Annotated in this window: 216 protein-coding genes and 4 pseudogenes (1 of these 220 cut by a window edge); 82 read left to right on the forward strand and 138 right to left on the reverse strand. The window is 63.6% G+C overall.

All coding sequences use genetic code 11. The annotated features are described in order from the left end of the window. The 8 genes and pseudogenes from FQ755_RS08955 to FQ755_RS08985 all read left to right on the forward strand — a co-directional run. Positions 1-864: RHS repeat-associated core domain-containing protein (locus tag FQ755_RS08955; protein WP_144153241.1), on the forward strand; the 864-nt coding region annotated here is incomplete at its 5' end. A 1-nt stretch (position 865) separates the two neighbouring features. Continuing rightward, a complete protein-coding gene (locus FQ755_RS08960; protein WP_144153243.1) occupies positions 866-1,102 on the forward strand; it encodes a hypothetical protein in 237 nt (78 codons plus the stop codon). Positions 1,103-1,179: 77 nt separating this feature from the next. Then, positions 1,180-1,440, forward strand: a complete 261-nt coding sequence (locus FQ755_RS08965) for a colicin E3/pyocin S6 family cytotoxin (protein ID WP_260858532.1) — start codon at positions 1,180-1,182, stop codon at positions 1,438-1,440. Beyond that, on the forward strand, positions 1,437-1,685 hold the full coding sequence (locus FQ755_RS08970; RefSeq protein ID WP_144153247.1) for a hypothetical protein: 249 nt from the start codon (positions 1,437-1,439) through the stop codon (positions 1,683-1,685). Before FQ755_RS08965 ends, FQ755_RS08970 begins: the two co-directional genes overlap by 4 nt. 39 nt (positions 1,686-1,724) lie before the next feature. Next, positions 1,725-1,805, forward strand: a pseudogene (locus FQ755_RS08975) (RHS repeat-associated core domain-containing protein); the annotation flags it as partial. A gap of 173 nt (positions 1,806-1,978) precedes the next feature. Continuing rightward, positions 1,979-2,080, forward strand: a pseudogene (locus tag FQ755_RS38645) (RHS repeat-associated core domain-containing protein); the annotation flags it as partial. 78 nt (positions 2,081-2,158) lie between these two features. Next, on the forward strand, positions 2,159-2,434 hold the full coding sequence (locus FQ755_RS08980; protein WP_144153249.1) for a hypothetical protein: 276 nt from the start codon (positions 2,159-2,161) through the stop codon (positions 2,432-2,434). A gap of 15 nt (positions 2,435-2,449) precedes the next feature. Then, entirely contained in the window at positions 2,450-2,758 is a 309-nt protein-coding gene (locus FQ755_RS08985) for a hypothetical protein (protein WP_144153252.1), read from the forward strand. A 51-nt stretch (positions 2,759-2,809) separates the two neighbouring features. On the opposite strand, the gene FQ755_RS08990 is transcribed toward FQ755_RS08985, so the two are convergent. Next, positions 2,810-3,109 (reverse strand): hypothetical protein, encoded by a 300-nt coding sequence (locus FQ755_RS08990; protein ID WP_144153254.1) that lies wholly within the window; start codon positions 3,107-3,109, stop codon positions 2,810-2,812. A 5-nt stretch (positions 3,110-3,114) separates the two neighbouring features. Between FQ755_RS08990 and FQ755_RS08995 the strand changes: the two genes are divergently transcribed. The 8 genes from FQ755_RS08995 (at position 3,115) to FQ755_RS37240 (ending at position 10,306) form a co-directional block, all read left to right on the forward strand. Beyond that, a complete protein-coding gene (locus FQ755_RS08995; RefSeq protein ID WP_144153256.1) occupies positions 3,115-3,348 on the forward strand; it encodes an RHS repeat domain-containing protein in 234 nt (77 codons plus the stop codon). Between the two features lie 228 nt (positions 3,349-3,576). Then, positions 3,577-3,930, forward strand: coding sequence for a DUF4148 domain-containing protein (locus FQ755_RS09000; RefSeq protein ID WP_144153258.1), 354 nt, complete (start codon positions 3,577-3,579; stop codon positions 3,928-3,930). A 212-nt stretch (positions 3,931-4,142) separates the two neighbouring features. Further along, a complete protein-coding gene (locus FQ755_RS09005) occupies positions 4,143-5,396 on the forward strand; it encodes an MFS transporter (protein ID WP_144153260.1) in 1,254 nt (417 codons plus the stop codon). Positions 5,397-5,630: 234 nt separating this feature from the next. Continuing rightward, entirely contained in the window at positions 5,631-6,425 is a 795-nt protein-coding gene (locus FQ755_RS09010; RefSeq protein ID WP_186308462.1) for a MipA/OmpV family protein, read from the forward strand. Positions 6,426-6,493: 68 nt separating this feature from the next. Further along, entirely contained in the window at positions 6,494-7,171 is a 678-nt protein-coding gene (locus FQ755_RS09015) for a response regulator transcription factor (RefSeq protein WP_144153264.1), read from the forward strand. Further along, the gene (locus FQ755_RS09020; RefSeq protein ID WP_144153266.1) at positions 7,164-8,543 is read left to right on the forward strand and encodes a sensor histidine kinase; all 1,380 of its coding nucleotides are present in this window, start codon (positions 7,164-7,166) and stop codon (positions 8,541-8,543) included. The genes FQ755_RS09015 and FQ755_RS09020 overlap by 8 nt, the downstream gene beginning before the upstream one ends. 207 nt (positions 8,544-8,750) lie before the next feature. After that, the gene (locus tag FQ755_RS09025) at positions 8,751-10,142 is read left to right on the forward strand and encodes an FAD-dependent oxidoreductase (protein ID WP_144153268.1); all 1,392 of its coding nucleotides are present in this window, start codon (positions 8,751-8,753) and stop codon (positions 10,140-10,142) included. After that, positions 10,139-10,306, forward strand: a complete 168-nt coding sequence (locus FQ755_RS37240; RefSeq protein ID WP_186308463.1) for a hypothetical protein — start codon at positions 10,139-10,141, stop codon at positions 10,304-10,306. Before FQ755_RS09025 ends, FQ755_RS37240 begins: the two co-directional genes overlap by 4 nt. Before the next feature lie 24 nt (positions 10,307-10,330). On the opposite strand, the gene FQ755_RS09030 is transcribed toward FQ755_RS37240, so the two are convergent. Further along, positions 10,331-11,716, reverse strand: a complete 1,386-nt coding sequence (locus FQ755_RS09030; protein WP_144153270.1) for a dihydrolipoyl dehydrogenase — start codon at positions 11,714-11,716, stop codon at positions 10,331-10,333. A gap of 173 nt (positions 11,717-11,889) precedes the next feature. Here FQ755_RS09030 and FQ755_RS09035 point away from each other — a divergent pair, with 173 nt between their 5' ends. Continuing rightward, a complete protein-coding gene (locus FQ755_RS09035) occupies positions 11,890-12,858 on the forward strand; it encodes an AraC family transcriptional regulator (RefSeq protein ID WP_144153272.1) in 969 nt (322 codons plus the stop codon). Positions 12,859-12,927: 69 nt separating this feature from the next. On the opposite strand, the gene FQ755_RS09040 is transcribed toward FQ755_RS09035, so the two are convergent. After that, a complete protein-coding gene (locus FQ755_RS09040; RefSeq protein ID WP_144153274.1) occupies positions 12,928-13,365 on the reverse strand; it encodes a Fur family transcriptional regulator in 438 nt (145 codons plus the stop codon). 347 nt (positions 13,366-13,712) lie between these two features. Between FQ755_RS09040 and FQ755_RS09045 the strand changes: the two genes are divergently transcribed. Next, positions 13,713-14,723: a zinc-dependent alcohol dehydrogenase family protein gene (locus FQ755_RS09045; RefSeq protein ID WP_144153276.1), complete on the forward strand. Its 1,011-nt coding sequence runs from the start codon at positions 13,713-13,715 to the stop codon at positions 14,721-14,723. 544 nt (positions 14,724-15,267) lie between these two features. Beyond that, complete coding sequence (locus tag FQ755_RS09055) at positions 15,268-15,531, forward strand: hypothetical protein (protein WP_144153278.1); 264 nt, start codon at positions 15,268-15,270, stop codon at positions 15,529-15,531. A gap of 15 nt (positions 15,532-15,546) precedes the next feature. On the opposite strand, the gene FQ755_RS09060 is transcribed toward FQ755_RS09055, so the two are convergent. From FQ755_RS09060 to FQ755_RS09105, 11 genes are all read right to left on the reverse strand, one after another. Then, on the reverse strand, positions 15,547-16,191 hold the full coding sequence (locus FQ755_RS09060) for a hypothetical protein (RefSeq protein WP_144153280.1): 645 nt from the start codon (positions 16,189-16,191) through the stop codon (positions 15,547-15,549). 65 nt (positions 16,192-16,256) lie between these two features. Further along, the gene (locus FQ755_RS09065) at positions 16,257-17,036 is read right to left on the reverse strand and encodes a hypothetical protein (RefSeq protein WP_144153282.1); all 780 of its coding nucleotides are present in this window, start codon (positions 17,034-17,036) and stop codon (positions 16,257-16,259) included. A 451-nt stretch (positions 17,037-17,487) separates the two neighbouring features. Further along, positions 17,488-18,864 (reverse strand): type II secretion system protein GspD, encoded by a 1,377-nt coding sequence (locus FQ755_RS09070; protein ID WP_144153284.1) that lies wholly within the window; start codon positions 18,862-18,864, stop codon positions 17,488-17,490. After that, the gene (locus FQ755_RS09075; RefSeq protein ID WP_144153286.1) at positions 18,861-19,766 is read right to left on the reverse strand and encodes a zonular occludens toxin domain-containing protein; all 906 of its coding nucleotides are present in this window, start codon (positions 19,764-19,766) and stop codon (positions 18,861-18,863) included. The genes FQ755_RS09070 and FQ755_RS09075 overlap by 4 nt, the downstream gene beginning before the upstream one ends. Next, entirely contained in the window at positions 19,763-20,044 is a 282-nt protein-coding gene (locus tag FQ755_RS09080) for a DUF2523 domain-containing protein (protein WP_144153288.1), read from the reverse strand. Before FQ755_RS09080 ends, FQ755_RS09075 begins: the two co-directional genes overlap by 4 nt. Continuing rightward, a complete protein-coding gene (locus FQ755_RS38050; RefSeq protein WP_260858450.1) occupies positions 20,044-20,178 on the reverse strand; it encodes a hypothetical protein in 135 nt (44 codons plus the stop codon). Before FQ755_RS38050 ends, FQ755_RS09080 begins: the two co-directional genes overlap by 1 nt. After that, a complete protein-coding gene (locus FQ755_RS37245) occupies positions 20,175-21,590 on the reverse strand; it encodes a virulence factor TspB C-terminal domain-related protein (RefSeq protein ID WP_186308464.1) in 1,416 nt (471 codons plus the stop codon). The genes FQ755_RS38050 and FQ755_RS37245 overlap by 4 nt, the downstream gene beginning before the upstream one ends. A gap of 178 nt (positions 21,591-21,768) precedes the next feature. After that, entirely contained in the window at positions 21,769-22,038 is a 270-nt protein-coding gene (locus FQ755_RS09090) for a hypothetical protein (RefSeq protein ID WP_144153290.1), read from the reverse strand. Positions 22,039-22,104: 66 nt separating this feature from the next. After that, on the reverse strand, positions 22,105-22,317 hold the full coding sequence (locus FQ755_RS09095) for a major capsid protein (protein ID WP_144153292.1): 213 nt from the start codon (positions 22,315-22,317) through the stop codon (positions 22,105-22,107). 258 nt (positions 22,318-22,575) lie between these two features. Beyond that, positions 22,576-22,884: a cellulose synthase gene (locus tag FQ755_RS09100; protein ID WP_144153294.1), complete on the reverse strand. Its 309-nt coding sequence runs from the start codon at positions 22,882-22,884 to the stop codon at positions 22,576-22,578. 300 nt (positions 22,885-23,184) lie between these two features. Continuing rightward, positions 23,185-23,379 carry a hypothetical protein gene (locus FQ755_RS09105; RefSeq protein WP_144153296.1) on the reverse strand — a complete coding sequence of 65 codons (195 nt, stop codon included), beginning with the start codon at positions 23,377-23,379 and terminating at the stop codon, positions 23,185-23,187. 153 nt (positions 23,380-23,532) lie between these two features. Between FQ755_RS09105 and FQ755_RS09110 the strand changes: the two genes are divergently transcribed. Continuing rightward, the gene (locus tag FQ755_RS09110; protein WP_144153298.1) at positions 23,533-23,922 is read left to right on the forward strand and encodes a helix-turn-helix domain-containing protein; all 390 of its coding nucleotides are present in this window, start codon (positions 23,533-23,535) and stop codon (positions 23,920-23,922) included. A gap of 81 nt (positions 23,923-24,003) precedes the next feature. Here FQ755_RS09110 and FQ755_RS09115 read toward each other — a convergent pair whose 3' ends face one another. From FQ755_RS09115 to FQ755_RS09185, 15 genes are all read right to left on the reverse strand, one after another. Beyond that, on the reverse strand, positions 24,004-24,546 hold the full coding sequence (locus FQ755_RS09115) for a DUF2726 domain-containing protein (RefSeq protein WP_186308465.1): 543 nt from the start codon (positions 24,544-24,546) through the stop codon (positions 24,004-24,006). A 119-nt stretch (positions 24,547-24,665) separates the two neighbouring features. Beyond that, the gene (locus tag FQ755_RS09120; RefSeq protein WP_144153302.1) at positions 24,666-25,982 is read right to left on the reverse strand and encodes a hypothetical protein; all 1,317 of its coding nucleotides are present in this window, start codon (positions 25,980-25,982) and stop codon (positions 24,666-24,668) included. A 13-nt stretch (positions 25,983-25,995) separates the two neighbouring features. Beyond that, the gene (locus FQ755_RS09125) at positions 25,996-26,934 is read right to left on the reverse strand and encodes a hypothetical protein (RefSeq protein WP_144153304.1); all 939 of its coding nucleotides are present in this window, start codon (positions 26,932-26,934) and stop codon (positions 25,996-25,998) included. Positions 26,935-27,000: 66 nt separating this feature from the next. Beyond that, positions 27,001-29,250 carry a DotA/TraY family protein gene (locus FQ755_RS09130; protein ID WP_144153306.1) on the reverse strand — a complete coding sequence of 750 codons (2,250 nt, stop codon included), beginning with the start codon at positions 29,248-29,250 and terminating at the stop codon, positions 27,001-27,003. Positions 29,251-29,298: 48 nt separating this feature from the next. After that, a complete protein-coding gene (locus FQ755_RS09135; protein ID WP_144153308.1) occupies positions 29,299-29,829 on the reverse strand; it encodes a hypothetical protein in 531 nt (176 codons plus the stop codon). Beyond that, positions 29,826-32,876, reverse strand: coding sequence for a hypothetical protein (locus tag FQ755_RS09140; RefSeq protein ID WP_144153310.1), 3,051 nt, complete (start codon positions 32,874-32,876; stop codon positions 29,826-29,828). The genes FQ755_RS09135 and FQ755_RS09140 overlap by 4 nt, the downstream gene beginning before the upstream one ends. Positions 32,877-32,912: 36 nt before the next feature. Then, the gene (locus tag FQ755_RS09145; RefSeq protein ID WP_144153312.1) at positions 32,913-33,707 is read right to left on the reverse strand and encodes an HNH endonuclease; all 795 of its coding nucleotides are present in this window, start codon (positions 33,705-33,707) and stop codon (positions 32,913-32,915) included. 26 nt (positions 33,708-33,733) lie between these two features. Next, positions 33,734-34,309, reverse strand: coding sequence for a hypothetical protein (locus tag FQ755_RS09150; RefSeq protein ID WP_144153314.1), 576 nt, complete (start codon positions 34,307-34,309; stop codon positions 33,734-33,736). A 14-nt stretch (positions 34,310-34,323) separates the two neighbouring features. Further along, on the reverse strand, positions 34,324-34,860 hold the full coding sequence (gene traQ, locus FQ755_RS09155) for a conjugal transfer protein TraQ (protein ID WP_144153316.1): 537 nt from the start codon (positions 34,858-34,860) through the stop codon (positions 34,324-34,326). Then, a complete protein-coding gene (locus FQ755_RS09160; protein ID WP_144153318.1) occupies positions 34,860-36,041 on the reverse strand; it encodes a hypothetical protein in 1,182 nt (393 codons plus the stop codon). Before FQ755_RS09160 ends, traQ begins: the two co-directional genes overlap by 1 nt. Positions 36,042-36,105: 64 nt before the next feature. Next, positions 36,106-37,257 carry a DotG/IcmE/VirB10 family protein gene (locus tag FQ755_RS09165; RefSeq protein ID WP_144153320.1) on the reverse strand — a complete coding sequence of 384 codons (1,152 nt, stop codon included), beginning with the start codon at positions 37,255-37,257 and terminating at the stop codon, positions 36,106-36,108. Positions 37,258-37,259: 2 nt separating this feature from the next. Beyond that, entirely contained in the window at positions 37,260-38,243 is a 984-nt protein-coding gene (locus tag FQ755_RS09170; RefSeq protein WP_144153322.1) for a DotH/IcmK family type IV secretion protein, read from the reverse strand. A gap of 10 nt (positions 38,244-38,253) precedes the next feature. Continuing rightward, a complete protein-coding gene (locus FQ755_RS09175) occupies positions 38,254-38,514 on the reverse strand; it encodes a hypothetical protein (RefSeq protein WP_144153324.1) in 261 nt (86 codons plus the stop codon). A gap of 8 nt (positions 38,515-38,522) precedes the next feature. Beyond that, positions 38,523-39,143: a DotI/IcmL family type IV secretion protein gene (locus FQ755_RS09180; protein ID WP_186308466.1), complete on the reverse strand. Its 621-nt coding sequence runs from the start codon at positions 39,141-39,143 to the stop codon at positions 38,523-38,525. A gap of 55 nt (positions 39,144-39,198) precedes the next feature. Then, positions 39,199-39,564, reverse strand: a complete 366-nt coding sequence (locus FQ755_RS09185) for a helix-turn-helix domain-containing protein (protein WP_144153328.1) — start codon at positions 39,562-39,564, stop codon at positions 39,199-39,201. A 524-nt stretch (positions 39,565-40,088) separates the two neighbouring features. Here FQ755_RS09185 and FQ755_RS09190 point away from each other — a divergent pair. From FQ755_RS09190 to icmT, 3 genes are read left to right on the forward strand one after another with little or no spacing between them, the layout of a single operon-like run. Further along, on the forward strand, positions 40,089-40,442 hold the full coding sequence (locus FQ755_RS09190) for a DotD/TraH family lipoprotein (RefSeq protein ID WP_186308467.1): 354 nt from the start codon (positions 40,089-40,091) through the stop codon (positions 40,440-40,442). 57 nt (positions 40,443-40,499) lie between these two features. Continuing rightward, on the forward strand, positions 40,500-41,615 hold the full coding sequence (locus FQ755_RS09195) for a type IV pilus twitching motility protein PilT (RefSeq protein ID WP_144153332.1): 1,116 nt from the start codon (positions 40,500-40,502) through the stop codon (positions 41,613-41,615). Next, positions 41,612-41,881: an IcmT/TraK family protein gene (icmT, locus tag FQ755_RS09200; RefSeq protein ID WP_144153334.1), complete on the forward strand. Its 270-nt coding sequence runs from the start codon at positions 41,612-41,614 to the stop codon at positions 41,879-41,881. Before FQ755_RS09195 ends, icmT begins: the two co-directional genes overlap by 4 nt. A 112-nt stretch (positions 41,882-41,993) precedes the next feature. Here the strand turns inward: icmT and FQ755_RS09205 are convergent, their stop codons facing one another. The 30 genes from FQ755_RS09205 to FQ755_RS09355 form a co-directional block, all read right to left on the reverse strand. Further along, entirely contained in the window at positions 41,994-42,842 is an 849-nt protein-coding gene (locus FQ755_RS09205; RefSeq protein WP_144153336.1) for a hypothetical protein, read from the reverse strand. 10 nt (positions 42,843-42,852) lie between these two features. Next, the gene (gene pilV, locus FQ755_RS09210) at positions 42,853-44,151 is read right to left on the reverse strand and encodes a shufflon system plasmid conjugative transfer pilus tip adhesin PilV (protein WP_144153338.1); all 1,299 of its coding nucleotides are present in this window, start codon (positions 44,149-44,151) and stop codon (positions 42,853-42,855) included. 12 nt (positions 44,152-44,163) lie between these two features. After that, the gene (locus FQ755_RS09215) at positions 44,164-44,643 is read right to left on the reverse strand and encodes a hypothetical protein (protein WP_144153340.1); all 480 of its coding nucleotides are present in this window, start codon (positions 44,641-44,643) and stop codon (positions 44,164-44,166) included. Beyond that, positions 44,644-45,636 (reverse strand): ATPase, T2SS/T4P/T4SS family, encoded by a 993-nt coding sequence (locus tag FQ755_RS09220; protein ID WP_186308468.1) that lies wholly within the window; start codon positions 45,634-45,636, stop codon positions 44,644-44,646. 50 nt (positions 45,637-45,686) lie between these two features. Next, positions 45,687-46,187: a type 4 pilus major pilin gene (locus FQ755_RS09225; protein ID WP_144153344.1), complete on the reverse strand. Its 501-nt coding sequence runs from the start codon at positions 46,185-46,187 to the stop codon at positions 45,687-45,689. A 26-nt stretch (positions 46,188-46,213) separates the two neighbouring features. Next, entirely contained in the window at positions 46,214-47,257 is a 1,044-nt protein-coding gene (locus tag FQ755_RS09230) for a type II secretion system F family protein (protein ID WP_144153346.1), read from the reverse strand. Continuing rightward, positions 47,254-49,041, reverse strand: coding sequence for an ATPase, T2SS/T4P/T4SS family (locus FQ755_RS09235; protein ID WP_186308469.1), 1,788 nt, complete (start codon positions 49,039-49,041; stop codon positions 47,254-47,256). Before FQ755_RS09235 ends, FQ755_RS09230 begins: the two co-directional genes overlap by 4 nt. Further along, positions 49,041-50,327, reverse strand: coding sequence for a type 4b pilus protein PilO2 (pilO2, locus tag FQ755_RS09240; protein WP_144153350.1), 1,287 nt, complete (start codon positions 50,325-50,327; stop codon positions 49,041-49,043). Before pilO2 ends, FQ755_RS09235 begins: the two co-directional genes overlap by 1 nt. A 1-nt stretch (position 50,328) precedes the next feature. Beyond that, positions 50,329-50,871, reverse strand: a complete 543-nt coding sequence (gene pilP, locus FQ755_RS09245; protein ID WP_144153352.1) for a type IV pilus biogenesis protein PilP — start codon at positions 50,869-50,871, stop codon at positions 50,329-50,331. Between the two features lie 11 nt (positions 50,872-50,882). Beyond that, positions 50,883-52,574, reverse strand: a complete 1,692-nt coding sequence (locus tag FQ755_RS09250; protein WP_144153355.1) for a secretin N-terminal domain-containing protein — start codon at positions 52,572-52,574, stop codon at positions 50,883-50,885. Next, entirely contained in the window at positions 52,571-53,377 is an 807-nt protein-coding gene (locus FQ755_RS37250; protein ID WP_186308470.1) for a TcpQ domain-containing protein, read from the reverse strand. The genes FQ755_RS09250 and FQ755_RS37250 overlap by 4 nt, the downstream gene beginning before the upstream one ends. Before the next feature lie 92 nt (positions 53,378-53,469). Beyond that, positions 53,470-54,369 carry a type IV secretory system conjugative DNA transfer family protein gene (locus tag FQ755_RS09260; protein WP_144153357.1) on the reverse strand — a complete coding sequence of 300 codons (900 nt, stop codon included), beginning with the start codon at positions 54,367-54,369 and terminating at the stop codon, positions 53,470-53,472. Positions 54,370-54,611: 242 nt separating this feature from the next. Beyond that, positions 54,612-55,739 carry a hypothetical protein gene (locus tag FQ755_RS09265; protein WP_144153359.1) on the reverse strand — a complete coding sequence of 376 codons (1,128 nt, stop codon included), beginning with the start codon at positions 55,737-55,739 and terminating at the stop codon, positions 54,612-54,614. A 27-nt stretch (positions 55,740-55,766) separates the two neighbouring features. Then, the gene (locus FQ755_RS37255; RefSeq protein WP_186308471.1) at positions 55,767-56,915 is read right to left on the reverse strand and encodes a WD40 repeat domain-containing protein; all 1,149 of its coding nucleotides are present in this window, start codon (positions 56,913-56,915) and stop codon (positions 55,767-55,769) included. A 61-nt stretch (positions 56,916-56,976) separates the two neighbouring features. Further along, the gene (locus FQ755_RS09280) at positions 56,977-57,594 is read right to left on the reverse strand and encodes a hypothetical protein (RefSeq protein ID WP_144153365.1); all 618 of its coding nucleotides are present in this window, start codon (positions 57,592-57,594) and stop codon (positions 56,977-56,979) included. 58 nt (positions 57,595-57,652) lie between these two features. Further along, the gene (traW, locus tag FQ755_RS09285; RefSeq protein ID WP_144153367.1) at positions 57,653-58,867 is read right to left on the reverse strand and encodes a conjugal transfer protein TraW; all 1,215 of its coding nucleotides are present in this window, start codon (positions 58,865-58,867) and stop codon (positions 57,653-57,655) included. After that, positions 58,864-59,364, reverse strand: coding sequence for a hypothetical protein (locus FQ755_RS09290; protein ID WP_144153369.1), 501 nt, complete (start codon positions 59,362-59,364; stop codon positions 58,864-58,866). Before FQ755_RS09290 ends, traW begins: the two co-directional genes overlap by 4 nt. A gap of 155 nt (positions 59,365-59,519) precedes the next feature. Beyond that, complete coding sequence (locus tag FQ755_RS09295; protein WP_144153371.1) at positions 59,520-59,744, reverse strand: hypothetical protein; 225 nt, start codon at positions 59,742-59,744, stop codon at positions 59,520-59,522. A 52-nt stretch (positions 59,745-59,796) separates the two neighbouring features. Next, entirely contained in the window at positions 59,797-60,270 is a 474-nt protein-coding gene (locus FQ755_RS09300; protein ID WP_144153373.1) for a hypothetical protein, read from the reverse strand. Between the two features lie 40 nt (positions 60,271-60,310). Continuing rightward, entirely contained in the window at positions 60,311-60,574 is a 264-nt protein-coding gene (locus tag FQ755_RS09305; RefSeq protein ID WP_144153375.1) for a hypothetical protein, read from the reverse strand. Next, positions 60,571-61,329, reverse strand: a complete 759-nt coding sequence (locus tag FQ755_RS09310) for a polymer-forming cytoskeletal protein (protein WP_144153377.1) — start codon at positions 61,327-61,329, stop codon at positions 60,571-60,573. Before FQ755_RS09310 ends, FQ755_RS09305 begins: the two co-directional genes overlap by 4 nt. A 7-nt stretch (positions 61,330-61,336) precedes the next feature. Then, positions 61,337-62,050 (reverse strand): hypothetical protein, encoded by a 714-nt coding sequence (locus FQ755_RS09315; protein ID WP_144153379.1) that lies wholly within the window; start codon positions 62,048-62,050, stop codon positions 61,337-61,339. 192 nt (positions 62,051-62,242) lie between these two features. Continuing rightward, positions 62,243-62,851, reverse strand: coding sequence for a hypothetical protein (locus tag FQ755_RS09320; protein ID WP_144153380.1), 609 nt, complete (start codon positions 62,849-62,851; stop codon positions 62,243-62,245). 13 nt (positions 62,852-62,864) lie between these two features. After that, complete coding sequence (locus tag FQ755_RS09325) at positions 62,865-63,452, reverse strand: hypothetical protein (RefSeq protein WP_144153382.1); 588 nt, start codon at positions 63,450-63,452, stop codon at positions 62,865-62,867. 157 nt (positions 63,453-63,609) lie between these two features. Further along, positions 63,610-64,149 (reverse strand): YcbK family protein, encoded by a 540-nt coding sequence (locus FQ755_RS09330; RefSeq protein ID WP_186308472.1) that lies wholly within the window; start codon positions 64,147-64,149, stop codon positions 63,610-63,612. Further along, complete coding sequence (locus FQ755_RS09335; protein ID WP_144153386.1) at positions 64,146-66,764, reverse strand: TraM recognition domain-containing protein; 2,619 nt, start codon at positions 66,762-66,764, stop codon at positions 64,146-64,148. Before FQ755_RS09335 ends, FQ755_RS09330 begins: the two co-directional genes overlap by 4 nt. Positions 66,765-66,815: 51 nt before the next feature. Further along, positions 66,816-67,925, reverse strand: a complete 1,110-nt coding sequence (locus FQ755_RS09340) for a thioredoxin fold domain-containing protein (RefSeq protein WP_144153388.1) — start codon at positions 67,923-67,925, stop codon at positions 66,816-66,818. A gap of 31 nt (positions 67,926-67,956) precedes the next feature. Further along, on the reverse strand, positions 67,957-69,018 hold the full coding sequence (locus FQ755_RS09345) for a hypothetical protein (RefSeq protein WP_144153390.1): 1,062 nt from the start codon (positions 69,016-69,018) through the stop codon (positions 67,957-67,959). Beyond that, positions 69,003-69,428 (reverse strand): lytic transglycosylase domain-containing protein, encoded by a 426-nt coding sequence (locus FQ755_RS09350; RefSeq protein WP_144153392.1) that lies wholly within the window; start codon positions 69,426-69,428, stop codon positions 69,003-69,005. Before FQ755_RS09350 ends, FQ755_RS09345 begins: the two co-directional genes overlap by 16 nt. Position 69,429: 1 nt before the next feature. Then, complete coding sequence (locus tag FQ755_RS09355) at positions 69,430-69,852, reverse strand: hypothetical protein (RefSeq protein WP_144153394.1); 423 nt, start codon at positions 69,850-69,852, stop codon at positions 69,430-69,432. Positions 69,853-69,939: 87 nt separating this feature from the next. Here FQ755_RS09355 and FQ755_RS09360 point away from each other — a divergent pair, with 87 nt between their 5' ends. From FQ755_RS09360 to FQ755_RS09370, 4 genes are all read left to right on the forward strand, one after another. Then, positions 69,940-70,233 (forward strand): hypothetical protein, encoded by a 294-nt coding sequence (locus FQ755_RS09360; RefSeq protein ID WP_144153397.1) that lies wholly within the window; start codon positions 69,940-69,942, stop codon positions 70,231-70,233. Between the two features lie 125 nt (positions 70,234-70,358). Then, positions 70,359-70,511, forward strand: coding sequence for a LysR family transcriptional regulator (locus tag FQ755_RS38650; protein WP_409937440.1), 153 nt, complete (start codon positions 70,359-70,361; stop codon positions 70,509-70,511). 38 nt (positions 70,512-70,549) lie between these two features. Next, complete coding sequence (locus tag FQ755_RS09365) at positions 70,550-71,020, forward strand: LysR substrate-binding domain-containing protein (RefSeq protein WP_409937441.1); 471 nt, start codon at positions 70,550-70,552, stop codon at positions 71,018-71,020. 137 nt (positions 71,021-71,157) lie between these two features. Then, the gene (locus tag FQ755_RS09370; RefSeq protein WP_144153401.1) at positions 71,158-71,619 is read left to right on the forward strand and encodes a CHRD domain-containing protein; all 462 of its coding nucleotides are present in this window, start codon (positions 71,158-71,160) and stop codon (positions 71,617-71,619) included. A gap of 91 nt (positions 71,620-71,710) precedes the next feature. Here the strand turns inward: FQ755_RS09370 and FQ755_RS09375 are convergent, their stop codons facing one another. Beyond that, positions 71,711-72,403 (reverse strand): cytochrome b/b6 domain-containing protein, encoded by a 693-nt coding sequence (locus FQ755_RS09375; RefSeq protein ID WP_144153403.1) that lies wholly within the window; start codon positions 72,401-72,403, stop codon positions 71,711-71,713. Between the two features lie 59 nt (positions 72,404-72,462). Beyond that, entirely contained in the window at positions 72,463-73,785 is a 1,323-nt protein-coding gene (locus FQ755_RS09380) for a TIGR00366 family protein (RefSeq protein ID WP_144153405.1), read from the reverse strand. 288 nt (positions 73,786-74,073) lie between these two features. Between FQ755_RS09380 and FQ755_RS09385 the strand changes: the two genes are divergently transcribed. Then, a complete protein-coding gene (locus FQ755_RS09385; protein ID WP_144153407.1) occupies positions 74,074-75,132 on the forward strand; it encodes an aldo/keto reductase in 1,059 nt (352 codons plus the stop codon). Positions 75,133-75,229: 97 nt separating this feature from the next. Here FQ755_RS09385 and FQ755_RS09390 read toward each other — a convergent pair whose 3' ends face one another. The 9 genes from FQ755_RS09390 to FQ755_RS09430 all read right to left on the reverse strand — a co-directional run bounded on the left by FQ755_RS09390 (position 75,230) and on the right by FQ755_RS09430 (position 84,223). Beyond that, the gene (locus FQ755_RS09390) at positions 75,230-76,417 is read right to left on the reverse strand and encodes a porin (RefSeq protein ID WP_144154595.1); all 1,188 of its coding nucleotides are present in this window, start codon (positions 76,415-76,417) and stop codon (positions 75,230-75,232) included. A gap of 392 nt (positions 76,418-76,809) precedes the next feature. After that, positions 76,810-77,835 carry a substrate-binding domain-containing protein gene (locus FQ755_RS09395; protein WP_144153409.1) on the reverse strand — a complete coding sequence of 342 codons (1,026 nt, stop codon included), beginning with the start codon at positions 77,833-77,835 and terminating at the stop codon, positions 76,810-76,812. 218 nt (positions 77,836-78,053) lie between these two features. Next, on the reverse strand, positions 78,054-78,998 hold the full coding sequence (gene rbsB, locus FQ755_RS09400) for a ribose ABC transporter substrate-binding protein RbsB (protein ID WP_144153411.1): 945 nt from the start codon (positions 78,996-78,998) through the stop codon (positions 78,054-78,056). A gap of 139 nt (positions 78,999-79,137) precedes the next feature. Beyond that, positions 79,138-80,076, reverse strand: coding sequence for an ABC transporter permease subunit (locus tag FQ755_RS09405; protein WP_313957442.1), 939 nt, complete (start codon positions 80,074-80,076; stop codon positions 79,138-79,140). A 50-nt stretch (positions 80,077-80,126) separates the two neighbouring features. Continuing rightward, on the reverse strand, positions 80,127-81,644 hold the full coding sequence (locus tag FQ755_RS09410; RefSeq protein WP_144153415.1) for a sugar ABC transporter ATP-binding protein: 1,518 nt from the start codon (positions 81,642-81,644) through the stop codon (positions 80,127-80,129). Positions 81,645-81,735: 91 nt separating this feature from the next. Beyond that, entirely contained in the window at positions 81,736-82,134 is a 399-nt protein-coding gene (rbsD, locus tag FQ755_RS09415; RefSeq protein WP_144153417.1) for a D-ribose pyranase, read from the reverse strand. A gap of 10 nt (positions 82,135-82,144) precedes the next feature. After that, a complete protein-coding gene (gene rbsK / locus FQ755_RS09420) occupies positions 82,145-83,032 on the reverse strand; it encodes a ribokinase (protein WP_144153419.1) in 888 nt (295 codons plus the stop codon). A 140-nt stretch (positions 83,033-83,172) separates the two neighbouring features. Next, positions 83,173-83,958 (reverse strand): glycosyltransferase family 2 protein, encoded by a 786-nt coding sequence (locus tag FQ755_RS09425; RefSeq protein WP_144153421.1) that lies wholly within the window; start codon positions 83,956-83,958, stop codon positions 83,173-83,175. Between the two features lie 4 nt (positions 83,959-83,962). After that, entirely contained in the window at positions 83,963-84,223 is a 261-nt protein-coding gene (locus FQ755_RS09430) for a phosphopantetheine-binding protein (protein WP_144153423.1), read from the reverse strand. Between the two features lie 457 nt (positions 84,224-84,680). On the opposite strand from FQ755_RS09430, the gene FQ755_RS09435 reads away from it, so the two are divergent. The 10 genes from FQ755_RS09435 (at position 84,681) to FQ755_RS09480 (ending at position 95,514) form a co-directional block, all read left to right on the forward strand. Next, entirely contained in the window at positions 84,681-85,337 is a 657-nt protein-coding gene (locus FQ755_RS09435; RefSeq protein ID WP_144153425.1) for a hypothetical protein, read from the forward strand. A gap of 137 nt (positions 85,338-85,474) precedes the next feature. After that, complete coding sequence (locus tag FQ755_RS09440; protein WP_144153427.1) at positions 85,475-87,409, forward strand: AMP-binding protein; 1,935 nt, start codon at positions 85,475-85,477, stop codon at positions 87,407-87,409. Further along, positions 87,406-88,404, forward strand: a complete 999-nt coding sequence (locus FQ755_RS09445; protein WP_144153429.1) for an acyl-CoA synthetase — start codon at positions 87,406-87,408, stop codon at positions 88,402-88,404. Before FQ755_RS09440 ends, FQ755_RS09445 begins: the two co-directional genes overlap by 4 nt. A gap of 123 nt (positions 88,405-88,527) precedes the next feature. Continuing rightward, the gene (locus tag FQ755_RS09450; protein WP_144154597.1) at positions 88,528-89,118 is read left to right on the forward strand and encodes a LolA family protein; all 591 of its coding nucleotides are present in this window, start codon (positions 88,528-88,530) and stop codon (positions 89,116-89,118) included. Beyond that, positions 89,118-91,655 (forward strand): MMPL family transporter, encoded by a 2,538-nt coding sequence (locus FQ755_RS09455; protein ID WP_144153431.1) that lies wholly within the window; start codon positions 89,118-89,120, stop codon positions 91,653-91,655. Before FQ755_RS09450 ends, FQ755_RS09455 begins: the two co-directional genes overlap by 1 nt. Further along, the gene (locus tag FQ755_RS09460) at positions 91,652-92,587 is read left to right on the forward strand and encodes a polysaccharide deacetylase family protein (protein WP_144153433.1); all 936 of its coding nucleotides are present in this window, start codon (positions 91,652-91,654) and stop codon (positions 92,585-92,587) included. Before FQ755_RS09455 ends, FQ755_RS09460 begins: the two co-directional genes overlap by 4 nt. A gap of 80 nt (positions 92,588-92,667) precedes the next feature. Further along, positions 92,668-93,903, forward strand: a complete 1,236-nt coding sequence (locus FQ755_RS09465; RefSeq protein WP_144153435.1) for a beta-ketoacyl-[acyl-carrier-protein] synthase family protein — start codon at positions 92,668-92,670, stop codon at positions 93,901-93,903. Continuing rightward, positions 93,900-94,721 carry a beta-ketoacyl synthase chain length factor gene (locus tag FQ755_RS09470; RefSeq protein WP_144153437.1) on the forward strand — a complete coding sequence of 274 codons (822 nt, stop codon included), beginning with the start codon at positions 93,900-93,902 and terminating at the stop codon, positions 94,719-94,721. The genes FQ755_RS09465 and FQ755_RS09470 overlap by 4 nt, the downstream gene beginning before the upstream one ends. Beyond that, the gene (locus FQ755_RS09475; RefSeq protein WP_144153439.1) at positions 94,718-95,233 is read left to right on the forward strand and encodes a hotdog family protein; all 516 of its coding nucleotides are present in this window, start codon (positions 94,718-94,720) and stop codon (positions 95,231-95,233) included. The genes FQ755_RS09470 and FQ755_RS09475 overlap by 4 nt, the downstream gene beginning before the upstream one ends. Next, entirely contained in the window at positions 95,230-95,514 is a 285-nt protein-coding gene (locus FQ755_RS09480) for a hypothetical protein (protein ID WP_144153441.1), read from the forward strand. Before FQ755_RS09475 ends, FQ755_RS09480 begins: the two co-directional genes overlap by 4 nt. A gap of 105 nt (positions 95,515-95,619) precedes the next feature. Here the strand turns inward: FQ755_RS09480 and FQ755_RS09485 are convergent, their stop codons facing one another. Next, a complete protein-coding gene (locus tag FQ755_RS09485; RefSeq protein ID WP_144153443.1) occupies positions 95,620-96,645 on the reverse strand; it encodes an aldo/keto reductase in 1,026 nt (341 codons plus the stop codon). A gap of 222 nt (positions 96,646-96,867) precedes the next feature. Then, positions 96,868-99,018 carry a hybrid sensor histidine kinase/response regulator gene (locus FQ755_RS09490; RefSeq protein ID WP_144153445.1) on the reverse strand — a complete coding sequence of 717 codons (2,151 nt, stop codon included), beginning with the start codon at positions 99,016-99,018 and terminating at the stop codon, positions 96,868-96,870. Positions 99,019-99,266: 248 nt separating this feature from the next. Between FQ755_RS09490 and FQ755_RS09495 the strand changes: the two genes are divergently transcribed. From FQ755_RS09495 to FQ755_RS09505, 3 genes are read left to right on the forward strand one after another with little or no spacing between them, the layout of a single operon-like run. After that, positions 99,267-100,502 (forward strand): HlyD family secretion protein, encoded by a 1,236-nt coding sequence (locus tag FQ755_RS09495; protein ID WP_260858458.1) that lies wholly within the window; start codon positions 99,267-99,269, stop codon positions 100,500-100,502. Beyond that, entirely contained in the window at positions 100,499-102,073 is a 1,575-nt protein-coding gene (locus tag FQ755_RS09500) for a DHA2 family efflux MFS transporter permease subunit (RefSeq protein ID WP_144153447.1), read from the forward strand. Before FQ755_RS09495 ends, FQ755_RS09500 begins: the two co-directional genes overlap by 4 nt. Before the next feature lies 1 nt (position 102,074). Beyond that, positions 102,075-103,817 carry an efflux transporter outer membrane subunit gene (locus FQ755_RS09505; protein WP_144153449.1) on the forward strand — a complete coding sequence of 581 codons (1,743 nt, stop codon included), beginning with the start codon at positions 102,075-102,077 and terminating at the stop codon, positions 103,815-103,817. Positions 103,818-103,856: 39 nt separating this feature from the next. On the opposite strand, the gene FQ755_RS09510 is transcribed toward FQ755_RS09505, so the two are convergent. The 6 genes from FQ755_RS09510 to FQ755_RS09535 form a co-directional block, all read right to left on the reverse strand. Then, positions 103,857-105,941 carry an AI-2E family transporter gene (locus tag FQ755_RS09510; RefSeq protein WP_144153451.1) on the reverse strand — a complete coding sequence of 695 codons (2,085 nt, stop codon included), beginning with the start codon at positions 105,939-105,941 and terminating at the stop codon, positions 103,857-103,859. Positions 105,942-106,093: 152 nt separating this feature from the next. Next, positions 106,094-106,321: a DUF2934 domain-containing protein gene (locus tag FQ755_RS09515; RefSeq protein WP_144153453.1), complete on the reverse strand. Its 228-nt coding sequence runs from the start codon at positions 106,319-106,321 to the stop codon at positions 106,094-106,096. A 205-nt stretch (positions 106,322-106,526) separates the two neighbouring features. Further along, positions 106,527-108,755 carry a glycogen debranching protein GlgX gene (gene glgX, locus FQ755_RS09520; RefSeq protein ID WP_144153455.1) on the reverse strand — a complete coding sequence of 743 codons (2,229 nt, stop codon included), beginning with the start codon at positions 108,753-108,755 and terminating at the stop codon, positions 106,527-106,529. An 87-nt stretch (positions 108,756-108,842) separates the two neighbouring features. Beyond that, positions 108,843-109,289 carry a response regulator gene (locus tag FQ755_RS09525; protein ID WP_144153457.1) on the reverse strand — a complete coding sequence of 149 codons (447 nt, stop codon included), beginning with the start codon at positions 109,287-109,289 and terminating at the stop codon, positions 108,843-108,845. A 325-nt stretch (positions 109,290-109,614) separates the two neighbouring features. After that, entirely contained in the window at positions 109,615-111,333 is a 1,719-nt protein-coding gene (locus FQ755_RS09530) for an ATP-dependent DNA ligase (protein WP_144153459.1), read from the reverse strand. Beyond that, positions 111,330-112,508: a ligase-associated DNA damage response exonuclease gene (locus tag FQ755_RS09535; protein ID WP_144153461.1), complete on the reverse strand. Its 1,179-nt coding sequence runs from the start codon at positions 112,506-112,508 to the stop codon at positions 111,330-111,332. The genes FQ755_RS09530 and FQ755_RS09535 overlap by 4 nt, the downstream gene beginning before the upstream one ends. A 213-nt stretch (positions 112,509-112,721) precedes the next feature. On the opposite strand from FQ755_RS09535, the gene FQ755_RS09540 reads away from it, so the two are divergent. Continuing rightward, the gene (locus tag FQ755_RS09540) at positions 112,722-113,792 is read left to right on the forward strand and encodes a hypothetical protein (protein WP_144153463.1); all 1,071 of its coding nucleotides are present in this window, start codon (positions 112,722-112,724) and stop codon (positions 113,790-113,792) included. Between the two features lie 170 nt (positions 113,793-113,962). Here FQ755_RS09540 and tkt read toward each other — a convergent pair whose 3' ends face one another. Then, positions 113,963-116,035 carry a transketolase gene (gene tkt, locus FQ755_RS09545; RefSeq protein ID WP_144153465.1) on the reverse strand — a complete coding sequence of 691 codons (2,073 nt, stop codon included), beginning with the start codon at positions 116,033-116,035 and terminating at the stop codon, positions 113,963-113,965. A 273-nt stretch (positions 116,036-116,308) separates the two neighbouring features. Then, a complete protein-coding gene (locus FQ755_RS09550) occupies positions 116,309-116,854 on the reverse strand; it encodes a cupin domain-containing protein (protein WP_144153467.1) in 546 nt (181 codons plus the stop codon). Between the two features lie 240 nt (positions 116,855-117,094). Here FQ755_RS09550 and FQ755_RS09555 point away from each other — a divergent pair, with 240 nt between their 5' ends. Then, positions 117,095-119,029 (forward strand): potassium transporter Kup, encoded by a 1,935-nt coding sequence (locus tag FQ755_RS09555; RefSeq protein WP_144153469.1) that lies wholly within the window; start codon positions 117,095-117,097, stop codon positions 119,027-119,029. A gap of 84 nt (positions 119,030-119,113) precedes the next feature. Here FQ755_RS09555 and FQ755_RS09560 read toward each other — a convergent pair whose 3' ends face one another. Then, on the reverse strand, positions 119,114-119,386 hold the full coding sequence (locus FQ755_RS09560) for a hypothetical protein (protein WP_144153472.1): 273 nt from the start codon (positions 119,384-119,386) through the stop codon (positions 119,114-119,116). Positions 119,387-119,603: 217 nt separating this feature from the next. On the opposite strand from FQ755_RS09560, the gene FQ755_RS09565 reads away from it, so the two are divergent. Then, positions 119,604-119,849 (forward strand): hypothetical protein, encoded by a 246-nt coding sequence (locus FQ755_RS09565; protein ID WP_144153474.1) that lies wholly within the window; start codon positions 119,604-119,606, stop codon positions 119,847-119,849. Positions 119,850-119,872: 23 nt separating this feature from the next. Here the strand turns inward: FQ755_RS09565 and FQ755_RS09570 are convergent, their stop codons facing one another. Then, positions 119,873-120,118, reverse strand: a complete 246-nt coding sequence (locus FQ755_RS09570; protein ID WP_144153476.1) for a DUF6723 family protein — start codon at positions 120,116-120,118, stop codon at positions 119,873-119,875. Positions 120,119-120,407: 289 nt separating this feature from the next. On the opposite strand from FQ755_RS09570, the gene FQ755_RS09575 reads away from it, so the two are divergent. After that, the gene (locus tag FQ755_RS09575; RefSeq protein ID WP_144153479.1) at positions 120,408-121,115 is read left to right on the forward strand and encodes an MgtC/SapB family protein; all 708 of its coding nucleotides are present in this window, start codon (positions 120,408-120,410) and stop codon (positions 121,113-121,115) included. A 171-nt stretch (positions 121,116-121,286) separates the two neighbouring features. Continuing rightward, positions 121,287-123,620, forward strand: a complete 2,334-nt coding sequence (locus tag FQ755_RS09580) for an FdhF/YdeP family oxidoreductase (RefSeq protein ID WP_144153481.1) — start codon at positions 121,287-121,289, stop codon at positions 123,618-123,620. Between the two features lie 11 nt (positions 123,621-123,631). Here the strand turns inward: FQ755_RS09580 and bla are convergent, their stop codons facing one another. Further along, complete coding sequence (gene bla / locus FQ755_RS09585) at positions 123,632-124,528, reverse strand: class A beta-lactamase (RefSeq protein WP_144153483.1); 897 nt, start codon at positions 124,526-124,528, stop codon at positions 123,632-123,634. Positions 124,529-124,673: 145 nt separating this feature from the next. Here bla and FQ755_RS09590 point away from each other — a divergent pair, with 145 nt between their 5' ends. Together FQ755_RS09590 and FQ755_RS09595 are read left to right on the forward strand one after the other, a co-directional pair. Then, a complete protein-coding gene (locus FQ755_RS09590; protein ID WP_144153485.1) occupies positions 124,674-125,588 on the forward strand; it encodes a LysR family transcriptional regulator in 915 nt (304 codons plus the stop codon). Positions 125,589-125,599: 11 nt separating this feature from the next. After that, on the forward strand, positions 125,600-125,794 hold the full coding sequence (locus tag FQ755_RS09595) for a hypothetical protein (RefSeq protein ID WP_144153487.1): 195 nt from the start codon (positions 125,600-125,602) through the stop codon (positions 125,792-125,794). A gap of 94 nt (positions 125,795-125,888) precedes the next feature. Here the strand turns inward: FQ755_RS09595 and FQ755_RS09600 are convergent, their stop codons facing one another. Further along, positions 125,889-126,908, reverse strand: coding sequence for a D-cysteine desulfhydrase family protein (locus FQ755_RS09600; RefSeq protein WP_144153489.1), 1,020 nt, complete (start codon positions 126,906-126,908; stop codon positions 125,889-125,891). Between the two features lie 222 nt (positions 126,909-127,130). Further along, complete coding sequence (locus FQ755_RS09605; protein WP_144153491.1) at positions 127,131-127,991, reverse strand: LysR family transcriptional regulator; 861 nt, start codon at positions 127,989-127,991, stop codon at positions 127,131-127,133. A gap of 116 nt (positions 127,992-128,107) precedes the next feature. Here FQ755_RS09605 and mdtD point away from each other — a divergent pair, with 116 nt between their 5' ends. Further along, positions 128,108-129,511: a multidrug transporter subunit MdtD gene (mdtD, locus tag FQ755_RS09610; RefSeq protein ID WP_144153493.1), complete on the forward strand. Its 1,404-nt coding sequence runs from the start codon at positions 128,108-128,110 to the stop codon at positions 129,509-129,511. An 83-nt stretch (positions 129,512-129,594) separates the two neighbouring features. On the opposite strand, the gene FQ755_RS09615 is transcribed toward mdtD, so the two are convergent. Together FQ755_RS09615 and FQ755_RS09620 are read right to left on the reverse strand one after the other, a co-directional pair. After that, on the reverse strand, positions 129,595-129,741 hold the full coding sequence (locus FQ755_RS09615; RefSeq protein ID WP_144153495.1) for a DUF3096 domain-containing protein: 147 nt from the start codon (positions 129,739-129,741) through the stop codon (positions 129,595-129,597). A 218-nt stretch (positions 129,742-129,959) separates the two neighbouring features. Beyond that, positions 129,960-130,733 (reverse strand): SDR family NAD(P)-dependent oxidoreductase, encoded by a 774-nt coding sequence (locus tag FQ755_RS09620; protein WP_144153497.1) that lies wholly within the window; start codon positions 130,731-130,733, stop codon positions 129,960-129,962. 452 nt (positions 130,734-131,185) lie between these two features. Here FQ755_RS09620 and FQ755_RS09625 point away from each other — a divergent pair, with 452 nt between their 5' ends. Beyond that, positions 131,186-131,872, forward strand: a complete 687-nt coding sequence (locus FQ755_RS09625; protein WP_186308475.1) for an SH3 domain-containing protein — start codon at positions 131,186-131,188, stop codon at positions 131,870-131,872. A gap of 197 nt (positions 131,873-132,069) precedes the next feature. Continuing rightward, positions 132,070-132,609: an ankyrin repeat domain-containing protein gene (locus tag FQ755_RS09630; RefSeq protein ID WP_144153501.1), complete on the forward strand. Its 540-nt coding sequence runs from the start codon at positions 132,070-132,072 to the stop codon at positions 132,607-132,609. A 175-nt stretch (positions 132,610-132,784) separates the two neighbouring features. Here FQ755_RS09630 and FQ755_RS09635 read toward each other — a convergent pair. The 3 genes and pseudogenes from FQ755_RS09635 to FQ755_RS09645 form a co-directional block, all read right to left on the reverse strand. After that, positions 132,785-133,435, reverse strand: a pseudogene (locus FQ755_RS09635) (glycosyltransferase); the annotation flags it as partial. Then, entirely contained in the window at positions 133,432-134,034 is a 603-nt protein-coding gene (locus FQ755_RS09640) for a class I SAM-dependent methyltransferase (protein WP_409937303.1), read from the reverse strand. The gene FQ755_RS09640 and the pseudogene FQ755_RS09635, both read right to left, overlap by 4 nt. 22 nt (positions 134,035-134,056) lie before the next feature. Further along, on the reverse strand, positions 134,057-135,184 hold the full coding sequence (locus FQ755_RS09645) for an acyl-CoA dehydrogenase family protein (RefSeq protein ID WP_260858461.1): 1,128 nt from the start codon (positions 135,182-135,184) through the stop codon (positions 134,057-134,059). A 235-nt stretch (positions 135,185-135,419) separates the two neighbouring features. On the opposite strand from FQ755_RS09645, the gene FQ755_RS09650 reads away from it, so the two are divergent. Then, on the forward strand, positions 135,420-135,890 hold the full coding sequence (locus FQ755_RS09650; RefSeq protein ID WP_144153505.1) for a BON domain-containing protein: 471 nt from the start codon (positions 135,420-135,422) through the stop codon (positions 135,888-135,890). Here the strand turns inward: FQ755_RS09650 and FQ755_RS09655 are convergent. The 4 genes from FQ755_RS09655 to FQ755_RS09670 all read right to left on the reverse strand — a co-directional run bounded on the left by FQ755_RS09655 (position 135,887) and on the right by FQ755_RS09670 (position 142,227). Then, complete coding sequence (locus tag FQ755_RS09655) at positions 135,887-137,080, reverse strand: acetate/propionate family kinase (protein WP_144153507.1); 1,194 nt, start codon at positions 137,078-137,080, stop codon at positions 135,887-135,889. The genes FQ755_RS09650 and FQ755_RS09655 overlap by 4 nt on opposite strands. Before the next feature lie 4 nt (positions 137,081-137,084). After that, a complete protein-coding gene (locus tag FQ755_RS09660) occupies positions 137,085-139,469 on the reverse strand; it encodes a phosphoketolase (RefSeq protein ID WP_144153509.1) in 2,385 nt (794 codons plus the stop codon). Positions 139,470-139,731: 262 nt separating this feature from the next. Next, positions 139,732-140,400, reverse strand: a complete 669-nt coding sequence (locus FQ755_RS09665; RefSeq protein WP_144153511.1) for an HAD family hydrolase — start codon at positions 140,398-140,400, stop codon at positions 139,732-139,734. A gap of 795 nt (positions 140,401-141,195) precedes the next feature. Next, positions 141,196-142,227, reverse strand: a complete 1,032-nt coding sequence (locus tag FQ755_RS09670; RefSeq protein WP_260858465.1) for a MerR family transcriptional regulator — start codon at positions 142,225-142,227, stop codon at positions 141,196-141,198. Between the two features lie 260 nt (positions 142,228-142,487). Here FQ755_RS09670 and FQ755_RS09675 point away from each other — a divergent pair, with 260 nt between their 5' ends. Beyond that, on the forward strand, positions 142,488-143,900 hold the full coding sequence (locus tag FQ755_RS09675) for an MFS transporter (protein ID WP_260858466.1): 1,413 nt from the start codon (positions 142,488-142,490) through the stop codon (positions 143,898-143,900). Between the two features lie 326 nt (positions 143,901-144,226). Beyond that, on the forward strand, positions 144,227-144,415 hold the full coding sequence (locus tag FQ755_RS09680) for a hypothetical protein (protein WP_144153513.1): 189 nt from the start codon (positions 144,227-144,229) through the stop codon (positions 144,413-144,415). Between the two features lie 104 nt (positions 144,416-144,519). Here the strand turns inward: FQ755_RS09680 and FQ755_RS09685 are convergent, their stop codons facing one another. After that, positions 144,520-145,395 (reverse strand): MOSC domain-containing protein, encoded by an 876-nt coding sequence (locus FQ755_RS09685; protein ID WP_144153515.1) that lies wholly within the window; start codon positions 145,393-145,395, stop codon positions 144,520-144,522. Between the two features lie 301 nt (positions 145,396-145,696). On the opposite strand from FQ755_RS09685, the gene FQ755_RS09690 reads away from it, so the two are divergent. After that, positions 145,697-146,101, forward strand: coding sequence for a heme-binding protein (locus FQ755_RS09690; protein WP_144153517.1), 405 nt, complete (start codon positions 145,697-145,699; stop codon positions 146,099-146,101). Between the two features lie 157 nt (positions 146,102-146,258). Then, positions 146,259-148,433, forward strand: a complete 2,175-nt coding sequence (locus FQ755_RS09695) for a malate synthase G (RefSeq protein WP_144153520.1) — start codon at positions 146,259-146,261, stop codon at positions 148,431-148,433. A 99-nt stretch (positions 148,434-148,532) separates the two neighbouring features. Here FQ755_RS09695 and galU read toward each other — a convergent pair whose 3' ends face one another. Together galU and FQ755_RS37265 are read right to left on the reverse strand one after the other, a co-directional pair. Then, positions 148,533-149,426, reverse strand: a complete 894-nt coding sequence (galU, locus tag FQ755_RS09700) for a UTP--glucose-1-phosphate uridylyltransferase GalU (protein ID WP_144153522.1) — start codon at positions 149,424-149,426, stop codon at positions 148,533-148,535. 266 nt (positions 149,427-149,692) lie between these two features. Further along, complete coding sequence (locus FQ755_RS37265; RefSeq protein WP_186308476.1) at positions 149,693-149,848, reverse strand: hypothetical protein; 156 nt, start codon at positions 149,846-149,848, stop codon at positions 149,693-149,695. Between the two features lie 251 nt (positions 149,849-150,099). Between FQ755_RS37265 and FQ755_RS09705 the strand changes: the two genes are divergently transcribed. Then, entirely contained in the window at positions 150,100-151,305 is a 1,206-nt protein-coding gene (locus FQ755_RS09705; RefSeq protein WP_144153524.1) for an acyltransferase family protein, read from the forward strand. 144 nt (positions 151,306-151,449) lie between these two features. Here FQ755_RS09705 and FQ755_RS09710 read toward each other — a convergent pair whose 3' ends face one another. The 3 genes from FQ755_RS09710 to FQ755_RS09720 form a co-directional block, all read right to left on the reverse strand. Next, complete coding sequence (locus FQ755_RS09710; RefSeq protein WP_144153526.1) at positions 151,450-153,930, reverse strand: glycosyltransferase family 4 protein; 2,481 nt, start codon at positions 153,928-153,930, stop codon at positions 151,450-151,452. Continuing rightward, positions 153,927-155,393 carry an oligosaccharide flippase family protein gene (locus FQ755_RS09715; RefSeq protein ID WP_144153528.1) on the reverse strand — a complete coding sequence of 489 codons (1,467 nt, stop codon included), beginning with the start codon at positions 155,391-155,393 and terminating at the stop codon, positions 153,927-153,929. Before FQ755_RS09715 ends, FQ755_RS09710 begins: the two co-directional genes overlap by 4 nt. Positions 155,394-155,556: 163 nt before the next feature. Beyond that, positions 155,557-157,752, reverse strand: coding sequence for a hypothetical protein (locus FQ755_RS09720; protein WP_409937310.1), 2,196 nt, complete (start codon positions 157,750-157,752; stop codon positions 155,557-155,559). A gap of 506 nt (positions 157,753-158,258) precedes the next feature. Between FQ755_RS09720 and FQ755_RS09725 the strand changes: the two genes are divergently transcribed. The 5 genes from FQ755_RS09725 to ppk2 all read left to right on the forward strand — a co-directional run bounded on the left by FQ755_RS09725 (position 158,259) and on the right by ppk2 (position 162,918). Next, positions 158,259-159,344 carry an acyltransferase family protein gene (locus tag FQ755_RS09725; RefSeq protein ID WP_144153530.1) on the forward strand — a complete coding sequence of 362 codons (1,086 nt, stop codon included), beginning with the start codon at positions 158,259-158,261 and terminating at the stop codon, positions 159,342-159,344. Beyond that, entirely contained in the window at positions 159,341-160,129 is a 789-nt protein-coding gene (locus tag FQ755_RS09730; protein WP_260858470.1) for an SGNH/GDSL hydrolase family protein, read from the forward strand. Before FQ755_RS09725 ends, FQ755_RS09730 begins: the two co-directional genes overlap by 4 nt. Before the next feature lie 57 nt (positions 160,130-160,186). Next, positions 160,187-161,230, forward strand: a complete 1,044-nt coding sequence (gene gmd / locus FQ755_RS09735; RefSeq protein WP_144153532.1) for a GDP-mannose 4,6-dehydratase — start codon at positions 160,187-160,189, stop codon at positions 161,228-161,230. 233 nt (positions 161,231-161,463) lie between these two features. Further along, positions 161,464-161,685, forward strand: a complete 222-nt coding sequence (locus FQ755_RS09740; RefSeq protein ID WP_144154610.1) for a YdcH family protein — start codon at positions 161,464-161,466, stop codon at positions 161,683-161,685. Positions 161,686-161,886: 201 nt separating this feature from the next. Further along, positions 161,887-162,918, forward strand: a complete 1,032-nt coding sequence (gene ppk2 / locus FQ755_RS09745) for a polyphosphate kinase 2 (protein WP_144154612.1) — start codon at positions 161,887-161,889, stop codon at positions 162,916-162,918. Between the two features lie 29 nt (positions 162,919-162,947). Here the strand turns inward: ppk2 and FQ755_RS09750 are convergent, their stop codons facing one another. The 10 genes from FQ755_RS09750 to FQ755_RS09795 all read right to left on the reverse strand — a co-directional run bounded on the left by FQ755_RS09750 (position 162,948) and on the right by FQ755_RS09795 (position 175,942). Then, positions 162,948-164,114 carry a glycosyltransferase family 4 protein gene (locus FQ755_RS09750; protein ID WP_144153534.1) on the reverse strand — a complete coding sequence of 389 codons (1,167 nt, stop codon included), beginning with the start codon at positions 164,112-164,114 and terminating at the stop codon, positions 162,948-162,950. 59 nt (positions 164,115-164,173) lie between these two features. Further along, positions 164,174-165,391, reverse strand: coding sequence for a glycosyltransferase family 4 protein (locus FQ755_RS09755; RefSeq protein ID WP_144153536.1), 1,218 nt, complete (start codon positions 165,389-165,391; stop codon positions 164,174-164,176). Beyond that, entirely contained in the window at positions 165,392-166,852 is a 1,461-nt protein-coding gene (locus FQ755_RS09760; protein ID WP_144153538.1) for a glucose-6-phosphate isomerase, read from the reverse strand. Between the two features lie 3 nt (positions 166,853-166,855). Next, complete coding sequence (locus FQ755_RS09765) at positions 166,856-168,004, reverse strand: glycosyltransferase family 4 protein (RefSeq protein ID WP_144153540.1); 1,149 nt, start codon at positions 168,002-168,004, stop codon at positions 166,856-166,858. Between the two features lie 97 nt (positions 168,005-168,101). Further along, entirely contained in the window at positions 168,102-169,028 is a 927-nt protein-coding gene (locus FQ755_RS09770; RefSeq protein ID WP_144154614.1) for a glycosyltransferase family 2 protein, read from the reverse strand. A gap of 25 nt (positions 169,029-169,053) precedes the next feature. Further along, the gene (locus FQ755_RS09775; protein WP_144154615.1) at positions 169,054-171,252 is read right to left on the reverse strand and encodes a polysaccharide biosynthesis tyrosine autokinase; all 2,199 of its coding nucleotides are present in this window, start codon (positions 171,250-171,252) and stop codon (positions 169,054-169,056) included. Between the two features lie 104 nt (positions 171,253-171,356). After that, on the reverse strand, positions 171,357-172,529 hold the full coding sequence (locus FQ755_RS09780; RefSeq protein WP_144153542.1) for a polysaccharide biosynthesis/export family protein: 1,173 nt from the start codon (positions 172,527-172,529) through the stop codon (positions 171,357-171,359). Beyond that, complete coding sequence (locus FQ755_RS09785; protein WP_144153544.1) at positions 172,523-172,984, reverse strand: low molecular weight phosphotyrosine protein phosphatase; 462 nt, start codon at positions 172,982-172,984, stop codon at positions 172,523-172,525. The genes FQ755_RS09780 and FQ755_RS09785 overlap by 7 nt, the downstream gene beginning before the upstream one ends. A gap of 20 nt (positions 172,985-173,004) precedes the next feature. Further along, complete coding sequence (locus tag FQ755_RS09790; protein WP_144153546.1) at positions 173,005-174,429, reverse strand: UDP-glucose dehydrogenase family protein; 1,425 nt, start codon at positions 174,427-174,429, stop codon at positions 173,005-173,007. A 115-nt stretch (positions 174,430-174,544) separates the two neighbouring features. Then, positions 174,545-175,942 (reverse strand): undecaprenyl-phosphate glucose phosphotransferase, encoded by a 1,398-nt coding sequence (locus FQ755_RS09795; RefSeq protein WP_144153548.1) that lies wholly within the window; start codon positions 175,940-175,942, stop codon positions 174,545-174,547. Between the two features lie 173 nt (positions 175,943-176,115). Here FQ755_RS09795 and FQ755_RS09800 point away from each other — a divergent pair, with 173 nt between their 5' ends. Together FQ755_RS09800 and FQ755_RS09805 are read left to right on the forward strand one after the other, a co-directional pair. Then, complete coding sequence (locus tag FQ755_RS09800; protein WP_144153550.1) at positions 176,116-176,412, forward strand: hypothetical protein; 297 nt, start codon at positions 176,116-176,118, stop codon at positions 176,410-176,412. Positions 176,413-176,561: 149 nt separating this feature from the next. Continuing rightward, positions 176,562-178,082, forward strand: coding sequence for a mannose-1-phosphate guanylyltransferase/mannose-6-phosphate isomerase (locus tag FQ755_RS09805; RefSeq protein WP_144153552.1), 1,521 nt, complete (start codon positions 176,562-176,564; stop codon positions 178,080-178,082). Between the two features lie 76 nt (positions 178,083-178,158). Here the strand turns inward: FQ755_RS09805 and FQ755_RS09810 are convergent, their stop codons facing one another. Beyond that, positions 178,159-179,265, reverse strand: coding sequence for a DUF6566 family protein (locus tag FQ755_RS09810; protein WP_144153554.1), 1,107 nt, complete (start codon positions 179,263-179,265; stop codon positions 178,159-178,161). A 1,088-nt stretch (positions 179,266-180,353) separates the two neighbouring features. On the opposite strand from FQ755_RS09810, the gene FQ755_RS09815 reads away from it, so the two are divergent. The 3 genes from FQ755_RS09815 to FQ755_RS09825 all read left to right on the forward strand — a co-directional run bounded on the left by FQ755_RS09815 (position 180,354) and on the right by FQ755_RS09825 (position 182,323). Beyond that, positions 180,354-180,641 carry a PsiF family protein gene (locus FQ755_RS09815; protein WP_144153556.1) on the forward strand — a complete coding sequence of 96 codons (288 nt, stop codon included), beginning with the start codon at positions 180,354-180,356 and terminating at the stop codon, positions 180,639-180,641. A 239-nt stretch (positions 180,642-180,880) separates the two neighbouring features. Beyond that, positions 180,881-181,327, forward strand: coding sequence for a hypothetical protein (locus tag FQ755_RS09820; protein WP_144153558.1), 447 nt, complete (start codon positions 180,881-180,883; stop codon positions 181,325-181,327). A 408-nt stretch (positions 181,328-181,735) separates the two neighbouring features. Then, a complete protein-coding gene (locus FQ755_RS09825; RefSeq protein ID WP_144153560.1) occupies positions 181,736-182,323 on the forward strand; it encodes a YSC84-related protein in 588 nt (195 codons plus the stop codon). Positions 182,324-182,503: 180 nt separating this feature from the next. Here the strand turns inward: FQ755_RS09825 and FQ755_RS09830 are convergent, their stop codons facing one another. The 10 genes and pseudogenes from FQ755_RS09830 to mltG all read right to left on the reverse strand — a co-directional run bounded on the left by FQ755_RS09830 (position 182,504) and on the right by mltG (position 191,138). After that, positions 182,504-183,574 (reverse strand): glycosyltransferase family 4 protein, encoded by a 1,071-nt coding sequence (locus tag FQ755_RS09830; protein WP_144153562.1) that lies wholly within the window; start codon positions 183,572-183,574, stop codon positions 182,504-182,506. A gap of 219 nt (positions 183,575-183,793) precedes the next feature. Beyond that, positions 183,794-183,966, reverse strand: a pseudogene (locus FQ755_RS38055) (AAA family ATPase); the annotation flags it as partial. A 91-nt stretch (positions 183,967-184,057) separates the two neighbouring features. Continuing rightward, entirely contained in the window at positions 184,058-185,476 is a 1,419-nt protein-coding gene (gene otsA / locus FQ755_RS09840; RefSeq protein ID WP_144153565.1) for an alpha,alpha-trehalose-phosphate synthase (UDP-forming), read from the reverse strand. Positions 185,477-185,663: 187 nt separating this feature from the next. Next, the gene (locus tag FQ755_RS09845) at positions 185,664-186,020 is read right to left on the reverse strand and encodes a Rap1a/Tai family immunity protein (protein WP_144153567.1); all 357 of its coding nucleotides are present in this window, start codon (positions 186,018-186,020) and stop codon (positions 185,664-185,666) included. Positions 186,021-186,140: 120 nt separating this feature from the next. After that, complete coding sequence (locus FQ755_RS09850) at positions 186,141-186,902, reverse strand: ankyrin repeat domain-containing protein (RefSeq protein ID WP_144153569.1); 762 nt, start codon at positions 186,900-186,902, stop codon at positions 186,141-186,143. 52 nt (positions 186,903-186,954) lie between these two features. Beyond that, positions 186,955-187,746: a TatD family hydrolase gene (locus tag FQ755_RS09855; RefSeq protein ID WP_144153571.1), complete on the reverse strand. Its 792-nt coding sequence runs from the start codon at positions 187,744-187,746 to the stop codon at positions 186,955-186,957. 58 nt (positions 187,747-187,804) lie between these two features. Next, positions 187,805-188,311 (reverse strand): GNAT family N-acetyltransferase, encoded by a 507-nt coding sequence (locus FQ755_RS09860; protein ID WP_144153573.1) that lies wholly within the window; start codon positions 188,309-188,311, stop codon positions 187,805-187,807. A gap of 64 nt (positions 188,312-188,375) precedes the next feature. Further along, the gene (locus FQ755_RS09865; RefSeq protein WP_144153574.1) at positions 188,376-189,413 is read right to left on the reverse strand and encodes a DNA polymerase III subunit delta'; all 1,038 of its coding nucleotides are present in this window, start codon (positions 189,411-189,413) and stop codon (positions 188,376-188,378) included. 94 nt (positions 189,414-189,507) lie between these two features. Continuing rightward, positions 189,508-190,128, reverse strand: a complete 621-nt coding sequence (gene tmk, locus FQ755_RS09870; protein WP_144154617.1) for a dTMP kinase — start codon at positions 190,126-190,128, stop codon at positions 189,508-189,510. Next, positions 190,128-191,138 (reverse strand): endolytic transglycosylase MltG, encoded by a 1,011-nt coding sequence (gene mltG, locus FQ755_RS09875; RefSeq protein WP_144153576.1) that lies wholly within the window; start codon positions 191,136-191,138, stop codon positions 190,128-190,130. The genes tmk and mltG overlap by 1 nt, the downstream gene beginning before the upstream one ends. Positions 191,139-191,216: 78 nt before the next feature. On the opposite strand from mltG, the gene FQ755_RS09880 reads away from it, so the two are divergent. Both FQ755_RS09880 and FQ755_RS09885 read left to right on the forward strand, forming a co-directional pair. Further along, positions 191,217-192,269, forward strand: a complete 1,053-nt coding sequence (locus FQ755_RS09880; RefSeq protein WP_144153578.1) for a YgfZ/GcvT domain-containing protein — start codon at positions 191,217-191,219, stop codon at positions 192,267-192,269. A gap of 85 nt (positions 192,270-192,354) precedes the next feature. Continuing rightward, on the forward strand, positions 192,355-193,185 hold the full coding sequence (locus FQ755_RS09885; RefSeq protein WP_144153580.1) for an NRDE family protein: 831 nt from the start codon (positions 192,355-192,357) through the stop codon (positions 193,183-193,185). A 15-nt stretch (positions 193,186-193,200) separates the two neighbouring features. Here FQ755_RS09885 and FQ755_RS09890 read toward each other — a convergent pair whose 3' ends face one another. The 5 genes from FQ755_RS09890 to FQ755_RS09910 all read right to left on the reverse strand — a co-directional run bounded on the left by FQ755_RS09890 (position 193,201) and on the right by FQ755_RS09910 (position 197,050). Continuing rightward, positions 193,201-194,169 carry an alpha/beta hydrolase gene (locus tag FQ755_RS09890; protein WP_144153582.1) on the reverse strand — a complete coding sequence of 323 codons (969 nt, stop codon included), beginning with the start codon at positions 194,167-194,169 and terminating at the stop codon, positions 193,201-193,203. Further along, entirely contained in the window at positions 194,166-195,044 is an 879-nt protein-coding gene (locus tag FQ755_RS09895) for an SDR family oxidoreductase (RefSeq protein WP_144153584.1), read from the reverse strand. The genes FQ755_RS09890 and FQ755_RS09895 overlap by 4 nt, the downstream gene beginning before the upstream one ends. Positions 195,045-195,122: 78 nt before the next feature. Continuing rightward, complete coding sequence (locus tag FQ755_RS09900; RefSeq protein ID WP_144153586.1) at positions 195,123-196,121, reverse strand: NADP-dependent oxidoreductase; 999 nt, start codon at positions 196,119-196,121, stop codon at positions 195,123-195,125. 101 nt (positions 196,122-196,222) lie between these two features. Beyond that, positions 196,223-196,738 (reverse strand): PaaI family thioesterase, encoded by a 516-nt coding sequence (locus FQ755_RS09905; RefSeq protein WP_260858473.1) that lies wholly within the window; start codon positions 196,736-196,738, stop codon positions 196,223-196,225. A 9-nt stretch (positions 196,739-196,747) separates the two neighbouring features. Further along, a complete protein-coding gene (locus FQ755_RS09910) occupies positions 196,748-197,050 on the reverse strand; it encodes a Dabb family protein (RefSeq protein WP_144154620.1) in 303 nt (100 codons plus the stop codon). Between the two features lie 275 nt (positions 197,051-197,325). On the opposite strand from FQ755_RS09910, the gene FQ755_RS09915 reads away from it, so the two are divergent. Continuing rightward, positions 197,326-197,799 carry a GNAT family N-acetyltransferase gene (locus tag FQ755_RS09915; RefSeq protein ID WP_144153588.1) on the forward strand — a complete coding sequence of 158 codons (474 nt, stop codon included), beginning with the start codon at positions 197,326-197,328 and terminating at the stop codon, positions 197,797-197,799. 113 nt (positions 197,800-197,912) lie between these two features. Here FQ755_RS09915 and FQ755_RS09920 read toward each other — a convergent pair whose 3' ends face one another. The 4 genes from FQ755_RS09920 to FQ755_RS09935 form a co-directional block, all read right to left on the reverse strand. Then, positions 197,913-198,710 carry a BPSS1780 family membrane protein gene (locus tag FQ755_RS09920; protein WP_144153590.1) on the reverse strand — a complete coding sequence of 266 codons (798 nt, stop codon included), beginning with the start codon at positions 198,708-198,710 and terminating at the stop codon, positions 197,913-197,915. A gap of 95 nt (positions 198,711-198,805) precedes the next feature. Beyond that, on the reverse strand, positions 198,806-199,945 hold the full coding sequence (locus tag FQ755_RS09925) for a DUF1700 domain-containing protein (RefSeq protein ID WP_144153592.1): 1,140 nt from the start codon (positions 199,943-199,945) through the stop codon (positions 198,806-198,808). Then, complete coding sequence (locus tag FQ755_RS09930) at positions 199,942-200,283, reverse strand: PadR family transcriptional regulator (RefSeq protein ID WP_144153594.1); 342 nt, start codon at positions 200,281-200,283, stop codon at positions 199,942-199,944. Before FQ755_RS09930 ends, FQ755_RS09925 begins: the two co-directional genes overlap by 4 nt. Before the next feature lie 182 nt (positions 200,284-200,465). Then, positions 200,466-201,335, reverse strand: a complete 870-nt coding sequence (locus FQ755_RS09935; RefSeq protein ID WP_144153596.1) for a LysR family transcriptional regulator — start codon at positions 201,333-201,335, stop codon at positions 200,466-200,468. Positions 201,336-201,435: 100 nt separating this feature from the next. Here FQ755_RS09935 and FQ755_RS09940 point away from each other — a divergent pair, with 100 nt between their 5' ends. Then, the gene (locus tag FQ755_RS09940; RefSeq protein ID WP_144153598.1) at positions 201,436-202,422 is read left to right on the forward strand and encodes a zinc-dependent alcohol dehydrogenase family protein; all 987 of its coding nucleotides are present in this window, start codon (positions 201,436-201,438) and stop codon (positions 202,420-202,422) included. 17 nt (positions 202,423-202,439) lie between these two features. Here FQ755_RS09940 and FQ755_RS09945 read toward each other — a convergent pair whose 3' ends face one another. Further along, positions 202,440-203,030 carry a YSC84-related protein gene (locus FQ755_RS09945; RefSeq protein ID WP_144153600.1) on the reverse strand — a complete coding sequence of 197 codons (591 nt, stop codon included), beginning with the start codon at positions 203,028-203,030 and terminating at the stop codon, positions 202,440-202,442. Between the two features lie 273 nt (positions 203,031-203,303). Here FQ755_RS09945 and FQ755_RS09950 point away from each other — a divergent pair, with 273 nt between their 5' ends. Then, positions 203,304-203,810, forward strand: coding sequence for an LEA type 2 family protein (locus tag FQ755_RS09950; protein ID WP_144153602.1), 507 nt, complete (start codon positions 203,304-203,306; stop codon positions 203,808-203,810). A gap of 179 nt (positions 203,811-203,989) precedes the next feature. On the opposite strand, the gene FQ755_RS09955 is transcribed toward FQ755_RS09950, so the two are convergent. From FQ755_RS09955 to FQ755_RS09970, 4 genes are all read right to left on the reverse strand, one after another. After that, positions 203,990-205,168, reverse strand: coding sequence for an acetyl-CoA C-acyltransferase (locus FQ755_RS09955; RefSeq protein WP_144153604.1), 1,179 nt, complete (start codon positions 205,166-205,168; stop codon positions 203,990-203,992). Between the two features lie 99 nt (positions 205,169-205,267). After that, positions 205,268-205,894 carry a bifunctional nicotinamidase/pyrazinamidase gene (pncA, locus tag FQ755_RS09960; protein WP_144153606.1) on the reverse strand — a complete coding sequence of 209 codons (627 nt, stop codon included), beginning with the start codon at positions 205,892-205,894 and terminating at the stop codon, positions 205,268-205,270. Positions 205,895-205,992: 98 nt separating this feature from the next. Next, positions 205,993-208,077 (reverse strand): 3-hydroxyacyl-CoA dehydrogenase NAD-binding domain-containing protein, encoded by a 2,085-nt coding sequence (locus FQ755_RS09965; protein ID WP_144153608.1) that lies wholly within the window; start codon positions 208,075-208,077, stop codon positions 205,993-205,995. A 213-nt stretch (positions 208,078-208,290) separates the two neighbouring features. Beyond that, the gene (locus FQ755_RS09970; RefSeq protein WP_144153610.1) at positions 208,291-209,937 is read right to left on the reverse strand and encodes a 3-(methylthio)propionyl-CoA ligase; all 1,647 of its coding nucleotides are present in this window, start codon (positions 209,935-209,937) and stop codon (positions 208,291-208,293) included. 142 nt (positions 209,938-210,079) lie between these two features. On the opposite strand from FQ755_RS09970, the gene FQ755_RS09975 reads away from it, so the two are divergent. The 5 genes from FQ755_RS09975 (at position 210,080) to FQ755_RS09995 (ending at position 214,038) form a co-directional block, all read left to right on the forward strand. Beyond that, the gene (locus FQ755_RS09975) at positions 210,080-211,636 is read left to right on the forward strand and encodes a protein adenylyltransferase SelO (protein WP_144153612.1); all 1,557 of its coding nucleotides are present in this window, start codon (positions 210,080-210,082) and stop codon (positions 211,634-211,636) included. A 121-nt stretch (positions 211,637-211,757) separates the two neighbouring features. Further along, positions 211,758-212,177: a peptide-methionine (R)-S-oxide reductase MsrB gene (gene msrB / locus FQ755_RS09980; protein ID WP_144153614.1), complete on the forward strand. Its 420-nt coding sequence runs from the start codon at positions 211,758-211,760 to the stop codon at positions 212,175-212,177. 221 nt (positions 212,178-212,398) lie between these two features. Beyond that, complete coding sequence (locus FQ755_RS09985) at positions 212,399-212,932, forward strand: septation protein A (RefSeq protein WP_144153616.1); 534 nt, start codon at positions 212,399-212,401, stop codon at positions 212,930-212,932. A 1-nt stretch (position 212,933) separates the two neighbouring features. Beyond that, a complete protein-coding gene (locus FQ755_RS09990) occupies positions 212,934-213,248 on the forward strand; it encodes a BolA family protein (protein WP_144153618.1) in 315 nt (104 codons plus the stop codon). 10 nt (positions 213,249-213,258) lie between these two features. Then, entirely contained in the window at positions 213,259-214,038 is a 780-nt protein-coding gene (locus FQ755_RS09995; RefSeq protein ID WP_144153620.1) for a peptidylprolyl isomerase, read from the forward strand. A gap of 185 nt (positions 214,039-214,223) precedes the next feature. Here the strand turns inward: FQ755_RS09995 and purL are convergent, their stop codons facing one another. Beyond that, positions 214,224-218,306 carry a phosphoribosylformylglycinamidine synthase gene (gene purL, locus FQ755_RS10000; RefSeq protein ID WP_144153622.1) on the reverse strand — a complete coding sequence of 1,361 codons (4,083 nt, stop codon included), beginning with the start codon at positions 218,304-218,306 and terminating at the stop codon, positions 214,224-214,226. Positions 218,307-218,628: 322 nt separating this feature from the next. Here purL and FQ755_RS10005 point away from each other — a divergent pair, with 322 nt between their 5' ends. From FQ755_RS10005 to pgi, 3 genes are all read left to right on the forward strand, one after another. Next, entirely contained in the window at positions 218,629-219,930 is a 1,302-nt protein-coding gene (locus FQ755_RS10005) for an FAD-dependent oxidoreductase (RefSeq protein ID WP_144153624.1), read from the forward strand. Positions 219,931-220,120: 190 nt separating this feature from the next. Beyond that, positions 220,121-221,728, forward strand: coding sequence for an NAD(P)H-hydrate dehydratase (locus FQ755_RS10010; protein ID WP_144153626.1), 1,608 nt, complete (start codon positions 220,121-220,123; stop codon positions 221,726-221,728). A 229-nt stretch (positions 221,729-221,957) separates the two neighbouring features. Further along, positions 221,958-223,580, forward strand: a complete 1,623-nt coding sequence (gene pgi, locus FQ755_RS10015; protein WP_144153628.1) for a glucose-6-phosphate isomerase — start codon at positions 221,958-221,960, stop codon at positions 223,578-223,580. Between the two features lie 184 nt (positions 223,581-223,764). Here the strand turns inward: pgi and FQ755_RS10020 are convergent, their stop codons facing one another. Continuing rightward, positions 223,765-224,451: an ABC transporter ATP-binding protein gene (locus FQ755_RS10020; protein WP_144153630.1), complete on the reverse strand. Its 687-nt coding sequence runs from the start codon at positions 224,449-224,451 to the stop codon at positions 223,765-223,767. On the opposite strand from FQ755_RS10020, the gene FQ755_RS10025 reads away from it, so the two are divergent. Further along, positions 224,450-225,145, forward strand: coding sequence for an arylesterase (locus FQ755_RS10025; protein WP_144153632.1), 696 nt, complete (start codon positions 224,450-224,452; stop codon positions 225,143-225,145). The genes FQ755_RS10020 and FQ755_RS10025 overlap by 2 nt on opposite strands. Positions 225,146-225,261: 116 nt before the next feature. After that, on the forward strand, positions 225,262-225,603 hold the full coding sequence (locus tag FQ755_RS10030; protein ID WP_144153634.1) for a hypothetical protein: 342 nt from the start codon (positions 225,262-225,264) through the stop codon (positions 225,601-225,603). Positions 225,604-225,733: 130 nt separating this feature from the next. On the opposite strand, the gene FQ755_RS10035 is transcribed toward FQ755_RS10030, so the two are convergent. Next, positions 225,734-226,525, reverse strand: the 3' portion of a protein-coding gene (locus FQ755_RS10035) for a SurA N-terminal domain-containing protein (RefSeq protein WP_144153636.1). It continues 1,140 nt past the right edge of the window; only the last 792 of its 1,932 coding nucleotides appear in the window; its start codon lies off the right edge, out of view; it ends in the stop codon at positions 225,734-225,736.

Genomic DNA, 226,525 nt, shown 5'->3' on the forward strand with positions numbered 1-226,525 from the left:
GTGGAGCGCAAACGTCTGAATAACGAGTTCGGCTATGGACTGACGCTGTACGGCTGGGACGGCGATACGCTGGCGTATGAAACGTCGTGGGAGAAGCGCACGACGACGCACTACGTGTACGAGCCCGGCAGCTTCACGCCGCTGATGCAGGCGACCGGGGCGGCGGTGCTTGATGACAGGACATCGGCGCCGCCAGCGTTCGGGGCGGTGGCGTATTATCATTGTGACCAGATCGGCACGCCGCAGGAACTGAGCGACGCGGATGGCGCGATTGCCTGGAGTGCGTATTACCGGGCGTGGGGTGAAGCGAAGGAAGTGATCGGCGACGCGGCACGCAAGGCGGGAATCAGCAATCCGCTGCGCTTCGCGGGGCAGTACTTTGATCATGAGACCGGGCTGCACTATAACCGGTATCGGTATTATGATCCGCACAGTGGGCGCTTCATCTCGAAGGACCCCATCGGGCTTGCGGGCGGCATCAATGTGTATGCGTATGCGCCGAATCCGGTTGGCTGGATTGATCCACTTGGATTAACTCCTAATACATTGGACTGGAGTATCGTCAGCAAGAAGGGCGAATGCCGGTGCACGCACGTTAATAAGCACGGCGTCAATGATTTGCAGAAAAAGGATCATGGAGTGTTTTATGGAGATCCCACAAGCAAGATCAATGATGTCTGGAACTCGAAGGGAAACATTCAGCCGATAAACGACGGGAGTGTAGATATTTATCATATCCCAAGCCAGAATTCTGGTTACGCGGGCGGGTATGCAGGACAAGGACAAAATCTTAATTACGTTACCGTGGTTACTCAGGCTGGAACAAACAAGATAATTACCGGATACCCATCCGCAGGAAACTAAGATGAGCTACGAGCATAAGGTCAAGTGGTGCCCGGTATGTAACCAGGGCTGGATTGAGGTTGTAAAAGATAAAGCAAGCGGCGAACTGTTTCTTTGCTGCGATGAGTGCGAGACGGAATGGACAAGTCCAGACGCTATTGCCAATGGAACAGGAACTCAAGGGAAGTTTGGCATGGTCGAAGCTCCCGATGAATGCGAAATAGAATCACTGGGCTGGGCGCAGTACATCATGAAATAAGCAAGGGCCGCTGACGCGGCCCTTTGTACGTTTATCAATACGCGTCCAATCCTATCGAGTGGATCGATCCACTTGGATTGAGCAAGTACATTCCCGCGCCATCGAGTTTGCCGGGCTTCCCGGACGCCGTGCGCGTAAAACCGAAGACACCGGTACAAGGCGGCGGATTACGAAAGCGTTGGAAGCGAGCAAACGGATGCATTTGTGAGTGGGACTCTCAGCATGGCGAAGTTGAGATTTACAACAAGCGAGGAAAGCACATGGGTGCATTTGATCCCGAGACGGGCGAAGCTATACCTGGCAAGGAAGCTGACCCAACAAGGACGATTGAGCCATGAGTGAAGAAATGGTATATCGCTATATTTCGGTTTTTGAAAAGGATGGCGATGCGCATGTGAGGGATATTTCTTTTTCAAGCGCGCCAACTCTTCAGTTGCTTCAGAAGATATTTTTGGATGGTGCTGATGATCCAATGTACGACGAGTACGCTATAGACGCGCATAAGGCATTTCAACTCGCACCATTCATCAAAGAGGAGTTTGATCTGAAGAGATTTGAATATTTTCTATCTTGCGATGGCTAAGCGTAGAAGTCGATCCAGCAGGGGCGGGTGAAGCGGCCTTTGCTGTATAACCGGCACAGGTACTATGATCCGGGCAGCGGTAGGTTCGTACCGAAGGACCCGATCGGGCTGGCGGGCGGCAATTCAAAAAATTCCTGGCAGAGTTGATAGATTTGGCTGGAACTACGAATACCTTTCTTTTGGCCTTGATCGGCGATTTTGATGATGTTGAAAGCGGCGCTGTTGCGTTGACTAAACCGGCCATGATCGAGATGTGCTTCGGCCAGTAATGAATAGGTACGTTGCTGTGAACGAGGCTATACTATAAAAACCCCATCGGGCTCGCGGGTGGCATCAACGTTTATCAGTACGCGCCCAATCCGGTGCAGTGGGTCGATCCGCTCGGGCTTACGTCCACCACTCCCCCGGCGTGTGGCTGTTTGGACTGGTCAAGAACCAATCCAAGAACGGGGGAAACTGCAACAGATCATGTGATGCAACACGGAAATGACATTCCAGTGAAGCCATCACATGGCGTTTTTGCTGATGATCCGATCGCGACGACCAACGCGGCTTGGGGCAAGGCCGTGCAGGATGGAATAACTCCGACTGTTGGCGGCAATGGAAACTGGAACTACGATATTCCTTATCCCGAAGCCGGATTGGGCGGTGGTATTTCTGGAAACGCGGTAGGAAATCCAATCTTGAATAGCGTGAAGATAGTTACTACCCCTGGAGCTAATCAGGTGGTTACCTCTTTCCCGAAGTAAAAGAGAAGGTGAAGCTTGAACAAAAGATACTATGTCGCAATGGCAGCTAGTGTGGATAGCTATGAACAAAGTGACTATCTATGTTTTATACAGGTTGAAGGTAGTGGTGTCATTGGTTATGCCGCCGAATTCGATAGTTGTACGACCGATATAGCTGACGCATGCGTAGCCGAAAACGCTCATCGTGCCAAGTGGTTTGCCTGGGATGATGGATGGGAATGGCGTGCCGCAACTCTGGAAGAAATCAAGGCCATGAAGCTCGATAAATATCTGATTGGGTCAAAGAAGGATATGAAACTCAGCACACCGATCGAGCCGTTATAGAAACCAAGGGCCGCTTGTGCGGCCCTTTGCATGTCAATCCGGCGGTAATGGTCAAGCTGCCCGATTATCTGTTTGGGCGCGCCATACCTTGCGCAGTTCGTCATTGTCGGCGTTGCGTTCGATGGCAAACGCTTCGCGCTCGCGCGCTTTGGCGGCATAATCGTATTCTGGTGTAACGATGAGGCGTTGCCGGATGTAGTCAATGGAGACATGGACGCGCTGGCCGGCCTTGAAGAATGACTCTGCGCCTAACCACCTGTCGATATGTTCCCAAGGCATGAAGGGCTGTCGCGGGCGCGGTGGCGTATCGAGTGAATAGCCATCGGGCGTATCGCGCAGCGTGACGGTCATGCTGGATGAACGTTTCGCTCTGGATGGACGTGCTTTATGTGCTAGTCAGGGGGTACCCGGATGGCGGCGAAGAGCAGTTCAGGTGGGATGCACGCGGCAACCTGGCCACGCACACCGATGCGCTGAACCGGCAGACGCATTACCGTTACAGTGCTGCGGGGCTGCCTGCCGCGCGTACCAATGCGCAAGGTGAAACAGATCGGGGACATGCGGCGCGGTGTGATCCGCTACGCGTATGACCCGCTCGGGCGGCTCACGCGGGGAGGGCCGTGCCACTGGCCAGCCGGGGATAAAACCGGCCCGAATAAAAAAACCTGGAATAAACCCCGAAGCCCCCGTGTTCGCCTTCATGTAGACGCAGCAGAGGCGCGCATTACGCGGCAGACCCAGAGCCACCCTGTTGAACCTCTAGCCAGAAGGCGGTTTCTAACACCGCTTCAATTTAACTTTATTAAGGAATCTTAATCATGTCGAAAATCTTCGTAAGCCTCGCCTTCGCCGCTGCCACGCTTGGCGCCCCGGTTCTCAGCTTTGCCCAGTCGAATGCGCCTGTGACCCGCGCCGAAGTGCGTGCCGATCTGGTGCGCGTCGAGCAGGCCGGCTACATGCCGAGCGCTAACGATCTGAACTACCCGGCCGACATCCAGGCTGCTGAAGCGAAGATCGCCGCGCAGAACGATCAGCAGATGACCAATACGGCCGTCGGCGGTGTGGCGCAAAACGGCAGCACGGCGTCGGGTTCGGCATCGCATACCGCAATGCGCGCCAACGCGGCTTGCGTCGGCCCGGTCAGCTTCTGCAATGTGTACTTCGGCAGCTAAATGACGCCGTGCGAGTCCTGCACAATGGTCGTCTTGTGCAGGATTCCTGATCGTTGCGGATTTTCCGCTAGCCGCCCAGCGGTTTGCGACCCATTGCGGCAGAGTGCAACGCCGTTTCGGGTAGACAAGTATTGCCCATACTATTATCGGTGCTGGACTGGATGTCCTGCCCGTTACGCCGTAGCATCGACCCATCTACTCCGGATCGAAACATGGCGAACCCGCAAGAAAGCGTCACGCAAGCCTCCACGCCGCCGTCGCACGACGGCGCCACGCATTGGAAGCGCAATCTGTTTGTCTGCGTCTTCGGCTCGTTCACCACCATTGTGGCGATGACCCTGCTGCTGCCGTTCCTGCCGCTCTACGTGGAAGAACTGGGCGTCAAAAGCCATGCAGCGATCGTGCAGTGGTCCGGCGTGGCGTATGGCGCGACCTTTCTGTCTGCCGCGTTCACGGCGCCATTGTGGGGCAAGCTCGGCGACCGCTACGGCCGCAAGCTGATGCTGATTCGCGCGAGCCTCGGCATGGCCGTCGCCATGTCGTTGATCGGCATGGCGCATAACGTCTGGCAACTAGTGGCGCTGCGGCTGTTGGCCGGCCTGCTGGGCGGCTATGCCTCGGGGTCGACGGTGCTGGTCGCCACGCAAACGCCTAAAGCGCGCGTCGGCTGGGCGCTCGGCATCCTGTCGTCGGGGATCATGGCGGGCAATCTGGCGGGACCGTTGATCGGCGGTTCGTTGCCGCCGCTGATCGGCGTGCGGGCCACCTTTTTCGCGGCCGGGGCGTTTATTTTTATCGCGTTTCTTGCCACGGCGTTTCTTCTCAAGGAAGGTTCGCGCCGCACGGTAAAGAAGTCCGAGGCACAGCAGGTTGACTGGCAAGCCATGCCGGAGCGCGGCCCGGTCGTCGCGATGCTGATTACGGGCGCGCTGCTGATGGTGGCCAATATGTCCATCGAGCCCATCATCACCGTGTTCGTGGCGCAGATCGTCGCGCTTCGCCAGGTGACCTTCGTCGCGGGTCTCGTGATGTCGGCCGCGGCGTTGGGCAGCATCCTCTCGGCGTCGCGCCTTGGACGTCTGGCGGATCGGATCGGCCATTGGAATGTGATCGTCGGCTGTCTCGCCGTATCCGCCGTCCTGCTGGTTCCGCAAGCATTTGTGACGGCAGGGTGGCAGCTCGTCGTACTGCGGTTTTTGATGGGCATGGCCTTGGGCGGTCTGTTGCCCTGCGTGGCCAGCGTGATCCGCCATAGCGTGCCGCAAAGCATTGCCGGCAAGATGCTCGGCTACTCCACCTCGTCCCAGTACGCCGGCCAGGTGATCGGACCTTTGCTGGGCGGTTTCGTCGGCGGTCACTTCGGCATGCGGGCGGTGTTCCTCGGAACCTCGGTGCTGATGGCGGTTGGGGCAATTTACAACCACATCAACAGGACCGCGCATAACCGGGGCAAAGTCGCGTTTTAAGTTCGTTGAGGTCTTTGGCGTTACTACTGGTTTTCACAATGTTCCCACAATGTGCCTTGCTTAGAATCGCCCCGCGCCAGCAAATAGCGTAGGGCCGTCGCGAGGATGGGTCTGCACGCTGGCGCGTGCCATCCATTCCCCGCGCGCGTTCGATCGATGAGGTCTTCCGGCGTTGCATGGGGTTGCCGATCCATGGCTGCGCCAGACGCGGTCCCATCATCGATTCGAGATTCCATGACTTTGTTGCGCATTTTTCCGTGTCTATCGGTTGCCGTTGCATGTCTTTTCGCCGCACCGTTTGCTTATGCCGACTCCGCCCAAGGCGGCTATAGCGTCACCGCCGGCTTAGGCTCGGCGATCACACCGCGTTATCTGGGCAGCAACGATTATCAGTTTCTACCGGTCCCGTACCTTCATGTGGTGACGCCGCAGGGCGTCTATATCGATTCGACCAAAGGCGTGGGTTACCGGCTGTATCTGCCGGCCAATTTCTTCGTCGACGCCAGCCTCAACTACGCGTTCGGCCGCAAGGACGAGAACGAAACCTGGCAAAGCGGTTCGAATTACCTGAAGGGCATGGGCGACATTCCGGGGGCGTTGGTCACGACCCTCACCGCCGGCTACCGTCTCGGCATGATGGGCGACGTGACGGTGTCGGCGGATGTGCCGCTCACGAACCGCAGCCGTGGCGAGACTTATCGCGTCGGCTTCAAGGCCATCGTCATGCAGGTAGGGCACGACCGTTTGAGCACGAGTGCGGAGGCGGACTTCGGTTCGTCGAAATACAACCAGACTTTCTTTGGGGTAAGTGCTTCGCAAAGCGCGAACGCGGCTTTTCCTCAATATGGTGCGGGCTCGGGACTGTATGCGGTGCGCGCCGCCATGAGCTGGGACCATCAGTTCAACCGGCATTGGTCGATCTCAGCCTCGCAGCAGATCACCAATCTCACCGGCGACGCCGTGAATAGTCCAATCGTGCGGCGCCGCTTGTCCCTGCTTACGGATACCATGGTCGCCTACACGTTCTAAACGGACCGATGCATATTGCGCCGGTCCATGCGGACTCCGAATCAATCAGCCCAACTTCCCGCGGTTCCATGCGAATACTGCTTATCGAAGATGAAATCGAACTGGCGTCCGCCATTCAGAGCGCACTGGAAAAGCGCAAGATGGCGGTCGACCATGTGTCGACGCTCGGCACGGCGCGCTACGCGATCACCGACGTACCCTACAAGCTGGTGCTGCTCGATCGCAAGCTGCCGGACGGCGACGGCATTTCGATCATCCCGCATCTGCGCGCCAGTGCGCCTGGCGTCGCGATCATCGTCCTGAGCGCGATCAGCGACGTCACCGCGCGCGTGGCCGGGCTCGACGCAGGCGCCGACGATTATCTGGCCAAGCCGTTTTCAATGGACGAACTGATGGCGCGGCTGCGCGCACTCGATCGCCGCCCGGCGCTGTTGCGCGAGCCGCAAACCGCCATGGGCCGGATGGTGTTCGATTTCGAGGCGAAAGAGGCCTCGGTCGATGGCGCGCGCCTCGGCCTGCAACGACGTGAATTGCTGGTCCTGCAGGCGCTGCTCGAACGGCGCGGCAAGACGGTGCGGCGCGAGTCGCTCGAGGCCGAGGTCTACGGCTTCGAGCGCGATATCGCTTCGAATGCGCTGGACTCGCACGTATCGAATCTGCGGCGCAAGCTCGAACAGGCCGAGGCGGGCGTCGAAATTCACACCATGCGCGGAATTGGCTATCTGCTGAGGGAAAAAGATGCGTAATACCGGCACGTTCTCCGGCACGTTTTCCATCAGCCGCCGCATCTCCATTGGGTTGTTCGCGGCGCAGGCGATCATTGCGTTAGCGTCCGGCTTCGTGATGTTCGCCTATCTGCTGCGCTGGCATCTCGCGGGGCATCTGCTGCAAAACAGCGCCATCGACACCATCGCGGCCGCGGTGATCCGCGCTGGCGACGGCCAGCTTCATGGCATCGACACACCCGGCATCGTGCGCCTGAAACGCGCGGCGCCGGATCTGTGGTTCGTGATCCAGGACGGCAAGGGGCATCTCCTGAAGTATGGGCAGGTGACGCCCGCCTGCGTCTCGGTGGTGGAACTGGCGCCGCAGATCCTTGCCGCGGACGTGACGGATCCGCGCGAAGAGCACAACCTGTCGTGCCATATCGATACCGTTAAAACGCCCGCCGGCGCCTTGCACGTCGCATTCGGCGGCGGGCCACTGGAGCCGAGCTGGAAGCGGGTAGGGCTCGCCGTGATCGATTACCTCGAACTGCCGTTTTTCGTGCCTTTGCTGATCGCCAACTTTATTCTGATTCCGATCGTGGTCGGCGGGGCGCATCGCAAGCTGAAGCGGATCGCGTCGCTCGCGCAGCATATCGACATCGACCGGCCCGGCTTGCGCATGCCCGCCGACGATCTGCCGCGCGAAGTCGCGCCCATTGTGACCGCCTTCAATGCGGCGCTGGAGCGGCTGGACGGCGGCAGGCGTCAGCAGGAACGGTTCATCGCCAATGCCGCGCATGAATTGCGCACGCCGATTGCCATTATTCGCGCAAGGCTCGACAGTCTGGATACCGGCCCCGTCAAGGCCAAACTGGAACAGGATGTGGAACGGCTCGGCAATCTGGGCGATCAGTTGCTGGACCTGCAGCGCCTCAAAAGCGTCGACCTGAACATGGCGCCCGTCGATCTGGTCGAACTGGCCGCCGAGACGCTCGCGGAGCTGGCGCCGCTTGCCATCTCGGCAGGGCATAAGCTCGAACTCGTGTCGCACGAGGAGCGCCTCGACGTGCTGGGCGACGTCACGCCGCTCAAGCGCGTCATCATCAATCTGATGCAAAACGCGATGCAGCACGGCGGCGAGGCGGTCTCGGTGACGGTCAAGGTCTACGCGGATGCGGCCAACGCGGTGCTCGAAGTGATCGACAACGGACCGGGCATCCCGCACGGTTTCCGCGAGCGGATCTTCGAATCGTTCTCCCGGTACGCGCGCACGACTTCCGGCGCGGGGCTCGGCTTGAGTCTGGTGAGAGAAATCGTCGTGCTACACGGCGGCGACGTCAGCATCTTCGACCCGGGGCAAACGGGCGCCGCGGTACGTGTCAGGATTCCCAGGCGCATGCAACCTCTCTGAGGCACCCATCCGTGCCGTTTTAGCCGTGTTTCTGGTTCCAGGTCGGCTCACCGCGAGGTTGAGACGATCGGGCATCTTTGTGAGTGCCACAGGCATCGGCGGCCGCCGCCCGGCCGCCTAGAATTTACTCACAGTGATTCGCAACGCCTCGCAGCTTTCCGGGCGCAACCGAAGCGGATACCAAACCAGATAACAGAGGCTCTCATCATGTCGAACGTTGAACATTACGAATACGTCTTCCTCGGCGGAGGAAAGGGCGGCAAGACCCTGGCCATGGAATTGGCCCAGGCGGGCAAGCGCGTGGCGCTGATCGAACGCGGCATGATTGGCGGCTCATGTATCAATGTGGCCTGTATCCCAACCAAGACCCTGATCCAGAATGCCCGCGTGGCGCACGTGCGTCACGCGCAATCGGGCGACAGCACAGGCGAGGGCCCGCGCACCGATATGGCGCAAGTCGTTCGCAACGTGCGTTCCGTGGTGAACGGCATGGTGGACATCAACCTCAAGGCATTTCTGGCCTCGGGGATGAATCTCGTGATGGGCACCGGCCACTTCATCGCGCCGCGCACGCTTCAGGTGCAACTGAACGACGGCGGCACACGAGTGATCGAAGGCGAGCACGTCTTCATCAATACCGGCACGACGGCGGCGGTTCCGGATGTCCCCGGTCTGCGCGATGCGCAACCGCTCACCCATGTGGAAGCGCTGCAACTGGAGACCCTGCCGGAGCACGTGATCGTGATTGGCGGCGGCTATATCGGTCTGGAAATGGCCCAGGCCTACCGGCGTCTTGGCAGCAAGGTGACGGTGATCCAGGAGGCGCCGCGCGTGGCGATGCGTGAGGACGAAGACGTCGCCGAAGCGATCGAAGCGGCCTTGGCCGAAGAAGGCATCGACGTGCGCACCGGCGTGAAGCCGGTGAAGGTGACGGGTCGCTCGGGCGAGGGTGTCACGGTGGAACTGAACAACGGCGCCCAGGTTTCGGGCAGCCATGTGCTGGTCGCAGCAGGGCGCACGCCGGTCACACATGGGTTGGGACTGGATGCGGCTGGCGTCGAACGGGATGCGCGCGGTTTCATCAAGGTCGACGAACGGCTCGCGACGAGCGCCGCCAACACCTGGGCGATCGGCGAAGTGGCCGGCTCGCCGATGTTCACGCACGCATCCTTCGACGACTATCGTGTGCTGAAATCGCAACTGGCCGGCGGCAATCGCACGACGGCGGATCGCATTGTTCCGTACGCCTTGTTCATCGAACCGGAGCTCGGCCGCATTGGACTCAACGAAACCGACGCCAAAGCGCGCGGCATCGCCGTGCGTGTCGCAAAGATCCCGATGGCGATGGTGCCGCGCGCCCGCACCAATGGCGCCACTAAGGGCTTCATGAAGGTTTTGGTGGACGCGCACTCCGACCAGATTCTCGGCTTCACGATGCTCGGAACCAATGCCGGCGACGTGGTGACCGCGGTGCAGATGGCTATGCTCGGCAAGCTGCCGTACACGGCGGTGCGCGACGCGATCATTGCGCATCCGCTGATTTCCGAAGGACTGAACATCCTGCTCGCCAAAGTGCCGCCGCGTGTAGACAACCTGTGACGATTGGGTTGTCGGGTTTGCCGGTTGAACTTGCAAGCCTGCATGTTCATCCGGCGCTGCATATTCTTGCGTTGCTGTTATTTGTGCTGCTTAACGTCGCGATATTGGGGATTTTCGTCGCGATGTTAAGCGTTTTGGCGCTTGGCAAGCCGTTTATGAAATAAATGCCGTCAGCGATAAGGCCGCAATTACAGCGCAGCTGCCGCGTGACGCAGCGCGGTGCGCAGGCCTTCTTCGACTACCGGATGATAGAAAGGCATCGCCAGCATGGCATCCACCGTCAGTTTCATTTGCAAGGCCCAGGCCAACAGGTGGGCAATATGCTCGGCGTCCGGGCCGATCCATTCAGCGCCTAAAAACTGACGGCTCGTTTTATCCACATAGACGTGCATCAGGCCGCGATTTTTCAGCATCACGCGACTGCGCCCCTGATCTTCGAAGCTGACTTCGCCAGTCACGAACGTGCCGGGTTGCAGATCGACGTGGCGGGCGCCGACCATCGCAATGCCCGGATCGGAGAACAGCACGGCGATCGGCGCGCGGCGTACCAGCGGCGTGATAGCAGGGAAGCGGGCGGCGTTGGTCCCGGCGGCGCGGCCTTCGTCGGCGGCTTCATGCAGGAGCGGCAACACGCCGTTGGCGTCGCCGGCAATGAAAACCGGGTGATGGCCCGCCTGCAGCGTGAGCGGGTCGTAGACAGGGGCGCCCTGGCTATCGAGCGCGAGAGACGTGTTGTGCAGCGCGAGGCGGTCGAAATTCGGCTTGCGGCCGGCCGTGACGAGCACGTAATCGAACGTGTCTTCGACCAGCGCGCCGCTGCCGGTGCGAAAACGGATCTGCACCTCGTCGCCGACGCGCGCTACCGCTTCGACCTGCGCCTGCGACTCGAAGCGGAACGAGTCCTGGAAGGTCCGTTCGGCGTAGGCCTTGATGGCCGGGTCCGTCAACGGACCCACCCGGCCGCGTGCGCCGATTACGGTCACCTCCACGCCCAGATGGGCAAGCGCCTGCCCCAGTTCCAGCCCGATCACACCGGCGCCCACGACTGCAATCTTGCGCGGCAGATCTGACCATTCGAACACGTCGTCATTGACGATGGCGCGATCGCCCAGCGCGCGATACAGATCCGGCACCACCGGCGACGAGCCGGTCGCAATCACCACGCTGCGCGCCCGCACGCGCGTATGGTCGCCGACCTGCAGCAGGTTATCGTCGATGAAGCGGGCGTAGCCGCTCAGCTTGTCGTCAGCGGGAATCGCGTCCACGCTATCGAGCACGAAACCCACCAGGCGGTCACGTTCGCTCTTCACGCGCTGCATGACGTCACGGCCGTCGATGCGGATCGCGCCGTCGACATGTACGCCAAACGGCGCGCTATGCCGGACGGCATGAGCGGCTTCGGCTGCCGCGATCAACAGCTTCGACGGCATACAGCCGACCCGCGCGCAGGTCGTGCCGTGCGGTCCGCCTTCGATCAGGATGGCAGAAGCACCTGCCGCTTTGGCCGCACGATAGGCGGGAAGGCCGGCGCTGCCGGCGCCAATAATGGCTACATCGGTCTGGACTGTTTTCATGAGTGCCTCGAAACCGGAGTGCGTTGAGGGGAAGCGGTCGCGAATTCGTGGCGAGGGTGGCTCGGTTAGAATCGGGCTGCTTCAATGATTGCAAAAGACCTGTTTGCACTTCAGGCGGATACCTGCCCGGTGCTAATCCTCAAACGACGCAAGAATCTGCTCAAGCGGCTCATATGGATCTGCTCAGTCGGGTGCTCTCCCTCATTCCGGTCAGCGGCCGGCTCGACGTGCGCTGCCATTTCGGCGCGCCTTGGGCCATCGCGCAGGGCAATGCGGCCGTGCGGGAGATTCCTTATCACGTGCTGGTGTCGGGCGAGGCGGTGCTGGAATATGGGAGCGGTCCGTCCGAGCCGTTGAGGGTGGGTGACATCATCCTGTTTCCGGCCGGCGGCGCGCATCGGATTCACGACGGCAGCGGACGTCCCCCGGCGCCGCTGGTCGAGCGGAAAAACGTCTCGCTGATGGTGGCAGAAAACGACGCTACGGGCGCGACGGCCGACATTCTGTGCGGCCGGTTTCTGATCGGCGCGGTGCCCGACCGGCTGCTGCGCGAGCATTTGCCCGGGCGTCTCGTGGTGCGCAGCGCGGAGATTGCCGGCGCCGCGACGAACGGCAAGGGCGCGGCACCCGGCACGCTGGCCGACACACGATTCGCGCGGCTGATCGAACTGATGCGCGAGGAAGCGGTGGACGAAGGGCCGGGCAGCGAGGCGTTGATCGGCCATCTATCGGCCGCGCTGTTTGCCTTGACGCTGCGCTTTGCCAGCGGCGGCGCGGAACCGCCGCATGGCTTGCTGGCGCTCGCGGCGCGGCCACGCCTGCAACCGGCGGTCGCGGTCATGTTCGACGCGCCGGAAAAGCCGTGGACGCTCGACCAGTTGGCGACGCTATGCAATATGTCGCGAGCCACCTTCGTGCGGCAGTTTCAGGACGTGATCGGCCGCTCCGCCACCGACATGCTCACCGACATCCGCATGACTCTCGCGGGCCGCAAGCTGATCGAGTCGAATCTGGCCATTGCCGAGATCGGCGAGACGGTGGGGTATCAGTCGAACGCGGCATTCCAGCGTATTTTCAAGCGGCTGATCGGCGTGACGCCGGCACGTTACCGGACGCTGGGCGGTAACGTCGAAGCAGCGTAGGGCGCTGCTACGCAGTCCTGATTACTGCAGTTGGTGGTGCGATTGCCGCGTCGGCCGGCAATGCAGGTTTCAACTGACGGATCGAGTGGCTTTTTGCCGGCAGTCGGAACACTCACCGAATATCACTACGGATGCAGCAGCGTAAGTGAAGTCCTGTTCAACGGCTATGGACTGACATGCGGCCTTCAAGGTCGAATCGTAAGCATCACGAACGACTCCGCAACGGTTGCAGACGAGATGATAGTGAGGCTCGCCGCGATTCAATTCATAGATCACGCGTGAATTGCCCAGCGAAGCGCTGGTGATCAACGCCGCATCGAGCAGATACGTCAAACTGCGATAAACACTCGCCAGACTGAGGGAGCCGGTATTGGCGGCGAGCCTGCGGTAGATTTGATCCGCGGAAAAATGCTCGTGCGGATGGTCGCGGAACAGTGTGAGTACGGCGACTCGATTGGGTGTCGCGCGGATTCCCGCTTGCGACAGCTCGGCATGGACTGTTGTCATCTCAGGGCGTGGAAACGTTCGGGCGTATCCTGCGCTATGGATGCTTAAGGGTTGCTTAAGGGGCGCGGGAGTTTCTGTTGGCGCCGAGAGTCCGCCGCAGACAATGTATGGGCGCATGTCGCAATGGCTGACGGGTGTTTCCGACCACTTCACGCCGCAGCACACGCAACCTATCCGACGAAAAAATATCGAGCGCGACTTCGCAACGTCAGGTTACCGAAAGCAAATGCCGTAGCGGCAAGCAGACTCGCGAAGATATCCTTAGACTGATTACTCGCGCGGCAATCGGATGCCGTTGCTTTCTGCTGGGGCGCCAGTGTCCCGCGATCTCGCATGGGAGCCATTCGATGAAGGTGTATCGCTTTGATCAAGCCGGCAGTCTCGACCATCTGACGCTTCACGACGAGCCCACACCCGAGCCGCAGCGCGGCGAGGTGCTGATTCGGGTGCGTGCCTCGTCGCTCAACTATCGCGACATCGCCATGGTCCATGGCAACTACGTAGGTACACAGAAAGCCGGCCTGATTCCGCTCAGCGACGCGGCCGGCGAAATTGTCGCCGTTGGAGACGAGGTCACTGACTTCAAGGTTGGCGACCGGGTCATCAATACGTTCCATGCTCGCTGGTACGGCGGCAATCCGCCTGTCACACTAGGCTCGGAGAGCTACGGGTCGCACCGCGACGGCTGGCTGACCGAATACAAGGTTGTCAGCCAGGAAGCGGTAGTGGCAGCTCCCCCGCATCTTTCGTTCGAGGAGGCGGCAACGCTGCCTTGCGCGGCGCTGACCGCATGGACGTCGCTATCGGGATTGCGGGCGCTGCGCCCCGGACAAACGGTGTTGACGCAGGGCAGCGGAGGCGTCTCCGTCTTCGCAGTCCAGCTCGCCAGACTGCTCGGTGCGCGCGTGATTGCGACAACCTCTTCGACGGAAAAAGCGGCACGGCTCAAGGCGCTCGGCGCCGACGAAGTCATCAATTACATCGAGACGCCGGCGTGGGGCGAGCGGGTTCGCGAGCTTACCCATGGACGTGGCGTAGATCGGGTGCTCGAGGTCGGCGGCGCAGGCACGCTCGAACAATCGATCAAGGCCGTGGCCAACCGGGGTGAAGTCGCGCTGATCGGCTTTCTTGCCTCCGGCCAGTCCGGTCTCGATTTCAACGACCTGTTTCGCAGCGGTGGCGTTTTCTACCGGATCTCGGTGGGTGACCGCTCAGGGTTGCTGGACCTGGTGCGCGCCGTCTCGTCATCCGGCCTGCGACCGGTTATCGATACCGTGTTTCCGTTCGACCGAGCCCTTGATGCGTGGCGCCACTTCGACGATCGCGCGTTCTTCGGCAAGGTCGTTATTTCTCATTGATGCTGGTTCTCGTGGCTTTGGACTAATATCGTTTTTGTTGATAATTTATATTATGTCAAATTGTGGAGCAAAATCCCACACGCGCTGAAGGCAGTCAAGACAGCCTACCGAGCGACAGCGTATCGCCCTGCAACAAGCTAAAAGTTCCAGAATCTCCTGCTTCGAGACGCCTGCCAAGAGCAGGCGTTTTTTATGCACGGCCACCTGACGATACACCTTGCGCCGACGTGCATCATGCAAGCCGCGACGCGAATTCCTGATGAACCAATACAGATTGCGAATCTCCCGCGCAATCGTCGCCAGTTCCTGCGCAGACGGGCGCACCACCTCCCAAAGCTCTAACTGCACCATGCCTCAGATTACCCAGCGAACGCTACACAAAGGGTCATAACGGCAGCACCCGGCACGAACTTGAGCAGATACCCGCTATGCATCGTTTGACGATCCCCAGCTGAGGTTTATACTGTTCATCCATACAGCATCGATTCCTGCCTAACATGATCCTGCCCCCGTTCGATCCACCCAAGTACGACGAACTGCGCGCATGGTGGCAAAGTACCAGGCAACTGACGTTCGGCGGCTGATACTCGAAGTGCAGGCTCAGCGTTACTTCCTTTCGGAGCTACGCGACGTCGCGGACGTCTGTCGTGTCGCGACCGAGAACGAGCGCCGTCTCGCGGACCGCATACACGAAATGAACAATCTGCTGCGCCAGATCGACGCCCAGCTAAAGCGCGTCGATAAGGTGTACCGCTCGCCCCCAATCCCGCACCCCAACGCACCGAATTTCCGCAACCGCCAGAAATAGACACAGCACAGCGCCTCAAATCGTCTGAGGCGGCATAGGCAGATAGGCCTCTGGCGGCACGCTTATAATTTTTCGTTCAGCCCATCCCGCGTACTCTCTCCCTTTCGCAGTGATACTAATGATTTGCTCCCCCTCCAACTGAAGCAAAAAGTGTCTTTCGAGGGCGCTAAGAATCGCCCCGCGCTCGCTCGCTTGCGGGACGCGGTTCATCCAAAAGGCCTCGTAAGCGTCCATCGTCGTCCCGTTCGGAAGACCCACAAACCAATTGATCACGCTTTGTGTTCCAGGGGCAAGAAAATAGTTCAGGTAACGGTATTCCCACATGCGAGCCGCAGCACGTTCCGCCTCAAAAATCGTCTGAAGCTGCGCGCGCTCAGGTGCAGGAATTTGCGGGTTCTCCAATGCGGCGGGCGCGGCATCGTTGACAGCAACCGGTGCAGGCACATTCTCCGCGTCTGCGGCATCCGGCACAGCCTGCTGCGTCACCAGCTTCGCGCCGGCGATTTCGAAACTGGCTATCCGATTAACTAACGACTTAACCTCATCTCGAAATAAAACAACGGCGACTATTGCACCAATGCCAACTATCACCGGCCATGCAAGAAAGACCTTAAGGTACTCAAGCAGCAACGCCCAATTGACGGTACACACGTGGACCATAGTCCCCTCCCTCGCTGTCTGTCTTAAAGAATCAACTTACCATGCCCCGATTTGACAAGCTCCCCCTATATTTCGCGCGTAGACAGCCAGAAGCACCCTAGCTCCTGTCGCCAGAACGTTTGACACCTGTCCAGCGTCGCGCCAACCCGTTTAGCCGCGGCGAACGCAATCTTGAGCGCCTCGGCTGGATCGTCAGACAGTATGTGATCGATGGGCATACGCTCCGGCACGACCACGCCCCGGCTTGTCCAGTAGCGCTTTTCGTTCATCGCGTGTTCCGAAAAGCCTTTCGTGATGTACTTCGCCAGGTATCCAGCCAGCTTGTGCCGCAAGCCCTTCTCCTTGAACGGATTGCGTACGTGAACATTGCCGTTATCGAATCCGACGATGCCCTGCCAGATCGACCGCAGGATTCTGTAGTTTTGCCGACCAGATACGGCAACGTGCAAGTGCCACGCGCCGCGCTGCTGACGCTCTGCGACCGCAACATACTGGAACCCGCCCAATGCCCCGAGGCGACGCCGTAGCGAGTCGAAATCGCGCTTCAGACGGACCTTGTCCTGCATATTCTCCCGGTACGTCAGCGTGATCATGCGATCCGCTCCAATCGCCTTGCAGCGCAACCGCACTTGCTGCTTTGCCCGCTTCGCCGCATCGAGCAGGTTGTCTTCGGTGTTCTCCGACTCGCCGCGCTTCGCTTTGGGCATCAGGCTCATCCGTTGAGCGCCCATATACCGGTCAAAGCGTGTTGCCGTGATCTCGACCTGACCATCACCGAAGTTACGGCCACGAATTACCCACTCGCGTCGGAACGCGGAAAAATCGCCTATACTTTCGTCGTGCATTGCAACTGATCCTTGTAATGCGCAGTTTCACCAAGCCCACACCGTTGCCGCGATGTGGGCTTTTCTTTTTGCCCCGCCCTGCTTCCCTACCTCATGACCCAAGCTATGCCCCGGTTTGCGCCGTTGTCAGCGCTATCGATACGTTAAGTGTCCCTGATTCAAGTTTAGGCGCGCTTCGCGCGCCTGCCGCTGCGGCCCAAGGGCTCGCTTGCGGCACGCGCGCCATCGCGCCACACACGAGCCCCAACGGTCCACAAACGGCCTACAAAGGCGGCTTGGCAGTGAGGGGTTGGCTCGATCACCGGCAACGCCTCACGACCCACCTCAACGCCGATACCCGCTACTCGGTCCGGCGGGCCGCGCTGAGCCGCGCGATACAGGCCACGACTGCGCAGACACACCGCGCTTACGTCGCCCTGGCACCGTGCCGGACACTCCTGACGCTAGACGCTCAAACCTTCTGCACCTGCAGGACCAGAAGCACCTCAGTACGCGCCTTCTGACCGCTATGGCCGTCCAGGAAGTGAGGCAACCACCCCTCGTGATTCGTGGACTGCGTATCCGAGTCCTGCACCAACCCGCCGAGCACCACGACCTCACCATCGTGCATGCTGATCGTTGTCGTCATCTCGCGCGTGTTCTTCGTCGGCGAGTTGTTCACGCCGGTTGTCGTCGCAACGAAGCTCGATATCTGCTCGTCAAGCTGGACCTGAATCGCGTCGGCCATAACCGTAGGCTCTACCGCGAAGATCACGCCAGCGTCCTGATAATCGACCGACTGCACAGGCGTGCCCGTCGCGCCCTGATAGCTAATGCTCCCCAGCGTCGGTACCTGAGAGCCCACGTTAAGACTGACCTTCTCGCCCGACAGCACGCGCACGTGCGGGTCGCTCACTTCCTTGAACCGCGTGTCAGCGCTCAGCGCCGAGATAGCCAGGTTAAGAAAGTGCGCGCCGAACGTCAGCGACGTGGCATCGCCGCTCGTCGCACCGTTCGAAATACCAAGCTGCCCGTCGAGCACGTGCGCCGCAATCGAGAACGCCGAATTCGTCGCGTCCGTGTTCGATACCTCATAGACCCACCCGCGCACCATGACCTCACCGGGCGCCGTATCCAGCTCCGCGAGCACCTTTTTTAGATCACGCACTTCAGCGGGCTTCCCATAAAACACAAGATCGTCGGCCGCCGACACGGAAGACGGCAAGCTGGCCGAACGTGTAGCAGGAGCCGCCGCGCTCACAGCAGACGCCGCAGCACCCGACGCGGCCACCGGAGCACCCACGGCAGCCGTAACCGCATCCCTGACGCTATCTGGCACCCCGGCATCCGGTTGCGCGCCGACACGCCCCGAAAAAAGTGGCTGCACCAGCTTCGACAGATACGCCGCCGACCTGTACTTAGGGTGATACACGAACGCCTGCCGTTCCGCATCCTTACCCTCACTACCGTCTTTCACGCTGACGAAATCCACACCGTCGCGCGTATCGACCTTGAAGCCCTGCGAGTCCAGAAACACGCGCACGAAATCGCGCAACTCGCTATTGTCACCGTCCCACTGAAAACTAACGATGCGCTGATCCTGCAACACGTCCGACGCGATCACGTGCGGCACGTGCATGAACTCGCTGTACAACAGATCCACCAGTTGCCCAAGGTTGACAAAGCGCAGCGCAAGCGCACCGTGCGGTGCATGCAGCGGGACCGGCAACGGCGCGGGCAACGGCAGCGACGGAAGCTCAGGCGGCAATGGCGGCACCGAACCCGCGCCCGCAGCGAACACAGATCCACACAACAACACCGCACAGACACCCACCAGCCGACGCATCATTTGCCCACCTTGACCGAATCGTCCGCCGACGCCGTCGCCGTCCAGACCGCAACACGCTCACCGTCCACAACGCCTTCAAGCGCCATCCCGTTACCGGAAAAACCGTCGCGCTTCACGGCCCGTATCCACCCGCTCTTATCCGTTAGTAGCACGAACGGCACGCCATCAACCGCATACGAACCCACCACGCGCCAGTGCGCCCCTGACGCCGCCGACGCACCCGAACGCGCGCTAGCCCCGGCCACACCCGACGCAGCACCACCCGCCCCCGTCTTTGGCTTGCCCATACCCATCACCGAGCCGTAGCCTTTCCACAGCAGGAAGGCCGCAGCCACCGCCGCCACCGGAATCACAAACAACGCTTTCGGCACGACCGCTTTCGGCTTCGTGTGCATTTCCGCAGAGACGTACAGGTCATACACGTGTCTCGGATACTTCCACGGCCTCTTCACCGCATCCTTGAGCGACCCCTGCGGATTACGCGCCGAGTCCCACTCGTAAAGCATCGCCCGCGCCATACCGAACATCCGCCGCACATGCACATGCCGCCCGATCAGATCGCGTACAACCTTGCTCATCCGGTTCGGATGCTGCGTAATGACAATGATGTCAACGCCAAAATGCCGATGCACGTGCAGCTTCTCGATATCTTCGGACGGCTTGACCGACACGCTCATTGGCGGCCACAGACGCTGTACCTCGTCGACCACGATCACATCATTCGGGCCGACATGCTCCCACCAACGACGCATCCAGGGCTCATCGACCGCCGTGTGATCCACGAGCAGGCCCCTGATACCGTCAACCCATATCCTGCGCCCCTCTTTCGCATACGCTTCAAGCATCGACACGACGAGCAGCGTCTTGCCACTACCGGGCGTCCCCGTCACGAGCGTCATCATTTGATCACCAGCTTTTTGATTGACGACCAACCTTGCCACGTCACGCGAGCCACGATCCCCGAACCGATGAACGACAGCGCCTGAAACACTCCCGCGAGCGCCATCAACGACAGCAGATCATTCGGCAGCAGGCCCACGTTCTGACTCACAAGGTCCAGCAACGCAGTTACCGCCGTATCCGCCCCCACTACGGTGACCAGACCGAACCCCGCAGCGAGCAACGCCTGCAACACCAACGGCCCAATCAGACCCATCAACCACACAGCGAGCGTAGGCATCAGCGCATCCTCACCAGCGAACGCACAGCGTCAGCCGGACGTTCCTCAACGTGCACCGACTCCACCAGCGCCGCGATGAACAGCAACGCCACCACGCCCGACGCGACAGCAAGCACCATCCACAGCTTGTTCATGCGACTATCCCCGAGACAAGAATCATTGCGGCCATGAAGGCCCCGAGCGCTTTCACCAGCGGCGCAAGTCGCTGGGCCACCGTACAAAGCGGCGTGTAATCGAAAGTGAACTGAAGCGATGCCGCTCCGAGAGCAAATGGAACAGTGATCGGCGCTGGACACGACGCGACATACTGACCACCGATCGACCAGGCGTTCGACGTGACAGTGACCGTGCTGGCCGGCAGCGACGGAGCGGTAGCCGACCCTAGCTGCGCGCAACCGGCTACATTCGGATCAACCGAACAGGGATCACTCGCGCCCGTACCCGTGCTCGTTCCTGTGCCGGTTCCCGTTCCTGTGCCCGTCCCCGTCCCTGTACCCGTGCCCGTTCCCGTCCCGGTGCCTGTACCGGTTCCCGTACCTGTGCCGGTCCCCGCGACGCCATCCGAGCCGACACCCGACACCGGCAGCGATCCGATGCCCGACGCCGGGGCCGTACCCACGCCGCTACCCGTACCCAGCGAATCGCCCACGGTAGGCCAGTAGCCCGGATTTGCGTTCGCCCAGTCTGAAGCCTCGTCAGGCGTAATCGGGTTCGTCGGGTCAAACGGCGGACCCTGATAGCCCGGTTGCGCAGCCGCGTTTTCCCATTCGTCATTCGCTATCGAAGCCATGAGCGACGGACTCACCGCCTCCGCCGCCTCGGAAGCCGTGACAGCCGCCGCAGCAGCCGACGCCCCGTACCCCTGCGTCACGTCACCCGGCGACGCCCCTTGCGTGTTCGGAAACGTGCCGCCTGGTGTCGTCAGCGTACCGAGGCACTCGTTCGTGTTCCCGGTCTTCGGATCGAACGACAGAAACTCCATGCCCGAAAACGAATCTCCCGTTCCACCGAGACCATTAAGTCGCGCGTTGTAAGCACTCTGATACGCCTGACACGCCGCTTCGCCGGTCAGGTAAAAAGTCTGGCCGCCGTCATACGTCCATCCACGATCAACCGTCACGACGGGCGACCCCGGCAAACCGTTACCGCTAAAGAGCCAACGTACCAGGCCGCCCACGTCTACCGCCACTTCCGACGCCGCATGCAGCACGTTTGAGCCGACCTGGCCAAGCCAGCCAAGAACTGTCGTGCCAAGCGTTTCCGCCTCACTCGCCAGGCTGTTCGCATATGTCGATGCCGCCTGAAGCAGTGCTGGCACCTTCGGATCGGACTCGCTAAGCCCCATCGCCTCGGCATGCTCCTGCAAGATGCCCGACAGCGCGATGTTCATTTTCGAATACGACCACTGCGACGAGCTCGGCGGCGACGTGGACTCAGGCGCACCCATCGGCCCGTATGTCACCGTGCCTACGTTGAACTGCGCAAACGCCGGTTGCACCAGCAGCAAGAACGCCGCAAGCACCAGCCACCGCTTACCTGCCCGCATCGCAACCCCCTACAGAAAAAGAATCAGCCCCACGGCCCAGCACGTGCCGACCGCAATTGCCACGCACTCGTAAAACCACGTCATCGCTCATCCTCACCAAACAGAAAACGAAACGCGCCAACCGACCACAACACCAGGCACACGCCGATCAGCACCGCAAACACCACTAGCGACTCGCTCACGACTCCCCCGACGACTCAACAAACCGACCCACCATGCGCACGCCCCACGCCACCGCCATCACCATCAGAACCGCACCGCCAAGCTCAAGACCCACCCCAACGCCGCCATCGACCGGCGAATCGTCGCCACTCGCTACCGCAGCGACCTGCAACAACAACGGGTTTCCCGATGAATCAGTCCCGCATGCCACGTCCTGCCCGCTGGACGTCACGTAGGTAACCGACGAAGCGCCTTCAGGCCCGCACACCACTGCCGAGAACGCCATAGCTCCCCCAACAAAAAGGGGCGTCCCCCTGACAGAGAAACGCCCCTTAACCAAGCGACAGACGGACTAGCGGCCCAGGAAGCCAAACACCTTGCGGAATCCCCAGACCACACACAGGATGCCCAGGATCGCGCCGCCCACGGTCGTGATGCTCGTGGCAACGCCACCAATCGACGACACAGCCGACGAGACATCCACACCCGATGCCTGAGCGAACGCACCGCCCGCTACAGCCATCAAACCAGCGCCAACAGCAACCAGCTTCACTTCTTTTTTCATTTCTTCCTGCTCCCTGATTCGGCCCACAAATTGAGATTCGCCCGCCTGGGCCAGATGCGAACGAACCGACTAACGTCCAGTCACTCGGAGCCCGCGTTATCCGCGCGTCGGATTGCGACCAACACGCGGGTCACATACGCGGCACCCCTCAGGCAGAGATTGACCCCAAGCAGCACGTTCAGTAGCGCCAACTGCGACGCAACCGGATCGACCGCGAACGATGACAACCTGTCCATCACCACCCCCGCGCCAAACGCATTACGCCGTTACGCCCGCACCAGCTTTCGGCTTCGCACCCGGCATGCCGAACGGCACGAGCGACACCACACGCGGCTCGAGCTTGCCCTCCATCGACCGGAAGAACGAAAACTCCGCAACGTAGTCCCCCGGCGTCGAATCCTTGAGCGCATCCGGCAAGTTGATCGTGCCAACGAGCAGCGACTTACCCTCACTGTCCTCTTGCTCCAGAATGCACTGCGCTTCATGGATCGCCCACGCATTGCCGGTTTTCTTGGCGATGCCGGAACGGTGCGCAACATCGAGAATCGTCAGCTTCTGCTTGTTCATATCAATCACCTTTCATTAGTAGTGCTATGCACACTGGATAAGCCCACTCGGGCAACAAAAGAGCCGCAGACTAGCCACGACCAGAACGCCTAACGCGTCACTGCTTTAAGGTCACTACAGGCACCGCAACCGCCCGCACGGTCCACACCGCACCAGGCGCACAACTCATCAACAACATCGAGCGACACAGCCCGGAAATCCTGGCGCCGAATCTCGGACGCACACGACCGCACCGGCACGCTCACCCGACCATCGAACAGGTCCGGCGTCACGTGATCGGACGGGCATTTGCTCATTGGCTTAACAGCGGAAGGGGTTCACCGGCGCGCCCACTTCGACGGGCACCAGCGTGAGAAATTCGGGTTGACGGCCCATGCGGACCAGTTCAGCGCTCGCCTTGACGCGGGCGTCTTGCGCGTCCGGCGCGGACACTTCGATTTTGGCAATGCGCGAGTGCGCGCACTGTGTAAAGGCGTGGACTTCGTATGCTGGCACAGCTAACCCCCGTTAGTGGCTTGCGACTCCCCGACTTCGCGGGGTTTACCTTTGCATGATCCCTGGATAGACTCAGGATATCTACAGCAGTGATATCTATGGCATGGATAATAATCTACGCTATAGATATGTCAAGCCCTAGGAGAGCACAAAATGCGGTCAGCGCGATATCTGGACCAGCTTCGCCAAACGAAAGGGTTCACCAACGACACGGAACTCGCCGATTTCCTAGGCGTGAAACAAAACACGATCAGCCAATACCGTCACGCCAAAGGCTTCATGAGCAACGAGGTGTGCCTGAAAGTGGCTGCAGGCTTAGATATGGACAATCCCATGCCGGTCATCATGGCCGCAGATATGGATCGCGCCGAGAAAACAGGCCAACGCTCCTTATGGGAAGTTTTTTTGCCGAGGATGGCGGGAATTAGCGCAGCGCTGATCCTCGGGGTTGTCGCAAATTTTGTGACACCCTCACCTGCGCATGCTGCACCCATGCTTAAAAATGGGGTCGGGCCTTTATATTATGTCAAATTTATTGCGTAGGTACATTGTGCGTTCAAGGCAACCAAGCCAGCACATGAGGCGCGGCGAAATCCCACATCCAGCCCCACAAAACTTAGATTTTTATATCCCGCCCGACGCCCGAGGTTCACCATTCGGGCGAATACCCTCAATTGCGCGTGACCTAAGCACCATCGCGCGCTCAAAATCTGCCCGCAAGATCAGGACATCTACCCGGACACTCGAATAACGGACCAACCGCAAACCGGCCGCAGCGCAAATCTCATTCTTTACGGCGTCACGTTTCTTCGCACTGTCTGACAGGTGGCTTCTATCATCCAGTTCAATGGCATATAGCACAGTCCCCGCAGGCGAACACACCACATAATCGAGAATCTTGCGATCAAACCGATTACGGGCGGACTTGCCGCCAGCTATAACTTCGATCAACGCTCCCATCGCCACTTGCGCATGAATCTCCACATCCGGCAAGGCGCGCCGGAGCAAGCCGATGAATTCCCGCTCTCGTGCCGTCATCAGGCTGCGCAGGCCATAGCGGACCGGATCGCCGCGTTTAGATCCAGCGCCTCGACGATTCGGCTCCGCCACGACCAACATGAAGAATATCGCCAGGCCGACAATGATTAACCACACTACGACATGCATATACCGTCTCCCCGATTGCCACGCAATAAGCGCGGCAACGGCCATTCACGGATGATCTGCAATAGCCGCTCCGTGTTCCGGCCTTGCTGCTCACATGCGCCGACACAACGCCGCCATGGTCACTGCAAGCGAAACGAACGGTTGCTTGCCTGACTGGTCGTGAAGGGCTCGGACGTCTCCGGTACTTCCGCCGCGAGCTGAAAATAGCTGAGCGTTGGATTGCCGGTTCCGGCATCGGCCAGCGGATGCTCGTCGATCGTCTTGAGCATCGGCGCGTTGCCATTTGCGGCGATCTGCTCAGCGTCGCTGCGCGAAGCGAGCGCCCATTGGCCGTGCCGGTCCCGTCCGGTCAGCCCGCCGCCGTCCGCAAACGCCGTCCAGTTGCCGTTCGCGTAGCCCTGCCCTGTGCCGTGCCCGTCCATCGTGAACAGCGTGCCGTCGGCTGTGACGCCTGCGACGTAAGTCTCGCCCGCCGCGCCCTTGCTGGTCGGAATGAGCGCGCTCTTGCCGGAGTCGATTGCCGCTACCATCCGCTCGCCGGCCGCCGGATTGCGAAGCATGGCATCGAACAACTGAGACGCCGGCGATCGGGAAAAATTGTTTTCCAGCGACGGATCCTGGCTGACCGCCGCCGACCATAGCGGTCCGAGTGTCGGCGAACGGCGAATGTCGTCGATCAGTTGCATCCCGCGAACGCTTGCCGCGAAACCGGTATGCAGCGACTGCTTGCTGGATTGGCTCACGCCGCTGTGATCGATCTTCGAGCAGACGTAAGCCTCGAATTGCCTGAAGTCCATCGACTGGCCCTTGAGGCCCTTAAGAATGCCATCGGCCACCGCGTGGTTCTGATTGAATATCTTGCTGAGTGCCGCGATCGCGCATTGGCCATCTTTGTCCGACATGTTCTGGATGGTCGGCGAAGCGGCAACCTGCTTCGCGAACGGCAGCAAGCCGCGATATCCCGGCGACGTATTCAGCACGCTGGCATCGAGCGTGTGCACGAACTGCATCCCTGCGTCACTGGTCAGGAACCGGTTCACCTTGGTGCGAAGCGCATCGTCCGGCGCCATATAGTGAGTGGTCTTGTCATGCACGTTGCCGCTGAGCGCCTGGCCATGTGCAACCAAATCGTCGCTCAACCGGCCTTTCTCCTGCGACGTAAGCGCGGCTTGCCCGTTGCTGGCCGCCCACGCGTTATATGAATCGATGAGCGAGAGGATGGCCTTCTTGTCAGTCGCCGAGCGCGCGCCGAAGTCATACTGAAACAGGCCGAGCGAGTAGCCGCTGTTGCCGACAACCCTGGCTTCACCCGTCTTGCTGTTGTAATTCGCGGCTACCTGCAGCGTAAAAGCACTGCTCGTACCAACCTCACCTGAACGTGCTACCGCGTTATACAGGATTTCCAGAACGTCGTTATCCGAATAGTTCTTTGGCATTGTCTACCCCTTGTTAATGGGCTTCAGGGAAAAAATATCGCGTTTCGAGCTTGTAGTACTCCGCCTCGGATATCCCTTCCTTGTCGTCGGTCCCGTCCAGCTTCAGATGTCGTGCATATCTGGCGGCAGCGACCGCCGCCGAATCGAGCACTTTCACATCCGATCCGGGGCCGACCGGCATGCCCGTTTGCGCCGAGACCCGGACGAGCGCATCGCCGACCTGCACGCCAATCGTGTCGTCACCGAAACCCACCAGGAAGCTCGGCCCCTGCACCTGTTTTTGATGCGGATAATGCCCGCAGTAGCCCCAATCATCCTCAGTGGCGTTTATCAGCCGCACATAGGTTTTGCGCCAAAGCGGGTGACCGGCCGCGTCGAGCCTGACGACGCCAGAACGTATGTCGTCACACTGGAGGTAGCCCTCCTTGCTTTCGTCGGGGATCTTGAAGTTTTCGTATCCAAATCGCGCCCCGTCGCCGCGCGTGTAGATATGGTCGTCGTCGTTGTACTTCCATGAACCGTCCTGCGGCGCGGATGCCAGTTCGATCCGCGCGCCTGACGGCAGGATAAAGGCCCAATTTTTTTCATCGATGGACTTTCCCCGTATTTTGCCTCTGAAGAACAGCGGCAAAATCCATACGCCCTTTTCCTGGTAGGGCACGCGCGTTGCAACGTCATGCAAACCGTTCGGCAAACTGATTTCGCTGATCGGCCGGGGGTAGATCACGAAGCTGGACACACCGTGCCGCTCCACGACGTTCTGATAATCAGGCGCCGCAGCGGCATCGGCGGTCGTGGCTGCGCTTGCGGCGAAGGCATCGCCTCGGTTCAGCATCAGCGGTGCCGATGCAAGCAGTAACGTTGCCACCGCGGATGCAGCCAGGCGTCGGCTGTTTCTTGTAGCGTGGATAAACCGTCGATTCATTTTCTGTCTCTCTTTCGTGAATTTCATAATGATTCGGTTAACTAACTAGTTTGAATTTACGTTCGGATTAGTAACCTGCGCCCTTGCCTGCGCTTACCCTTTTACACCCGCCCCGGCACGCCCCGCTGCTGCCGAGGTCGTACTGGAGGGCCGGGGCGCCGAGCCGGCGCTCGAATGCGCGTCGCTGCTGCCCTGGTTCATGCCGCTGTCGAAACTGCGCTTCACGCCGTCCTCAAAACCGGTATTCGCCGCCGCCATCTGGCCGCCGATCCAGGAGAAGACATTGTCGGGAATCACGTGAATCAGGCTGAACGCCGAGTTGCATAGCGTCTGGCACATGCCGACGTAGAGCACGATGAAGCCGATCATCATCACGATGCCGGCGGAGGAGCTGTACTGCGCGTTCTGCATGGCTACGCCAAACATCGTATTCAGCAGCGTGCCGAGCACCACCACGCTCGTGCCGGCCAGCAGAAATCCGAACACCATGAAAACCGGCCGGAACATCACGTTCAACAGAAAAACATAGCCGTGCTGGGTTCGCTGCCCTAAACCCTCGCCGTCTCCGTCAAGGTGAGTCATGGCCCAGAGCGGCGACGCCACCATCGCTTCGGCGACCACCATGAACCACGAGATGACGCCGCTGAACCAGACGATGAACGGCAGCATCGGCATGTAGACCGAGAGCATCACGCCGAAGAACAGAAGCGTAATCACCATGACCACGGCGAACGGACCGATCGACTCGTTCGCCTTGCTGGCGGCGTTCGATCCGGCAGTGATCAGACTCGTGACCTGTCCGGTCGACACGGCCGCCGAGTCTTTCGGCGTTTGACCCGCGTAGCGGTAGAGCATGTTCATCCCGGTGCTCACGATCGCATCGCCGAGACTCTTCATGCCCATGAGCGGATTGAGTTGAGTCTGGCCATTGGCACCGGTCTGGGACGTGCCCGAAAGCTGCGCAGTCACGGCGCTCAACAGATCCTGTCCGGCAAACCAGTGCGGCAGAATGCTTTGCGGGTCGTTCGTGCTCGTGTACAGATTGTTGACTGCGGCGGTCGTCGACGTCCCGGCTGCCGTTGAGGAAACCGACGCATCCTGCTCGATCTGCTCGCGATAGCTCGCCATCACGCTCTGATAAAGCTGCGGATAAGGCAGGTTGGCCGGATCCGTGCCGGTCACCGAGGTCGCGACGGCGGCCGCCAGTTCCGACAACTGCGAGTTGGCTTGCGCGAACGATTCATACCAGGCGCCGAGCATGATCCAGCCGTCGCGCGTCAGGTTGGACTGAAGCGTGCTGGCGATTCCGTTGATGGTGGTCGACTGGGCGCCGACCGCCGTCTGGATGGCGCTTTGATAAGCCTGCGCGGCGTTTTCGATGGTGGCCTGCGGATCGGTCGGCTGCGTCTGATTGTTGACCGCCGACACGTAGGTCTGTGCGGCGCTCGACAACGTCGACTGCATGGTGATGAGCGCGCTTTGCTGTGCCGACACCAGCGCCGACGCAATCGAACTGGTGGAATCGAAACCATAGGACTGCAGACCGGCTGAAGATGCCGAGGGGGTCGTCGAGGACGAGGTGGCGCTCGCGTCGATTTCGGCGCCACCGCACGACAGGCCATTCTGGTTCATGAGCACGATCTTGCTAGCCGTCGTGCTCGGACTGAAGGTCTCGCCGCTGTCCGCGGTCACGCTGGCGTCATTGGGCAGGTTGGTTAGCGCCTGATTGGCAGCCTGTGCGCAGAGATTCGCCTCGAATAGCGACTGCGCGAGTGTGGTCACCTGCGGCACAACCGGCGTCGCCACCAGCGTGCCGCCGCTCGTGAGCACGCTGACCGCCGCCGACAGGGCAAGGTTGGCGACTCCCACGCCCATCATGGTGCCCCACAGCATGATGATCTGCGCCCCGCAATAGCCGCCGAACATCGGTACCAGTCCGGTAAAACCCACTCCCATGCGAATGATGAACCACGGTGACGACTTCTTTTGCCCGAGGAACTCGCCGTCCTGGCCGGTGGCGATCATCGCGGAACCGAAGTGGTACATGGCCCAGATCACACCCACCGCGAGAATGCAGGAGTTCAGAACGAGGAACACCTGGGAAATCAGTCCGCTCGACGAGGCGCTGCTGACGGTGCCGCCGCCCGAGAGCGGGTTGGTGGCGACCGCGCCATAGATGAGCTGCAGCGCGGACATGGACTTGTCGGTGCCGTTGGATGCGGCATTCGTGATGGACCCGATCGATTGGGTCGAGGCTGCCGTCTGGGCGAAGGCGGCGCCGGCAACCGCGAACAGACTGCTCAAAGCGATGAGCCGGCAGATTCTCTTGATGAAGGCGAGCATATCGTCTATGTCCTTATGATTAATTCGATACGGAATAAACGAGCCGTATTAACGGAACAGCCTGGGATCGAATAGCCGCCTGAACGCGCCGGGACGCGCGAAGAACTGCCGGTATCCGCCGAGCGGTTCATCCGGGGCCGCCCTGCCGCTTTCGATTTGCCACATCTGGTGCTCGAACTTCAGCACGAACATCAGGCACAGAACCGTGAACAGAAAACCAATCAGGGTTCCGAAATAATTGTGACCCACCACGCTGCCGAACAAAAAACTCGCAGAGATGAACACCACCGCCAGGAAGAACTGCTTTTTCCGGGTGCAGCCGCGCTCGATCGCGGCGAGCGGCAGCGCATCCGAGGAGCGTCTCGACATAGCCTCGTTGAAAGTGCGCGAGCGCGGGTTTTTGCGTTGCGCGGCCAGTTCGCGGTTCTGATCGGTGATGGTCTGCAGGCCCGTCGCTACGGTTTCCTTCATCGACGCGGCCGCCTTGACGAGCGGATAGCCCGGAATCAGATAGAGGCTGGAGCGCGCGATGCGCCGGGCCGCGCCGGGTTTCTTGTCCGTGTCAGGGCTGTTGCTCATGTCGGCAGCTCCGCTTTTTCGAGTCCATACTTGACGACCAGTTCGTTCGTCACCGCGTCGATGATGTTGTCGTCGTCGCGCGCGCCCTGCTCTGCCTGACGGCTTTCCAGATACTGTGCCGCGGTGCCGCTCGGGAATTCCCTGGCAAGGATCTTGCGCGCCGTGGCGGGCGAAGTCCGTTTGTACAACCGGCGCCGCAGACCGACGTCCTTCGCCGTGGTCGAGAACGCCCATAGCTCGATCGCACCGGGCGCGTTATGCAGGACCTGGGTGACCACGCCGCTTTTGGTCTGGTGCCAGACGAGAAATTTGCCTGCCCCGCGCACGTCGCGCTGCAAGGCAGTCATCGCCGAGTTCGACAGGCCGAACATCTTCTGCGCTTCCGCGCGCGAATTGGGACTGCCCGCGTTCATGATGTAGGCGGAAAATGCCGACTCGGTGATCGACTCGCCGTCCGTTTCGAAGTCGGCCATGAACTGGCTGGCCAGCGACACGCGAATACCGTGCTTGCGGCCCTCGCGGCGGTCCAGAGAAAGCAGCCGGCGGAACGACTTCTTGCCGGCCGTGCGGTGGACTTCGTCCACGCAGATAGCCTTCATTTCGTCCTTGATGTCCTCGTAGCGGCGACGGTGCGCCTCGTGGTACAGCGTCGGCGCAAGTTCCGCGATGCTTTCCGGCAAATAGTATTGCCGCGCGGCGATCTGGCGTGCGAACACGTACATGATCTCGGCGCGTTTTTCGCCGTCTTCGCCCGCGCCGCGCGTCACTTCCTCGAGATCCAGTGCGACCACGCGCGATTGCTCGTTCAGTTCGAAACGCGTGTGCGAGGCGATGATCGGAAAATCGCGCAGCGCGGACGTGATCACCATGCGCATTGCGTCGAGCAGCGTCATGCCGTTATCGACGCGCGCCTTTGAATCTTCCTTGGGCTCGAACACGCTGCGGATGCGTTCCGCGCCGAGCGACTCGATCAGGTCGGAGAGCACCGGCACCGCAAAGCGTTGCGCGAGGCGCCCCGCGCGCAGATGGCCCTTCGCCGTCAGATGGTCGGTGACGTCCCACCACGAGGTGTATTCGTCGTGCCTGAAACCGGTCTTTTCGAGCGCTTCGTCCACGGCGGCGTCGACGGTCGGCTCATAGCGCTTTTCGGAGCCGCGTGTGGCGTATTTCTCGTACACCTCGTCGACCACCATGCCGGCGAGTTCCGACGAGTTCGCATACGGCTGCTTCTGGCCCACTGGCGTGGCGAGCGCGGTGAGCAGCGAAATCAGGAATTCGCGGTCGAACGCGGTCGGCCTGCGGCAACCCGGCAAGGTATCGAACGGATTGATCGAGAATTCGCCGCTGTTGCGCAGACGAATGTAAATCGCCTCGTGCTTGCGATCTTCGGGCAGCGCGTTCTGGATCAGCTCGATCAGCCCGCTCGAACTCACGCCCACGTCGATGATGGTGATGAGCGGCAGCCGCTTCAACCCAGGCGAAAGAATCGCGCCGAGGTTTAGCGTGTTGAGCCAGACCGATTTGCCCGAGCCCATGATGGCCCAGATCAGATCGATCCACGCCGTTTGCAGCGAGGAATTCGGCTGGAACGGATAAACCTTGCCGTCGAGCGTGCGCAGCAAAATCGAGCCGCCCGCAAACCACGGCGATGCCGCGCGCTGGATCGGCAACAGGCGCACGAGGTCGCTGAGCGGCGGAATCATCCTGGGCGCGACGGATTTGTCGGTGAATCCGGGTACCGTCGAGGCCAGCCCCTGGATCGGGTCGCCCGTATCCGTGCTGATCTGCGCGACCCCCCAGCCCTGCATGGCGCTCACCAGCGCCGACAGGCGGTCTTCGCAGGACTTCCGGTCCGGTCCCCAGGTGGCCGCGGTAATGCGCACCGAAACATTGCACTCGCCGTCGCGCTGCGCCTGCTCGAGTGCGTCGAACGAGCGTTTGATGGCCTTGTTGGTGCTGCCCATGAAACCGATGATGCTGACCGCGAGATTTTTCAGCCTGGCTGATTCCAGGCCGCCCGGCTCGATCGAAAACTTGATGCGCCACGGCACTTCTTTGCCGACCCGGTTGAACAGCATCATGAAGTCGTGAATCTCCTGCGGCCCCACTTCCATGTACGCCGAGCCGTGATACTCGCCGTTGATGTAGACAAAGTCGCCTTCGGTGCGAATCTTGCCCGAGCACATCTGCTCGGCCAGCTTCGGCAGGTACATGTCGCCGGCCGAATTGTTGCGGGTCTTGCGCGGCGTGAAGCGGTCGCCCGGCAGAACCGGGCGCCACTTGTGGTCGGTGCGGCGGCGGTCGTAGGCCTGGCGGATCGCGCGTGCCGCATCGTGGGTCGAGAGACGTTCGACATGCAGCTTGGCATGAACGAAGTCACGCTCGATCGCATCGACGAAGGTCTCGTGGCGGCTCAGCAAACCCTTCAGGATCGCGGTCACGGACTGAGCTTCGAGCATCGGCTGGATCTTGTGCTCCTTCATGCGCAGCTTGTGCGTTTCCATCTCACGCTTGAGCTCATCAGGCGTCATCGAAGACAAATGGGTGTACAGCATGACGTAGCACGACTCGTGGGAGCAGAGCGAGGCGACGCGCTCGCAACGGTCGTCGAGCATGTCTTTCAGATCGAGGCCAACCCGCTCGCAGGTATCGTATGACGGCTGCATCAAGGTCTTGACCTTGTGGCGGATCATGTCCGGATCGCGCTCGAACGAAAGCTCGACGGAGTGTCCCGCCTTCTGGAAATACGAGGTCATCGCACGCCGCAGATCGTCCGTGATCTGCTCGAATTCCACCTCGCCCACCACGTCCATCGAACCGGTCAGTTCGAACAGTGTCAGCATCGCGCACTGACGCGTGATCAGGATATAGGGCCGCGCGCCTTTCGGGTCCATGGCGGCCATCTGGCGTGCGCGCGGGTCGTCCGGATCGAGGCCGATTGCCGTTTCGAGCTGGCAGTACGAAGGCAGATCGGCACCGAGCGCGTGGCTGGAAATCCAGGCGATCAAGGCTTCGACGTTGTCGAGCAAGCTGCTTACCACGGTCATGAGTGCGATCTCCGACGCAGATGCCCGGCCAGGACGCTAGCTGGCCGAGCGGGTGCCTTCAACTATCCGACCCCACGTCTTGATGGGGAGCGACTTGTAACTTTCTTCGATCCACTGCGCCACGTACTGCGCGAAACGCACTGGGCGGTAGATCAAAACCATGCCCGTAAAAGCGCTGACGCGCTTGTCCAGGTCTTCTTCATGCAATGTGTGCAATGCACTGGCGAAGTCCGATGGGTTGGCGCTGCCCCACTCCGTCGCCACCAGTTCAGCGCGGCTCGCGAGGTGCTGCAATAAGGCGCGCGCCTCGGCTTTTTCCGCCTCGCTACCCATTTCGAGCACAACGGCGATGGTCCGCTGCAAATGATTCACTTCCGCCTGCGGCACACCGTCCAGATGAATGAACACGCCGTGCCGCTGACTGCCGACCTGGCCGATGTGCTGGGCGCCGTGGCAAAGCGGGTCGGCAATTTCCAGATTCGCTTCACGGTGATCCGCATGATTGTCGTTACGGTGATGCACGTCCGTGTACTGTGAGCGAAAGCCGCAGAAGACGCAGCGGCCGCCGCCTCTCGCCAGGACGGCGGCGCGCGCGTCCTTATAATCCGCGTGGGACGGCTCGGTCAGCTCGCCGTCCTGGCGCGGCTGGCGTCGCACCCGTCGCGCGACGGAAAAGACGATGTCCTTGTGCCGGCGCGCATCGAAATTCGCGCCGAGCTTCGAGCCGGGGGCGCTCATGCCCTCGGTCGCTTCGTCCCATGAGACCCCGGCATCGCGCACGGCGGCCTCGTCCAGCACGGCATCTCTGCGCGAGTCGCTCGTGGTTGCCATATCCAGGGTCCCGATGGGTGGTTTCGTCAGTGAGCGGCTGTGGGCAGCGCGTCCATGGCGCTGGAACCCGCGCCCATCGAGCCGGCAGCCGAGTTCATCACATAGCCCACCATACCGAGAGCCGGGCCGCCCAGACCGTAGCCGAAGATCGAGCCGGTGCTCACCTGCTGGTCGCCCTTCGACTTCTTGATGCCGTTGTTGACGCCGACACCCGTGCTGACAAGGCCGCCGCCGTAGAACGCGTAGACGATCATGCTGTAGATCGAGCCCATGTCGTTCTTCAGACTGGTGGCCATGCTGCCGAGCGTGCTGCCGTTCGACTGCGCGTCTGCAACGCCCGCGAACACGAGGCTCGTGACGACGAACAGCGCAAGCGCCGTCAGCGCCAGATGACGGTTCGACAGACGCGTTGCGCGCGGTAGCGACGAATGCCACATCGCCATTGCGACGAACACGATAGCCGCAACCGCCAGCGGCGGATTGACGAACATCAGCCGGCCGACACCCGCCAGCACCATGGCGGCCGCAATGAAAGTGCGCGCGTGTTCCATGGCATACAGGTGCATCCGCGCGACTGGATTGATGAGGAATGCTTGAGGCATGTTTTGCTTGCTCCTTAAGAAAGTGACGTTAAACCGAACGTTCCCTGAAAGGCATCCAGCGTGGCGTTGATGTTGACCAACGCTGCGCCCCCCAAGATGTGAATGAAACCTTTCCAGGCGTAGTCTTCGTACCCTCCTCCTCCGCCTCCGTTAGAGGCTTTTCGTAACATGGTCCAGCCCTTGAGGGCGTACCACCAGCCGAACGTCGAAACGATCGTCAGGATGGCTGTGATCGCGGGGGCGAAGGCTCCCGCCGACGTCGCCGTGTCGATATAGGAGATCGCGTTGGCGTACGACGTATCGGACTCTCCCAGCGAGCCAAGCGTGCTGTCCATCGCGCCGGAAAAGTTGACGATCAGCGCGCCGATGAAAAACGACGCGAAGATGCTCTGGCCAGAGATATCCGAGCCAGGCGACGCCGACTTCCTGATGCCTTTTTGCAGCGCGCCAGCGCAATAAAAGATGCCGATGCCCATGGCCACGACCTGGGCCAAAGTCTGAAACGCAACGATGTCCGAGGCGATGCTCGTGACGATGGTGGTGAGGTCCATTACTGAATCGCTCCTGCGGTGGTTTCGATTCGATAGGTATCCGGATCGATCCTGGTGACCTGCGCGCCGCCGATCCTGTCGCCGACGGAGACGACCTGCTGCTTGCCGGTCTGCTCATCTTCGATCCACCCCTGGCCCGGGATGACCTGCTTGATGTGATACCCGGCGAGGACTTCGGGATGCGCCTGTTTGCCGCGGATGGCGTGCCGGACGTGGCGCGGGTTCGAGGCGACCCGGCTGGGCACGTTTGCCGCCGCGGTGTCGCTGGCCGCAGTATCCGGCGTGGCCGAGGCGCTTGTGGTGGCTGCAGAGGCGGCGTTGTCCGGAGACACTGCATCGCTGGCGAGCGTGAGGTGCTTTGCTCGCGCGAGCCGCCTCGACACATGCCGCAACGGCGTGCCGTGATGGGCGTTCGCCGCTTTCAGTTCGGCCTTGAGCTGGGCAATTTCGGCATCCTTAGGATCCTGCGCCTGCATCACGGCCGGTACGGGTGCAACCGGCATGCTCGCGGCGCCGCTTGGGTCCGGAGCGGAAATCATCGCGGTTGCATTTTCCGGCACGGCTGCAGGAGTGGCCGTCGCTGCGGTGACGACAATGGCAGGCGCAGTGTTGGTGCTGCCGTTAATAGACGCACTGCCTGGGTTCGGCGCTGCGTTCGCGTTACCCGCCATATCCACCGCCGGCTGCGCGGACGCGATCTGTACCGCGGCAGACGGCTGCGGCGCGAGCCGCGCATTCTCGGCGGACGGTACCGGCCCGATCGGGTCGACCGAGCTCCCCCGCATGTCGGCCGGCAACGGCGGCGGATTGGCGGCGGCGCCCACCAGACCGCCCGGGCGCGCCGGAGACGGCAAGGACGACGTCGGCGGCTCGCTATTGGACGCGATCATGCCGCCTGTATCGGCGGATGGGTTGGCCGGCGGCGCGCTCATGATTTCGTTTTGCGGCTTCGCGCCGAAGAAATGCTGGTACGCCCCGCCGAGCGCGATGAATACGACCATCCCGCCGATGATCAGGACCGGCGTCGGCAGCGACTTCTTTTTGGGCGCTTCGGATTCGCGCTCGTGAAAATCGCCGTATCCATCGGCCCCGTCGTGCTCGCCGTCGTCACCGGAATGATCGTGAAACTGTTCGTGAGCTTCCACGTCGAGCACCGTCGAAAAGTGATCTGGTTCACTCATGTCGTCGTCTGTTTAGGTTCGTATCGGACTAATTATACGTAATTTTTAAAAGCTGTTGAGAGGTTTATTGAATGACCACGTCGGCCTTGAAAAGAATGATCAGCGGTGTATTCATTTCGACTCGCCCCGTCACCGGTGGAATCGCGGAGACTTCCTTCTGGATCACCCCCTGAATGCCGGTGACGCCACCTGAAACCGCTGCGCCTTCGAGTTGCGCCGGCGTAGGATTCGGATTCTGGATGGTGGTCGCGCCGCCCAGCGCGTTCTGCGTAACCGTTGCCCCTGCGTTGCTATAGACGCTGCCGGCCGCGCCCAGCGCGCCGAGCAGCGCCGGAACGGCGACGCGCGCCACCAGGTGATGGTCGAGATCGGCCGGCAGCGCATTGCTGAGCGTCTGGTCGTCGAGCGCCACGGCGTTGATCGAAACCGACTTGCCGTTGCACTGCAAGGTGGTGAACGACGCGGTGACTTCTTCCCCCGAGAGTTTGCCGCTACCCATCATTTCGCCGCCTTTGCATGGGCCCTGGTCGAGCACGGCCAGCACGTCGGATTGCGCATCCGTATTGATGCCGTTTTCGAGGTGGGCGTAGTACTTGTCGCTGGCGCGAATCGTCGGCGTTTTGGCAGGCTGCGTGCTCGACGCCGCCGTGGCCAATCCGGCCGCCGCAGCCGCCGACGCCGCGGCCAGTGCATCCTTCTGCAGTCCTAGCACCTCCTGCGACTGAGGGGGGCTGTCCCACTGATTCACCAGTTGCTGAACCTCGAGTCCGACGCCCTGGTTCGGCGACGGCAACGCAGGCAGCGACTGCGGCTGCCCCTGGCCCGGTTGAGTGGGCTGGCCGCCCTGCATGCCGTTCGGATGCTGATAATCGATGCGCTCTACCGGCGCGGCCGCAATGCGCTGCTCGAGCGCCTGCTCGATCTGCGCATTGCGGTCGGAGAAGGCCGGGATGAAGGTCGCGCCGGTCTTCTGGGCCTGCGCGAGCCCCTCCTGATTGGCGCGATTCAACGTCTGCGTATAGTGCGGCGTTTCGGGCGAAGGCGTGCCGCCCTGGGCGGTCACCGGCGGAATCTCCGTCTCGGCGGCCGAACCAGAACGATGCTTCATCGCGAAGAACGCAACCCCAACGCTCACGACAGCCAGAACGGTGATCACACCGATCACTTTGGCGTTGCGCAGAAAGCCCGGATGCAGCTTTCGGGTTCCATTAGCCATCCTTACTCCAGATCCAGAATGATGTTGCGGCTGATGCCGTTGTCGCTGACCGTCACGACCGGCGTTTTCGGAATGTCGTATACGTGCGTGCCGTCCGCACCGGTGACCGTGCCGTAATAGGCGGGATCGCTTAGAAACAGATTGGTTCGCAGTACGATGTGATCGCCGAGTGCCCACGCTGTCATTCCCGGCGGCCCGTTCTCGATGTGAACTGGCGTGGCGCCAGGCGTTTGCGTGCCGTCGAGAATCGACTGCATGCTTTCGCCCGGCAGATCGATGGCCGGCGCGCCATGCGCCGCCTCGACGGTGTTCGGGCCACGGCGCGGAATGCGGATATCCTGCCGGTAGTCGGTTTCGCGCTGCCCCGCGATCATCTTGACGACCACCGGGAACGGCAGGCCCTTCAGGAAAATCGCCACGTCGCCTTCCACATAGGTGCCGTCCGCCGTGATCGTGATGGTCGGCACGCCGGGAACCGGCCGCAGCACCTCGAAGCGGCCCTTCGCCATGTTGTCCACCTCGGCGATGTCCCAAGGCGCACCGGTGACGTCGATAAAGGTGACCGCCGAGCCCAGATCGCTCACACGAACAATGGGTGGTGGCGCGCCGGGCGACAAATCGACCGTCTGCACGGAATACACCGGTTTGGGCGGCCGTGTCGGACTGGTTGACGCCGCGCGCTTGGCGGCATCGATGCGTTTGCGCAGCGCCCGGATCTGGTCGGGTGTCAGTGGCGTGACGAGATTGACGGCGGCGTCGTAATTGGCGCCCGCCTGCGTGAGCGGCGGAAGCGGTTGCGGGGCGTTCGGGTTCGCATACACGCCACCTGCTGCGCTGCGCGGGTTCGACGCCGCGCCGCCCGCCGCATAGGCGCTCGCTCCTGCATCGCCGGCGTCGGCCGCGGGGCGCGCCATTTGCGCGTCGGCGAGATGGGCGGCGCCGAGCAGCGCGAACAGGCCTAGCGTTCTGATGAGCAGACTGCGCATGGATTTCACCTTAGAACGGACTGCCGGTGACAACCGCGTACATCTTGCGCGTATCCATGATGCCGGTCAGCCAGTCCTGGGCACGACGATTGGGCGCGCTCTGCCAAAGGTCTTCCAGTTCCTCGCGCGAGGCGATGAAGGGATCGATGAGTTCGAACTCGTGGTGCCAGTCCGTGCCTTCGACGCTAGCCAGAGGATGTACGCCCTCTTTGTCCTTCGACTCCTCAGCAATCTCGATTGCTGTCGGAAGGGGTTTGAAGCCGTCAGTCATGCCATCACCTAATTATTTTGACCGTTGCCAATAATCTGAAGTGCTGTCGTCGAAATACCTTTTGGGTTGTCGACAGTCGGGACGCGCTGGATGTGCGTTTCAATGATGAAGCTGTACGAGCGGCGCTCCGTCTGATTCACAAGTGTGATCGAAATGGGTTGCTGCACCGTCCACTTGTAGCCCCGCGGGTCGTGCGCATCGACGGCGGTAATCACGCCCGCGCCGGTTGCGACTGCGGAGGACACGAGTCGGCCGTCACGGATCTTGGTAATCAGATTGCTCTTGTCGAACGCGGCCATCAGCGCACGGAAACCCTCGTCCGTATAACAGTCGTGCAGCGATTCGAGTTTGTTGCGCAACTGGTCGGCCACGAAATCGAGCGAGAACGAGCGCGTGACGCAGTTCTGCGCGAACTGGACCACTTCCTCCGGCGACACGAGCGGCTCCGAAAGCGGTGCAAGCCGGGTGATCCGTCCATCTGCGGTGACGGCGAAATAAACCGGATCGGCCTTTCTTAACGCAAGCGCCACATTGGCGGATACGGAGATCAGCAGCGCCACGCCGAGGATCAGGTTGCTGCCGAGCAATTTCGGCCAACTAAACTTGTAGAGGAATGTTTCTGTAAGCAATCTGACCGCGGGATGGATATCGAATGGCCCGCGCGAAGGCGCAGCAGATGGAGTATTAGGCGCAGCCACGATCGTCCACTCCTGCCTGATAGCGCTGCGGATATAAAAGATGTATTTCCCGGATACCTTCCTGAGCGAATTCGGCATGCAGTGTCTTGACCCGCTCGACTAGCCGTTTCGCCCGCTCGATCGACTTGACCCGGGTAGGCGAACTCGCCCGGCGTGCCATGCGAACGCAATCGGCATTGCTTAGAACCCCTATCAGACGCGCCGCGATCTCGGCGCTCGGTGTGGCTCCCTGCTCCACCCGCGTCAGGTAGGAGCGCGAAATGCTGGCCATCTCGCAGATCTTGTTGGCATCCAGGTCGTTCGCTATTCGATACGCTTTGAGCAGCGTAAGAGGCTTTGAGTCGATGGTCATAGTGCCGGTCTAGTTCTATATCGTTATAACGGTACACAATTATTTGCGCTATATTTTTGCGTGTCAAGCAATTTCGCTAGAGTCAAGCGCGTTTGCATTCTGTTACGAAGTTGCAAGAATGCCGCGCCTTATTTTTTGAAAGAGGAATGGGAGGAAGCGCCTACACAAGCGGTCATGCGTGATATCGACACATTTGCGAAACACTTGAGGATTAAAGGCGTAGTGCTTTTCTGTTAAAGCGGCGTTAATGCTAAACGCATAAGAGACTGCCGCATCGCATACGCGTGGCAGTGCGGAAAACTTACACGTCCTGGGCGCGCACGTTGCTTGGCATCCGATACATGTTGCAGCGCCGACATTCCGTATGATAACCTTTATACAGAATTAAGAAAAACTGCCGAAGTATGGCTACATGACCAGATAGAGCAAAACCTATGCGACTCACACGCGCTGTCATTGCGGGGTTGGCTTGCAGCCTGGCGGCCTGCGTCACGCAGCCCGCACCTGTCGATCCAACTGGCCGGATGCTCGACACCCAGTTGAACGACTCGGCCCATAAGATCGATACCCTGCTTGGGGAGATCTCCCGCGCCGGAGGCATTTCCGCCGTGGCGCCCAAAGCCGGCACGGTGGTCGTCAGTGGTGACTTCGTGACCGTCGAGTGGCAAGGCGATGCGCCCGAGGTCTTGCGCAAGATCGCCGACGCGAAGGGACTCAGGTTCGCCGTGATGGGCCGCGCGGTGCCCGCGCCGGTTTCGATCAATGCGACGAATACGAGCTTCGTGCAGGTACTCGAAAACATCGGCACGCAATTGGGCGGCCGCGCCGACGTGGTGTTGAAGACAGATTCGCTGGAGCTTCACTACCGTGCCATCTAAACGGACAATGTCCCTGCCCGCGATGAGTGTTTCCCAGGCATTGGGGAAGGATTCGCCATGCTAGGCACACCGGAACCCTTTAAGCTCGAAGCGAATTTTGGCGTGCACGATCTGCAGGCGTTTCTCGCGTATTGTGGCAACGTCGGCTCGTCGGACATCGTGTTCCAGACTGGCGATGTCGTCTGGGGCGAAATCCGCGGCCGTCAGGTTGCCCTTACCGAACGCACGATCAAGGATGGTGAGATCAAGGCGCTGCTAGCCGTCTCGTTCGGCAGTGAATTGATCGGCGTCATCAAGGGCGGCAATGACGCGGACCGTCCCTATCGCTTCGTGATCGAGCGCGACACGAGCCGCTATCGTGTCAACATCGCGGGAGCGCAGATCGGCGATGCCGAAGATGGCTTGTCCATCACCATGCGAACCATCCCTGAGACACCGCCCTCGCTCGACTCGATGCGCTTGCCTCCAGGCATTCGCGAGAACCTGTTCCAGCCGCGCGGCCTCGTCCTGATCTGTGGCCCGACCGGCTCCGGCAAGACCACGTTGATGTCATCGTTCTATGCGGACGTTTCGGAAAACAATGGCGACGCGAAGATCCTGCTCTACGAAGATCCGATCGAATTCCTGTTCACCAAGGTCAGGAACAAAGGCCCGAAGATTCGCCAGATGCAGATTGGCCGGCATATTCCGAGCTTCGCCCGCGGCATCCGTAACGCGATGCGCTGCAAGCCGACGCTGATCGGCATCGGCGAAGCGCGCGACGCCGAGACGATCGGCGCCATGGTCGAAGCGGCACTGACCGGTCACGGCGCCTACGGGACCATGCACACGGAAAGCGTCTCCGAAACCATCAGCCGGGCCATTCAGGTATTCCCGGCCGACCAGCATTCGGCGATCGCCTCGAAGATCCTCGGTTCGCTGCGCCTGATCATCGTGCAGATTCTCGTGCCGACACTTGACGGCAACCGCGTAGCAGTGCGCGAGCACCTGTATTTCGACAGCGAGATCAAGCGGCAGATGAGCGACATGGCCTATACGCAATGGGGCGCGCTGCTGCGTAAGATCGTGGCGGAGAAAAAGCAGGACATGACGGCCGGTTTGCGCGATCTGCGCGACCGTGGGTTGATCGACGAGAAGGCGTTCCGACGCTATGCGGGGGAGTCCAACGAATGAAAGTACGCCGCTCGATCTGGCGCGACGCATCGCTTACACCGCGCATTCTGGGCATCGACGCACGCGGTTATTTTCCCATCCTGATCGCGCTTTATTACCCGAGGACGTGGACCTTTGCCGCCGCGCTGCTGGCGATTATCGGTTTCTATGTGATGGAGAAGAAGGGCTATACGCTGCCCGTTCTGCTACGTGCGATCCGGCATGCGTTGCGCGGGTCGGTGGTGCACGCGAGGGCGTGGTGGCATCACAGGCGGTTTTATGAATGAAGCTTGACGTGACGTGTGAAATGTCGCTGATGTTTCCGGGCGGTATCTCACGAACGAACGGTGAAAGCGAAAGGCGCCCCTCTCGGGGCGCTTTTTTTGTGCCGGAATTTCTTTACGGCTGGCATTCGATCAAGGACGGGTTCGTATCGGCGTAGGCATCCAATGTCGCAATGTTGAGGGTCGGATAGGATGCCGGGCATGCGAAGACGAAGCCTTCTGCAACACCTTCGGCCGGGGTGGCTCCAGACACACCGTATAAGCCCAATACCGCGACATATCCCGCGGGAATAGTGTAATACGTGGTCGAACCGGTCGTCTTCAGTAATTGCCAGCTATCGGTTGTGTAGTTCATTCCCATACCCAGATAGCTATGGTCAAAGGCCGACAGGCCACTGACCCCGCCCGATGAATTCGTAGAATTGAGCACGGAGTTCGGCGTGGTCCAATACTGCATACCCGACACCCCAAGGGCACGACTCGCCCCCGAAAAATTGGTCGTGCAACTCGATGAGACGGGATAGGGTTTGTCAACTCCGCCGGAAGCTCCGAGATAGCTCGGCTGCAATGTTACCCCGCAGTACGCCAAGAAAGTCGCATACGCATTTCCATCAGGCGCGGTCGGAATATCCGCCACGCACGAACCTCCTACCCAGCTCGAACCATCCCAGCTCGGCGCCGCTGATTGCGAATAGCCGCTGGGACATGTCGGCGGCGGCTGATAACTGCTGCAGGCCGGCGTTGAGTAGTGCGAACCAAGCCAGACCGCCGCAGGGCTGGCAGGGTAGCCTGGGCCGCTTGGACACGTCGGCGGCGTTTGCGGCGCGCCCGTCACGTGGACAAGGCACGTCGAGTCCTGATTGCCTGCCCCGCATCCGGCCACCGACTGAGAAAAGGCCGGGTGAGCGGCGAATAAACCTGTCACAAAGGTCATGACAGCGAGCATGAATTTCCATCGTTTCATCGTTTTTCTCCTAGAATTCACAATACGTTTCGGCAAGGGCCTCGCCTGCCACCGGGCTAGGGGTTGGCGTGTTACCGTCGACGATCGAGATCGACCAGTTCGACCCGCTCAGCGATGCGGTCATATTGACGATGGCAGTGTCGTCCACCTGAAAGGTCGCTGCGGCCAGCTCGATCTTGGGGACACCGGGGGCAGAACAGGTCGGCACTGGGACCGTCCCTCCATTCGATACCGTGTACTCATTCATGCGAACCCACGAACCGCCGATAGGCGCCCATGCTCCGCGCACGCACGAGAACATCTGTCCGGTGCCGTCCGAATTGGCGGCCAGCAGACCATTGGATGAGCAGGCTGCACCGTTGGCTGCGATATTCGCCAACTGAAGCGTTCCGTTAACCTGAAGGGCCGCTCCGTTCGTGCTCGCGCCGCTAATGGTCAGATGGTTGTTGGCATCGTTCTGCATGCGTACATTGAAGGGCTGAACGCCCTGCCCCGCCTGGTGAAAATCGATGTAGGGCGTGCCAGTGCCCGCAGTCGTGCTGTTACCGCCGAGTTCGAGCGAGCCGCCCTGATCCGTATCGAGTTGGCCGCCGCCGTTTGCTGAAAACGTCGTCGCCGTGGCGGTGTTGATCCCGGTGATGTTATGCGCCGCCCCGCCCGTATCGGTCAGCCCGAGGTCGGTTTGCATGTTGTTCAACTGCGGCTGACCCGGCACGGACACGCGGTAAAGGTAATTGCCGTTCGCCTGCGATCCGGTGAACGCAAGCAACGAGGCCAGATGGCCGCTTCCTGGACTGGTATATCCGGTGAGCGGGATCTTCCATCCGCCATACGCGCCATACGCATTGGTAGGCGTCATGGTCGCGTCGCCGGCCTGGTTCGCGTAGGGGACGAATCCGCCCTGCGCGCCCGCCTGCGCCGCGATCTGCACCAATTGCTGCATGTTGCTGATTGCCCGGCCGCCCTGCGAGGTCACGAGCGTTTGCAGTTCGCCCGGCGTGGGCTGCAGCACCTGAGCCTCCCACGTCTGTCCATATGCATTCGTCGTCGAGAAACCAACGGGAAGATAGTTCGCTGCCGTAAGCATGGCTACGGTAATTGTCACAGGCGTGGTGGGCGTAGCGAGCGCCGCGATGGCGGCCGCGTTGTCCTGCACGTAAAACTGCGCCGCCTTGTCGACGATCAGTTGCTGACCCGCGATAGCGGCCGTCTGCACATTTGTGACACCCATCTTTGCCCACGGAATGAAGCCGGCCACGCCGAGCATCGATAGCGTAAGCGCGACGATGTACCCCAGGATCGCATCCATGTTTCGGGTTCCTTAAGGATTGACCTGCATCCACGACAGGAGCGAATGAGCAGGGATCGTGGCCGGGACCGCAGAGGCGAGACCGGTGTCGACACTGACCGCCTGGCCTTGCGTCTTCACCTGATACCAGACCGCGCTTTGCTGGGTATCCGCGCTGAGTTGGCCGGCCTCGCCGGGCACCGCAGGCGTATATGAGTACACGTTGCGCACGCCGCCTCCTGCGGAGTTGGTCATGCACACGGCGCCGGCCGGAATCAGCACGCCGGGCGGCGGCACGACGACGATGCTCGCGCTGATCAGGCCCGGCGACGCCAGCGCCGCGCTCTCGCAGGCCGTATCGAAAACTTCCGCCTGCTGGGCGTCGACCGCCGCCATATTGCTCATACGGCCGCCCAACCCGGCACCTGAAACGGCAAGTGCGAGCTGGCCCGTCTGCGCTTCGATGCCGATAAAAAACAGCAGAACAATCAATGGCAGTATCGCGAAGCCCATTCAGATCGGCCCCCCGTCGTTCACCCAGATCAGGCGCTTCTGGCGTTCGATCTCCGACGTCAGCAACGAGAAATCGCCCTTGCGCAAGTGCACACGGATCGACGTTTCGTTCTGCGCGCCCGCAATGATCAGCGGGGTGACCGTCAGCATGATCCTCCGCTCGCCGGTGGGTGAACTGGTGAGCGTTAGCCGCTGGTGAATGACGGCGGACAGGGCGTCGGCCATCATGGACGTGTCGAGTCCCGACTCCCGCATCATGTTCTTGGTGCGCTCGAGCGCGGTCGCCACGTTGTTCGCATGGATGGTGGCGGACACGAGGTGGCCGCTGGTGCCCGCGATGATCGCCTGGGCGACCGCGTCGCGGGTACGGATCTCCCCCAGCATGATCATGTTGGGAGCCGCGCGCAGCAGACGATGGATCTCCGGCCCAAATTCCGCGTCGTTGCGGATTTCGGTCTGATAGCAGGTGCCGACCACCTTTCCGGAACCGTGCTTGCCCTGCAGGACGATCTCGACGGGATTCTCGATGGTCCAGCCGGTGCCGCCGAATTTGCAGAGCCGCTGAACCAGCCACGATGCCTGGGACATCGATTTGCCGGCCCCCGTGCCGCCGCTAAACAGCACGAGGCCACCCTTCGAGAACGTCTCCGACATCAGTTGATCGCTCAGCCGCTGCGGGTAACCGAGTGCGTCCCATGCAATTGGATGCGGCAGCAGGCGGCGGCCGACGTACACATCGCCGTCGAGTGTTTCAATACGCTGTACGCGCAACGAGACGCCGTGCCATTCGGTCCGGAAGTCCAGCCCTGTGGTATGAATCTGCAGATGTTCGCGCAAAGACTTTGCTTCTTCGAGCGCGCCGGATTCGAGCGCGTGCCGCTCACGGTCGGACGGGCTGGTCTTGTACCACGCTTGCCCATCCGGCTCGAGATAGAGGTCGGAGAACGACATGGCTTTCAGGTAGGAGGCCTCATATGCTTCGACGTCCAGCATCACGCCTCCGGCAAAGTTTGATTGCGTCGACTGCACGGCGGTGATATCCATTACTGGAAGGTAAGCGTAATGCCCAGTCCATTGGCGCAGGCGTTACCGGCCGCCACCGAATCCGGCAATGAGGCCTGGGTGAAGCTGGTGCCGCCCACCTGCAGGCTGACGTAGTCCCTGAGTGTCGTCACGACGTTGGAGCACTGCTCGACGCTTTCGGAACCGCCGCCGCCGAATGCGACCACACCTTCAGATGCGTTGCCGGCGCTGCTCACCGTCACGGTGTTACCCCATGCGTCGACAAGCGTTCCGTTACGCACCATGTCCGGAGGAAAAACGCCGGCATTGGTCATGGCGGTCAGGTTGGCATTGGTGAAGTTGGTATAGCCATTACTGTTCTGCGAAAACTGGGTACGCGCATTGGTCACGACCCAGGTGACGTCGCTGGTAATGGTGGCATTCTTGTTCCACGAGAATCCGCCGTGTATGTAGACCACGGCCGCGCCGATCGCCATGAGTGTAAGAACGGTCGCAACAATCCGGCCCAGCATCGAATCCATGAAAATCTCCCAATATTAAAAGTGACTCAGTAAGAACCCATCGTGGTTGCAAACAACGCCGACAGCGAGTTGGAGCCAAGCTGCACCACGGCAAACGCGAAGTACATCAGCAGAAGGAATACAAATGAAATCGCCATGCCTCGCCTGAGAATCCGGCGCTCCAGCGACTCGGCGTATTCCTTCGCGACTTTTTCGATCACGTCCGCGAAGTTGGGAAAGGCGACATAGGCGTCGATTTCCTCGATCAGGTCGACCGACGGAAACTCGAATCCCGAGCGGCGCATGGCCGACGCCAGATTGAAACCGTCTCGCAACCCCGCCGCGACCGGCGTCAGGCGCGAGCCAAGCCAGGGCGAGGCGCTGATAATCTGACTCTTGAGCGCCTCCGTATCGGCAACGCCGGCCTTAAGCAGCGCCGCAAACGAAAGAAGCCATGCGAAGCCGGTCACTTCGCGATAGACCGTAAAGGGAAAGACGTGCCGGTCGCAAAACAGCCGGCCGGCCCCGGTCCAGCGGCGCAGCGACCAGCACGCAACAGCCGTGGCAACGAGCGCACCGCCGAACACCAGGGGCGCTTCCCAGCCGACCGCCGCCTGTCCCATTACGTACAGCACGTAGGCCCAGCCCTTCCACTTTTCGACCGGCACGTTCTCCGTAAACTGCGGCACGATCGAGTAGCCGATCGTGAAGAGGACGGAATAGAAAGCGATCAGATAGATCAGCGGCGAAAAGAAACTGCCGAACAGATGACGCTGCATGCGCGTGGTGCGGTCGCGCACGTCCACGACAAGGCGCATGGCAGCCGGCAACTGACCGGCCTTCTCTCCCGAGGCGAGCACGCTGCTTTCGAGGTCGGGCAGCGCCGGACCCATCGCGTCACGCAATGTTTCGCCGTCGCGCACCTTGCGATAGATTTCGTGCGCCGCCAGCGCGGCTTTTTTTCTCCTGCGCCGCTGCAGCCGGTCGCGGAAATCGCCGAGTACCTGCGTGATCGCCAGGCCATTTTCGATCTGGTTCGACGCCTGTTGATAAAGACGCCGCCGCACGTTCCATGAAAGACCGGCTGTCATACGCCCTCCTCAAGATACTCGAGTGGGTGGACCTTGCCATGAACGTCGCGCGGGTCCACCTTGCCGGCGAAGACCAGATCCATGGCGTTGGCCAGCATGGATTTGTCAGAGCCTTTTTTTAGCCGATGATTGCGCCGCGCAAGGAGCACGTCGCGCTGGTAATCGCTCATGAATTCTTCGGTGGTCACCACCAGTTCCGCTACTGCCTGCCGGTCGGTAATGCCCTGGAATCCGCAACATTCGCAACCCGGACCGCGCAGAAACACAGGGCTGAGGTCGCCGTTTTTCGCCCATGACCTGAGGCGCTCCATCATGAAGACCGGCACCGAGTCCGGCGCGTCTTCGAGCGGCACCCGGCAGGCGACGCACAGCGTCTGCACGATGCGCTGCGCCATCAGGCCGACGATCAACTCGTGGTCGCATAGCGTAGGCAGCGAAAGCCGCTGGTGATCCATCATCTCGATGCGGCGGATCGTCCGGTACAGATCCGTGACGTGCACGGTCGTCCATACGAGGTGGCCGGTCATGGCCGCTTCCAGCGTCGCCAGTGCTTCCTCGGCTTTGCGAATTTCGCCCATCAGAATGATGTCCGGGTCCATCCGCAGCGCCTTATGTAACTTGTCAAGGAAGTTTTTCGCCGCCGACAGCTGAACGGCCCATTCCTTCGGGTACTCGACCGGCTCCTCGATCGTCACCTGCCGCAGATGCGGGAACAGTCGCGCCTGGTGCTCCATGTACTCGTGAAGCGTGGTGGTTTTGCCGCTCCCCGTGGGCCCCGTGACGAGCACGACGCCCATTGGAATGCGCACCAGATATTCGCTGAGTTCCCGCTGCAACGGGGTGAAGCCCGCCACGCCGAACTCGCCTTCGGGCCGTTCGGGCACGGACAGTTCCATGCTCCGGCCCGGTGCGCGGATTTCCTTTTTGTGCCGGTGGTATTGCATCCGCGCGACTAGAAAGCCGCCGCCCGCTTCCTCGGGGTAGGACGGCCCTCGAATCAGACGCACACTGGACACATTCGTCCCCGGCAACGCTTCGCCGCTGATCTGTCCGTCCTGAAAGCTGAGCGGGTTGTAGACCGGTTCCTTGATGGTCGCGAGACCGGTGTAGATGGAGCGGACTAGCGCCTCGCCTTCGTCGCGGCGCATGTTCAGCTTGTGCGCGACCATCAGGTCGCCCTTCACGCGCAACTGAACTTCGGCATGCTTTTCGCGCACGAGCACGTGAATGTCGCTCGCCCCCATGGCCGCCGCGTCGACAACGATGCGGCGCGCCTTCGTGAGCGTCACGAGGTCGGTATCGTCGGCTACGCCGCCGGCCTTTTCCGCTTCGCGAACGGTTTCCAGATCCTGCGCCGAAACGCGGCGAACCTCCGCGACGACGTGTCTTCGCTTGAGATCTTCAAGCCATGTCAGGAACTTCGGATTGCCCGCATGACGGGCATCGACATGAATGACAACCGTTTGCACGCCAACAATCGCGTCGACCTGATCCTGGGTCAGCATGCGCGCCTGGATCGCGCGATCGCCGATCCGGCCGCCCTTGGCGACTTCCCTCGGGTCAAGCAACGCCCTGACCTGCTCGGGCGTCAAAAAGCCCAGATCGATCGCGACACGTCCAAACGGCCGGGCCATCGCCGCGGGGTAGACCACGTGCGGCAAAATCCCGTTCGGCGGTGCGGGTAGTGGACCCGGCTCGATGGCTGGGCGCGTTTCGGTGGCGACGAGAACTCCCGATTCCGAATCGGGCACGACGCCCTTGCGAAACTTTTCGGCAAAGCCCATTACGCGTGCCCTCCTGAAAGCGGTTTGGCCGGGTCCGTCGCACCCGGATGGTTCACGGGCACGGCATCCGCGCGCAGCGCGTAGAGCGTTGCGTCGACCTTCCATTGCTGCGAGTTTTCTGACCAGTAGATATTCCGGACGCGTAGCCCCGGAACGGAATCGAACCCCTGCAGGGACGATTGCCACGGCGGCGCAATCAGCGTGAAGACCGGTTGTGAGGTGGTCCAAGGATCCGCGGCCGGTTCATCTTGTGTCAGACCAGGCAGGACGGGTTTGACCGCGACCGGGGCCATGGTCAGGGCCAATCCGTTAAGTTGTGCGAATGACCAGATTGCCCTGAGCGCCGGCTGAGCCGCAGCAACCAGCGACGACGGTTCGGCAAACACATGAGGCAGTTGTGTCGAATCGTTTGACTTTTGGCCGCCGTCTTCAAGCGTTCCGGGTGCACGCGCGGCGAGACCGCCAGCGCGATCCCACTCCGTTGTGATCAGGACGCCGCTCACGTTGACCTCACAGCGCCACGAGCCGAGCATCCAGCCGTCCGCCGCGAGTTGCTGGTCGCGCCACGCCCATCCGCAGGCACGGAACACCTCCGAAGGCATCGGCTGCTGGGTCCAGGGAAAGACTCTCGATCGCGCCACGCGCTGGGCGCGCTGCGCGGCGGCGAGCGCGCGCCGGTTCTCTTCGTCCGCCTTTTTCCGCGCGGCCTCGACACGGTCGTTATGAATGACGACGCCGGCAGACGCCGCGGCGATCACAAGCAGCGCTGCCGAGACCATCGTCACCGGAATCCAGAGCTGCCGCTGCAAATCGGACAAGGCGAGCTTGCGCGTGCGCGTGCGGGCCATTTCCGCGAGGTCGTCGATCGTGCCTTCGAGATCGCTGGTCCATTCGCCGAGGCCGAGGTGCTCGTCGCGAATGCGCTCTATCTCGGCAGCCGTGCCGATCCGGTCACCGTCCGGAATGACTTCCTGGCCGTCGCGCACCGCGACGTACCAGTAGCGGTTCTCCGAGAGCCGGTAACGCCCCATCCACGGTTGCGGGTGCTGGTCCGCGACCAGCGCGGCCAGCGATCTGATCCGCGCCGCGGACGTCACGCCATTGATCGGCTTGCAGAAGCCGGCCTGGATGGTGCCCGCGCTGGTTTCGCGCACGAGGCCCCAGCGGCCCTTCTCCAATGAAAGCGCACGCAGCGCCTTGGGCCGCGGACGGGTATCTTCGTGCCGCCATGAAAGACCGGCGGCAAACGGCGTGCTGATACCAGGAAGAGTAACGATCTCGGCCACGTCAGACCTTCAGAATCCGGACCTGCTTGCCGTTCGCGAGCGTCACGCTCGCCTCGGTGATGACTGACACCCTCCAGCCGTCGGCGACGGAGTCGCCGATGCGCACCGTCATGGTTCTGCCATCGACATCGAGCACCGCGCTATAGCGCCCGTCGAAGGCGTTGACGGCGACAGCACGAATGGGGGCGCGCGCCGGTGCTTTCTGCGAGACCACCGGCAATGCCGGCGCTACGGCCGCGCCAAGCGGAGGCAGCATGCTGCCCGGTGCGCCCATCTGAGCGTTCCCTTCATTGACCGCAATATCGTGCTTCAGCTTGGCGATCTGGTCCTGTGCCTGCAGCAGCGGAATCTGTGCCTGCAGGTCCGCAAGCCGCTCGGAGGCAGTCATTGGCGCCGGCGCGTTAATCACGGCCGTGGCCGGGGCAGCCGCGGGAATACCCGTGGCCGCCGGTACATTCGCGCCGGGCACCGCTGCGTCCGGCGCCGCTGCCAGCGCCGCCACCGGCAGCGAGACCAGCATAAAAAACGTCGTCTTCCGTTTCATTTCGTTCTCCTTCACAGCAACCGCGCCGAGATCACCACCGCGATGACCGTGTCGCCCTTCTGCGCATCCACGCCGCCGCCAAGCAGAGGAATGTAAGGACTGCCGACGCCGTTATTGGTCGTACTCGTGTTCTGCTGGCGCATGCCGGTCAGAATCAGCGTCTCGCCGGGCTTGAGGCTGACGCTCTGCTCGAAGCGGGTGACCTGCAAGGTGGGAAGCTGCACGCTCGATGCACTTGATCCGCTGCCGCTCGTGAAGGTTTGCAGACTCAGGAGGTCCGACAACGTCATGTCGAAATCGATCAGGATGCGGCCGTCGATAACCTTCGGCAGAAAGCTGCTGGTGAACCCCGGCACCAGTGTCGCGGTCTGCATGGTAGTGGACGACCCCACGCTCGCCGTCAGCGTGCTCTGCGTGGACGCGACGTAACCTTCCTGCTTGGCCGCCTGCAACGCGAGCAGCTTGCCGTTTTGCGTGACCCCGGAGCGGGAAATCAGCTGCGAGACATTGCCGAGCGTCGCCAATGCCTGCACCGCTGCGCTGGAGCCGCTTAGCGAGCCGCCGAGGATGGATGCGCCGAATGTCATCGGCGTCGAGGTGCTGGTGACGAGAGGCGCCGCTGCGCCGGTCATCGTCACGCCGGTATGGCCACCCGAACTCTTGTATCCCAACGACAGGTTGATGCCGTAGTTGTGTTCAAGTGTTTCCTGGATCTGATAGACATGCACGTCGATCGCGACCTGCTTTCCGTACATGGAATCGAGATTCTTGACCCAGTTCTCCAGACGGTCGCATTGCACCGGCGTGCCCGTCACGGTCAGCACCCCCAGGTCCTTGTCGCCGACCACGCAATCCTTGCAGCCAGCAATGGCGTTGGCGGTGCGTTCGAGGTTTTGCCACGGCGTGACCTGCACGCCGAGGGTGATGGTCTGACCGCCGCTGCCCGACGAACCGGAGCTGCCCGAGCTTGTACTCTGCGCAGAACCGGCGGTCGCCGTTCCCGCTCCGGACGATCCTTGCGACGAACCCGAGGCCGAGTCGCCGGTCGAAATCGACCCGTTCATCGAAGCCGTATCGGCGATGCTCGGCAACTGGAAGGTGCGCGTCTCCGTGGTGTAAAACGTCACCACTCCGTCCTTATAACGGGACCACACGTTGTAGTGGGCGTCGGCCTGATCGAGGAAGCCGCGAAAAGCCCCGGTATAAAACCGTAGCGGCGAGCCCGGCTGGGCGCCGAACCCTGCGCCACCCGCGAGGGGCAACGCCGGCAGCGACGCCGCGCCGGGCAAACCGAAGGCCGGCGACGGCAAGGTGCTGCGGGCGGACATCGGGATCGCCATGGCGGCCGTCGCGGGGCCTGCGGCCGCCACCGAAGCATCGACCACGGCGCGTACGCCGACGTTTTCAGTGATCCACAGCGCCACTTCCGGCAGGCTCATGCCTTCGGGGTGATTGAACACGACCTGCTTGTCGTAGATCTCCGGCTCGGGCCGCGTTGCCTGGATCTTTTCGCCCATCAGCCATGCGCCCTCGTGCACCTGCACGGTCGGACGGCTCTTGACCTGCGTCTCGACCTGGCTTTTTGCGTCTGCAGTAAGTGCATCCTGCTCGTGATACACCTCTTCCACGCCACAACCCGCGAGGCTCGCAAACGTCACTGCGACGGCGATGGCCAGAATCGATTGATGAAATGGAAACTTCATTGGCCTGCCCCCGGTTTATCGACCACCACGGTGTTATCCCCTTTGCCTTTCCAGATGTCGGCGTGTACGTCGGCCCCATTCGCGGCGAGCTGCTCGAACACGTTTGTGACGGCGCTCTGGAAGTCCGTGCCCCACGACGAATCGTGCGGAGGAACGAAATCGTCCGGCGTGTTCCAGCTCACCGCCCAACCGGCTCGCTTCGCCCAGGCCATCAACTGGATTTCGAGCGACTGTCCGCCGACCAGTTCGAACGGCGCGAGCGCCGCAACCTGACCGGCAGACGCACCGCCAGTGCCGCTTGTGGCGGCGCTCCGGTTGACCACCGTGGCGGCGAGCGCCGGCGACGGACCGCCGTGGTGCAGGGACACCACGCGCTGGCTCCAGTCGATGGTTGCGTGCACCTCCGCCAACGGGCCGATTGCGTTCGTCAGCACCGTGTCCCAGGGGAGCCCGCCGCTCCAGGACACGCGTTGCGAGCGATCGACGTCGCCCATCTCGATGCGAAAGTCCTTCGGTGCGATAACCGGCAGCATGTCCGCCAGCGCAATGTCGCGCCCTTTGCCGCGCGGCACGTAGTCGTCCGAAGGCCGGTAGCCGATCTGCGTCACCTTGCGGCCGGTCGAAACCGGCAGGTCGTCGACGAGCGGCTGCACGGCAATCGCGGGCACCGGAGCCGACGCTGCGGATGCCGGCGCGGCAACCGCCGGCTGGGTTTCGTTGACAAACCCGGCGTATGCGCTTGACACACATCCCGTCCCAAGACCCGCAGCCGTCAGGACGGCGACGATCATCCTCTTGTGCATCTCGCACCCTCTCATTCGTAATGTCTGCGGTGACGCCGCCAGGCATGCGCGTGGATCACCTTGCCGCGTCATGTGCGGCGAATTGCCAGGCCTCATTGCGCCCCCTCGTGCGGCTGAGCCCCAGGCTGTGCTTGCGCAGCGGGCGGTGCGGCCGGCTGCGCCGCGCGATCCGCCGGGGCCACGGTGGCCTGCCATTGGTTCGGGTCGGTGACGAAGCCGCCGTGATCCGTCACGCGATACAGCGTGTCGCCCACGTCGATATGGTTGCGGTCGCCGGAGACGACACGCGGCGCGACCGCCACCGACGGCTCCGAGACCATGCCCTTGTTGAGCAGCTCCGAATAGCGAAGCATTCCGGTGTAGTCGCGATTCAGGCGCGCGAGGTTGGTCTGCAGAATCTGGTCGGCCAGTGCCTCGCCCTGCGTATAGCCCAGCATGACCTGCTCTTTCCAATATTCGCGCTCAGCGGACGTCTTCGGCAAAACCGCGGAAAACGGCAACTGATCGGTCTGGGCCTTGATACGCAGTCCTATAAAAAGGTAATCGCGCCAGCTGGGCGGGACGGTCACGAAGCGCGATGGCACCACAATCCGGTACATGGAGTCCGCGGTACGGATCTGGTCGGTGGTGGCCTCCACCGCATCGCGCGCTTCGGTGATGACGGGCGGCAACATGCCGTTGCGGGTGACCAGCGCGCCGAACCGGTACATCGTATCGAGCCGGCCCGCACGCGCCTCCAGTTCCGCAAGCAATTGCGCGGAACGGTCGGCCAGGCCCTTGTGGCTGCCGAGCGGCAGCGCGGCTTCCTGCAACTCGTTGGCGCGAATGGGCGTGATCGCCGCCGCGGCCGGAACCGTGTCCACCGACAGATTGGCGATGTCGTTGACCGACATGGCCGAGGTATCGGCGGTATCCGCGCGGGCGAGCGCACACGCGGCCATGGTCGAGGCCGCTGCGCAGGCAAGCAGGAGGGGCGCCGGCCTGAATTTCACGGTAACAGGGCCGGATACGGCTGGTCATCAGGGCGGATAAGGCGCATGTGTCGATCCATCAACTGATCTATTAAAGGTTCGGCAAGAAAGGTTCAGCAAGCCGTCAAATTTCGTATGAAGGTTATCATACGGAACAAGGACGACGCAACAGATTGCTACGTATGTGTGCAATCATACGGACTAACGGAGCGCGTCTGAAGAAGGATTCATGACACATGGGTTTGCGACGGCGGCGCCTCGCGTCACAGGGAAACTTTCGGCTGCGGCTGGGGGCGCTGGCTATAGCCGCTCGTTTCCATCCAGCCGTCGACGGCCGCAGCGGCATGGTTCGCGTTGCAGTCGGCGAGCTCCGGGTCGATCTTGCCGTTCGCGTCGAGCCCAAACAGGCTGAAGCTGCTCATCCCGCTGCTGGTCGGCGCATAGCCGGCGGACGCGGCGGCCACCTCGGCCGCATCGGCGACCGCCTTGTACTGGGTCGGGCTGACCTGGAAAAGCGCCTGCAACTGCGTGGGCGACAGGCCTTCACTGAACTGCGTCATCGGGATGCGGCCCAGCGCGGTATCGGCTGCGCCGCTGAACATCAGCATGCTCTTGTGGGCTGCGGCGGCGTTGGCCAGCCCATCGGTGAGCATGATGCCGCCGGCGAGCGCTCCCATGCCCGGCACCGCGATTGTGGCTGCGGCGCCGCCGGCGATCAGTCCGGCTGTCGACCACATTTGCGGTCCCACCGGCAGGGACACGTCCGCGGTGCCTTTCAGGTCGCTGCCGCCCGAGAGATGCACCACGTCGCCTTGCGACGAGAAGTTATAGCTGGTGTAACGCTCGCGATCGCCGCGATTTGCGAGCCCGGCGATGCCCGGAGCGTCCAGCGAAACGTTGGTGATCGGAACGCCCGCTGGAACGAGCGGGACGCCACTGGAATCGGCGGCGAGACTCAGCATGCCCGCCTGCATCTCCGATTCCGCTCCGCCGAGCGAGTGACCGGTGGTGTATACGGCGCTCATTTCGACGCCGGCCTGCGTCAACTGCTTGCGCGCGGCAGCCAGACCCGCACGGGCGAATGCTTCGGCCACCAGATGCGAGTCGGCCACCGTGTCGACCGCGACCCCGGCGTCAGTGGCCACGTTTTTCAGGTTGGCCGTCCCGCGGTCGGCGATGATGATTTCCCCGGTCTGGAGGTTGACGTTGACCTGGCCTGAAAAACCCGTCGTCTGCATTGCGCCGCTCAACGTCGGATCGAACCTGGATATGTCATCCATCGGCAGCGCGGTCCATTGGCTGCCGAGTTTCGGGGCATCGTCCCCGCCATAGGTCGCCACGGCTGCGGTAAAGACATCGTTGAGCGTGGCCGATGGTGCGGATTGCGTCATCGCTGGATTCCTGAACGGTTGAATGCGTTAGCGCAGCCTGTAGACCTGCACCGAATTCGCTTCGGACAGCGCGAGAGATTGGCCATCCGGGCTCACGGCAAGAGCGCCGACATGCCCCATCGCACCGTCGAATTGCAGGACCGGATTGCCAGAGGCGGTATCCACGATGGTGTTTTCGAGCGGCTTGTAGCCCTCGGTGGCGAAACTCGCGCCCTTCAGATAGAGCCATTTGCCGTCGGGACTAAAGCCCATGCCAAAAGCCCCGGGATCAATATTTGCCGCGGCGCCCGAGTGATAGCGGCGCACCTCGAGCGTCGCGCCGTCGATGATCTGGCTCGTGCCGAGAAATATCTGGTTGGTCGCGAAGTTCGTGCGACCGTCCGCGCCGCCCGGAAACGAATAGGTGTAAGGCGACTGCGGGTTGCCGGTCGGTCGGCGCGAGAACCACACGGCCCGCGTCGGTGTCTTTCCGGAAGGATCGATGAGCCTGAGCGTCGTGTCGTAGTCGTGTACGAGATGCCCGTCCATCGTTTTGTTTTCGATTTCCCGGTTCGGGATGGCGTTAATGAGGATCTTGTCGTCGGCCGTCCAGGCGGCCCCAGTGGCGTACACGCCGTCCACCTCGATCGTCTGCAAGGCCCACATTTTGGTGTCGTACAGGTTGACGTAAGTCGGGCCGCCCATCGTGCCCGCCAGCGTCAACAGCCGGCTGCCGTCCCTGTTCAGACGGGCCGAGCCTCCGACCACCGGGTTGTCCGGCAAAGCCTCGCCCGTCAGCGGATCCCATTGCCGCTTCGCACCAAACAGGATGGCTTTTCCGTCTGGAGTCCAAAGCAACTGGTCGCTCGGGGTAATGTCGAAGTCGCCTTTGCAATGAATGCGCGATTGCTGCCGGTCCTGCTCCATATCCCACACCACGATGTCGGTCGTGCCGGCGGAATTCCGCGTCACGATGCCCAGATAGCGGCTGTCCGGGCTAAAACTCATCTTCATGACGATCAGACGGTCCGATAGCAGGCCGCCCACCCGGATCGTTCTCTGCAGCTTCGGTGTCGTTACCTGCGTGCTGGCCGCATTGCCGGTCGCGCCGTTGCCGGACTGTGCATTCGTGTTCGCCGTCATGCCTGCCACTCCCATAACCATCATTGCCGCTGCCGCAGCTTTGCGAAAATTCATTCGTTCCTCGAAGGTCGATCCCAGATTGACGGCTACCGTGGCCGCGTAGCATGCTGCGCCGTCAGCCGCCCGGCGGACCGCTCGCCATGTTCAGCACCTGAGCCTCGAGCGCCAGAAAAGCCGATAAGTGAAAGTGCTCGGTCCTCGGGTTGCCAAAGTACAGGCAGCCTCGCGAAGGATGGCCGGACTCGAGATAGAGCTGCCTGAAATAGCTGGTAGCGGGGTCGTCCATACGCATGAAATGCGAGCCGCCCCACGTCATGAAGTCCCGCCGGAACCGATACGACTGCGGGCGCCTTCTGACCAGCCGGAAGATGTCGGGGGCGCTGCGCGACGACACCGCGATCTCCCCTCGCGCACCGTCGCGCCCGAGGCTGCGTATCTCCACCCAGCCGTTGCGGGCCGACAACGAAAAGTATTCGTCACCGACGGGTAAGTGGGTGCGATAGGCATACTCGTACTCCTCGCGCACTTCCGTCAGCCGGTGATCGAAAGCCGCGTTAGCGTCGGTCGGCGCGAGCAACGGCGCATCGAGCGCTAGGCCTTCCTGGGCTCGCGCGATTCCCGCCTTTCGCGCAAGGCGCAGCGCATCCGTCAGCAGTCCGAATGGACCGTCGGCGAAATGGTACGTCGCAACCGCGACGCGGGCGCGCAACAGCAGCGCGGCGCTGTTCGGCATGGAAGGCGTCCTCGCAGGTTAGTTTGTCAGCGCAATCAGCCGCCGCTACGTGGCATGTTTATTTTGCATTGGTGGCATGCACGCGCTGAAGCTGTGCGTCGAGACCCGGACGTTCGCTGGTCCGTTCCAGCATGGCCAAAAGCTGGCCCAGGAGCACTTCGATGTGTTGCGAGCGCTGAAAATTCTGATAGGTGATATCGGCCATGAACGCCGTCGTGTAGAGCTGCTCGCGGGCGAGCTTGGTCGGATCGGCGACGGCGCCCATTTCAATCTGCCAGTACGGGTTGCGCCAGCGCCGCCCTGCTTCGAATTCCTCCAGTTCGGCAAGACTCATGGTTCCCGTGCTTTTGGCAACAGGCGAGGCATTCGCGTTGTAATACTGTTCCGCCGAATCCGACGACGCGTTGATGTCGCTGATCAGTTGGGCGCTGCCGGGAAACGGCGCGCGCGCAGCGATCAACGTATTGAGCGTGTTTTCGGCCGACGAAACGTTCGCCTGATAGGCTTTTTGCATGGCGATGTAGAGCTTGCCGACTTCCGTATTGGCCTCGGCCTTCGTGACGTATTGCGGCGGTTCGGGATCGACCGACATGCGCTCATAGGCGCGCGCGGCTTCGATTTCTTGCGGCGTAAAAGTCAGGTCGACATCCTTGCCCGGCATGCCGGCGCCGGTATAGAGCGAATCGGCGTTGGCATCGCCGTCCGGCATCGACGAGCTCGAGCATCCCGGATAGCCGAGCGCCACTTCGTTGGCATTGCAATACGCCGCCTCGTGGATGGAGGTGGTGGCACGGCGTGAAGCCTCGATGGATGGCGCCACGCTGCCCAGCGCTTTCGAAAGCGGCGCGCTGGACACGGTGGCATTGCCGCCTGGCCGGTAGTTCGAAGCGGTCATGTTCACGCTATGAACCGCCTGCATGGCGTAATTGCTGCCTGACGTCGCGCACGGATCGAGCGGCAACTCGGTCTGCTGCAGCGTGGCATCTATTTCGCTCTGCTGCTGCACCTGCGCTGCCATATCGCGTTGTGTGTTCGCGGCCATCGCGCTGGTGGCGGCCTGTTTGGCGCCAATGCCGCCGATATCACCGTCGATTTCGGTGAGCTCATTCAGCAACGTCGAGCCAAGCGATCCGATCGCGGTCGTAATCTCCTGGGCCGCGGCCTGTACGGACGCCACGACGCAGCCGTCGCAATCCGCGTAGGCGTTGGTGGTCGTCGACAGGGTCAGGGCTCCGCACAGCACAAGGAACCATGAAACGAGCTTTTTTGTCATTGGAAAAGCCTCGACAAGCTGTTCGTAATGGCCGACATGACCCCGCCGCTCGCCGATGAAACAGCGGCCCGGCTGGAGCCGGAAAGCATGCCCGAATTGCCGCCGGAGTTGATCACGCTCGCGGCGACGCTGTTGATCTGCTGTTGCACCTGCGCCTGTGCGGCGGCCATGGCCGACTGGGCCGTCGAGCGGGCCTGGTTGACCAGAGACTGACACGCCGATTGCTCGATCTTGCTGAGCGCGGCCATCGCTATGCTGCTGTCGGGCATACCCTGCGTCGGAATGGACTGAAAGCCCTGCAGACACGCGCTCTGCAACTGGCTCAGCAACGCCAGCATCTGCAGGTTGGTGTTGATATTGTTAAGACGCCGCGCCTGCTCGGCCGCCTGCGCATTTGCCATCTGCGTCTGCATGGTGCACGTCGCCATGACGGGTTGCGCGATCGCCGAGGCAAACACCGTCGCCAGCAGCATGCTCGTCAAGTTTCGCATTGCCATCGAGATATCCCCATTGGGTCACGCAAGCGCTCGCCGGTCAGGCCGCAGGCGCGAACGTTTGCGATTTCACTTATATAAAATATTGTATCAATTAAATGATACGTAATAACGATCCCAGCGTTTCACCGCCAACCGCGCGAATGCGCGACATGCCACTACCCTTTGAACGTCGGACGCTGCGGTGGCGACGCCTTGTTCGCTTCGGCTTCCTGCAGGATCGGTTCAAGCTTGTCCGAGGCTTTGGAGAGCCATTGCTGCGCGTTGGTCATATTCTCCCGGCTCGGCAGCACGCCGATATTCATGTAGCCGAGCAAACGGGCAACATGAGTGCCGGAATTCTGCAGGTCGCGCACTGCGTCGATATTGTCGTCCAATGCCATGTAAACCTCTGTGTGTGATGCACGTCAAACAGATCTATCCACGATCCGGTAGTCAAGGCCGGTGGCTGTACCGTGCCGCTTTGCCGATTCGCAGCTTGCGGGTAACGGCCAGCGCGCCCAACCCCAGCAGCACGCCGATGATCGCCTCAATGTATCGACCGATACCAAGCAGCAGCCAGCGCAAGCGGTCGCCGTCCGTCATATCCACGAACGATAAGGCCGCGAGCCGTGCGCGCTCGAACATCAAACGCTGTGAGGCGGTATTCGCGACGGGCCGCGCGGCCGACGCCTCGATGGCCGCGACGCGTTCGCGTAACCGGCGCGCATCGCGATTGCTCGGCGCGGGATTCTCCGCGAGGCTCGCTGCGACCACCCGCTGTGCGCGCTCATTCGCCGCCGCCAACGTCCGCACGCCGGCAATGGCTTCGCGCGACGCCGGCAGGCGGTCGCGCAGCCACATCACCGACGTCAGCACGATCAGCGCGATAAAGAAAATCTCGGCGCGACCCATCTTCGCAATCTTCATCCCTACCCGCCTATGACAAGGCAACGTGAGTGCGCTGGGCTCATCGTCGCAGACTCGCCCTGCGCACCATCCACGCCCCGCCGGCGGCCGCAACGACGCCCAGCCCCCACGCCAGCACGACCAGCCCTTGCATGACGTGATACACGACCGTGTCGTCGGCGTGGCCATCGTAAAGTGCCTCGACGTGCTCGCAGATAAACAGGAAGTGCGGAAACCGTAACTGCATCACGCATAGACACAGCACGCTCCACGCCGCGAGAATGCCCGGCCATGGACGAGACAACAGCGGGCGGGACGGCCTCACGCCACACGCTCCTGATCGGCCATCGAAACCGCGCGCAAGCCGGGCTGTTCGCCGCGACCCGGGAGCGCCGCGCCGCCGTCGCTCACGCCGATCACATTCGGCACGATGCGCATCAGCGCGCCGTTGATGCATGCGCCCTCCTTCATGGCGAGCGTCGTGTACTCGACGTTGCCGTTGATCTGGCCGGTCTCGAGCACGACGACCCGCTCGGCGAATACGTCGCCCTCGACCGTTCCGCCAATCACCGCCGTGTGCGCGCGCAGCGTGCCGTGGATGCCGCTCGTCGCCGTTAGTACGACCTGATGCTCGCCGAGCTGGGTCACGTTGCCGCGCACCACGCATTGCAGAACGATGCTCTCCGCGATCTCCAGATCGCCGTTCAACTGTGCGGCCGCGGGAATGACCGTGCTGATATCGGACTCGCCGGCTCGCTCCGGCAAACCGTCTGCGCCAGGGAGAGCGACGGCTTTCGGCACCGAACCGTTCGGCCGGGCGAATGCCGTCTGCTCTGGCGCGCGGGGCTGCGCCGCGGCGGGCGGCGTTCGCGCTGGGCTTTGCCGCTGGCTCGGCTGCGGGTTCGGTTGCGCGTGCGGCTGCGGGTTCTGCAATGGTTGCGCTGGCTGCGTGCGCCGCGGCTGCGCGGCGAGATCAGGCGGCGGCGCCTCGTTGACAGTCTGCATGCGCACGGCCGGCGCGGTGCGTCGTGCGAGGCCGACACCGAGCGCTACACGCACGAGGAAACCGGGTTGGTTCATATCGACCTCAGTTGGTGACATTGATAATGCGGCGGGTTGTGACAATCGAGCGGCTCACCGGATCGACGGCGACGATCGTCTCGCCCGGCTGGTAAGGTTGGCCAACCGTCAGTTTCTGGTCGCCGATTTCCACCACGCCGTTGCCGAAGCCCGTTACATTCAGCGTCTGCGCCGAACTCGTTTCAACCGGCAGCGACGCCACATCGATATCGGTGCTCGCCTTCGCCGCGTCGAGCGCCGCATGCAGCGCCCGGGCTCCGGACGCAACATCTGCGACACCGCTACGCCCCGCACGTGCCGGTGCAGGCGCCGGCGGCGGGGTCTTCCCGAGCACATCGATTCGGCCGTCCAGCGCCTGCAGGTCCGAGCGCAGGCTGGCGATCTGCTGTTTGGACAATTCGTTCAACGCCCGCCACGCCACATTCTGGATGTCGCGCTCGCGGCGCTCCCTGGCGAGCGCCTGCGTCAATAGCGCCACCGACGGCATGCCCGTGGCTGCGGAGCCGGCCTGCGCCACGCTCTGCGGCTGCGCGGCGGTCACGGCCACCTGCGGCGAGCGCACCGGCACAGCAGCCGCAAAGTGCTGGTAGCCCACCCATGCGCTGACCGCGGCCCCGCCGATTGCCAGAGCGATGGCGAGCCACCCCGACGGAGTCAACTCGACGCGCCGCCCATCGGCTTCGCCACTGGCGGTCCGCGCCGCATGCAATGCGTTTTCCATGTGTTCTCCCGCTTGCTGTGTGATTGCCATGGAGCAGAACGATCAATCAAAAAAATACGTATGAGATATATGATACGTAACAAAAAACAGATGCGCAATCTTTTGTCGAAACAGCGCAAACGAACTGAAGGGGTGCAGATGAAACAACCCCGCATCCATAGGATGGCGGGGCCGTGTCCTGAATACATCGAGTCAGACGATGACTTCGATATCCGGATGAAAGCGCGCCGAAGCTCGCTCGATCAGCGGATAGCCGACCCTGAACGACGTGGCCGTCAGCGGCTTGTCGTGATACGCGGCGATGGCCGGATAGGTCACGACGTGGATGTGCTCGAATTCATCGAGTTCGAGCAGGCGCGGCAGCAGGTCGGGACGCCGCGCCACGAAGTCCGATGGCCGGCTCCATTCGTAGCGTGTCTTCGCCCGCGTGCCCTCGTCTTCGATCACCCATTGCTGCCAGTACTCGGCGATCTGCCCGATCAGTTCCTTCGAAGCACGAAACAGATTCAGGACGTCGTGCTCCTTGACCAGTTCGGGCGGCAGCATTTTCGGATACAGCGGCAGCTCGAAGCCGACCAGAAGATCGATAACGATCATTTCCAGCCGATGCGCGTCGGCGTATTGCCGCGCGTACATCATGCTTTCCATCCGTTGATGTCCGGACAGCCCCGTGATGAAGCCCTCCATTGCCCGCGACAGCGGCAACGTGATCTCGGACACCTTCAGACGCGCAGGAATGTTCCCCGGCTTGTAGAACAGGACAACGCTGACGTCAATGCCCGGACGCTTTGCTTTTATCATTCGCGCTCCTCACCTAGTCGTCCTTTCGCCACGATCCTCGCGCGAGAGGATCGCGTATGCCCTGGCGCGCCGCTACGTCGCGGGCGATACTTTCGAGGGTTTGCCTTTTCTTCTTGCCGGATTCGGTGGGCAGGCGGTCAGTGGCTTCGATGAGCCGCTCGACCGGCTTGCTGACGCCGCCCTGGCCGCTGTCCCAGCGGTACGACGCCGCTTTCTCCCGGCCGTGGGTCGTGGCGAACAATGCCTTGTCCGTCGGGTTGTCCGGATCGTAGCCAAGGTCGATCATGTGCTGCCGGATGTTGATGATGCGGCGTATCGGAATTGTTGCGGGATTACGTTCATAAAAATCCAGCAAAATGCACACGGTATTGTCTGCCAGCACCGCCGACGGACTCTTCTGCAACGCCGTCCACTTGGCGCGCTGCAAGCCGAAGATCTCACATGCCGAACTGATGGAAAGACCGTACTTCACCCGGAATTTTTCCAGGTCGAGCGCCAGGATGGGCCCTTTGCCACTTTGCTTTTGCGTCATAGTTTCGGCGCTGCTTGAATGACCGTTTCGATTTGCACGTGAATTCTGCCTGCTGCTGCAACCCTGCAATCCATACGGAGCTCCGGCGTGGATTATGTATCGACTTGATTATACGCATTAATTACGGGGTTTGAATACTATCTCCCGCGAGATCAGTCATTTCCATTCATCTGATTAATATCACAATCATCGACGCAGTTTCCACGCAGCACCACGAGACAACCGCTCAGCGCGACCTCCACGCTACCACGCGGCCTCGCACATCGGTGTGAATGAAATCGCGCGCATAAAAGCCAACCCCGCCCTGCTGGGACAGATAGGCGAGGCGTCCCATGTACTCACTCGGGACAGAGGGCGTGCTGATATCTCCGGCGCGAAACACCATCCGTTCATCCGGCAGATGATACGAGGCGAGCGCGCCCTCGTAAAAGTCGTTGGTCGCCTTGGTGCGCAGGCCGGAGTGAATGTCGAATCGTGCGTGATGTCCGTAGGCGGCGAGCCACGCCTGCATCCACGACCACTGCTGCAGCAGGCGCCAGTCGGGCGTACCGACGACCCCCGCCCGCACGTCGCGCATCATCCAGGCAATGGCGCGGAATCCCTCGTCGGTCGAATAATCGATGTTGGCCTCGTCCGCGCCACGCCGCACCCACAGTAGCGTCGGAACCGCGCTCGCCGCCTCGGCGTTCGCCCGGGTCGGTGCGACCAGCGGCGCTAGCGAGACAGCCGCCGCAAACGTTTTGCAAAACGCCCGGCGCCCGATCATTGCCGCGCTCCGCTGCCCGAACGGCTCATCGTCTCTTCGACCCGGCTGAGCAGATTGTCCAGTTCGCTTGCCGAAATGACGGCCGCCGGGCCGTTCCATTTCAATTGTGCGGAAATTTTCGCTTCCATGTGCTTTACCGAGGCGAGCGGGTTCTCACGGCCAAGGCTTGCCTCGATGCCCGCGAGCGCGGCAGTGGTCGTTTCGGTGAAGCCGAGCACGAACTCGCCCGCGACGGCATCGTCCGGCTTTTCACACAACGGCGGGTTTTGATAGACGGGATTGCGGACCAGTTGCAGGCGGCTTTCCAGCGGGACGTCCGGCGCGTGCGGCGGGGCCGGTATTGCATTGGGCACCGTATCCAGCGCCGCGGTTGCCACTGCGGTTGCAGGCGCGGTTGTCATTGTGGCGCTCACCTGCGCCGGCATTTCGGTTCGCGCCGCCGCTGGCATCGCGCCTTCTTCGCGGACCTTCGCCGCAGCAACGTCGACCGACGCCGCGGCTGCCTCCGTATCGACCGGCTCCCAATACCTGCCAGCTTCGTCCGCACGATGCGCACGCATCGCCTCGACGGCTGCGCTGTAGTACGCAATGCCACGCTCGACCGCCGTTACGTCCGGGTGTTGCGTTTCGATGCGGCGGTATGTATCGCGCACCGCGTCCAGCACGGGATCGGTCGTTTCGACATACGCAGGCACATGGCCGAGCCGGATCTTCTCCGCGATCCGGTCGATCGCGGTAAGCCGCTTGTCGCTTTGCCTGATCGGCTTGAGCTTGGCGGCAAGATCCGCGCGCGCGGGCCGCTCGACCTGCAGGAAGCGATTCAGGCGAAACGGCAGCTTGGTCTTTTCCATCGAGTGGAACCATGTGAAGCTGCGCGCCCGCGTCACCTGATCCTTGAAGATCAGCACGCCTTCCATTTCCTTAAGCGCCTTCAGTTCCTGCAGTTCGATGCGGTCGCGGCGCTGAATCGAGCCGCTCAGATTGCGCCGGTAATGAGTCGAAGTGAAGTGGTTGACCGAGCCCTCGTAGGAACCCACTTCTACTGAAATCGATTCGCCCGCCACTTTCTTGAACACGTCCAGCGTCTTGTCGGGGTCCTCGAGCGCCAGCGAATATTTGATCTTCGTGTTCGCGATCATCGAATCGACTTCTTCCTTGTTGTCGCCTTTCGCCATTGCAGCAATGTCCTGCCCTGCGGCGATCATCATGAATCCGAGGCTGCGCGCCTGGGCGAACATCAGCGCGATCCCTTCGGCGAAGTAGTAGCCGAGCTCGTCCATCGTGATGATGTACGGCGCGGGCGATTTGGTCGCTTTGGTGTCGATGATGTCCGCGTAGGTCCCTTCCAGCTTGTGGCCGAGGTTCATGGCCATCATCAGCCGGATGCTGGAGACGATCAGCTTGCCGAGGTTGGCGGCTTCCTGCGACGATTTCTCCAGCGTCGGAATCATCACGACGAGGACGCGCCGGTTCAACAGCACGTCCATCATGTCCACTTCCGAAAATTTGTCCTTGAAGATGTGGCCGTAGGTATCCATCAGCATGGAGAGCGTGCGCGAGTACTGTCCGGTCAGATAGCCGTGCTGATCGAACACCGTCTGATCCCATTTCTCCGGCTGGTGCGCGAGTTCCGGCCGAAAACCCGGCAGGCCCGTTTCCAGATAGGCCTTGATCGGCAAAAACGCGAACTCGGGAATCTCGCCTTTCTTGCCCTTCAGATACAGCTTGACCAGATTCGGCAGCGCCAGATGTTCGCGGATCACGCCAATCGACAGCGTGATATTGCCGACCGCGCGCTCGTAGCAGAGCGTGCGAATCAGCGCGTCCATCATGTTGACGGCCTTTTGCTGCCATTGCGCGCCGTCGCCGCTCGCCTTCGGCAACAGCGCCGACGAGAGTTGCGAGAGAAAGTCCGGGCCGCCCTCGTACCAGGGGTTCGTGCCGTTCGAGGTCTTTTCGGTGGTTTTCTTCGTCTTGTACGGATCGGCGCCGCCTGTCATGAAGTTGAGAACCAGGTAGTCATCCTCACGACCTACCCGCCGGCACAATGCCCATACCGAGGCATGCAGGCTCGAATCCGCCTTGCCGTCCGAATAGAAAAAGCCGGAGCCCCACGACAGCGCGTTGAAGCACAGCGACAGCAAGGTCACGGTCTTGCCTGAACCGGTCGTGCCCATCAGCAGCATGTGCGTGCGGGCGTCGTCGTTAGTTGCCCACAATTCCCGCAGATGCTCGGCACGGTCGGCCGAGCGCTGGTTGCCGAGATAGACGATGCCCTCCGCCGGCTTACGCTCGATGATCTCGCCTTTTCCGCCAGGATGGGGCTTGCCGGCGTCGAGCGACGGATCGATGCCGCCGAGGTCTTTGGGATAGCGCATCGGCATCTCGTGACGCTGCCACGAGAACCAGCCCTGCGCGAGCAGGATGACGATCGTCATCGGCAGCCACATAAAGGCCAGCACGCACGCGGCGATGCCCATGCCGATCTGGAATTTCGCATACTGGCCCGGTTGCCTCAGCCACGCGGCGAACCGTTCGGTCGCCGTGCGCGGGTCGAGCGTGATGCGCTGCTGGTCGATCTCCTGCCATCGCGAGGTGCCATATTGTTGTGCCATACGCCGCCCGGTTCCTTCTCAACGGTAAGACTGCCCGTGCCTGCTCTCGCGCTATTGCGCGGCCGCCTGGCTGCGAATCGCGCCGGCGCTCGCGCCCGCGGCGAACACGTAGCCGCTGCCGCTCACGACGCGCGGCGTCGAATTGAAGCCAAGCGAGTCGAACGCCTGCATGTTGGCCTTGATGCCGCTGTACGCGCGCGCGCATTCGTCGCCTGCGACCGGCTCGCCGGGTTTTGCGTGCGTCATGGTGTCGATCCATTTCTGTTTGCGATCCGTGGCGCACAGAATCTGCGCGGCCACCTTCGCCGAGCCGTCCTGATACGCAACCGGCAACACGTAGACGGAGAAGTCTTTGGCGAGATCGTCGATGTGCGACTCGAACTGTTTACAAGCCGGACAGTTGGGATCCGAATACACGTAGAGGGTTCGCTTCGGCGGCTGATTGTCGAGACCGAAATGAATCGAGGTCATCGCGCGGGCCACGTCCGGTGCGGGATCGGCTGCATGTCCTCCGACGGCAGGTGCGGCCGCCTGCATCTCAGGCTGGGTCGCGGCGAACGCGGGCTGGATCGGGAATGGCGCCGCTGCGGCGCCGGCGAGCGGCGCCGGCTCGGCTAAAGCCGCGACGGGCAAGCCGGACGGCTGCGCCATCTGCGCCGGATTGGCCTGCGCGGCGCTCACCAGCGATTTGAGCATTTCGAGCGAGCCGTTATGCGAGTCCAGAAACCGCACCGCCGCCATGGCGACGATCAACGTGAGGAACGGCGCGCCCGCGTAACGCAGCAGCATGCGCCAGTTATGCCGGCGGCGTTGGCCGATCACGTAGCGCTGCACGGCCAGTTGAACCAGCGACAGGCCGTGGCGCGCATCCGTCTCGGTCGCAAAACGTTCGATCAGCGCGATCTTCTCCTGTCCGTCGACCTCGCTGATAAACACGAGCCCGTGATTCGCGGTGGCGCCGGCTTGCGATTCCTCCGGCCGCGCGGCGCCGGAAGAAATGGAGAACGCGCCGGTGGCCGCGGCGGTGCCGCTGGCAAAGCGGGTGCGCGTGGCCGCGCTCAGATAGCCGGTTTTCATGAAGGATGTGAAAACCGTGCCGTCCGGCTCGACCAGAACGAGGTCCCGGGCTTCACGCCGGGTTCTTTCAAACTTAAGTTTCATATGGATTCCTCACCGAAATTTCGGTTGTCGGTTACAGCACCCCGGTTTCCTCGAGATAGCGTTGCAATGCCTTGACGGCATCTTCGACGTGCGGAGCCGTCAGCACGCTGTTGTTGTCCCACGCCACCTCTTCGGCCTGCATCTGGTTGAATACGCCGGCCGCTTCCATGAACGGCACCTTGCGGCCCGCCGTATTCAGCGGATACCACAGCGCGCGGTCGAGCGGCTTGAGCCAGATAAAATTCGAAGACGGCAGCACGCCCATCTGGCGGGATTCGATCAGGAGCGCCATTAGCAGGGTTCGCGGATAGGGATGCTTGAGCAGCCAGTCGCGCGCCGCTTTGGCCTGGGCGCAACGCCCGAACGCCTCACGCGCCAGTGTCAGATTGGGCCGCGACGCGGTATTGATCGCGCTATAGTTCAAGGCATCCACTAGCGCTTTCGAACCATCCTGGTCCTTGAAGAAGACGCGCAGGCCGAAGATCGCGAACAGGGCCTTTTCGATGTCGCTTAGTTGTGCCAGCGAATTGACCGGCTTGCCGAGCTGGCCCACCAGCAGATCGCGCGTGCGCGCCAGATCCAGCCGTTGGTTGACGATCAGCCCATGCCTCGCCACCCACTCTTCCGGATGCATCGAGGAGGCCCATTCCGGCGCGAGATCGTTCGACAGATCCCGGCGAAGAATGGGTGCGACGGCGGAAAAGCTGCGGCTTTGCACCTCCAGCAGCGACTGAATGGTATGGACGCGCGTGGCGCGCACCACCGGATGGCGCGCGGCGCGCCACGCGAACCAGCCGCTCAGGGTGACCGGAATGACCAGATAGAACGCGCCGATCTGCCAGCCGAGACTAAACAGTTCGCCCAGCGTAAGAATCCGCGCATAGCGGACGTAGATCTCCAGACGCGCGCGCAGCGCGGCAGCCGTTCCCGAAATATGCGCAATCGGCAAAACTTCGAGTGCCTTCCAGGCCAGCACCATGCGCGCGATGGCTTCGTGCTTCAGATGCCAGAGCAGCATGGTCGAGCCCACCACGACGACGAGCGCCAGCGCGAGAATCGGCCCGGAGGTCCGGTTGTTTACCTGATCCTGCATCCGAACCTCTCCGCCTGCTGCGCCACCTGCAAAACGTAGCGATCGTGTTCGCCAGGTGTGCGGCTGTGGTAATTGCCGACACCCGCCCAGAAGTTGCCGGTAGCATTGATTTCGTAGCGGATGATGTAGGCTGAGCCATTCACAGCAAGGCAGGCGTTATTGGCGAAATCCGCCGCGCCGATGCCGAACTTTCGCTGGAAATAGTTCATCCAGACAGTATTGATCTGCGTGATGCCGTAGTCCTTCGTGCCGTTGCCGTTCGACCTCACCAGGCCTGGCCGCAGATCGCCGCTGGACTCGACTTCATGGACCGCATGCAGGATGCACGACGGCACCTGGTACTTGGCCTCGGCTTCGATCACGCAAGCCTGAAAGGTCTGCTCGGGAATCGGAAATGGCAGGTATGGCATGCTATTGCCCCGCTTCCATCTGGGCAATGCGCGCCGCCACGCTGGCGATTTTCTGCTCGCTGAACAGCGCCGCGTATTCACCACCCTTCTGGATCAGGGTCAGCCTCTGCTTTGCCTCCGGCAACGTGTCGATGTGATGCGGCCACTTCAGTTCCATCTCCACCGCAACCGGAAGCGCCTCGCTAAACGGCACCATGCGGAAAAAGCCGTTCAGCTCGGCATCGCAAGACTCCATCTGGTCCCGGTCCATGCCGCGCACGAGTTTCGCCATACGGGCAGCCGCCGTTCTGACGACACGGCGCGTGTCGGCCGATGCCGAGGCATAGCCAAACGCGGCGTCGATCTGGCGGGCGGCCATCTGCCCGGCTGGGGACGTCAGCAGGTCGAGCAGATCGTTACGCGGTTGGCCAAGGGTCCGGGACATGTATGTTACGATGAGGACGTTTTTCGTATGATATCGTCGATACGAAATTAAGTCAATTCTCTCCTTGATAGTCGAAGAGGTCATTTCATGGACGAACCCATCAAACCGAAGCTCAAGCCGCGATTGCCTCAGCCGACGCCGGAGCAGGAAGAAAAACTGCTCAAGCCGCTCGCCGAACTGGCGATTTCGGAACTGGAAGCGGGCCAAACGCCGGGAGTCGACCCGCTTGCGTCGGTCGACGGGTTGGGGATGCTGATCGAGGTCGTCAAGTTGGCCGACCAGTTGGTGGAGTCGCGGCAAACAGTGATCCATCATGCGGCGGCCGAGCCGAGCGATCCGCGCCGCTGCGTGGATCCGCGCAAAAGAATTCTGCCGCGCTAATCGCCTGATGGGCTGATGGGCTGATGGGCTGATGGGCCGAGACGTGGCCGCGCGGTTCTCCAGCCGATGCGGTACATGACGCGGCACGATACCGCCAATGCCCCATGAAAAATCTCAACCAGTTTATGAGTTTCGCCGCCGTGGCCCGCAATCGCAGTTTCGCGGCCGCCGCACGCGAATTGGGGTTGGCGCCGTCATCGGCGGCGAAAGCGTGGCGCGTCTCGAAAGCGATCTCGGCGTGCGGCTGTCTCATCGCACCACGCGCGCTGTCAGTCTGACGAGCGAAGGTGATGCGCTGCTTGCGAAGTGCGCGCGCGTGCTGGACGAGATCGATGCGCTGCAGCTTCTGAGCACCGGTGCGGCAGATACCCCTACCGGCACGCTGCGCATCGGCGCGCCGATCGGTTATGGAACGCGCAAGATCGTGCCCGTGCTCAATCGCCTGCTCGAAGCGCATTCTCTGCTGAGCGTCGAGATGCAACTCTCGGACAAACGCGTAAACATGATCACCGAAGGGCTCGACGCCGTGGTGCGCATCGGCTCGCTCGACGATTCGGGCATGCGGCGCGTCCGTTCGACCGGCAGCATCTGCTGCTGCGTGCAAGTCCTCAGTACATCGAAACATATGGCACGTTGCGCACGGTTACCGAACTCGAAGCGCGTCCGGTTGTTGCCCGACCACCGCCCTGCACCCCTGCCCGTCAGCGTTTTAACACCGGGCGCGCGCATGCTGCCGCCGCGAGTACGCGCTTTTATCGACGCGCTGGCCGAGGAGTACGCGTTTTAGCAACTGCCATGCCCAAGGTCGTGGCTTTTTGCGTGCCGGTTGTTTTCCGCCTGGAGTTACCGCCGGGTTGCGCCTATCCTTGTTTCACTTGCGTCAAGTCACCCCCGCAAGGTGAAACCCAGAACGGAGAAAATCAAATGACAGTTTCGATCTCGCGTCGCGCGCTCATGCTTTTCGCTGGACTCGCTCTCGCCGGTACCGTATCGCTCGCGCAAGCGGCGCCGGTGGCTTTCACGGTCCCGCTCACCGGCGACCAGCAGGTGCCGCCGGTGCAAACCTCGGGCAGCGGCACCGCTAACCTCACCTACGACTCCACCACTCACGTCGTGACCTGGAACATTACTTTCAGCGGCTTGACGGGTCCGGCCACCATGGCGCATTTCCACGGCCCGGCCCCGGCAGGTAAAAACGCCGGCGTGAAAGTGTGGATTTCGCAGAAAGGCAATATGGCTGTGACAAGCCCGCTGAGCGGTCAGGCCACCTTGTCGGCGGACGACGCCCAGATGTTCGAAGCCGGCAATATGTACATCAACATCCACACCAAGGCCAATCCGGGTGGAGAAATTCGCGGACAGGTCACGCCGCCGAAGGGCAACTGACACAACTGACACAACCGAGCCCACTGAAGCAAGAAGCGCCGCTGCGCAGGCCACGCCTTGACGGACTCGCCGTGCAGCGGCCGCCACCGCCTCAAAGATAAACCGCCAGCAGCGTGACGATCGCCGCGCCGATCGCCAGCAGCAGCAACGCCAGCCACATCGGCTTTTGCTTCGGCGCGGCGATCGTCGCCGGCAACGGCTTGTAGCCGCTCAGCATCGGCCGCAGCAGATTGTGGCGCTTGGCCACCGCGTACAGCGCGATCACCAGCACGTGCAGCGCGACGGCGGCCAGCAGCACGTCCCACACCACGGCATGCATCGATGAAATGGCGTTGGCGAACCACGTGGGCATCGTTTCGCTGAGCGGCCCTTCGTCCGCGACTTCGTTGTAGACATACAGGCCGCTGAGCGTTTCCAGCAACAGCAAGCCGAGCAGGAGCAGCACCATCCAGCCGCCCGCCGCATTGTGGCCCACCTGCAGGTCCGGCTCGCGACGCAACAGATGCCGCAAGTGCCGCAGCGCGGATGCGGGCAACGCCACGAAACTGCGAAAGCGCGCCGTCTCGCTGCCGAAACAGCCCCACAGCAGACGGAACAGGACCAGCGCCAGCAGTGCTTCGCCGATCCGCACGTGCCACTCCATCCAGTTCAGCTTTAACGTGACATAAGCCCCGGCGACCAGCAGCACCGCCAGCCAATGAAACAACCGGAGCGGCGCATCCCACACCAGCACGCGGCGACGAACCGGCTGCACCGGCGGCGTAACAGGTTCGTCAGGATTCATGCCTCGCGCCTCCCGCGGCAAACGTCTACGAAACTCTAGCGGCCTTCGTCACCAGCAGGCTAGAACAGATACAGCCCCGCCACGAACACGACGCCCGAGAACAGCAGCGCCGTCACGCAATAGCCCATGATGTCACGCACGCCGAGGCCCGCAATCGCCAGCGCCGGCAGCGCCCAGAACGGCTGCGCCATATTGGTCCAGGCCTCGCCGTAAGCAATCGCCATGGCCGATTTGCCGAGATCCGCGTGCAGTGCCTGCGCGGCCGGCATCACGAACGGCCCCTGCACCACCCAGTGACCGCCGCCGCTCGGCACGGCGAAGTTGATCACCGCGGAACTGAGAAACGCCAGCAGCGGAAAGGTGTGTACGTTGGCGATATCCACGAACCAGCGCGTGATTACGCCGGCGAGGCCCGAGTGATCCATCAGCGCCTGAATGCCGGCATAAAACGGAAACTGGATCATGATGCCCGAGGCGCCTCTCGCGGCCACGCCCACGGCGCGGGCGTAGGCCATCGGCGTTTTGTGCAGCACCATGCCGGCGGCGAGAAACACCAGGTTCACCGTATCGATATCGAGGGTAAAGCCCTTTTGCACCGTGCGCACGACCAGATAAACCGCGCACACCAGCGCCACCAGGATCGCCAGCACGCGGCTTTCTTCGAGCCGCTCGGCGAGCGTCGCGTCGGCGGGCAGAATGCGTTCCACCGACGGCGGATCTTCGAGCAGCACCGGGTCCACCGCCACCACGTCTTCGGGCTTCGGCATCATCAGGCGCGCGAGGATGGGCAGCAGAATGATCAGACCGAATGTAATGAAGGCGTTGTAACCGGTGAAGATCGTATGCGAGACCGGAATCAGGCCGACGGTCTTTTCCAGCGGATTGCCCTTGGTGGCCGCCACCAGCGGCACGGAACCGGAGAGCCCGCCGTGCCACGTCAGAAAGCCCATGTAGGCGCTCGCCACCAGCAGGCGGTAATCGGTGCCCGGCACGCGCCGCGCGACCTCGCGCGCCAGCATCGCGCCCAGCACGAGGCCGAAGCCCCAGTTGATCGCACAGGCCACCGCGCCGCAGAACGCCACCAGCATGACGCCTTGCGCGGGCGTGCGCGCCGAGCTCGCCAGCGCCACCAGCAGCCGCTTGACCGGGCCGGAACTGGCGAGCGCGTGACCGGTCACGAGGATCATCGCCATCTGCATCGAGAAGGCCAGCAGATTCCAGAAGCCGCCGCCCCACATCGTCACCAGCTCGGCGGGCGCTTTCGGCGTCAGGCTGAAGGCAAGGATAAAGGTCGCGATGGTCAGGAAGATCGCGAAGATCAAGGGATCAGGCAGAACGCGATGGACCACCTGGGTAAAAAACCGCGAGATACGTTGAATCAACTGTCTACTCCTCATCACCAATGATATTTTTAATGGGCGTTTTGACTTCATGGCGCGGCCAGCGTGCGCCGCATTGGTTGTTCGCCCACTTCCCCGGCCGCGATTCTTGCATGAAATGCAGGGCCTTGCTGTGAAACGCACAAGAGTCTTGTGTGCTTTATGTAGGGGAATTCGCGGCAAATTCGGTAGCAAACTTCGTCATGACGCCGCCGTGGGCATGCGGTGTGCGGCGCCCTCTACAGCAGGCCTCGCCACAACCCAACCACATTTACAGGAGATAGCTCGACCATGGAATATCGTCAACTCGGCCGTTCCGGCCTCAAAGTGTCGACCGTCACGCTCGGCACCATGACAATGGGCGGCAAGGGCAAGTTTGCCTACGTCGGCGAAGTCGGTCTCGACGAGGCGCGGCGCCAGATCGACATGTGCATCGACGCGGGCGTCAACCTGATCGATACGGCGGACGTCTATTCGAACGGCGCGTCGGAGGAGATCGTCGGCGCGGCGCTCGGCGGCAAGCGCAAGGGAGGCGTGCTGATCGCCACCAAGGCGCGCTTTCCGATGGGCGATGGCCCCAACGATCGCGGCCTGTCGCGGCATCATCTGATCGAGGCCTGCGAAGCGAGCCTGCGGCGCCTCAATACGGACGTCATCGATCTCTATCAGGTGCATCAATGGGACGGCCTCACGCCGCTCGAAGAGACGCTCGAAGCGCTCGACCTGCTGGTGCGCCAGGGCAAAATCCGCTATGTGGGCTGCTCGAATTACTCGGCCTGGCATCTGATGAAGGCGCTGCATGTGAGCGAGCGCGACCGTCTGCCGCGGTTCGTGAGCCAGCAGATTCATTACACGCTCGAAGCGCGCGAAGCCGAATACGAACTCGCGCCGCTCTCGCTCGACCAGGGGCTGGGCATTCTGGTGTGGAGTCCGCTCGCGGGCGGGCTGCTGTCGGGCAAGCATCGCCGCGACAAGACGCCGGAGGGCACGCGCCAACTGGCCGGCTGGACCGAACCGCCGATCCGCGACGAGGAGCGCCTGTGGTTGATCGTCGACACGCTGGTCGAGGTGGCCGGCGAGCTCAACGTCTCACCCGCACAGGTCGCGCTCGCGTGGACGCTGGGACGGCCGGCGGTGGCCTCGGTGATCATCGGCGGCCGCAACGAGGCGCAGCTGCGCGACAACCTCGGCGCCGCCGATGTCACGTTGAGCGCGGGCCAGCGCGAACGGCTCGACAAGGTCAGCGCGCCGCCCCTGCTCTATCCTTACTGGCATCAGGTCCAGACCGCCAGCGACCGCCTCGGCGCCGCCGACCTCTCGCTGCTCGGGCCGCATCTGAAGAAGGCCTGACCGTCCGGGCAGCCAAAAGAAAAACCGGCCGTCAGCGCGCGCTGACGACCGGTTTTTTTCGTCGCGCCCGGCTTTCGCTGCGGGCGCGTCAAGCACATTAGAACTTGTGGCGCAGACCGACGCTGACCAGTTCCTGAGTGTTGGTGCCGCCGTAACCATACGAGCCCACCGAAGCCTGCGCGGCCACCACGGCGGTGCCGTCGGCGGAGAGCGTCGTGCCGCTGGCGTGCTGCCATGCACCCACCAGATAGACGTCGGTACGCTTGGACAGGTTGTAGTCCGCGCCCACCGAAACCTGATGGTAGGTTGCGTCCGTATCGCCGCTCGACTTCGTGTAGCTATAGCCGACGCCCAACAGCAGTGCCGGAGTCGCCTGATAGTTGAAGAAGCCCTGGCCCGTGTTGAACTTCTCGGTCGAAGCGAACACCGATTCGCCGTCCGCCTTGTATTGCGAGTTGCTGTAGCCCGCACCGAACGTGAACGGACCGGCCACATATTGCGCCGCGACGCGGGCAATATTGATCGACTTCGCGCTCTGCAGGCCGAGGTTGATCAGCGAGCCGTCGAACGTGCCGTCCGAGGTGCCGCCCCAACCCGCGGCGGTGGTCGTCGAGGCGCGCAGGCCGGCGGCCACCGTCGGATTGTCGGCGACGAAGTAACCTGCCGCCACCGAGATCGGGCCGTTGTTGTACGCCGCAGCCGCCGACCAGGTCTGCCCCGAGCCGGTCTCGCCTGCGACGCCGCCAAACGCATACATGCCTTCGACCTGGAAGCCTGCGAACACCGGCGACACGTACTTGACTGCGTTGCTGGTACGCGAGCTGTTGTCGTAGTTGTCGACGTCACCGGCGGTCGCAAACGAGCTGCCGAAATAGTTGTCGCCCGTGATGCCCTGCACCAGATCGACCAGCGGGTCATACTGGCGGCCGAGCGTGAACGTGCCGTACTGATCTGCCGACAAACCCACGAATGCCTGGCGGCCGAACAGGCGGCTGCCCTGACCAAGCTGTCCGGTGCTCGGATTAAAGCCGTTTTCCAACTGGAAAATCGCCTTCAGACCGCCGCCCAGATCTTCCTGGCCTTTCAGGCCCCAACGGGTGCCGGACAAGTCGCCGTTACTTGCATTGCCGACCGACCACAGATTCTTGCCTGCCGCATTGGCGTTGTGAACAAAGGTGATGGCGGTATCGATCGTGCCGTAAAGCGTGACGCTGCTTTGCGCATGTGCTGCACCGGCCACGCCCAGCATTGCCAGCGAGAGAGTCGAAAGCGTTATTCTTTTCATCATTTCTCCGTGCAGATGAATGATCAGTTATTGCGAAATGGACAATAACGCGACGCACTCTTCGGGAACACTGAAAAATATTACCTGTCGCGAAAAGTTAACAGATGAAAAGTCCTTGCGGAACAAGACCCTGCCAGATCATTGCGAGAAAAGAAATACTCATTTGCAGCAACGGCTAGTATTACCGCGCCAATGGCTAAAATGCAAAAACCATTCCAGAAAGCGCGGCATTCATTAAGATTCCGGAAACAAACGGCGTCGTAATATTCGTACAACGGTTAGTTAATAGCGAAAATTCGCAATAAAGTGATTCTCTGCGGGACCCGAATCCCACGCAGAATCGGACCGTCGGCCGGGCATGTTTATGTGCGCGCCGCGCTATTTATCCAGGGCTATGCGGACGCAGGCGATAAACGCCGGTAATGAATATGCGCGGGCACCTGCAAGGATTCGGGATGCGCATTGCCCTCCAGCATCGAGAATATGCAGCGCAGGCTTTGCTCGGCCAGTTGCCGGCTGTCCTGCACGATGGCGTCGATGGCGAGCGGCAGGCAGTCGAGCAGTTGATGATCGTCGAACGACATCAACCGGTCGGGCGCCTGGGTGAGCTTGTGGGCCTCGCTCATGAACGAGAGCGCGCCTTCCAGCAAGGTGATGGAACCGGCGAACAGCGCCTGCGGATAGCGCCCATGCGCGGTGAACCAGGCCTGCATCAGCGCATGGCCGGATTCGCGCTGGAAGTCGCGTTGATGGACCCAGTCCGGCGCCTCGCTCAAACCGTGCGCGGCCAAGGCCTGGCGATACCCGGCGAGACGGTCGCGGCTCGCCGAGAGTTCCGCCTGGCCGCCGAAATAGACTACCTCGCGCACGCCCTGCCTGAGCGCGTCGCCGACCAGCGTGGCGACGATTTCAGTCGCATCCGTCACGACGTAGGGAATCGCGCTCTGTTCGACGCGACGATCGGCGAACACCAGAGGCAGACGCTTCACCCACTTCTGATAGCGCTCGGCATCGGCCGTGCACGGCACCACTACCAGGCCGTCGACCTGATGCGCGACGAGGTGGGCAATCCCTTCGGTTTCGCGCACCGGATCTTCGTCGCTGGTCACCACCACCAACTGATAGCCGTACTGGCCGCGGCATTGCCATTCCATGGCCTGGGCGAGCGCCGAGTGCACGGAGTTGGTGAGATCGGGAATCACGAGGCCAATCGTATTGCTGCGCCGCGAGCGCAGCGCGCGGGCCGATTGCGAGGGCGTGAAATTGTGTTCTTTGGCGACCTGCAGGACCCGCTCGACGGTGGCCGCTGAAATGCGATACCGCTCGGCATAGCCGTTGAGCACCATGCTCGCCGTGGTGCGGGAAACGTTCGCCAGACGGGCGATGTCGTCAATGGTCAGACGCTCGAACTGGGTCACGCAGATTTCCTCGCGGCAGGTAGTCGACGCCCCGACGCCCCGCTCAGGCAAAACCTGCCCTCATACGCACGCGACGCGATGGCATGAGCCGATGCGACGTGCGCCTGACAGGTATTGGGGGGGACGCCGCCACGCCGGCTCTGACCGGGTGGCGGCCTGCACTGCATCGACGTTGATAACAGTGCCAGATGGTACTACGGGGACGCGCCGCTGAAAACTTACTGTTTGTACAGGTTGAGCGGTACCGGGATGAACTTGTCCACGGCCTGGCCGTCGACCAGCTTCTTCGCGGTCTGCACGCCGTACTGGCCGATCAGCTCCGGCTGCTGCTGCACGGTCGCGGCCATGGTGCCGGCCTTGACGGCGGCAATGGCGTCGTCGGTGGCGTCGAAGCCCACCACGGCGACGTTCTTCAGGCCCGCGGCCTGCAACGCCTTGACTGCGCCGAGCGCCATCTCGTCGTTCTGCGCGAACACGCCCTGAATGTCCTTGTTGCTCTGGATGATGTTTTCCATCACCGACAGGCCCTTGGCGCGATCAAAGTCGGCCGGCTGTTTGGTGGCGATCTTCACGCCGCCCTTGGCCGCCACTTCCGTGTCGAAACCGGCGCCGCGTTCGTTCGCTGCGGACGAGCCCGGAATGCCCTGCAGTTCCACCACGTTGCCCTTGCCGCCCAACTTCTCGACGAGGAAGTCCGCCGCCATCTTGCCGCCGGCCTGGTTGTCCGAGGCGATATGCGAGCTGACTTCGGCGCCGTTCACGCTGCGGTCAAGCGAAATCACCTTGATGCCCTTGTCCGTGGCTTCCTTGACGACATTGGCCACCGCCGACGAATCGGTCGGGTTGATCAGGATCACGCTGACCTTCTTCTGGATCAGGTCTTCGACGCTCGCCTGCTGTTTGGCCGGGTCGTTCTGGGCGTCGACGGTGATCAGCGTCACGCCGTCCTTCTTCGATTCGTCTTCGGCGCCCTTGCGCAGCGAAACGAAGAACGGGTTGTTGAGCGTCGAGATCGACAGGCCCACCGTGACCGCGCCGCCGGCGGCGGCCGGCGCGGCATCGCTCGCGGCGGCTGCCGGGGCGGTATCCGGGCCCTGCTTCGAACAGGCGGCGATGCCGACCACCAGCAATGCTGCAAACAGCGGAGAAATCATTTTCTTCATTGTCGTCCTCCTGAATCCTTCAGGTAAATGTCCGTAGTGTGTGACGGGGTTCATTTAGGGGTACTACGCGGCTTGCGCCGCTACTGCGGTAAAAAAACCGGTCGGCCGCCGCGCCCTTTACCGGGGCGCGGCTTCGCCTTCATTTTTTATTGCCGCGATCGATCAGCACGGCGAGCAGGATCACCCCGCCCTTGATGACCTGCTGATAGAACGACGAGACGTCCATAAGATTGAGACCGTTGTTGAGCACGCCGATCAAAAGCGCGCCCACCAGCGTGCCGAAGATCCAGCCGCGCCCGCCTGTCAGGCTGGTGCCGCCCAGCACCACGGCGGCAATCGCGTCGAGTTCGTAGCCCGTGCCGGCGGTGGGCTGCGCGGAGTTCAGGCGCGAGGTCAACACCACGCCCGCAATAGCCGCCATCACGCCGGAGATCGTGTACACCCACAACTGGATGCGATCCACTTTCACGCCCGAGAGCCTGGCCGATTCGGCATTGCCGCCCGTCGCATAGACATGGCGGCCGAACACCGACTTCTTCAGCACGAACCAGAACACCGCGAACATGATCAGCATCAGCACGACTGGAATCGGCACGAGCCGCGCCACGTAGCCGCCGCCGAGCAGCGAGAAAAAATCGCTGTTGAAGCTGCTGATCGGACTGCCGTTGGAGACCACCAGCGCCAGGCCGCGCAGCACGGTCATCGAACCGAGCGTGGCGATGAACGGCGCCACCTTGCCCTTGCTGATGACGAGGCCGTTGGCGAAGCCCATTACCCCGCCCGCCGCGATGCCTGCGAGCGTCGCCAGCACTGCCGGCGTGCCGCTTTGCATCAGGCTCGCAATGATCACGGACGACAGCGCCAGCACCGACCCCGCCGACAGGTCGATGCCGCCCAGCAGGATCACGAGCGTCATGCCGAAGGCGATGAGCGCGTTGATCGACGCCTGGCGCATCACGTTGAGCAGGTTGTCGAGCGTGAGGAAGTTGGGGCTGATGATGGACAGGGCCACCGCGATGACCAGCAACGCGATAAACGGCCCGAGCTTTTGCAGCGTGGCTTTGGTACTGGGTGTCATGGTCAGGTGCGCCATTTGTGTCTCGCTTGTGTCTCGCTTACGTCTCGATCTCAGCGGTTCGCGCCGCTGTCGCTGGGTTGGACGGTGGGGTTGCCGCCGGTGGCTGCCGTCATGATCAGTTCCTGGGTCGCGCCGGCTGCGGCGAAAATGCCGTTCTGCCTGCCCTGGTGCATCACCAGAATCCGGTCGCTCATGGCCAGCACTTCCGGCAGTTCCGACGACACCATCACGATCGCCACGCCCTGCGACGCGAGCTGGTTGATGATGGTGTAGATCTCGGCCTTGCCGCCCACGTCGACACCGCGCGTCGGTTCGTCGAGCAGCAGCACCTTGGGCGGCTCGGCGAGCCACTTGGCGAACACCACTTTTTGCTGATTGCCGCCGGAGAGCGACTTGACGTCCAGTTCGGCGTCGCGGGTGCGAATCCGCAATTGCTTGATCAGATCGGCGACGGCGCTGCGCTCGGCGGCGTCGTTCACCACGCCGAAGCGCGCGTAACGGTCAAGATGGACCAGCGTCGCGTTTTCGCGCACCGACATGCCGAGCACGAGCCCCTGGCTCTTGCGGTCTTCGGTGACGAAGCCGATACCGGCGCCGATCGCGCCCGAGGCGTCGCGCACGTCGAGCGCGCGGCCATCCAGCGTCACCGACCCCGCCGTCCTGCGATTGACGCCGAACAGCGTGCGCAGAATCTCGCTGCGGCCCGCGCCCATCAGGCCCGCCACGCCCAGCACTTCGCCGCTGCGCACCTCGAAGGAAATGCCGGAGATGTTGCCGTCGTCGGCGAGGTCTTTTACCTCGAAACGCACTTCGCCCGGCGTATGGGCACGCTTCGGAAAACGCTCGCCGATTTCACGGCCCACCATCAACCGCACCACTTCATCGAAACTCGTCTCCTTGACGGCGCGTTCGCCGACGAACTTGCCGTCGCGCAGCACGCTGACCTTGTCACAGATACGGAAAATTTCTTCCATGCGATGCGAGACGTACACCAGGGCCACGCCGCGCGCCTTCAGCGCCAGCATGATCTCGAACAGCGTCTCGATCTCGCGATGCGTCAGCGCGGCAGTCGGCTCGTCCATCACCAGCACGCGTGCGTCGAGCGAGAGGGCCTTGGCGATTTCCACCAGTTGCTGCTGACCGATCGAAAGACGCCCTGCTTCGGTTTGCGGATCGATGCGCTCGGCGCCGACCATATCGAGCCATTTGCGCGCCTGCTTGCGCATGGCCGTGGAATCCACCACGCCAAAGCGACTCGGCTCGCGGCCGAGAAACATGTTTTCCATCACCGACAACTGCGGAATCAGGTTCAATTCCTGGTGGATGATGGCGATGCCGGCGCGCTCGGCCTCAACCGTATTGCGGATCGGCGCGGCTTTGCCGTCGATCAGGATGTCGCCCGCGTCGGCCTGGTAAACGCCGCTCAGAATCTTCATGAGCGTCGACTTGCCGGCGCCGTTCTCGCCCATCAGCGCGTGAATCTCGCCCGCGCCGATCTTGAATTCGACACCGTCGAGCACCCGCACAGGACCAAACGCCTTGCCGATGCCCCGCATGGTCACTTGCATGACACGCCTCTTTCAGAAATGCGCCCGTCCGCGTCGTGCCCGCGTGCCTCGAAGCGAGGCGCGCAGCGTGTGGCGGCAGGTTGGCGGGCGCTCAAAATATCACGCCCGAGTGCAGGATCACGTTCGCGTACGGACTGCACTCGCCCGTGCGGATCACGGCCTTCGCCTGTTGGCACAGGCGCTTGAATTCTTCGTGCGCAACGTGATCGACCACGATCTGCGCCTCGCGCAGTTGCGTCATACGCTGCGCCACCGCGGCGTTTTGCGTGAGGCTTTCGCTCGCGAACACAGCGCGCTCGACCTTGAAGTCGGCCAGCACGCTATCCAGCACGTCGAAGAAACCCGGCACGCCGAGCGTGAGCGAAACGTCGATGCATTCGACGCCGTCTGGAATCGGCAAGCCGCAATCGGCGATCACGACGCTGTCGGTATGCCCCATGCCGGCCAGCACGCGCGCGATGTCGCGGTTCAGGTGTCCGAGTTTTTTCACGATTGAGCCTTCATTGAGCCTGCAGAAACTGTTCGAGTTCGGCGAGCGTGGGCATGCCGCCCTGCGCGCCCGCGCGGGTGACCGACAAGGCGCCGGCCGCGTTGGCGCGGCGCATGGCTTCGTCGGCGCCGAGATGCCAGAACGCGGCGAGCGCGCCGTTGAAGGTGTCGCCCGCGCCGGTGGTGTCCACGGCGCTCACGCTGAAACCGGCCTGATGTACGAGTTCGCCATTGGCGCGGCTGGTGTAGGCGCCGTCTTCGCCGTGCGTCATCGCAATGCGGCCCGGCATGCGCCTGAGCACCGCCGCCCAGTCCTCGCCGGCGGTTTGCAAGGCGGTTGCAAGCTCGTGCTCGTTGGGCGTGAGCAGCGTGGTCAGGCCGATCAGTTCGGCGGGCAGTGCCACGGCGGGCGCGGGATTGAGGAAGAACGGCTTGCCGAGCCGCCCGGCGATGCGCGCGGCGTGCAGAACCGTGGCGAGCGGCACTTCGAGTTGCGCGAGCACGATGTCGGCTTGCGCGAAGGCGTCGTGCGCGCGGTCGAGATCGGCCGGCGACAGTTCGTGATTGGCGCCCGGCACGACGAGGATGGCGTTGTCGCCGCCGGCTAGCGTGATCGAGGCAATGCCGGTGGCTTCCTGACCGGTCGAGACCCAGCGGGTATCGATGCCTTCGCGCGCGAGCGTCGCCTTCATGACGTCGCCGAAGGCATCGGCGCCGACGCAGCCGATCATCGTCACCTGAGCGCCGAGACGCGCCGCGGCCACCGCCTGGTTAGCACCCTTGCCGCCCGGATAGGTGGCGAAGCGCTTGCCGAACAGCGTCTCGCCGAGCCGCGGAAACACGTCGGTTGCGACCACCATGTCCATGTTGATGCTGCCTACTACGACCACCCGTGCCATACCGCTCCTTCGGACCACGTCTGCGGCGCCGTAACGCCGGTTTGATTTTTGCGGTGCTAAAACGTAATCAGCTTTGGAGCGGATTTATACCAGAGCCGTCCGCCGGACGGAAGATATCCCAGGGTTTAACCCGATAGGGTCTAACTGCGCCGCTGTTCGAGACGTTGCCCGAGGCGCTGCGGAATCAGCACCGGCAAACGCAGCAGAAACCCGCAAAAGAGCCGCAGATGCATCCAGCCCAGCAGCAGGTTGTCGCGCAGGTAGTTGAAGTGCGAGACGCCGCCCTCGTCGCGGCGGAAATAACGCACGGGAGCGACGATCTGGATCGGCCGCACGCCTTCCCAGCACAGACGCACGGCGGCTTCCGGATCGAAGTCGAAGCGGCGCATCCAGACATGCCGGCTCATCACGTCGCGCAGCGGCACGACCGGATAGACGCGAAAGCCATACAGCGAATCGCCGATGCCCGCCCACAAGGTTTCGAGGTTAGCGCACACGTTGGACAGGCGCCGTCCGTAGACGCGCGCTTTGGGCGCTTTGGAATCGAACTTCGGCAGGCCGAGCACCATGGTATCGGGCTGGGCTTGCGAAGCGGCCATGAAGCTGGCGATCAGATTGGCTGGGTGCTGACCGTCGGAATCCATCGTCAGGACATGCGTGAAGCCGAGCCGGTCGGCCTCTTCGAGTCCGATCAGCACAGCCGCGCCTTTGCCCTGGTTGTGCGGCAGCACGATCACGCGCAAACCGGCGTCCTGCTCGGCCATGGCGTGCAGGCGCGCAGTGCTGCCATCCGTGCTGCCGTCGACGATCACCCAGACGGGGTTCCAGTTCTCGCGCGCACTGCGCACGGTTTCGTAGACTTTTTCGCCGGGGTTGTAGCTCGGAATCAGTACGAGATGCGTGGACGACGGATTATCTGTGCGCATGAACCTACCGGACTCGATGCGCCTCTACGTAGGCCGCGAGCGCGCCGAGCGTAGAGAAAATTTTCTGGTTCTCAGGATTGTCCGAACGCAGTTCGAAGCCGTACTTCTTCGAAATCAGCAGCGCGATTTCGAGGATGTCGATCGAGTCGAGGCCAAAACCTTCGCCGTACAACGGGGTATCGGCCGTGACGGTATCGGGTTGAACGTCTTCGAGATTCAATTCGCCGACGATCATGGCGGCGAGCTCTTCTTCCAGTTTATTCATTGTCTTGTATGCCGGGATCAGCGCCGATGGAAGTTGTCAGTCTGGGGCGATTCTAGACGAAGCCATCCCGGCTCGTATACCCACAAAGGGTTACATGAAGTTTTGCTTTGCAACGGCTTTGCAACGCGCGCCTGGTAAGGGAATGAAAGCCGAAAGCCGCCATGCGCGGTGGCCGGACGGTAGGCTAGAATCGCGGCCGCCGTGCACTCACACAAACAGTTACAAAAGCGGGTGCGAACCCCTCTACGCCGAGGCCGGTCTGTATTAAGGTTCCGATCGGGAACAAAAAATGCGTGGCGAGAGGTGTCGGCCGGAAACTTCGGCGCACCATTCGTGTGATGAAAGAACCGGCTTTTAAACAATCCCCTATGCAGCGTATCGATCTTCTTGCTGGTGTGTTGTTCGCCGCGGATCGCAACGAGGCCGAGCTTCGTTGCAGTTCCGCAGGGAGTCCGTCATGGCGCAGCTAAAGCGTATCGTCCATGGTGCGGCCACGCTCGGTGTAATCGCCGCGTGCGAACTCGGCACACACTACGCGGCCAGCACGCCGGGCGCGGAAGGTTTTGGCCTCGCCGTCGTGCTTGCCCCGCTTCTGCTGATCACACTCGCGGCCGCGGCACGCACGCCCCGGCGCGTCTGGTTGCTGCCGCTTTGGGCGTGCGGCTGCGTGGCGCTCTGGATGGCGCGCGCCCCGCTCATCCGTCACTTCCAGTGGGGCGCATATTTCGAACATCTAAGCATCATGCTTATCATGGCGTTTATGTTCGGCCGCACGCTGGCGGCCGGCCGCCAGCCGCTGTGCAGCCAGTTTGCGACGGTGATCCACGGCAAGCTCACGCCGGCCGTGGCGCATTACACGCGGCGCATCACCGTGGCATGGACGGCTTTCTTCCTCGCCGTTGCGAGCCTGTCGACGCTGCTATTCGTCGCTTCACCGCTGGTGGTGTGGTCGACCTTCGCCAATTACATGACTTTGCCGCTGGTGGCGGCGATGTTCGTCGGCGAACATGCCTGGCGGCGCGTGGCGTTGCCCAATGTGCAGCGCGCCAGTATGTTCGCCGCGGCGCGCGCGTATCAGCATACGATGCATGGCCGCGCCGGACGTGCGCAATAGTATGTGCAATGGCATGTGCGGTAACGTGGGCGCAACGCTGCGCGATAGCATGCGCAATCAAGCCGGTTTTGAGCGCCGCCGCGCACGCCGTCGCCTGACTGTCGAGCGCCTTCATAGTTACGAATTTGGTTGACGTTATGCCGAGCCTTCCTCTGCTGTTCCACTCGTCATCCACCCAGACGATTGCCTGGCGCAATGGCTCGCCGGTGCCCGTGCGCGCATTTCTCGCCGACGTGATGCACCTCGCCACGGCGCTGCCCGAGGGCTCCCACGTCTTCAACATGTGCGCCGACCGCTACCGCTTCGCGGTCGGTTTATGCGCGACGCTGCTGGCCGGCAAGATCAGCCTGCTGCCCTCCGCGCATACGCCCGAGGCCGTGCGGCAACTGGCAGCGTTCGCCCCGGATACGTTCTGCCTGCACGATAGCGCGGACTGCGACGTCGATTTGCCACGTTTCCAATTTCCTTCGGAGTCCGTTGCAATGGCGCTTGCGCCTCGCTCCGCTTTGCAGGCCGCTTTAGATTTCGCTCCACACGCAAGCTCAGTCGCCGCTGCGGATTCAAACTTCATCGTTCCGCAGATCGACGCGCAGCAGGTCGTGGCGTATCTGTTCACCTCCGGTTCGACCGGCGTGCCGGTACCGCACGCCAAGAAATGGGGTTATCTGGTGCAGTGCCTGCGCACTTCGGCTGCGCGCCTGGGTCTTGCCGAAACCGGCGCCTGCACGCTGGTCGGCACAGTGCCGCCGCAGCATATGTATGGCTTCGAAAATACCGTGTTGCTGGCGTTGATCGGCGGCTTCGCATTCAGTAACGGCCAACCGTTCTATCCGGGCGATGTCGCCGCGGAACTCGCCGCCGTGCCGTCGCCGCGAGTGCTCGTGACCTCGCCGGTGCATCTGCGGGCATTGCTGATGTCGGAGCAGCCGCTGCCGCCGGTCGCGCTGATCGTGTCCGCCACCGCACCGCTGGGCGAAGCGCTCGCCCGCAGCGCCGAGGCTCGCTTCGATGCGCCCTTGCTCGAAATTTACGGCAGCACGGAAAGCGGCCAGATCGCGACGCGGCGAACGGCACATAGCACGGCATGGGCGCTGTATCCGGAGATCCGCATGGAGACGCGGCGCACGGCCGGCGTCCCGGCGAGCACGGCGGACGGTGAAGCCGAAGCGGCTGACGACACCACCGTTTGGGTCTCCGGCGGCCATATCGAGGCACCGATACCGATGGGCGATGTGCTCGAACCCATCGATGCCCGCCATTTTCTGCTGCACGGACGCAAGGGCGATCTCATCAATATTGCCGGCAAGCGGACTTCGTTGGGCTACCTGAATCATCAATTGAACGATATCCCAGGTGTGACTGACGGCGTGTTTTTCATGCCGGACGAGCCGCCCCTGAGCATCGGGCCGATGCTCAGGGGCGAGCATGTCACGCGTCTCGTCGCCTTCGTCGTGGCGCAGGATCTCACGCAGGCGGAGGTCCTGCGCGCGCTGCGCGAACGCATCGACGCGGCGTTCATGCCGCGTCCATTGATCTTTGTCCCCACGCTGCCGCGCAATGCAACCGGCAAGCTGCCGCGCGATGTGCTGACGATGCTGGCTGCACAGCATGCGCGCGCGGCCTCACCTTCAGCCAGGACGTCGGTCGCGCTTCCCGCCGCCAACGTGGCTCACGTGACCAACGTCCACAACGTCGCAAATGTGGCCAATGCCGCTGCCCGCTCGACCACCATGCCAACCATCCAACCCGCCACGTCCCCGCTCACCTTCACGATCCCCGCCGATCACCCCGCCCTCGCCGGCCATTTCCCCGGCCAGCCGATCGTGCCGGGCGTGGTTCTGCTCGATCACGCGATCAGTGCGATCGGCACCGCGCTGAACCGTTCGCTCGACGCCTGCCGCCTCAGTTCAGCCAAGTTCCCGAGCCCGGCCACACCCGGCGCGCCGCTCGACCTCACGTTCGAGACCACAGCGAGCGGCGCGATCCGCTTCACCGTCAGCGCCCAGGCGCGCGCGGTCGCCAGCGGCGTGCTCGCCGCGCCCGTGCAAAGCGGGGAGACGGTATGCGCATGAAACGCCCCGCCTGGACGCAACGCAAAGAGCGCAGCAACATCACCTCCATGCGTTTCATGACGTGGCTGTCGCTGCGCCTCGGCCGGCGCCTGAGCCGCATCGTGCTCGCGCCCGCCAGTATCTATTTCATGCTGTTTTCGCCGGCCGCCTGCCGTGCCTCGCGCGCCTATCTCACCCAGGCGCTGGGCCGGCCGGCAAACTGGCTCGATGTCTGGCGGCACCTGATCGTGTTCGGCGCCACTATCCACGACCGCATCTATCTGCTCAACGAACGCTACGAGCTGTTCGACCTGCATCTGTCGGGCGAAAAAATGGTCGGCGCCACCCTCGATGCGGGACGCGGCGCGTTTCTGCTGGGCGCGCACCTGGGCAGCTTCGAAGTGGTGCGCACCATTGGCCGCAGCCGGCCGCAATTCAAGGTCGCCGTGACCATGTACGAGGACAACGCGCGCCGCATCAACCGGATTCTTGCTTCCATCAATCCGGCCGCGAAGCAGGACATCATCGGACTCGGCCAGGTCGACTCCATGCTCAAGGTGCGCGAATATCTCGACGGCGGCAGCATGATCGGCATGCTCGCCGACCGCACCCTGCTCGGCGACGCGCGCGATTCGGTGCGCTGGGTCGAGTTTCTCGGCAAGCCGGCGGCGTTTCCGCTGGGGCCCCTGCATATGGCGGCAATGCTGAAGCGTCCGGTGATCTTCATGACCGGGCTGTATCGCGGCGGCAACCGCTACGATATCCACTTCGAAAAGCTGGTGGATTTCTCGCAGGTCGAGCGCAGCGAACGCGCCGCCGCGGTCGAAGCAGCCCTTCTGCGCTACGTGGCCTTGCTGGAGCAGCACTGCCGGGCGGCGCCGTATAACTGGTTCAACTATTACGACTTCTGGCACACCGATCCCGCAGCCGAACCCGCTGCGGCGGCCACGGCCCGAAGTTCCGCGCCGGCGGTGCGCGCCACCGCCGATCTGACCACGACCAGCAGGAATAGCTGACGCATGATTGCAGCACGCCCACCATTCCGTATCGCGCCGCGGCATAAAGCCAGGGGTAACGTCAAAGCCAGGGCCGAGGCTAACGCCGACAACAAGGCCCGCAGCTTTGCCGCCAGGCTGGCGATGACGCTGGCCACGCTTTTTGCCGTCGCCGCCATAGCCCTCGTTCCGCACACCGCGCACGCGGCCAGTCCCGACGAGCCAGGCTGGACCCTCGACCGGCTGATGTCGACGCTCGGCCAGAAGAAGTCCGGCCACGCCAGCTTCGTGGAAACCAAGTACCTGGCCATCGCCAGCGAGCCCGTCACTTCCTCGGGCGAACTCGTGTTCACGGCGCCGGACCACCTGGAAAAACGCACGGACAGCCCGAAACCGGAAGACCTCGTAGTCGACGGCGACAAGCTCACCATCGCCCGCAACGGCCACCAATACACCTTGGCGTTGACGCAGTATCCGGACCTGTCGGCCTTCATCGAAAGCATTCGCGCGACGCTCGCCGGCAACCGTTTCGCGCTCGAACAGGTCTACAAGGTGCAGGTCGCAGGCAGCGGCGACGACTGGACGCTCACGCTCACGCCACTCGATTCGCGCATGCTGAAAAGCGTCAGCAGCATCACGCTGACCGGCACGCGCGACCTGCTGCACACGGTCGCCATCCAGCAGGCCGGCGGCGATCATTCGTTGATGCGTCTGCAAAACGACGCGGCCCAGTGATGCACGAGCCGCTCGCCACCCGCACGCCGCAGCAAGGCATCGGCCGGCTGCTGCGGCAACGCGCCGTGCTGGCGTGGCTCGTGTTTCTGCTCGCCTGTGCCGTCGTGATCAGCCGCACCAGCTTCAGCGCCGATCTGTCGGCCTTCCTGCCGCGTTCGCCGAGCGCCGGGCAACGCGTGCTGGTCGACCAGTTGCGCGACGGCCTGGTGTCGCGGCTGATTCTGGTCGGCATCGAAGGCGGCGATCCGGCCACGCGCGCCGCGCTCTCGCGCCGGATCGCGGCCACCGTGCGCGGCGATGCGCAGTTCGCCTCGGTCAATAACGGCGAACCGGTCAGCGAGGCGCGCGACCAGCAGTTCATCTTCGCGCATCGCTATGTGCTGAGTCCTGCGGTCACGCCGCAGCGCTTTTCGGTCGATGGACTGCATCAGGCGCTTGGCGACAGCCTCGATCTGCTGGGGTCGTCGGCGGGCATGTTCACCAAGGACCTGCTGCCGCACGATCCGACCGGCGAGGTCGCCACGCTCGTCAACCGTCTCGACAGCGGCGCGCAGCCGTCGTCGCAGGACGGCGTGTGGGCGTCGCGCGACGGCCGGCGCGCGGTCATGGTGGTGCAGACCGCGGGCGCCGGCTCCGATACCGACGCCCAGGCCCGCGCCATGGCAGCGCTGCAGCATGCCTTCGACGCCGCGACTCGCGCCCTGCCGAACCCCGCCGCATATCGACTGCTGATGACCGGACCCGGTGTGTTTTCCGTCGAGACGCGCGACAACATCAAGCACGACGTGGCGCGGCTTTCCGCCGTGAGCCTCGCCTTGATTGTGGCGCTGCTGCTGGTGGTGTACCGCTCGCCCTTGACACTCATGCTCGGCCTGCTACCGGTGCTGACCGGCGTGGCCGCCGGACTCGCGGCTGTGAGCCTCGCCTTCGGTACGGTGCATGGCATCACACTCGGTTTCGGCACGACGCTGATCGGCGAAGCGGTGGATTATTCGATCTATCTGTTCGTGCAGTCTTCGCGTGCGCAATCGCCGGCAACCGCTGCGCCAATCGCCCGCAGCAGCAACGACACCGCCCTGCGCGACTGGATCGCCGCCTATTGGCCAACCATCCGCCTCGGCGTGCTGACGTCGATCTGCGGTTTCGCCTCGATGCTGTTCTCGGGCTTTCCCGGCCTCGTGCAACTCGGCCTGTATTCGATTGCCGGCCTGACGGCCGCCGCGCTGGTCACGCGCTTCGTGCTGCCGCATCTGCGTGGCGCGCGTTTCGCGATCCGCGACGTCGCGCCGCTCGGCGCGGTGCTCGCAAAACTGACGGCCGCCGCGCCGCGTCTGCGCTGGCCGCTGGTGGTTTTGCTGGCGGCGTCGATTGCGCTGCTTGGGCTGCATCGTCAGCAGGTCTGGAGCCATGAACTCTCGGCGCTGAGTCCCGTCTCGCTGCAAAGCCAGGCGCTCGACGAAAGCCTGCGCGCCGCTGTCGGCGCCCCCGATGTGCGTTACCTGGTGGTGATCTCGGGCCCGAGCCAGGAAGCGGTGCTGCAAGGCGCCGAGAAGGTGGGCGCGCAATTGCAGCCGCTGGTGGATAAAGGCGTGCTGGCCGGTTACGAGAGCCCGGCGCTGTATCTGCCGAGCATGGCCGCGCAGCGCGCCCGCCTCGCCAGCCTGCCGCCTGCCGACGTGCTCGCGGCGCGCATGCGCGAGGCCGTCGCCAATCAATCCGTCAACGTGAAGCCCGAGGCCTTCGCGCCGTTTATCGCGGACGTCGACGCGGCTCGCCAGCAGCCGCTTCTGCAACGCGCGGATCTGCGCGGCACGTCGATGGCGCTCGCCGTCGATGCCTTGCTGACGCAACGCGCGGGCCGCTGGAGCGCGATGCTGTCGCTGCGCGCGCCGGACCACGCGCAGAACGCCACGCATGCCGCCACCGTCGACGAACCGAGCCTCGACGCCGACACGATCCGCGCCGCAGTGGCCAACGCGCAAGTCCCCGAGGCGCTATTCGTCGACATGAAAGCCGAAGCCGATCGTCTCTACAGCAACTACGTGCGCGAGGACATTCACCTGTCGCTCGCCGGGTTCGGCGCGATTATCGTGCTGCTGCTGATTGCGCTACGCTCGCCGCGGGCAGTCGTGCGCACCCTGGCGCCGCTCGTCGCCGCCGTGCTGGTGGTCTGCGCGGGCCTCGCTCTCGCCGGCGAACAACTGACCATTCTTCATCTGATCGGCATGCTGCTGATCGTTGCCGTGGGGTCGAACTACGCGCTGTTTTTCAACCGGCCGAGTCACGGCGCGGGCAGCCTGTCAGCCATCACGCCGCAGACGCTGGTCTCGCTCATGATCGCCAATCTGGCGACCGTGGCCGGTTTCGGCCTGCTGGCGCTGGCCCGCGTGCCGCTGCTCAAGGCGTTCGGTTTGACGGTGGGACCCGGTGCGATCCTCGCCCTGCTGTTTTCGGCGGTTCTCGCTCCTGCGATCACGCGCGCGCCCCCCATCCAAACCTCCGCGACGGTCGAACCTCGCGCCGGAGAGCGTGTATGACTTCGACGCCGCCCCGTCCCAACGTCACGCCACGCGCCACGCCCGCCGCGCCAGGGACGGCGCGGCGCTGGCGGCCCTCGCCGTTCATAAAGAGCGCGGCGGTGCTGCATGCCGGCGCCGCGGCGGCGCTTGTGCTGCAACCGGCGCTTTGGCCGTGGGCGGTCGGCGGCGTGGTCGCCTCGCATCTGGGCGCGACGGCCGCGGGCCTATGGCCGCGCAGCGCCTTGCTCGGGCTGAACTGGACCGCGTTGCCGCCGTCCGCGGGCAGACAGATCGCGCTCACCATCGACGACGGCCCGAACCCCGAAGTGACGCCGCGCATCCTCGACATCCTCGATCGCTACGAGGCGCGTGCGACCTTCTTCTGCATCGGCGATGCCGCGCGCCGCCATCCGCGATGCGTGGAAGAGATCGTCGCGCGAGGCCATGCGGTGGAGAACCATAGCCAGCAGCATCGGCATCATTTTTCGCTGCTGGGACCGGCGGCGCTGGAGCGCGAAATCGACGCGGCGCAACAGACGCTCAGCGAAATCGGCGGCATGCGGCCACTGTTCTTTCGCGCTCCGGCCGGCTTGCGCAATCCGTTTCTCGAACCGGTACTGTGCCGGCTCGGGCTGCACCTGGCGAGCTGGACGCGGCGTGGTTTCGATACCCGCACACGCGATGCCGCCGTCGTGACGCGCCGTCTGCTGCGCGGCCTCGCGCCGCGCGACATCCTGCTGGTACACGACGGCAATCCGGCTCGCGACGCACGCAATCAGCCGGTGGTGCTGGACGTGCTGCCCGCCGTGCTCGAGGCAGCGCGGGCGGCTAACCTGCCATGCACGACACTGCGCGCCGCGATTGCGCCGGATGTCTGCAATGATCGCGAAGGCTCCGAAGGCCGCGAAGGCGCTGAAGCACGCACACCTTTTGCTACCATGGACCGATAAACGTCGACCCAACCAGGCGGGCGCGCTGCACGTCGCCCGGCGCGCTGGCCTCGTCGAACTCACCACAGGACTGCATCGTCGTGAAACCTCTTGTGCTCACGCACTTTACCGCCACGAGCTGCATCGGCCGCGGGCTCGATGCCACGTTCGACGCGTTGCGCGGCAAGCGCGGCGGCCTCGCGCCCTGCCACTTCGAACGCGCCACGCTCGATACCTGGATCGGCGCCGTGGACGGCATCGACGACCAGACCGTGCGCGACGATCTGAGCGACTACGAATGCCGCAACAACCGGCTCGCGCAACTGGCGCTCAACCAGGACGGTTTCGCCGAGGCGGTGGCGGCCGCCGCGCGGCGTTACGGTGCGCAACGGATCGGCGTGTTCATCGGCACCAGTACGGCGGGCATTCTGGAAACCGAACAGGCCTACCGTGAACGTGATCCGCACAGCGGCGCGTTGCCCGCGACCTTTCGCTATGCCGAGACCCACAACCCGTATTCGTCGGCGGCCTTCGTGCGTGCGTATTTCGGCTTGCAGGGACCGGCGTTCGTGATTTCGTCGGCGTGCTCGTCGGGCGCCAAGGTGTTCGGCTCGGCGCGTCGGATGCTGGCCGCCGGACTGATCGATGCCGCCGTGGTGGGCGGCGTCGATTCGCTTTGCCTCACTACCCTGTACGGTTTCAATTCACTCGAACTGTTGTCGCCCGGTCCATGCAAGCCGTTCGATGTGCAGCGCAACGGCATCTCGATCGGCGAGGCTGCGGCGTTTGCACTGCTGGAGCGCGTGCCGCAAGCCAATGACACCACGCCGCCTTTGCCTGCTGACGCGGTTTTGCTGGCCGGCGTCGGCGAATCGAGCGACGCCTACCATATGTCGTCGCCGCATCCGCAAGGGCTCGGCGCGCGTCTCGCGATGGAACAGGCGCTCGCGAGCAGCGGCATCGCAGCGGATGGCATCGACTACATCAACCTGCATGGCACCGCCACGCCGAGCAACGATGCGGCCGAAAGCACTGCCGTCAAGACACTCTTCAATGACACGCCCTGCAGTTCGACCAAAGGCGCGACCGGCCACACGCTCGGCGCGGCCGGCGCGCTCGAAGCGGTGATCGCCGCGCTCGCGCTACGCGAGCAATGGCTGCCGGCCGGCATCAACACCACCGAGGTGGATACCGCGCTGGGACTGAATTATCAACTGACGGGCGGCCCGGCGATCCTGCGCACCGCGCTCAGCAATTCCTTCGGCTTTGGCGGTACCAATTGCAGCCTGCTGTTCGCGCGAGCCGCTTACGTGCTTGACGGAGGCGCCGCGTCATGATCGGGTTAAATGCCTTTATCGAAGGCGTCGGGCTGGTCGGGCCGGGCTTGAATGGCTGGGCCGAAGCCGAGGCCGTGCTGGCCGGCAACACGTCTTTCGTCGCGACACGCACCGTGATTCCCGCCCCGGCCAGCCTGCCGTCCGCCGAGCGTCGCCGCACCGGCACCGGCGTCAAACTGGCCATTGCGATCGGCCTTGAAGCGGTGACGAAAAGCGGCCGCGCGGCGGCGTCGCTCGCCACCGTGTTCGCCGCCTCGGGCGGCGACGGCCAGAACTGTCACATGATCTGCGAGACGCTCGCGAGCGACGACCGCAAGCTGTCGCCGACGCGCTTTCACAACTCCGTCCACAATGCGCCGGCCGGTTACTGGAGCATCGCCACCGGGGCGATGGCGCCCTCCAACGTGCTGTGCGCATATGACGGCAGTTTCGCCGCCGGCCTGCTCGAAGCGCTCTGCCAGGTCGCCGTAGACGGGGTGCCCACCCTGCTGATCGCCTTCGATACCGACTACCCCTCGCCGATGCGCGACGTGCGGCCGGTCCCCGACGCCTTCGGCGTGGCGCTGGTGCTTGCGCCGACGCAAAGCGCGAAGACGCTGGCACGCATCGATGCGCGCCTCACCGACGCACCCGCCACCGTGCTCGCTACGGCCGGATTCGAACAGATGCGCCGTAGCAACCCCGCCGCCCGCGCGCTGCCCTTGCTCGATGCACTCGCCGCGCAACGCACGTCCAGCGTCGTGCTCGACTATCTGCAGGATGTCCGCTTGCAACTGGATATCGCCATGCCGAATGTGGTCGGCAAGCCCGCACCATGACCGCCGGCTTTACCCTCTCACCGCCACTCGACCACGCCTGGATCGCCGCGCATATTCCGCATAGCGGTTCGATGTGTCTGCTCGACACCGTCATTGCCTGGGATGCCGAAGCAATTGCCTGCACGACAGGCAGTCACCGCGACCCACACAATCCGCTGCGCGCGCATGGCCGCCTCGCCGCAATCTGCGGCGTCGAATATGCCGCGCAGGCCATGGCCTTGCATGGCGCACTGCTCGGCGCGGCGCAGGAGCGTCCGCGTGCGGGGTTTCTCGCCAGCGTGCGCGACGTCGAAGCGCACACCGGCCGGCTTGATACACTTGAGGGCCTCTTGAGCGTCGAAGCCGCACGCCTGAGCGGCAACGACAACCATATCCTCTACCGCTTCGCATTGCGGTGCGACGAGCGCCTGCTGCTGAGCGGCCGCGCCGCCGTCATGCTCGATGCCAGCGGCGCAACTCTAACGGCCGCGCGTGCCTCGCACCCCGGCTCTCACTCAGGACCTGTGTCATGAAGAAGTTCAGGCTGTTGCTCGCCACGCTCACGCTGACCGCGTTGACGCCGCTGGCGCATGCAGACCTTGCGGAAGGCGCCCATCAATTCAAAACCGACGTGAAGACCGCGGGCAAGGAAACCGGTCACGCCATCGGCAACGCCGGGCGTGCGGTCGGGCACGGTGCGCGGTCTGCGGGCCATGCCATCGGGCGCGGCGCCAAAAGCGCCGGCCATGCCGTAGCGAACACCACGCGCAATGGTTATCACGCCACCAGGCGCTGGGTGAAAGAAAAGACGTAACTTGACGCGATGTAACGCGCGCGACCGTTCGGCTTGCCAGGTCGACGGCGCGGCGCAGTTCCGCGACACACCGCCAACCCTGGCTTGAACTTCCCGCGCGCCGCGTTACACCGGCGACGGATTGCGTTCCGCGAAGCCTTCCTGATGCCAGTACGGATACGCCGGCCGCACCGCGCTCGCCGCGTCGAGTTTCGCCATCTGCTCGGGCGTCAGATTCCAGCCCACGGCGCCGAGATTCTGCCGCAACTGTTCCTCGTTACGTGCACCGATTAGCACCGTCGATACCGTCGGCCGCTGCAACAGCCAGTTCAAGGCGATCTGCGGCACGGTCTTGCCGGTTTCGGCGGCCACTTCGTCGATGGCGTCGAGCACGCGGAACAGATATTCGTCGGCGACCGGCGGCCCCATGTCGGCGGTTTTGTGCAGGCGGCTCGTCGACGGCAACGGCTGGCCGCGTTTGAGCTTGCCGGTCAGACGCCCCCAGCCGAGCGGACTCCACACCACCGCGCCCACGCCCTGGTCGATGGCGAGCGGCATCAGTTCCCACTCGTAATCGCGGCCGATCAGCGAGTAATACGCCTGATTGGCGACGTAGCGCGGATAACCATAGCGGTCCGCCACATCCTGGGATTTCATCAGATGCCAGCCGGAGAAATTCGACACGCCGGTGTAGCGGATCTTGCCGGCCCGCACGAGATCGTCGAGCGTCGACAGCACTTCGGTGACGGGGGTCTTCGCGTCGAAGCCGTGCAACTGGAACAGGTCGATGTAATCGGTTTGCAGCCGCTTCAAGGCGGCATCGACGGCCTGAATCAGGTGAAAGCGCGACGAGCCGACGTTATTCGGTTCGTCGTTGAAACGGAAGGTCGCCTTGGTCGAGATGATGACCTTGTCGCGCTTGCCCTTGATCGCTTCGCCGAGCACCGCTTCCGACGAACCGCTCGAATAGATGTCGGCGCTGTCGAACATCGACACGCCCGCGTCGAGGCAGATATCGATCAGGCGGCGCGCTTCGGCGACATCCGTTGCGCCCCACGCCTCGAAGAACTCACCCTTGCCGCCAAATGTGCCGGTGCCGAAACTGAGGACCGGAACCTTGAAGCCGGATGCGCCCAAATGTCTGTATTCCATTGAATATCCTCCATAAAATTGCCACGGGGCAACGGGGCTTCAGTCTACGCGTGTCCTTGCGATCGTGTCGGCAGACCCGCATGCCGTCATGGCGCTGTAAAAATTCCAGGCGGGAGCGGACTTTACCTGTCCGTCGGCCCGGGCAGTTCCTATGCGCGGCTCATCGCAAGACCCGGTGCTCGCCTCGGATGGCGGCCTCAAGGCGCCGGCTTCCAGCAACCGTTAGCCGCAGCTAACCAGCGCGTGCAGTTCGTCGATATTGAACGGCTTGGCCAGAATCTCTACGCCGATATGCCGAGCCCGTTCCAGCTCGTCGGCGTAGCCGGTCATCAGCACGATTTTCTGCGCCGGCCACGAATGACGCACCCGTTCCGCCAGATCCACGCCATTGAGCTTGCCCGGCATCTGCACGTCGGACAGCACCAGTTCGAAGGTTTCGCCCGCGGCCAGCACATCGAGCGCGCGGTCGGCGGTGGGGGCGTGCTGCACCTCGCAGCCGAATGTCTCGAGCACGGCCGCGATGCCGGCGGCGACGTCCTCGTTGTCCTCCACCAGCAGCACCACGCCCTGGGACGCCGAGCGCGCATCGAGCGCCGCGTCGTCGGCCACGCTCGAAGCCGCGCGCGCCTCGCGGTAACGCGGTATGTACAGACGCACGGTCGTGCCGCTGCCCAGCACGCTGTCGATCTTCGCGGTGCCGCCCGACTGCTCGCACATCGCCAGCACCTGGGCGAGCCCCAGGCCCGTGCCTGAGCCTTGCAGCTTGGTGGTGAAAAGCGGCTCGAAGGCACGCCGCGCCACCGCTTCGCTCATGCCTTCGCCGTCGTCGGAACAGGAAATCAGCACGTATTCGCCGTCAGGCAGCAGCGTGTCGCTCGACACCAGCCGGGTATTCTGGCAACGGATCACGAAGCGCCCGCCGTCCGGCATTGCGTCGCGCGCGTTGACCGCGAGGTTGACGAGCGCGAATTCGAGCTCGGTCGGATCGGCCAGCACGCGCCAGCTATCCTCGACCACGTTGACCGTGACCTGCACCTTGTCGCCCACCGCCGCATCGATCAACGTGCCGACGCCGGGCAGCCATTTGGCGAAGTCGATCGGCTCCTGCTTGAGGGGCTGTTTGCGCGCCACGCTCAGCAGGCGCCGCGTCAGCGCCTCCGCGCTCTGGGTGGCGCGCTCCACCGCCGTCACTTCGGTTTTCAGGTTGTTGAAGCCCTTGTGATGGGCCAGTTGCATATTGGCCGAAACCACCATCAGCAGATTGTTGAAGTCATGCGCGACATTGGCGACCAGGTTGCCGAGCGCGCCCATGCGCTGCAACTGCCGGCTCGACGCTTCGGCGGACAGACGCATCGCCACCTCGCCCTGCCAGCGCTCCCAGGCGAGGCGCTCGGTTTCGAGCTGGCGCAGCGAGAAAAACACCAGCAGCCAGATGGCGATGCACGGCACCACCGTAATCGCCGCGATCAAAACGAAGTGGCGCCACCACTGCTGGAAAATCGCCTCGGTGGCATACGCGCTCATCACGTAGAGCGGATAGTCGCCGGCCCGCCGGAACGCCAGCAGCCGTTCGACGCCATCCACGCTCGAGGTCATCCGCACATGGCCGGACAGTTCCTTGTCGCGCAGCGCGTTGGTGAACGGCGTATGCGCGAGCGGCTCGGTGCCGGGCGGCCAGCCGGGATAACGGACCAGCAACTGGCCGTCCTGGCGGTACAGGCCCAGCGCCAGCGACGGGTCGCCGCCCGTCAGGTCGGCGTAAAAGCGCGAGAAATAGGCGCTGCGCAAGGCAATCGACACCACGCCGAGAAAGCGTCCATCGGCTGCCGAGCGGCCGATCGTCGTGTTGAAGACGTCGGTCTGCGAGACCGGACCGTACATCGGCAACGAAAAATACGGTTCGGGGCGGATCGCCTTGGCCGTGACGAAATCGTCGCGCGTGCCGTTGACGATGACCGGTGCCGGATAGGCCCGGCTATTCACCAGCAACTTGCCGTCGGCGCCGAATACGGCAATGGCGGCCACCTGCGGAAAGTCGCCGCCGATCACCCGCAGCCGCTGATGCAGGTCGGCCTCATGAGCATGAATCGCGGCCTCGTCTTCGTCGTCCAGCAGTTCGAGAATGCGGGCGCTGATCTGCTGGTTGAGGTCCAGCACCTTGACGGCCTGCTCCTCGGTCACGCGCGCGAGGCGGTCGATCATGTCGTCGGCGTCGGCAATGCGGCGCTGATAGTCGAGGTAGCCGTAGCCCACGAGGCAGCCGAGCGGAAACAGGATCGACGCGGCCAGCACCACCAGCAAAATGCGCCGCGTCGCAGCAAAGTTGCGTAACGGCAGCGGTAAGTCGACGACGGCGCGCTCCGCATGTTGCACGTGACGATCTCCTCTGAAGGTCGATGTTTTTCAGTGTAGGTCGAACCGGAGCCGCTGCACACGTCGTGCCTGACACATCAGCCGCGCCGGTTTCGGTGGCCTGACTGTACGACAGGCCGCTCAACAGCACAAATGGATGGCGTGTACAGCAGGTTCAATGGCGTGCTGCTGCGAGACGGGCAGCCCCGCGAGGCTCGGGCATGCAGCTTGCTACCGCAGCGGGCAACGCTCTAACGGATCGAATCGTTATGTCTGACCAGACCGCCTCCTCTCACGATGATGAAAACCCGCCCCGTCACGACAGCGGCTCCGGCGGCAACAACGACCGCGAATCCGGCGGCGAAAACAATGGCAAAAGCGACGGCAAGGACAGCGGTAAAGACGACAAAAGCGCCAAGGACGGGAAAGACGGCAAGGACGACGCCGAGAAAGGCTCCGGCGAACGCAAGAAGCCCGGCAAAAAGCCGCTGATCATCCTCGCCGTGGTGGCGGTGATCCTGCTGATCGGCGGCTTTATCTGGTGGTTCGCCACGCGCAACCAGGCCACCACCGACGACGCCTACACGGACGGCAACGCCATCACCATCGCGCCGCAGGTCTCGGGCTACGTGGTGGACCTCGCGGTCAACGACAACACCTACGTGCACAAGGGCGACCTGCTCGTGGTGATCGACAAGCGCGACTATCAGGCCCAGGTGGACGCGGCCCAGGCGCAACTCGGCCTCGCCCAGGCACAACTGAACGCGGCGCTGGTGCAACTCGACATCGCCCGCGTGCAGTATCCGGCGCAGTATCAGCAGGCCAAGGCGCAGACCGCCTCGGCCGAGGCCAATCTCAAGCAGGCGCAGGCGGCGTGGGAACGCCAGCACGCGGTCGACCAGCGCGCCACCACGCAGCAGAATATCGACACCGCCGACGCGCAGCAGCAGACCGCGCGCGCCAACGTGCAGCAGGCGCAGGCCCAGCAACAGACCGCGAGCCTCGTGCCGCAGCAGATCAAGCAGACCGTGGCCACCGTCGAAGAGCGCCGCCAGCAGGTGCAGCAGGCCGAGGCGCAACTCGAACAGGCGCGCCTGAACCTCTCCTATTGCGAAGTGCGCGCGCCCTCCGACGGCTGGGTCACGCGCCGCAACGTGCAATACGGCACCTTCCTGCAAGCCGGCGCGTCGCTGTTCTCGATCGTCACGCCGGAAGTGTGGGTGACGGCCAATTTCAAGGAATCGCAGCTTGAGAGAATGCGTCCCGGCGACAAGGTGGATATCGAGGTCGACGCCTATTCGAAGCTCGAACTGCATGGCCATATCGATAGCGTGCAGCTCGGCAGCGGTTCGCGCTTCTCGGCCTTCCCGGCGGAAAACGCCACCGGCAACTTCGTGAAGATCGTGCAGCGCGTGCCGGTGAAGATCGTGATCGACTCCACCTTGCCGCGCGACCAGCCGCTAGGCCTCGGCCTCTCGGTGACGCCGAAGGTCTATCTGAAATGAGCGACGCTTCCAACTCCAACTGGAAGCCCGCCTCCAATCCGTGGCTGATCGCGATTGTCGTGACGCTGGCCGCGTTCATGGAGGTGCTCGACACCACCATCGTCAACGTGGCGCTGCCGCACATTGCGGGCACCATGTCGGCCAGTTACGACGAGGCCACCTGGACGCTCACCTCCTATCTGGTGGCGAACGGCATCGTGCTGCCGATCTCCGGCTTTCTCGCCCGCGTGCTGGGCCGCAAGCGCTATTTTCTGATCTGCATCGTGGCCTTCACGATCTGTTCGTTTCTGTGCGGCATCGCCACCAACCTGACGCAACTGATCGTGTTCCGGCTGTTGCAGGGTTTTTTCGGCGGCGGCCTGCAACCCAACCAGCAGTCGATCATTCTCGATACCTTTCCGCCCGAACAGCGCGGCCGCGCCTTCTCCATTTCCGCCGTGGCGATCGTGGTCGCGCCGGTGCTGGGGCCGACGCTGGGCGGCTGGATCACCGACAATTTCACCTGGCGCTGGGTGTTTCTGCTCAACGTGCCGGTGGGCGTGCTGACCTCGCTCGCGGTGTACCAGTTCGTCGAAGATCCGCCCTGGCGCGAGAAAAGCACCGGCAAGGTGTCGATCGATTACATCGGCATTACGCTGATCGCGATTGGCCTGGGTTGCCTGCAGGTCATGCTCGATCGCGGCGAGGACGATGACTGGTTCTCCTCGCGCTTTATCTGCACCTTTGCCGTGTTGACGGTGGCGGGTCTCGTCGGCGCCATTTACTGGCTGCTCTATACGAAGAAGCCGGTGGTGGATCTGCGCTGCATGAAGGATCGCAACTTCGCGCTCGGCTGCACCAGCATGGCCGCCTTCGCGATGATTCTCTATGGCAGCGCGGTGCTGGTGCCGCAGCTCGCCCAGCAGCAGCTCGGCTATACGGCCACGTTGGCGGGGCTGGTGCTTTCGCCGGGAGCGATCCTGATCGTCATGGAGATACCGATCATCAGCCGCGCCATGCCTTATATACAGACGCGCTTTCTGGTGTCGACGGGCTTCCTGCTGCTCACCATTGCACTCGCCTACTCGCACACGCTGGTGCCCGACATCGATTACGACACGCTCGTCAAGATGCGCAGCGCCCAATCGATTGCGATTGGCTTTCTGTTCGTGCCGATCACCACGCTCGCTTACCTGACCGTGCCGCGCGAGCTTAACGACGACGCTTCCGCCCTCTTCACGATGTTTCGTAACGTGGCGGGGTCGATCGGCATTTCGCTTTCCACCGCGCTGATCCGCGAACGCACCCAGGCACGCATGGCCCATTTATCCGGACATATGTCGACACTCTCGCAGAACTACAACGACACGTTGCAGCGCACCGCGCACACGATCGCCGGCATGACCGGTCAGCCGCTCGCGCAGGCCTTGCAGACGGCCACCGGCCGGCTTTACACCACCTTCATTTCGCAGGCGACCATTCAGGCTTACATGGATGTGTTCGGCTATCTTGCTGTGTTCTGCTTACTATTTATCCCGGTGACATTCTTCTTCTCTCCGGTCAAAGCCGCCGGCGGCGCGGGAGGACATTGATATGAACCGCGCTCGCTCTCCCGTCGCTTTCCGTCTGCGTCCGCTGTGTGCCGCGCTGTCCGCTGCGGTGTTGCTCGGCGCCTGCTCGGTGGGCCCCAACTTTCACCAGCCGCAGGCCGACGTGCCGGCGCAGTGGCACGATCCGCAGCAGGCGGCTGCGGCGCCGGTTGCGGCATCAGGTGCTGCGAGTGCAGCAAGCGCCGCGCATGCTTCCAGGCCTGCGGGCGCGTCGGACGCCACCGTTGCTTCCGTGCCGACCATGGACTCCGACCCGGACCCGCAATGGTGGCGCAGTTTCGCGGACCCGACGCTCGATGGCCTGATCGAGCGCGCCGCGCGTGGCAATCTGGATCTGCAGGAGGCGGTGCTGCGCATCGTCGAGGCGCGCACCCAGGAGCAAAGCGCCGCGGCGCAAGGCTTGCCCAATGTGCGCGCGAGCGGCAGTTACCAGCGCGAACAGTTAGGCGCGAAGGGCTTCCTCGAATCGCAAGGCGTCTATAGCAAGGTCGATCAACTGGGTGCACCCAATTCGCCGATCAATGCCATTGCACCCGGCACCGGCGCGGCGGTGGAAAACGGCGCCAACAATGTACTTAACGAACTGACCTCGCCGATCAACCTGTGGCAGGTCGGCTTCGACGCCTCCTGGGAACTGGACCTGTTCGGCCGCGTGCGCCGCTCGGTCGAAGCCGCGCATGCGCAGACCGAAGAGGCGGTGGAAAGCCGCAACGACGCGCTGGTGTCGCTCGAAGCGGAAGTCGCGCAGACCTACGTGCAACTGCGCGGCGCGCAGGCGCTGCGGCAGATCACGCAGAATCTCATCGACCAGCAGCGCGAAATCGTCACGCTGACGCAAAGCCAGGCCAAGGTGGGTCTCGCCAGCGACGTCGACGTAAAGAGCGCGACTGCGCAGCTCGCGCAGACGCAGGCGCAGTTGCCGCAATTCGACCAGCAGATCGCCCAGGCCTTGAACGGCTTGTCGTATCTGCTCGGTGAGCAGCCCGGCTCGCTCGAAGCGGAGTTGTCCGCGCCCGCCGAGGTGCCGCCGGTGCCGCCGGCCGTGCCGGTCGGCTTGCCTTCGACGCTGGCGCGCCGCCGCCCCGACATCCGCCGCGCCGAGGCCAGCCTGCATGCCGCTACCGCCGACGTCGGCGTGGCCGTGGCGCAGTTTTATCCGGACATCTCGCTGACCGGCCAGGTCGGCACACGGGCCACCAACGCCAGTGGCCTCACGCATTGGTCGAGCCTCTTCTACTCGTTCGGGCCGAGCATTTCCCTGCCTATTTTCGAGGGTGGTTCGCTGGTGGCCAATCTGCATCTGTCGCAGGCCCAGCAGCAACAGGCCGCGCTCGATTACCGCAAGGCGGTGTTGACGGCGCTGCGCGACGTCGACAATGCGCTTGCCGTTTATCGTACCGATCAGGCGCGCCGCGCCTCGCTCGGCGACAGCGTGACTGCCTTGCAGGCGTCGTTCGATCTCGCCCGCGAGAGCTATCGAAAAGGGCTCGTGACCTTTATCAACGTGCTCGATGCCGAGCGGCAACTCAGCGACGCGCGGCAGCAATACGCGCAAGGCACCACCCAGGTCAGCACGGATCTGGTGGCGCTCTACAAGGCATTGGGCGGCGGCTGGCAGGCAGCAAGTGGCGCGGCGGTTTCTAACGGCGGCGGCCCGGCGGCGCAAGGTAGCGATGCGGCGAGCGCATCTTCAGCATCTTCAGCATCTTCATCTTCGGGTAGCTGAACGGGGCTTTCGTCGCCCGGATACGACACGCGGGATGGCTCAAGCAGCGATCTCGTCCACCGCCCGCGGCTGGGTCGAAGGCGCCGCCTCGGCGATCCGGCGGCACGCGGTCAGCATGTCGCGCATCGAGGTCGCATAGCAGTCGGCGCCAATCGCGCTTTGCAGGTCGTCGCTCCACGTTTGCGGCTGCCCTTGCGGCCACAGGCCGACCACGATCGCCGCCTGCGGCAGACGCTGCCGGACCCGTTTGACGAGATAGCGCAGATGCGACGGGATGCCGTCGATGTTCAGATAAAACAGGCACACGATGGTCACCGCGGAGGTATCCAGCGTATCGATCGCGCTGCGTGACGCGGCCTCGTGCGGCAACACCCGGCAATCGAGATCGTGCTTGCCGAGCAATTGCACCAGCAGCCCGGCGGACAGTTGATCGAGCGGGCCACGCCCTGAAATGCATAGCACGTGATGCGCGGCGCGATTGCGCGCGGCCTGCGCGGGCGAGAGATCAGTTTCTTCGGTATCGCCATGATTCGTGCTTGCACTCGCGCGGGCTTCATCACTCACACCGTCGTGCGTCGTTTCGCGCGGGCTTGCGTCCGCTTCCTCGGTCGGTGCAAACGGATGGGCCTCGACGGGCGCCACGGCGGCCCAGTTGTCGGCCTGCTCGTCGCGCGTGGGGTCATGGTCCGGATAACTGTCGAGCCCTTCGATCAGATCGTTGGTGGTCGACTCGATCCGCGCGAGTTGCGCGGCGCTGACACCGCCGCGCTGCACGTCGATGGCGGCCAGTTGCAGGCCCTTGACCGCGACCTCGTCGTAGTACGCACAGAGCGAGCGTTCGCGCAGCATGACTTCCGCCTGGGCGATGGCTTCGTCGGGGTCGCCGGCGAGTGCGCGCTGGTAGAAGTTTTCGATCGGCGTCAGCGCCGGTTGATCGCCGAGCAGCACGTCGAGAAATTCGAGCCGTCGCACATGGCGGCCCAGCACCAGCAGACACAAGGTCAAAGGCGTCGAGAGAATCAGGCCGACCGGCCCCCAGATCCAGCTCCAGAAAATCGCCGCCACGACCACCGAAAACGGCGAGAGGCCCGTGCTGTGCCCATACAGCAGTGGCTCGACCACCTGCCCCACCACCAGTTCCACGGTGACGAACAGCGCAAGCGACCAGATCGCCATCGACCAGTCGGGGCTCACCGCTGCCGCCAATCCGGTGGCGAGCGCGGCGGAAATCCAGATGCCCACATACGGCACGAGCCGCAGCAACGCGGCCATGATGCCCCACAGAATCGGACTGGGCACGCCCACGCAAAACAGGCCCACGCCGATCACCACCCCCACCCCCGCATTCACGCCGAGTTGCGAGACGAAGTAACGGCTCAGACGCCGCGCCGCCTCATCCATGACAGTCGTGGTGCGATGCAGGTCGCGCGAGCCGAACAGGCGGATCGCGCGGTCGCGCAGATCGTCGCGCTGCAGCAGGATCACGATGGTGACGACGAACACGATGAATGCGGTTTCGAGCGGACTGATGGCGGGCGACAGAAAGCGCCGCGCAATTTCAAACGGCGTCGGCACCGGTTCGCGGACTTCGACCGGCATGGCGGCAGCCGGATGCGCGTCGGAACTCGGCGCGACCGCGCTGCGCGAGGCCGGCAATGAGGGCGATGACGACGGCGCGGGCGGCGGCTCCGCCGTCACCCGCTGCAACGCCTGGCCGGCGACGCCGGCAAGACGGTCGAGCTTGCCGATGGTCAGACTATGCGCCGCCTCGATCTTGCTCTCGATGGTGGCTTGATAACGCGGCGCATTGGTGACGAGTTCGGTCAGCTGGGTGCCGATCACACTGGCGAGCAGCACGATCACCGACACCGATAACAGCACCGCGACCAGCACCGACGCCACATGCCCGAGCCGGATGCGCAACAGAAAATCCGCCAGCGGCGCGACCAGAAAACTCAGCAGGATCGCGAGCGTAATGGGGATCAGGACGTCGCGCGCGAAATACAGCGCCGACACCGCAAGCACGCCGACCGCAAGCGTAATCAGGCCCTCGATGCCGAGAGCCGCGATTGGCGCAACGCGGGTCGCAGGCCGCGTCAGCCGCGAATCGTCGAAGTCTTTCATGCTGGGGCATTAGTCCGGTTGCATTCGGTGGCGTCTCGCCTGGGGGGCGCGCTGGTTCCCTGCAGGCGCGCGGCCGCAGTGAACCAGCGCCGCTTGCAGACGGCGACGGTCGCCGCGAACCGCCGCGGCAGATAGCGACGCCGGGCGCCGGTTTAAGGCTTGCGTGCCGGGGTCGGCGTGGGGGTCGGCAGCACGCCGTGTTTGGCGCTCTCGTCGCCGGCCGACTCTTTCTCGACTTCCGCGCGAGCCTGCTCCCAGTATTCGTCAGGGGTGCCCTTGGGATCGGTCGCCTGCTCCCACAGGTAGTACGCGCGCATGCGAATCCGGTCTTCCGGGCTGACCTGCTCCAGTTCCTGCTCTTGATCCTGTTGCTGTGCCATTCTGGCCTCCTGGTGTGTGGCTCGATTCGTCGCAGGGTCGAAGTAACCAGCGCGAACGACAACCGCGAAACGGCGACCGCCGCGTCCGGCAGCGCCTCGTCAGGCGGCTGCAACGGCACGCGGCGGCGCCTTCGTTCCACTCATTCAGCAAGGCCTGTACCTGGCGCCAGGCTGGTTTTGCCCCTGTTCTTTTTAGTTGCGCCTCTTAGTCGCCCTTGTCGGGATCGTCCGTGGTGAGTTGCTGTTCGAGGCGATCCAGCACGCGCTGGGTGGCGCGGCTCGAGGCGTCCAGGGCGAACAGCAGCAGCGAGCGGCCCGTCACCTGGTACGATTGACCCGCGGAAAATGCCGGTAATTCATCGCGCACCGGCATGTTGGTATCGAGCAGGCAGGTCCACTTGTCGCCTTCGGGAACGTCCGGCAAGGTGAAATTCACCACGTCGTGATGGGCGTTCAGAACCAGCAGAAGGGTTGCATCGGACGCGGGCCGGCGGATGCCGCTCGCCTGCGCGCGGCCGTCGATCACGAGGCCGAAACAGCGCATCGCCGCATCGTCCCATTGCTCCTGCGAGAGATCCGTACCGGCCGGCGAGAGCCAGCGCGTGTCGGTCACGTCCAGTTCCGCGTTGTATTCGCCGGTCAGGAAACGCCCGCGCCGCAGCACCGGCAGGCGGGTCCGCAGCGTCGTCAGGTTCTTGACGAACTCGGTGAGCGCGCGGCCGTCGTCGTCAATGCCTTCCCAGTCGAGCCAGCTAATCTCGTTGTCCTGACAATAGGCGTTGTTATTGCCCTTCTGCGTGCGGCCGAACTCGTCGCCGGCGAGGATCATCGGCGAGCCCTGCGAGAGCAGCAAGGTGGCGAGCAGATTGCGCTTCTGGCGTTCGCGCTGCTGGCGGATATCCGGGTCGTCGGTCGGGCCTTCCACGCCGAAATTCCACGACTTGTTGTCCGAGTGGCCGTCCTTGTTGTCTTCGCCATTGGCCTCGTTGTGCTTGTCGTTATAGGAGACGAGATCGTTGGTCGTGAAGCCGTCATGGGCCGCGATGAAATTCACGCTTGCCCATGGACGCCGGCCACGCCGGTCGAATTTGTCGCCGGAGCCGGTCAGACGTTTGGCGAGATCCGGCACCATGCCCTCGTCGCCCTTCCAGAAGGCGCGCGTGGTGTCGCGAAAGCGGTCGTTCCATTCGGCCCAGCCGGGCGGAAAGCCGCCCACCTGATAGCCGCCGGGGCCGCAATCCCACGGTTCGGCCACAAGCCGCACGCTGGAGAGCACCGGGTCTTGCCGGCAACTGTCGAGAAAGCCGCCGCCCTCGTCGAAGCCGTGCTGCTCGCGGCCGAGAATCGTGGCGAGATCGAATCGGAAACCGTCGACCTTCATTTCGCTCACCCAATAACGCAGGCTGTCCGTCACCATTTGCAGCACACGCGGATGCGACAGGTTCAGCGTATTGCCGGTGCCGGTGTCGTTGATGTAGTAGCGCGGCTCGTCGGGCATCAGGCGATAGTACGAGGCGTTGTCGATGCCCTTGAACGAGATCGTCGGGCCGCGTTCGTTGCCTTCGGCCGTGTGGTTGTAGACGACGTCGAGGATCACTTCCAGATTGGCGTTGTGGAAGCGGTCGACCATCGCCTTGAACTCTTCCACCGAAGCATTCGCGCCTGCAAAGAAACGCGGGTCGGCGGCGAAAAAGCCGATCGTGTTGTAGCCCCAGTAGTTCGTCAGGCCTTTGTCGAGCAGATAGCTGTCGTTGACGTACATCTGGATCGGTAGCAGTTCGACGGTGGTGACACCGAGGCCTTTGATGTAGTCGATGACCGGCTGCTGGCCTAAGCCCGCGAAGGTGCCGCGCAGATTTTCCGGCACCTCGGGATGACGCATGGTAAAGCCGCGCACATGGGTTTCGTAGAAAATCACCCGCTCCCACGGCAGCGCGTTGCGCTCGGGATGGGTCCACGAGAAGTTCGCGTCCACCACCTTGCACTTCGGCACGAATGGCGCGCTGTCGCGCTCGTCAAAGGACAGATCGCCGTCTTCGTGGTCGAGCGTGTAGCCGAAAATCTCCGGTCCCCACTTGAGTTCGCCGATATGCGCTTTCGCATAGGGGTCGAGCAGCAGCTTGTTCGGATTGAAACGATGCCCTTCCTCGGGCGCATACGGTCCGTGGACGCGATAGCCGTAAACCGCCCCTGGTTTCAGATCCGGAACGAAGACATGCCAGACTTCATCGGTATATTCGGGCAGTTCGATGCGCTCGATTTCCTCACGCCCCGTCGAATCGAACAGGCACAGTTCGACCTTGGTAGCGTGCGCGGAAAACAGCGCGAAATTGACGCCGGAGCCGTTCCACGTCGCGCCCAGCGGGTAGGGGACACCTTCGGCGATACGGGTGGCGTAACGAACTTGAGACGCTTGCGGGGCCTCGCGTGACATGGTTTTTCCTCGGACGGTGGCAGATGTTCGCACCGAAACCGGCGCGAGAGGCTTACTTAAGCAAGTTGCGGTCCTGCCCATCCGTCCCTATCCGCGGCGCGTCGTCGCCGCTTCCAGCACCCGCAGCAGCCGCTGCGGCGTCAACGGCTTCGCGCAATGCGCATCGAAACCCACCGCCCTGGCATCGGCGCGGTCATTCGCCGAAGAAAACGCGGTACACGCTACCAGCAACATATGCGAGGTGGACGCATCCGCGCGCAGACGGCGCGCGAGTTCGAAGCCGTCGAGCCCCGGCATCTTGATGTCGAGCACGACCGCGAACGGCTGCCATTCGACGGCCAGTTCGCACACCGCGAGCGGGTCTTCCAGCGCGCGGCATTCGAAGCCATCGGCATTGAGCAGCAACTGCAAGGCGTCGGCGGCTTCGCGATAGTCGTCGACCACCAGCACGCGGCGATGCGACGCCAGTGCCTCGTCGATGGGTCGCCACACCACCACGTCATCGTTGTCGTTCATCCTGTAGTCTGCGGTCACTGTTTTCTCCATGACGTCACGCGTCGACGCATTGGACGATGGGTGCAAGATTCGATCCCGGCATCTGCACGCCACGCATGCTGCATGCTGGGATATCACGCAGTGCCATTCACGGCGCGTCGACGCCGATGCGTCTCACATAACGTGCGTGGTCAGCGGACCATGCGGCCGCTCGAAGTCATCAGTCGAAAGTGCAAGAAGTATCAAAACGGCCTGGATGTGACCACCCGCGAAAAACCCTTGTGTGCGCACCTATCACGGCTGCATCGCGGATCGATTCAGGATCGATGCATGCGCATCAGGGAAAGTCCCCACGTGAAGTGCATCAGGTCGGACGATCGTCGATAAAGCCCTTGAGCATCGCCAGCGTGTCCGCTTCTTCGATGGGTTTATCGGTGCGCCAGCGCAGCATGCGCGGAAACCTGACCGCAATGCCTGACTTATGTCGTGGACTCGCCTGAATCCCTTCGAAACCGATCTCGAACACCAGCGACGGCGTCACGCTGCGCACCGGGCCGAATTTTTCGATCGTGGTTTTGCGCACGATCGCATCCACCTGACGCATCTCTTCATCCGTGAGACCGGAATAGGCCTTGGCGAACGGCACCAGCGTGCGCACACCGTCCGCTTCATCCCATACCGCGAAGGTGAAATCCGTGTAGAGGCTCGCGCGCCGGCCGTGGCCGCGTTGTGCGTAGACCAGCACGGCATCCACGGCATACGGATCGATCTTCCATTTCCACCACGTGCCGGAGGCTTTGGTGCGGCCGACCCCGTACAGCGACTGCCGTTCTTTCAGCATCAGCCCTTCCACGCCGCGCGCGCGGCTTTCCTCGCGCAGTTGCGCGAGCGTGTCCCAGCCGGACGCTTCCACGCGCGGCGAGATACGCAGCAGATCGCGCGCTAACGAGCTGTCGAGCGACACCGCAAGCGCATCGAGTTGTGCGCGCCGTTCGACCAGCGGCGTCATGCGCAAGTCCTGCCCATTCGCTTCAAGCAGATCGTAAGCGAGAAAGGTGGCGGGCGAATCGGCGAGGATCTTTTTGGTGAGCGTCTTGCGGGCGATGCGCGGTTGCAGCCGCGCGAACGGCAGCGGCGCCAGTGCGTCCGGTTCCCACGCGAGAATTTCGCCGTCGATCACGCAGCCATCCGGCAAGGCCTCGCCGAGCGCGCTCACTTCGGGAAAGCGCGCGGTGATCAGATCCTCACCGCGCGACCATAGCCACACACGCCCCGCGCGTTTCACCAGTTGCGCGCGAATGCCGTCCCACTTCCATTCGATCTGCCATTGATTCGGATTGCCAAGCGTTTCTACGTCGGCCTGTAATGGATGAGCGAGAAAGAACGGGTATGGCAGACCGAGGTCGCTGTCGTGAATGGCCGGATCAGTTGCCAGGTCAAGTGCGTCCCGCTCCATCCCGTTGGACGCCTCTGCGCTCGCCCTGCTCGCGGTTTCCGGCGCGATCAGCCGTAGATAGCGCGCGGCCGAGGGCGTCTGCTGCGAATCGGTCCAGCCGACCATGCGTTGCGCGATGCGCTTGTGATCGACGCCCGCCACTTCGGCCAGCGCGCGCACCACCAGCTGCCGCGCCACGCCGACCCGAAAGCCGCCGCCGATCAGCTTGGTCAGCAGAAAGCGGCCGCCCCAGTCGAGTTCGTCCCAGTAGCCGACAAGCCGTGTGCGCAGTTCATCGGGCTCGACCCCGCGCAAGGTCAGCACGCGTTGCTCGATCCACTGCGTGAGCCCGAGCTCCGAGATGCGTTGCGCGGGCGGCAGAATGTGCGCGATGGTCTCGGCCAGATCGCCGACCGCCTGGTACGACTCCTCGAAGAGCCACGCGGGTAGCTCGGCACGCTCGCAGGCAATCTCGCGCAGCAGACGCGTCGGCACCGACTGACGCGGCTTGCCACCGGCCAGAAAGTACGAGGCCCATGCGGCGTCTTCCGGCGCTGCGGCGGCGAAATAAGCGGTCAGCGCTTCGAGCTTGTCGTGCGTCGAGGTGGTGGCGTCGAGCGCCGTGTAGAGCGCGGCAAATCGTTTCATGATGCGCTGCTCGTGGCGTTGTTCGCGGTGTTGCTCGTCGCGTCGTTCGCGGTGCTTGTTGAAGCCTCGGATGCGGCTGGAGCGGCGCCCTCGGCACTACTCTTTGCGCTCGCGTCTGCACTTGCGTCCGCACCTGCCTCTGCACTTGCCGCGTCTTCCATTGCATCGTCGCCGTATTGCGTCGTGAAGGCGCCGGCTTCAAGGCCTTGCTCGCGCAGCCAGCGCACCATCGGTTCCACCTGGCCGTGCGTGACGATCACGCGTTCCGCGCCCGTCGCACGAATCGCGCTTTGCAATCCAGGCCAATCCGCATGGTCGGATAGCACGAAGCCGCGATCGACGCCGCGTCTGCGCCGCGCGCCGCGCAAACGCATCCAGCCCGAGGCAAAGGCGTCGCTGTAGTCGCCGAAACGCTTGGGCCATGCGCTGCCTTGTGCCGAAGGCGGCGCGACGATCAACGCCTGCTTGAAGACGGCTTTGTCTTTCGCGGCAATCTCGCTCGCGAGCCGCACCGGCGGCAAGGCCACGCCCTCGGCAAGATAAGCACGATTGATGGGTTCCAACGCGCCGTGGCAGAAGATCGGCCCAATCGCCGGATCGATGCCCGCGAGCAGATGCTGGGCCTTGCCGAAGGAATAGCAGAACAGCACCGAGGCGCGCCCTTCCGAGGCGTTATGCCGCCACCACGAGTCGATGCTGTCGAACACCGTCTGCGGCGCTTCCCAGCGATAGATCGGCAGGCCGAACGTCGATTCGGTGATGAAGGTATCGCAGCGCACCGGTTCGAACGGCGCGCAGGTCGGATCGGTATCGAGCTTGTAGTCGCCCGAGGCCACCCAGACGCGTCCACGCTGCTCGACCCGCACTTGCGCCGAGCCGAGCACGTGGCCTGCGGGATGCAATGAGACCGTGACACCGTTGATCACGAGGCGCTCGCCATATGCCGCGGTCTGCAGATCGATCTCCGGCAACCGCGACAGCAACACGCCCGCGCCGGGCTGCGCGGCCAGATAGTGCGTGTGGCCCAAGCGCGCATGATCCGAATGCGCGTGGGTGATGACCGCCCGCTCGACCGGCTGCCAGGGATCGATGTAAAAATCGCCCGCCGCGCAATAAAGCCCTTGCGGGCGCGCCACGATCAGGTCTTCGGTAGAGAGCGGTTCGGTCGACGGCATCGAATCGATTCCAGAGCATTGAGAAAAGGACGGCAAATATTGCATTCGTCCACGAAAAGTACCTTGCTTCGCTGCACACGTGTCGCTCGAACGCCGGCTCACGCCGCTCATGTACAGGCGCACACGCGGCACATTCGTCAGACCAGGCATGCGCCCTGCTACCCACGCTGCGAATTCCATTCTTAGCAGCGGCTTGCCCCGCTCACGCCCCTCATGACGATTAAAGCCCCGCTTCTCGCGGCCCTGTGCATCGCCTGCCTGACCTCTGCCTGCGCAAACCTCGGTCCCAATCATCTGAAAGCCGATCAGGTGGATTACGCGAGAGCCCTGGGCGACGCCAAGAAACGCGAGATTCTCGCGGCAATCGTCGGCCTGCGTTACGGCGATGCTCCCGCGTTCCTCTCGGTCAGCTCGATCATCGCAGCCTATCAGTTCGATGCCACCGCGGGCGCCACCGGCAATCTCGGCTCCGGCAGCGAACCGAATTACGCGCTCGGCACCGGCACGGTCTCGTACTCGAATCATCCCACCTTCACGTTCACGCCGACGACCGGCGAGGCGTTCGCCTCGGCCTACATCCGGCCGCTTGCGCCCGAGCTGGTATTGCCGCTCGCCGAGGGCGGCATCCCGATCGACCTGTTGTTGCGCATCACCGCGCAGTCGATCGGCGGTCTGCAGAACGGCAGCGCGCTCGGCGGCGACAACGCCGCGGGCGCGCCGGGCTTCTTCGAGTTGCTGCAGGCGCTCAGACGCCTGCAGATGGCTGGTGAACTGAATGTGGAATCGCGCGAGGAGAACGGCAAGGGCAGCGTCTATCTGGCGATGGGCGCGGCCACTAGCGGCGTCTCGCCGCAAATCACCGCCGACCTCTCGCTGGTGCGCAAGCTGCTGAATCTCGCGCCGAATACGCGCACCTATCAGATCATCTACGGACCGTCGTCGCAACAGGGCGACCGCATCCCGATGGTGACGCGCTCGGTGCTCGGCATCCTGACCGATCTGGGCGCGCAGGTACAGGTGCCGCTCGCACAGATCAGCAGCGGCGCGACCAAGCCGACAGTCGGGCTGATCGGTGGCGAAACGCGGCCTACCATCATCGTGCGTTCCGGCGAGAAACCGCCGGCCGACGCCTACGTGGTGGTCAATTATGGCGCGGCGGCGTATTGGGTGGACCGTAACGACTTCGATTCGAAATATGCATTTACGGTGCTGCAGAATCTGATGGCGCTGGCCGAAGCGGATACCAGCAGCAAGGCCCCGGTCGTGACGATTCCGGCGAGTTGACCGCGCACTCGCTTCGCAGCCGCTTCGCGTCAGCCATGCAGTGACGGCATGGCCCAACCATGCCCCAACCATGCCCCAACCATGCCCCAGCGCCGCGCACAAAAGAATTCAGGCGGCCCATTACGGCGCCGCCTGAATCTCATGCCCTGGCAGTCATTGCATAACCTGGGCTACTTCTTCTGCACCCGCGCAATCTGCTGCTTCGCCATCTCGTACACATGCTCCGTCGTAAAGCCGAATTTGCGCTTCAGTTCGCTCCAGGGCGCCGAGGCCCCGAACGAGCGCATCACCACCTTCGCTCCTAACCGGCCCACGTAACGGTCCCAGCCGAGTTCCGCGGCCTGCTCGACGCACACCCGCGCATCGACGTCGGGCGGCAGCACCGAGTCCTTGTACGCCTCGTCCTGCACCTCGAACACATCCCACGACGGCATCGACACCACGCGCGCAGCGATCCCTTCGCTCTTCAGCTTTTCGTAGACCTCCACGCAGGTTGCCACTTCACTGCCGGTGGCGAGCAGCAGCACTTGGGGCTTCTGGCCGTCGGCGGCGTCCGCGAGCACATAGGCGCCCTTGCGCACCCCTTCGGCGGAGGCGTACTTGCTGCGATCGAGGGTCGGCAACGGCTGGCGCGTCAGCACGATGCACGAGGGATGACGCGGCTCGGACAACGCCACGCGCCACGTCTCGGACACCTCGTTGGCGTCCGCGGGACGCAGCACCGTGAGTCCCGGCACGCCGCGTAGGGCGGCCAGTTGCTCGATCGACTGGTGGGTCGGACCGTCCTCGCCGAGGCCGATCGAATCGTGCGTGAACACGTAGATGGCCGGCACTTCCATGATGGCGGAAAGGCGAATCGGCGGCTTCATGTAGTCGCTGAAAATCAGGAACGTCGAGCCGTAGGCGCGCAGATTCGACAGCACAAGGCCGTTTACCGCCGCGCCCATGCCGTGTTCGCGAATCCCGAAGTGCAGATTGCGGCCGCCGTAGCTTTCGTGCTCGAAACTTCCCGCGCCTTCGAACTTGAGATTGGTCTTGGTAGACGGCGAAAGATCGGCCGCGCCGCCGATCAGCCACGGCAGGCGCGCGGCGATCGCGTTCAACACCTTGCCGGACGATTCGCGCGTCGCCATGCCTTTGGGATCGGCTTCGAAGGTGGGAATGTCGGCGTCCCAGCCATCCGGCAGTTCATGCGCTTCGATCTGGTCGAATTCGCGCGCGAGGTCGGGATGCTTCTGGCGGAAGTCTTTCAGCTTCGCCAGCCATTCGTTGCGCGCGGCCTTGCCGCGTGCGCCGATGCCCTCGGCGAAGCGCGCCATCACGCCGTCGGGCACGTAGAACTTCTTGTCTTCCGGCCAGCCGTAAAAGCGCTTGGCGGCGGCGACTTCTTCGTCGCCGAGCGGCTCGCCGTGGGCAGCCGAGGTGTCCTGCTTCTTCGGCGCGCCCCAGCCGATGATGCTGTTCACCACGATCAGCGTCGGTTTGTCGGTGACGCTTTTGGCTTCGTTGAAGGCGGCTTCGAGCGCGGCGCCGTCGTTCGCGTCGGTGACGTGAATGGTGTGCCAGTGGTAGCCGTGAAACCGCGCTTCCACATCGTCGCTATAGGCGAGATCGGTATGGCCTTCGATCGTCACGCGGTTGCTGTCGTAAATCCACGTCAGGTTCGACAACTGCAGATGGCCCGCCAGCGACGCCGCTTCGTGCGAGATGCCTTCCATCATGTCGCCGTCGCCGCACAGCGCGTAGACGCGGTAGTCGAACAGCGGCGCGTCCGGCTGGTTGAAACGCGCCTCGTACCAGCGCGAGGCCATCGCCATGCCGACGCTATTGCCGAGCCCCTGGCCGAGCGGGCCGGTGGTGGTTTCGACGCCGGTGGTCATGCGGTATTCGGGGTGGCCCGGCGTGTTGCTGTCGAGCTGGCGGAAATTCTTGATGTCGTCGAGCGATACCGCTGGCCGGCCGGTCGCCTTGCCGTCGTCGTCGACGGCCTTGACGCCGGACAGATGCAGCAGGGAGTACAGCAGCATCGACGCGTGCCCCACCGAGAGCACGAAGCGGTCGCGATTGGGCCACAGCGGCTCGTCGGGGTCGTAGCGCAGATGGTTCTGCCACAGATGATAGGCAACCGGGGCCAGCGCCATCGGCGTGCCGGGGTGGCCGGAATTCGCCTTTTGCACGGCATCCATCGATAGCGTCCGGATCGTGTCGATACACTGCTTATCGAGGGAGGGATTGTTTTGCATGGGAAAGCTCCTGTTCGTCGGTTAGCAGCGTCGTCGTAACGCGCTGCAATGAACATTCCTGCGGGATTGGCGCGCCTGAGGCGGCCAGCGGGGACGGCGGCTTGACGACAACCGGAACGGCCGACCGTTCGATCATGCGCCGATGCGTGGCAATAGCCAACTGTCTGGCGCGCAATGACGAGACGCGGGCGGCTCAACAATGCCGGGATAGTGCCGCGCGTTCAAGGCGCGCGCCGCGCCGTCTTGCGGTAACCAGGCTGGCTGGATCCGCCATCAGGCGGCATGCAGCCAGTGGTCGACCACGGGCCCGTGCGTGCCGTCGAGCGGATCGCGGGGCGGAAACGGCAATGCATTCATGGCGGCAAGCTCATCGGGCGTCAGCGCCTCGCGGCGAATATCCCACTGCTGGCCGGCGGGATAGCCGCCCACCACCTGAAAGCGGCCTTCGAACGATTGCAGACAGTGACCGGTGCCGGCCGGCAACAGCAGCGCGTCGCCGGCGGACACTTTCACGACCCGTCCGGCAGGCCCGCCGACGATCACTTCAGCCGAGCCCGAGGCGACGCCCAGCACTTCATGGGCGCTCGCGTGGAAATGGTGGTAGTCGAAAATGCCGTCGCGCCACTGCGGCGGCCAGTCGTTGCGCTCGAACAGAATTTCGAAGGCGGAGGCGAGATCCCCGCCGCCGGCGCGCAAGGCTCGCCGGTAGATCACCACGGGCAGCTTGCGGTTGTTCGGCACCCAGTCGTGCGGCTCCAGTTTAAAAATCTCGTACTGCTCGTCGGTAGCGTGGCGTGCGTGTTCCACATCGTTGTACATGAAAGGCTCCGGGATGTTTCCACAACTCTGTGAGAGTCGCATAAATCGCGCCCGGACCTTCTCGCAGGCTGAAATGGACGGCAGCATGCTCGCGGACAGAAGATTGAAAGGCAACCGCGAGGCACGCGACGCACGCGAGGCACCGGCGAGGCACCCGCGGAAAAATTGCGCCGCTGTAAGGGAACGCACCTTGCTGCTCTTTGCGAGTGTTGTCTGAAGAGACCCTTCCCGCCTGTGACGATGTCCACCCCCTCCGCCCCCGCTCATCCCCAACATACCGCCACCGCCAAAGGCGCCCCTACGGCACGCCAGCCCGGCCTCTCCACGCTAATGCTGGGCGCGCTCGGCGTCGTATTCGGCGACATCGGCACGAGTCCCATTTACGCCTTGCGCCAAGGCGTGCTCGATGCCGGCGCTGCAACGCCGCTGATCGTCATGGGCTTGCTGTCGACCATCGTGTGGGCGGTGATCCTCGTCGTAATGCTGAAATACGTCTGCTACGTCATGCGCGCCGACAACGAAGGCGAAGGCGGTATCGTGGCGCTTTCGGCGCTCGTGCGGGCCTGCCGGCAGAAAGGCGACGCCGCGCCGCGCGCGCTGCTGCTGGTCGGCCTGTTCGGCGCGGCGATGTTCTACGGCGATTCGATGATCACCCCGGCAGTCTCGGTGCTATCCGCCGCCGAAGGCCTGCCGCAGATCAATCACGCGCTCGCGCCGCTGGTGGTGCCAGGCGCCGTCCTGATTCTGATTGCGCTCTTCGTGTTTCAGAAGCGCGGCACGAGCACCGTCGGACGCTGGTTCGGTCCGGTCATGACACTGTGGTTCCTGTGGCTCGCCGCGCTCGGCATCTACCGCATCGTGCAGCATCCGCAGGTGCTGCGCGCGCTCTCGCCGTGGTGGGCGCTGCATCTCGTGCAGGTACGTCCGGGGATTGCCTTCGTGATTCTCGGCGCGGTCATTCTCGCGCTGACCGGCGCGGAGGCGCTCTACGCCGATATCGGCCATTTCGGGCGGCGGCCGATCCGGGTGGCGTGGCTCGCGGTGGTATTTCCGGCCATCATCCTCGGTTACTTCGGCCAGGGCGCCACGCTGCTTTACGAAGCGGGTCCCAAAGACCAGCCGTTTTTCGCCATGGCGCCGAGCTGGGCGCTGATTCCTACCATCGTTATTGCGCTGCTCGCCACGGTGATCGCTTCGCAGGCGGTGATTTCCGGCGCGTTCTCGATGACGAGCCAGGCGATCGAACTCGGCTTCCTGCCGCGTATGCGCGTCGTCGAGACGTCGCGCGAGCAGCGCGGCCAGGTCTATGTGCCGGCGGTCAATCTGATTCTGTTCGCAGCGGTGATGTTTCTGGTGCTGACGTTCCGCTCGTCCGCGAAACTCACCTCCGCTTACGGGATCGCGGTCGGTCTGACGATGCTCACCACCACGATCCAGATGATCAGCCTGTCGCGCCGCCTGTGGCATTGGCCACGCATCGCGGTGGCCGCCGTCAGCGTGCCGTTGCTGGTCATCGACGGCCTGCTGGTAGCCGCCAACGTGCCGAAGATTCCCCAAGGCGGCTGGTTTCCCGTGATGATCGGCGCGGTGATGTTCGTGTTGATGACCACATGGCAGCGCGGCCGCGAGGCCGAAGCGAGGCGCGCCGGATCGACGGCGACCCTGGAGACATTTTTGAAGGAAGTGCTCGATGGACCCGAGCCGCCCGCGCGCGTAGCGGGAACTGCGGTTTATCCGGGCAACCTGCGCGGCATGACGCCTGCCGCGCTGCGCAGCAACGTGCGCCACAACCGCGTGCTGCATCGGACGTCGATTTTCTTCACCAACATTTCCGAGTCCGCGCCGCGCGTCGACGAGAAAACCCGCCTCGAAACGCGCGATCTCGGGGATGGCTGTTATGAGGTGGTGGCGCGGCACGGTTTCGTCGAGCGGCCCAATCTGCCCTCGCTGCTCGCGTCGCTCGACGGACGGCTTGGCGGTTGGCAATACGCGCCGAAGCACACCACCTTCTTCCTGCCGCGCGAGGAAATCGTCAAGGGACACCACGGCGACGCCATGCGCGACTGGCGCAAGTCGCTGTTCGCGGCGATGTCGTTTCATTCGGCATCGAGCGCCGAATACTATGGGCTCGATGGCGAAAGCGTGGTTGAACTTGGGGTGCAGGTGGTTCTGTGAATGGCGCCGTTTGTCAGTTGCCTGCTGCCGGCTGCCGGTTTTGCGCCGCGACCCTAACGTGGGCCGGCGGCGCGACGATGTCATTCAATGCCGGTCAGGCTTGTCCGTCGCAACCCGCTGCGATTGCCGACCGCCACCTCCTGGCGGCTCGCCGTGATTCCCGGTGCCGAGCGGCACCTCCGCGGTTTGCTTTGGGCGCTGGCTGGTGCGCTGCGGGTCGGTGCGTTCGGCTTCCTGCTTTTGCGCTGCTGTCCGCGTATCGCGTTGCGTTTCGTCCGTAGTTTCGTTTGCATCGTGTGCGCCGGTATCTTGCGGCTCGAAATTGGGCTTTGAATCCGGCTTTGAATCGTTCTGCATCGCAACCTCCTCAGGATGATGACCCTTTCAATACAGCAACAACCGGACCGCTCTTTGCCTGCTTTTCCATACCCTTGCCTGCAACGCGCACGGCGTGCGTTTGAGAACCCGGCTCATTAACCCGCGCCAGTGCCTGAGACTGAAATCGTCGAAAACGCCTCACCAGGCATGGCCGTTGCAGCAAAATCCGCATGGACTTTGTAAAAAGGAGAACGCCATGGCCGACGCGCCCATCACGACAATCCGCATTTCGGATACGGAATTGCAGGTCGAACGCACGTTTTATTCGTTCGCCAGCAAGACCGACGCGGACGCATTCCAGATGTGCCTCGTCGACGGATCGATCGACGCCTGCTACCAGCGACATCCTCCTGTTTCAGTGCGGCCGACCGTGCCCGACGAACATCCGGACGATCCGAACCGCGGCAGCACGATTTCGCCGTCGTTAGGTGGCATGCCTTAAACCGTGATCAGACCGCCGCGCCATCAGGGCTCAGGCGACGCGCGATCGGCCGCGACAATGGCGCGGCCATATTCGACGGCGGCGTGGCGCGCATCGTCTGCGCTTTCATAGGGGCCGATCTGCGGCGCCCCTTCGAACGGAAACAGGATGCGCCGGTCGGCTTTGCGGATGACCTTCAGGCCGCCGATATACCGGCCGTCTCCCGTACTGTGGTAACTCGCGAAGATTTCGAACTCGTCATCGGCTACGTCGGCTTTGTGTCGCGCCATTCTGCATACTTCCCTGGATAGAGGCTTTCTTCTGCGCGTCCGTTAAGCGCGCGGCGAGCCGCAACGCGCGTGGAAGCGGTTTACTCAGCGTCGAGCAACAGCCGTTCCTGAACCTCGGGACAGACTGCTTCGGTGTGCCTGGCGATTCTTTAGGCATGCGCATTGCGTTCATCTCGCGTCAATAGCGTTGCAATGCTCGCCCCCTGATGCTCTCGCTAACTCGCTGACGACTGGCACCGAACGAATCCGGCAAACCGAGGCAAACCCCAGGCAACCCAGCCAGACCCTTATGACGCCCATGCCCCTCATTCCCACCTGGCAAGACATCGCCATACGGCTCGCGGTGGCGCTCGCCGCCGGCGCCCTGCTCGGTCTGAATCGCGGTGAGTCAGGCAAAGCGGCTGGCTTGCGCACCACCATGCTGGTCTGCCTCGCCGCGTGTCTCGCCATGCTGCAGATGAACGTGCTATTGCCGCAGGCCGGCAAACCCGAAGGCGCGTTTGCGGTACTCGACCTGATGCGTTTGCCGCTTGGCATCCTGTCGGGCGTAGGCTTTATCGGGGCGGGCGCGATCCTGCGTAAAGATGGCCTCATCACCGGCCTGACTACTGCGGCGACGCTGTGGTTCGTCACCGTCATCGGCCTGTGCGCGGGGGGCGGACAGATTGCGCTGGCCCTGCTCGGCATCCTGCTCGGTATGGTCGTGCTGGGCTTGCTCGGCAAGATCGAGCACCGCTTGCCGCGCAACCTGCGCGCGTCGCTGACCCTTCGCTACGACCCAGCCTCGGACGCGCGTGGCCGCTGGCTCGATGAACTCGAGCGCTTGCAGTGCCGCGTTTCCTCGCGCGGCTTACGCGCAGACCCCGCGAGCGGCGTCCTTGAAGAGCGTTTTCAGGTGCTGTGGAAAGCACCGGAAAGCAGCGACACGGTGGAACAGGCGCTGACGCAGATGGCCAGCGCCCATCGCGAGGCGGTGGAGTGGGCGATCGAGGATTAACGCGGAAGCGACCTCCGCCACCAGGCGTCAGCAAGTCGATCAGTCCGCCGCGCGCGGCCGCTCGAGCCCGGTCTGCGACGCTACGGCCCGCTTCTTGCGCGGCTACCACCAGGCCCGCTGCGCACGCGCATTCACTCATCGCCATTCGTCACGATTCGCCAAGGAGCCACCATGAGTTCGGAGACCCCCATCAAGGAATACAAACACCCGGCCGGCGGCTGGGGCTCGGCGAAGGCACTTGCCTCGATACTCGTGCAGGAGCACGTCTCGCTGCACGGCGCCAGCGTGTTGATGCATCAGAACAAGCCCGACGGTTTTGCCTGCGTGAGCTGCTCGTGGGCCAAGCCGGCCGACCCGCATCTATTCGAATTCTGCGAAAACGGCGCGAAGGCGACGGCATGGGAGATCACCAACAAGCGCGTCGAAGCCGAATTCTTCGAGACCCACACCTTGACCGAACTGGAATCGTGGTCGGGCTTCGAACTGGAATCGCAAGGACGTCTATGCGCCCCGCTGCGCTGGGACCGCACCACCGACCGCTACGTGCAGACCACCTGGGAACACGCGTTCGCGGAGATCGCCGGCGAATTGCGCGCGCTCGATCCGAAAGAAGTGGTGTTCTACGCATCGGGCCGTGCCTCGCTGGAAACCTCGTACATGTATCAATTGCTCGCGCGCATGTACGGCTGCAACAACCTGCCGGACAGTTCGAACATGTGCCATGAGAGCACCTCGGTGGGGCTGTTGCCGGCTATCGGCGTGCCGGTCGGTACAGTGACGCTGGCCGATTTCGAGCAGGCCGACTGCATGCTGTTCTTCGGCCACAACACCGGGACCAACGCGCCGCGCATGCTGCATCAGTTGCAGGACGCGCGCAAACGCGGCGTGGAGATCATCACCTTCAATCCGATCCGGGAACGCGGTCTGGTGGAATTCGCCAATCCGCAGGCGCCGCTCGAAATGCTCAAGCCCGGCGGCACGCAGATCAGCACCCAGTATCATCAGCTCAAGGTAGGCGGCGACGCGGCGGCGATTGCCGGCCTCTGCAAGCTGCTAATCGAATGGGACGACGCCGCGCAGCGTGACGGCGCGCCGCGCGTGCTCGACGCGGACTTTATCGCCGAACATACGCATGGCTTCGACGAGTTCGCAGAGGCAATGCGCGAACTCACATGGGAAGAAATCGAAGGCCACGCGCAACTGAGCCGCGCCGCGCTCGAAGACGCGGCGCGTGTCTACGCCCGCTCCAAGGCGACGATGGTGCTCTACGGCATGGGCATCACGCAGCACCGCAGCGGCGTGCACAACGTCCAGATGCTGACCAACCTGCTGCTGTTACGCGGCAACATCGGCCGGCCCGGCGCGGGGATCTGCCCGATTCGCGGTCATTCGAACGTGCAGGGACAGCGCACCGTGGGCATCACCGAAAAGCCGGAACTGGCGCCGCTCGACAAGCTCGCGGACCTGTACGGCTTCGAGCCGCCGCGCGACAAAGGTATGAGCACCGTCGAAGCGTGCCAGGGCGTGCTCGACGGCAAGGTGAAGGGTTTCATCGGACTGGGCGGCAATTTCCAGGTGGCGACGCCCGATCATCACGTCATGGACCCGGCGTGGCGCAAGCTGCGGCTCACCGTGCAGATCGCCACCAAGCTCAACCGCAGCCATCTGATCCACGGCGAAGTGGCGTATCTGTTGCCTTGCCTCGGGCGCATCGAGGTCGACCGCCAGGCGGGCGGCGAACAGGCGGTGAGCGTCGAAGACAGCACGGCCTGCATTCACGGCTCGCACGGTTACGTGGAACCGGCGAGCGAGATGCTGCTGTCCGAGCCCGCGATCGTCGCCGGCATTGCCGACGCGCTGCTGCCGCGCAATCCCCGCCTCGACTGGCAAGCATGGGTGGGCGACTACGCGAAAATCCGCGACGCTATCGAAGCCACCTACCCCGATCAGTTCCGCGATTTCAATGCGCGCTTCTGGCAGCCTGGCGGCTTCCACCGGCCGATCGCCGCGTGCCGCCGCGAATGGAAAACGCCGAACGGCAAGGCGAATTTCATCGTGCCGGAGACGCTCGACGAAGACGCGGACATGCCCTCGACCGGTCCCGACGTGCTGCGTCTGATGACAACTCGCGGCGACAGCCAGTTCAATACGACCGTCTACGGACTGGACGACCGCTTTCGCGGCGTGCACGGCACCCGCGAGGTGTTGCTGATGCATCGCGACGACATGGCCCGCCAGGGTCTGGAGGAAAGCGACGCCGTGTGCATCACGACGGTGTCCCAGGACGGCATCACGCGCCAGCTCGAAGGCATGCGCGTGCACGCCTTCGATATTCCGCGCGGCTGCATCATGGGCTACTACCCGGAATGCAATCCGTTGATTCCGCTGTCCCACCACGCCAAAAAGAGCCTCGTGCCGGCGGCGAAGTCGATTCCGGTGCGGTTGCGTAAATTGGCCGCCACCGTGCCGGCGGTCGGGGCGGAGGTCGAAGCCGAGCCGGCCTGAGAGTCACTGCGTTAACTCAGCGCGCCCACCACGATGCGCGCCGCCGCCGCGATCACCTCGTCGCGCGGCTGCGCATCCTGTGCGGCTTGCGTGTGATAGATACCAAGGACGAGCGGCGGACGAGCGGGCGGCCAAATGAGCGCGAGATCGTTGGCGGTGCCGTAGTCGCCGGTGCCGGTCTTGTCGCCGATTGTCCAGCCGGCGGGCAGCGCGGCGGCGATCCGATGCGCGCCCGTGCGATTGCCGCGCAGCCATTCGATCAGTTGCGCGCGCTGCGCCACCGGCAGCGCCTCGCCCAAGGTCAGGGCTTGCAGGCTGCGCACCATCGACGCGGGCGTGGCCGTATCGCGCGGGTCGCCTGGTACGGCATCGTTCAACGAAGTCTCCGTGCGATCCAGACGAAACACGTCATTGCCGATCAGTCGCGCGTATGCCGTGACCGCAGCCGTGCCGCCCAGTAGCTTGATCAGCTGATTGGCGGCGGTGTTGTCGCTGTACTGGAGCGCGGCTGCGCAGAGTTCGGCAACCGTCATGCCGTCAGTGATATGCGTTTCGCTCACCGGCGAGTAATGCACCAGATCGCTTTGCGTGTAGCGAATGCGCCGCTGCAAAAGCCCGGCCGTCTGCGTGCTGCGCGCGAGAATCGCGCCGCTCAGGATCACCTTGAACGTGCTGCAAAACGGAAACCGCTCGTCGGCGCGATGGCCCAGCCACGTGCCATCGGCCGTGTTCAGCAGGCAGACGCCGAGGCGGCCGCCCGCTTCGTGTTCGAGTTTGGCCAATTGGGCCGCGACTGAATCCGCGCGCTGCCGCGCACCGGTGTCGGCGGCGCAGGCGCTAAAGGCGAACGCGAAGGGCAAGGTTGCGGCGGCGCGCAACCACGAACGGCGGTTTTCGAATGCACTCATCTGTGTCACCTCGCAGTGTCATCCCGTCGTGACGATCGGTTGGACGCAACGGTCCCGGGAGACGCGACTATCGACGCTTTGCGCAGCCTTGGCAAACGAGGATAATTTGGCTCAGGGTATAGAAAATCTATTGGCTAACTCATCCATGCGTCCTCATCTGCCATTGAATGCATTGCGCGCCTTCGAGTCGTCCGCGCGCCATTTGAGCTTTACGCGCGCCGCGCAGGAACTGAGCGTGACGCAGGCCGCCGTCAGCCAGCAGGTCCGCGTGCTCGAAGAGCGGCTCGGCACCACGCTGTTCAAACGGCTGCCGCGCGGCCTCGGCATCACGGACGAAGGCCGCGCCCTGCTGCCGGTTCTGAGCGACGCCTTCGGCCGCATCGAAACCGTGCTCAAGCAATTCGAGGGCGGCCATTTCCATGAAGTGCTGACGGTGGGCGTGGTCGGGACCTTCGCGGTCGGCTGGCTGATGCCACGCCTGAAATCGTTTCGCGCGATGCATCCGTTCGTCGAACTGCGGCTCCTGACCCATAACAATCTGGTTGACCCGGCCGCCGAAGGACTCGACTTCGCCATTCGCTTCGGCGCGGGCATCTGGCCCGCCACCCACAACGAGCGGCTGCTCGATGCGCCGCTTTCCGTGCTGTGCGCGCCGGACATCGCGCGGCAACTCGCCACGCCCGAGGATCTCGCCCGGCAGACGCTGCTGCGCTCATACCGCGCGGATGAATGGAATCTCTGGCTGGCCGCTGCCGGACTCGAACCGTGGACGGTCAACGGCCCGGTGTTCGACTCGTCGCGTCTGATGGTGGAGGCAGCCGTGCAAGGCGCCGGCGTGGCCCTGGCGCCGCCGTGCATGTTTGTGCGCGAATTGCAGGCCGACATGCTGGTGCGCCCGTTCGACACCGAGGTCAGCACCGGCAGCTACTGGCTCACGCGCCTGAAATCGCGGCAAATGGCGCCCGCCATGGAACTGTTCCGCAACTGGATCCTCGGCGAAGCCAACGGCATGCCGCTTGCTGCGGATGAACTACCTGCCGGAATCCGGCCGTCCACCTGAAGGAGTTCATTATGTCGCAGCGCAAGTCCGAAACCCGCGAGCAGCATCCGCACGCGCACAAGAACGAAGCGCAGATCGACCATACCGTCGAGGACAGCTTCCCCGCCAGCGATCCGCCCGCAACCGGCGGCAAGACCCGCATCGAATCCGCCGACACGCCGCAGCATGGCAAGACCGACAAGGCGGAGCATCACGCGAAGAAGTGATTGGCTGACGTCACGCGGCGTCACCTGGCGTTCTGAGGTCCCCTTTGCGATGCGCCCCGCAACACGTTCCCGGAGCGTTACGCGGAGGAACGCCTCAGAACGCGCTGCGGTACGCGTAAAGTCCGGGCAGGCCGCCGGTCATGACAAACAGCACGCGTTGCCCCGTGCGATACACGCCGGTTTCGATCGCATGCAGCAGACCGGCAAATGCCTTGCCGCCATACACAGGGTCGATCAGAAGTCCCTCGGTCGATGCGAGGAGACGCACGGCACGCCGCATGCCGTCAGTGGGAATGCCGTAGCCTTCACCCAGATGAGCCCCGTCCACCACGACGGCTTCATCCGGCACCCGTAGCGAAGGATCGAGCAGTTGCGCGGTCTGATTGGCCTTGGCGAGTGTCGCGGCTTGCGCAGCCACGGCGTCGCCGTAAACGCCGTAACCGACGATCGGCGGCGTGGCCCGACTTCGGCCGAGCGCCGTCATTCCCGCGACCAATCCCGCCTGCATGCCGCCACTGCCGTTCGGTACGACTACGGCATCGAACGACATCCCTAGCGCCTCCGCCTGGGTGACGATCTCCGCAGCGCAAGCCGCGTAACCAAGACAGCCCACCGGGCTCGAACCGCCCAACGGGCAGACGTACACGTTACGGCCTTGCGCGCGCAACCCGGCAGCGCGTGCCTCGGCGAATTCCAGCGCGTTGGCATTGCCGGGCAGATCATGGATATGCGCGCCGAACAGGCTATCGAGCAGGATGTTGCCGTTTTCCGCGTAATCGTCATCGTGGCGCGGCACGAGGCGCGTGAGCACCAGTTCGCATTGCAGACCGGCACGCGCGGCCGCTGCGGCGGTCAGGCGCGCATGATTCGATTGCCGCGCGCCCACGGTGATGATGGTATCGGCGCCGCGAGCCTGCGCTTCGCCGACCAGGAATTCGAGCTTGCGCAGTTTGTTACCGCCGCCGCCAAGTCCGTTCAGATCGTCCCGTTTGACGTACACGTCCGCGCCGCCAAGCTGTTGGCTCAGGCGTGCGAGCGGCTGGATCGGCGTGGGTCCCTCGATCAGCGGGAAGCGTGGAAAGCGGGCAAGCTCAAGCGGCGAAGCGGTCGGCATCGTAAGGTCCGTGGCAGGTAGGTCCGTGCGTTGGTACAGGGCGCGAAGCAACGCAGAACGAAGCGTCACTCGGGCGCGGGCGTCGCAGATCATGATAGTCGAGACTGCCATCAGGCGGGAAAGCGGCGGGCGGCCGTTCTGCGCCGCGCCGTTAAATCAGACGCAACAAAGCAGCCGCGCGACGTGCCTTCGGACGTGCCAGGACACGCCAAAAAAGCCGCGCTACTCGCCGATCCACGAGCCGCGCAAATCGCTGTCGTGCAGAAGCTGCAGCAGCGTGCCCGCCGGCCGGCTCAGGCGCCTCGCGGCCAGCGCGATGAACTCCACATCCGGCAAGGTGGGCAGGCTCGTATTGTTGACCGGCGGCGCAAGACCACGCGCCGACAGGTACTGCGGCCGCACGGTAATGCCAAGCCCGCCCCGCGCCGCGGCAATACAGCCCGAATGGCTGCTGCTGGTACAGACCACCTGCCAGCGAAACCCCGCCTCCGCGAGCGCGTCCAGCACCACCGCGCGGGTCACGCTGGGCTCGGCCACAAGGATCAGCGGCAGCGGCTGCGTCAGGTCCACCAGCGTGCCGGTGCGCGCCAGCCACTCCAGCCGTCCGGCAAAGAGCGGCACGCCGCGCCGGTCGCCCAGCCGCCGCTTGCCGACCAGCAGATCGATCGACCCGGCATCCAGCAACTCGTAGAGCTTGCCCGTCATGCCGATGGTGATTTCCAGCTCCACGTCGGGATGCGCGTTGCGAAACGCGGCGAGCACGGTGGGCAGCGGGCCGAGCGCGATATCGTCCGAGGAGCCCAGACGCACCCGGCCTTTCAGGCGCGGCCCGCGAAACTGCGATTCCGCGCGGGTGAGCGCCTGCAGAATCACGCTGGCGTGGGCGAGCATCGCCTCGCCGTCGGGCGTCACCGCGAGCGAATGGGTATCGCGCACGAACAGGCGCCGACCCACTTCCTGTTCCAGACGGCGAATGTGCTCGCTCACGCTCGACTGCGTGAGGCCGAGTTGCCGCCCCGCTTCCGTGAAGCTGTGAGAGGCGGCGACGGTGGCAAAGGTCTTGAGCCAGATGGGATTGAGCATGCTGCATTGTTATCGGCATTACCGATAACAGTCAATGTCCTTAGTGGGGTTCCCGATTGACCCATATGTCAATATGATGTCGGCATACCCCCATATCGTCTGTGCAAAGCCTTCAAATGAGTAAGGATTCAAGCCAGACCGCGTTGCTCTGGATCGTCGCTGCCGGCTTTTTCATGCAGTCGCTCGATACGACGATCGTCAACACGGCTCTGCCCTCCATCGCCGTCAGCCTGCATGAAAAGCCGCTCGCCATGCAGCCGGTCATCGTCGCTTACACGCTGACCATGGCCATGCTCACACCCGCCTCCGGCTGGCTCGCCGACCGCTTCGGCACCCGCCGGGTCTATTTCGCCGCCATCCTGATCTTCGTGCTCGGCTCGCTATGCTGTTCGAGCGCGCATACCCTGGGACAACTGATCATCGCGCGGGTGTTGCAAGGCGTCGGCGGTTCGATGCTGTTGCCGATCGGGCGCCTCGCCGTGCTGCGCAGCGTGACCGGCGAGCAGTATGTGTCGGCGCTGGCGTTTATTTCAGTGGCGGGACAGGTGGGCCCCATCGTCGGGCCGACGCTCGGCGGCTGGTTCGTCGAAGCCATTTCCTGGCATTGGATCTTTCTGATCAACGTGCCGATCGGCGCATTGGGTCTCGCCGCCGTGAACCGCTATCTGCCGCGCGGCGCCACCTCGGCCGCGCCGCCGTTCGATTTCGCCGGATGCGCCCTGCTCTCGCTGTGCATGATCGCGTTTTCGCTCGCTGCGGAAACGCCGGTGCAGACGCATCGCGCCGCCTGGGCCACCGGACTCTTCGTGCTTGGGCTCGTCGCTGCGCTCGCCTATGTGCCGTATGCACGGCGCCGCGCCAATCCGCTCTTCAAGCTCAAGCTGTTCAGCGAGCCCAATTTCAGCGTGGGTCTGGTCGGCAATCTCGTGTGCCGCATCGGCTCCAGCGCGGTGCCGTTCCTGTTGCCGCTCCTGATGCAGCTCGAACTCGGCTATACGCCGCTGCATTCGGGCATGATGATGCTGCCCGCCGCGCTGGCCGGCACGGTCGCCAAGCGCTGGATCGCGCCGCTCATCCGCCGTTATGGCTACGACACTTTCCTGCTGGTCAATACCGTGATTGTCGGCTCGGCGATCGTTGCGTTCGCCTTGATCTCGCGCGGCACGCCGCTCATTGTCGAAATTGCCGTGCTGGTGGTGTTCGGCGCCGCCAATTCGATGCAGTTCGCGGCCATGAACAGCGTCACGCTCAAGGGCCTCTCGCACGAGGACGCAGGGAGCGGCAACAGCCTGTTTTCGATGGTGCAGATGTTGGCGATGGGGCTCGGCGTATCCATCGGCGGCGGGCTCGTGAATCTGTTTTCGGCGCAACTCGGTTCGGCCGCGATGGGGTTCCGTTTGAGTTTCGTCTGCGTCGGGGTAATTACTCTGGTATCGGCGCTGGTGTTTCGGCGGCTCGAAGACGCGCCCGTGGCGGCGCCGGTGGTGGGTCGTGCAGCCGCGTCCGGTGCGGCGCGTTGACTACCTTAAAACCGGTTCCGACCGGACGGAACACCGGCGCCAGAAAAAGTACCCAGCGCGAGGCGTCCGCCAGCCGGTGTCAATCAATGAATATGATCGCCAAACAGGCCCAGCAGCCCGATGATGATCAGATACAGCGCTACGATGAAGTTGAGCAGGCGCGGCACGGCAAGAATCAGAATGCCGGCAATCAGCGCCGCGAGCGGCCCCACGTTCGTCACGATATGCATGTTGTTTTCTCCAGGATCGAAAGCGGAAAATGCCGCGGCGACGCCGGAATCCCGGCCTGACCCGCTCGAAGCGAGCCACTCAAAGTCACCGCAGATGCAGCGCATCCGTTCGCACGACGGCGAACGTCGCCACTGTGGCAGCAAACCGCGTGCCTGACCGTCGTGGCCAACCCCGCCCGTCGCCATCCACCTCCATCCCCGTCCTTGCTCCCGCGCTATCAATCCGGCAAGCGCAAGCCGGATAGCCGCGCGCAAGCGTCGAGCAGCCGCTCCTGCGTGGCCTCGTCGTGTACCGCGGGATGCGGCTCATGCGGCCTCATGTGATAGAAATACTCACCGCTGACGGTAGCTGCGGGTTCGTCGCTGACGGCGAGCCAGACCTGGGTTTTCGGCGCGGCGGCCAGATCGTCGGGCGCACCGGCGCCGCCCATTTTCGTCGCCACCCAGCCCGGCTCAAGGGCGTTCGACAACACGTGCGGCCAGCGCCGCGCCACCGCAAACGCCAGCAAGGCGTCGTGCAGTTTCGAATCCGAATAGGCCTGCGTGCCCTGCCAGGGACGCTTTTCCCACGTCAGGTCCTGTAGCGTGGCGTCGCCCTGTTGGTGCAGGCGTGAACTCAGATAAATCAGACGCTGCGGCCGTTCGATCAATGCCGTGAGGATGTACGGCGCGAGCGTGTTGACGGCGAACACATGCGGCAAACCATCGACGGTAGCGATGCGGCGCGGCTCGCGATAGCCCACCGCCGCGTTGTGAATCACCGCGTCGAAGCGGCCGAGACGGTTGACCGCCTCGGCGAGCGCGACCGTCTGCCCGATGTCCGACAAGTCGCCTTGCACGACATCCTGTGCGCCTGGCGCGGCCTGCAGCGCCGCCTGCGCGCGGCTCTCGTTGCGACCGTGCAGGACGACGTGGTGTCCGGCATCGATCAGCAGACGGGCCGCCATCAGGCCGAGACCATCCGCGGAACCGGTAATGAAAATACGTGACATGGTGGCTTCCTTTGCAAATCAGGTTCATGAGGCTTGCTGAGACCCAGCTTATCCGCCCACCCAGGCCGAGACCAGAGCCTGCGAATCATGTGACTCGTGACGCTTTGTCATGGATCGCGTGAATCCGCGGCCCGATTCACGGCCGGTTTCGCGGCACGTTTCGTGGCACGTTTCGTGGCACGTTTCGTGGCACGTTTCGTGGCACGTTTCGTGGCCCGTTTTGCGGCCCATTTCGCGACAAGATTCGCGCCCTCTTCGCGGCGCGTTCGCGTGGCTTCGCGTCCGCGGCGACGCAAGCCCGGTCCATCTGCTAACCTGACCGTTTCACGACTCAAGCGTCTTCAGGCGCGTCATACATGCTTATCCAGTTCACCGAGAGGTTCAGTACACGATTCAACGCGCGGTTCAAGACACGACCCGCTGCACCTGGACTCACCCTTGCCGGCGCTGCGTTGGCCGCGTTCCTTTCGCTGCCCTGCGCGGCCTTCGCGCAGGTCGCGGCCGTCACGAATCAACCCGTCAACCTGATGGCGGGACCCGGCGACGATTACCCGGTCGTCACCGGCCTCGGACCCAATCAGCAGGTCGAAGTGATGGGCTGCGTCGACACCTACGAATGGTGCGACGTGGCGCTCGACGACTTGCGCGGCTGGGTCGATGGCAACGCGCTCACCTATTTCTACGAGGGCAATTACGTGCCGGTGGAAAGCTATGGCGCGGTCATCGGCTTGCCGGTCGTCGTCTTCTCGATCGACACCTACTGGGACCGCTACTATCACGGCCGGCCGTGGTACGGCGATCGCGACCGCTGGCGTCATGGCGAGCCGCCGCATTATCCCGGCGCGGGCGGGCGTCCGTATGAGCCGCCGCGTGGCGCGGAACCGTATCGGCCGCCGGAGCAAGGCCGACCGTATGGCGGCGCGCCTTACCCGCCACCGGTGCACGGTCAGGAGCAACCGGTTTATCGTCCGAATGCCGGACCGGTGCCGCATGGCGGGCCGCAACCACAACAGCAACCGCAGCAGGCGCCGCAGTACGGCGGGCGGCCGCCGGTTCAGGCGCCGCGTCCGCAGCCGCAAGCCCAGCCGCAGGGCCGCGTGCAGCCTAATGAAGGGCGCCGGGAACCCCAGCAACAGTGAGTGAGGTCCAGGCGAACGAATGATGAAACGCAACGGGACGCGGCCGCGCGCTCGTCCCGCGCGTCGTGCACGTCCAGCACTTCCCGCGCAGATTCGGTATGCTCGCCTGAATAGCGCGGCTGATGCCATTCACGCGGCCGGACATCGCCGCGCCGGTGATCCAGGCCGCCCCACCCGACCTCTCGCACGGAGTCCACATGAGCGACGACCTCGATAAATCCAAAGCAGCGCCCCAGCCTGACATCGACCCGGACCTGCAAGCCGTCGCGACCGAAGTATTCGATCTGGCGCGACGCGGCGACGCGCTGATGCTGGCGGCAGTGATCGAAAAAGGCGTGCCGCCGAATCTGCGCAACGAGAAAGGCGACAGCCTGCTGATGCTGGCGAGTTACCACGGCCACGTCGACGCCGTGCGTACGCTGGCCGGACTCGGCGCGGATCCGAACCTGCGCAACGACAACGGCCAGACGCCGATTGCCGGGGCGGCGTTCAAGGGCTTCAGGGAGGTGATCGAGACGCTGCTGGCGGCCGGCGCGGATGTCGAAGGCGCATCGCCCGACGGCCGCACGGCCTTGATGATCGCGGCGATGTTCAACCGCACGGAGATCGTCGATCTGCTGATCGCGCATGGCGCCAATCCGCAGGCACGCGATGCATCAGGTGTCACGCCGCTCGACGCCGCGAACCGGATGGGAGCGCCGGACACACCGGCGCAACTGGCTAAGGCACGTTCCTGAGGCCGCGATCAAAAGCGGGCTCCAAAGCGGATTCCCGGGCAGGCTCTGACGCGCTGTCCAGATCCAGTTCGAGCTCCACATCACAAGGCGATTCGGGCTCCGGTTCCACCTCGAAATCCGTCGCAAGCGCCAGCCCCAGATCCGGCGCGCGCAGTTGCGCCGGATCGAGCGCCAAAGCCGTGGCCCATGCGCGCAGCGTGTCGCCGAAACCGCCACGCGCCCGGCTCGCGTACCGTGCACTCGTCACGACACGCGGCGCCGCGCTCCATGCGATACGCGCGCCGGTGGCCTGCAACTGCTCCACCAGGGCGACATCCTCACTGCAGGCAAGCGGCGCGAAGCCGCCCGCGCGCAAATACGCGTGCGCGGACACGCCCAGGTTGGCGCCGTGGATATGGCGATGGCCGTCTGCATCCGTATAGGTGCGATAGAAATGGTCGCGCAGATCCTGCGAATGCGCAGCCCAGTCATCGACACTGATCGAGCCGCACACCGCATCCGCGCCGAGCGACAACTGCGCGGCAAGCCAGCCGGGCGAAACCTGGCTGTCGGCGTCGGTGAATGCGAGCCAGCGCACGCCCGCTTCCAGTAAGCGCTGCGCCCCGCTCGCCCGCGCGATGCCGACATTGCGCGCCCGGATCGCCAGCGTTTCGACGCCGCATTGCCGGGCGATCTCGGCAGAGCGGTCGGTGCAGGCGTCGAGTACCACGATGGTGCGGACCGTTTCGCCCGCCAGCGCCGGATCTCGTGCGGCTTCGCGAATGGCCGCCAGGCAGCGCGCGAGCGACGCCTCTTCGTTATGTGCCGGAACCACGATGCCTATCATGCGAGCCCCTCGAGTTCAGCCACCGAGCGGGTCTCGCGCGACCACACATCGAGCAGCATGTCCGGATCTTCGTAATGCACCAGTCGTGTGAGCCGGCAGCGCGCATCGAAGGTCGCATGCACGCTGGACGCCGCTTGCGGCGCGGCCTCGAAAGGACGGCGCCAATGGCAGGCCAGCAAGGTGCCGTCGGGCGTGAGCGAGCCTTTGATGCAGGCGGCCAGTTGCTCCAGATCGGAGGTGTTCAGGTAATAGGCAAGCTCGCTCACCACGATCAGATCGAACTCGCCCGCGGGCCAGTCGTGCGGCACGCCGCCGCGTTCGACGCGCACCTGCGGCAGCGCCGCCACCCGTTCGGCGGCAAGGCGCACGGCAGTGTCGTTGAGATCCGTCGCCAGCAGCGTGTCGCAACGGCCGGCCAGTTGCGCCGTGAGTTCGCCGTTTGCGCAGCCCGGTTCGAAGGCGCGCCGGTAGCGCTCGCGCGGCAGCATCGCCATCGTCAGCAGGCGTTTGCGGCGCTCGTACCAGCGGCTGCGAAAGCCCCATGGGTCGTCGCATGTTTCGTAGAGCGAATCGAAATAGCAATCGTCGGTGGAAATCATATTGGACACCTTATCGATCAAACTAAAGCAGCCACGGGTCGCCATGGTCGCGGCGCTGTCCCAGCGAGCGTTCGGCGAGCGCGGCGAGATCGCGCTCCGCGTGGCTCTGCCGGAGGAACACCGGCAGGTCGGCCATGGCGCGCGCAAATCTTTCGTTGCGGCACAGCGGAGCGGCGCCGAGCGCCCGCCCCGCGTGCTCGACGACGGCGGCCGCAGCCGCCTCGACGACGAGCCGCGCACGCAAGGTGGCGCTCTGCATATCCTCGGCGGGATGGGCGTCGATCTGCGCGGCGGTTTCATGCAGCACCGCCGCCGCGCCGGCCAGCGCGACTTCGACCGCGCCCATATGCGCGAGACGATGCGCGTCAGGTCGCGCGGCGACCGCCTCGGCCATCATGCTGGCGAGTCCCGCCGCCGCGCCGTACCAGCACGCGGCAATGCCCGCACCGCCCTGCCAGAAACCGGGCCGCCTGACATAACCATGGGGTATACCGAGCTGAACCGCCCGCGTTCCGTCGAATGTGACGTCGCCGCTCGCGGTCGCCTGCATGCCGACTGCGTGCCAGTGATGGGTGTCGATCGAAACCGACGGTTGATCGAGCGCGAGCGCCGCCAGCACCGGCGCGTCGCCGACCCAGGCCGTCACCAGCGCGTGAGTGACGGCAGCGGCGCCCGAGCACCACGCTTTGGTGCCGGCGAGCCGCAACTCGCCATCGGCGAGCGGCGTCGCCAGCACGCGGGCGTCCGGGGCTTCGGCGGCCCATACGCCCCAGCGGCTGCCGGCCGGCACGGCGACCGCGCCCAGTTCGGCGAGGATCGCGAGTGCATCGGTATGCCCTTCGAACAGCTTGACGAGCCCGAGGTCGCGTGCCGCGACTGCCGCCAGCGCGCGCCATCGTGCAAGCGTCTGGCCGCTTCCCGGCAGCGGCAGGCGGTCCAGACGCGCGTCCACCATCTGCCGCAGAATTCCGCCGAGCGCGGCGGGGTCCGAAGCATCGAAGGAGGCACGCGCGAGAAACGCGTCGAGCGCGGCAAGTGGATTTTTTACAGAGTCCTGATCATTTGCGGCGACGCCATCGTCGCCCTGCACGGCGGCATGGGCACGCCGCTTTGCCTCGTGATCGGCGGCACGAATACGGGTATCGAACATCTGGCCTCCCTTGACCGCTTCGACTGAACTGCGCGGCCGTTGGAGAGCCGCAGCGCTTGCCGTGTTCGAGCAAGCCCTGTGCCTTACCCTGCGATTCGCTGACAGAGTGGGCACATAATGGGCAGTCACCGGGTACATTGGCGGCCTGCGAAGGAAGCTCGCATAATGTCAGGACGCACCCCCGCCAGGCTTTTACCGCCAGACCGGATGAGGAGGAGCGAAGGAGACCAGGAACATGAAACACGCACTTTCCTACGACGACGCGGCCTTGCAGCGCGCCGTCCTCGCCGAATTAGGCGCGCTGGGGTTGCCGGCCGCCCATGTCGGCGTCACCGCCCAGAACGGCATCGTCACGCTGCTGGGTCACGTGGAGGACGCCGCGCAGAAGCGGATGGCGGAAAGCGCCGTATTGCGGCTCGCCGGGGTCAAAGCGGTGGCGGTCGCCATCGAAATTCGCCCAGCGGACGCAGTGGGACGGCACGACGACCAGATTGCCGCGGAAGTCTTGACGCGTCTTGCCTGGGACTCGTGGGTCCCGCGCGACGCGCTCAAGGTCAAGGTCGAACAGGGATGGGTGACGCTGATCGGTCAGTTGGACCGGGACCGGCAGAAGGCGGCCGCCCTGGAGGATGTCAGCCGCCTGTTCGGCGTGGCGGGCGTGACCGATCTGACGACGATCACGCGCAGTGGCAGCGGGCCGGCCTAGCGCGCCTGCGCCTGGCGCATCAAGGCGCGGCAATGGCGGGCGATCTGCTGCTCTTCCTCGGTGTGCAGCACCCGCACCTTGCCGGTGGGATCGTCGGCGCGCAAGCCCATGAACTCCAGGCCCGCGCACACCCGGCGCCGCACTTCGGCGCTGTGCTCGCCAATTCCGCCGGCAAACACCAGCAGGTCGATGCCGCCCAGCAGCGCCGCATAAGCGCCCACATATTTGCGCACGCCCGTCGCGAAGGCGTCGATCGCCAGTTCCGCCGCCTGATCGCCTGCCGCGCTGCGTTTTTCCAGCACCTGCATGTCGCCCTCGCCGTCGGTGAAACCGGCGAGGCCGCTTTCGCGGTTCAGCAGTGTTTCGAGCCGGTCCGCGCCGAGATGCTCGGTACGCATCATGTAAAGCAGCACGCCGGGGTCGAGATTGCCGCTGCGCGTGGCCATGGGAATGCCGCCGGTCGGTGTGAGCCCCATCGAGGTATCAACCGAACGCCCATCGCGCAGCGCGCACACGCTCGACCCGTTGCCCAGATGCGCAAACACGGCGCGCGCAGGCAGATCCTTGCCGAGCTGCCGCACCAGCGATTCATACGAGAGGCCGTGGAAACCATAATGAATCACGCCGGCCTCGGCATACCGGCGCGGCAACGCAAGTTGCGAAGCCACCGGCGGCATGGTGCGATGAAACGCGGTATCGAAGCAGGCGTAATGCTGCGCGTCGCCGAAAATCTTCATGGCCTGCTCGATCAGCGCCAGCGCCGGAGGAATATGCAGCGGCGCAAAATGCACCGCTTCCTTCAGTTGCTGCCGGACTTCAGGCGTCAAAAGCCGATGCTCACGCAGATGCGGCCCGCCATGCACCACCCGATGCCCAACCGCCGCCGGCCGCGTATGGCCGTGCTCCGCCAGCACGGCGGCGAGCTTCTGCAGGGCCTCGGTTTGCGACTCCAGCAGATGGTCCTTCTGCAGCAGCACGGTGCCGTCGGCGCTTTTGACCTTCAGGCTGCCTTCGGCGCGGCCGATGCCTTCGGCGCTGCCCTCCAGTAAAAGTGCTTCGTCCTCCTGAGCGGATTCATGAGCACCCACGGCCGCGTCCTCATGATCCGCCTTGAAAAGCCCAAACTTCAGCGACGACGAGCCGCTATTCAACACGAGGATCGTCGCTGGCTGCGTCTGCGTGTCCGTCATGGCGCTAGCCCTTCCATGTCCAGTTGCGAATCTCTTCGCTGTCGATCCCCTCGGCATGCGCGTAGGCCACATGCTCGATGATCTGTCCGCGCAGCCATTCCTTGACGTGATCGCCAACCCCGCGCAGCCCCGGCACGCGATCGATCGCGTCGATGGCAAGCGAAAAGCGGTCGACCTGATTGATGATGGCCAACTCCAGCGGCGTGTTGATGTTGCCCTTCTCGTGATAGCCATGCACGTGCATGTTCTCGTGATTGGCGCGCTGATAGGTCAGCTTGTGAATCAGCGAGGAATACGAGTGGAAATTGAAGATCACCGGCTTGTCGCGCGTGAACAGCGAATCGAAATCGCGGTCCGACAGGCCATGCGGATGCTCGGTGTCGGGCATCAGTCTGAACAGGTCCACCACGTTGACGAAACGGATCTTCAGGCTCGGAAACTTGTCCTTGAGAATTTCCACCGCCGCCAGCGATTCCATGGTCGGAATGTCGCCCGCGCAGGCCATCACGAGGTCCGGTTCGGCGCCGTGGTCCGTCGAAGCCCAATCCCAGATGCCGATGCCCTTGGTGCAATGAGTCACGGCCGCGGCCATGTCGAGGTATTGCAAATGCGGCTGTTTGTCGGCGACGATCACATTGACGTAATCGCGTGAGCGCAGGCAATGGTCGGCCACGCTCAGCAGGCAATTGGCGTCGGGCGGCATGTAGATGCGCACCACGTTCGGGCTCTTGTTGGTGACGACGTCGAGAAAACCGGGGTCCTGGTGGGTAAAGCCGTTGTGATCCTGACGCCAGACGAGCGAGGTGATCAGCAGGTTGATGGATGGCACCGGTTGCCGCCACCGCAACTCGAGCTTGGCCTTTTCCAGCCACTTGGCGTGCTGGTTGAACATGGAGTCGATCACGTGCACGAAGGCTTCGTAAGTGGCGAAGAGCCCGTGCCGTCCAGTCAGCACATAGCCCTCGAACCAGCCTTCGAGCGTGTGCTCGCTGAGCATTTCCATCACCCGGCCATCAACCGCGAGTTCGCCGCCATCGGCGTCGTTCGGCTCCATCTGCGCGAGCCAGGTTTTCTCGGATGCCTCGTAAATGGCGGTCAAGCGGTTGCTGGCCGTTTCGTCCGGTCCGAACACGCGGAAGTCGCTCATATTGCGCCGCATGACTTCGCAGAGAAACTTGCCAAGCACGTCGGTGGGCGACACGTAAGTCGATGCGGGCGCGCCGGGGTCGATGGCGAACTCGCGGAAATCGGGCATTTCAAGCGCCTTGCACAGCACCCCGCCATTTGCATGAGGATTGGCGCTGATACGGCGTGTGCCGGTGGGCGCGAGTTCGCGCAACTCGGGGACCAGCCGGCCGTGCTCGTCGAACAGTTCTTCCGGACGATAGCGCCGCATCCACTCTTCGAGCAGCTTGAGACTTTTTTCGTTGGTCGCAGGGTCGAGGATCGGCACCTGGTGGGCACGCCAGGTGCCTTCCACGCGATGGCCGTCCACTTCCTTCGGACCGGTCCAGCCCTTCGGCGAACGCAGCACGATCATCGGCCAACGCGGCCGCTCGGCACGGCCGCTTTCGCGCGCCTGCTGCTGGATGGCGCGAATCTCGCCGATGCAGTGTTCGAGCGTGGCGGCCATTTTCTGGTGCATCGACTCCGGCTCGTCGCCTTCCACGAAGTATGGCTTATGTCCATACCCCGTCAGCAAGGCCTCGAGTTCTTCGCGCGGAATGCGGGCGAGAATGGTCGGATTGGCGATCTTGTAGCCGTTCAGATGCAGCACCGGCAACACCGCGCCGTCGCGGATCGGGTTGAGGAATTTGTTCGAATGCCACGAGGTAGCGAGCGGCCCGGTTTCAGCCTCGCCGTCGCCGACCATCACGGCAACGATCAGATCCGGGTTGTCGAAAGCCGCGCCATAGCCATGCGAGAGGCTATAGCCAAGTTCGCCGCCCTCGTGAATCGAGCCCGGCGTTTCCGGCGTGCAATGCGAACCGATTCCACCGGGAAACGAAAACTGGCGGAAAAAGCGCTGCATGCCGGCTTCGTCCTGGCTGCGGTCGGGATAGATCTCCGAGTAATGTCCTTCCAGATAGCTGTTCGCCAATGTGGCCGGCGCGCCATGACCGGGACCGGCAACGTACACGACATTCAGATCCAGTTTCTTGATCAGGCGATTCAGATGGACCAGCAGGAAACTCTGACCGGGATCCGAGCCCCAGTGCCCGAGCAGGCGCCGTTTGATGTGTTCGGCTTTAAGCGGTTCGCGCAGCAGCGGGTTGGCGCGCAGGTAAATCATGCCGGCTGCGAGGTAGTTGCATGCGCGCCAGTAGCGGTCCATCTTGCGCAGCGTTTCGGCATCCAGCACCGGGGTTTGGGTGTTGATCTCGGCCATCGGGTCACTCCAAGGTATGGACTGCCTGTACACGGACTGTTCGTCAGAACATTACGCCTTCGTCCGGGGTGAGACAAACGGGGGACGGCAAGGTTCGCCACAACTGGCGCGCCATTTCGTCGAGAGAAACCGAAGCGCCGGAATGCGCCTCGGGTACTTGCGGGGCGCCCTGAACGCGGCTTGAATTTCCCCATTTGTACATGGTGCGCCGCGCTTGTGCCAGTTAGATGACAGCGCGGGGTTTATGTTCAGCCCACGGGCTTCATGCAGAAAACACCGACAGATCCATGGTGGCCAACTCGCCGATATGCTCGATGGTGATGTCGGCCGGCGGATAGGCGACCAGGTTCGCCTTGTCGAGCGCGTAATGCCCCTGGCGCGGAAAGACCGTGATCAACCGCTCTTTCCAGATCTCCTTCATGGCGGCGAGGATGCGCAGCTTGTCGTCGATCATCACGTAGCGTTTGGCCGGGTAGCGTTGCACGACTTCGTCGAGCATCTGCTCCTTGTGAATGTAGATCAGCACCCGCCCTTCCACTGCGTCCCACAGTCCCGACTGCTTGATCTTGCGCGGCTGGAACACCACGTCGCCGTCGGAGAGGATCACCGTCGGGCCCAGCGTGCGCAGGCGCGCGAGCGCGGCCATCACATCGGGAAAGAGCCGGGTGGGGAACGGATAGTCGATCAGGAATGACGACATCAGCATCAGCCGTGTGTCGCACTGACGCTCCAGACGATAGCGCTGCAAGGCTCCGAGATAATCGGCATAGCCGAGCTGGCTGCGCAAGGTTTCGAAGATTTCCCAGTAACGGTCGCTGCTTTCGCCGAACTCCGCGTTCAGATGGGCGCGCAAATCCGCTACCACCTGGTCGTTGTTCAGCAGGGTGTTGTCGACATCGAGCAGGAATACGACTTCTTCAGGCGCGCTCATACGATAAGTTCTCCACAAGCGAAGGTGGTGGGCACGGTCGCCTCGCGCCCTTGGCGTCGTCAGGCGGTCATACCGTGGAATCTGCAAAGTGGGTTCGGCCGGTATTGATCATACTCGCGCTGAGGCGATGGCGGCGGCAAGGCGGCCTCGGGAGTCGCGCGACGAAATGCTAAATGATCAGTTATCCGAATTGAATGGGCTGCGAAAAGACCGTTTTGGATGTACTTTGGATGCACGTCAGCCGAAGGGACAGGAGGCGGAAGCCACGCATGACGTGCGCGCGATGCACGCAGACAAAAAGATGCGCGCTCCCGGGACCAAATTCGGGCGCGCGCAATTGACTTGCTACGCGAGGGCACCAGGCGGACCGGGGAATCCATGGCCTGACGCCCTCGCAGATTCAGGTTACGCCGATCCGCCGCAGACTGAAAGCGATAAAAACATTTCAGCCGCAATTCATTGTCATGCATATGAAAAATGTGGCGTTATTTTCGATAATGGAATTGAATGCCGGTGGTCTGATTAAACGGCATGGAATACCGGATGTGGGCAATTCACTGCGCGCGAGCGTCCGCCGCACGGCCGCGTCAGCAGGTGCCTCCGGCCGTTGGAAGCGAGGCGAGCAGGCAAAAAAAAAAGCCCGCTCTATTGCACGGGCCTAAACGTTCGGTGGAGAACGTTTCCAGAAAGCCCCTTTAATTTAACCGGACAAAAACACCTGTCAATGCGGCGTTGCCTGGTGACTTTCCGCTTATCGAATTATGAATGACGAATACACCTGTTCGCCTGCGCGATTCAGCCCGTGCTTTCGTCCGAGGCCCAACGCTCTTCACGGACCACGCGTTCGAGCGCCAGTTCGAACATCGCGCGGCCGCGATTCGCCACTTCCGCCAGATAGCGATGCAGCGCGGCATCGGCCGGTGTGCGCGACATGCAGTCATCGCTGTACTGCTCGAACGACGATAACTGCCGTATCAGATCGGCCAGATGACGCGGACATTCGCAGGCGATGGTCGACGAGCGCCCGGCAATCGCCGCGAGATTTTCGTCGGAATAACGGCGCGGTGTGCGCGCGTACATCTCGACCGCATCGCGCGGCTGCGTGGCGGGCGACAGGTCACGCAGAATCTGCACGGCCAGCGCGGTTTCGAGCGGCTCGCGATAGACCCGCACGCCCGCATAACGCAGCGCATTCACGCTGTGCTGCGTGCCGAACGCGTAGACCACGGCGACCACCTTGGCATGACAGGTCTCGCCGAGCGCCAGCACCGCCTGCACGAGTTCTTCCTGCAGCGAGGCCATGTGAATCACCAGCGCGTCGGTTTTTTGCGGCTGCGCCTGCGCTTCCTTGAGGTCGTCGAAGACGGTGAGCCTTGGCTGGTTCGCGGATTGCAAAGCCGGCAGGTCCGCGCGCAGGCGCCGCGCCAGCGCCGTGCCGACGATAACCAGCGTCGAGGCCGAGACATCGTCGGCGGGATCGGGCGGCAATGCTGCCTCGGCGGCCTCGGCATAGGTGAGCGCGAGGCGCTCCAGTTGATCGAGTTCGAGCCGCGCGATCGAGCCGATCGCATGGCCGCGCTCGACCAGCTTTTTCAGCAGGGTCAGGCGCTGCACATCCTGAGACGAATAAAGGCGTTGCCCCGAGGCGCTCTTGGGCGGCGACACGACCCCATAGCGCCGCTCCCAGATCCGCAAGGTGGTGACGGGCATGCGCGCAAGGCGCGCGGCCGCGCCGCTTCGATAACAGGGAACGCGGGCTTGATCTTCTTCGCTGGCGGCTGGCATGGTGAGGAATACGTCTTGGGAAAGGACGGCGGGATCATTCACGGCAGGTCGTATCTGACGCAGCAACGAATCGGTTAGATCCCATTTTAAGACTCACCCTGGATACAAATAAACGTCAAATTCGACGTTTATCGAGTCAATTGCGTTTCATTCTGCGCTCGCCCGGCAGCAGCGTCGCTCGCGCGAGCCGTTCTCCGTGTTCGTCCGCATTGCGAGCGCATCGCGCCCCGTGCCACATTACGCCAGCATTAGTCGCCCGCTCGACGGTCAACTTTACAAAACATTCAGAACAAGAGGCGCGCATGTCCACACCGCGCATGTCCACACAAAAAGCAGCGGAAATCGCTGCCCGGTTTGACCGCTTGCCCCCTTCCCGAACCGTCTGGACCATGGTCATCCTGATCTCGTTTGGCGGCGTGTTCGAGTTCTACGATCTGTTCTTCACCGGCTATGTGGCGCCCGGGATGGTCGAGTCCGGCCTGTTCAAGCCGCAATCGCTAGGCTTTTTCGCGGCGCTGCAGCCGCTCGCGGTGGCCGGCTTCGGCACCTTCGTATTCGCCACCTTCGCGGGCCTGTGGATCGGCACCGTCGCGTTCGGCTTCGTGGCGGACCGCTTCGGGCGGCGTGTCGTGTTCACGTGGTCGCTGCTCTGGTACATGGTCTGCACCGTCATCATGGCTTTCCAGACCTCGGGCTTCGCGCTCGACATCTGGCGGCTCATCGCCGGCATCGGCATTGGCGTGGAGCTGGTCACCATCGATACCTACATCTCCGAATTGATCCCGAGCGGCGAGCGCGGCCGCGCCTATGCGGTCAATCAGTTCATCACGTTCGCGGTGGTGCCGGTGGTGGCGTTTCTCGCCTATGCGCTCAAAGGCACGCAGCCGCTCGGCCTCGAATACTGGCGCGTGGTCATTCTGATCGGCTCGGTGGGCGCGGTCGTCGTGTGGATCCTGCGCCGCAAGATCCCCGAAAGCCCGCGCTGGCTCGCGCGGCATGGCCGCATCGACGAAGCCGAGCACATCGTCGCCGAGATCGAACGGCGGGTGGCGGCCGAAAAAGGCGTGGCCTTGCCCGCCCCGCAGCCGGTCTCGCCCGAGCAGGCCGGCACCGGTTCGTACCGCGAGATTTTCGGGCCGCGCTACCGGACCCGCACGATCTTGCTGTCGATTTTCAACATGGCTCAGGTGATCGGCTTCTATGGTTTCGCCGCCTGGGTGCCCACACTGCTGATTCATCGCGGCATCCACGTGACGGCGAGCCTGGGCTATGCCTTCGTGATTGCCATTGCCAATCCGTTCGGGCCGCTGCTGGGCGTCTGGTTCGCCGACAAGCTCGAACGCAAGACGCAGATCTGCGGCGGCCTGATTACGATGGCGGTGGTGATCGCGGTGTTCTCGCAGACCTCCGCGCCGTGGCTGCTGATCGTGCTAGGCGTGCTGTTCACGCTCGCCGCGAACATCATGTCCTACGCGTATCACGGCTACCAGGCCGAGCTGTTCCCGACGCGCGTGCGGGCGCGGGCCATCGGCTTCGTCTATTCGTGGAGCCGGATTTCCGCCGCGTTCGCCGGCCTCGCGATCGGCATTCTGCTGCATGGCTACGGGGTGGCGGGTGTGGCGGTGTTTATCGGCGTGTCGATGCTGGTCGGGATCGGCATGATCTTGCTGGGACCCTCGACGCGCGGGTTGTCGCTCGAGACCATCAATCATTGAGTCACCCAATGAGCCGCCCCAAAAAGAAAGGCCCAGCGACGGGCCGGGCCTGCAAAGGTTACCCTGCGGCGAAGGCCAAGGGCAACTGGACGTGACAACGGGCAATACCGGTTCCGTCGAGCGCTGCGTCCAGGGTCCGGCGGAAGCCATCAATGTATTCAGTCTGTCTTAAAGGGACCTTAAGCTCGCGCATTACGTTGCCTTGCATTGCATGGCGCCTGCGCCCGTTCCAAAGCGGCAATCGGGGATGCGATGCATAATCGCCGGATCGTGCTCACGTTCGTGCGCGCGCCACCCACCGGACCTCCCCCCATGGACACGCTGTGATGACGGAACGTGAAAGCGCAATAGCAGGCACGGTGGTCCCGGACGAGGCCCGCGCGCATCCAGACCGGGCGTCTGAAGCCATGCGCCGGACCGTGTGGGTGATCGTGCTGACGCTGCCGGTGACGATCGTCGCGCTGGCGATCGCGTTTGAAATATTCGGCCTCGTATTGCGTCTGCTTGCGCTGTGATCTGCCGCTTTGATCTGCCGCCTTGATCTGTCCGGCCCCCACAGGCGGTGCGGCGAGGCAGGCCGTCCTCGTCAGCGAAAAACCGCCGCCGTGTGCCGGCGATCCTAGTCCTCGAAACGCAGTTCCGCGTCGATCTGCTGACCGAGCGCCAGCCGCGCGCCAAATCCCGAGGACACAATCGCGTTCTGGCCAAACGTCAACGCGCCATCGAGTCGTGCATTGCCGCGGTAGGCGCTCATGGTGTCGAGCGGCTCGTTCGGCCACTGCGGATCGGGTGCGCCGCTGTCCTGATCGATGGAAGGCATCGGGCAACGCGCGCACGGCTTGACGAGATGAAGCTGCGCCGTGCCGTCGGCCGTCCAGACGGTCAGGCTCTCCACATAATCTTCGTGGTAGGCGTCGATGCCCGTGAATACCAGGTTGGGCCGGAACCGGTTCATCGGAATCGACGGCGCACCTTTGCCCGTCAGGCGCCGGTTCAGATCGGCAAGCGAGGCCTCGCCGATCACCAGCAACGGGAAGCCGTCGGCAAACTGGGTGATGGCTTCGATATCGCCGGTCCACAGCGGATCCACCACCCGCCGCACCGCCGGGTCGAAGCGCACGAGCCGCGCCGGCACGCCGAGGAAGGTCGAAAACCAGGCCTCGGTTTGCGGCCCCGTATCGAATGCCGACATGGCGTCGCGCCACACTCTGGTCTCGATCAGCGCCGGCCGCCCGAGCGCCGTCACCGCGAGCGGCGTGCGCAACTCCGGCATGCCAGGCGCCGCGACGATCAGGTCGCCGTTGCCCTCATCCAGCGCAACGCGAATCAGCGCGAGGCGCCCATGAGAGCGTTGCGTCAACATGAGCCCGTCGCGATCGACCACCATCCAGTTGCGGTCGTATTCGAGACCTGTCTCCAGAAGCCGGGCCTCGTTCAAGGCGATTCCCGCGCACGATTTGATCGGATAAATATTTAGACCGCTGACAGCTGGCATGGCGAGTGGATTTTGTTATGGGCTTTCAGGACGGATTGTATTGCGAACTATAGTAATCCGCTTGACGGCCAAAATAGCCGTTTTGCTGCGCATTCCGCCATCCGGCTCATTACGCTTTGTTAACGAAACCGGGTCAGCTTTATTCCCGGGCTTCCAGCCACGCGGGGCGCCGACACGCGGCGGTCGCGAGCGGGCTTTACAATCGGCCGCACCGTCCCACGGCGCTTGGACGTAAAATCCGAAATCCGCCGGGCTGCTCTTATAGAAGAATCCTTACCATCACTCAAACAGGAAATTCATTATGCTGACGAAACCCGTGTTGTCCGTGGTCGAAACGACGAAGATTCTCGATGCCGCGCGCGCCGAGGCCGAAAAGAACAAGTGGGCAGTCACCATCGCGGTGGTCGACGACGGCGGCCATCTGCTGAGCTTGCTGCGTCTGGACGGCTGCGCGCCGGTGGGCGCCCACATCGCCCCCGAGAAAGCGCGTACCGCGGCGCTCGGCCGGCGCGAATCGAAGGCCTATGAAGACATGATCAACAATGGCCGCACCGCGTTCCTGAGCGCACCGCTCGCGGGCGTGCTCGAAGGCGGCGTGCCGGTGATCGTCGACGGCCAGGTGGTGGGCGCGGTGGGCGTGTCCGGCGTCAAGGCCGATCAGGACGCGCTGGTGGCCAAGGCAGGCGCTGCCGCGCTGAACGCCTGAGCAGCGTCGCTCGGCGCCCTGACCGGCCAACTGTATGACCCGAGCGATGAGCGCGATACCCCTGCGTCGGCGCAATAATCAATTGAAGTAAACACAGCAAATGAAGGAACAGGCCGGTGGCCCCACACCGGCCCAGCCCAATCAGATGGAGCAGTCCATGACTCAAATGACCAAGCGAAGCGGACTGCAGGTAGCCGCGAATCTCGACCAGTTCATCGAACAGGAAGCCCTGCCCGGCACCGGTGTCGATAGCGCAGCGTTCTGGGCCGGATTCGACGCGCTGGTGCACGACCTCGCGCCGAAAAACCGCGCCTTGCTGGCCGAGCGCGACCGCCTGCAGACCGAACTCGACCAATGGCATCGCGCCCATCCGGGCCCGGTGCGCGACCTGCCCGCTTACCGCAGCTTCCTCGAAAGCATCGGCTATCTGGTGCCGGCGCCGGCCCGCGTCACGGCCACAACCGATCACGTGGATACCGAAATCGCCGAACAGGCCGGCCCGCAGCTCGTCGTGCCGCTGTCGAACCAGCGCTATGCCCTGAACGCCGCCAATGCGCGCTGGGGCAGCCTGTACGACGCGCTGTATGGCACGGATGCGATTCCCGAAACCGACGGCGCAGAGAAACAGGCCGGCTTCAATCCGGTGCGCGGCGCACGCGTGATCGCCCGCGCCCGCGCCTTCCTCGACGAAGCCGCGCCGCTCGCGCACGGCTCGCATGCGGACGCCACCCGCTATAGCGTCGAAAACGGCCAGCTCGTCGTGGCATTGAAGAACGGCGCCACGGCGCTAAAGACGGCCGCGCAATTCATCGGCTATCAAGGTGAAGAAGCAGCGCCCTCGGCCATCCTGCTCAAGCACAACGGCCTGCACTTCGAAATCCAGATCGACGCCGGCGACTCGATCGGCAAGACCGACGCGGCGCACGTCAAGGACGTGCTGATGGAAGCGGCGGTGAGCACGATCATCGACTGCGAAGACTCGGTGGCCGCCGTGGATGCGGACGACAAGGTCCAGCTCTATCGCAACTGGCTGGGCCTGATGAACGGCACGCTGACCGAAGAGGTCACGAAAAACGGCAAGACCTTCACGCGCCGTCTGAACCCCGACCGCGTCTACACCGCCGCGAACGGCACGGCGCCGGTCGTGCTGCATGGCCGCTCGCTGCTGTTCATCCGCAACGTCGGTCATCTGATGACCAATCCGGCTGTCCTCACCAAAGACGGCCACGAGATTCCCGAAGGCATTCTCGACGCGGTGGTCACCACGCTGTGCGCGCTGCACGATCGCAAGCACAGCCTGAATTCGCGCACCGGCTCGGTATATATCGTCAAGCCGAAGATGCACGGCCCGGCTGAAGTGGCGTTCGCCAGCGAGCTGTTCGCGCGCGTCGAAGACCTGCTTGGTCTCGAACGCAATGCCATCAAGATGGGCATCATGGACGAGGAGCGCCGCACCAGCGTCAACCTCGCCGCGTGTATTGCCGAAGCCTCGGCGCGGGTCGCGTTCATCAACACCGGCTTCCTCGACCGCACTGGCGACGAGATGCACACCGCCATGCAGGCCGGCCCGATGCTGCGCAAGGGCGACATGAAGTCGACCGCGTGGATCGGCGCTTACGAGCGCAGCAACGTGCTGGTGGGTCTCGCTGCGGGTCTGCGGGGCCGCGCGCAGATCGGCAAGGGCATGTGGGCCATGCCGGATCTGATGCACGCCATGCTCGAACAGAAGATCGCGCATCCGAAGGCCGGCGCCAACACCGCATGGGTGCCCTCGCCCACCGCGGCGACGCTGCACGCACTGCACTATCACCAGGTGGACGTGCAGGCGGTGCAAAAGGAACTGGAGAAAATCGATCTCGCCGGCGTGCGCGACGAACTGCTGAACGGCCTGCTGACGATCCCGGTGGTCGAAGCCGCCAAATGGAGCGACGACGAAATCCGCCAGGAAGTCGAGAACAACGCGCAGGGCATTCTCGGTTACGTGGTGCGCTGGGTGGATCAGGGCGTCGGCTGTTCGAAGGTGCCGGACATTCACAACGTGGGCCTGATGGAAGACCGCGCCACGCTGCGCATCTCCAGCCAGCACATTGCGAACTGGCTGTATCACGGCGTGGTGACGCGCGAGCTGGTCGAAGAAACCTTCAGGCGCATGGCCAAGGTGGTCGACGAGCAGAACGCCGGCGACCCGCACTATCAGCCGATGGCGCCGGGCTTCGATACGATCGCCTTCAAGGCAGCCCAGGCACTCGTGTTCGAAGGACGCGAGCAACCGAGCGGTTACACGGAACCGCTGCTGCACAAGTTCCGGCTCGAGGTGAAGGCCAAGGCCTGAACCTGAATCGCCATGCTGGACGGCAGAAACTCGCGGGCAGAGGCTCTGCCCGCGAGGCGATTACGGAGCGAGGCGCCTCACGCCTCGCTCCGTTTTTTTTCAGGCAGCGGCCGCCGTGAGATGCAGCGGCAGATAGCTTTGCAGATACTCCTCGAACTCCGCCTTCACTTCCGGATGGCGCAGCGCGAATTCGACCGTGGCCTTCAGATAGCCTAGCTTGCTGCCGCAATCGAAACGCGTGCCGAAGTAGCGATACGCCAGCACCTGCTCTTCCGACAGCAACGATTGCACCGCATCGGTCAACTGCAGTTCGCCGCCCGCGCCCGGCTTGAGCGAGCGAATATGCTTGAAGATGGTCGGCATCAGCACGTAGCGGCCCACCACGCCGAGATTCGACGGCGCCTTGTCCGGCGCCGGTTTTTCGATGATGCCGGACAGCTTGATCACGTCCTCTTCCCACTCGCGGCCATCCACCACGCCATAGGAACGGCTGTCTTCGCGCGCGATGGTTTCCACGCCGATCACCGAGCTGTGATAGTGATTGAAGACGTCCACGAGTTGCTTCATCACCGGCTGCGTGCTGTGCAACAGGTCGTCGGCGAGAATCACCGCAAACGGGCTGTCGCCCACCAGTTTCTCCGCGCACAGCACGGCATGGCCAAGGCCCAGCGCCGTCGCCTGACGCACGTAGAAACAGTCCACATTGGCGGGCTTGATGCTGCGCACCAGATCCAGCAACTGTTCCTTGCCGCGCGCTTCGAGTTCGGCTTCGATCTCGTATGACTTGTCGAAGTGGTCCTCGATCGCGCGCTTGCTGCGGCCCGTGACGAAGATCATTTCGGTGATGCCCGCCGCAATCGCCTCTTCCACGGCGTACTGGATCAGCGGCTTGTCGACGATGGGCAGCATTTCCTTGGGACTGGCCTTGGTGGCCGGCAGGAACCGCGTCCCGAGACCTGCGACCGGAAACACGGCTTTGGTGACTTTCAGCATGGTATGCATTCCCACATCGGTTGATGAACGTGTGCGGTTCGCCCGTCGGGGAGTGCTGCATGCCGTCCGAAAGGCGCCGGATTAAGTTGGTCGAAAGGGTCGTTAAAATCTAATTCAGGTTTCGACAAAATTAAAGTTATTCGTCTGAAAAAATAATCATTGCGTGGATTGATTGGCGCCGCGCAGTTTTACAGGAAACAATTACGGATAAAACGTATGCGCCGCCGTAACATTTACGTGCCGGCGCCGCGCCACCGCTGCTCACCTCACGCAGCGCCTTCTTCGTTTTCGTCGCTGGGCGGCAGTTTGCCTCGCGTCATCCGGAAGCGGCCGATCGGCTCGTTGCGCAGCGCCTCGCGGTAAGCCGAAGCGGCGATCAGGATCAGGAGCACGGCAATGCCGGCGAGTACATGCAGGTTCATGACTCCACCTCTGGTCTGAAGATTCAGACACCCAAATTATCACGAAAAAATCGGCAAATAATTCCCCGGAAAACTCATATTGCATCTGATTACATATAGAAACATTTTTGATTTGCTCGCGCGCTGAGATGTCATTTTTTATCCATTTTTTTGCTCCGGCACTGCTCTAGGATAGGCATGCGGCTGTAGGCGCGGATTGCGCCGTGCGCCGCCGCTTTTAGTTCACTTATCCGAATCAGAGAGGACCGCGCATGAGCGATTCAGCCTTCGATGCCAGCAGCGCATCCCTGCCCTTGCCGGCTCGCCCGCAGCGCGACGCGCGCGCGGAAAGCGCCGGCAAGGAAGACGTGATCGACGCGATGCGCGGCTTTGCCGCGTTGCTGGTCGCCTATTTTCATTGCCGCCAGGTCGCGTGGGTGGGCATGGAGAGTTTTCACCACGCGGTCGGTCATGCGCTGGGTTTCAGCTCGATCGTGGCTTATCTGACACTGCCGATTGCGTGGGGCTCCGCGGGCGTGCCGATCTTCTTCGTGATAAGCGGCTATTGCATTCACCGGGGCGGCGCGATCCGCCTCGCTCAGGACGCCAATTACACCCTCGATACGGCCAATTTCTGGGCCCGCCGGTTCGCGCGAATCTATCCCGTGCTGTTCGCCGCACTCCTGCTGACCTTCGCGCTCGACTGGTTCAGCTACCAGTTGCCGCCCGTCAATCACAAGCTGCGCGAGATCGGCCTGCAGGCGTTTCTCGTCAATCTGTTTTCGTTGCAGGGGGTAGCCGGCAAGACCTATGGGTCGAACGGCGCACTGTGGACCCTGTCGCTCGAAGTGCAGTTCTACGCGATCTATCCGCTGCTGTTCGCGCTGCGCCGCCGGCTTGGCATGACGCCGTTGCTGGCGCTGGTGGCGCTCGTCAACATCGTGTCGGCTTTGGTGCTGGAGCGGCACGATCTGCAGTTCTTCACCTCGTACTGGTTTTCGTGGACGCTGGGCGCATGGATTGCCGACGTCCGCGCGCAAAAGGTTTCCGCGAAGAATCTGCGGCCGGCGTCGAACTGGCTGTATGCGGTGGCGGCGGGTCTCGTCGTGCTGGGCTGCGGGGCGTTTCACTTCGGGCAGTACGGCGCGTTTCAGTTGTGGGCGCTAGGGTTCGCTTTCTACCTGTACAGGGCGCTCGACAGGCGTGCCGTGAGTTCGCCGGTGGCTCGCGTGCTGTCGCGCTTCGGTGACTTCAGTTTCTCGCTCTACCTGATCCATCTGCCGATTTTCGTGCTGCTGTCGTCGTTGCTGTATCGCTCGGCGCTGCAGCTGTCGATCTGGCCTTCCTTTGGCTTCATGCTGGTGGCCGTGCCGGTGGCGTATGTGTTTTATCGGCTGGTGGAACTGCCGGCCATGCGCTGGTCGGAAAGTCTCAAGCGCAAGCGGGTTGGCGCGGTGCCGGTTTCAGCGAACGTGTAAGCGAGGACGTCAGCAAGCGTTCGAACAAACAAAGGACCCTGCAACAAGGGCCGCAGCGCAACCGGATCGATCATCCGGATAACGGTGCGGCCCTTCGTTGTTTAGTCCTTTCCTTCTTTCCGGCGCTTTTGCACCGCCTGGGTTTCAAGCCTGCCGGCGCTTCTTTCGGCCCGCCACGTCTTTCAGAATCCGCTCGACACCCGCCACATACGCGGCGGTACCGAACCGCGCTATCGCCGTCTCATAGCCGCCCGTAACGAGCCGTTCGCGCAGGGCTGTATCGCTGCGCAATTCGGCCAGCACGTCGGCCAGGGCATGCGCATCGCCCGGCTCGCACAGCACGCCGTTGATGCCGTCCTCGATGATCTCCAGCACCCCGCCGGCCCGCGCCGCCACCACGGGCCGCTGCGCCAGCATGCCTTCGACGATCACGCGGCCGAACGGCTCCGGCGTAATCGAGGTATGCGCGACGGCATCGACCGCGCGCATGCAGGCCGCTATATCGTGCTGGAAGCCCAGAAAATGCACCCGCTCGCCAAGCTCATGAGTCGCAACGAATGCGCGCAATTCGGCCTCGTAAGCCTCCTCGCCGAACAGCGGCGCGCCCACCAGCACGGCATGCATATGCGGGTTGAGGACCATCGCTTCGAGCAGCACATGCTGGCCCTTCCAGCGAGCCAGACGGCTGAACGAGCCGACCAGAAACGCGTCCTGCGGCAACCTCAGACGCGCTCGCAGCGTCGCGGCCGGTACATTGCGCAGGGCGTCGAATGGCGCCGCGGCAATGCCGTTGAAGACGACGTCGATGCGTTTTTCATCGAACCGGGTCAGCTCGGCAAAAGCCCGCGCCGAGGCCGCCGAATTCGCGATCACGTGCGCGAGACCGAGCTTCGCGCACCACTTGACGATCTGCAACTGCTTGCCGCCGAAATGCTCGGCACTGACGATATCGCGCAGATGCCACACCACCGGCCGCCGCGCCAGCCGTCCCGCCAGCGCGCCGATCACCATGGCGCGCTGCGTGTTGGCGTAGATCACGTCGGCATGGCGCGCGCGTTCGACCGTCGCGCTCACCAGCGCCTTCACGCCTTTGAGGGCGCGTCCGAGCGGCGGCGTGCTGCCCTGCTTGCGAACCTCGCGCAGCGCGCCCGCATCGAGCACACGCACCGTCACGCCCGCCGCATCGAGCGCCGTGCGAAACGGACCGTCGTCGAACAGCACGACCTCGATGCGCGAACGCAGCGCCTTGACGATCTCCAGCAGCGACAGTTCGGCGCCGCCAAGCACGCCGCTCTGATCGAGCGCCAGCACGCGCGGCGCCTGCGCCGCGGCGTCATCCGTACCGGCGGGCGGGGCGACGTAGAGCTCGTATACCGGCTGCGCGGCGCCGCGCAGCGCCGGCACGGCAGCCCGTACATGGGAGAAAAAACGCTCGCGAAAATGCGCGGCCGAAAAACGCTCCGCATTCGCGCGGCAATCGGCGGCGGCGAAGCGGTTCGCGTGAGCGTCGAACTCTTCGACGGCCGCCATGATCGACTCCGCGCGCTGCTCGTCGAAGAACATGCCGGTCGGCCGCGCGCTCGACAGATCGCGCACGGTTTCGAGCGCGCCGCCCTTGCCGTAGGCGATCACCGGCGTCCCGCAGGCCTGGGCTTCGACCACCGAGATGCCGAAGTCCTCCTCGGCGGCAAACACAAACGCACGGGCGCGCTGCATCTTCTCCTGCAGCACCTTGAACGGCTGGTAACCCATGATCTCGACATTCGGCGCCGCCTTGGCGCGAATCTTCTGCATATCGGGGCCGTCGCCGATCACCACGAGCCGCCGTTGCGGCATCCGCGCAAACGCTTCGACGATCAGGTCGATCTTCTTGTACGGCACCATCCGCGACGCAGTCAGATAGAAGTCGTCCTTCTGCTCGTTGAGCGTGAACGCCTCGACGTCGACCGGCGGGAAGATCACATGCGCCTCGCGCTGATAGACCTTCTTGATGCGTCGCGCGATGAATTCCGAATTGGCGACGAATGCGTCGACGGAATTCGAAGTGCGAATGTCCCAGTTGCGCATGTAGTGCAGAATCAGCCGCGCGAGGGCCGATTTTGGCCCATTGGTCAGCTTCGACTGCTGCAGATACTGATGCTGCAAGTCCCACGCATAGCGGATCGGCGAATGCACGTAGCTGATATGCACCTGGTCGGGACCGGTCAGCACGCCCTTGGCGACGGCGTGGCTGCTCGAGATCACGACGTCGTAGGCCGACACGTCCAGTTGCTCGATGGCGATCGGCATCAAGGGCAGATACGCGCGGTATCGGGTGCGCGCCTTCGGCAGCTTCTGGATGAACGACGTGGTCACGGACTTACCGCGCAGGAAGCTGCGGTCGTCGAGAAAATCCACCACGCTGAACAGATCCGCGTCGGGGAAGCAGGCCACGATCTGTTCCAGCACCCGCTCGGCGCCCGCGTAGGTGACGAGCCAATCGTGCACGATGGCTACGCGCACCTTCTTCTGTGCCGGCTGCGCGCGCCGCGCCAGCGCCAGCGGAGCCGCCGGCGTGGCGAGTTCGGCCAGCGCGCTACGCTGGCCTGGCCGCACCACGGCTTCATCAAGGACATCCTGGTTCATGCGCTTTTCCTCGGATTCAGTCGCAACAGCAGCGAACGCGCAAGATCGCGCAAAGCGGGCGTCATCGTGATCGACCACGCAACGTTGGCGGCCACGACCACCGCGCCGGCGGCGATCGCCAATGACAGACTGGGCAGGAAACTGGCGAGCCACAGGCTCACCAGCAGAAAGGCGAGATGCGCGAGCATGTCGAGCGCGATCGGCCGGGCACGAATCGACGACAGCCACAGCAGCACGCCGTAGTCGAACAGCGCGCGGCCGGCCACGGCCACCGCTGCGCCGGTCAGGCCGAAGTAGTGAATGCCGCACCACAGCGCGGCGGCGAATAGCGGCAATTCGAATACGCCCACTTTCGCCGCGACCGCCGGATTGACCTGCGACTGGATCATGATGCGCGTCACGTTGGCCTGCCCGACCAGCCACACGGAGACGATCAGCACACGGCCGACGGGCGCGGCGATCGTCGCAATCTCGTTACCCACCCACAGATGCAGGAACGGCCCCAGCACGAACATCGCCACCAGCGTGACCGGTGTGAAAGCGCCGTTGAGAAATTCGAGCGACTGCTGCGTGATCAGGTCGGCGTGATCGCGGCCCACGGCGGACAGACGCGGAAACAGCGTGCGCACCAGCGCGGTCGGCACGATGTTCAGGCGCGTCACGAGGTTCTGCGGCACGGTGTAGAAGGTCACGAAGCGCGCGCCGAGGGCGGTGCCGAGAAAGACCTTGTCGAGCGAATCGGCCACCATGGTGGTGATGCTCGCCACCAGCATCCAGCCGCCGAAATTGAACAGGCCCTTGGCCACGCCGAGTCGCGGCGCGAGGATGCGGTGCAGATCGAGCACCTTGAACGCCGAGCGGCCAAGCAGCGCCGCGGCGAACAGACGCGCCACCACCGCGGCGGCGAGCACGTTCTGCAGGCTGGGGCCCATCAGCCACGCGGCGGCGAGCGGCAGCAGCTGAAACACGAAGGTGCCGATGGTCTGATTGGTGTTGTAGACCCCAAAGCGTTCGGCGCCGTTGATGGCGCCCGCGAACACCCACGAGACGTTGGCAATCGGAATCGCAATGGCGAGCCACGGCAGCGCCATATAGACCTCGTGCTGCAACTCCGGTGACACTTTGGTGAAATAGGCGGTGTAAAGAAATGCGCCAAAATAAATAATCAGGCCGCCGATGATGCCCGTCACGAGGTTAAGCCAGGTCGCGCTCCAGAACACCCGCGCGCTTTCGTCGGCATCGTTCGAGGCCAGCGCCTTCGAGATGTGATTTTGCGCGGCCATGCTCATGCCCAGATCGAGAATCGAGAAATAGCCGATCAGGGTCCACACCAGAGCGATCACGCCGTAACGCTCGACGCCCAGCAGCCGGATATACGACGGCACCGTGACGAGCGAAACGAAAGTCGGCAATATCAGCCCGAAGAAATTGATCGCTACGTTCCTGAGAATGGCTTTGTCCATCGGATGCCTTTTGATTCAGAGAGTCGGCGCGTCGCGCGAGGCTGCACACGCGACGCGGCGCGACACCGAGTAGTCTGCTTCGAGTTAAGCACGTAAAAAATGCGCACCGTGCGCCATAAATCGACAGAAAAATAATTCGCGGCCCGACCCATGACGCGAGCGGTCAGGCGGGCTTCCAGCGGTACATCATCACCTTGCCGCGCGCGTCTTCTTCGACGAACACCAGGTATTCGCCGTTGCTGCGGCGGTAGGCGCTCACGCCATTCGGCACGTCGACCCAGCCCGACGCCTTGCCCACCTCCGGGCCCGGCCGGATCACGCCGACTTCCTTGCCGCTGTCCTTGTCGAACACATGCACGGCGCCGACCGGTTCGACGGCGAACACGTATTGCCCTTCGACGGTGAGGCCGATGATGGTCTGGATCGGCTTGGCCTGCGGCTGCCACGGCAGCGTGACGCTATAGCGCTGCACCGGCTTGCCGCTCGACCAGTTGTCGTAGCGCACCAGCACGCGTCCGACCTCTTTCCAGAAGCCGGTCTGGGTCGGCGCGTCCGCCGTGTAACCGGTCACGTAAAGCGAATCGGTCTGCGGCACGTAGATCGCACGGCGCAGTTCGGTGAACGGCTGCGGCATCGGATAGCTCGTCATATCCGAGTACGAATAGACCGGATTGCCTTTCGCATCGAGGCCGCCGAAATGCAGCCGGTGGATGCCTTTGATGTCGCTCGTGCGCCAGATGTCGCCGGCGCTGTCGACCCACCAGCCCCAGCCGCCCGCGAGCCGCGTGCCGCTCGTGTTGGGCGTGAAATCGTCGCTGCTGAAGCGGCCGTCGCCGTTCATGTCGCGCCACATCCAGTCGCCGCCGGGCGGCGCGTTCGGCACATTGGCGACCGGCCGGTCGCGGCCCGCGATGAAGCCCGAGGGAATCGCCGTCTCACCGTCGTGGGCGTTGTCGAAACGATAGATCTTCAGATGGTCCGCGTACATGTCCGTCAGGTACAGGAACGTGTGGCCCTTCAGTTGACGCGCGATGGGCAAGCCGGGCCACTGGTCCGTGTGAAACACGGGATCGTCCGGATACCTGAAACGATTGGATAGGAAACCTACATATTTCCAGTCCTGTCCCGCCGGCCTGGTGAGGTCTAGCTGAAAGCGCTTGTTGCCGGTATAGACGCTGTCCGGGCGCGCCGGATCCATCCACGCGCCGTCGACGAACAGCAGTCCCTGCACCTGCCAGAGTTGCTGGCCGTCCGGCGCATAACTTTCGAGCGTGGCGCCGAGCCCCGCACCAAGCGGCGCATAGTGCGGACCGATGCCATTGGTGGAGACGTAGACGTTGCCGCGCGCATCGACGCCGACACCGGTGAGTCCGTTAAAGCGTTGCGGGCCAGGGCGTCCCGCCACACCGGAAAAGATACCGCCGCGCTCGCCGAGCGTGCCCGAGGCCGTATACCGGCCGCCATTCCTGCTGAAAAACAGCACCTGTTGACGCGGACCGTTGTCGGCGATCAGCACGCGGTCGTGGGCATCGAGCGCGATGTCCACCGGCACCGAATCCGATGGCAACGGCAGCGTATCCGCGAGTAGCTGGCCGCCAGCCGAGTAATGCGCGACGCGCGGTGTGCTGTCGGTGAGCGTGCCGGTCAATACCCATAGCGTGCCGTCGCTGGACAGCGCGATACGTCCAGGCTCGTGCACGCTCCACGCCGCCTTCTTCTGCATGGATTCAGCATCGTAGACTTCAATGCGGTTTTGCGTCGTGTTGGACGCGTATAGCGTGGTGTCATTAGCAGCGAGACCGTTGATGTCGGCGCGAGCCCCGGCGGCCACCTCGTTCATCATCAGGAAGCCGGCCGCCAGCTGCGCATGCGGATCGGCCGCGCCGCTGCCCGCCGTGGCGGCAGGCTGAAACAGCGCGCTCAATTTGGGGTCTTCGAGCTTGCGCCGCGAGACGCCGAACCACTGCTTGCCCTTTTGCGGCCAGATGCCCTGCCCGACCAGATGACCTTTCTCGTTGCCCACCGACACCGCCATGAATACATAGTGGCGATTGATGGCAATTGCATTGCCGCCACCGGTGCCCCAGCCGTGCGTGCCGCCCGCGAAGCCGAGCATCTTGCCGTTCTGATACGTGCTGGCCTCCGCGCCGCTTTCGTCCCACGGCGCGTTGGTGTAGACCTTGCCGTCCGCAGCGACGGCGATCGCCGTGATGTCGATCTGGGTCCACGAGCCATCACCGAAACCAAAGGTATTGCCGATCCATGATGTCTTCGCGTTCAGCTCCGTTTCGGCCGAAGCGGCAAACGCCGTCAGACATAACAGCGCAGCGAGCAATTTCGCGAAGGTGGGACGGACCAAGGTATTCCTCCAGTCAAAGCCGTGCGGCGGCGGGCAGCGCGCACGAGCGGGCGATATCAGATGAAATGGCGGCCGAAACAATGGCCCGAATAACGGCGACTAAAAGCGGCAACCAAACGCGGCAAGTAGAAACGGCAACTAAAGGCCCAACCGGCTTAGCTAAAGGCCCACGGGGTCCACGTGGCCCACGCATGCGCAATACATCACGGCGGTGCGCGCATCCGGCACCGGTTACCGGAGCACATTACGCGGGAAAGTCGTCGCAACGAAAATCGAAAATAATTCAAAAATATTCATTGATTAATGCATCAATAAATATTCGATTTAAAAAATTTCACGGTCATTTTCTTTTCCCTAGAATGAGTTCCACTTCCGTGATGCCTGCCGCGCATGCCATCCGACGCTCGCGTTGGCGCAGGACGGAACGCCTATGCCGCAAGCGAGTTTCGCCTGAATTCCCTTGAGTTCGCTTCGCCGGCCCACCCGCTGCCCAACATGGACGGTTCATGACAGTAAGCGCCCTGCCCGCCTCGCCTTCTCACTCACGCCGCATCGTGCAACTCGACGGCTTGCGCGCGATTGCCGTGCTGGCCGTGTTCGCGCAACACGCATTGAAAGCACCGTTATGGATGGGCGTGGATCTGTTCTTCGTCCTGAGCGGCTTTCTGATTACCGGCATCCTGCTGGAGCGCAAGGCGCGCGGGCAATCGTATTTCGGCTATTTCTATGCGCGCCGGGCGCGCCGCATCCTGCCGCCCTATCTGTTGCTGATGGCGGTGTCGTCGCTGCTGTTCGGCTTCGCGTGGGCGAAGCATTGGGAGTGGTACGCGTTTTTCGCCACCAACATCGGCGACGCTCTCAACCAGAGCGGCCATGACAGCCTGAACGTGCTGTGGTCGCTCGCGGTGGAAGAGCAGTTCTACATTTTCTGGCCGTTCGTGATTCTGCTGCTGCCCGAGCGCGTACTGGCGTGGGTTGCTGCGGCATTGATCATTCTGGTGCCGGTACTGCGTGCGGTGGCCACGCCCTGGTTCGACAGCTTCTGGCCCATCTACTACCTGACGCCGTTCCGCATGGATCTGCTGTCTGCCGGCGCCTTGCTGGCCGTGGCCGTGCGACGCAATCCCAACGCGCTGCAACCGTTCCGGCCGCTCGCCATGGTGGCCTGTGTGGCGGCGCTCGCCGTGCTGGCCTGGCTGCATCTTCACTATCCGCGCTTTCGCGCCGAAAACACGCCGCTCTCGAACGGCGCGCTGTATAGCGTTTCGCTGGTGTTGTGCACCTCGCTCGTGGTCATCGCCTTGCTAAGCCAGGGCGTCGTCAAACGGGTGTTGAGCCATCCGGTGCTGGTATATATCGGCACCATCAGCTACACGATTTACCTGATTCATCTGAGCGTGCTTTACACGCTCTGGCCGTTGCATATGAATCGCTACGTGACGGCGGCACTCGCGCTCGCGATTACGCTCGCGTATGCCAGCTTGACATGGTTCGCTTTCGAGCGGCGTCTGATTCATGGCGCGGCGTCGCGCTCGCCGCTTGCCGCGGCGCCGTTCGGCGGGACTTCGCAAGCCCCGCGGCCGCGCGCATGAAACCCCGCGCGCTGAAGGCGCTCACCTTGGGGCCTGGCGGCCGGACTGCCGTGCTGCTGATGGCATTGGCGTGTTCCCACGCGAATGCCAGTCCCACTGCGGATACGCATGACGATGCGCCACAGACTCCCACAACCCCATTACTGCACGCCGCGCCGACGAAGCAGGTGCTGATCGAAGCCTATGGCGATTCGACCACGCTCGGCATTTCCTGCAGCGCGGGTCATTGCAGCCCGCGCCCGCAAAACGCGGTGACGTATCTACAGGACGCGCTGCGCAGCGTATATGGCGAGCGAGTCAGCGTCGTGAATCTCGGCGTGGGCGGCACCATGGCCTGGCAGTTGCGCGACGGCACCGATCGCGGCCATGGCGTGCCGTGGCAGCAGCAACTCGCGGCGTCGGATGCACAGATCGTGACGATCAACTACGGCATCAACGAAGTGATGCGCAACCAGACCCCCGAGCAGTTCTACGCCGCGGAAACGGCGCTCGTCAAAACAGCGCTCGCCCTCGGCAAGGAACCGGTCTTGCAGACCTCGAACCCCATGCCCGACGGACGCCTCAATGCGCGCCTCGCGGCGATGGTCGCCATGACGCGCCGGGTGGCCGCCGAACAGCACGTGCCGATCGTCGATCAGTACGCCTACATTAGCGGCCTGCCTGACTGGCAATCGATGATGTCCGACGGCGCGCATCCGAAGCCCGAGCTGTATCGCCTGAAAGCCGGCCAGGATCTGCGTGTGGTCGACCCGCTGGTGCGGCGGCTGCTGGCGGGTTCGTCGTAGCAACGCGCTCTTCCCTTACCTCCTGACTTTTTTCTTTACCGTTACCCAAGGCAACCTATGAGCAACCAACGCAAAGCGATCATCACCGGCGTGTCCGGCCAGGACGGCGCGTATCTGGCGAAACTGCTGCTCGACAAGGGCTATCAGGTGACCGGCACGTATCGGCGCACCAGTTCCGTCAATTTCTGGCGCATGAACGAGCTCGGCATTGCCGGGCATCCGAATCTGCGCCTCGTCGAGCATGACCTGACCGACTTTGGGTCGACACTGCGATTGCTCGAAGGCGCCCAGGCCGACGAGTTATATAACCTTGCGGCGCAGAGCTTTGTGGGCGTGTCGTTCGATCAGCCGGTGACCACGGCTGAAGTCACCGGCATCGGCGCGCTGAACCTGCTCGAAGGGATTCGCATTCTGAGCCCCAGGACGCGCTATTACCAGGCATCGACCTCGGAAATGTTCGGCAAGGTGCAGGCCGTGCCGCAGCGCGAAGATACGCCCTTCTATCCGCGTAGCCCGTATGGTGTCGCCAAGCTGTTTGCGCACTGGACCACCATCAACTATCGCGAGTCGTATGGCATTTTTGCCAGCAGCGGGATTCTGTTCAATCACGAATCGCCGTTGCGTGGCCGTGAATTCGTGACGCGCAAGATCACCGATACGGTCGCCAAGATCAAGCTCGGCAAACAGGATGCGCTGGAACTCGGCAATCTTGACGCCAAACGGGACTGGGGATTCGCGCTCGAATATGTCGAAGGCATGTGGCGCATGCTGCAGGTCGACGAGCCGGATACCTTCGTGCTGGCGACCAATCGCACCGAGACGGTGCGCGATTTCGTCCGCATGGCGTTCGCGGCGGCGGGCTACCAGCTCGAATGGTCGGGCAAGGAGCAGCGCGAAACGGGCATTGACGTCGCCACGGGCAAGACGCTGGTGCGAGTGAATCCGAAGTTTTACCGGCCCGCCGAAGTGGATCTGCTGATCGGCTGCGCGGACAAGGCTCGCGAGAAACTCGGCTGGGAACCGCAGACCCGGCTGGAGCAGCTCTGCAAGATGATGGTGGCGGCGGATCTCACGCGTAATCAGGAGCATGAGACGTTCTGAGCCTGCTGCACGAGCTTTGAGCTGTCACTGGATTCGCTTGGCCACTGCCATGACGCCCGTTGTGTCTCACGCGACCCGGCGGCCGGCAGTGCGCCGCCCCGCATCACCGCAGCGAATCGTAACCGCGCCGAATCGGCTTGCTGCTGACGCACGTCAATGAGCCGATTGCCCGGCAATGCAAAAATCGACGCTCCAGAAGGCGCACGCCTTCGTCACCGCAAAAGGAGCGCCAGATGTTTCCTGAGTACCGCGACCTCATCTCCCGCCTCAAGACCAACGATGCTCACTTCGCGCGTCTATTCGAGCGGCACAACGAGTTGGACCATCAGATTCGCAACATGGAAACCGGCGTCACCCCCGCCGACCACCTTGCCATCGAAACGCTCAAGCGGCAAAAACTCCTGTTGAAAGACCAACTGTATGCCGTGCTGAAAAAGGCCGACGCAGCAGTCTGAGCAAACCGGGCCGTACTGCATGGACCACGCCGGGCCGGCGGCGCGGCGACGCGTCGGCCGGCATCGAGGCCCACGCTCCCGCCAGGCCCATGTTCAACACTCAACACGGAGATCACCGCATTGGCATCTAATCAGGAAAAACTCCCGCATCGCACTCTTCCCCAGCAGCCTTCCGTCAGACGCACCTCGCAAGGCGACGTGATGGCCGGTCATACACCGCACGCGGCCGAGAACAACGCAACCAGCCGCTCGGTGCAGGCGGCCAACGAATTGATCGCCAACGGCCTTCAGCACGCGCTGTCCGTGGCCGGCGGCCAGAATGCCACCACCCTCATGGAAACCGTTCGCACATTGATGGACGGTCTGTCGCCCGACGAAGCCGCCGCTCTGCGCAGCGCCTTGCTGGAAGGCAATCCGGCTGTCTGGCATGCAACGAACGCGCGCCATCCCGACGACGAACTGTCGCCCGCTCTGCGCGATGGCGGCTACCCATACCGCAATCTGATGTCGCGGCGCGCCTACGAGAAGCAGAAATATCGTTTGCAGGTGGAATTGCTCAAACTGCAGGCGTGGGTCCGCGAGACAGGTCAACGTATCGTGATCCTGTTCGAAGGGCGCGACGCGGCCGGCAAGGGCGGCGCCATCAAGCGCTTCATGGAGCATCTGAATCCACGCGGCGCGCGCGTGGTCGCGCTGGAAAAGCCCAGCGACTCCGAGCGCGGTCAATGGTATTTTCAGCGCTACGTGCAGCATCTGCCCACGGCCGGCGAGATCGTCCTGTTCGACCGCTCCTGGTACAACCGGGCCGGCGTGGAGCATGTGATGAACTTCTGCACGCCTTACGAATATAACGAGTTCATCGAACAGGTTCCCGAATTCGAGCGGCATCTCGCCCGCAGCGGCACCCACATCGTCAAGTTCTGGTTTTCGGTGAGCCGTGAGGAGCAACGCCGCCGCTTCAAGGAGCGCGAGGTGCATCCGCTCAAACAATGGAAGCTAAGCCCGGTGGATCTGGCTTCGCTCGATAAATGGGACGAGTACACCCAGGCCAAGGAAGCCATGTTCGCCCACACGGATACCGCCGAGGCGCCGTGGACCGTGATCCGCTCCGATTGCAAGAAGCGGGCACGGCTCAACGCGATGCGGTATGTCCTCCATAAGCTGCCGTATGCGAACCGCGACCTGGAGACGATCGGCCCGGTCGATCCTTTGCTGGTCGGGCGCGCGCTATAGGGCTAAGAGTATAGGGCGAAGAGCACGGCCTAGTGAACCTCGCCCGCGGCAATGGCTTCGCTGTACACCGCCGCCACCCGCTGCGCGATCACCGAGTTATCGAAGTTCGCGCGTGCGTAGGCCCGGCATGCGTCGGCATCCGGCAACTTCAGTGAGCCGGTCAGCGCGGCGCCCAATCCTTCCGCGATGGCCGCCGCGCCCGTCGCCGGCAGCACCAGATCGGGCGAGAGCCCCGCCACCGCTTCCGGCAATCCGCCTACCGGCGTCACCAGTACCGGCGTGCCGGACGCAAGCGACTCCACCGTAATCAGCCCAAACCCCTCCAGCGCGACAGTCGGCACCACGCTGATCGTCGCCGCGCGGTACAGCGCCGCCAGATGCTGGTCGGGCACGAAACCCAGCAGCTTCACGTTGTCATCGAGTCCCGCTTCGGTGATGCGCGTCTGCAGTTCTTCCTGCAGGCGTCCTTTGCCCGCGATCAGCAGCAGCACGTCCGGCACACGCTGCCTGAGCACCTTCACCGCGTCGATCAGATCCTCCAGGCCCATGCGCCGCACGAGGCGCCGCACGGCCAGCACGATCGGGCGGCCTTGCGGCAATTGCAGCTTCAGACGCGCTTCGGCGGGCGTAATCGGCAGGTTGAACTGATCGACATTGACGCAGCCTGGCACCACCCGCACCCGTTCCGGCGGGATGCCGTAGCGCGAGGTCAAAATCTTGCCGAACGCATCGGACAGCACGATCAGCCGCGACGAACGCGCATACACCGACTGCTCCAGATAGTGCTTGGCGCGCTGGCCGAACGAGTCCGCCCCTTCGACGTGGCTTTCGTCCGCCCAGGGCCCCTGAAAATGCGAGACCTGCGGAATGCCGCGCGTCACATCGAGACCCGGAAACGTGTACAGCGCGAAGTGCGAGGAAATCACATCGGGACGCTGGCGCGACACCTCGCGGCGCAGCGCGCGGCGCGCCGCCATCAGGCGCAGCGGCAGCGATTGCGCCGCCGAGCCGAAACCCTGGATCGCACCGCCCGTATCTTCGGCCACGCGCGCGGACCCCGCCACCACGCCCCGCACCGCGACGCCCGCGCCCGGCAACGCGCCGACCAGCGAGTAGTACATGCGGTCGAGTCCACCTGCCCGCTCCGGGAACCAGTGCATGCCGATTTGCAACGATTTGATCGAATCCGTTTTCATGACGGTTTTCCCTTCGGTAGCGTGAGAGTTGGTATGGAGTGCCGACTGGATGGCCGTATTCATTCGGCGCTTTTGTGTCCGGCCAGCACGTTGGCCGTGAGCGGTTCGGCATCGGCGCCTGCACCGACGCGCCGGCGGTCTTTCTGCTGCCCCGCCAGTTGCCGGTACAGCGCGATGTATTGCGCAGCCATGCGAGCCCAGCCAAAGCCCGTCGCGAGTTCGTTGGCGGCCACGCCCATGGCGCGGCGCACGTCGTCGGATCCGGCCAGTTGGGCGATTGCGCCGGCGAGCGCTTTGGGATCGTCCGGGTCGTCGAGCACGATTCCGCAATCGGGCGTGATGATTTCTGCGCCGCCCGCCGTGCGCGCCGTGACCACCGGCAAGCCGGCCGCCATCGCTTCGAGCAGCGACAGACTCATTGCTTCGTAGCGCGAAGGAAACACGAAGGCATCCACTGAATGCATCAGCACCGGCATTTCCTTCACGAGGCCCAGGAAATGCACCCGGTCCGCAATGCCGAGTGCGCGCGCCTGTTCCGGATAAGGACTACCGGGCAGATAGCCCGCCACCGCGATATGCACGTGCGCCGGCAAATGCCGCAGCGCCTCCAGCACGGTGCCCAGGTTCTTGCGCGGCGTGCGCAGGTCGCCGACGAACAGCAGCAAAAACGCCTCGGCCGGCAGGTTGAATTTCGCGCGGTCGCCCTGGGCAGCGGCAAAACCTTGCGTATCGACGCCGTTATAGATCACGTCGACCCGGTTGCGCGGCGTGAGGCCAATCGCGCGAATCTCGTCGGCCACCTTCTGCGAGACCGCGGTAATCACGCGCGAGCGGCGATACGCCCAGCGTTCGAGCGACGCATTCACGCGCGTATAAACGAACTGATACGCCGACCATACGCCCTTGGTGAGGCCAAACGGGTAATACTTGCTGCCGAACCAGCCGCTATGCACGAAGTGCGCGGTATTCACGTCGGCGGGCATCCACGTAATGAAGCCGTTGACGTGAAGAACGTCGTAGTCCTTACGATGAGCGCGCAGCCACAACGCACTCTTCAGTGCGAATACCTGCTGGCGCAACAGGTTGGTCGGCCACCAGCGGCCGATCTTGACCGGCACCCAGCGCACCTTCGGATGGGCGAGAAGATCGGGCGCCACGTGCGAGGCGACCAGCGTCACCGCGATATTCTCCGCGAGGGCCGCGCGCGCGATCTCGTGATTGACGCGCCCCTGGCCGTCGTTATGGCGCACCACATGCGTGACAATGGCGACTCTCAATCAGGTGCCTCCGTGCAGAATAAGCTCTCTGCGGCGCTGCTGCTTTTGCCAGTGCGCCGCGGAAAGGATCGAAAAAAGACTCATGAAAAGCAGCAAGCCGCCGGTGCCGACCAGCGAATTGGTGAACACCAGCATCGCGCAGATGGCGAGCCCCAGGCTCACCGACGCCGAGACGAACTTGTCGTCGCGCAGCTTGAGCGAGGCCAGCAGCGCGCGCACCAGCAGCCATATGATCCCGGACAGATACAGCAGCGTGCCGGGCCAGCCGAGCACGAACGGAATGTTCATCACGCCGCTATCGAAGTTGCCGTACTGGCCGAGCTGGCCGCCGTCGTTCGACAGCTTCGTGGACGTGCCGGTCGCGCCCATGCCTTCGCCGGAGACGTCGGTGAAGGCGGTCTTGGCGAAGGTAGCGTAGAACTCGTTGCGGGCCGCATAGCTCTGGTCGTCCTTGAGATTGACGATACTGTTCAGGCGCGTCTGCATCCGGTCGGCCACCGGCCCCACCGCCAGCAGCGGCACGCACAGGCCGGCCAGCAGCAGCGCGCTGGCGACGATGCGCAGCCGCACCCGGTTGTTCGACTTGACCAGCTGAATCAACAACGCCACGACCCAGCCGCCCCACGTCGAACGCACAAGGCTCAGGCCAAAGGCAAAGAAGCCCAGCGCGGCGGCAATCCAGCGTACACGGTGATTCGCGGCCATCACGTAGACCATGGCGCCCATCATCGCGAACGCAAACGGGCCGGACGAGTTCATCGTGCTGAACACCCGCACGCCCATCGGTACCGGATCGCCTTGCGAATTCATCTGCGAGCCGAGCATCCACAATGCGTCCCACGGCGGCATGATGGCGAACTGCACGATGCCGTAAGCGCCCATCACCAGCATGCCCCAGATGAAGGTGTTGATGATGGTGTCGCGATACGCCGGGTAATCGCGCGTATTCGCCATGATGTGAAAGCCGATCAGGATCGGATAGAGCCAGTTGCACAGATCGTAAGTGGCCGCCAGCGGCCCGCTCGATACCACGCCGACCATAAACGCGTAGGCCAGGCCCGCAAGAATCAGCAACACCGGCAGGCCGCGCCGTTGTCCGAGCACCGGGTAATAGCGGATCAGCGAGAGCCCGCTGATCATCGTCACCGCCAGCGGCGCGACCTGAATCAGGCTGGTGGGCGTGAAGGCGCCTTTGGACCAATCGGCAAGGCGCCGCACTTCGGGGCTCAGAAACCACAGCCACCACATGAAACCCACGTAACGTGCCGGGCTTTTGAAGTACAGCCACAGGCCCGTCATCGTGGCGAGCACCGGGAAAGCGAGCGTGAGCACCGTGCCCTGGTGCGCGCCGATCAGGAGCGCCGTGACGACCCACAGCAAGGCGGGCGGCCCCCACTCCATCGGGTCGCTCTTCAGGCGGCGGACGGCGCCGCTTGCGGCAGCACGCGCGATCGTCGACATCGGTTACAGACCTCCGCGCGACTGGCTATGCGCGCTTACCGGCGCGAGCCGTTCGTCGGCCGCGCTGCCCTGCGGCGCGGCACGGCGCTGCAGCAGTTCCTCGGTGATGCGCACGTGCTGCATGGCGAACTGGCGCGTGGTCAGGTCGCGCGACAATAGTTGCTCGACGGCGGCCTGCGCCTGACGCAGACCTTCATCCGGCGATGCGGCCAGCCGGTCGACCGCTTCGCGCAGAGCCCCGGCATCGAACGGCGGCACGTAGCTGGCGGCGCGGTAGGAGAAATAATCGGTGAGCGTGCCCACGTTGGTGACGACCATCGGCTTGCCGAGCGCCGCTGCCTCGAGCATCACGGTGATGCCGGAAGCGTGCGAGTTCGGCCGCAACGGCACCAGCACGACGTCGGCCCAGTCGTACAACTCGCGAGCTTTCTTCAGGCCAGAAGCCGGCGCAATCTCCACATTCGGTGCGTGCAGCCTGGCGGGAATCCGGCGCCGCGTGGCGAGCCTCACGCTATAGCGCGGATCGTTGCCGAATGCCTTGATGAGCGTGTCCCAGTCGCGGTCGCGGTCGTTGCCGATCGCGGCGATCCGTACCGGCGTGTGCGGCTGCCAGGCGTGCGGCATCGTGACCGGAAAATCGAGTGTGTTCAGGCCATAGAACACATGCGTCGCCTTGCGTCCGAGATAGCGCTCGCACAACTCGGCGTTCTCGCTCGCCAGCGTGGTCAACACGTCGGCGCGTGCAATCAGCTTGCGATACAGCCAGCGCCGCAGCATGCCGTAGCCGGGCCACTTGTCGAGCAGCCACACGCTTTGCGCGAGCAACAGCGGCGGCGCCGTGCGGCGCCCGCTCAGCAGCAGCACCAGCGCCACCGACAGATATTCGTGCTCGGTATGTGTCCAGATCACGTCCGAGCGCAGGATCTCGTCGCGATTGCGCAACGTATGAATCAGATCGAAGCCGAGCACCGCTTTCAGTGCGCGACGCACCAGACGCACCGGTGCATTCTCGGGCGCATCCTGCGAGTACGTCAGCGCGAATTCTTCGGACTCCGCATGATGATAACCATACAGGCAGCCGATGTTATCGCCCTTGCGATAAAAGCGCGGATCGGCGCCGTAAAACAGATGAACGTGGACTTTCGTACTCATTCAGGCACTCCGGTCTGCGGGGTGGCGCAGCGTGAGAAGGTATCGATGCGCACGGCCCCCTGCGGGCTCATGTGCTGCGAATGGCGCGGGCGGCCGGTCACGAAGCCGCCGCCCGGCGCGCCTCATGGGCGCCGGTACGCACCGCTCGCCAGCGCGACAGGCGCACACGCCCCTGCTTCGAGGTCAGCGCCAGCGCCACTTGCAGGTAGCCCGGATAAACCCGCGTGCCCACCAGCGTGTACCACCACCACGCCGCTTCGCGCCGCAACGGCGGCAACTGGTCGCGCAGGATCAGATGCAGGTTGTAGGCGGCGTTGCGTACCGCCATCAGGGTTTGCGCATCGCGGCGGTCGTCGTCGAAACGCTCGGCGGGGTAATGATCCACGGCCACGCGCGGGTCGTAGACGAGCTTCCAGCCCGCGTTCTTCACACTCATGCTGAACGCCATGTCGTTATGAACCTGCGCGCCCGCGCCCCGCAGGCGCGCGTCGAAACGGATATGCCGCACCGCCTCGCGCCGGTAGCTCATGTTGGCGCCTTTGAGCAGATCCACTTCGCGCGCGCCGCCCACGCCCAGGTGATGATTGCCGATGATCTTGCCCGACGGCCGGACCTTGCCCACCAGCGGGCGTTCGCCGTCCAGCACGCGGCCCTTTTCGTGCACCCAGTCGCGTCCGCCGAGCGCGCCCAGCCGGGTGTCGTTGGTGAACGCAGCCGCGATGCGCTCGACCCAGTCGGGGCGCGGCGCGGCATCGTCGTCGGTGATGGCGATCACATCGCCATTCGCCGCATCGAGGCCGCGATTGAGCGCGGCGACCTGTCCCGGCAGTTCGACCAGCGCGACCGAGAGCGGCAAGGCGCCGACCACGGCCGGATCGCGCAGACAGGTATGCGTCGCGGCATCGTCGGGCCGCGCCACGACGACCACTTCATCCGGCGCGCGCGACTGCTGCTGCAACGCCGCGAGGCAGCGCGCCAGATCGTTCGGACGGCGAAAGGTAGGGACCAGTACCGTTACTTTCATCGCGTCATGCTCCTTGTCGGATTCGTCAGGCACTCAGGTATTCCTGCACCGCTGCATAGCTGCGGTCGTAGCCGCCACGGGCGCGTTGCGGCATGGCGTTGAAGATGCCGCCCTGCACGTGTACGCCGGCCGCTTTCAGGCGCTTTAACGAATCGGCGATTTCGCCTTCGCTATGCACGCCCGAACGCATCACAAAGAAGGTCGAACCGGCGTAGCCGCCGATAATCGACGCATCGGTCACGGCCAGCACCGGCGGCGTATCGATCAGGATCACGTCGTAGCGCTTGGCAAGACCGTCGAGATATTGCGGCAGGCGCGGCGACATCAGCAGTTCCGACGGATTCGGCGGACGGCGGCCGCAGCAGATGAAGCTCAGGCCGTCGACACTGGTCGAGCGGATCGCCTCTTCCAGCGAGATCTGGCCGCTCAGCAGTTCGGACAAGCCGTTTTCCTGCGCGCCGCCCACGTAGCGTTCGAGCGCGCCACGCCGCATGTCGCCGTCGATCATCAGCACGCGCTTGCCCGAATGCGCCAGCAGCACGGCGAGATTGACCGTCAGGAAGCTCTTGCCGACGCCCGGCATCGGGCCCGTCAGCATGACGATGCGGTTGCGCGCATCCATCATCGTGAACTGCATGGATGTGCGCAGGCTACGCAGGCTTTCGATGCAGACGTCCTTCGGTTTGGCGTCGGCCAGCACCGAACGCAGACGGTTGCCGCCGCGCACGAACGAATTCTCGAGCACCGCCTGCTCGGCGGACAGCGGCACCAGGCCATAGATCGGCAGATGGAACATGCGCTCGACGCGGTCCGGGTCGTCAATGCCCTTGAGCATATTGCGGCGCAGGAACACGAAGCCGGTGCCGGCAATCAGGCCCAGAATCACCGCCGCCGAAAGAATCAGCACCTTCTTCGGCTTGACCGGTGTGCCCGGACGCAGCGCCTCATCGACGATATGCACGTTGCCGCCCGTGCCGACCCGCTGCACCGACAACTCCTGCACGCGATTGAGCAGCAGCACATAGATGTCTTCCGCCACCTTGGCGTCGCGCTGCAACTGCACGGCCTTCACTTCCGTGGCCGGCAAATCGCGGAAGCGGTCGCTGTACTTGTCACGCTGCGCTTCGAGCTCGGCCATCTGTTCGCGCGAGGCCTTGATGAGCGGATGCTCGTCGCCATAACGCTCCTGCAGCGCCGCGATCTGCAGGCGCAGAGCGGAAATCTGCTGTTCGTAGGTGACGCTGCCTTCCAGATAGACCTTCGCTTCGTCGCTCGCGTTGATCGAGCCGGACTGGCGCTGATACGCCGTCAGCGCGGCTTCCGCACGTTCGAGGTCGCCCTTCAGGCGCGGCTCCTCGCTCTTGAGGAATTCGAGCGTCTTGTTGGTGTCGGCCTGCTTGGCGGCGATGTGCTGGCGCAGATACGACTCGGCGAGCGCATTGGCCACCAGCGCGGCATGCGCCGGGTCCTTGTCTTCGAGCGAGATTTCGATCACGCCGGTCTGCTTGCCCTGCTCCTCGACCTTGATCGCCGACTGGAAAGCCGTGATCGCATCGAGGTCGTTGGCCCGCATCACCGTGAACTGCGTGCCGGGACGGGCCACGAGTTTGTTGACCAGAATCGTCACGCCGCCACCCTGCGCGGTTTGCCCCGTCGCACCGCGCAAGAGCAGCGCGCCGTCGGGCGAACGCAGTTCGTACTGCGTATCGGATAGCGCGGTCAGGGTCATCTTCTTGCCTTCGAGCGCGGGCACCACCTCGACGCTGTCGACGTCGGCCAGCTCGCCGCCCCACGCGTAGCTCGTGAGACCGAGCCATGGACGGCCCGGCACGCCCGGCGTGGCAAGCCGCGCCGCGAGGCTGCCGAGCAGCGGAATGGTCTTCGGTTCGACCGAGAAATTCAGCTTGCACTGCTGAACCACCGGCCCGACGACGCCGCGGCTCTTGATGATCTCGATCTCGGCGTCGGTCGGCAACGACGTCTGGGGCGACGAAATCACCGCCCCGGTTTGCGTCTGCGTGAGGGCCTGCGAGGTGTTATCGGACATCTCCACCCGCACGTACGCGTCGGCCGAATAGGTCGGCTTGGCGACGAAGCAGTAGAGCGCGGCCATCGCGGTGATCGCCACCGCGATGGCGATCAGCCACCAGATGTCGTCGAGAATCACCTGTAGCAATTGACCGAGGACAACGTCCTCTTCTTCGGTCCTGGCCGGCAAGGCCATATGAGGATTTACTTGAGTGCTCACAATTCGATCCCGGTTGGTCGCCGCGGGTCCTCGTCCGCGCATTGTTTCGCACAGCCGAGGACCGTTGGCAGGTCAGGCGCCTAGTTCGTCATTTCCTTGATGTAGAACACCGACTGGATAGCCGGCAGCACCTGCTGGATGACGCGGTTGAAGGTCGTCGAAAGCGCCGTGCCGACATACACCACGTCCAGCGGCTGCAACTGGAACTGCGACGACAGCATGATGGCGTTCGGCTGAGTCATGTCGAGCCGATACACCTCCGGCGTGGTCGGATGGTCTTTCATGCCGCGCAGCACGTAAATCTGGCGAGGGTTCGCGTCGGTGTCGAGAATCCCGGTGGCCTGCGTGAGCGCGTCGGCAATGGTGAGCTTTCCTCTCAGCATCGACACCGTCTGCGGGGTTTTCACCTCGCCCATCACGAACACGCGGCTATCGACGCGGTCCGGCACGTTGACGATGTCGCCCGGCTGCAGCATCACGTTCTGGCTCGTATCGCCGCGGTCGAGCACGCCGTTGGCGTCGAGCACATAAAGCTGGTTGTTGCGCGTCAGCCGCACGCGCTGGATATCCGCAATCGACGTACTGCCGCCCGAACGTGTGATCGCATCGACCAGCGTGAGCGGCACGTCGCTGATGGCGAGCGGCCCCGGCGACTTCACTTCGCCGGTCACCTGCACCTTCTGGCTGCGGAACGACAGCACCCGCACGTCCACCTGCGGATTGCGGATGTACGGCACGAGACGCCGCGTCAGTTCGCTGCGGATGTCGCTCACTGTCTTGCCGCCCGCCTGCATGCGTCCGACGAACGGGAAGAAGATCGTGCCGTCCGGTGCGACGGTCTGACCATACGGATCGGCCTGGCCCGGCAAAGCGGTCGTGTACGGCTGCTGCACGGCGCCAGCGAGGGTCTGCGTGGTGTTGTCGCCGGTGGAGAGCGTGCTGCCGTTCGGCGTCGTCAGTTCAGGGTGATCCCACACGGTGATGCCGAGAATGTCCTGCGGCGCCACGTGATACACGTATTGCGACGTATCGCTGTAGCGGCTCGGCGGCAGCGGATGCTGCTGCGCGGCCGCCTGCTGCGCCTGGGCCATGACGAGATCGGAATCGATCAGATGGACCGGATAGGTTTCGGCCGGCTTGCTCGGCGATTCCTCTTTCAGACTGGAGGTGTCGAGATAATTGCCGGGTGCGGTCGCGCAGGCCGACAAAAAAGCCGTCAGCAAAAGAGCAGCAGTGAGATTTCGTTTCAGCATATTTTTTTCAGCCATTCCATGACCAGGTGTTCGATGAGCACGAGGCTCTCGCGATACTCGGTTTCCGCGCCTCCGTGCGGATCGGTGACATCGGAGTCCTGCCACTGGCCGAGCGGATACACCTTGCCGCGCGACACCGGATCGAGCGCCTCGACGTCTCTGACCTGACGGCGCTCGGTCACCAGCACCAGATCGGCGTCACGCACGATCTGGCGACTCAGGCGTCGCGAGTAGTGGATACCGGAGGCGACGCCGCGCTCGGCGAGCAGGCGCCGCATCACCGGATCCATGCCGTAGCCGTCGACGGCGCGGATGCCCGCCGAATGAAACCGGATTGCACGCCGTGGGTCTCCTGCGGCGCCCGTGGCGCTGTGCTGACGTGCCTTGAACAGCATTTCCGCGGCCGGCGAACGGCACACGTTGGCGTGACAGACAATCAGAACGTTGGCGAACATAGGCGAACTCCTTGTCAAACTCACTGCGCGGTGGCGGCCGCGCCGGCGACCTGCTGCGCGCCGCGCGCCGACGCACCGGGCTGGGCGTGCTGGCGGCCGATGGCGTGATATTCGATGCCGAGTTCCTGCAGCGTTTCGGGCTCGTACAGATTGCGGCCATCGAAAATCAGCGGTGTTTTCAGATGCTGTTTCAGGCTGCCGAAATCAGGACTCTTAAAGACTTTCCATTCCGTCAGGATCACCAGCGCGTCGGCGCCGCGCGCCACGTCCATTTCCTCGCTCTCGAAGCTAAGCCGCGCGTGCTGTTGCGGTGCGTGCTGCAGATCGAGCGCGAACACGCGCCTCGCTTCGTCGACCGCGACCGGGTCGTAGGCTTTCACGCGCGCCCCGCGTCGCAGCAGTTCGGCAATCAGCGGGCGGCTCGGCGCTTCGCGCATGTCGTCGGTATTGGGCTTGAAGGCGAGGCCCCAGACGCCGAAGGTGCGGCCCGCCAGATCGTCGCCGAGACGGGTGACGATCTTCTCCGCGAGAATCTTCTTCTGCGTTTCGTTGACGGCTTCGACGGCTTCCAGAATGCGCAGGTCCGCGTGATGCTCGACGGCGGTGTTGATAAGCGCCTGCACGTCCTTCGGAAAGCACGAGCCGCCATAACCGCAGCCGGCGTACAGGAAGTCGTAGCCGATGCGCGGATCCGAGCCGATGCCGCGCCGCACTGCTTCGATATCGGCGCCCACGCGGTCCGCGAGATTCGCCAGTTCGTTCATGAAGGAGATGCGCGTGGCCAGCATCGCGTTGGCGGCGTACTTGGTGAATTCGGCCGAGCGCACGTCCATGTACAGCGTGCGTTCGCGGTTGCGGTTGAACGGCGCGTAGAGGCGCTTCATCAGTTCGCGGGCCTTTTCGCCCGGCACGTCTTCGTCGCAGCCGAGCACGATGCGATCGGGCCGCGTGAAATCTTCGACCGCGGCGCCCTCTTTCAGGAACTCCGGATTCGATACCACCGAGAACATATGCTGCGCGCCACGCGTGGCCAGCTCCTCGGCGATCGCGCTGCGCACCCGCACGGCAGTGCCGACCGGCACGGTGGATTTGTCGACGATCACCTTGAAGCCGGTCATATGGCGGCCGATATTGCGCGCGGCGGCCAGCACGTATTGCAGATCGGCCGAGCCGTCTTCGTCGGACGGCGTGCCCACCGCGATGAACTGGATGTCGCCGTGCGCGACCGCCGCGGCGACATCGGTCGAAAACGTCAGGCGCCCTGCCTTGCGGTTGCGCGCGATGATCTCCTGCAGGCCCGGCTCGTGGATCGGTACGCCGCCGCCGTTGAGCACGTCGATCTTGCGCTGATCGAGGTCGAGACAGAACACGTCGTTGCCGATGTCGGCAAGACAGGCACCTGTCACGAGGCCCACATAGCCGCTGCCAATGATCGTCACGTTCATGAATTACACCTCGGAGATTTGAAGGGTTCTGAATCTGGGCGCCGGCGTCATGCCGGCGCCCGCTTTTGCGTGTCTGTGTTCGGAAATCGAGTCAAGCCAATGCTCAGGACGGTGCTCAATACGCATTGCTGCCCACGAAGCCCTTCCAGAAAGTCAGTACAACGATCTTGATGTCGAGCCAGAACGTCCAGTTCTGCATGTAGTACAGGTCGAGCTTCACACGTCCCATCATCTTTTCGATGCGGTCGGTTTCGCCCCGATAGCCGTTGATCTGCGCCCAGCCGGTGATGCCCGGCTTGATGCGGTAGCGGTGCATGTAGCCCTTCACCAGGTCCTTGTAGATGTCGTCGTGTTCGAGCGCGTGGGGCCGCGGTCCCACCACCGACATCTCGCCGCGCAGCACGTTGATGAACTGCGGTAGTTCATCGAGGCTGGTGCGGCGCAGGAATGCACCCACTGCTGTGATGCGCGGGTCGCGCCGGGTCGCCTGAGTGATCTTGCCGGCCGCCTCCGCGTGCACTTTCATCGAGCGGAACTTGTAGATCTCGAACTGGTTGCCGTCGATGCCCTTGCGCTTCTGCCGGAAAAACACCGGTCCCGGCGACGACAGCTTGACCATCACCGCGATGACGAGCATCAGCGGCGCGAGCGCGGTGAGCGCACCGAATGCGAACACGCGATCGAACACGCGCTTGGGCAGCACGCGCAGATCGGTGATCGGCGAGGCGGCGAGGTTGATGGCCGGCACGCCGAGCAGATCGACCATCGGCTGGCTGAAGAGCGTGAGGCTGCGCACGTCCGGAATGAAACGGATGTTGACGAAGTCGTTGCGCAACTCCATCACGAAACGATGGATGGTCTTTTCCTTCGAGATCGGTAGCGCGAGCCACAACTCGCGGATCGCACGATCGCGCACCAGCTGGATCATCGCGGCGAAATCGCGCTCTACCGGCACGCCCTCGACCGACTCGACTGCTTCGGGATCCTGATAAGGATCGATCGGGCCGTCTTCGTCATACACCACCAGCGGGCTGAAGCCCGCTTCCGGGCGGCTGCGCATCTGCTCGATCAGAAACTTGCCGTAGGGCGCGCCGCCGACGATCGCCACCGCCTTGTGATTGAAGCCCTCGCGGCGGATGCCCTTGAGCACCGAATAAACCAGCGCCTTGGTGACCATCAGCAGCACGATGGCCGCCGCCGCCCAGTACAGCAGCCACAGGCGCGACAGCAGGTCGGAGCGGTGCAGGCTGAAGCTGATCAGCACGCCGGTGGTCTCCACGATCACCCACGCGCCCGAGACGCGGAACAGCAGGTCCATGAGCGCCTTGCCGCGCCACGACTGATAGATCCCCAGCGCGGGAAAGAACACCACCACCAGCAGGCAGTCGAACGCCAGCGAGACGCTCTGCACATCGTCCAGCCAGACCCATTGCCCGTTATGCACGGCCGCGGCAAGCAGCGCGGCCAGCGCGACCATGGCGATGTCGATGATTCTCGATAGAACGCTCAGCATGCGCTGCACCTCAGATCGTCAGTCAAGTTCCATCCGTGAAGTAGGCGGGCGTGCGCACCGCGGGAAAAACATCGGCTACCGGCATTCATTTCGGGCCGCTGCGTAATTACCAATGAAGCTGCCAATGAAGCGGCGCTTTAGTTCGGCAAACCCATTCGGAATCGAAAAACTGCATGAGTGAATACCCGTACAGCCTAGATAAGGCGGTATTAAAATTCGCGCCGCAAGATCGCAAAATATCTCAAATTGTATCGGTCATATTTGCCGATTTTTTTTGTGATTTTTTCGGCAAATGTTGCTTTGCAGCATGTTTTTTACGGGCCGGAAACCTTCCGCCACGACGATATCCGCCGGTTTTCGGGCAAAACCTTGCACGCAGTGAGATTTCGACGTGCTGCCCCTTTTTTCAGCACTCTGCCGCAGTGCAAAATTCCTCGCCATTTTTCGATGATTATTTTTTAATTTTTTAGATGCCCTGCAATAAAAGCGAAATTATTCAGCCTGTTCGGATACCGCTTTACGATTAATTTTTCAAAGACTTCGATTAACGATCTTTTATTGCTTATTTACGCCGTGATAAAACTCGAAGCACTCACCCAGCCCCGAGGAGTACATCACCATGACAGCAACGGTTACGGCGTCCGTCGCCGACACCCGGCCAGACACCGCCGCACCCCTGAAGGTCAAGCTGAAGGTTCATCCCGTCATTCTGGCGGGCGGCTCCGGCACCCGCCTGTGGCCCATGTCACGCGAGCAATATCCGAAGCAGCTGATTGGCCTCCTCGGTGCCGACTCGCTGCTGCAGTCCACCACGCGCCGCCTCGACGCGCTCGACGCCGGGCATCCGCTCGCCGATCAGCTGATCGTGGTCGCCAATGAAGAGCATCGCTTTACCACCGCCGAGCAATTGCGCACCAGCGGCAAGCCGAGCCGCCTGATCCTCGAACCCGCCGGACGCGATACGGCGCCGGCCTTGACGGTGGCGGCGCTGTCGATTGCCGCTCAGGACGAAGACGGCATCATGGTGGTGATGCCCGCCGACCACGCGGTCACCGACGTCGAAGCCTTCCACGCCGCGGTCGCCGCGGGCGTGCAGCATGCGCACGAAGGCCATATCGTCACCATGGGCATCGTGCCGACGCACGCGGAAACCGGCTACGGCTACATTCGCCTCGGCGCCCCGCTCGGCCAGGTGGGCGCGCTCGACGCCCACAAGCTCGACCGTTTCGTCGAGAAGCCGCACCTCGAACTCGCGCAGCGTTACGTCGAATCTAAGGAGTACTGGTGGAATAGCGGCATCTTCATCATGCGCGCCTCGACGTGGCTTACCGCCATCGGACATTTTCAGCCGGCGATTCTCGCCGCCTGCGAAGCGGCCGTTGCCGGCGGCACGGCCGACGGCGATTTCTTCCGCCTGCAGCGCGAAGCATTCAGCGCCTCGCCGTCCAATTCGATCGACTACGCGGTCATGGAACAGCTCGGCGGCGATCCTTCGGTTGCCGCGGGCGTGGTCGTGCCGTTGCGCGCGGGCTGGTCCGATGTGGGTTCATGGGATGCCATCTGGCAGATCCTGCCCAAGGACGGCGCCGACAATGTGGGGCGCGGCAATGTGATGTTCGAAGGCTCGGCCTCGACCTTCGCGCATTCCGAAGGCAGGCTGATTGCCTGCGTAGGCACCCAAGATCTCGTCATCGTGGAGACGGCCGACGCCGTGCTGGTGGCCGACAAATCGCGCGTGCAGGACGTGAAGAAGATCGTCGGCCGGATTCGCGCCGAGGGCGGCGCGCTGGCGGCGAACCATCGCAAGGTTCACCGTCCGTGGGGCCACTACGATTCGGTGGACAGCGGCGAGCGCTTCCAGGTCAAACGCATTGTCGTCAATCCGGGCGGGCGGCTGTCGCTGCAAATGCATCATCACCGCGCCGAACACTGGATCGTGGTGCGCGGCACGGCACTCGTCACGCGCGGTGAAGAGCGTTTCATCGTCTCCGAGAACGAATCGGCCTACATTCCGCTTGGCACGACTCACCGCCTCGAAAATCCAGGCAAGATGCCGCTGGAAATGATCGAGGTGCAGTCCGGCTCCTATCTCGGCGAAGACGACATCGTGCGCTTCGACGACACCTACGGACGACAGTGAACCCTGCAGTTTGTCACTTGCTTTCTATGCGGATCCTGCGGCGGTTGCTCCTACCGTCCGCGGGTTGCTCTTTGGCTCATCCTGCGTGGGAAATGAGCTCTGAAGCCGTCGGGAATCGTTCGGCTGTGTCCGTCGTCACTTCGCCGGGATAGCGGCGCAGCGGCGCCCGCAACGAGCCCGTCAGCGGCGCGCCGATGGGCTTCGCGACGAGACCGACTGTCGGCACTCCTGATGATCCGTTGACCTGATTGCCTGGCGGCACGTCGACGCGCACTCCTGCCGACACGACCGTGGGTGTATTCGGCATGGTCCGCGCGGGCGGCAGGGGGCGTGGGTGGGCATCCGGCATCGGTGGCGGAGTCGGCGCTGCATTCGTCACCGGGGCCTGCCGGTCGATCCATTGACGCGCCCATTCCAGCGCGTATTCCCGCGCGTCGTCCGGATTCGCGAAACGTGGGCCGACGAGGCCGGAACGCTCGACGCGACGGCCATCGTGCTCGATCTCGGCCCAGGCGCGATACATCGCATTCGGCACACGCTCGGCCGTCACGTAGATCACGTAACCGGGACGATCGACGATCTGCGTGCCGCGCGCCGCGACGCTCATGGGCAGCGGACTGCGCGGATAATCGCGCTGCGGCGTCACACCACCCAACACGGCCGTGCGGCTGACGGGCGGCTCGGCGCGCGGCGCGGCTTCATGCGGCAGCGCGCCGGACAACTGACGCGTCATGTCGGCAAGCGGATCGAGCGAGCGCCAGCCGTTGGTGACGCCGGCAGGCGTCTGCCACGATTCGGGGCTCTTCCAGCTCACGCCGCGCAGGCTGTCTTCGCGCGCGGCCGCCGCCTCCGGCTGCACAGCAGGCTTCGCCGCCACCGGCTGCGAAGCCTGCGGGACGTAGACGAAGGTACGTCCCGTTTGCGACAACAGGCTGACCATCTCGGCGAGCGTGCCGTTCAGTTGCCATTCTTCAAAACGGCGCCGGCAGGTTGGACCGGACGGATAGCGCCCCGGCAGTTTCGACCAGGGCTCGCCGGTTGTGAGTATCCACAGGACGGCGTTCGCCACGACACGTGGCTCGGCGCGCGGCCGGCCGCGTCGATTCAGACGGACCGCCGGCTCATCGGAAACAAGCGCCGCCAGCAGCGCCCATTCGTCATTGCTTAGCTCATCGAAAAACATGCGGTTCTCCACACAGCCTGGCCAGGCTGCGGCGTTGGGCCGCTCACGAATTCAGCGTTCACGATTCGTGTAGTGCCCTCGGTTGCACAAATATGTATTTACGTCCCGGCTAAATCGCGCATGCCGCACTGTGATAGTGCGAACCTTCCCCACCGCGAAGCACAAAACGTGGTCTCACTCGTGCATTGGAGAATTTGTGCAGGAAGCATACCATCACCAGGGTTTGCATGAATATGACAATGACAAGTGTTACGGATGGAAACAATCTTGTCCCATTTGCGGTGGCGATTTTCTAATAGCCGCCGCGGAACAGGTGTCAGTGGCAACAGCGCAACCGGCTATCGTGCAGACCCCTTTGGTGGAATATTCCAGCAATTTCGGCGTAATGATGGCTGAAGATTTTTACGCTTTTTTATCGTCGGCGAGATCGGCGCATGCGCGGTGGGTAAGCGGCTTGCGCGCGTTGGCTCCGTCGCATGATGCACTTGTTTTGAGCCTGTTTTGTGCTGGTTTTGCGCTTCGCTCGCATGCGGTAGCGCAGTGTCGCCGTGCTGCTCACCACGCCAGATCGCGCTGTCACTCGCGCTAAATCGCCCGATAGAACATGACAATGTCGCGTGAATTGCCGGGCAAAAAATTCATCGCGTATCAATCATGTCAATATTGCATCATTACGATAGTTACGGAATTTTCTGCCGAATTCTTATTGATGCCGTTCGAATGGTTGAGATGCCAATGTGTGCGCTCTGCAAGGTATTGCGAAACCTGAATAAGCGTGTAGACAATCGCCCGGCGCCATGTCGTTTAATACGGAATCCATAATATTTGCGCGCCACGTAAATGCCGGATCGCTTTACTGAGAACCTGCCAGAACCCCCATTCGCGTTGCGGGAGAGCCCGTCAGGCCGCCATCGCCGCCTGCCGCTCGCTCCAGGGAAAACCAGCCCCGCAGCCTGTCAACCGGCCAACAGCGTCATCCGTTTTACCTGACAGTTTTGCCATAATAACGACGGCGATGGGCAAACGGATGCCTCTGACGCCCGGTTGTACAACTACCAATAACAGTTTCACTACCGATGGAGTGTCCCATGAAGATCCAGTCCGCTCTCGCTGCCCTCGTGCTCGGCGCCGTGCTTGCGTCGCCCGCTTTGGCCCAGAACAGCCAGCAGTCGAAGATGACCGCCTGCAACCAGCAGGCCGGCGACAAGAAAGGCGACGACCGCAAAGCCTTCATGAAATCGTGCCTGTCGGCGAAGCCCGCCGCCGCGCCGATGTCGCAACAGGACAAGATGAAAGCCTGCAATACGCAAGCCGCCGGCAAGAAAGGCGATGATCGCAAGGCCTTCATGTCCACCTGCCTAAGCAACAAGAGCTAAGCGCGAGCTGCTGCGGGCGCCGCCAGCGCGCCCGCTCTCCCGCCTTCCCGTTCCCCCCTCTCACGCGCTCTCCGCGCGCCGCCCTCATTTGGCCGCTAACCCCGCCTGCAAAGTCGATTCGCCCGAATCCGGCATTTTCTTCTATGATGGCTGCGGAGACGGCCCATCTATACAACACCAATGCGCCATCGGGCCGCCATCTTGTCGTTGATGCCAAAGAGCATTGAACGGAGGCAAGAATGGTATGGAGACACAAAAACCGCTGGTTCAGGCGGTGGCTGGTCGTCATCGTCTTTTGGGCGGTGCCGGTCGCGATTGTCGCGGTGCGCGAAATCCAGGAGGAGATGGCTTATAACGCCGTCGACCTCGACCGCTCGCTGACCAGCTGGAATCTCACCGACGCCCAACGCGCCGCCGGCGCCCTCGCCCGCTGCCACGGCGACCCCGACGAAGCACGTGCCGCCGGTTGCCCAGCCGACGTACTGGCCGCCAATGCGCCCCGTCAGCAGGAAGCGCGCGACGAATATGCCCTGCGCCGCACCACGCTGTTTGCTTACCTGTGGCACGCCTTCGTCGGCTATTGGGTGGTGCCGGCGGCGATCCTGTTTGTGATCGGCATGGTGATTGGCGGAATTCGGCGCGCGCTGCGCCGACCGCCTTCTGTCAAAAGTACGACAAATCATTGAGTGCGGGCGCGTCGCCGCCTGCGGCGGCTGTTGCGCGAACGCGATGCGGCATCTTTGCAACACATTCGAACAATTCTTTCATTTTTATTTCATACGGTGCGTGCGCATCCGAAATCGGTAAAAAGTGACGCGTCGACGGCTTTTCTAAACTGCCCGCATGGGCGCTAGGGCAAACGCGAGGTCGGCGCAAAATTCGCTGCGTTTTAAGCGCCTGACATGCTTTGACGACGCCCTTGCGATCGGTCAATGTTACCCAACAGTTTTTTAGAATTGGCCGCAAAGCCCCGCCCCATAAGGGTTTTCGGCACACGGGGTTTGCCCCCTTTAAGCGCGCGTGTGATATAACTAATCAGGCAACCCAGCAACACCACTTGAGGTTGCGCCCAGGAACCGTGATGGAGAAAAACGATGCAAAGACGAAACTTCATGCTCAACATAACCGCCGCGTTAGCTTTCGGAAGCCTTGCACTCGCTGGGTGCACAACGTCGTCGGGCCAGCCCGATAACGCTTCGACCAACATGTCCAAGCGTCAGTCGATCGACGCCAGCGTGGACGGCACCATGTCGCGCCTCTTCCAGACGGTGCCCGGCTCGCGTGAGCTCGTGTCGAAGGCGCGTGGCGTACTGGTATTCCCGTCGGTCCTGCAGGCGGGCTTTATTGTCGGCGGCCAGTATGGCGAGGGTTCGCTGAAGGTCGGCGGCGGCACGGTCGGCTACTACAGCACGGTCTCGGGCTCGTTTGGCCTGCAGGCTGGCGCGCAGTCGAAGGCCATCATCTTCCTGTTCATGACGCAGGACGCGCTCGACAAATTCCGCAACACCGACGGCTGGTCCGCCGGCGGCGACGCTTCGGTCGCGCTCGTGAAGATGGGCGCCAACGGCGCGATCGACACCACTACCGCCACCGCACCGGTCGAAGTGTTCGTCATGACGAATGCCGGCCTGATGGGCGACGTGTCGATCAACGGCACCAAGGTCTCGCGCCTGAAGATCTAAGCCGCGCGGCATGAGGGAGGCGCGCAGCCTCCCAACAAAAAACGGCGATGCCTCCTGAGGCATCGCCGTTTTTCTTGCTGTGTGTGTTCGTGCTGTGGGCTGCGTGCCGCAGCTGCGTGTTCCCCGGACGCCGCCGCTCGCGTGTCCTCTCGTGCAAGAAGCGGCGGCGGGCCGCGCCACCTAGCGCGGGGCGGACGTATCGATCACCTTAAAGCGCGCACGCTTCTGCGCGCGAATCACCGACTGATACGCGTCGACATACTGCTGCGCCATCCGCCGCGAGGTAAAGCGCGCCTCGAAGCGGGCCCGCACGCCGGCGCGCGGCACCTTATGCAATCGATTCACCGCGGCCACGGCGCCAATCTCGTCTTCGACGATAAAACCCGTCACGCCGTCGTCCAGCACCTCCGGTACCGCGCCGCGATTGAAGGCGATCACCGGCGTGCCGCACGCCATCGCCTCGATCATCACGAGACCGAACGGCTCCGGCCAGTCGATCGGAAACAGCAGCGCGTGCGCGCCCGAGAGGAATTCGGCCTTCTGGTCGTCGGCGATCTCACCGATGAACTCCACATACGGCAGATCCAGCAGCGGTTTGATGTCGCGCTCGAAATACTCCTGGTCGGCCGAATCGACCTTCGCCGCGATCCGGATGGGCAGCCCACAGCGGCCGGCAATGCGGATCGCCGTATCGACGCGCTTTTCCGGCGAGATGCGGCCAAGAAACGCCAGGTATCGCTGTTCGACCGGTTGAGGCGTGTAAAGCATTTCCGGCAGGCCGTGATAGACCGTCGTCAGCCATTTGGCCTGCGGCAGAGGCTGGCGCTGCGAGTTCGAAATGGAGATAACTGGCGCGGTGTTGAAGGTGTCGAAGACCGGCTGCTGCTCCGGCAAATCGAGCCGGCCGTGCAAGGTCGTGACAAAAGGCGTGTCCTGGCGTTTGAAGACGGAGAACGAGTAATAGTCCATGTGGAAATGGAGCACGTCGAACGATTCGGCCTGGCGGCGTACCAGCTCCATCAGCAGCATGTGCGGCGCGATGCGGTCGCGAATGCCCGGGTCGAGCCGCAGCGCGCGCGGCCAGACCGCTTCGAGTTTCGCGTTGGTGACCGAGTCGCCGCTTGCAAACAGCGTCACGTCGTGGCCGAGGTCGACCAGCGCCTCGGTGATGTACGAGACGACGCGCTCAGTCCCGCCGTACAGCTTGGGCGGCACCGATTCCGTCAAAGGGGCGATTTGAGCAATTCTCATCGTTGTCTCCGTGACCTGCTTGTGTCCGTGCCGCCAATTATTGCCGATTACGCCCTAAAAAGCCGCAATCCTTTCAATTGCTTTGCGCTGTTACAGTCAGGAAACATCCGTGCTGCATGGAATCCCCGATGACGGCCGTTTCCCAGCCTGAGTAAGGCTCCGGCAGGGAAATATGGCGTCGCATCGGGCGTCTACAATTGGCGTCCGCATTTGGCGTGATCAACGCACCGGCCACCTCCACGGCGGCATGTCCAGCTCATCCGCACCGGCAATGCGCGTGGCGCCCAGCTCCTTTTCGAGCACGATGAATGACCGCCGTCCTCACGCTCGAGCGCCGCAATCAGCCGCGCCGCGTGCGACACCACCACTACCTGCGAATGCCGTTCGGCCCGGTGACGATATTCAGCGCGCCGGGCGGCACGATCGCTTCACGCAGCGAGCGATAGTTGGCAATCGCGAGCGCGCCCAGCATGGCGCCTCGCATCAGGACGAGCGGCCCGCCGGCCCTTGCGCCGCCACATGCAGCGGCACGCTGCGCAGGTCGTGCAGGAACGAATCGCGCCACACGCCGAGGTCGCTCGCGCGCAACGCCGCCATGTTGATCTCGTGACGGCGCTGGCGCGCTTCGAGCGGCATCGACAGCGCGCGCTGCAAGGCTTCGCACATGCCCACCGAGTCGTGCGGATTCACCAGCAGCGCGCCGCTCAGTTCCGCCGCCGCGCCCGCGAAGATCGACAGCACCAGCACGCCCGGATCGTCGGGGTTCTGCGCGGCCACATACTCCTTGGCGACCAGATTCATGCCGTCGTGCAGCGGCGTGACGAAGCCGATCTGCGACTCGCGAAACAGCGACATCAGTTTCCAGCGGTCGTAGCGCTGATTCAGATAGCGGATCGGCGTGTAATCGAGGCCCGAATAGCGGCCGTTGATGCGCCCCGCTTCGTATTCGAGGTCCTGACGGATCTGCTGATAGGTGACGACGTCCGAGCGCGTGGGCGGCGCGATCTGCACCAGCGTGACATTGCCGCGCCATTCGGGCGAGCGCTCCAGCAGATGCTCGAAGGCACGAAACCGCTCGACGAGGCCCTTCGAATAGTCGAGCCGGTCGACGCTCATGATCAGCTTGCGGCCTTCGAGGCTTTGCTTGAGATCGAGCACGTGCTGGCGGCTTTCGTAACGCTGGGCCTGCTCGGCGATTTCATCGGGGAATACGCCGATCCGGTACACGCCCGTGCGCAGCTTGCGTCCGAAGGCTTCCGCGTGACCATCCGCGGTGACGCTGCCGCGCGCGTGGCGCACCAGGTAGTCGTGGAAGGCCTGCTGGTCGGTGGCGGTCTGGAAACCCAGCAGGTCGTAGCAGCAAAGCGACTTCACCAGCTCTTCGTGCGGCGGAATATTGAGCAGGATCTGCGGCGCCGGAAACGGAATGTGCAGGAAAAAGCCGATCCGGTTGGTGATGCCCTCGGAGCGCAACGCTTCGGCAAACGGGATCAGATGATAGTCGTGTACCCAGATGACGTCGTCGGGTTCGAGCAGCTTGATCAGACGGTGCGCGAGCCACGCGTTGACGCGCCGGTATCCCGCGTATTCTTCGCGCTCGTAACGGGCGAGGTCGTTGCGATAGTGGAACACCGGCCACAGCGTGGCGTTCGAAAAGCCGCGATAGTACTGGTCATAGTCCTTGCGCGTGAGGCCGACGGTGGCAAACGTCACCGCGCCTTCCTGTTCCAGCGTGGGACCGGCATTGGCCACGGTTTCGCTGACCACGTCGCCGCTCCAGCCGAACCACACGCCTCCGGCGTCCTTCAGAGCGCCGAACACGCCGACAGCGAGGCCGCCTGCCGATCCCCTGGTTTCCGTCGGCGTTGCGACGCGATTCGACACGACGATCAGTCGGCCCATGTCCTCGTCCTCCTCGGTTCAGCGGACGGCCGCAGGAGCGCGCCGTCCAGGTTCGCTTGTCAGGTCAGAATGCCACTTCGACCCGTCTCGAGGAGGATCAGTTGCAAGTCCGGCCGGCAGCCGGCCTTGCGCGGCGGGGTTTTACAGGCCACAGCCCCGGCAGATCAAGCCTCCAGCCCCGCCCGCCTTACTCGCCGCTGCGGCAGGGAAACGCCTTGCCGAGCCCGAGGGAAATCGCGGTACTGGCGTTATAGCCGGCGGCGTTCGGATTCTCCGCGATGTATTTGCGCACCGCATCGGTCAACTGTTGCGAGCGCGCGTCCTGCGGCAGGCAGAAGTACTGCCCGACGCGCGGACCGGTAGTGCCGCCGATCGCATCGATGGTGTTGAAGACGCCGTCGGCGGCGCCTTCGATATAGGCGGCGCAGGCACTGCGTGACGCCACGTCCGTTTTCTCGCACAGCCTGTTGAGGTCGCCTCCCGTAAACGCGCTAGCCGTTAGCGGTACAGCAAGCGCGCTGGCGCAAATCAAAGCCCGCAGCATGGTGATCCTTCCAGGGTAATGATCGAGCGGTCTGATGCCGCATAGAAACGGCGCGCCCCAAAGCGCGCCGTAGCCGTTATTCTGCACTGTTTTCGCGGCATGCGAAGCACGCCGTCTGCCTTACTTCTGCTGCGTTTGCTGCATGCGCGCCGTCAGGCCTTCGACGACGTCCGGCTCCTTGTACTGCTTGGCGAAGTCGAGTGCGTTCATGCCGATCTGGTTCTTCACGTTCAGGTCCGCGCCGTTGTCGAGCAGCAGCTTCACGGTCGAAACATGGCCGCCGCGTGCCGCCATCATCAGCGGCGTGGTGCCGTTCGGCGAACCGGCGTCAACATAGGCCGAGTGGTCGAGCAGCAGCTTGACGATGTCGTCATGGCCATTGGCGGCCGCGTAGTGCAGCGGTGTCCAGCCCTTCTTGTTGACCTCGGCGTCCTTCGAGATCAGCAGTTGCACCATGTCCATGTCGCCGTTCAGCGCGGCCAGCATCATGGCGTTTTCGCCGGCCTTGTCGGTGATCTCGATGTTGGTCTTCGGATTGGCGACCAGCGCGGCCGCGACCTTCTCCGACTTTTCGCGGGCCGCGAGCACCAGCAGCGGCATGCCCTGGTCGTCGGTCAGATTCGGGTCCATGCCGTTGGCGATCTGCTTGTTGACCTCTTTCACGTCGTCGAACTTGACTGCCTTGATCATGGTGTCGGCGGGCGCGGCCTGCGCCGGCACGGCCGCGAATGCCGCGAATGTGGCAGCGCCGGCGAGTACGACGCGGGCGAGCCGAACCGCGCCGCGCCGCAGCGACGCCGGGCCTCGCGCGCGATCGGCTGCGGGCGCGGTGCGGTGCAACGAGGCGATTCCAGTGTGGATCTGAGTCAGGTATTTATTCATATATAGCTTTAGGAAACGTCCCTATCCTGTTGATAATATTCGATTTCAGGCTTCAGGCGCCGGCCGGCGCAGGAATCCTGAAGAGCCGGAAGAAGTTTTCTGTCGTGGCGGCGGCCAGCGCCGCATCCGGCATCTCGCGTTGTTGGGCGATGAAGCGTCCGACATAACTTACGAACGCAGGTTCATTCGGCTTGCCGCGATACGGCACCGGCGCGAGGTACGGCGAGTCGGTTTCGATCAGGAGACGCTCGAGAGGAACACGGCGTGCGACGTCCTGCACGTCGGTCGCGCTTTTGAAAGTGACGATGCCGGAGAGCGAAATGTAAAAATTCTGCGCCAACGCCTGTTCGGCGATCGCCCACGGCTCCGTGAAGCAGTGCATCACGCCACCGGGCTCGCCCGCGCGCTCCTCGGCCATGATCCGCAGCGTGTCTTCCGACGACGAGCGGGTATGGATGATGAGCGGCTTGCCCGTCGCGTGCGCGGCGCGGATGTGAGTGCGAAACCGCTCGCGCTGCCATTCCATGTCGGCGATCGTGCGGCCTTCGAGGCGGTAATAGTCGAGGCCCGTCTCGCCGATGGCGACCACCTTCGGATGCCGCGCCAGTTCGACCAGCTCGGCGACGCTCGGCTCCTCAGCGTCCTCGTGATCCGGATGCACGCCCACCGAGGCGTAGACGTTCTCATACGCCTCGGCGACGGCCAGCACCGACGGCAGGCTCTCCAGGTCGACCGACACGCACAGCGCATGCGTGACCGAATGGGTGCGCATGTTCTCGATGACCTGCGGCAGGCGCTCGGCGAGTCCTTCGAAGTTGATGTGACAGTGCGAGTCGACAAACATGGTGGTGTCCTGCGTTAAAACGGGTGGTGATTCAGGTGCCTTCAGGCGAGCGCGCCCGTCAGGCCGCCGCGTCGAGCCGCAGCCCGAGGATCAGCAGATCGCGCTCGACGCCGTCCAGCACCGCGACGCGCCGCAGCGTGCCCCATTCGCCGAAGCCGAAGCTCTGGAACAGCCGCAGGCTCGCTTCATTGTGGCCGAAAATGAAGCCCAGCACGGTGTCGATACCGAGTGCCGGCGCGGCGGCCAGCGCCGCTGTCAGCAACTGCTTGCCGAGGCCCTTGCCGCGCGCCGCTGCGTCGAGATAAATGCTGACCTCGGCAGTGCGCGAATACGCCGGGCGGCCGTAGAAATCCGAGAAACTCAGCCACGCGATCACCCGGCCCTCCGCTTCGACCACCCACAGCGGCCGTTTTTCCGGCCCGTGCGCGTGAAACCAGGCAAGCCGGCTTTCGACGCTCACCGGCTCCAGATCGGCCGTGACCTGGCGCGACGGCACCGTGGAGTTGTAAATGGCGACGATGGCGGGCAGGTCGTCGAGCGTGGCGTCACGGTAAGAAAGGCTCATGGCGGCTTTAAAGCGATCAGGGATCAATGGGAAGGTGTCAGCAGGTCTAAACGCGGCGCCGAACTCACGCAAACAGGTCGCGATAGCCGATAAACAGCTCCTCGAAGACCAGCCGTGCATTCAGCGGATGGTTTTCCACCGCGCGCTGGCGCGTCACGCTGCGCGAATAGCGGGCGAACGCGGCGGTGTCGGCCTGGGCGGCGCAGCGGGTAAGCGCCGCGCCGGCCTGCGGGAAATAGCGCGGCGTGCCGGCGGTGCGTTGCGCGAGCAGGTCGTACAGCCAGCGCTGCAGCCAGCCGAGCACCAGCGGCACCGGCAGCTTCTGCAAGGTCTCGGCGCAGGCAAACGCGTCGCACTGCGCGCCAGCGGCCAGTTGCTTGAGAGTCCAGTCACGCAGCGCGCGGTTTTCGTCGCTCGCCAGCGCCAGCGCGGTCAAGGGCGCGCCGCCCGCTTCGGCAAGCAGCGCCGGGGCATCGTCGACGCCTTGCGCGGCCAGCCACGGCGTGGCGACATCCGCGGCGGGCGCCGTCATGGGCCACTGCCGGCAGCGGCTGATAATGGTGGGCAGCAGACGGTCGATGCGCGCCGAGACCATCAGGAACACCACGCCCGCGGGCGGTTCTTCGAGCGTTTTCAGAAGCGCATTGGCGGCCGCGACGTTGAGCGCCTCGGCCGGCGCCAGCACCACGACGCGTGCACCGCCGCGATGCGAGCCCACGCCGCAAAAGTCCAGCAGCGCGCGCACCTGTTCGATCTTGATTTCCTTGCTGGGCGCGCGGGTCTTCTTGCCCTCGTCGGCGTCGGCTTTTTCGGCTTTATCGTCCGCGGCGGCATTAGCGAGGCCTGCCTCGGCGGCGAGCGCCTCAGGCACCACGATCCGGTAGTCCGGGTGGTTGCCCTGCACGAACCAGTTGCAGGCCGCGCAGGCGCCACACGGCTCGCCGTTGGCCTGCTGCGCCTCGCACAGCAGACCTTGCGCCAAATGCTGCGCAAAGCGCAGCTTGCCGATCCCCGCCTGCCCATGCAGCAGCAACGCATGCGGCCAGTGCCCACGCAGTTGTTGCAGACGGTTCCAGTCATCGGCTTGCCACGGATAAATCATTATTTCTCTTTTAATTCAATTGGTTGACGGCGTTTTCTCGCAAGTTACAAGAACTATTGATGCCGTCATAAGACGTCATTATATTCATTCAAAATCAAAGCGTTGAGATCAACTCTTCGAGTCTTTTCTGGATACTCGGAATGCTCTGCGAAGAGTCGATGATAGCGAACCGGTACGGCGCCTCTTCCGCGCGGCGCAGATATTCGGCGCGCGTGCGGGCAAAAAACGCATCCGATTCGCTCTCGAAGCGGTCCGGTTCGCGCGCCGAACTGCGCCGCTCGCTGGCGGTGTCCGGCGCCACGTCGAACAGCAGCGTCAGATCCGGCTGAAAACCGCCCTGCACCCAGCGCTCCAGCGCTTCGAGCTTGTCGCGCGGCAGGCCGCGGCCGCCGCCCTGGTAGGCAAAGGTCGCGTCGCTGAAACGGTCCGAGAGCACCCAGTCGCCGCGCGCCAGCGCCGGCTCGATCACCTCGGCCAGATGTTCCCGGCGTGCGGCGAACATCAGCAAGGCCTCGGTTTCGAGATCCATCTTCTGGTGCAGCAGGATTTCGCGCAGCGACTCGCCGAGCGCGGTGCCGCCCGGCTCGCGCGTCACGACGACCGAGCGGCCGCCCGACGCGATGTGCTGTTCGAGGCGCTCGCGAAACCACGCGAGATGGGTGGTCTTGCCCGCACCGTCAATGCCTTCGAACGTGATGAATTTGCCCCGCGCCATCATTGCCCTCGAATATATTTGTCGACGGCCTTGTTGTGATCGCCGAGAGTGTCAGAAAAAATGCTGCTGCCGTCGCCGCGCGACACGAAGTACAACGCGGTGGTCTGTGCCGGGTTCAGCGCCGCCTGTAGCGAGGCGACGCCCGGCAACGAAATTGGGGTTGGCGGTAGGCCCATTCGGGTATAGGTATTGTAGGGGGTGTCGGTCAGCAGATCGTGCTTGTGCAAATGCCCCGCGTAGCTGTCGCCCATGCCGTAGATCACCGTGGGATCGGTCTGCAGCGGCATGCCCGCGCGCAGCCGGTTGGCGAATACCGCGGCGACCATCGGCCGGTCCGACGCCTTGCCGGTTTCCTTTTCGATGATCGAAGCCATCGTCAACGCATCATAAGGCGTTTTGTACGGAAGGCCTGGCGCTCGTGCCAACCAGGCCTCATCGAGGCGCTCGCGCATCAGGTGATAGGCGCGGCGGTAGACGTCGAGATCGCTGGTGTTCTTGTCGAACAGATACGTGTCCGGGAAAAACAGCCCCTCGCCGTTGCCGATGGCCGCTTCCGGCGCGCCGATCGCCGTCAGCAGCGCGGCGTCGCTCATGCCGGCCGTGTCGTGCGTGAGCGCCGGATTGGTGTCGAGTTCGGCGCGCATGTGCTTGAAGGTCCAGCCTTCGATGATGGTCGCCACGTACTCGTTGACGTCGCCGCGCGCGAGTTTTTGCAGCACTTCGTAGGGCGTCACGCCGCTCTTGAACTCGTAGTTGCCCGATTTGAGCTGGCTTTGCAGCCCGAGCAGGCGCGTCATGATGACGAACAGTTCCGGTTCGACCGGCACGCCGCCACGATTGAGCTGCAGCGTGACGCTGCGCAGGCTGCTATGCGGTTTGACGGTGACGTCGAGCTGCGGAGGAGTCAGGCTGACGGGAGTGTTGGCCCAGTGATATCCGCCGACCACGGCGGCTGCGGCCAGCGCCACGACGATCGTGCTGGCAACGAGACATTTCTTCAGAAGGGACATGCGAAACATGGCTGGGGTGGACCCCATATAATACTTGCTTGCCCTAGCTAAAGTCAGAATTGACTGCTCAGTGAATCCATGAATGCACCGCTCGCTTCTGCTCCCGGCACCGCTTCCGGCGCCGCACCGGTCTCCTTGCCGCTCTTGCCGCGCCCCACGCGTGAGGAATTCGACGCCGTCACGGCAGGCGGCGCGTATATGCCGCTGACGCAATTCGGCATCATCGACGCGAACGGCGACGACGCGGCCAGCTTCCTGCACGGCCAGCTGACCAACGACACCCAGCATCTCGAAGCGGCCACGGCGCGTCTGTCCGGTTACTGTTCGGCCAAGGGGCGCCTGCTGGCGTCGTTTCTGAGCTGGCGCAGCGGCGAGACGATCCGGCTGCTGGTGTCGAAGGATGTCCAGGCCGCGGTGCAAAAGCGTCTGTCGATGTTCGTACTGCGCGCCAAGGCGAAGCTCACGGACGCCAGCGCCGAACTCGCCGTGGTGGGTCTGGCAGGCGACGTGCGCAAGGCGCTCTCGGGCGTATTCGACGCCGTGCCGGACGGCGTGCATGTCAAGGTCGACGGCCCGGCGGGCGCGCTGATCCGCGTGCCGGACGCGCTCGGACGCCTGCGATATCTGTGGATCGGGCCGAAAGCCGAGGTCGAAGCCCGTCTGCCGGTGCTGGAGGGCAAGCTCACGCGCGCTTCGGCGGCCGTGTGGGACTGGCTCGACATTCGCGCGGGCGAGCCGCGCATCACCCAGCCGGTGGTCGAGCAGTTCGTGCCGCAGATGGTCAACTTCGACGTGCTCGGCGGCGTGAACTTCCGCAAGGGCTGCTATCCGGGCCAGGAAGTGGTCGCGCGCAGCCAGTATCGCGGCACCATCAAGCGGCGCACCTCGCTTGCGAACGTGGCCGGCGAACTGGACACGGTGGTGGCGGGAACGGAGGTGTTCCACTCCGACGACCCCGGCCAGCCGTGCGGAATGGTCGTCAATGCAGCCTCGGCGCCCGATGGCGGCGTGGATGTGCTGGTGGAGGTCAAGCTCGCGGCCCTGGAAAGCGGCACGGTTCATCTGGGCTCGGCTGAAGGGCCGCCATTGACCTTCCTGCCGTTGCCGTACACGCTGCCCGCCGAGGTTTGAGGCGGTCTGACAAGGCAGTGGCAACTGCGGCCGCCGCGTACCCCACGCTCCACCCTCCACCCTCCACTGCGGGAGACCTGCCCCGATGTGCCTGATCGTGTTCGACTGGCGGCCCGACGCGGTCGACGGCCCGCTCTTCACGCTTGCCGCCAACCGCGACGAATTTCTGCGCCGCACGGCCGAGCCGATGCATTGGTGGCCGCAAGCCCCGGCTCTGCTGGCCGGCCGCGATCTGGTGGGCGGCGGAACGTGGCTCGGCATGACGCGCGACGGCCGTTTCGCCGCGCTGACGAACTACCGGGCGCCGCACGAAATGCGTCCCGATGCGCCCACGCGCGGCACGCTGGTGAGCAACTGGCTGCTCGGCGAACCATCCGCTGACCTGACGCCGCTCGACTACCTGGAGCAGGTCGCGCAAGACGGCGAAATCTATAACGGCTTCAATCTGCTGGTGGGCGACTGGTCGCGTCGTGAGCTCGGCTGGTATTGCAACCGCTCGCCGGTCGGGCCTGCCTTGCTCGAAGCCGGCACGCACGGCATCTCCAATGCCGTGCTCGATACGCCCTGGCCCAAGCTCGTGCGCAAACGCGCGGAGTTGGGGGCGCTGCTTGCCGCCGATCCGCTGGCGCCGCTCGAACGGTTGATCGACCTGATGCGCGATCCGCGCATCGCCCGCGACGACCAATTGCCGTCGACCGGCATTCCGCTCGAACGCGAACGGGCGTTGTCGGCGGCGTTCATCGAGTCGCCGGAATATGGCACACGCGGCACCACCGCTTTGCGGGTCGTGGCGACCGGCACGCACGGCGAGCATCTCAGCGCCGCCGTCGCCGAACGCAGCGACGACAACGGCTCGCATCGCGTGGTCCGTCCGGGCGACTTCGCGCGCAGTTTCGCCTTCAATATCGAACGCTAATGTGGGCTGCGGCGTTCAGTCGGGGGCGAGCCCGAAGGCGGCGCGCAACGCGGCCGCCGCATCCGCATGGGCCTGCGCGACCTCGGCCACATAGCCGCCCATCTTGAAGAATTCGTGGATCATGCCCGCGTAGCACGTGAAGGTGACCTGGTTGCCCGCCGCGCGCAGCTTGTCGGCGTAAGCCGCGCCTTCGTCGCTCAGCGGATCGTATTGCGCCGTCGCAATCCACGCCGGCGCGACGCCGGCAAACGACGGCGCGCCGCGCGTGCCGTCGAGCGGTGCGAAGCGCCAGTCGTCGCGATCGCCCGGTTCGCGGATGTATTGCCCGAAAAACCACTGGATAGTTTCCGCCGTGAGCAGATAGCCCTCGACGAGCCGCGCATGCGATTCGGTCTGTTGATGCCCGGTCGTGCCCGGGTAGATCAGCAACTGCAAGGCCAGTTTCGGCAGACCGGCATCGCGCGCCAGCACCGCGCAGACCGTGGCGAGTGTGCCGCCCGCGCTGTCGCCGCCGACCGCGATGCGCTGCGCATCGACGCCATAGAGCGCGGCATTGGCGTGCAGCCAGCTCAAGGCGTCGAACGCGTCGTTCACGGCGGTGGGGAATGGGTGCTCCGGCGCCAGCCGGTAATCGACTGACAAAACCACGCATTGCGCGTCGCGCGCGAACATCCGGCACAGCGCGTCGTGCGTATCCACGCTGCCGACCGTAAAGCCGCCGCCGTGGTAGTACACCAGCGCCGGCGCGGGCTCCGCCCAGCTCGGTTCGACCGGTTGATAAAGCCGCGCGCGGATCGTCGCGCCGTCGCGCGTGGGGACGGCGAGGTCCTCGGCGGCGAACATCGGCGCGGCCGCAATCTCCAGAATCGGCGCGCTCTTCTCGTAAGCGGCGCGTGCCTGCTGGGCGGTGAGGCTGGGGTACGGCCGGCGCTTCGCCCGCGCGATCATGTCGAGCACCTGCCCGATCGTCGGATTCAGCGTCATCGTGCGTCAGACTCGCCCTTCACCTCCGGCTTCAGCGAAAGCGGATCGGTCGGATTGCGCTGCTGCTCGATGTCCTCATGACGCAGATGCACGGTCGGCATGATCGCCGGGTGCGTGATGATGTAGAAGCGCCCTGCTTCGATGGCCGCGAAAGTCAGCTCGGCGACGTCCTGCGCGCTCAGCTTGCCCGACTGCACCGCGCGCTGCAATTGCTTGCCGGCGGCGAGTTGCGAACGGGTGGGCGCGACCTCATTGCGTAGCGTCGCGGGACGCCCGCGCTCGGCGTTGGCGATGCCGGTCGGCACGAACGCCGGGCACAGCAGCGAGCATCCCACCTGCGCGCCGGCCGTCTGCAAGTCGTGATAGAGCGTCTCTGTCAGCGAGACGACGGCATGCTTGGAGGCGTTGTAGATGCCCATTGCCTGCGGCGACAGCAGCCCCGCCACTGAAGCCGTATTGACTATATGAGCCGGTTCGTTCTGCCGCAGCATGATGGGCGTGAAGACGCGCACGCCGTGGGCGACGCCCATCACGTTGACGCCGAAAACCCATTCCCAGTCGTTCGCGGTGTTTTCCCACAGGAAGCCACCGGCGCCGACGCCCGCATTGTTGAACAGTAGATGGATCTTGCCGAACGCGTCGAGCGCCGCCAGCGCGAGGGCTTCGACCTGGCTCGACTGCGCGACGTCGGTCGGCACGCCGATCACATCGGCGCCCGCCGCGCGCAAGGCCTCGACGGTTTGCGCGAGCGCGTCGCCGTCGACGTCGGCCAGCACCAGCTTCATGCCGAGCGCCGCGCCTTTGTCTGCAAACGCGCGGCCGAAACCGCTCGCCGCGCCGGTGATCACCGCCACTTTCCCTTCAAACTGAAACATCAGGTTTCTCCTGTCGCATGCAACGGTGTTGCCGGTCATGGGTTTTCAAAACGCACATACAACCCGCGCCGCGCACCGTCAAATCAGCTTGACGAGTTGCTTGCCGAAATTCTTGCCTTTGAGCAAACCGATAAACGCCTCGGGCGCGTTTTCGAGCCCCTGCGCGATGCTTTCCCGATACTGCAGTTTCTTTTGCGCGACTAGCGTGCCGAGTTGCGTGAGCGCTTCGGGCCACACGTCCGGATGTTCGCTGACGATAAAACCCTGCACCAGCAGGCGCTGCGTGAGCAGCAACGCGGGATGTTTGAGCGGCAACGGCGTGCCATCGTAACTGGAGATCATGCCGCACAGGGCGATGCGGCCAAACGCGTTCATGCGCGCAAGCACCGCGTCGAGCACTTCGCCGCCGACGTTTTCGAAGTAGCCATCCACGCCCTGCGGTGTCACGGCCTTGAGGTCCTTATACAGATTGCCGGCCTTGTAGTCGACACAGGCGTCGAAGCCGAGCGTCTCGACCACGTAGCGGCACTTGTCCGCGCCACCGGCGATGCCGATTGCCCGCGCGCCCGCCAGCTTCGCCAGTTGCCCGACCACGCTGCCGACCGCCCCGCTCGCCGCGCTCACCACCACCGTCTCGCCGGCCTTCGGCGCGATGATCCGGTTCAGCCCGTACCAGCCGGTGACGCCGGGCATCCCCACCGAGCCGAGGTAGGCGGACAGCGGCACATGGGTATCGTCGACCTTGCGCACGCCCGTGCCGTCGGAGACGCCGTATTCCTGCCAGCCGAACATGGCCACGACCTTGTCGCCCAGCGCGAATTTCGGATGCTTCGACTCCACGACTTCGCCGACTGTGCCGCCGATCATCACTTCATCGAGCGGCTGCGGCGGCGCGTAGGATTTGGCGTCGTCCATCCTGCCGCGCATGTAGGGATCGAGCGACAGATAGTGATTGCGCACGCGAAACTGACCGTCCGCGAGCGGCGCCAGCGGCGCTTCGACGAGCCTGAAATTGTCCGGCGTGGCCGCGCCTTGCGGACGGGATGCGAGCACGAACTGGCGGTTGATCTGGGTCATGGCAATCGTCTCCGTATTGTTTGGTTTGGGTGATGCAGGACAACCGTGCATAAGCGGTGCGACGCGCACGGCGGCGCGTCAGGCCGCCTGACCTGATCGTCTTAGCCGTCGCTAGGACCGGGTTTGGCGGACGGGTCGCTGCGCAGACGCTGATGCGTCACGTCGCGGCCCACGGCAAGACGCCGCACGTATTTGAAAGTGCCGAGCGCCTTCGCGACGAAATGCCCTTCGCTGTCGCGGATTTCGCCTTCGCAATAGGCCATGGTGGTCGAACGATGCAGCACGCGCGCGGACGCGCGTAACTCGCCACGCCCCGGCTGCATGAAGTTGACTTTCATTTCCACCGTGACCACGCCGACGCCATCGCCCGCGAGACTGCGGGCGGCCATCGCCAGCGCGACGTCCGCGAGCGTCATCGTGACGCCGCCATGGGCAACTGCCCACGTGTTCATGTGGTCCGCGGCGAGCGGCAGGACGACTTCGCTAACGCCGTCCGCCGCGCTGATCAGTTGCACGCCGAGGTGGTCGACGAAGGGACTTTCGAGGACCGCCAGCGCGTTGGGGGCGACGGCGGGGACGTCCGGCTGGGCGGACCCTTCCTTTTGCGAATCAGTCATTGCGGTGGGTCAGACGAGGTAATCGACGCAATCGCGCGCGTCCCGCACGGCCACGACGAAACTCTTCAGCGCCAGATGCGTCGGGTGAACCTGATAGGCATCGAGCGCGGCCTTGTCTTCGAAGTCGGAGACCAGCACGACGTCATAGGTGGATTCGAGTCCTTCCGCGGCGATGCCCACTTCGAGGTGCCGGATGCCGGGGACGATGTCGCGGCATGCTTCGAGCTTTTCCTTGAGCTTGACAGCGTTTTCCGCGCGCGAAGCGCCTTCCGCCGATTCCTTCAACTTCCACATCACGATATGTCGAATCACGCTATTCACCTTCGTTAGTTTGTCTGCACGCGCGCTCATGCGCGAGCGAATCCATGGACAGGTTCATACGATAACCGATCGCAGCAGCGTCCGTGCTCAACTCTCGCCTCGCAAGACAGCGACGCGGCAAGCAGGATGATAAACCCGCGCTCCCGCGCACCAAAACGCAAGCGCATTCGCGCCGCCTTTGATACGCTCACGGCTGCCTGACCCGCCGCCTGCAAAGAGTGCGCAATCCTGTAAAAATCGCTGTGAACATCCCCACGAATATCACCATGAATATCGCCATCGAGGACCCCGCCCAGCCCGACATCATTGTCCTGCTCGAACACGGCGACGCCGAAGCCGCACGGCTCTATCCGGCCGAGAGCAATCACCTGTTGCCGCTCGATTCGTTGCGCGAGGCGAATGTGCTGTTCCACGTCGCACGCGATGCAGCCGGCGCGGCGCTGGCCACGGGCGCGGTGGTCCTGAAAGGCGATTGGGCGGAGCTCAAGCGGATGTGGGTGGAACCGCAGGCGCGTGGCCAGGGGCTCTCCAAGGCCATCCTCACCCAGCTGGAACGGCAGGCCCGCGCTCATGGCGTGCGCTGGTTGCGGCTTGAGACCGGCGTCGACAGCCATTCGGCGCTCGGTCTTTATGGGCGTGCGGGCTTCGTGGTTCGCGAGCCGTTCGCGGATTACCAGCCAGATCCGTTGAGTGTTTTTATGGAGAAGGATCTGGCTGCGGTGGCGAGCGCCTCGGTGTAGTTGCGGCGCCCGGCCAATGCCGCCAGATTCGTGTCGCGGTCGCCTACCAGGTTCTCGACCGTGGGGAACAGGCCGGGATTGCGCAGACCATTCAAGCTCGTCGGCCGACGCGCTCAGCGCCCGAGAAACACATCGCGGTAAGCGCCGTAGATCGACAGCAGCGGCACGGCGGTCAGGAGCGGCGTCAGCACCAGCGCGCGCACGGCCAGCGGGACCATCGGGACGAACAGCACGGCGACGGTCATGGCGGCAAAGTACATCAGCGTCACCGGCCAGTTGCGGGCCGCGCCGCTCAGGCTCGCGAGCATCGCGTCATGCGGGGTCATGTCGTGCAGCACCACCAGCGCCGGAGCGAAGCAGGCCGAGGCCAGCGCGACCGCGAAAATCGACGCGCCCAGCAGCGATTCGAGCGCGCCGCGCACGCCGTGATCGCCGCCGTAGCCGATCGACAGATAATGCACGCCGCTTGCCGTGACCGACGCATCCAGCGACACATGAAACGTGGCCAGCAGGATCACATAACCCACCGCGACGATCGCCGCGCCGTACAGCCCGATCACGCACAGCGCGTTACTGCGCCGCGCCAGCGCCGCGAACGCCTCGCGCAGCGTCACCGGCTCGTTGCGGGTAGCGCCATCCTGAATCACCATCAGGCCGCCCACCACGAGCGGCGCCAGCAGCACGGCGAGCGGACGCAGCAACGGCAGGAAACCCAGGGCGGTCGCGAAATCGGCACATACCAGCAACACGGTCAGCCACAGCACCGGCTGGATGCCGGCGGCCCGCAAGCCGCTCATCAGCCAGTCGGCGACTCGCAGGGGATTAACTTCCCTGCCGCCGGGAAAAGGCAGTGCCGGCACATGATGGAGACGGGTTTCCTTGGAAACATGGCTCGGATAATCGATGTTCATGACGATTTCCTCTATCAAAACTGAAAGTGGTTGTACGTACTACTAAGGATTAGGCTATCCGGTACTTTGCCGTTCAGGCATTTCCCGTACTTCTTTCAGGACGTCTGCTGGCGCTCGAGGCTCGCCGAGACGACGTCGATTTGCCGCTTCACGTAGCGCGTCACGACGCGCCAGGTAATCCGTGTCAGCCAGATGCACAGCGCGAGGCCGATCAAACCAATCGGCAGCATCACGATGGCATAGGTGTATTCGCTGTCCGACGCCGCCACGCGAATCACGTCGTGGCCGTCGTTGATGGCAATCTTGCCGTCGCCGATATCCACCGTGTTCTGACCGCTTTGCGCCGTGACGTGGTCGGTCTTGCCGTGTTCATCCTGTTCCAGCTTGACGTTGTCGCCGTCGTCGCTGGAGATGTCCCAGACGCCCGACTTGGGGTCGCTGCTGGAACGCACAAACGATACTTTCTCGTCGTCGTCCTTCAACTCCAGGGTCTGCACGTCGTCGCGGGCGATGCTCCACTGGCCGTCCGCGTCTCGCGTCAACAGATGGCGTGCTTCCTCCGACGAACTCTCGAACCTGACGTTGTCACCGTCCTTGCGAATTTCGATGGCGCCGGCGCGCGTCACCAGTTCCAGCCTGCTGTCATCCTGCAACGTGAAGACGAAGCGGCCGCCGACGATCTTCAGGCTCTTCAGGTTACCGGGCGTCTCGTCGTCGCTATCGCTGCTGTCGCTCGCCTCTTTCGCGTCGGACGCCCCGCCGGTGACAGCCTTGGCTTGCTGGCCGATGCTGCTGCCCAGCAGATTGAACGACACCGGACCGTGCCCCGGCTTGCCGAAAAAGTGATGACCGCTCAAGGCGACCACGCCGACCAGCCCGGCGATCGTCAGCGCCACGGAAACCGCGTAGCCGGCGGTGAGGATCACCAGGTAAAGCATGAACGGCACCAGCAGCAGGACGTTCAGCAGGCCGAGCCCGGAGATCGACATGATCACGCGAATCAGGTTGCCGAACGACCGGCGGTCTTGCCACTGACGATAGTTCGCCTGCGCCTTCAGTTCGCGGGCGAGCTTGACCGGGTCGCCCAACGCCGCGATCACCTCTTCCTCGCGCCGCCCGGCAGCGAGCGCGTCGCCAATGTACTCGCGATAGTCTGCAATGATTTCATCGACCGCCTGCTTGGGCAGACTGCTCAATTCCCGTTGCAGCGTTTCAATGAATACGTCCTGCTTCATGGGTTTTCCCCTGGGTTTGTTTTTACGCCGGGTTGTTCCAGCACGCCGTTGACCTCATCCACGAAACTGCGCCACTCCTCTTCCATCTCCAGCAGGCTGCGACGGCCCGTGCCCGTCAATGAATAGTATTTGCGCGGCGGGCCGGAGTTCGACTCCACGAGGTAGGTCGACACCCAGGCCTCGGCCTGCAGCCGGCGCATCAAAGGGTAGATCGTGCCTTCGCTGATTTCCATGGTCTCGGCGAGGGTCGACACCAACTCGTATGCGTAGCTGTCCCCACGAGCCAGGACGGCCAGCACGCACATATCGAGCGTTCCTTTTTTTAACTGCGTTTTCATCTAAATCCACGTATGTAGTGTGCGGTGCAAGGTACTGTGCTATGCACTGTCACCGGACGGACTGATGGCCTCGGTGACCATGGTTGAACTGTAGCAGGGCCTACTGTTTTATGCAAGGTACCGTTCTATACATATCTCCGTGGCGCGGAATCAAGCACGATCCCAGGCGATCGGCCCGCGAATCAAAGGTTGCCCAGCGCCTCGATGGTCGCGTCCAGCAAGGCCCGCAGACGCGCCACGCGGCGCAGGTCGCGGTGATAGCCGAACCAGACGTCGCGGCCCGGCGGCGTCTCGCCCAGATCGATGCGCCGCAGTCCGGCGGTCGCGTCGCCGAGCAGACACGGCAGCACCGCGAAGCCGACGCCCTCGGCGCACATGCGCGCCTGGGCGCCGCGGTTGTTGCTGCTGAAGGCGACGCGCGCGTTCGGCAGCATGCGCCTGACCCATGCCACGTCGGGAAGCGTACCGAACGCGCTGTCCATGGTGATCAGCGTATGGCCCTCGCCGTCCCCGGCTTGCGGGGCCACCCGATCCTGGCGGGCATACAACGCGTAATCCATATGCATCAGTTTGCGCTGGATCACGTCGGCTTCGTCGAAAGGCGTGATGCGAAACACCAGATCCGCCTCGCGCCGGGCCAGGTTGTAGCGGCGCGAATCGGTCACCAGTTCGATGGACACGCCCCGTTGCTGTGCCAGAAAACGCGCGAAAACCGGCGTCAAAACGTGAATGCCGAACCAGTCCGATGACGACACGCGCAGCAGGCCCGTCAATTGGGCGTCCTTGCCGGCCAGCGCCCGCGTGAAACCCAGCGCTTCCTCTTCCATGCGTTCGGCGTAGGCCAGCACCGCCGCGCCCTCGTCGGTGAGGACGAAACCGTCGCGGGTGCGCTGGAACAGCGCGTTGCCCGTCGCCTCTTCCAGCGCGCGCAGGCGCCGGCCCATGGTCGGCTGGGTCTGGCCGGTTTGCCGCGCGGCCGCGCCGAGGGTGCCGCAGCGGGCAATCGCGAGGAATACGCGCACGTCGCTCCAATCCAGTTCGCTTCCAGTCATTTTTGTTTGGCAATCATGCAGCAACGTTGATTTACATGCTTTTTCGCATGATCGAGTATGGACGTATCGCAACACCAGTTCAACCGGAAAGGAAATCGCCATGTCCATGCAGGCCCTCGTTCTCAACCGTTATCACGGCCCGCTCGAATTGACCGAACTGTCGCGGCCGCAGCCGTCGCCGGGACAGGTGCTGGTACGGATCGCCGCCAGCGGCCTGAATCCGCTCGACACCAAAATCCGCGCCGGCAGCGCCGAGCACGCCAGGCATCCGCTGCCGCTGATATTGGGAATCGACATGGCGGGCGTCGTCGAAGCGGTTGGGCCTGGTGTGACGGCGTTCAAGGCCGGCGACGAGGTGTACGGCATGACCGGCGGCGTGAGCGGCATCCAGGGTTCGCTCGCGCAGTACGCCGCCGTCGACGCCGACCTGCTCGCGCTCAAGCCCGCCAATCTGTCGATGCGTGAGGCCGCCGCCCTGCCGCTCGCCTTCATCACGGCTTACGCAGGCATCGTGGATCGGGCGCGGCTGACGGCCGGACAGACCGTGCTGGTCCAGGGCGGGGCGGGCGGCGTAGGACACGTCGCCGTGCAACTGGCAGCCGCCTTGGGCGCCAAGGTGTTCGCCACGGCGAGCACGCGCGATCTGGAATTCGTGGCGAGTCTCGGCGCGACGCCGCTCGACTATCGCGGACAAACCGTCGCGCAATATGTGGCCGCGGCGACGGAGGGCAAAGGCTTCGAACTGGTGGTGGACACCGTGGGCGGCGCGACGCTCGACGCGTCGTTCGCGGCGGTCAGGCATTTCGGCCACGTGGTGAGCGCGCTGGGTTGGGGTACGCATGCGCTCGCGCCGCTGTCGTTTCGCGAAGCGAGCTACTCGGGCGTGTTCACGCTCTACCCGCTTCTCAGCGGCGAGCATCGTGCTCACCACGGTTTCATGCTGCGCGAAGCCACGCGTCTCGTGGAATCAGGCAAGCTGCAGCCGCGCCTAGACCCGCGCCGTTTCGATTTCGGTTCAGTCGAGCTTGCCTACGAAGTCATCACGAGCGGCACGGCGCGCGGCAAAGTGGTGGTGGACGTGGCCTGAGAAAAATCCGCCGCCGCTCAGATCACCAGCCGCGATACCTTGGTGCCTTCCAGCGAGATACCGGCCATCAGCCCCGCATTGGTCAACACGAATGCGACCACCGGGTTCAGTGCCGTGGAGGTATCCAGATTGCCGTTCGCACCGATCTTCGCCAACGCGACGGTGGCATCGGCGCCGGCCGCCCAGCCCTGGCTTTGCATGAAGCGGTCGAGCGCTTCCTGGGTCAGGAAAGCGAAGATGAGTGCCTTCGATTGCGCGCCGATCTGCAGACCGAACGAGCCGGCCACGGTGCTGTAGTAACCGGTGGTCTGCCCATCGACGCGCAAGCCGCCCTGGCCATACTGGCCGCCGAACCAGAAGCCGGCCGAAAACACGTTGGGAAACACCAGCACGCCGCGCGCCTTGCCAATGACCTCTTGCGAACCATGCACGGTGCTTTGCAAACGAGCGAGCGTCGAATCGATCCCGGCGTTGATCGTGTTGCGCTTTTGCGCGTAGTCCTGGGCGTTCTCGCCGGAGCCGAGCGGCGTGGTGGTGCAACCCGCCAGGCTCAGCCCGCTCGATGCGAGAAGCACACCGGTACCGGTGATGAATTGACGTCGGTGCATCGTTGCTTTCCTATGAAGAGAGATGAGGTGGATCGGCGGCGCGCGCCGCGTTAGTACGGCATTGAAGTCCGTTTTCGAAGCCTCTGCAACCGTTTCATTGCAGCGGTGTGTCAAGAGCCGCATTCGTCCTATGCGATTGCGGGTTACGACAGCCCGCGCCGGACCGAGTTCGTGCGCAGGCTGCGTACATTCAGCTCCGTGCACAGGTTCGGCATCGCAAAGCGTGAAGCACGTAGAATACCGGCCAACTCCGTTCGACTTCAGGTGCCCGCTATGCCCTTCCTTCGTCTGTTGTTGTCCGGCCGCTCTGCCCGTCTGCTGGCAGTCGGCTTGCTCTCGGTGGTCACGCTCGGCGCCTGTGCCGGGTGGTTCGGCCACGATCCGCTGCGCGTGAGCCTGGCCAGCGTCGAGCCGCTCGACAGCCAGGGCATGGAAACGCATTTCAACGTGAAGCTGCGGATCCAGAATCCTAACGGAGACGGCTTTAGCTTCAACGGTGTCGCGGTGGATCTGCAACTGAACGGCAGGTCGTTTGCCACCGGCGTCAGCCCTCAGCAGGGCAGTGTGCCGAGCTACGGCGAGGTGGTGGTGACCGTGCCGGTGACGGCGCCCGCGTTCGCCTCGCTCGAACATGCCTACTCTGTCGCCGACGCCGGCACGCCGCCTGGCCAGTACCCCTACATCCTGCAAGGACGGTTGGGCCGCACGACAGGCGGTACGCGCTTTCTCAGCCAGGGCGTGCTGTCGCTGCCGGGAATCGGAATCGCTGCCGGAGAGTGAAGACCGAAGCTGACGGCTCTTCCGTCAGCAGAGGAACGGAATAATAAAAACGGGTGCCGGTGGACCGGCGGTGTCACGCACCGGGCCATACGACACCCGCATATCGCCTCATTGCACTGCAAGGCTGAGGCGCCTTCGACCGGCAAGGTCGCCCTCAGCGGCCAAAGCGTCCCTGCCGCTCAGACGATTTCGAACAGCCCCGCCGCGCCCTGGCCGCCGCCGATACACATCGTAACGACCACCAGCTTCGCGCCGCGGCGCTTGCCTTCGATCAACGCATGCCCGGTCAGACGCGCGCCCGACACCCCGTAAGGATGGCCAACCGCAATCGCGCCGCCGTTCACATTGAGCCGGTCGTGCGGGATGCCGAGTTTGTCGGCGCAATACAGCACCTGCACGGCGAACGCTTCGTTGAGCTCCCACAGGTCGATGTCCTCGACCTTCACGCCGGCCTGCCTGAGCAGTTTCGGCACCGCGAACACCGGGCCGATGCCCATTTCGTCGGGCTCGCAACCGGCCACCGCGAAGCCGCGGAAAATCCCGAGCGGTTGCAGCCCTTCCCGTTCGGCCACCTTCGCGTTCATCACCACACAGGCCGAGGCGCCGTCCGAGAACTGACTCGCATTGCCCGCCGTGATCACGCCGCCCGGCAGCGCCGTGCGAATCTTCGAGACGCCTTCGAGCGTGGTGTCGGCGCGGATGCCTTCGTCGGCGGCGATCGTCACTTCTTTGGTGAAGAGACGGCCGCTGGCTTTGTCGGCGACACCGGCGAGCACCGTCATCGGCACGATTTCGTCGTTGAACCGGCCGGCTTCCTGGGCGGCCGCCGCGCGCTGCTGTGAACGCACGCCGTATTCGTCCTGACGCTCCTTCGAAATCTCATAGCGCCTGGCGACGTTCTCGGCGGTCTGCAGCATCGACCAGTAGATCTCGGGCTTGTGCTGGTTCAACCAGCCTTCGGTCATCATGTGGCGATTCATCTCGTTCTGTACGCACGAGATCGACTCGACCCCGCCCGCAACGAACACGTCGCCTTCCCCGGCGATCACGCGCTGCGCGGCTAGTGCGATCGTCTGCAGTCCCGACGAGCAAAAACGGTTGACCGTCATGCCCGGCACGCTGACCGGCAAGCCGCCGCGCAAGGCGATTTGCCGCGCGATGTTGCCGCCCGTCGCGCCTTCGGGATTCGCGCAGCCCATGATCACGTCTTCGACGCGCGCCGGGTCTAGTTTGGCGCGCTCGACCGCGGCCTGCGTCACATGACCGCCGAGCGTCGCGCCGTGCGTCATGTTGAAAGCGCCGCGCCACGATTTGGCAAGACCCGTGCGGGCGATCGATACGATTACGGCGTCAGTCATGCATGTCTCCTGCTTCCAATGTTGAATGTGGTTCGCTGCGCCGAATGGCCGTCAAGGTCACCGCGACCCCGGCCAGGCGCTTTCGCCGCGAGGCCTTCGCTACCCGGCCGCCTCGGCGGACTGCACACGCCTGACTCCCGCAGCGTGCAGATCGCGCCATGCGGCGGCGAGCGAACCGTTGAGATCGATGGCGCGTGACGCGTCTTCGATCAGCGCAACTTCAAATCCTGCTGTCCGTGCATCGAGCGCGGACCAGGCAACGCAATAGTCGGTCGCGAGGCCACAGCACCAGACGCGCTTTGCACCCACTTCGCGCAGATAGCCGGCGAGGCCCGTCGGCGTGCGGCGATCGGCTTCGAGAAACGCCGAGTAACTGTCGACGTCCGCGTGATGTCCCTTGCGGATCACCGCGCGCGCATGCGCGATCTCGAGATCGCGATGCAGCGCCGCGCCCGGCGTGTCCTGCACGCAATGGGTCGGCCACAGCACCTGCTCGCCATACGGCAGCGTCAGCATCTCGAACGGCGCGCGTCCCGCGTGGTTGGCGGCAAACGAAATATGCGCAGCCGGATGCCAGTCCTGCGTCAGCACGACATGGCTGAATTCGCGTGCGAGCCGGTTGATGACCGGCACGACTTCATCGCCATGCGCGACGGCCAATGCGCCGCCCGGCATGAAATCGTTCTGCACGTCGATGACGAGCAGAACGTCCTCGGCATCTTTCATTGCGGCACCTCGCGTTATCCCATCCCGTTCACTTCGCTATCGGCGCAACAGCGGTGCATGCTCGCGGCGGCGAGCACGCACCTCGCTGCAAGCCGCGCTCAGCCGTTAAACCCGCGGCCCTGCGCCGCCAGCTCGACAATGCTCGGCGCCAGTTGCCATGCGTCGCCGTTCGGACGCGCGGTATAACCGCGAATCGCCCGCTCGACGTTGTAGAGGCCCACCGTGTCCGCGTACAGCATCGGACCGCCGCGCCACAGCGGGAAGCCGTAACCGGTGAGATACACCATGTCGATGTCCGATGCTTTCGACGCGATGCCCTCTTCGAGAATCTTCGCGCCTTCGTTGGCGAGCGCGAACACGAGACGCTCGACGATTTCTGCGTCGCTGATCTTGCGGCGTTCGACACCGGTTTCCTTCGAGAACGACACGATCATCTCGTCCACCAGCTTCGACGGATACGCCGTGCGGTCGGCCGCCTTGTAGTCGTACCAGCCGCCGCCGGTCTTCTGCCCGAAGCGGCCGGTCTCGCACAGACGATCGGCAATCTTCGAGTAGTGCATCTCCGGATGCTCCTGATAGCGGCGCTTGCGGATGGCCCAGCCGATATCGTTGCCGGCGAGGTCGCTCATGCGAAACGGACCCATCGCAAAGCCGAACTTCTCGATGGCCCTATCCACCTGAGCCGGCAGCGCGCCCTCTTCGAGCATAAAAAGCGCCTGCCGGATGTATTGCTCGATCATCCGGTTGCCGATAAAGCCGTCGCACACGCCCGACACCACCGCGGTCTTTTTGATCTTCTTCGCCAGTTGCATGACGGTGGCGAGCACGTCCTTGGCCGTTTCCTTGCCACGCACCACTTCCAGCAGCTTCATGACATTGGCCGGACTGAAGAAGTGCATGCCGACCACGTCCTGCGGACGCTTCGTGAAGGCAGCGATCTTGTCGACATCCAGCGTGGAAGTGTTCGACGCCAGGATGGCGCCGGGTTTCGCCACTTCATCCAGACGCTTGAACACCTGTTCCTTGACGCCAAGTTCTTCGAACACGGCTTCGACGATCAGATCGGCCTGCTTCAGATCGTCGTAGGACAAGGTGGGCGTGATCAGCGCCATGCGCTGCTCCAGCGCTTCGGGCTTCAGCTTGCCCTTCTTGACCGTGGCCTCGTAGTTCTTGCGAATTGTCGCAAGGCCGCGGTCCAGTGCGTCCTGCCGGGTTTCGAGCAGCGTGACCGGCAAGCCCGCGTTGATGAAGTTCATCGCGATGCCGCCGCCCATCGTGCCAGCGCCGATTACGGCAACCTGCCGGATCTCGCGTGCCACCGTGTCCGAGGGCACGTCCGGAATCTTGCTGGCCGCGCGCTCGCCGAAGAATGCGTGCCGCAAGGCGCGGCTTTCCGGCGTCTGCACCAGCGCCACAAAGCATTCGCGTTCAAATGCGAGACCCTTGTCGAAGCCCTCCTTGACGCCTGCTTCGACCGCGTCGATGCACTTGAGCGGCGCCGGGAAGTTCTTCGCAATCGCCGCGACGCTGTTGCGCGCGAACTGGATAAAACCTTCCGCATTCGGATGCTCGATCTTGCGGTCACGCACCTTGGGATGCGGCCCCGCCTGCGCGCCAACCTTGCTTGCAAACGCGAGCGCCGCCTCGGCCAGATTGCCTTCGACCACTTCATCGAACAGGCCCGAGCCCGCGAGCTTTTCCGACAGCACCGGCGCGCCCGACACGATCATATTGAGCGCCGCCTCGAGCCCGATGGCGCGCGGCAGACGCTGCGTGCCGCCCGCGCCCGGCAGGATGCCGAGCTTCACTTCCGGCAAGGCGATCTGCGCGCCGTGCGCGGCGAGGCGGTAATGCGCGCCGAGCGCCAGTTCCAGACCGCCGCCCATGGCCACGCTATGGATCGCGGCAATCACCGGCTTGGCACTGCTCTCGACGGCCTTGATGACCGTGTGCAGCGTCGGTTCCTGAGTCGCTTTGGGGGTGTTGAATTCGGTGATGTCCGCGCCGCCCGAGAAGGCCTTGCCGGCGCCCGCCAGCACGATGGCCTTGATGGCCGGATCGTTCTGCGCGCGCTCGAGCCCTTCGACGATGCCGGCTCGCGTCGACAGACCGAGCCCGTTGACCGGGGGATTGTTTAGCGTAATGACGGCGACGCCGTCATGAGTCGTGTAGTCCACTGCCATCTGCCTGCCTCCATGCGGTAAGGCGGCGCATGACGCGCCGCCTGTGCCGGTTCATTGTCCGACATTCCGGGTCAGCAAGCAGAATACACAAAAAAGCACGCTCGTTCAATTTATTGCGGGAAAGGGTTTGCCCTGGTCCAGACTGGAGCTTGCGGGCCATGCGGACCATGCGGACCGCGTGGACCTTCCGACCCGCATGGTCCATGCCGCGGATTAAACCGTCCCTTCCAGCGCCGACGGTAAAACGTGATCGCGGAAAATCTCGCGCAGCCTGAGCTTCTGCAACTTGCCGGTCGCCGTGTGCGGCAGTTCGTCGACGAACACCACGTCGTCGGGAATCCACCATTTCGCCACCTTGCCCTCGTAGAAGGCAAGCAGTTCCTCGCGCGTGACTTCGGCGCCCTTGCGTTTGACGATCACCAGCAAGGGCCGCTCGGTCCACTTCGGATGCGAGCAGGCGATGCAGGCCGCCTCGGCCACGGCCGGATGCGCGATCGCGACGTTCTCGACGTCGATCGAACTGATCCATTCGCCGCCGGATTTGATGACGTCCTTGCTGCGGTCGGTGATCTGCAGGAAGCTGTCCGGATCGATGGTGGCGACGTCGCCGGTCGGGAACCAGCCGTCGACGAGCGGCGAATCGTCCTTGCGAAAGTACCGGTCGATCACCCACGGGCCGCGCACATGCAGATCGCCGAACGCGACGCCATCCCACGGCAACTCGCTGCCGTCCGGGCCGACGATCTTCATGTCGACGCCGTAGATCGCATGGCCCTGCTTCTCGCGCAGCTTGCGCTGTGCCTCGGGCGGACGCTGCGACTGCTCCCAGGTGAGCTTCGAGAGCGTGCCGAGCGGCGACATCTCCGTCATGCCCCAGGCGTGAATCACTTCGACGCCGTACTCTTCCTGGAAGGTGCGCAGCATCGCCGGCGGGCAGGCAGAGCCGCCGATCACCGTGCGATTGAGCGAAGAAAACCGCACGCCGGCCTGCTTCATATAGGTGAGCAGGCCGAGCCAGACAGTCGGCACACCGGCCGAATAGGTGACCCTCTCGGCCTCCATCAATTCATACAAAGACTTGCCGTCCAGATCCTTGCCGGGGAACACGAGCTTCGCGCCCGTCAGCGGCGCGGCGTGCGGAATGCCCCAGGCGTTGACGTGGAACATCGGCACCACAGGCAGCACCGAGTCGCGCGCGGACAGGCTCATCGCATCGGGCAAGGACGCGCCGTAGGCGTGCAGCACGGTCGAGCGATGCGAGTACAGCGCGCCCTTCGGATTGCCGGTCGTGCCGGAGGTGTAGCAAAGGTAGGAGGCCGCGCGCTCGTCGATGGCGGGCCACTCGTATGCGCCGTGCTGGGCGGCGAGCAGCGTCTCGTAGCTGAGCACCGGTGTCTGCATCGCGGGCAGATGCGCGGCGTCGGTCAGCGCGATCCAGCCGCGCACTTTTGGACACTGCGGCGCGAGCGTATCGACCAGCGCAGCGAAGGTGATGTCGAACAGCACGTAGCTGTCGTCGGCGTGATTGATGATGTAGGCGATCTGCTCGGGAAAGAGCCGCGGATTGATCGTATGACAGACCGAGCCGAAGCCGGTCGTGCCGTAGTACGCCTCCAGATGCCGATAGCCGCACCACGCGAGCGTCGCGACCCGTTCGCCCGGCTCGACGCCGAGCGCGATCAGCGCCTGCGCCAGTTGCTTCGCGCGCTTTTCGCAGTCGCGGTAGGTATAGCGATGCAGGTCGCCTTCGATGCGCCGCGAAACGATCTCCGTGTCGCCGAAATGCCGCGCGGCATGCGCCAGCAGCGACGACACGGTGAGCGGCATGTCCATCATCTGGCCCAGCAACGGCGTGCTCATAACTGGCGCTCTCCTCGCGATGATTGCGTCATCTCTCTCAGGTCGCGCGCCGCGCGGCGCCGGGCCGGCGGCGCGGCAAGCGGCGGCCGAGCAGCGCCGCGGGCGCCGACTTACAATATCGGTTAATCCAGAGGCGCTCAACATGTCGTTTTCCCCAAGCATTGCCGGCCTGTCCGGGCCGATGGCGGCGCTCGCCGAGTCCCTCGGCGCCCCGCGCGAAGGTGCCTTTGCCCAGCTTGGCAGTGTCTTTATGACACGCCTGCCGGCGCAGCCGCTCGGCGCGCCATACGTGGTCGGTTTTTCCGCGGAGACCGCCGCGCTGCTCGGTCTCGATGCCCATGCGGCCCAGGACCCTGCCTTCGCCGAGTTCTTCTCCGGCAACACCACGCGCGACTGGCCCGCTGAGGCAATGCCGTATGCATCGGTGTATTCGGGCCATCAGTTCGGCGTGTGGGCCGGCCAGCTCGGCGACGGCCGCGCGCTCGGTCTCGGCGAAGTCGAACACAACGGCGCGCGCTACGAACTGCAGCTCAAGGGCGCAGGACGCACGCCCTATTCCCGCATGGGCGACGGCCGCGCGGTGCTGCGCTCGTCGATTCGCGAATATCTGTGCTCGGAGGCCATGCATCATCTCGGCATTCCCACCACGCGCGCGTTGTGCGTGATCGGCTCCGATCAGCCGGTGCGGCGCGAGGAAGTGGAGACGGCGGCGGTCGTGACGCGGGTGGCGCCCAGCTTCATCCGCTTTGGCCATTTCGAGCATTTCTATTCGAACGACCGGGTCGACGCACTGCAGGTGCTCGCCGATCACGTCATCGAACGTTTCTATCCGCATTGCAAGGAAGCCGACGATCCCTACCTCGCGCTTTTGAACGAAGCGGTGCTCGCCACGGCGGATCTGCTCGCGCAATGGCAGGCGGTCGGTTTCTGCCACGGCGTGATGAACACGGACAACATGTCGATCCTGGGTCTGACGATCGATTACGGCCCGTTCGGCTTCCTCGACGGCTTCGACGCCGGCTATATCTGCAATCACTCCGATTCGCAGGGCCGCTACGCCTACCGGATGCAACCGCAGATCGCCTACTGGAATCTCTTTTGCCTCGCGCAGGGTCTGCTGCCGCTGCTCGGCCAGCAATACGACGAAAGCACGCGCGGCGAAGCGGCGGTCAAGGACGCGCAGCGCGTGCTGGAAGGCTTCAAGGACCGTTTTGCGCCCGCTCTCGAACGACGCATGCGCGCCAAGCTCGGCCTGCAAACCGAGCGCCCCGGCGACGACGCGCTGGCGAACCGTCTGTTCGAAGTGATGCAGGCCAACCGCGCCGATTTCACGCTGACCTTCCGTAATCTGGCGCGGGTATCGAAGCACGACGCCAGCGGCGACGCACCAGTGCGCGACCTGTTTCTCGACCGCGCCGCCTTCGATGTCTGGGTGAACGACTACCGGGCGCGGCTGTCCGAAGAAACACTCGATGACGCCGGGCGCGCCATTGCAATGAACCGCGTGAACCCCAAATTCATTCTCCGCAATCATCTGGCCGAAACGGCGATCCGCCGCGCGCGCGAGAAGGATTTTTCGGAAGTCGAAAGACTGGCTGCCGTGCTGAGCCGTCCTTTCGACGAACAACCGGAATACGAGGCCTACGCCGCGCTGCCGCCCGACTGGGCAAGTTCGCTGGAAGTCAGTTGTTCGTCGTAACGCATGGGCTCCCCAACGCGCCCGACGCATGACCTGAAGCCAAAGCCGAAGCCGAACCGAAGGCGAACCAAAGCCCAGGCCAGATAGAAATGGCCCCCCCCCCCCGAGACAGGAACCGACCATGAACTCAGACGACACCAAGACCCCCGCGCCCACCGTGCAGAAAGACGACGCCGAATGGCGCGAGCAACTCTCCGACATCGAATATCAGGTGACGCGCCACGCCGCCACCGAGCGGCCGTTTACCGGCAAATACAACGATCACTGGGATCGCGGCATCTATGACTGCGTCTGCTGCGGCACGCCGCTGTTCGAGTCCGACACCAAGTTCGACGCCGGTTGCGGCTGGCCGAGCTACTTCAAGCCGATCAACGGCGAGGTGATCCACGAGAAAACCGACCGCACGCACGGCATGCTGCGCATCGAGGTGCAGTGCAAGAACTGCGGCGCGCACCTGGGCCACGTGTTCGAAGACGGCCCGGCGCCGACGGGGCTGCGCTACTGCATCAATTCGGCTGCGTTACAATTCGAGCCCAAGTAACGCAACGCGGGTTCGGCGGCGTTGCCGGGCGGCGCGAGGCGGCCCGGCAAGACGACCCTTCATCCAGCTTGCGAACCGGCAACCTCGCGGCGGCCACCCGGCCTTCTGGCCGCCGCCGCGACGGTTACACACAGCTCGCCTATCATGGGCGCTGTCATTGGCCTGAAACGCCCAACACTGCGCACCCATTTTTCGCTCATTCCCAGGTTCCCGCCCAGATAATGAAATTCCTGTTCGATCTGTTCCCGATCATCCTGTTTTTTGTCGCGTTCAAGCTGTGGGGCATTTTCACGGCCACGGCGGTGGCGATCGTCGCCACGCTGGTGCAGATCGCCTGGGTGGCGTTCCGTCACCGAAAAGTGGATCCGATGCTGTGGGTGAGCCTCGCCGTCGTCACCGTGTTCGGCGGCGCCACGCTGGTGCTGCACAACGACACCTTCATCAAATGGAAGCCGACCGTGCTGTACTGGGCTTTCTCGATCGCGCTGATCGTCTCGCAACTGGCCTTCAACAAGAACCTGATCGAAGCGATGATGGGCAAGCAGATCACGCTGCCGCATCGCATCTGGAGCCAGTTGAGCGTGATCTGGGCGGTGTTCTTCGTGCTGCTCGGTATTCTCAATCTGTTCGTCGCCTACCACTTCTCGACCGACGCCTGGGTGAACTTCAAGCTGTTCGGCGCGACCGGCTGCCTCGTGGTGTTCATCGTCGGCCAGAGCCTGTATCTGTCGAAATACATGAAAGAAGAAGAGTGACATGAGCGACGATCTTTTCCTGCACGCCACGGCCGCCGAGCGCCTCGCCCTGATCGAAGCGCGCCTCGCGGCCGCGCTCGCGCCGGTCGCGTCGATCAGCGTGCGCGATGACAGCGCCCAGCACGCGGGCCATGCCGGGGCCTCGGCCGGCGGTCATTTTAGTGTCACGATTGTTGCGCCGGCATTCGCCGGAAAGGCACGCGTAGCAAGGCACCGCATGGTGTATGATGCGCTGGCCGATGCCATGCAGCGCGGCATTCACGCCCTCGCAATCACGGCGTACACGCCCGAAGAATTCGATTTGCTGTCCCGTTAGGAAACTTCCGATGACCTTGAAGAAAACCCGCCTCTGGGTATTGCTGGCCGCTTTTGCGGCCGCGCCTGCGTTTGCACAGAACATCGCCGTCGTGAACGGCACGCCCATCCCGAAGGCACGCGTCGACGCACTCGTCGAGCAACTCGTCCATCAGGGCCAGCAGGACTCGCCGCAACTGCAGGCCGCCGTGCGCGAAGAACTGATCAACCGCGAAATCCTGATGCAGGAAGCCTCGCGCCGTGGCATTCCGAATCGTCCGGACGTCAAGGCGCAAGTCGCCGTCGCGCAACAGACCGTCGTGCTGCGCGCCCTGATCGAAGACTTCGTGAAGAACAACCCGCCGAGCGATGCCGAAGTCAAGGCGCGTTACGACGCGCTGACGAAGGATGCCGGCGGCAAGGAATATCACCTGCACCACATCCTCGTGGATAACGAAGCCCAGGCCAAAGACCTGATCGCCAAGATCAAGGCCGGCGCGAGCTTCGAAGACCTCGCCAGGCAGTACTCGAAGGACCCGGGATCGGGCAAGAACGGCGGCGACCTCGACTGGTCGGATCCGAAGGCTTATGTGCCGGAATTCGCCGCTGCGGCCGAGAAGCTGCAAAAAGGCCAGATGACCGACGCGCCGGTGCACACGCAATTCGGCTGGCACATCATCCGCCTCGACGACACGCGCGACACCACGCCGCCGCCGCTCGACCAGGTGCGTCCGCAGATCGTCCAGCAGATCCAGCAGGAAAAGCTCCAGGCGTTCGAAGAAAGCCTGCGCAAGAACGCGAAGGTGCAGTAAGGCAGGATGGCGGCGCTGGATGGATTCTGGCGCCTGCATCCGGCGGTTGGCTGGGTGGCCGGTTCTTTACGCTGCCGACACCCACTGCCACTCACCGTCACCCACTGCCCGCTCCGCAAACAACAAAGCCGCCCTCGGGCGGCTTTGTTGTTTCTGGCGGCTTGGGTCGCCGCCGGGTCAGCGCATCAACCCAGCCAGCGGCGCGCGTTCTGGAACACCCGCATCCACGGGCTGCCGTCGTTGGCGCTCCAGCCCTCCGGATGCCAGCTCATCTGCACCGTGCGATGCACGCGCTCCGTGTGCGGCATCAGGACGGTGAAGCGGCCGTCGGGCGTCGTCACCGAGGTAATGCCGTTCGGCGAGCCGTTCGGGTTGAACGGATACTGCTCGGTCGCCTGGCCACGGTGATCGACAAAACGCATCGCCACCGCCGCCTTCGACGCATCGCCTTGCTGCGAGAAGTCCGCGAAACCTTCGCCGTGCGCGACGGCCACCGGAATGCGCGAGCCTTCCATGCCGCTAAAGAACAGCGACGGCGACTGTTGCACTTCCACCAGCGAGAAGCGCGCCTCGAACTTCTCCGACTTGTTGCGCGTGAACTTCGGCCATGCCTCGGCGCCCGGGATCATCGACGCGAGGCTGCTCATCATCTGGCAGCCGTTGCAGATGCCGAGCGCGAACGTGTCCTGGCGGCCGAAGAAGGCGGCGAACATGTCGGCCAGTTGGGCATTGAAGCGGATCGTCTTCGCCCAGCCTTCGCCGGCGCCCAGCACGTCGCCGTAGGAGAAGCCGCCGCAGGCGACGGCGCCGGCAAAATCGGCGAGCGTCGCGCGGCCGGCCAGCAAGTCGCTCATGTGCACGTCGTAGGCGTCGAAGCCGGCGCGGTCGAATGCATACGCGGTTTCCAGATGCGAATTGACGCCCTGCTCGCGCAGGATCGCCACACGCGGACGCGCGCCCTTGCCGATGAACGGCGCGGCCACGTCTTCCGCCGGATCGAAAGTCAGCACCGGCGTGATGCCCGGATCGGCGGCGTCGAGCAGCGCGTCGTGTTCGGCGTCGGCGCAAGCCGGGTTGTCGCGCAGGCGCGAGATGCGCCAGCTCACTTCGCCCCACGCACGCTGCAGTTCCGTGCGCGGCGCTTCGTAGATTTTCTTCGCGTCGCGATAGATTTCGATCGCGTCGCGCTCGTTGAGCTTGCCGATCACATGCGAGCAGGCCGACAGGCCGTGCTCACGCAGCGCCGCCAGCACCGCGTCGCGATCCTGCGCCCGCACCTGGATCACTGCGCCCAGTTCCTCGTTGAACAGTGCGCGAATCGTGCGGTCTTCGCGGCGGCCGCTCGTCTGCTTGGCCCAGTCTTTAGCGTCGCCGTAGTCGAATTCGTGGTTCGGATCGAGCGTCAGCATGTCGACGTTCAGCGACACGCCCACGTGACCCGCAAACGCCATTTCGCAGACCGTCGCCCACAGGCCGCCGTCCGAGCGGTCGTGGTAAGCGAGCAGCTTGCCGTCGCGGTTCAGCGCCTGGATGGCGGCGAAAAAGCGCTTCAGGTCTTCGGCGTCGTCGACGTCCGGCGTGGTATCGCCCACCTGCTGCGTGACCTGGGCAAGGATACTGCCGCCCAGACGATGCTGGCCGCGGCCGAGGTCGATGGCGATCAGCACCGAGTCGCCCGCTTCGTCCACGCGGCGCAGTTGCGGCGTCAGATGGCCGCGCACGTCTTCGACCGGCGCGAAGGCCGAGATGATCAGCGAGACCGGCGCCACCACTTCCTTCGCCACGCCCTGGTCTTGCCACTTGGTGCGCATCGACAGCGAGTCTTTGCCCACCGGAATGCTGATGCCGAGCGCCGGGCACAGTTCCATGCCGATCGCCTTGACGGTGTCGTACAGCGCCGCGTCTTCACCCGGCGCGCCGCAAGCAGCCATCCAGTTGGCGGACAGCTTGAGCTTGTCGAGCGACGCGATCGGCGCCGCCGCGATGTTCGTCACCGCCTCGCCGACCGCCATGCGGCCCGAGGCCGGCGGATTGATCACGGCGAGCGGCGTGCGCTCGGCCATGGTCATGGCTTCGCCGCGGAAACCGGCGTAGTCCATCGTGGTGATCGCCACGTCGGCAACCGGCACCTGCCACGGGCCGACCATCTGGTCGCGCGCCGTCGTGCCGCCCACCGAGCGGTCGCCAATCGTAATCAGGAACGACTTGCTCGCCACCGTCGGATGACGCAGCACGCTCACCGCGACTTCCGACAGGTTGATACCGGTGACGTCGACCGGCAGCAGCGTGGTCTGTACGTGGCTGACGTCGCGATGCATGCGCGGCGCCTTGCCGAGCAGCACTTCCATCGGCATATCGACCGGCTGGTGCGCGTTGGCATCTGTCTGTTCGGTGTCGATCAGCTTCAACTGGCGTTCGTCGGTCGCCGTGCCGATCACCGCGAACGGGCAGCGCTCGCGTTCGCAAATGGCCTGGAATTCATTCAGATCAGCCGGGGCAATGGCCAGCACGTAACGCTCTTGCGCTTCGTTCGACCAGATTTCGCGCGGCGACAAACCGCTCTCTTCCAACTGGATCTTGCGCAGCTCGAACACCGCGCCCTTGCTGGCGCCGTCCACCACTTCCGGGAACGCGTTGGACAGACCGCCCGCGCCGACGTCGTGAATGCTCAGGATCGGGTTCTTCTCGCCCAGTTGCCAGCAGGCGTTGATGACTTCCTGCGCGCGCCGTTCGATTTCCGGATTGCCGCGCTGGACCGAGTCGAAGTCGAGTTCCGCGGTGTTGGTGCCGGTCGCCATCGAACTGGCCGCGCCGCCGCCCATGCCGATGCGCATGCCCGGACCGCCGATCTGGATCAGCAGCGAGCCCTCCGGCAGATCGTGCTTGTGGGTGTGCTGATCCGAAATATTGCCGATGCCGCCGGCGATCATGATGGGCTTGTGATAGCCGCGCACCGTGCCCGCGACGTTCTGCTCGTAAGCACGGAAGTAGCCGCCCAGATTCGGCCGGCCGAATTCGTTGTTGAACGCGGCGCCGCCGAGCGGTCCGTCGATCATGATCTGCAGCGGCGACGCGATGCGGTCCGGGCGGCCATAGATTGCCGGCGCCTCGTCCGGATTGCGGTGACCGACCGGCTGCACGGCGTCGCGGGCGTTTTCCCATGCTTCGCGCGCGCCCGGCAGGTCGAGATTCGATACGGTGAAGCCCGCCAGACCGGCCTTCGGACGCGCACCGCGGCCCGTTGCGCCTTCGTCGCGGATTTCGCCGCCCGCGCCGGTGGCGGCGCCCGGGAACGGCGAGATCGCGGTCGGGTGGTTGTGCGTTTCCACCTTCATGAGCGTGTGCGTCAGCTCGGTGTGACGGCCGTAGTGCTCCGACAGATCCGCTGCGCCGCCGGTCTGGCCCGGCTTGCGCGGGAACCAGCGCTCGGCCACGCCGCCCGCCATGATCGCCGAGTTATCCGAATAGGCGACGATGGTGCCCTGCGGATTGAGCTTCTCGGTATTGCGGATCATGTTGAACAGGGAGATGTCCTGCTTCTCGCCGTCGATGGTCCATTCCGCGTTAAAAATCTTGTGGCGGCAGTGCTCGCTGTTGGCCTGCGCGAACATCATCAGTTCGACGTCGGTCGGGTTGCGGCCGAGCTTCGTGAAGGCGTCGACCAGATAGTCGATTTCGTCGTCCGCGAGCGCGAGGCCCAGTTCGGCGTTGGCGGTTTCCAGCGCGCCACGGCCGTGACCCAGCACGTCGACGGTTTGCAGCGGCTTGGCCGGCAGTTCGTCGAACAGATGCATGGCGTGCTCGCGCGACGGCGCCACGCTTTCGGTCATGCGGTCGTGCAGCGCCGCGGCGACGGCCGCGCGTGCTTCGTCGGACAGGGCCTTTTTGCCGCCGAGCAGGCCGCTCTTCAACGTCACCGTGTATTCGACACCGCGCTCGATGCGGCGTACCTGCGTGAGACCGCAGTGGTGCGCAATATCCGTTGCCTTACTGGCCCATGGCGACACCGTGCCGAAGCGCGGCACCACGAGGAATGTCTCGGCCGTGCCGCGCTCCTTCGCGTCGACGAACGGATCGCCGTAGTGCATCAGCGCCTCGACCCTGGCGCTGTCTTCCGCCAGCAGCCGCGTCTGGGAATTGACGAAGTGCAGATACTGCCCGCGCACGCCGGTAATGTTGGGATCGATGCGCGTGAGCGTCTCGAGCAGGCGGGTTTGACGGAAATCGGAGAGGGCCGAAGCGCCGGGGAAACACGAGAAGTGGGCCATGGACTTGACGTTGCGTCTATGAGTCGCGCGTGCAGGCGACGTGAGGCGAAAGGGAAGTCCGAGATTATACCCCGGGAACACCCTCAAGCGACCCTGCCAGACCTGTCCCGACGGCAGTTATGGGACGCTGGCAGGCCGTTTTAACGCGCTTCGGCACGCCCGCGCCGCCAAATTCGAGATAGCGGGAGGGCTGCGCACCTGACCTGATTGACTGATATCATTCGCCCTTTCATCAGATCGGCGCAGCAGCCTCACGCGCGCGCCGCATGTCACGCCTACGGAAAGCGCCCGCACCGCGCTCTGCCGGCAAATCGAATCAAACATGGATGTCATCGTCATTGGCGGCGGAATTGTGGGCGTCGCCACCGCTTATCAGTTGCGTGCCGCCGGCCACCGCGTATGCGTGGTCGAACGCTTTGCGACGGTCGCGCAAGGCGCGACCTACGGCCACGGCGGCACCGTGCTGCCGACGCCCCTCGACGTCTGGTTCGGCCCGACCTTCATGCAGAGCCGCCAGGGCGCCAAAAGCGGCGTGATCCGCAAAACCGGCTTCAACGGCGCGGCGCGCCAATTCGAAAAACAGTTGGCCGGCTGGCAGGAGCCGCAGGCGTTCGCCCGGCAATATGGGCTGCTGCGGCCGCTGATCGAGGCCTCCCGCGAGGCGATGGCCGATATCGAAGCGCGTTTCGGGCTCGAATTCGAACAGTCGGACGGGGTGCTGTATCTCACGCGCTCGGCGCAGGAATGGCAGCAGAGCCAGCCGGCGCTCGAACTGCTGCGTCAATACGAAGTGCCGCACGATGTGCTGACGCCGGCCGAATGCGCGCAATTCGAACATTCCGTGCCGACCGAGCCGGAATTCGCCGGCGGCGTCCTGTTCGATCAGGAACGCACCGCGAATTGCCCGCTTTTCACCAAGCTCATCAAGCAGACGCTCGATACCGAGGGCGGCGTGCAATTCATGTTGAATCGCGAAGTCGAAGCCATCCGGCTGGACGGCACCCGCGCGGCGGTCGAACTGGCGCCGCGGCTCGGCGAGATTACTTCGAGCCGCGAAGTCGACGTGATCAGCGCCGACGCCATCGTGGTCGCCGCCGGCACCGGTTCATTGCCGCTGCTCGAACGGCTCGGTTTGCGCGTGCCGCTCTATCCGCTGCGTCTGCATACCCTCTCCGCGCCGATTGCCCATGAGGAATGCGCGCCGCATGTAGCGATCGTCGACGCCGTGAAGCGCATCACCATCACCCGCATGAATCACCGGCTGCGCATCGCGGGCGGCGCGGTGCTGCAAGCCGCCGGCCAGGTCGACAAGCCGCTCTCCGAAGCCGTCACCAAGGACGCCCTCGCGCTGCTCGGCCAGGCCACCCACGACTGGATTCCGGGCGCCGCGAAGATTTCGGCGGCGCTGTCGTGGGATGGCGTCAAGCTGTTGTCGCCGGATGGCTTGCCGCTGGTCGGCAACGCGCTGCATCCGCGTCTGTTCGTCAATGCCGGACATGGGCCGGCCGGCTGGGGACTCGCCTGCGGCGCCGCGCGGCTGGTGGCCGATCTGATCGGCGGCGTCACGCCGGAGTTGCCGCCGGAAACACTCGCCGCTTTGCGGCCGGATCGCTTCGGGCGCTGAAGCAGGCGCGCAGCGCAGCGCGCGGTTCACCTCACAGGCTCGCGCGCATTCCACTACCATGGCAGTTCCCGATCGTCGGGGTGCGATGCCTTGCCTAGGTCAACGCCGCGGATTCTCCGTTGAGAATCTGTTGAGACTTCGGCAAGACGCGGCCCCGCTCCGATGCCGAGCGTCAATGCGAGAGACTGCCATGACTGAAGCCACCCCCGCCGCGCAGGCGCCCTCCGCTGTGCCCATCCTGCTGAACCCTCACGACCGCCCGCTTGCGCTGCTGTCGCTCGCCGAGTTGCGGAGCATCGAATCCGAGGCCATGGCCGGTCTGCCGCCGCATACATTGATGGCGCGCGCCGGCTACGCTGCCGCCTGTTTTCTGCGCGAACAGTTGGAACACGATGCCGGCGCAACGCGCGCGCCAGTGTGGATCGTCGCCGGCCCCGGCAACAATGGGGGCGACGCGCTGGTGCTGGCGACGGAACTGCAGCGCGCGGGCGTCGCAGTGGAAGTCTGCATGCCAGTCGAGGTCAAACCGGACGACGCTCGCTGGGCCCTCGCCGAGGCACGTGCCGCCGGCGTCACGATAACGGCTGCGGCGCCGGCCTCGTTCGCCGGTTATGGGTGGCTGGTGGACGGCATGTTCGGGATTGGTCTCACGCGGCCGCTCGACGGCGTCTTCGCGAGCCTCGCGCAGCAGCTTTCGCACCGCGCGAGGCAACAGGGACGCGTGCTGGCGCTCGATGTGCCAAGCGGGCTCGACAGCGATACCGGCAACGTAGTCGGCGCAAGCGGCGCTGGTGTACGCGCGACGCATACCCTCACCTTCATCGGCGCCAAACCGGGGCTCTTCATGGCCTCGGGACGCGACCTGGCCGGTGCGGTCACGGTGGCGCCGATCGGCCTGAAGCACGCCGACCACACAGGCAGTCTGCATAACGCCGCCCATTCCGCCGTGCAACTGAACGCCCCTGCCCTGTTCGCCGCCTTCCTGCCGCCGCGCGACTTCTCGACCAACAAGGGCTCGTTCGGCAGTCTCGCGGTGGTCGGCGGCGACACCGGCATGTGCGGCGCGCCGATTCTCGCGGCGCGCGCGGCGCTCCACACCGGCGCGGGAAAAATCCATGTCGCGCTGCTCGGCGCCGGCGCCCCGCCCTACGATCCGCCGCATCCCGAGCTGATGCTGCATCCCGTCGACGAACTGCCGCTCGACAAAATGGACGCGCTGGCGATCGGTTGCGGCATGGGCAGCCGGGCGCGCGCCAGCAAGGTACTGGACGATGTGCTGGCGCTCGACGTCCCCAAGCTCCTCGACGCCGACGCCTTGAACCTGTTATCCACCGACTCCGCGCTCGCCGCCAAAGTCGCCGCGCGCGGCGCGCAGGGCGACCCCTGTGTGCTCACCCCGCATCCGCTGGAGGCGGCGCGGCTGCTCGGCTGCGACGCGGCCAGCGTGCAGCGCGACCGGCTGGCCGCCGCGCGCGCGCTGACAGCGCGCTTTGCCAGCGTGATCGTGCTGAAGGGCACCGGCACGGTGATCGCCGCGCCGGACGGCCGCGTCGCCATCAATCCGACCGGCAATGCCGCGCTCGCCACCGGCGGCACGGGCGACGTGCTCGGCGGCATCATCGGCGCGTTTCTGGCGCAACACCTGCCGCCTTACGAGGCGGCGCTGGCCGGCGTCTATCTGCACGGCCTCGCGGCCGACCGACTAACCGCGCAGGGCGACGGTCCCGCCGGCCTCACGGCGGGCGAACTGGCGCCGATGGTTCGCAAGCTGCTGAACCAGATGTTCTATCCGGCCTGAATGGCGCGCGGGCGGGGCTGCGCGATGCTCACGCGCTGCTCCATCCCGCTATCTGAACGCACTGTCCAACTCCCCGCCAGCTTCGCGCCAAGGCCGCTATACTGAATGTCTGCGCAGCCCGGCCGGGAACCGATGCGAACCCGCCGCCCGGCAGCGCGCCAGAATCTCCCCGCGGCCGCGCCTTGCGCACTGCCGTTCATTCGTGCCCCTTCGTTACACGGACGACCCCATGACGTTGAACTCGCTACCCGCCTGGTCCTCGCTGCAAGCCCATTACGAAAAAATTCGCAATGAGCATATGCGCGACTGGTTCGCCCCCGCGAACGATACCGCTCCCACCCGCGCCGAACGCTTCGCGTTTGCCGGCGGCGGTCTCGCAGCCGATTTCTCGAAACAGCGCATTCAGGACGAAACGCTCAAGCTGCTCGTGCAGGTCGCGCGTGAAGCGGGCGTCGAAAAACGCCGCGACGCGATGTTCGCCGGCGAAATCGTCAATCCCACCGAGGGCCGCGCGGTCCTGCACACCGCGTTGCGCGCGAGCGATCCGAAGGCGCCGTTTCACGCCGAAGTCATGGCCGAACGCGCCAAAATGGCGGCGTTTTCCGACCAGGTGCGCAGCGGCGCCTGGACCGGCTATACCGGCAAGCGCATCCGTTACGTGGTGAACATCGGCATCGGCGGCTCGGATCTCGGTCCGAAGATGGTCGTGCATGCCCTGCAGCATCTCGCCACGCCGGACATCAAGAGCTTCTTCGTGTCGAACGTCGACGGCGCCGATCTGTACCATGTCATGCAGCAGATCGATCCGGAAGAGACGCTCGCCATCATCGTCTCGAAGACCTTCACCACACTCGAAACCATGACCAATGCGCGCTCGCTGCGCGACTGGTTCGTCGAGAAAGGCTGCCAGGAAAGCGCGCTGGCGAAACACTTCGTCGGCGTGTCGGCCAATCCGGCTGAGGTGGTCAAGTTCGGCATCGCGAAGGAAAACGTCTTCGAGATGTGGGACTGGGTCGGCGGCCGCTATTCGCTGTGGTCGGCGGTCGGCCTGTCGATCATGATCTCCATCGGCCCGAAGCAGTTCGACGAACTGCTGGCCGGCGCGAACGAGATGGACGAACACTTCCGCACCGCGCCGCTCGAACACAATCTGCCGGTGCTGATGGGCATGATCGGCATCTGGTATCGCAATTTCTTCGGCTCGCAAAGCTACCTGGTGGCGCCGTACTCCGAGGCCATGCACTACCTGCCCTCCTACCTGCAGCAACTGGAGATGGAGAGCAACGGCAAGTCAGCCCGTCTGGACGGCGCGATGGTCGACTATCCGACGTCGGCCGTGACGTGGGGCGAACCTGGCACCAACGGCCAGCACGCCTTCTTCCAGATGCTGCATCAAGGCCCGACGATCGTGCCGATCGATTTCATCGCCGTGCTCACGCCGGAGCATCCGCTGGTGAGCCATCATCCGAAGCTGCTGGCGAACTGCTTCGCGCAAAGCGAGGCGTTGATGCTCGGCCGCACGCTGGAAGAAGCGAAGAAAGTGGCCGGTCCGGACAAGCCGGAACTCGCGCCGCACCTGACCTTCCCGGGCAATCGTCCCACCAGCACGCTGATCCTCGAAGCGCTCACGGCGCGCTCGCTCGGCGCGTTGATCGCGCTGTACGAACACAAGGTGCTGGTCCAGGGCACGGTGTGGAATATCAACTCGTTCGACCAGTGGGGCGTGGAGCTGGGCAAGATCCTCGGCAAGGTGGTCGAAGCCGACCTGACCTCGGCTAACGTGGATAGCGGCAAGCACGACTCGTCGACCACGGCATTGATCGCGCGGGCGCGCGCGGCGTTGAAGCGTTGAATCTATGAGAGGAAGGTGGCGGCGGCTTGGGTGTCGAGCGTCGCCATCTGAAATTTGCGGTGGTTTTGCAATGTGGAGCGGGCCGTTGATGGCCCGCTTTTCTTTTGCGTTTTCTTTTGCGCCGTAAGCTTTTCGTTTGTGCCGCGCGCGTCTCGGCCGCTCGCGGTTGGGCGCCTCTTTTACTTCAGGCGAGGCGTCCCGCGTCGATCGTAACCGTGCGGTCGCAGCGACGGGCGAGTTCGATATCGTGCGTGACGAGGATCAAGGTCGCGCCATTGGCGCGGTTCATCTCGAACATCAGATCGATGACCGCATGGCCGGTGGCGGCATCTAGACTGCCGGTGGGCTCGTCCGCGAACAGAATGGCCGGATGGGTCACGAAGGCGCGCGCCAAGGCCACGCGTTGCTGCTCGCCGCCCGACAGCAGTTTGGGATAGTGACGGGTACGCTGCCCCAGTCCCACCTGTTCGAGCAGGCCGCGCGCACGCGCCGCGGCATCGCGCGCGGCGACCCCGCCTTGCAGCTCGAGCGGCAGCGTGACGTTTTCGAGCGCGGTCAAATGCGGCATCAATTGAAACGACTGGAACACGAAGCCGACCGAGCCGTTGCGTAAAGCGGCGCGCCCGTCTTCGCTCAATTCGGTCAGTTCCTGACCCAGCAGACGAACCGACCCGGAGGTGGCGCTGTCCAACCCCGCGAGCAAACCGAGCAGCGTAGACTTGCCGGACCCGGATGCGCCGACAATCGCCACGCTGCTGCCGCCTTCGATGGAAAGATCGATATGATCGAGAATCGTCAGCTCGCCCGTTGCATCCTTAACCCTCTTGCACAAACCCCGCACTTCGATGACTGGATCAGTTTTGTTTTGCATGGTGAGGCGTAGGTTGAAAGTGCGCCTGACGGCGCCGCGCGCCGCCGTATTGAATATCGCTTTCGGCATGTTCATGCTCGCCGCGACGCTGCCGCTTGCGGCCCATGCCGCCAATCCGCCGGAACCGGCGAGGCCCGTCATCGTGGTGCTGGGCGACAGCATCTCCGCTGAGTACGGCCTGCCGCGCGACACCGGCTGGGTGGCGCTGATGCGTCAGCGCCTCACCAGCGAGCGCATCGATTATAGCGTCGCTAACGCCAGCATCAGCGGCGACACCACCAGCGGCGGACGCGCCCGCCTGCCCCAACTGATGCAGCGGCTCAAACCCGGTATCGTGATTGTCGAACTCGGCGCCAACGACGCACTGCGCGGCGTGCCGCTTGCCACGACAGAAGACAACCTGCGCACGATCATCGAAGAAGCACAGCAAGGTCATGCGAAGGTCGTGCTGGTCGGCATGTACGTGCCACCCAATTACGGCCCGGACTACACGCAAAAGTTCCACGCGGTGTACGAGCAGTTGTCGAAGGAACTGCACACCGGCTTCGTGCCGTTCCTGCTCGCGGGCATCGCGGATAAACCCGACATGTTCCAGTCCGATCAGCTGCATCCCACCCAGCAGGCACAGCCCGTGCTACTAGACAACGTGTGGACGACATTGAAGCCCCTGCTGCACAACAGCCCCTCACACTGACAAGTTTCTTACATCTTGTTGCGAACGAACTGGGAACGTGCACAGGGAATGTCCGTCAGACATTTTCGCTAACCGCGAAATCCGGCTCGTCTCGAGCGCTTTTGTGAGGAGATAACGTGAAATACCTGCCCCTTATCGCTTTGACCGTGGCCATTTCTGCCTGCGCCGCTCAACCGCCGGCTGGTGTGCAATCGGTTGGACAAAGCCAGCAGCCGCCGAAGGTCGTCGCGCAATGTATCGCCCAGAAGTGGGCCGACGGCTCGCAACAGCAAGTGGTCTCGCAGGACACCTTGGCCAACGACCAGGCGATGGATGTGTACGTACCGGGTCAGCAGCCGCCCAGCGGTGCAGCGGCCGTGGTACGCCCGGCCTATAGCGGCTCGGGCACATGGGTCGGCTTCCGCGCGAATGGCGGAGCCGGTAGCGATGCGACTGGCGCAATCAGCGGCTGTCTGTAAGACGGCCTTTCATCGACGCTCCGGCGGTGTGCTCGCCGGATAAGAAAAAACCCCGCAATTGCGGGGTTTTTTTGTTCTTTCTGCATTCGCGATGTGCGCCGCTTACACGGCGGCGCACCAGGCGACGAGGTCAGTCACCACCCGCTTGCGGGCTATCCAGCGAACCGTAGAACTTGATCTTCGAGCGCGCGCGCAACGCCTGAACATACGCGCCGACTTCGGATTGCGCCTCGGCTTGCGCGATCTGCTGCTGCGCGGCCACGAGACGCTGCGGATCGATGGGCGCACCCGCCACCACGGCATTCACGCGATACACCGCATAACCCGCGTCGCCCAGGTCAACACCCACGTAAGCCGGCAATTTCTGCGAATCGGCCTTGTAGATCGCGCTCAGTGCAGCCGGCGGCAGGCCTTGCGCGTCGTTGCGCGAGACTTTCAGCGGCGCCGCAAAGCCCGTGGTTGCATTCGACTTCTGCAACTCGGCCAGTTTGGCGATGCCTTCCTTGTGCGCCAGTTCGTCGGCCTGAACCGCGACGACCTTCTGACGCACCGCGTCCTTGATCGCGTCGAGCGCGGGCACGGCGCTCGGCTTGTAGTCGGTGACGTGCGCGGCGATCAGCGTGTTGTTGCCGATATCGACCGCCTGCGTATTGTTGTGCGCCTGCACCGAATCGTTGGCAAACACCGCCGCGAGGAACTTCGCGTTATTCAACGGGCTATCCGGCGGCAGCGCGGCGTTCGCTTGCGGCGTGACCGTGGCCGTCTGGATCTGCAGTTTGTATTTGTCCGCAGCCGGTTGCAGCGACTTGGCCTTTTCATAGACCAGCGACGTGAAACCGTCCGAGTCGTCCGTGAATGCCTTGGCCGCCTGTTGCGTCTTCAGATCCTTGGCGATGGCGTCCTTCACCGTGTCGAACGGCTG

It is taken from the genome of Paraburkholderia sp. BCC1885 (assembly GCF_900996235.1).
GTDB lineage: Bacteria > Pseudomonadota > Gammaproteobacteria > Burkholderiales > Burkholderiaceae > Paraburkholderia.

Excerpts from the sequence above, each read along its gene's own strand:
- FQ755_RS08960 (WP_144153243.1), top strand. The coding sequence starts at position 866 with ATGAGCTACGAGCATAAGGTCAAGTGGTGCCCGGTATGTAACCAGGGC.
- FQ755_RS08970 (WP_144153247.1), top strand. The coding sequence starts at position 1,437 with ATGAGTGAAGAAATGGTATATCGCTATATTTCGGTTTTTGAAAAGGAT.
- FQ755_RS08980 (WP_144153249.1), top strand. The coding sequence starts at position 2,159 with ATGCAACACGGAAATGACATTCCAGTGAAGCCATCACATGGCGTTTTT.
- FQ755_RS08990 (WP_144153254.1), bottom strand. The coding sequence starts at position 3,109 with ATGACCGTCACGCTGCGCGATACGCCCGATGGCTATTCACTCGATACG.
- FQ755_RS08995 (WP_144153256.1), top strand. The coding sequence starts at position 3,115 with ATGAACGTTTCGCTCTGGATGGACGTGCTTTATGTGCTAGTCAGGGGG.
- FQ755_RS09000 (WP_144153258.1), top strand. The coding sequence starts at position 3,577 with ATGTCGAAAATCTTCGTAAGCCTCGCCTTCGCCGCTGCCACGCTTGGC.
- FQ755_RS09005 (WP_144153260.1), top strand. The coding sequence starts at position 4,143 with ATGGCGAACCCGCAAGAAAGCGTCACGCAAGCCTCCACGCCGCCGTCG.
- FQ755_RS09010 (WP_186308462.1), top strand. The coding sequence starts at position 5,631 with ATGACTTTGTTGCGCATTTTTCCGTGTCTATCGGTTGCCGTTGCATGT.
- FQ755_RS09015 (WP_144153264.1), top strand. The coding sequence starts at position 6,494 with ATGCGAATACTGCTTATCGAAGATGAAATCGAACTGGCGTCCGCCATT.
- FQ755_RS09020 (WP_144153266.1), top strand. The coding sequence starts at position 7,164 with ATGCGTAATACCGGCACGTTCTCCGGCACGTTTTCCATCAGCCGCCGC.
- FQ755_RS09025 (WP_144153268.1), top strand. The coding sequence starts at position 8,751 with ATGTCGAACGTTGAACATTACGAATACGTCTTCCTCGGCGGAGGAAAG.
- FQ755_RS09030 (WP_144153270.1), bottom strand. The coding sequence starts at position 11,716 with ATGAAAACAGTCCAGACCGATGTAGCCATTATTGGCGCCGGCAGCGCC.
- FQ755_RS09035 (WP_144153272.1), top strand. The coding sequence starts at position 11,890 with ATGGATCTGCTCAGTCGGGTGCTCTCCCTCATTCCGGTCAGCGGCCGG.
- FQ755_RS09040 (WP_144153274.1), bottom strand. The coding sequence starts at position 13,365 with ATGACAACAGTCCATGCCGAGCTGTCGCAAGCGGGAATCCGCGCGACA.
- FQ755_RS09045 (WP_144153276.1), top strand. The coding sequence starts at position 13,713 with ATGAAGGTGTATCGCTTTGATCAAGCCGGCAGTCTCGACCATCTGACG.
- FQ755_RS09055 (WP_144153278.1), top strand. The coding sequence starts at position 15,268 with ATGGTGGCAAAGTACCAGGCAACTGACGTTCGGCGGCTGATACTCGAA.
- FQ755_RS09060 (WP_144153280.1), bottom strand. The coding sequence starts at position 16,191 with ATGGTCCACGTGTGTACCGTCAATTGGGCGTTGCTGCTTGAGTACCTT.
- FQ755_RS09065 (WP_144153282.1), bottom strand. The coding sequence starts at position 17,036 with ATGCACGACGAAAGTATAGGCGATTTTTCCGCGTTCCGACGCGAGTGG.
- FQ755_RS09070 (WP_144153284.1), bottom strand. The coding sequence starts at position 18,864 with ATGATGCGTCGGCTGGTGGGTGTCTGTGCGGTGTTGTTGTGTGGATCT.
- FQ755_RS09075 (WP_144153286.1), bottom strand. The coding sequence starts at position 19,766 with ATGATGACGCTCGTGACGGGGACGCCCGGTAGTGGCAAGACGCTGCTC.
- FQ755_RS09080 (WP_144153288.1), bottom strand. The coding sequence starts at position 20,044 with ATGCCTACGCTCGCTGTGTGGTTGATGGGTCTGATTGGGCCGTTGGTG.
- FQ755_RS38050 (WP_260858450.1), bottom strand. The coding sequence starts at position 20,178 with ATGAACAAGCTGTGGATGGTGCTTGCTGTCGCGTCGGGCGTGGTGGCG.
- FQ755_RS37245 (WP_186308464.1), bottom strand. The coding sequence starts at position 21,590 with ATGCGGGCAGGTAAGCGGTGGCTGGTGCTTGCGGCGTTCTTGCTGCTG.
- FQ755_RS09090 (WP_144153290.1), bottom strand. The coding sequence starts at position 22,038 with ATGGCGTTCTCGGCAGTGGTGTGCGGGCCTGAAGGCGCTTCGTCGGTT.
- FQ755_RS09095 (WP_144153292.1), bottom strand. The coding sequence starts at position 22,317 with ATGAAAAAAGAAGTGAAGCTGGTTGCTGTTGGCGCTGGTTTGATGGCT.
- FQ755_RS09100 (WP_144153294.1), bottom strand. The coding sequence starts at position 22,884 with ATGAACAAGCAGAAGCTGACGATTCTCGATGTTGCGCACCGTTCCGGC.
- FQ755_RS09110 (WP_144153298.1), top strand. The coding sequence starts at position 23,533 with ATGCGGTCAGCGCGATATCTGGACCAGCTTCGCCAAACGAAAGGGTTC.
- FQ755_RS09115 (WP_186308465.1), bottom strand. The coding sequence starts at position 24,546 with ATGCATGTCGTAGTGTGGTTAATCATTGTCGGCCTGGCGATATTCTTC.
- FQ755_RS09120 (WP_144153302.1), bottom strand. The coding sequence starts at position 25,982 with ATGCCAAAGAACTATTCGGATAACGACGTTCTGGAAATCCTGTATAAC.
- FQ755_RS09125 (WP_144153304.1), bottom strand. The coding sequence starts at position 26,934 with ATGAAATTCACGAAAGAGAGACAGAAAATGAATCGACGGTTTATCCAC.
- FQ755_RS09130 (WP_144153306.1), bottom strand. The coding sequence starts at position 29,250 with ATGCTCGCCTTCATCAAGAGAATCTGCCGGCTCATCGCTTTGAGCAGT.
- FQ755_RS09135 (WP_144153308.1), bottom strand. The coding sequence starts at position 29,829 with ATGAGCAACAGCCCTGACACGGACAAGAAACCCGGCGCGGCCCGGCGC.
- FQ755_RS09140 (WP_144153310.1), bottom strand. The coding sequence starts at position 32,876 with ATGACCGTGGTAAGCAGCTTGCTCGACAACGTCGAAGCCTTGATCGCC.
- FQ755_RS09145 (WP_144153312.1), bottom strand. The coding sequence starts at position 33,707 with ATGGCAACCACGAGCGACTCGCGCAGAGATGCCGTGCTGGACGAGGCC.
- FQ755_RS09150 (WP_144153314.1), bottom strand. The coding sequence starts at position 34,309 with ATGCCTCAAGCATTCCTCATCAATCCAGTCGCGCGGATGCACCTGTAT.
- traQ (WP_144153316.1), bottom strand. The coding sequence starts at position 34,860 with ATGGACCTCACCACCATCGTCACGAGCATCGCCTCGGACATCGTTGCG.
- FQ755_RS09160 (WP_144153318.1), bottom strand. The coding sequence starts at position 36,041 with ATGAGTGAACCAGATCACTTTTCGACGGTGCTCGACGTGGAAGCTCAC.
- FQ755_RS09165 (WP_144153320.1), bottom strand. The coding sequence starts at position 37,257 with ATGGCTAATGGAACCCGAAAGCTGCATCCGGGCTTTCTGCGCAACGCC.
- FQ755_RS09170 (WP_144153322.1), bottom strand. The coding sequence starts at position 38,243 with ATGCGCAGTCTGCTCATCAGAACGCTAGGCCTGTTCGCGCTGCTCGGC.
- FQ755_RS09175 (WP_144153324.1), bottom strand. The coding sequence starts at position 38,514 with ATGACTGACGGCTTCAAACCCCTTCCGACAGCAATCGAGATTGCTGAG.
- FQ755_RS09185 (WP_144153328.1), bottom strand. The coding sequence starts at position 39,564 with ATGACCATCGACTCAAAGCCTCTTACGCTGCTCAAAGCGTATCGAATA.
- FQ755_RS09190 (WP_186308467.1), top strand. The coding sequence starts at position 40,089 with ATGCTCGACACCCAGTTGAACGACTCGGCCCATAAGATCGATACCCTG.
- FQ755_RS09195 (WP_144153332.1), top strand. The coding sequence starts at position 40,500 with ATGCTAGGCACACCGGAACCCTTTAAGCTCGAAGCGAATTTTGGCGTG.
- icmT (WP_144153334.1), top strand. The coding sequence starts at position 41,612 with ATGAAAGTACGCCGCTCGATCTGGCGCGACGCATCGCTTACACCGCGC.
- FQ755_RS09205 (WP_144153336.1), bottom strand. The coding sequence starts at position 42,842 with ATGAAACGATGGAAATTCATGCTCGCTGTCATGACCTTTGTGACAGGT.
- pilV (WP_144153338.1), bottom strand. The coding sequence starts at position 44,151 with ATGGATGCGATCCTGGGGTACATCGTCGCGCTTACGCTATCGATGCTC.
- FQ755_RS09215 (WP_144153340.1), bottom strand. The coding sequence starts at position 44,643 with ATGGGCTTCGCGATACTGCCATTGATTGTTCTGCTGTTTTTTATCGGC.
- FQ755_RS09220 (WP_186308468.1), bottom strand. The coding sequence starts at position 45,636 with ATGCTGGACGTCGAAGCATATGAGGCCTCCTACCTGAAAGCCATGTCG.
- FQ755_RS09225 (WP_144153344.1), bottom strand. The coding sequence starts at position 46,187 with ATGGATTCGATGCTGGGCCGGATTGTTGCGACCGTTCTTACACTCATG.
- FQ755_RS09230 (WP_144153346.1), bottom strand. The coding sequence starts at position 47,257 with ATGACAGCCGGTCTTTCATGGAACGTGCGGCGGCGTCTTTATCAACAG.
- FQ755_RS09235 (WP_186308469.1), bottom strand. The coding sequence starts at position 49,041 with ATGGGCTTTGCCGAAAAGTTTCGCAAGGGCGTCGTGCCCGATTCGGAA.
- pilP (WP_144153352.1), bottom strand. The coding sequence starts at position 50,871 with ATGAAACGGAAGACGACGTTTTTTATGCTGGTCTCGCTGCCGGTGGCG.
- FQ755_RS09250 (WP_144153355.1), bottom strand. The coding sequence starts at position 52,574 with ATGAAGTTTCCATTTCATCAATCGATTCTGGCCATCGCCGTCGCAGTG.
- FQ755_RS37250 (WP_186308470.1), bottom strand. The coding sequence starts at position 53,377 with ATGCACAAGAGGATGATCGTCGCCGTCCTGACGGCTGCGGGTCTTGGG.
- FQ755_RS09265 (WP_144153359.1), bottom strand. The coding sequence starts at position 55,739 with ATGACGCAATCCGCACCATCGGCCACGCTCAACGATGTCTTTACCGCA.
- FQ755_RS37255 (WP_186308471.1), bottom strand. The coding sequence starts at position 56,915 with ATGAATTTTCGCAAAGCTGCGGCAGCGGCAATGATGGTTATGGGAGTG.
- FQ755_RS09280 (WP_144153365.1), bottom strand. The coding sequence starts at position 57,594 with ATGCCGAACAGCGCCGCGCTGCTGTTGCGCGCCCGCGTCGCGGTTGCG.
- traW (WP_144153367.1), bottom strand. The coding sequence starts at position 58,867 with ATGACAAAAAAGCTCGTTTCATGGTTCCTTGTGCTGTGCGGAGCCCTG.
- FQ755_RS09290 (WP_144153369.1), bottom strand. The coding sequence starts at position 59,364 with ATGGCAATGCGAAACTTGACGAGCATGCTGCTGGCGACGGTGTTTGCC.
- FQ755_RS09295 (WP_144153371.1), bottom strand. The coding sequence starts at position 59,744 with ATGGCATTGGACGACAATATCGACGCAGTGCGCGACCTGCAGAATTCC.
- FQ755_RS09300 (WP_144153373.1), bottom strand. The coding sequence starts at position 60,270 with ATGAAGATTGCGAAGATGGGTCGCGCCGAGATTTTCTTTATCGCGCTG.
- FQ755_RS09310 (WP_144153377.1), bottom strand. The coding sequence starts at position 61,329 with ATGAACCAACCCGGTTTCCTCGTGCGTGTAGCGCTCGGTGTCGGCCTC.
- FQ755_RS09315 (WP_144153379.1), bottom strand. The coding sequence starts at position 62,050 with ATGGAAAACGCATTGCATGCGGCGCGGACCGCCAGTGGCGAAGCCGAT.
- FQ755_RS09320 (WP_144153380.1), bottom strand. The coding sequence starts at position 62,851 with ATGATAAAAGCAAAGCGTCCGGGCATTGACGTCAGCGTTGTCCTGTTC.
- FQ755_RS09330 (WP_186308472.1), bottom strand. The coding sequence starts at position 64,149 with ATGATCGGGCGCCGGGCGTTTTGCAAAACGTTTGCGGCGGCTGTCTCG.
- FQ755_RS09335 (WP_144153386.1), bottom strand. The coding sequence starts at position 66,764 with ATGGCACAACAATATGGCACCTCGCGATGGCAGGAGATCGACCAGCAG.
- FQ755_RS09340 (WP_144153388.1), bottom strand. The coding sequence starts at position 67,925 with ATGAAACTTAAGTTTGAAAGAACCCGGCGTGAAGCCCGGGACCTCGTT.
- FQ755_RS09345 (WP_144153390.1), bottom strand. The coding sequence starts at position 69,018 with ATGCAGGATCAGGTAAACAACCGGACCTCCGGGCCGATTCTCGCGCTG.
- FQ755_RS09350 (WP_144153392.1), bottom strand. The coding sequence starts at position 69,428 with ATGCCATACCTGCCATTTCCGATTCCCGAGCAGACCTTTCAGGCTTGC.
- FQ755_RS09355 (WP_144153394.1), bottom strand. The coding sequence starts at position 69,852 with ATGTCCCGGACCCTTGGCCAACCGCGTAACGATCTGCTCGACCTGCTG.
- FQ755_RS09360 (WP_144153397.1), top strand. The coding sequence starts at position 69,940 with ATGGACGAACCCATCAAACCGAAGCTCAAGCCGCGATTGCCTCAGCCG.
- FQ755_RS38650 (WP_409937440.1), top strand. The coding sequence starts at position 70,359 with ATGAGTTTCGCCGCCGTGGCCCGCAATCGCAGTTTCGCGGCCGCCGCA.
- FQ755_RS09370 (WP_144153401.1), top strand. The coding sequence starts at position 71,158 with ATGACAGTTTCGATCTCGCGTCGCGCGCTCATGCTTTTCGCTGGACTC.
- FQ755_RS09375 (WP_144153403.1), bottom strand. The coding sequence starts at position 72,403 with ATGAATCCTGACGAACCTGTTACGCCGCCGGTGCAGCCGGTTCGTCGC.
- FQ755_RS09385 (WP_144153407.1), top strand. The coding sequence starts at position 74,074 with ATGGAATATCGTCAACTCGGCCGTTCCGGCCTCAAAGTGTCGACCGTC.
- FQ755_RS09390 (WP_144154595.1), bottom strand. The coding sequence starts at position 76,417 with ATGAAAAGAATAACGCTTTCGACTCTCTCGCTGGCAATGCTGGGCGTG.
- rbsB (WP_144153411.1), bottom strand. The coding sequence starts at position 78,998 with ATGAAGAAAATGATTTCTCCGCTGTTTGCAGCATTGCTGGTGGTCGGC.
- FQ755_RS09405 (WP_313957442.1), bottom strand. The coding sequence starts at position 80,076 with ATGACACCCAGTACCAAAGCCACGCTGCAAAAGCTCGGGCCGTTTATC.
- FQ755_RS09410 (WP_144153415.1), bottom strand. The coding sequence starts at position 81,644 with ATGCAAGTGACCATGCGGGGCATCGGCAAGGCGTTTGGTCCTGTGCGG.
- rbsK (WP_144153419.1), bottom strand. The coding sequence starts at position 83,032 with ATGGCACGGGTGGTCGTAGTAGGCAGCATCAACATGGACATGGTGGTC.
- FQ755_RS09425 (WP_144153421.1), bottom strand. The coding sequence starts at position 83,958 with ATGCGCACAGATAATCCGTCGTCCACGCATCTCGTACTGATTCCGAGC.
- FQ755_RS09430 (WP_144153423.1), bottom strand. The coding sequence starts at position 84,223 with ATGAATAAACTGGAAGAAGAGCTCGCCGCCATGATCGTCGGCGAATTG.
- FQ755_RS09435 (WP_144153425.1), top strand. The coding sequence starts at position 84,681 with ATGGCGCAGCTAAAGCGTATCGTCCATGGTGCGGCCACGCTCGGTGTA.
- FQ755_RS09440 (WP_144153427.1), top strand. The coding sequence starts at position 85,475 with ATGCCGAGCCTTCCTCTGCTGTTCCACTCGTCATCCACCCAGACGATT.
- FQ755_RS09445 (WP_144153429.1), top strand. The coding sequence starts at position 87,406 with ATGAAACGCCCCGCCTGGACGCAACGCAAAGAGCGCAGCAACATCACC.
- FQ755_RS09450 (WP_144154597.1), top strand. The coding sequence starts at position 88,528 with ATGACGCTGGCCACGCTTTTTGCCGTCGCCGCCATAGCCCTCGTTCCG.
- FQ755_RS09455 (WP_144153431.1), top strand. The coding sequence starts at position 89,118 with ATGCACGAGCCGCTCGCCACCCGCACGCCGCAGCAAGGCATCGGCCGG.
- FQ755_RS09460 (WP_144153433.1), top strand. The coding sequence starts at position 91,652 with ATGACTTCGACGCCGCCCCGTCCCAACGTCACGCCACGCGCCACGCCC.
- FQ755_RS09470 (WP_144153437.1), top strand. The coding sequence starts at position 93,900 with ATGATCGGGTTAAATGCCTTTATCGAAGGCGTCGGGCTGGTCGGGCCG.
- FQ755_RS09475 (WP_144153439.1), top strand. The coding sequence starts at position 94,718 with ATGACCGCCGGCTTTACCCTCTCACCGCCACTCGACCACGCCTGGATC.
- FQ755_RS09480 (WP_144153441.1), top strand. The coding sequence starts at position 95,230 with ATGAAGAAGTTCAGGCTGTTGCTCGCCACGCTCACGCTGACCGCGTTG.
- FQ755_RS09485 (WP_144153443.1), bottom strand. The coding sequence starts at position 96,645 with ATGGAATACAGACATTTGGGCGCATCCGGCTTCAAGGTTCCGGTCCTC.
- FQ755_RS09495 (WP_260858458.1), top strand. The coding sequence starts at position 99,267 with ATGTCTGACCAGACCGCCTCCTCTCACGATGATGAAAACCCGCCCCGT.
- FQ755_RS09500 (WP_144153447.1), top strand. The coding sequence starts at position 100,499 with ATGAGCGACGCTTCCAACTCCAACTGGAAGCCCGCCTCCAATCCGTGG.
- FQ755_RS09505 (WP_144153449.1), top strand. The coding sequence starts at position 102,075 with ATGAACCGCGCTCGCTCTCCCGTCGCTTTCCGTCTGCGTCCGCTGTGT.
- FQ755_RS09510 (WP_144153451.1), bottom strand. The coding sequence starts at position 105,941 with ATGAAAGACTTCGACGATTCGCGGCTGACGCGGCCTGCGACCCGCGTT.
- FQ755_RS09515 (WP_144153453.1), bottom strand. The coding sequence starts at position 106,321 with ATGGCACAGCAACAGGATCAAGAGCAGGAACTGGAGCAGGTCAGCCCG.
- glgX (WP_144153455.1), bottom strand. The coding sequence starts at position 108,755 with ATGTCACGCGAGGCCCCGCAAGCGTCTCAAGTTCGTTACGCCACCCGT.
- FQ755_RS09530 (WP_144153459.1), bottom strand. The coding sequence starts at position 111,333 with ATGAAACGATTTGCCGCGCTCTACACGGCGCTCGACGCCACCACCTCG.
- FQ755_RS09535 (WP_144153461.1), bottom strand. The coding sequence starts at position 112,508 with ATGCCGTCGACCGAACCGCTCTCTACCGAAGACCTGATCGTGGCGCGC.
- FQ755_RS09540 (WP_144153463.1), top strand. The coding sequence starts at position 112,722 with ATGACGATTAAAGCCCCGCTTCTCGCGGCCCTGTGCATCGCCTGCCTG.
- tkt (WP_144153465.1), bottom strand. The coding sequence starts at position 116,035 with ATGCAAAACAATCCCTCCCTCGATAAGCAGTGTATCGACACGATCCGG.
- FQ755_RS09550 (WP_144153467.1), bottom strand. The coding sequence starts at position 116,854 with ATGTACAACGATGTGGAACACGCACGCCACGCTACCGACGAGCAGTAC.
- FQ755_RS09555 (WP_144153469.1), top strand. The coding sequence starts at position 117,095 with ATGTCCACCCCCTCCGCCCCCGCTCATCCCCAACATACCGCCACCGCC.
- FQ755_RS09560 (WP_144153472.1), bottom strand. The coding sequence starts at position 119,386 with ATGCAGAACGATTCAAAGCCGGATTCAAAGCCCAATTTCGAGCCGCAA.
- FQ755_RS09565 (WP_144153474.1), top strand. The coding sequence starts at position 119,604 with ATGGCCGACGCGCCCATCACGACAATCCGCATTTCGGATACGGAATTG.
- FQ755_RS09570 (WP_144153476.1), bottom strand. The coding sequence starts at position 120,118 with ATGGCGCGACACAAAGCCGACGTAGCCGATGACGAGTTCGAAATCTTC.
- FQ755_RS09575 (WP_144153479.1), top strand. The coding sequence starts at position 120,408 with ATGACGCCCATGCCCCTCATTCCCACCTGGCAAGACATCGCCATACGG.
- FQ755_RS09580 (WP_144153481.1), top strand. The coding sequence starts at position 121,287 with ATGAGTTCGGAGACCCCCATCAAGGAATACAAACACCCGGCCGGCGGC.
- bla (WP_144153483.1), bottom strand. The coding sequence starts at position 124,528 with ATGAGTGCATTCGAAAACCGCCGTTCGTGGTTGCGCGCCGCCGCAACC.
- FQ755_RS09590 (WP_144153485.1), top strand. The coding sequence starts at position 124,674 with ATGCGTCCTCATCTGCCATTGAATGCATTGCGCGCCTTCGAGTCGTCC.
- FQ755_RS09595 (WP_144153487.1), top strand. The coding sequence starts at position 125,600 with ATGTCGCAGCGCAAGTCCGAAACCCGCGAGCAGCATCCGCACGCGCAC.
- FQ755_RS09600 (WP_144153489.1), bottom strand. The coding sequence starts at position 126,908 with ATGCCGACCGCTTCGCCGCTTGAGCTTGCCCGCTTTCCACGCTTCCCG.
- FQ755_RS09605 (WP_144153491.1), bottom strand. The coding sequence starts at position 127,991 with ATGCTCAATCCCATCTGGCTCAAGACCTTTGCCACCGTCGCCGCCTCT.
- mdtD (WP_144153493.1), top strand. The coding sequence starts at position 128,108 with ATGAGTAAGGATTCAAGCCAGACCGCGTTGCTCTGGATCGTCGCTGCC.
- FQ755_RS09615 (WP_144153495.1), bottom strand. The coding sequence starts at position 129,741 with ATGCATATCGTGACGAACGTGGGGCCGCTCGCGGCGCTGATTGCCGGC.
- FQ755_RS09620 (WP_144153497.1), bottom strand. The coding sequence starts at position 130,733 with ATGTCACGTATTTTCATTACCGGTTCCGCGGATGGTCTCGGCCTGATG.
- FQ755_RS09630 (WP_144153501.1), top strand. The coding sequence starts at position 132,070 with ATGAGCGACGACCTCGATAAATCCAAAGCAGCGCCCCAGCCTGACATC.
- FQ755_RS09640 (WP_409937303.1), bottom strand. The coding sequence starts at position 134,034 with ATGATTTCCACCGACGATTGCTATTTCGATTCGCTCTACGAAACATGC.
- FQ755_RS09645 (WP_260858461.1), bottom strand. The coding sequence starts at position 135,184 with ATGTTCGATACCCGTATTCGTGCCGCCGATCACGAGGCAAAGCGGCGT.
- FQ755_RS09650 (WP_144153505.1), top strand. The coding sequence starts at position 135,420 with ATGAAACACGCACTTTCCTACGACGACGCGGCCTTGCAGCGCGCCGTC.
- FQ755_RS09655 (WP_144153507.1), bottom strand. The coding sequence starts at position 137,080 with ATGACGGACACGCAGACGCAGCCAGCGACGATCCTCGTGTTGAATAGC.
- FQ755_RS09660 (WP_144153509.1), bottom strand. The coding sequence starts at position 139,469 with ATGGCCGAGATCAACACCCAAACCCCGGTGCTGGATGCCGAAACGCTG.
- FQ755_RS09665 (WP_144153511.1), bottom strand. The coding sequence starts at position 140,400 with ATGAGCGCGCCTGAAGAAGTCGTATTCCTGCTCGATGTCGACAACACC.
- FQ755_RS09675 (WP_260858466.1), top strand. The coding sequence starts at position 142,488 with ATGTCCACACCGCGCATGTCCACACAAAAAGCAGCGGAAATCGCTGCC.
- FQ755_RS09680 (WP_144153513.1), top strand. The coding sequence starts at position 144,227 with ATGACGGAACGTGAAAGCGCAATAGCAGGCACGGTGGTCCCGGACGAG.
- FQ755_RS09685 (WP_144153515.1), bottom strand. The coding sequence starts at position 145,395 with ATGCCAGCTGTCAGCGGTCTAAATATTTATCCGATCAAATCGTGCGCG.
- FQ755_RS09690 (WP_144153517.1), top strand. The coding sequence starts at position 145,697 with ATGCTGACGAAACCCGTGTTGTCCGTGGTCGAAACGACGAAGATTCTC.
- FQ755_RS09695 (WP_144153520.1), top strand. The coding sequence starts at position 146,259 with ATGACTCAAATGACCAAGCGAAGCGGACTGCAGGTAGCCGCGAATCTC.
- galU (WP_144153522.1), bottom strand. The coding sequence starts at position 149,426 with ATGCTGAAAGTCACCAAAGCCGTGTTTCCGGTCGCAGGTCTCGGGACG.
- FQ755_RS37265 (WP_186308476.1), bottom strand. The coding sequence starts at position 149,848 with ATGAACCTGCATGTACTCGCCGGCATTGCCGTGCTCCTGATCCTGATC.
- FQ755_RS09705 (WP_144153524.1), top strand. The coding sequence starts at position 150,100 with ATGAGCGATTCAGCCTTCGATGCCAGCAGCGCATCCCTGCCCTTGCCG.
- FQ755_RS09710 (WP_144153526.1), bottom strand. The coding sequence starts at position 153,930 with ATGAACCAGGATGTCCTTGATGAAGCCGTGGTGCGGCCAGGCCAGCGT.
- FQ755_RS09715 (WP_144153528.1), bottom strand. The coding sequence starts at position 155,393 with ATGGACAAAGCCATTCTCAGGAACGTAGCGATCAATTTCTTCGGGCTG.
- FQ755_RS09725 (WP_144153530.1), top strand. The coding sequence starts at position 158,259 with ATGACAGTAAGCGCCCTGCCCGCCTCGCCTTCTCACTCACGCCGCATC.
- FQ755_RS09730 (WP_260858470.1), top strand. The coding sequence starts at position 159,341 with ATGAAACCCCGCGCGCTGAAGGCGCTCACCTTGGGGCCTGGCGGCCGG.
- gmd (WP_144153532.1), top strand. The coding sequence starts at position 160,187 with ATGAGCAACCAACGCAAAGCGATCATCACCGGCGTGTCCGGCCAGGAC.
- FQ755_RS09740 (WP_144154610.1), top strand. The coding sequence starts at position 161,464 with ATGTTTCCTGAGTACCGCGACCTCATCTCCCGCCTCAAGACCAACGAT.
- ppk2 (WP_144154612.1), top strand. The coding sequence starts at position 161,887 with ATGGCCGGTCATACACCGCACGCGGCCGAGAACAACGCAACCAGCCGC.
- FQ755_RS09750 (WP_144153534.1), bottom strand. The coding sequence starts at position 164,114 with ATGAAAACGGATTCGATCAAATCGTTGCAAATCGGCATGCACTGGTTC.
- FQ755_RS09760 (WP_144153538.1), bottom strand. The coding sequence starts at position 166,852 with ATGTCGACGATCGCGCGTGCTGCCGCAAGCGGCGCCGTCCGCCGCCTG.
- FQ755_RS09765 (WP_144153540.1), bottom strand. The coding sequence starts at position 168,004 with ATGAGTACGAAAGTCCACGTTCATCTGTTTTACGGCGCCGATCCGCGC.
- FQ755_RS09770 (WP_144154614.1), bottom strand. The coding sequence starts at position 169,028 with ATGAAAGTAACGGTACTGGTCCCTACCTTTCGCCGTCCGAACGATCTG.
- FQ755_RS09775 (WP_144154615.1), bottom strand. The coding sequence starts at position 171,252 with ATGGCCTTGCCGGCCAGGACCGAAGAAGAGGACGTTGTCCTCGGTCAA.
- FQ755_RS09780 (WP_144153542.1), bottom strand. The coding sequence starts at position 172,529 with ATGCTGAAACGAAATCTCACTGCTGCTCTTTTGCTGACGGCTTTTTTG.
- FQ755_RS09785 (WP_144153544.1), bottom strand. The coding sequence starts at position 172,984 with ATGTTCGCCAACGTTCTGATTGTCTGTCACGCCAACGTGTGCCGTTCG.
- FQ755_RS09790 (WP_144153546.1), bottom strand. The coding sequence starts at position 174,429 with ATGAACGTGACGATCATTGGCAGCGGCTATGTGGGCCTCGTGACAGGT.
- FQ755_RS09795 (WP_144153548.1), bottom strand. The coding sequence starts at position 175,942 with ATGCTGAGCGTTCTATCGAGAATCATCGACATCGCCATGGTCGCGCTG.
- FQ755_RS09800 (WP_144153550.1), top strand. The coding sequence starts at position 176,116 with ATGAGTGAATACCCGTACAGCCTAGATAAGGCGGTATTAAAATTCGCG.
- FQ755_RS09805 (WP_144153552.1), top strand. The coding sequence starts at position 176,562 with ATGACAGCAACGGTTACGGCGTCCGTCGCCGACACCCGGCCAGACACC.
- FQ755_RS09810 (WP_144153554.1), bottom strand. The coding sequence starts at position 179,265 with ATGTTTTTCGATGAGCTAAGCAATGACGAATGGGCGCTGCTGGCGGCG.
- FQ755_RS09815 (WP_144153556.1), top strand. The coding sequence starts at position 180,354 with ATGAAGATCCAGTCCGCTCTCGCTGCCCTCGTGCTCGGCGCCGTGCTT.
- FQ755_RS09820 (WP_144153558.1), top strand. The coding sequence starts at position 180,881 with ATGGTATGGAGACACAAAAACCGCTGGTTCAGGCGGTGGCTGGTCGTC.
- FQ755_RS09825 (WP_144153560.1), top strand. The coding sequence starts at position 181,736 with ATGCAAAGACGAAACTTCATGCTCAACATAACCGCCGCGTTAGCTTTC.
- FQ755_RS09830 (WP_144153562.1), bottom strand. The coding sequence starts at position 183,574 with ATGAGAATTGCTCAAATCGCCCCTTTGACGGAATCGGTGCCGCCCAAG.
- otsA (WP_144153565.1), bottom strand. The coding sequence starts at position 185,476 with ATGGGCCGACTGATCGTCGTGTCGAATCGCGTCGCAACGCCGACGGAA.
- FQ755_RS09845 (WP_144153567.1), bottom strand. The coding sequence starts at position 186,020 with ATGCTGCGGGCTTTGATTTGCGCCAGCGCGCTTGCTGTACCGCTAACG.
- FQ755_RS09850 (WP_144153569.1), bottom strand. The coding sequence starts at position 186,902 with ATGAATAAATACCTGACTCAGATCCACACTGGAATCGCCTCGTTGCAC.
- FQ755_RS09855 (WP_144153571.1), bottom strand. The coding sequence starts at position 187,746 with ATGTTTGTCGACTCGCACTGTCACATCAACTTCGAAGGACTCGCCGAG.
- FQ755_RS09860 (WP_144153573.1), bottom strand. The coding sequence starts at position 188,311 with ATGAGCCTTTCTTACCGTGACGCCACGCTCGACGACCTGCCCGCCATC.
- FQ755_RS09865 (WP_144153574.1), bottom strand. The coding sequence starts at position 189,413 with ATGATTTATCCGTGGCAAGCCGATGACTGGAACCGTCTGCAACAACTG.
- tmk (WP_144154617.1), bottom strand. The coding sequence starts at position 190,128 with ATGGCGCGGGGCAAATTCATCACGTTCGAAGGCATTGACGGTGCGGGC.
- mltG (WP_144153576.1), bottom strand. The coding sequence starts at position 191,138 with ATGTCCCTTCTGAAGAAATGTCTCGTTGCCAGCACGATCGTCGTGGCG.
- FQ755_RS09880 (WP_144153578.1), top strand. The coding sequence starts at position 191,217 with ATGAATGCACCGCTCGCTTCTGCTCCCGGCACCGCTTCCGGCGCCGCA.
- FQ755_RS09885 (WP_144153580.1), top strand. The coding sequence starts at position 192,355 with ATGTGCCTGATCGTGTTCGACTGGCGGCCCGACGCGGTCGACGGCCCG.
- FQ755_RS09890 (WP_144153582.1), bottom strand. The coding sequence starts at position 194,169 with ATGACGCTGAATCCGACGATCGGGCAGGTGCTCGACATGATCGCGCGG.
- FQ755_RS09895 (WP_144153584.1), bottom strand. The coding sequence starts at position 195,044 with ATGTTTCAGTTTGAAGGGAAAGTGGCGGTGATCACCGGCGCGGCGAGC.
- FQ755_RS09900 (WP_144153586.1), bottom strand. The coding sequence starts at position 196,121 with ATGACCCAGATCAACCGCCAGTTCGTGCTCGCATCCCGTCCGCAAGGC.
- FQ755_RS09905 (WP_260858473.1), bottom strand. The coding sequence starts at position 196,738 with ATGACTGATTCGCAAAAGGAAGGGTCCGCCCAGCCGGACGTCCCCGCC.
- FQ755_RS09915 (WP_144153588.1), top strand. The coding sequence starts at position 197,326 with ATGAATATCGCCATCGAGGACCCCGCCCAGCCCGACATCATTGTCCTG.
- FQ755_RS09920 (WP_144153590.1), bottom strand. The coding sequence starts at position 198,710 with ATGAACATCGATTATCCGAGCCATGTTTCCAAGGAAACCCGTCTCCAT.
- FQ755_RS09925 (WP_144153592.1), bottom strand. The coding sequence starts at position 199,945 with ATGAAGCAGGACGTATTCATTGAAACGCTGCAACGGGAATTGAGCAGT.
- FQ755_RS09930 (WP_144153594.1), bottom strand. The coding sequence starts at position 200,283 with ATGAAAACGCAGTTAAAAAAAGGAACGCTCGATATGTGCGTGCTGGCC.
- FQ755_RS09935 (WP_144153596.1), bottom strand. The coding sequence starts at position 201,335 with ATGACTGGAAGCGAACTGGATTGGAGCGACGTGCGCGTATTCCTCGCG.
- FQ755_RS09940 (WP_144153598.1), top strand. The coding sequence starts at position 201,436 with ATGTCCATGCAGGCCCTCGTTCTCAACCGTTATCACGGCCCGCTCGAA.
- FQ755_RS09945 (WP_144153600.1), bottom strand. The coding sequence starts at position 203,030 with ATGCACCGACGTCAATTCATCACCGGTACCGGTGTGCTTCTCGCATCG.
- FQ755_RS09950 (WP_144153602.1), top strand. The coding sequence starts at position 203,304 with ATGCCCTTCCTTCGTCTGTTGTTGTCCGGCCGCTCTGCCCGTCTGCTG.
- FQ755_RS09955 (WP_144153604.1), bottom strand. The coding sequence starts at position 205,168 with ATGACTGACGCCGTAATCGTATCGATCGCCCGCACGGGTCTTGCCAAA.
- pncA (WP_144153606.1), bottom strand. The coding sequence starts at position 205,894 with ATGAAAGATGCCGAGGACGTTCTGCTCGTCATCGACGTGCAGAACGAT.
- FQ755_RS09965 (WP_144153608.1), bottom strand. The coding sequence starts at position 208,077 with ATGGCAGTGGACTACACGACTCATGACGGCGTCGCCGTCATTACGCTA.
- FQ755_RS09970 (WP_144153610.1), bottom strand. The coding sequence starts at position 209,937 with ATGAGCACGCCGTTGCTGGGCCAGATGATGGACATGCCGCTCACCGTG.
- FQ755_RS09975 (WP_144153612.1), top strand. The coding sequence starts at position 210,080 with ATGTCGTTTTCCCCAAGCATTGCCGGCCTGTCCGGGCCGATGGCGGCG.
- msrB (WP_144153614.1), top strand. The coding sequence starts at position 211,758 with ATGAACTCAGACGACACCAAGACCCCCGCGCCCACCGTGCAGAAAGAC.
- FQ755_RS09985 (WP_144153616.1), top strand. The coding sequence starts at position 212,399 with ATGAAATTCCTGTTCGATCTGTTCCCGATCATCCTGTTTTTTGTCGCG.
- FQ755_RS09990 (WP_144153618.1), top strand. The coding sequence starts at position 212,934 with ATGAGCGACGATCTTTTCCTGCACGCCACGGCCGCCGAGCGCCTCGCC.
- FQ755_RS09995 (WP_144153620.1), top strand. The coding sequence starts at position 213,259 with ATGACCTTGAAGAAAACCCGCCTCTGGGTATTGCTGGCCGCTTTTGCG.
- purL (WP_144153622.1), bottom strand. The coding sequence starts at position 218,306 with ATGGCCCACTTCTCGTGTTTCCCCGGCGCTTCGGCCCTCTCCGATTTC.
- FQ755_RS10005 (WP_144153624.1), top strand. The coding sequence starts at position 218,629 with ATGGATGTCATCGTCATTGGCGGCGGAATTGTGGGCGTCGCCACCGCT.
- FQ755_RS10010 (WP_144153626.1), top strand. The coding sequence starts at position 220,121 with ATGACTGAAGCCACCCCCGCCGCGCAGGCGCCCTCCGCTGTGCCCATC.
- pgi (WP_144153628.1), top strand. The coding sequence starts at position 221,958 with ATGACGTTGAACTCGCTACCCGCCTGGTCCTCGCTGCAAGCCCATTAC.
- FQ755_RS10025 (WP_144153632.1), top strand. The coding sequence starts at position 224,450 with ATGGTGAGGCGTAGGTTGAAAGTGCGCCTGACGGCGCCGCGCGCCGCC.
- FQ755_RS10020 (WP_144153630.1), bottom strand. The coding sequence starts at position 224,451 with ATGCAAAACAAAACTGATCCAGTCATCGAAGTGCGGGGTTTGTGCAAG.